197 protein-coding genes (1 of these 197 only partly in view) are annotated in these 229220 nt (G+C 71.1%); 84 read left to right on the forward strand and 113 right to left on the reverse strand.

What is annotated here, in order from left to right; genetic code table 11:
* The 14 genes from K8638_RS01160 to speD all read right to left on the reverse strand — a co-directional run.
* Positions 1-1811 carry the 5' portion of a hypothetical protein gene (locus tag K8638_RS01160; protein ID WP_223752496.1) on the reverse strand. The gene continues 4 nt to the left of window position 1, outside the view, so 1811 of the gene's 1815 nt are visible here — the first part of the coding sequence; the start codon lies at positions 1809-1811; the stop codon falls past the left edge of the window.
* Between the two features lie 97 nt (positions 1812-1908).
* The gene (locus K8638_RS01165) at positions 1909-2679 is read right to left on the reverse strand and encodes an Imm49 family immunity protein (protein WP_223752497.1); all 771 of its coding nucleotides are present in this window, start codon (positions 2677-2679) and stop codon (positions 1909-1911) included.
* Positions 2676-3803 (reverse strand): hypothetical protein, encoded by a 1128-nt coding sequence (locus K8638_RS01170; RefSeq protein WP_223752498.1) that lies wholly within the window; start codon positions 3801-3803, stop codon positions 2676-2678. The genes K8638_RS01165 and K8638_RS01170 overlap by 4 nt, the downstream gene beginning before the upstream one ends.
* A complete protein-coding gene (locus tag K8638_RS01175) occupies positions 3800-5128 on the reverse strand; it encodes a TIGR02270 family protein (RefSeq protein ID WP_223752499.1) in 1329 nt (442 codons plus the stop codon). The genes K8638_RS01170 and K8638_RS01175 overlap by 4 nt, the downstream gene beginning before the upstream one ends.
* Before the next feature lie 7 nt (positions 5129-5135).
* On the reverse strand, positions 5136-5735 hold the full coding sequence (locus tag K8638_RS01180) for an imm11 family protein (protein ID WP_223752500.1): 600 nt from the start codon (positions 5733-5735) through the stop codon (positions 5136-5138).
* 27 nt (positions 5736-5762) lie between these two features.
* Complete coding sequence (locus K8638_RS01185) at positions 5763-6611, reverse strand: AHH domain-containing protein (RefSeq protein WP_223752501.1); 849 nt, start codon at positions 6609-6611, stop codon at positions 5763-5765.
* Positions 6612-6634: 23 nt separating this feature from the next.
* On the reverse strand, positions 6635-7147 hold the full coding sequence (locus K8638_RS01190; RefSeq protein ID WP_223752502.1) for a DUF6484 domain-containing protein: 513 nt from the start codon (positions 7145-7147) through the stop codon (positions 6635-6637).
* 33 nt (positions 7148-7180) lie between these two features.
* On the reverse strand, positions 7181-7642 hold the full coding sequence (locus K8638_RS01195) for a DUF4150 domain-containing protein (RefSeq protein ID WP_223752503.1): 462 nt from the start codon (positions 7640-7642) through the stop codon (positions 7181-7183).
* Between the two features lie 91 nt (positions 7643-7733).
* Positions 7734-9368, reverse strand: coding sequence for an FAD-dependent oxidoreductase (locus K8638_RS01200; RefSeq protein WP_223752504.1), 1635 nt, complete (start codon positions 9366-9368; stop codon positions 7734-7736).
* Positions 9369-9417: 49 nt separating this feature from the next.
* A complete protein-coding gene (locus K8638_RS01205) occupies positions 9418-10914 on the reverse strand; it encodes a polyamine aminopropyltransferase (RefSeq protein WP_223752505.1) in 1497 nt (498 codons plus the stop codon).
* 36 nt (positions 10915-10950) lie between these two features.
* Positions 10951-11178 (reverse strand): DUF350 domain-containing protein, encoded by a 228-nt coding sequence (locus tag K8638_RS01210; RefSeq protein ID WP_223752506.1) that lies wholly within the window; start codon positions 11176-11178, stop codon positions 10951-10953.
* Positions 11178-11339: a hypothetical protein gene (locus tag K8638_RS01215; protein WP_223752507.1), complete on the reverse strand. Its 162-nt coding sequence runs from the start codon at positions 11337-11339 to the stop codon at positions 11178-11180. The genes K8638_RS01210 and K8638_RS01215 overlap by 1 nt, the downstream gene beginning before the upstream one ends.
* Before the next feature lie 24 nt (positions 11340-11363).
* Positions 11364-13265, reverse strand: coding sequence for a DUF4178 domain-containing protein (locus tag K8638_RS01220; protein ID WP_223752508.1), 1902 nt, complete (start codon positions 13263-13265; stop codon positions 11364-11366).
* Complete coding sequence (gene speD / locus K8638_RS01225) at positions 13262-13648, reverse strand: adenosylmethionine decarboxylase (protein ID WP_223752509.1); 387 nt, start codon at positions 13646-13648, stop codon at positions 13262-13264. The genes K8638_RS01220 and speD overlap by 4 nt, the downstream gene beginning before the upstream one ends.
* A gap of 99 nt (positions 13649-13747) precedes the next feature.
* Here speD and K8638_RS01230 point away from each other — a divergent pair, with 99 nt between their 5' ends.
* From K8638_RS01230 to K8638_RS01245, 4 genes are read left to right on the forward strand one after another with little or no spacing between them, the layout of a single operon-like run.
* Positions 13748-14752, forward strand: coding sequence for a lipase (locus tag K8638_RS01230; RefSeq protein WP_223752510.1), 1005 nt, complete (start codon positions 13748-13750; stop codon positions 14750-14752).
* Between the two features lie 12 nt (positions 14753-14764).
* Positions 14765-15511 carry a peptidylprolyl isomerase gene (locus tag K8638_RS01235; protein WP_223752511.1) on the forward strand — a complete coding sequence of 249 codons (747 nt, stop codon included), beginning with the start codon at positions 14765-14767 and terminating at the stop codon, positions 15509-15511.
* The gene (locus K8638_RS01240) at positions 15511-16260 is read left to right on the forward strand and encodes an alpha/beta hydrolase (protein ID WP_223752512.1); all 750 of its coding nucleotides are present in this window, start codon (positions 15511-15513) and stop codon (positions 16258-16260) included. The genes K8638_RS01235 and K8638_RS01240 overlap by 1 nt, the downstream gene beginning before the upstream one ends.
* Positions 16261-16264: 4 nt before the next feature.
* The gene (locus K8638_RS01245) at positions 16265-16678 is read left to right on the forward strand and encodes a secondary thiamine-phosphate synthase enzyme YjbQ (protein WP_223752513.1); all 414 of its coding nucleotides are present in this window, start codon (positions 16265-16267) and stop codon (positions 16676-16678) included.
* 17 nt (positions 16679-16695) lie between these two features.
* On the opposite strand, the gene K8638_RS01250 is transcribed toward K8638_RS01245, so the two are convergent.
* The 7 genes from K8638_RS01250 to K8638_RS01280 form a co-directional block, all read right to left on the reverse strand.
* Positions 16696-18486 carry a L,D-transpeptidase family protein gene (locus K8638_RS01250; RefSeq protein ID WP_223752514.1) on the reverse strand — a complete coding sequence of 597 codons (1791 nt, stop codon included), beginning with the start codon at positions 18484-18486 and terminating at the stop codon, positions 16696-16698.
* 139 nt (positions 18487-18625) lie between these two features.
* Positions 18626-19450 carry a class I SAM-dependent methyltransferase gene (locus tag K8638_RS01255; protein ID WP_223752515.1) on the reverse strand — a complete coding sequence of 275 codons (825 nt, stop codon included), beginning with the start codon at positions 19448-19450 and terminating at the stop codon, positions 18626-18628.
* Between the two features lie 24 nt (positions 19451-19474).
* Positions 19475-20695: a peptidase C39 family protein gene (locus K8638_RS01260; RefSeq protein WP_223752516.1), complete on the reverse strand. Its 1221-nt coding sequence runs from the start codon at positions 20693-20695 to the stop codon at positions 19475-19477.
* 94 nt (positions 20696-20789) lie between these two features.
* Positions 20790-23291 (reverse strand): PAS domain-containing protein, encoded by a 2502-nt coding sequence (locus K8638_RS01265; protein ID WP_223752517.1) that lies wholly within the window; start codon positions 23289-23291, stop codon positions 20790-20792.
* 175 nt (positions 23292-23466) lie between these two features.
* A complete protein-coding gene (locus tag K8638_RS01270) occupies positions 23467-24813 on the reverse strand; it encodes a sigma-54 dependent transcriptional regulator (RefSeq protein WP_223752518.1) in 1347 nt (448 codons plus the stop codon).
* Entirely contained in the window at positions 24810-26243 is a 1434-nt protein-coding gene (locus tag K8638_RS01275) for a HAMP domain-containing sensor histidine kinase (protein WP_223752519.1), read from the reverse strand. Before K8638_RS01275 ends, K8638_RS01270 begins: the two co-directional genes overlap by 4 nt.
* A gap of 56 nt (positions 26244-26299) precedes the next feature.
* Positions 26300-26755 carry a hypothetical protein gene (locus tag K8638_RS01280; protein ID WP_223752520.1) on the reverse strand — a complete coding sequence of 152 codons (456 nt, stop codon included), beginning with the start codon at positions 26753-26755 and terminating at the stop codon, positions 26300-26302.
* 277 nt (positions 26756-27032) lie between these two features.
* Here K8638_RS01280 and K8638_RS01285 point away from each other — a divergent pair, with 277 nt between their 5' ends.
* The 4 genes from K8638_RS01285 (at position 27033) to K8638_RS01300 (ending at position 33992) form a co-directional block, all read left to right on the forward strand.
* Positions 27033-27284, forward strand: coding sequence for a hypothetical protein (locus tag K8638_RS01285; RefSeq protein ID WP_223752521.1), 252 nt, complete (start codon positions 27033-27035; stop codon positions 27282-27284).
* 318 nt (positions 27285-27602) lie between these two features.
* Positions 27603-28190, forward strand: a complete 588-nt coding sequence (locus tag K8638_RS01290) for a GAF domain-containing protein (protein ID WP_223752522.1) — start codon at positions 27603-27605, stop codon at positions 28188-28190.
* Positions 28191-28288: 98 nt separating this feature from the next.
* Positions 28289-30127, forward strand: a complete 1839-nt coding sequence (locus K8638_RS01295; protein WP_223752523.1) for a serine/threonine-protein kinase — start codon at positions 28289-28291, stop codon at positions 30125-30127.
* A gap of 85 nt (positions 30128-30212) precedes the next feature.
* Entirely contained in the window at positions 30213-33992 is a 3780-nt protein-coding gene (locus K8638_RS01300; protein WP_223752524.1) for a DUF3858 domain-containing protein, read from the forward strand.
* Positions 33993-34022: 30 nt separating this feature from the next.
* Here K8638_RS01300 and K8638_RS01305 read toward each other — a convergent pair whose 3' ends face one another.
* Together K8638_RS01305 and K8638_RS01310 are read right to left on the reverse strand one after the other, a co-directional pair.
* Entirely contained in the window at positions 34023-34907 is an 885-nt protein-coding gene (locus K8638_RS01305; RefSeq protein ID WP_223752525.1) for an ankyrin repeat domain-containing protein, read from the reverse strand.
* 95 nt (positions 34908-35002) lie between these two features.
* A complete protein-coding gene (locus K8638_RS01310; RefSeq protein WP_223752526.1) occupies positions 35003-35632 on the reverse strand; it encodes a TetR/AcrR family transcriptional regulator in 630 nt (209 codons plus the stop codon).
* A gap of 123 nt (positions 35633-35755) precedes the next feature.
* On the opposite strand from K8638_RS01310, the gene K8638_RS01315 reads away from it, so the two are divergent.
* Positions 35756-36628 (forward strand): DUF6463 family protein, encoded by an 873-nt coding sequence (locus K8638_RS01315; RefSeq protein ID WP_223752527.1) that lies wholly within the window; start codon positions 35756-35758, stop codon positions 36626-36628.
* Between the two features lie 6 nt (positions 36629-36634).
* Here K8638_RS01315 and K8638_RS01320 read toward each other — a convergent pair whose 3' ends face one another.
* Positions 36635-37759, reverse strand: a complete 1125-nt coding sequence (locus K8638_RS01320; RefSeq protein WP_223752528.1) for an isoaspartyl peptidase/L-asparaginase family protein — start codon at positions 37757-37759, stop codon at positions 36635-36637.
* Positions 37760-38015: 256 nt separating this feature from the next.
* On the opposite strand from K8638_RS01320, the gene K8638_RS01325 reads away from it, so the two are divergent.
* The gene (locus K8638_RS01325; protein ID WP_223752529.1) at positions 38016-38684 is read left to right on the forward strand and encodes a type 1 glutamine amidotransferase domain-containing protein; all 669 of its coding nucleotides are present in this window, start codon (positions 38016-38018) and stop codon (positions 38682-38684) included.
* A gap of 11 nt (positions 38685-38695) precedes the next feature.
* On the opposite strand, the gene sufT is transcribed toward K8638_RS01325, so the two are convergent.
* From sufT to K8638_RS01360, 7 genes are read right to left on the reverse strand one after another with little or no spacing between them, the layout of a single operon-like run.
* The gene (sufT, locus tag K8638_RS01330; RefSeq protein ID WP_223752530.1) at positions 38696-39238 is read right to left on the reverse strand and encodes a putative Fe-S cluster assembly protein SufT; all 543 of its coding nucleotides are present in this window, start codon (positions 39236-39238) and stop codon (positions 38696-38698) included.
* Between the two features lie 15 nt (positions 39239-39253).
* Entirely contained in the window at positions 39254-39706 is a 453-nt protein-coding gene (gene sufU / locus K8638_RS01335) for a Fe-S cluster assembly sulfur transfer protein SufU (protein WP_223752531.1), read from the reverse strand.
* Complete coding sequence (locus K8638_RS01340) at positions 39703-40926, reverse strand: cysteine desulfurase (protein ID WP_223752532.1); 1224 nt, start codon at positions 40924-40926, stop codon at positions 39703-39705. The genes sufU and K8638_RS01340 overlap by 4 nt, the downstream gene beginning before the upstream one ends.
* Complete coding sequence (gene sufD, locus K8638_RS01345; protein ID WP_223752533.1) at positions 40923-42251, reverse strand: Fe-S cluster assembly protein SufD; 1329 nt, start codon at positions 42249-42251, stop codon at positions 40923-40925. The genes K8638_RS01340 and sufD overlap by 4 nt, the downstream gene beginning before the upstream one ends.
* Positions 42248-43045, reverse strand: coding sequence for a Fe-S cluster assembly ATPase SufC (gene sufC, locus K8638_RS01350; protein ID WP_223752534.1), 798 nt, complete (start codon positions 43043-43045; stop codon positions 42248-42250). Before sufC ends, sufD begins: the two co-directional genes overlap by 4 nt.
* A 4-nt stretch (positions 43046-43049) precedes the next feature.
* Positions 43050-44486: a Fe-S cluster assembly protein SufB gene (sufB, locus tag K8638_RS01355; RefSeq protein WP_223752535.1), complete on the reverse strand. Its 1437-nt coding sequence runs from the start codon at positions 44484-44486 to the stop codon at positions 43050-43052.
* Positions 44483-44995, reverse strand: a complete 513-nt coding sequence (locus tag K8638_RS01360) for an SUF system Fe-S cluster assembly regulator (protein ID WP_223752536.1) — start codon at positions 44993-44995, stop codon at positions 44483-44485. The genes sufB and K8638_RS01360 overlap by 4 nt, the downstream gene beginning before the upstream one ends.
* Positions 44996-45228: 233 nt before the next feature.
* On the opposite strand from K8638_RS01360, the gene K8638_RS01365 reads away from it, so the two are divergent.
* Positions 45229-46425, forward strand: coding sequence for an ABC transporter substrate-binding protein (locus K8638_RS01365; protein ID WP_223752537.1), 1197 nt, complete (start codon positions 45229-45231; stop codon positions 46423-46425).
* A 25-nt stretch (positions 46426-46450) separates the two neighbouring features.
* On the opposite strand, the gene K8638_RS01370 is transcribed toward K8638_RS01365, so the two are convergent.
* The 6 genes from K8638_RS01370 to K8638_RS01395 are packed head-to-tail and all read right to left on the reverse strand — an operon-like array spanning position 46451 to position 51155.
* A complete protein-coding gene (locus tag K8638_RS01370; RefSeq protein ID WP_223752538.1) occupies positions 46451-46627 on the reverse strand; it encodes a hypothetical protein in 177 nt (58 codons plus the stop codon).
* Entirely contained in the window at positions 46624-46881 is a 258-nt protein-coding gene (locus K8638_RS01375; RefSeq protein WP_223752539.1) for a hypothetical protein, read from the reverse strand. The genes K8638_RS01370 and K8638_RS01375 overlap by 4 nt, the downstream gene beginning before the upstream one ends.
* A 23-nt stretch (positions 46882-46904) precedes the next feature.
* Entirely contained in the window at positions 46905-47765 is an 861-nt protein-coding gene (locus tag K8638_RS01380; protein WP_223752540.1) for a hypothetical protein, read from the reverse strand.
* On the reverse strand, positions 47762-48838 hold the full coding sequence (locus K8638_RS01385) for a hypothetical protein (RefSeq protein WP_223752541.1): 1077 nt from the start codon (positions 48836-48838) through the stop codon (positions 47762-47764). Before K8638_RS01385 ends, K8638_RS01380 begins: the two co-directional genes overlap by 4 nt.
* Entirely contained in the window at positions 48835-50397 is a 1563-nt protein-coding gene (locus K8638_RS01390) for a TadE/TadG family type IV pilus assembly protein (protein ID WP_223752542.1), read from the reverse strand. The genes K8638_RS01385 and K8638_RS01390 overlap by 4 nt, the downstream gene beginning before the upstream one ends.
* Positions 50370-51155: a TadE/TadG family type IV pilus assembly protein gene (locus K8638_RS01395; protein ID WP_223752543.1), complete on the reverse strand. Its 786-nt coding sequence runs from the start codon at positions 51153-51155 to the stop codon at positions 50370-50372. Before K8638_RS01395 ends, K8638_RS01390 begins: the two co-directional genes overlap by 28 nt.
* A gap of 479 nt (positions 51156-51634) precedes the next feature.
* Between K8638_RS01395 and wrbA the strand changes: the two genes are divergently transcribed.
* Positions 51635-52234: an NAD(P)H:quinone oxidoreductase gene (gene wrbA, locus K8638_RS01400; protein WP_223752544.1), complete on the forward strand. Its 600-nt coding sequence runs from the start codon at positions 51635-51637 to the stop codon at positions 52232-52234.
* A 10-nt stretch (positions 52235-52244) separates the two neighbouring features.
* On the opposite strand, the gene K8638_RS01405 is transcribed toward wrbA, so the two are convergent.
* Genes K8638_RS01405 through K8638_RS01420 form a run of 4 tightly spaced genes read right to left on the reverse strand, consistent with a single transcriptional unit; the run spans position 52245 to position 58194 of the window.
* Entirely contained in the window at positions 52245-53783 is a 1539-nt protein-coding gene (locus tag K8638_RS01405) for a DUF4388 domain-containing protein (protein WP_223752545.1), read from the reverse strand.
* 26 nt (positions 53784-53809) lie between these two features.
* Positions 53810-54628 (reverse strand): hypothetical protein, encoded by an 819-nt coding sequence (locus tag K8638_RS01410; protein WP_223752546.1) that lies wholly within the window; start codon positions 54626-54628, stop codon positions 53810-53812.
* A gap of 34 nt (positions 54629-54662) precedes the next feature.
* Complete coding sequence (hemW, locus tag K8638_RS01415) at positions 54663-55868, reverse strand: radical SAM family heme chaperone HemW (RefSeq protein WP_223752547.1); 1206 nt, start codon at positions 55866-55868, stop codon at positions 54663-54665.
* Positions 55869-55881: 13 nt separating this feature from the next.
* On the reverse strand, positions 55882-58194 hold the full coding sequence (locus K8638_RS01420) for a plectin 1 isoform 8 (protein WP_223752548.1): 2313 nt from the start codon (positions 58192-58194) through the stop codon (positions 55882-55884).
* Positions 58195-58369: 175 nt separating this feature from the next.
* On the opposite strand from K8638_RS01420, the gene K8638_RS01425 reads away from it, so the two are divergent.
* Positions 58370-60973, forward strand: coding sequence for a pitrilysin family protein (locus K8638_RS01425; protein ID WP_223752549.1), 2604 nt, complete (start codon positions 58370-58372; stop codon positions 60971-60973).
* Between the two features lie 10 nt (positions 60974-60983).
* On the opposite strand, the gene K8638_RS01430 is transcribed toward K8638_RS01425, so the two are convergent.
* The 7 genes from K8638_RS01430 to K8638_RS01460 form a co-directional block, all read right to left on the reverse strand.
* Complete coding sequence (locus tag K8638_RS01430) at positions 60984-65861, reverse strand: PilC/PilY family type IV pilus protein (RefSeq protein ID WP_223752550.1); 4878 nt, start codon at positions 65859-65861, stop codon at positions 60984-60986.
* A gap of 40 nt (positions 65862-65901) precedes the next feature.
* Positions 65902-66423 (reverse strand): hypothetical protein, encoded by a 522-nt coding sequence (locus tag K8638_RS01435; RefSeq protein WP_223752551.1) that lies wholly within the window; start codon positions 66421-66423, stop codon positions 65902-65904.
* A gap of 3 nt (positions 66424-66426) precedes the next feature.
* Positions 66427-67545 carry a PilW family protein gene (locus K8638_RS01440; protein WP_223752552.1) on the reverse strand — a complete coding sequence of 373 codons (1119 nt, stop codon included), beginning with the start codon at positions 67543-67545 and terminating at the stop codon, positions 66427-66429.
* Complete coding sequence (locus K8638_RS01445) at positions 67542-68138, reverse strand: prepilin-type N-terminal cleavage/methylation domain-containing protein (RefSeq protein WP_223752553.1); 597 nt, start codon at positions 68136-68138, stop codon at positions 67542-67544. Before K8638_RS01445 ends, K8638_RS01440 begins: the two co-directional genes overlap by 4 nt.
* A 5-nt stretch (positions 68139-68143) precedes the next feature.
* Positions 68144-68911 carry a prepilin-type N-terminal cleavage/methylation domain-containing protein gene (locus tag K8638_RS01450; RefSeq protein ID WP_223752554.1) on the reverse strand — a complete coding sequence of 256 codons (768 nt, stop codon included), beginning with the start codon at positions 68909-68911 and terminating at the stop codon, positions 68144-68146.
* 172 nt (positions 68912-69083) lie between these two features.
* Positions 69084-69992, reverse strand: a complete 909-nt coding sequence (locus K8638_RS01455; protein WP_223752555.1) for a hypothetical protein — start codon at positions 69990-69992, stop codon at positions 69084-69086.
* Positions 69989-70351, reverse strand: coding sequence for a hypothetical protein (locus K8638_RS01460; protein ID WP_223752556.1), 363 nt, complete (start codon positions 70349-70351; stop codon positions 69989-69991). Before K8638_RS01460 ends, K8638_RS01455 begins: the two co-directional genes overlap by 4 nt.
* Before the next feature lie 40 nt (positions 70352-70391).
* Between K8638_RS01460 and prmA the strand changes: the two genes are divergently transcribed.
* Positions 70392-71258: a 50S ribosomal protein L11 methyltransferase gene (gene prmA / locus K8638_RS01465; protein ID WP_223752557.1), complete on the forward strand. Its 867-nt coding sequence runs from the start codon at positions 70392-70394 to the stop codon at positions 71256-71258.
* A 51-nt stretch (positions 71259-71309) separates the two neighbouring features.
* Here the strand turns inward: prmA and K8638_RS01470 are convergent, their stop codons facing one another.
* Positions 71310-72434, reverse strand: a complete 1125-nt coding sequence (locus tag K8638_RS01470) for a metal-dependent hydrolase (RefSeq protein ID WP_223752558.1) — start codon at positions 72432-72434, stop codon at positions 71310-71312.
* A gap of 239 nt (positions 72435-72673) precedes the next feature.
* On the opposite strand from K8638_RS01470, the gene K8638_RS01475 reads away from it, so the two are divergent.
* From K8638_RS01475 to K8638_RS01485, 3 genes are all read left to right on the forward strand, one after another.
* Positions 72674-73723, forward strand: a complete 1050-nt coding sequence (locus tag K8638_RS01475) for an AraC family transcriptional regulator (protein ID WP_223752559.1) — start codon at positions 72674-72676, stop codon at positions 73721-73723.
* Between the two features lie 109 nt (positions 73724-73832).
* Positions 73833-74324 carry a DUF962 domain-containing protein gene (locus tag K8638_RS01480; protein ID WP_223752560.1) on the forward strand — a complete coding sequence of 164 codons (492 nt, stop codon included), beginning with the start codon at positions 73833-73835 and terminating at the stop codon, positions 74322-74324.
* Between the two features lie 11 nt (positions 74325-74335).
* Positions 74336-74851 carry an Mpo1-like protein gene (locus K8638_RS01485; RefSeq protein WP_223752561.1) on the forward strand — a complete coding sequence of 172 codons (516 nt, stop codon included), beginning with the start codon at positions 74336-74338 and terminating at the stop codon, positions 74849-74851.
* Between the two features lie 19 nt (positions 74852-74870).
* Here K8638_RS01485 and K8638_RS01490 read toward each other — a convergent pair whose 3' ends face one another.
* Positions 74871-76196: an adenylate/guanylate cyclase domain-containing protein gene (locus tag K8638_RS01490; protein ID WP_223752562.1), complete on the reverse strand. Its 1326-nt coding sequence runs from the start codon at positions 76194-76196 to the stop codon at positions 74871-74873.
* Positions 76197-76241: 45 nt separating this feature from the next.
* Entirely contained in the window at positions 76242-76445 is a 204-nt protein-coding gene (locus tag K8638_RS01495; protein ID WP_223752563.1) for a hypothetical protein, read from the reverse strand.
* 253 nt (positions 76446-76698) lie between these two features.
* Here K8638_RS01495 and K8638_RS01500 point away from each other — a divergent pair, with 253 nt between their 5' ends.
* From K8638_RS01500 to K8638_RS01525, 6 genes are all read left to right on the forward strand, one after another.
* Complete coding sequence (locus tag K8638_RS01500; RefSeq protein ID WP_223752564.1) at positions 76699-77433, forward strand: 16S rRNA (uracil(1498)-N(3))-methyltransferase; 735 nt, start codon at positions 76699-76701, stop codon at positions 77431-77433.
* Positions 77434-77546: 113 nt separating this feature from the next.
* Entirely contained in the window at positions 77547-77813 is a 267-nt protein-coding gene (locus K8638_RS01505) for a GlsB/YeaQ/YmgE family stress response membrane protein (protein WP_223752565.1), read from the forward strand.
* Between the two features lie 165 nt (positions 77814-77978).
* The gene (locus K8638_RS01510) at positions 77979-79385 is read left to right on the forward strand and encodes an RDD family protein (RefSeq protein WP_223752566.1); all 1407 of its coding nucleotides are present in this window, start codon (positions 77979-77981) and stop codon (positions 79383-79385) included.
* Positions 79386-79436: 51 nt separating this feature from the next.
* On the forward strand, positions 79437-82394 hold the full coding sequence (locus K8638_RS01515; RefSeq protein ID WP_223752567.1) for a FrgA protein: 2958 nt from the start codon (positions 79437-79439) through the stop codon (positions 82392-82394).
* 21 nt (positions 82395-82415) lie between these two features.
* A complete protein-coding gene (locus K8638_RS01520) occupies positions 82416-83945 on the forward strand; it encodes a PAS domain-containing sensor histidine kinase (RefSeq protein ID WP_223752568.1) in 1530 nt (509 codons plus the stop codon).
* Complete coding sequence (locus K8638_RS01525) at positions 83942-85348, forward strand: sigma-54 dependent transcriptional regulator (RefSeq protein ID WP_223752569.1); 1407 nt, start codon at positions 83942-83944, stop codon at positions 85346-85348. The genes K8638_RS01520 and K8638_RS01525 overlap by 4 nt, the downstream gene beginning before the upstream one ends.
* Before the next feature lie 9 nt (positions 85349-85357).
* Here the strand turns inward: K8638_RS01525 and K8638_RS01530 are convergent, their stop codons facing one another.
* The 4 genes from K8638_RS01530 to K8638_RS01545 form a co-directional block, all read right to left on the reverse strand.
* The gene (locus tag K8638_RS01530) at positions 85358-86740 is read right to left on the reverse strand and encodes a wax ester/triacylglycerol synthase family O-acyltransferase (RefSeq protein ID WP_223752570.1); all 1383 of its coding nucleotides are present in this window, start codon (positions 86738-86740) and stop codon (positions 85358-85360) included.
* A 57-nt stretch (positions 86741-86797) separates the two neighbouring features.
* On the reverse strand, positions 86798-87604 hold the full coding sequence (locus tag K8638_RS01535) for a hypothetical protein (RefSeq protein ID WP_223752571.1): 807 nt from the start codon (positions 87602-87604) through the stop codon (positions 86798-86800).
* A gap of 23 nt (positions 87605-87627) precedes the next feature.
* Positions 87628-88626, reverse strand: coding sequence for a class I SAM-dependent methyltransferase (locus tag K8638_RS01540; RefSeq protein ID WP_223752572.1), 999 nt, complete (start codon positions 88624-88626; stop codon positions 87628-87630).
* Positions 88627-88776: 150 nt separating this feature from the next.
* The gene (locus K8638_RS01545; RefSeq protein WP_223752573.1) at positions 88777-91881 is read right to left on the reverse strand and encodes an aminotransferase class I/II-fold pyridoxal phosphate-dependent enzyme; all 3105 of its coding nucleotides are present in this window, start codon (positions 91879-91881) and stop codon (positions 88777-88779) included.
* Between the two features lie 205 nt (positions 91882-92086).
* Between K8638_RS01545 and K8638_RS01550 the strand changes: the two genes are divergently transcribed.
* Positions 92087-92503 carry a hypothetical protein gene (locus K8638_RS01550; protein WP_223752574.1) on the forward strand — a complete coding sequence of 139 codons (417 nt, stop codon included), beginning with the start codon at positions 92087-92089 and terminating at the stop codon, positions 92501-92503.
* A gap of 306 nt (positions 92504-92809) precedes the next feature.
* Entirely contained in the window at positions 92810-94198 is a 1389-nt protein-coding gene (locus tag K8638_RS01555) for a hypothetical protein (protein WP_223752575.1), read from the forward strand.
* 21 nt (positions 94199-94219) lie between these two features.
* On the opposite strand, the gene K8638_RS01560 is transcribed toward K8638_RS01555, so the two are convergent.
* Positions 94220-95377 (reverse strand): site-2 protease family protein, encoded by a 1158-nt coding sequence (locus tag K8638_RS01560; protein WP_223752576.1) that lies wholly within the window; start codon positions 95375-95377, stop codon positions 94220-94222.
* 199 nt (positions 95378-95576) lie between these two features.
* Between K8638_RS01560 and K8638_RS01565 the strand changes: the two genes are divergently transcribed.
* The 6 genes from K8638_RS01565 to K8638_RS01590 all read left to right on the forward strand — a co-directional run bounded on the left by K8638_RS01565 (position 95577) and on the right by K8638_RS01590 (position 102419).
* On the forward strand, positions 95577-96266 hold the full coding sequence (locus K8638_RS01565; RefSeq protein ID WP_223752577.1) for a Coq4 family protein: 690 nt from the start codon (positions 95577-95579) through the stop codon (positions 96264-96266).
* Positions 96267-96277: 11 nt separating this feature from the next.
* The gene (locus K8638_RS01570) at positions 96278-97837 is read left to right on the forward strand and encodes an acyl-CoA carboxylase subunit beta (RefSeq protein WP_223752578.1); all 1560 of its coding nucleotides are present in this window, start codon (positions 96278-96280) and stop codon (positions 97835-97837) included.
* A gap of 89 nt (positions 97838-97926) precedes the next feature.
* The gene (locus K8638_RS01575) at positions 97927-98541 is read left to right on the forward strand and encodes a hypothetical protein (RefSeq protein ID WP_223752579.1); all 615 of its coding nucleotides are present in this window, start codon (positions 97927-97929) and stop codon (positions 98539-98541) included.
* Positions 98542-98712: 171 nt separating this feature from the next.
* Positions 98713-100224: an acetyl-CoA carboxylase biotin carboxylase subunit gene (accC, locus tag K8638_RS01580; RefSeq protein WP_223752580.1), complete on the forward strand. Its 1512-nt coding sequence runs from the start codon at positions 98713-98715 to the stop codon at positions 100222-100224.
* A 31-nt stretch (positions 100225-100255) separates the two neighbouring features.
* On the forward strand, positions 100256-100765 hold the full coding sequence (locus K8638_RS01585) for a biotin/lipoyl-containing protein (protein ID WP_223752581.1): 510 nt from the start codon (positions 100256-100258) through the stop codon (positions 100763-100765).
* Between the two features lie 4 nt (positions 100766-100769).
* Positions 100770-102419, forward strand: coding sequence for a methylmalonyl-CoA mutase (locus tag K8638_RS01590; RefSeq protein WP_223752582.1), 1650 nt, complete (start codon positions 100770-100772; stop codon positions 102417-102419).
* A gap of 53 nt (positions 102420-102472) precedes the next feature.
* Here the strand turns inward: K8638_RS01590 and K8638_RS01595 are convergent, their stop codons facing one another.
* Positions 102473-103801, reverse strand: coding sequence for a ferritin-like domain-containing protein (locus K8638_RS01595; protein WP_223752583.1), 1329 nt, complete (start codon positions 103799-103801; stop codon positions 102473-102475).
* Between the two features lie 238 nt (positions 103802-104039).
* On the opposite strand from K8638_RS01595, the gene K8638_RS01600 reads away from it, so the two are divergent.
* Positions 104040-104555, forward strand: a complete 516-nt coding sequence (locus tag K8638_RS01600) for a YfbM family protein (RefSeq protein ID WP_223752584.1) — start codon at positions 104040-104042, stop codon at positions 104553-104555.
* A gap of 11 nt (positions 104556-104566) precedes the next feature.
* On the opposite strand, the gene K8638_RS01605 is transcribed toward K8638_RS01600, so the two are convergent.
* Entirely contained in the window at positions 104567-105343 is a 777-nt protein-coding gene (locus tag K8638_RS01605; RefSeq protein ID WP_223752585.1) for a TSUP family transporter, read from the reverse strand.
* A gap of 130 nt (positions 105344-105473) precedes the next feature.
* On the opposite strand from K8638_RS01605, the gene K8638_RS01610 reads away from it, so the two are divergent.
* The 4 genes from K8638_RS01610 (at position 105474) to K8638_RS01625 (ending at position 111574) form a co-directional block, all read left to right on the forward strand.
* Positions 105474-106286, forward strand: coding sequence for a hypothetical protein (locus K8638_RS01610; protein WP_223752586.1), 813 nt, complete (start codon positions 105474-105476; stop codon positions 106284-106286).
* A 98-nt stretch (positions 106287-106384) separates the two neighbouring features.
* Entirely contained in the window at positions 106385-109177 is a 2793-nt protein-coding gene (locus tag K8638_RS01615; RefSeq protein ID WP_223752587.1) for a DnaJ domain-containing protein, read from the forward strand.
* A 66-nt stretch (positions 109178-109243) separates the two neighbouring features.
* Complete coding sequence (gene yhbY, locus K8638_RS01620) at positions 109244-109534, forward strand: ribosome assembly RNA-binding protein YhbY (RefSeq protein WP_223752588.1); 291 nt, start codon at positions 109244-109246, stop codon at positions 109532-109534.
* Between the two features lie 72 nt (positions 109535-109606).
* The gene (locus tag K8638_RS01625) at positions 109607-111574 is read left to right on the forward strand and encodes an alginate lyase family protein (RefSeq protein WP_223752589.1); all 1968 of its coding nucleotides are present in this window, start codon (positions 109607-109609) and stop codon (positions 111572-111574) included.
* Between the two features lie 21 nt (positions 111575-111595).
* On the opposite strand, the gene K8638_RS01630 is transcribed toward K8638_RS01625, so the two are convergent.
* Positions 111596-112906, reverse strand: a complete 1311-nt coding sequence (locus K8638_RS01630) for a neutral/alkaline non-lysosomal ceramidase N-terminal domain-containing protein (RefSeq protein ID WP_223752590.1) — start codon at positions 112904-112906, stop codon at positions 111596-111598.
* Between the two features lie 145 nt (positions 112907-113051).
* Here K8638_RS01630 and purF point away from each other — a divergent pair, with 145 nt between their 5' ends.
* Entirely contained in the window at positions 113052-114440 is a 1389-nt protein-coding gene (gene purF, locus K8638_RS01635) for an amidophosphoribosyltransferase (protein ID WP_223752591.1), read from the forward strand.
* Positions 114441-114518: 78 nt separating this feature from the next.
* Here the strand turns inward: purF and K8638_RS01640 are convergent, their stop codons facing one another.
* The 3 genes from K8638_RS01640 to wecB all read right to left on the reverse strand — a co-directional run bounded on the left by K8638_RS01640 (position 114519) and on the right by wecB (position 117407).
* Positions 114519-114755 (reverse strand): hypothetical protein, encoded by a 237-nt coding sequence (locus K8638_RS01640; RefSeq protein ID WP_223752592.1) that lies wholly within the window; start codon positions 114753-114755, stop codon positions 114519-114521.
* Between the two features lie 198 nt (positions 114756-114953).
* Positions 114954-115991 (reverse strand): RluA family pseudouridine synthase, encoded by a 1038-nt coding sequence (locus tag K8638_RS01645; protein ID WP_223752593.1) that lies wholly within the window; start codon positions 115989-115991, stop codon positions 114954-114956.
* Positions 115992-116276: 285 nt separating this feature from the next.
* Positions 116277-117407 carry a non-hydrolyzing UDP-N-acetylglucosamine 2-epimerase gene (gene wecB / locus K8638_RS01650; protein WP_223752933.1) on the reverse strand — a complete coding sequence of 377 codons (1131 nt, stop codon included), beginning with the start codon at positions 117405-117407 and terminating at the stop codon, positions 116277-116279.
* A 105-nt stretch (positions 117408-117512) separates the two neighbouring features.
* Between wecB and kdsB the strand changes: the two genes are divergently transcribed.
* Together kdsB and K8638_RS01660 are read left to right on the forward strand one after the other, a co-directional pair.
* The gene (kdsB, locus tag K8638_RS01655; RefSeq protein WP_223752594.1) at positions 117513-118253 is read left to right on the forward strand and encodes a 3-deoxy-manno-octulosonate cytidylyltransferase; all 741 of its coding nucleotides are present in this window, start codon (positions 117513-117515) and stop codon (positions 118251-118253) included.
* A 2-nt stretch (positions 118254-118255) separates the two neighbouring features.
* Positions 118256-119131: a hypothetical protein gene (locus K8638_RS01660; RefSeq protein WP_223752595.1), complete on the forward strand. Its 876-nt coding sequence runs from the start codon at positions 118256-118258 to the stop codon at positions 119129-119131.
* Here the strand turns inward: K8638_RS01660 and K8638_RS01665 are convergent.
* Positions 119124-119972 carry an aldo/keto reductase gene (locus K8638_RS01665; RefSeq protein WP_223752596.1) on the reverse strand — a complete coding sequence of 283 codons (849 nt, stop codon included), beginning with the start codon at positions 119970-119972 and terminating at the stop codon, positions 119124-119126. The genes K8638_RS01660 and K8638_RS01665 overlap by 8 nt on opposite strands.
* A gap of 108 nt (positions 119973-120080) precedes the next feature.
* On the opposite strand from K8638_RS01665, the gene K8638_RS01670 reads away from it, so the two are divergent.
* From K8638_RS01670 to K8638_RS01695, 6 genes are all read left to right on the forward strand, one after another.
* Positions 120081-121847 carry an ABC transporter transmembrane domain-containing protein gene (locus K8638_RS01670; RefSeq protein ID WP_223752597.1) on the forward strand — a complete coding sequence of 589 codons (1767 nt, stop codon included), beginning with the start codon at positions 120081-120083 and terminating at the stop codon, positions 121845-121847.
* Between the two features lie 309 nt (positions 121848-122156).
* Entirely contained in the window at positions 122157-122390 is a 234-nt protein-coding gene (locus K8638_RS01675) for a hypothetical protein (protein WP_223752598.1), read from the forward strand.
* A gap of 84 nt (positions 122391-122474) precedes the next feature.
* On the forward strand, positions 122475-124115 hold the full coding sequence (locus K8638_RS01680) for a CTP synthase (RefSeq protein ID WP_223752599.1): 1641 nt from the start codon (positions 122475-122477) through the stop codon (positions 124113-124115).
* On the forward strand, positions 124112-124948 hold the full coding sequence (gene kdsA / locus K8638_RS01685) for a 3-deoxy-8-phosphooctulonate synthase (RefSeq protein WP_223752600.1): 837 nt from the start codon (positions 124112-124114) through the stop codon (positions 124946-124948). Before K8638_RS01680 ends, kdsA begins: the two co-directional genes overlap by 4 nt.
* A 34-nt stretch (positions 124949-124982) precedes the next feature.
* Complete coding sequence (locus tag K8638_RS01690; protein WP_223752601.1) at positions 124983-125564, forward strand: HAD family hydrolase; 582 nt, start codon at positions 124983-124985, stop codon at positions 125562-125564.
* A 34-nt stretch (positions 125565-125598) separates the two neighbouring features.
* Entirely contained in the window at positions 125599-126219 is a 621-nt protein-coding gene (locus K8638_RS01695) for a response regulator (RefSeq protein WP_223752602.1), read from the forward strand.
* A gap of 108 nt (positions 126220-126327) precedes the next feature.
* Here the strand turns inward: K8638_RS01695 and K8638_RS01700 are convergent, their stop codons facing one another.
* Both K8638_RS01700 and K8638_RS01705 read right to left on the reverse strand, forming a co-directional pair.
* Positions 126328-126777, reverse strand: a complete 450-nt coding sequence (locus tag K8638_RS01700) for an Hsp20/alpha crystallin family protein (protein WP_223752603.1) — start codon at positions 126775-126777, stop codon at positions 126328-126330.
* Positions 126778-127023: 246 nt separating this feature from the next.
* Positions 127024-127218 (reverse strand): CPXCG motif-containing cysteine-rich protein, encoded by a 195-nt coding sequence (locus K8638_RS01705; protein WP_223752604.1) that lies wholly within the window; start codon positions 127216-127218, stop codon positions 127024-127026.
* A gap of 81 nt (positions 127219-127299) precedes the next feature.
* On the opposite strand from K8638_RS01705, the gene K8638_RS01710 reads away from it, so the two are divergent.
* Positions 127300-128160 (forward strand): general secretion pathway protein GspE, encoded by an 861-nt coding sequence (locus tag K8638_RS01710; protein ID WP_223752605.1) that lies wholly within the window; start codon positions 127300-127302, stop codon positions 128158-128160.
* Between the two features lie 42 nt (positions 128161-128202).
* Here K8638_RS01710 and serB read toward each other — a convergent pair whose 3' ends face one another.
* The 3 genes from serB to K8638_RS01725 all read right to left on the reverse strand — a co-directional run bounded on the left by serB (position 128203) and on the right by K8638_RS01725 (position 131942).
* On the reverse strand, positions 128203-129399 hold the full coding sequence (gene serB / locus K8638_RS01715; RefSeq protein WP_223752606.1) for a phosphoserine phosphatase SerB: 1197 nt from the start codon (positions 129397-129399) through the stop codon (positions 128203-128205).
* Between the two features lie 76 nt (positions 129400-129475).
* Positions 129476-131128 (reverse strand): serine/threonine-protein kinase, encoded by a 1653-nt coding sequence (locus K8638_RS01720; RefSeq protein ID WP_223752607.1) that lies wholly within the window; start codon positions 131126-131128, stop codon positions 129476-129478.
* A 64-nt stretch (positions 131129-131192) separates the two neighbouring features.
* Positions 131193-131942, reverse strand: coding sequence for a TIGR02266 family protein (locus K8638_RS01725; RefSeq protein ID WP_223752608.1), 750 nt, complete (start codon positions 131940-131942; stop codon positions 131193-131195).
* A gap of 104 nt (positions 131943-132046) precedes the next feature.
* On the opposite strand from K8638_RS01725, the gene nuoE reads away from it, so the two are divergent.
* The 7 genes from nuoE to K8638_RS01760 all read left to right on the forward strand — a co-directional run bounded on the left by nuoE (position 132047) and on the right by K8638_RS01760 (position 140360).
* On the forward strand, positions 132047-132535 hold the full coding sequence (nuoE, locus tag K8638_RS01730; RefSeq protein WP_223752609.1) for an NAD(P)H-dependent oxidoreductase subunit E: 489 nt from the start codon (positions 132047-132049) through the stop codon (positions 132533-132535).
* A 35-nt stretch (positions 132536-132570) separates the two neighbouring features.
* Entirely contained in the window at positions 132571-133911 is a 1341-nt protein-coding gene (gene nuoF, locus K8638_RS01735) for an NADH-quinone oxidoreductase subunit NuoF (RefSeq protein WP_223752610.1), read from the forward strand.
* Positions 133908-134414: an NADH-quinone oxidoreductase subunit J gene (locus K8638_RS01740; RefSeq protein WP_223752611.1), complete on the forward strand. Its 507-nt coding sequence runs from the start codon at positions 133908-133910 to the stop codon at positions 134412-134414. Before nuoF ends, K8638_RS01740 begins: the two co-directional genes overlap by 4 nt.
* 72 nt (positions 134415-134486) lie before the next feature.
* Positions 134487-134789: an NADH-quinone oxidoreductase subunit NuoK gene (gene nuoK / locus K8638_RS01745; RefSeq protein WP_223752612.1), complete on the forward strand. Its 303-nt coding sequence runs from the start codon at positions 134487-134489 to the stop codon at positions 134787-134789.
* A 28-nt stretch (positions 134790-134817) separates the two neighbouring features.
* Positions 134818-137061 carry an NADH-quinone oxidoreductase subunit L gene (nuoL, locus tag K8638_RS01750; protein WP_223752613.1) on the forward strand — a complete coding sequence of 748 codons (2244 nt, stop codon included), beginning with the start codon at positions 134818-134820 and terminating at the stop codon, positions 137059-137061.
* Complete coding sequence (locus K8638_RS01755) at positions 137058-138782, forward strand: NuoM family protein (protein WP_223752614.1); 1725 nt, start codon at positions 137058-137060, stop codon at positions 138780-138782. Before nuoL ends, K8638_RS01755 begins: the two co-directional genes overlap by 4 nt.
* A gap of 18 nt (positions 138783-138800) precedes the next feature.
* Positions 138801-140360 (forward strand): NADH-quinone oxidoreductase subunit N, encoded by a 1560-nt coding sequence (locus K8638_RS01760; protein ID WP_223752615.1) that lies wholly within the window; start codon positions 138801-138803, stop codon positions 140358-140360.
* Positions 140361-140439: 79 nt separating this feature from the next.
* Here K8638_RS01760 and K8638_RS01765 read toward each other — a convergent pair whose 3' ends face one another.
* The 7 genes from K8638_RS01765 to K8638_RS01795 all read right to left on the reverse strand — a co-directional run bounded on the left by K8638_RS01765 (position 140440) and on the right by K8638_RS01795 (position 150417).
* On the reverse strand, positions 140440-141291 hold the full coding sequence (locus K8638_RS01765; RefSeq protein WP_223752616.1) for a GNAT family N-acetyltransferase: 852 nt from the start codon (positions 141289-141291) through the stop codon (positions 140440-140442).
* A gap of 419 nt (positions 141292-141710) precedes the next feature.
* Positions 141711-143162: a sigma-54 dependent transcriptional regulator gene (locus tag K8638_RS01770; protein ID WP_223752617.1), complete on the reverse strand. Its 1452-nt coding sequence runs from the start codon at positions 143160-143162 to the stop codon at positions 141711-141713.
* Positions 143159-145675 carry an ATP-binding protein gene (locus tag K8638_RS01775; protein ID WP_223752618.1) on the reverse strand — a complete coding sequence of 839 codons (2517 nt, stop codon included), beginning with the start codon at positions 145673-145675 and terminating at the stop codon, positions 143159-143161. Before K8638_RS01775 ends, K8638_RS01770 begins: the two co-directional genes overlap by 4 nt.
* On the reverse strand, positions 145672-147588 hold the full coding sequence (gene selB / locus K8638_RS01780) for a selenocysteine-specific translation elongation factor (protein ID WP_223752619.1): 1917 nt from the start codon (positions 147586-147588) through the stop codon (positions 145672-145674). Before selB ends, K8638_RS01775 begins: the two co-directional genes overlap by 4 nt.
* 22 nt (positions 147589-147610) lie before the next feature.
* The gene (locus K8638_RS01785) at positions 147611-148414 is read right to left on the reverse strand and encodes a phosphoribosyltransferase (protein WP_370643893.1); all 804 of its coding nucleotides are present in this window, start codon (positions 148412-148414) and stop codon (positions 147611-147613) included.
* Positions 148415-148460: 46 nt separating this feature from the next.
* Positions 148461-149492 (reverse strand): Glu/Leu/Phe/Val dehydrogenase dimerization domain-containing protein, encoded by a 1032-nt coding sequence (locus K8638_RS01790; protein ID WP_223752620.1) that lies wholly within the window; start codon positions 149490-149492, stop codon positions 148461-148463.
* Positions 149493-149526: 34 nt separating this feature from the next.
* On the reverse strand, positions 149527-150417 hold the full coding sequence (locus K8638_RS01795; RefSeq protein WP_223752621.1) for an Hsp33 family molecular chaperone HslO: 891 nt from the start codon (positions 150415-150417) through the stop codon (positions 149527-149529).
* A 258-nt stretch (positions 150418-150675) separates the two neighbouring features.
* On the opposite strand from K8638_RS01795, the gene K8638_RS01800 reads away from it, so the two are divergent.
* On the forward strand, positions 150676-151332 hold the full coding sequence (locus tag K8638_RS01800; RefSeq protein WP_223752622.1) for a succinate dehydrogenase: 657 nt from the start codon (positions 150676-150678) through the stop codon (positions 151330-151332).
* A 120-nt stretch (positions 151333-151452) separates the two neighbouring features.
* Here K8638_RS01800 and K8638_RS01805 read toward each other — a convergent pair whose 3' ends face one another.
* Entirely contained in the window at positions 151453-151971 is a 519-nt protein-coding gene (locus K8638_RS01805) for a single-stranded DNA-binding protein (RefSeq protein WP_223752623.1), read from the reverse strand.
* 205 nt (positions 151972-152176) lie between these two features.
* Entirely contained in the window at positions 152177-154456 is a 2280-nt protein-coding gene (dacB, locus tag K8638_RS01810) for a D-alanyl-D-alanine carboxypeptidase/D-alanyl-D-alanine-endopeptidase (RefSeq protein ID WP_223752624.1), read from the reverse strand.
* 305 nt (positions 154457-154761) lie between these two features.
* Here dacB and dtd point away from each other — a divergent pair, with 305 nt between their 5' ends.
* Entirely contained in the window at positions 154762-155223 is a 462-nt protein-coding gene (gene dtd, locus K8638_RS01815) for a D-aminoacyl-tRNA deacylase (protein ID WP_223752625.1), read from the forward strand.
* Here the strand turns inward: dtd and K8638_RS01820 are convergent, their stop codons facing one another.
* Positions 155224-156069: a hypothetical protein gene (locus tag K8638_RS01820; protein WP_223752626.1), complete on the reverse strand. Its 846-nt coding sequence runs from the start codon at positions 156067-156069 to the stop codon at positions 155224-155226.
* A 26-nt stretch (positions 156070-156095) separates the two neighbouring features.
* On the reverse strand, positions 156096-156557 hold the full coding sequence (locus K8638_RS01825) for a PTS sugar transporter subunit IIA (protein WP_169349467.1): 462 nt from the start codon (positions 156555-156557) through the stop codon (positions 156096-156098).
* Positions 156558-156798: 241 nt separating this feature from the next.
* Between K8638_RS01825 and K8638_RS01830 the strand changes: the two genes are divergently transcribed.
* A complete protein-coding gene (locus K8638_RS01830; RefSeq protein WP_223752627.1) occupies positions 156799-157431 on the forward strand; it encodes a hypothetical protein in 633 nt (210 codons plus the stop codon).
* Between the two features lie 104 nt (positions 157432-157535).
* Here the strand turns inward: K8638_RS01830 and hpf are convergent, their stop codons facing one another.
* The 7 genes from hpf to K8638_RS01865 form a co-directional block, all read right to left on the reverse strand.
* Complete coding sequence (gene hpf, locus K8638_RS01835) at positions 157536-158210, reverse strand: ribosome hibernation-promoting factor, HPF/YfiA family (RefSeq protein ID WP_223752628.1); 675 nt, start codon at positions 158208-158210, stop codon at positions 157536-157538.
* 294 nt (positions 158211-158504) lie between these two features.
* Complete coding sequence (locus K8638_RS01840) at positions 158505-159287, reverse strand: hypothetical protein (RefSeq protein ID WP_223752629.1); 783 nt, start codon at positions 159285-159287, stop codon at positions 158505-158507.
* Between the two features lie 91 nt (positions 159288-159378).
* Entirely contained in the window at positions 159379-160896 is a 1518-nt protein-coding gene (gene rpoN / locus K8638_RS01845) for an RNA polymerase factor sigma-54 (protein ID WP_223752630.1), read from the reverse strand.
* Between the two features lie 247 nt (positions 160897-161143).
* Positions 161144-161884, reverse strand: coding sequence for an LPS export ABC transporter ATP-binding protein (gene lptB, locus K8638_RS01850; RefSeq protein ID WP_223752631.1), 741 nt, complete (start codon positions 161882-161884; stop codon positions 161144-161146).
* Complete coding sequence (locus K8638_RS01855; protein WP_223752632.1) at positions 161881-162429, reverse strand: LptA/OstA family protein; 549 nt, start codon at positions 162427-162429, stop codon at positions 161881-161883. The genes lptB and K8638_RS01855 overlap by 4 nt, the downstream gene beginning before the upstream one ends.
* Positions 162426-162974, reverse strand: coding sequence for a hypothetical protein (locus tag K8638_RS01860; protein ID WP_370643894.1), 549 nt, complete (start codon positions 162972-162974; stop codon positions 162426-162428). The genes K8638_RS01855 and K8638_RS01860 overlap by 4 nt, the downstream gene beginning before the upstream one ends.
* Positions 162975-162987: 13 nt before the next feature.
* Positions 162988-163914, reverse strand: a complete 927-nt coding sequence (locus tag K8638_RS01865) for a lysophospholipid acyltransferase family protein (RefSeq protein ID WP_223752633.1) — start codon at positions 163912-163914, stop codon at positions 162988-162990.
* Between the two features lie 17 nt (positions 163915-163931).
* Between K8638_RS01865 and astB the strand changes: the two genes are divergently transcribed.
* Together astB and K8638_RS01875 are read left to right on the forward strand one after the other, a co-directional pair.
* Complete coding sequence (gene astB / locus K8638_RS01870) at positions 163932-165254, forward strand: N-succinylarginine dihydrolase (RefSeq protein ID WP_223752634.1); 1323 nt, start codon at positions 163932-163934, stop codon at positions 165252-165254.
* Positions 165255-165398: 144 nt separating this feature from the next.
* Positions 165399-165920, forward strand: a complete 522-nt coding sequence (locus tag K8638_RS01875) for an aminoacyl-tRNA deacylase (protein WP_223752635.1) — start codon at positions 165399-165401, stop codon at positions 165918-165920.
* 21 nt (positions 165921-165941) lie between these two features.
* Here K8638_RS01875 and K8638_RS01880 read toward each other — a convergent pair whose 3' ends face one another.
* Complete coding sequence (locus tag K8638_RS01880) at positions 165942-168563, reverse strand: O-antigen ligase family protein (RefSeq protein WP_223752636.1); 2622 nt, start codon at positions 168561-168563, stop codon at positions 165942-165944.
* 102 nt (positions 168564-168665) lie between these two features.
* The gene (locus K8638_RS01885; RefSeq protein ID WP_223752637.1) at positions 168666-169262 is read right to left on the reverse strand and encodes a hypothetical protein; all 597 of its coding nucleotides are present in this window, start codon (positions 169260-169262) and stop codon (positions 168666-168668) included.
* Positions 169263-169377: 115 nt separating this feature from the next.
* Here K8638_RS01885 and K8638_RS01890 point away from each other — a divergent pair, with 115 nt between their 5' ends.
* The 3 genes from K8638_RS01890 (at position 169378) to K8638_RS01900 (ending at position 171330) form a co-directional block, all read left to right on the forward strand.
* On the forward strand, positions 169378-169653 hold the full coding sequence (locus tag K8638_RS01890) for a hypothetical protein (protein ID WP_223752638.1): 276 nt from the start codon (positions 169378-169380) through the stop codon (positions 169651-169653).
* Positions 169654-169869: 216 nt separating this feature from the next.
* Entirely contained in the window at positions 169870-170085 is a 216-nt protein-coding gene (locus K8638_RS01895) for a hypothetical protein (RefSeq protein ID WP_223752639.1), read from the forward strand.
* Between the two features lie 1104 nt (positions 170086-171189).
* Positions 171190-171330 carry a hypothetical protein gene (locus K8638_RS01900; protein WP_223752640.1) on the forward strand — a complete coding sequence of 47 codons (141 nt, stop codon included), beginning with the start codon at positions 171190-171192 and terminating at the stop codon, positions 171328-171330.
* 13 nt (positions 171331-171343) lie between these two features.
* On the opposite strand, the gene K8638_RS01905 is transcribed toward K8638_RS01900, so the two are convergent.
* The 6 genes from K8638_RS01905 to K8638_RS01930 all read right to left on the reverse strand — a co-directional run bounded on the left by K8638_RS01905 (position 171344) and on the right by K8638_RS01930 (position 178755).
* Complete coding sequence (locus K8638_RS01905; protein ID WP_223752641.1) at positions 171344-172531, reverse strand: acyltransferase; 1188 nt, start codon at positions 172529-172531, stop codon at positions 171344-171346.
* Positions 172528-173826 (reverse strand): UDP-glucose/GDP-mannose dehydrogenase family protein, encoded by a 1299-nt coding sequence (locus K8638_RS01910; RefSeq protein ID WP_223752642.1) that lies wholly within the window; start codon positions 173824-173826, stop codon positions 172528-172530. Before K8638_RS01910 ends, K8638_RS01905 begins: the two co-directional genes overlap by 4 nt.
* Before the next feature lie 101 nt (positions 173827-173927).
* Entirely contained in the window at positions 173928-174896 is a 969-nt protein-coding gene (locus K8638_RS01915) for a nucleotidyltransferase family protein (RefSeq protein WP_223752643.1), read from the reverse strand.
* Positions 174897-174981: 85 nt separating this feature from the next.
* Positions 174982-176004, reverse strand: coding sequence for a nucleotidyltransferase family protein (locus K8638_RS01920; RefSeq protein WP_223752644.1), 1023 nt, complete (start codon positions 176002-176004; stop codon positions 174982-174984).
* Between the two features lie 5 nt (positions 176005-176009).
* Positions 176010-177494, reverse strand: coding sequence for an MraY family glycosyltransferase (locus K8638_RS01925; RefSeq protein ID WP_223752645.1), 1485 nt, complete (start codon positions 177492-177494; stop codon positions 176010-176012).
* Positions 177495-177609: 115 nt separating this feature from the next.
* A complete protein-coding gene (locus K8638_RS01930; protein ID WP_223752646.1) occupies positions 177610-178755 on the reverse strand; it encodes a glycosyltransferase family 4 protein in 1146 nt (381 codons plus the stop codon).
* Positions 178756-178884: 129 nt separating this feature from the next.
* Here K8638_RS01930 and K8638_RS01935 point away from each other — a divergent pair, with 129 nt between their 5' ends.
* The gene (locus K8638_RS01935; protein WP_223752647.1) at positions 178885-179985 is read left to right on the forward strand and encodes an acyltransferase; all 1101 of its coding nucleotides are present in this window, start codon (positions 178885-178887) and stop codon (positions 179983-179985) included.
* A gap of 9 nt (positions 179986-179994) precedes the next feature.
* On the opposite strand, the gene K8638_RS01940 is transcribed toward K8638_RS01935, so the two are convergent.
* Both K8638_RS01940 and K8638_RS01945 read right to left on the reverse strand, forming a co-directional pair.
* Entirely contained in the window at positions 179995-181896 is a 1902-nt protein-coding gene (locus K8638_RS01940; protein WP_223752648.1) for an LTA synthase family protein, read from the reverse strand.
* 168 nt (positions 181897-182064) lie between these two features.
* Positions 182065-183030: an ROK family protein gene (locus K8638_RS01945; RefSeq protein ID WP_223752936.1), complete on the reverse strand. Its 966-nt coding sequence runs from the start codon at positions 183028-183030 to the stop codon at positions 182065-182067.
* Positions 183031-183256: 226 nt separating this feature from the next.
* On the opposite strand from K8638_RS01945, the gene K8638_RS01950 reads away from it, so the two are divergent.
* From K8638_RS01950 to K8638_RS01970, 5 genes are all read left to right on the forward strand, one after another.
* A complete protein-coding gene (locus K8638_RS01950; RefSeq protein ID WP_223752649.1) occupies positions 183257-183616 on the forward strand; it encodes a hypothetical protein in 360 nt (119 codons plus the stop codon).
* 91 nt (positions 183617-183707) lie between these two features.
* Entirely contained in the window at positions 183708-184628 is a 921-nt protein-coding gene (locus tag K8638_RS01955; protein ID WP_223752650.1) for a 4Fe-4S binding protein, read from the forward strand.
* Positions 184625-185185 (forward strand): 4Fe-4S dicluster domain-containing protein, encoded by a 561-nt coding sequence (locus K8638_RS01960; protein WP_223752651.1) that lies wholly within the window; start codon positions 184625-184627, stop codon positions 185183-185185. The genes K8638_RS01955 and K8638_RS01960 overlap by 4 nt, the downstream gene beginning before the upstream one ends.
* On the forward strand, positions 185182-187317 hold the full coding sequence (locus tag K8638_RS01965) for a molybdopterin-dependent oxidoreductase (RefSeq protein ID WP_223752652.1): 2136 nt from the start codon (positions 185182-185184) through the stop codon (positions 187315-187317). Before K8638_RS01960 ends, K8638_RS01965 begins: the two co-directional genes overlap by 4 nt.
* Before the next feature lie 138 nt (positions 187318-187455).
* Positions 187456-188688 carry a M12 family metallopeptidase gene (locus K8638_RS01970; protein ID WP_223752653.1) on the forward strand — a complete coding sequence of 411 codons (1233 nt, stop codon included), beginning with the start codon at positions 187456-187458 and terminating at the stop codon, positions 188686-188688.
* Positions 188689-188739: 51 nt separating this feature from the next.
* Here K8638_RS01970 and K8638_RS44795 read toward each other — a convergent pair whose 3' ends face one another.
* From K8638_RS44795 to K8638_RS01985, 3 genes are read right to left on the reverse strand one after another with little or no spacing between them, the layout of a single operon-like run.
* The gene (locus tag K8638_RS44795) at positions 188740-189657 is read right to left on the reverse strand and encodes a glycosyltransferase family A protein (protein WP_305071136.1); all 918 of its coding nucleotides are present in this window, start codon (positions 189655-189657) and stop codon (positions 188740-188742) included.
* 12 nt (positions 189658-189669) lie between these two features.
* Entirely contained in the window at positions 189670-190620 is a 951-nt protein-coding gene (locus K8638_RS01980) for a glycosyltransferase family 2 protein (RefSeq protein WP_223752654.1), read from the reverse strand.
* Between the two features lie 20 nt (positions 190621-190640).
* Positions 190641-192158 (reverse strand): oligosaccharide flippase family protein, encoded by a 1518-nt coding sequence (locus tag K8638_RS01985; RefSeq protein ID WP_223752655.1) that lies wholly within the window; start codon positions 192156-192158, stop codon positions 190641-190643.
* Positions 192159-192420: 262 nt separating this feature from the next.
* On the opposite strand from K8638_RS01985, the gene K8638_RS01990 reads away from it, so the two are divergent.
* Genes K8638_RS01990 through K8638_RS02000 form a run of 3 tightly spaced genes read left to right on the forward strand, consistent with a single transcriptional unit; the run spans position 192421 to position 195437 of the window.
* Entirely contained in the window at positions 192421-193089 is a 669-nt protein-coding gene (locus K8638_RS01990; RefSeq protein ID WP_370643904.1) for a class I SAM-dependent methyltransferase, read from the forward strand.
* 30 nt (positions 193090-193119) lie between these two features.
* Entirely contained in the window at positions 193120-194268 is a 1149-nt protein-coding gene (locus K8638_RS01995) for a glycosyltransferase family 4 protein (RefSeq protein WP_223752657.1), read from the forward strand.
* Entirely contained in the window at positions 194265-195437 is a 1173-nt protein-coding gene (locus tag K8638_RS02000; RefSeq protein WP_223752658.1) for a glycosyltransferase, read from the forward strand. The genes K8638_RS01995 and K8638_RS02000 overlap by 4 nt, the downstream gene beginning before the upstream one ends.
* Before the next feature lie 57 nt (positions 195438-195494).
* On the opposite strand, the gene K8638_RS02005 is transcribed toward K8638_RS02000, so the two are convergent.
* On the reverse strand, positions 195495-195791 hold the full coding sequence (locus tag K8638_RS02005) for a hypothetical protein (RefSeq protein ID WP_223752659.1): 297 nt from the start codon (positions 195789-195791) through the stop codon (positions 195495-195497).
* Between the two features lie 71 nt (positions 195792-195862).
* Here K8638_RS02005 and K8638_RS02010 point away from each other — a divergent pair, with 71 nt between their 5' ends.
* From K8638_RS02010 to K8638_RS02020, 3 genes are all read left to right on the forward strand, one after another.
* Complete coding sequence (locus K8638_RS02010) at positions 195863-196759, forward strand: DUF2381 family protein (protein WP_223752660.1); 897 nt, start codon at positions 195863-195865, stop codon at positions 196757-196759.
* An 11-nt stretch (positions 196760-196770) separates the two neighbouring features.
* On the forward strand, positions 196771-197268 hold the full coding sequence (locus K8638_RS02015; protein ID WP_223752661.1) for a hypothetical protein: 498 nt from the start codon (positions 196771-196773) through the stop codon (positions 197266-197268).
* Positions 197269-197369: 101 nt separating this feature from the next.
* Positions 197370-198596 carry a glycosyltransferase family 4 protein gene (locus K8638_RS02020; RefSeq protein ID WP_223752662.1) on the forward strand — a complete coding sequence of 409 codons (1227 nt, stop codon included), beginning with the start codon at positions 197370-197372 and terminating at the stop codon, positions 198594-198596.
* A gap of 29 nt (positions 198597-198625) precedes the next feature.
* Here the strand turns inward: K8638_RS02020 and K8638_RS02025 are convergent, their stop codons facing one another.
* Genes K8638_RS02025 through K8638_RS02035 form a run of 3 tightly spaced genes read right to left on the reverse strand, consistent with a single transcriptional unit; the run spans position 198626 to position 199515 of the window.
* Complete coding sequence (locus K8638_RS02025) at positions 198626-198868, reverse strand: hypothetical protein (protein WP_223752663.1); 243 nt, start codon at positions 198866-198868, stop codon at positions 198626-198628.
* The gene (locus tag K8638_RS02030) at positions 198823-199206 is read right to left on the reverse strand and encodes a hypothetical protein (RefSeq protein WP_223752664.1); all 384 of its coding nucleotides are present in this window, start codon (positions 199204-199206) and stop codon (positions 198823-198825) included. Before K8638_RS02030 ends, K8638_RS02025 begins: the two co-directional genes overlap by 46 nt.
* Positions 199207-199230: 24 nt before the next feature.
* Positions 199231-199515, reverse strand: a complete 285-nt coding sequence (locus K8638_RS02035) for a hypothetical protein (protein ID WP_223752665.1) — start codon at positions 199513-199515, stop codon at positions 199231-199233.
* 298 nt (positions 199516-199813) lie between these two features.
* Between K8638_RS02035 and K8638_RS02040 the strand changes: the two genes are divergently transcribed.
* A complete protein-coding gene (locus tag K8638_RS02040; RefSeq protein ID WP_223752666.1) occupies positions 199814-200962 on the forward strand; it encodes a glycosyltransferase family 4 protein in 1149 nt (382 codons plus the stop codon).
* Between the two features lie 12 nt (positions 200963-200974).
* On the opposite strand, the gene K8638_RS02045 is transcribed toward K8638_RS02040, so the two are convergent.
* Genes K8638_RS02045 through K8638_RS02065 form a run of 5 tightly spaced genes read right to left on the reverse strand, consistent with a single transcriptional unit; the run spans position 200975 to position 208199 of the window.
* Positions 200975-202117 (reverse strand): glycosyltransferase family 4 protein, encoded by a 1143-nt coding sequence (locus tag K8638_RS02045; protein ID WP_223752667.1) that lies wholly within the window; start codon positions 202115-202117, stop codon positions 200975-200977.
* Positions 202086-203585, reverse strand: a complete 1500-nt coding sequence (locus tag K8638_RS02050) for a hypothetical protein (protein ID WP_223752668.1) — start codon at positions 203583-203585, stop codon at positions 202086-202088. Before K8638_RS02050 ends, K8638_RS02045 begins: the two co-directional genes overlap by 32 nt.
* A gap of 29 nt (positions 203586-203614) precedes the next feature.
* Complete coding sequence (locus K8638_RS02055) at positions 203615-204745, reverse strand: glycosyltransferase (RefSeq protein ID WP_223752669.1); 1131 nt, start codon at positions 204743-204745, stop codon at positions 203615-203617.
* An 8-nt stretch (positions 204746-204753) separates the two neighbouring features.
* A complete protein-coding gene (locus K8638_RS02060; protein ID WP_223752670.1) occupies positions 204754-206010 on the reverse strand; it encodes a glycosyltransferase in 1257 nt (418 codons plus the stop codon).
* Positions 206007-208199, reverse strand: coding sequence for a polysaccharide biosynthesis tyrosine autokinase (locus K8638_RS02065; RefSeq protein ID WP_223752671.1), 2193 nt, complete (start codon positions 208197-208199; stop codon positions 206007-206009). The genes K8638_RS02060 and K8638_RS02065 overlap by 4 nt, the downstream gene beginning before the upstream one ends.
* 216 nt (positions 208200-208415) lie before the next feature.
* On the opposite strand from K8638_RS02065, the gene K8638_RS02070 reads away from it, so the two are divergent.
* From K8638_RS02070 to K8638_RS02110, 9 genes are all read left to right on the forward strand, one after another.
* Complete coding sequence (locus K8638_RS02070) at positions 208416-209777, forward strand: bifunctional glycosyltransferase/class I SAM-dependent methyltransferase (RefSeq protein ID WP_223752672.1); 1362 nt, start codon at positions 208416-208418, stop codon at positions 209775-209777.
* On the forward strand, positions 209774-211390 hold the full coding sequence (locus K8638_RS02075; RefSeq protein WP_223752673.1) for a hypothetical protein: 1617 nt from the start codon (positions 209774-209776) through the stop codon (positions 211388-211390). Before K8638_RS02070 ends, K8638_RS02075 begins: the two co-directional genes overlap by 4 nt.
* 269 nt (positions 211391-211659) lie before the next feature.
* Positions 211660-212379: a hypothetical protein gene (locus K8638_RS02080; protein WP_223752674.1), complete on the forward strand. Its 720-nt coding sequence runs from the start codon at positions 211660-211662 to the stop codon at positions 212377-212379.
* 37 nt (positions 212380-212416) lie between these two features.
* Positions 212417-216904, forward strand: coding sequence for a pilus assembly protein PilY (locus K8638_RS02085; protein WP_223752675.1), 4488 nt, complete (start codon positions 212417-212419; stop codon positions 216902-216904).
* On the forward strand, positions 216901-217428 hold the full coding sequence (locus tag K8638_RS02090) for a hypothetical protein (protein ID WP_223752676.1): 528 nt from the start codon (positions 216901-216903) through the stop codon (positions 217426-217428). The genes K8638_RS02085 and K8638_RS02090 overlap by 4 nt, the downstream gene beginning before the upstream one ends.
* Entirely contained in the window at positions 217425-218618 is a 1194-nt protein-coding gene (locus K8638_RS02095; RefSeq protein WP_223752677.1) for a PilW family protein, read from the forward strand. Before K8638_RS02090 ends, K8638_RS02095 begins: the two co-directional genes overlap by 4 nt.
* A gap of 1 nt (position 218619) precedes the next feature.
* Entirely contained in the window at positions 218620-219264 is a 645-nt protein-coding gene (locus K8638_RS02100) for a prepilin-type N-terminal cleavage/methylation domain-containing protein (RefSeq protein ID WP_223752678.1), read from the forward strand.
* A 35-nt stretch (positions 219265-219299) separates the two neighbouring features.
* Positions 219300-219620 carry a c-type cytochrome gene (locus K8638_RS02105; protein WP_223752679.1) on the forward strand — a complete coding sequence of 107 codons (321 nt, stop codon included), beginning with the start codon at positions 219300-219302 and terminating at the stop codon, positions 219618-219620.
* 58 nt (positions 219621-219678) lie between these two features.
* Positions 219679-220008, forward strand: a complete 330-nt coding sequence (locus K8638_RS02110; protein ID WP_223752680.1) for a hypothetical protein — start codon at positions 219679-219681, stop codon at positions 220006-220008.
* A gap of 17 nt (positions 220009-220025) precedes the next feature.
* Here K8638_RS02110 and K8638_RS02115 read toward each other — a convergent pair whose 3' ends face one another.
* Positions 220026-221483 (reverse strand): PAS domain-containing sensor histidine kinase, encoded by a 1458-nt coding sequence (locus K8638_RS02115; protein WP_223752681.1) that lies wholly within the window; start codon positions 221481-221483, stop codon positions 220026-220028.
* A 255-nt stretch (positions 221484-221738) separates the two neighbouring features.
* Between K8638_RS02115 and mfd the strand changes: the two genes are divergently transcribed.
* Entirely contained in the window at positions 221739-225332 is a 3594-nt protein-coding gene (gene mfd / locus K8638_RS02120) for a transcription-repair coupling factor (RefSeq protein ID WP_223752682.1), read from the forward strand.
* Positions 225333-225407: 75 nt separating this feature from the next.
* On the opposite strand, the gene K8638_RS45080 is transcribed toward mfd, so the two are convergent.
* The 4 genes from K8638_RS45080 to K8638_RS02135 all read right to left on the reverse strand — a co-directional run bounded on the left by K8638_RS45080 (position 225408) and on the right by K8638_RS02135 (position 229115).
* Positions 225408-226796 (reverse strand): DUF2326 domain-containing protein, encoded by a 1389-nt coding sequence (locus K8638_RS45080; RefSeq protein WP_223752683.1) that lies wholly within the window; start codon positions 226794-226796, stop codon positions 225408-225410.
* Positions 226797-227077: 281 nt separating this feature from the next.
* On the reverse strand, positions 227078-227320 hold the full coding sequence (locus K8638_RS45085; RefSeq protein WP_370643895.1) for an ABC-three component system middle component 6: 243 nt from the start codon (positions 227318-227320) through the stop codon (positions 227078-227080).
* 6 nt (positions 227321-227326) lie between these two features.
* Positions 227327-227980 carry a hypothetical protein gene (locus K8638_RS02130; protein WP_223752684.1) on the reverse strand — a complete coding sequence of 218 codons (654 nt, stop codon included), beginning with the start codon at positions 227978-227980 and terminating at the stop codon, positions 227327-227329.
* A 535-nt stretch (positions 227981-228515) separates the two neighbouring features.
* On the reverse strand, positions 228516-229115 hold the full coding sequence (locus K8638_RS02135; protein ID WP_223752685.1) for a flavodoxin family protein: 600 nt from the start codon (positions 229113-229115) through the stop codon (positions 228516-228518).
* Positions 229116-229220: the final 105 nt, after the last annotated feature.

Genomic DNA, 229220 nt, shown 5'->3' on the forward strand with positions numbered 1-229220 from the left:
TAGCAGGTGCCGCTGCCCTTATCGAAGATGGCCGTGAAGTTGGCGCCGTTGTTGTAGACCTGCAGCTTGCGCAGCCCGTAGCCCATGTTCGCCTCGTTGTTGTAGATGGCCTGGTACGCGCCCATGCCGCCATTCACATAGACGTGGGGCGCGCAGCCGCTGGCGTCATTCGCGGTGTAGGCGAAGCGCGGCGGGCTCTGGGTGGCGTCCGCGACGATGTTGTCCACGTGCAGGCCCTGGGCCGGCAGCGAGGCAATCTCCGACTCCGCGTACGTCTCCGTCGCGCCGTAGCGCAGCCAGCGCGTGTTGGTGTCGTAGTTGGTGAACAGCACCGCGTAGTACTGCACGCCGCCCTCGCGGTAGGGGAAGAAGTCCTCCACGCGCCAGCCCGAGTTCACCACGTAGGTGGTGTAGAGCGAGTCCAGGGCCGCCTGCGTCAGCCGGTGCTCGAAGCGCGTCTGCTCGTTGGTTCGCAGCTTGCCGAAGATGGCGCTGAAGAGGGCCTGGCCGCCGGAGTTGATGCGGACGCGCGTCTCTCGCGGCACGTAGCCCGACAGGGCCCACTGGTCCACCACGGTGTTGAAGCTCGCGCTGGTCAGCCCCGCCTGCACGCCCCAGCTCTTGTCCGTGGAGTACTGGTACGAGCCCGCCACGCGCAGCGTGCCGTTCACCTCGTAGAAGCTGAGCGTCTTCGGGCGGTAGCTCATGCCGCTGTAGTACTCGGGCAGCTCGACGAAGGTGTCCCAGGTGACGTTGTGGAAGTCCGGGTAGTGGGGCATCCACAGGCGCGGGTAGTACGTGGGCTGGAAGCCGTCGTAGCAGCCGGTGGAGACCTTCTCGTAGACGCCGTACGGGTCCACCTCCACGGCCACCTTCGGGTCCGTGGGCGTGGGCGCGCCGATGTACACGTGCAGGTGGTTGTTGGCGTGGTTGCTGGCGGGCTTGCCGTCCTCGGCGAGCGTGCCCGTGGACATCGTGTTGCCCGACTTCGCGATTTTCTGCCCCTGCGTCACCCACTGGCCCAGCGTGACGGGGATGGTGTCGCTGTCGGTGCCCCAGGACGGGTGGTACGGGTAGTTCTTCGCCATCAACTGGTAGCGCGCGCACCAGTCATTGCCCACGGGACAGGTCATCGCCTTGACGGCGGCCACGTCGTTGGCGCGGCCGTTCCGCAGGTGCATGTAGAAGCTGTAGAGCTTCTTCCCGTTGGCGCCGGTGTGCTCGAGGACCACCGTGTTGCCGCCACCGCCGGCCGGGCCGTCGAAGTAGATGCCGATGACCTTGCCATCCGCGATGGCCAGCACGTCGAAGCTGGGGTCCTGGTCGGCCGGCGTGCCGGAGCGGCTGATGTCCAGCCCACGGTGGATGCCGCCGCCGTTGTAGCGCCAGCCGTGTCCCAGCCGCACCTCGGTGCCGGAGATGTACGGCGAGTTGGAGGTGAAGGGAAGCCGCAGCGGCAGCGGCGTGCGCAGGTTGCGCAGGAAGCTCTGGGCATCGGCCGTGGTGGCGAAGGCCGAGTACGGACTCTTCAGGTGGGTGAGCATCCGGTTCTGAAGGTCCGTCTTCAGCGCGGACGCCGGCAGGGCGTCGACGGCCTCGCGCCACTCGTCCAGCTCGCCACCGGCGGCCGTCTCCAGCGACTCGTAGCCGGAGGGGTCCGGGGTGATGCACGTCTCGGCGAGGGTGTCGACCAGCTCGGGCTGTTCCTGCTCGCCCAGGCCCATGGGCTGCGTGTCGTCGATGGGACCGCCACACGCGGTGAGGGCGAGTGGGAGCAGCGCCGCGGAAAGGTATCGGTTCTTGATTTTCATACCCCCTCAACGGGGGGTTACCGGAATCTTCCCGCGGCTCCTCCGCGGCAGGTCGTCGGAGGAAACCGTTCAGCGTCGGGCACCCGGGCGACGCACGTCAATCCCAGAGCTTGCGCCACGCTTCAGCCGAGAACGTGATGCGACCGCCCTTCCTCGCGGTGGAGGGCACATGCAGGTAGTCCCGCTCCGTCTCCAACCCCTTGTGCTCGGCCAGCCGCACCAACGCGAGCCCCTCCACGCAGAGATTGCCCTCAGTGGCGGACTCCTCCTCCATGAGCGCTCCGCTCTCGTTCAACTCCGCCATCAGGTCGCCGCGCTCCGAGAGGAAGAGTGCGAGTGACGCGTTGAAGCCGTCCGCGTCATCATCGAGCAGCGCCTTGCAGACGGCCAACCTCGAGTCCTCCGAGCCCTGGAGGGCGGCCTCGTAGCGTTCGAGCATGTCCGCGCCGGCCCGGGGCGTGGCGCCGAGGAAGAGTTGCTGCATCAGGAACTCGGCGAAGAGGAAGTCCTCCTCGTACTCCTCGCCCTGGGCCCACGAGCGGCGCGAGCTCCGGGCGATGAGCGCGGCGCCATCGAAATCCCCCGAAGCCACCGCATCGAAGAAGGGCAGCGCCTTGCTCGTCAGCGTCGTGCGCGGATCCGCATAGCCCAGGAAGTGCGCATAGGCCCGTCCGCTGTGGTGGAGCATCTGACGGAACACCTTGGGGGCGCTGCCCAGGAAGAGCGCTCCGATGCCCGCCGTGCGGAAGTTCTGGCAGAACTCGAGGATGGCCGAGAAGTCGGCCCGGCCCTCCACCACGTCCGGCAGCAGCTCCTCGTTGTCCTCCAGTGCGTTCTGGACGAAGACGGGCAGGAATTGGGAAGTCATCTCGACACCTCCTTGCGCAGCAATGGTGAGCGCACCGGCGCGTCCAATCCCTGGACCGCCATGCACCCCACGGCCCCCTCGTCGGAGGCGGACACCACGAGCGCCACCCGCGAGCGGGCATGCCCCCAGGCCAGTCCGTAGGAGGCCATGCAGAGCCCCAGCGCCGCGCTGGCGCTCCCCGTGTCCCCCACGGAGGAAGCCACGGTGTGGACCCGAGCGTCCGCCAGCACCGGGCGCAGCCTCGCCAGGGCGCCACCCCAGAGCCGGGAGCGCCAGGACTCCCCGTTGAGGTCGACGTGGAAGTCCCCGTCGAAGGGCAGTGTCACCGAGGCACGCTCCAGGGCCTCCCGCACACACTCCGCCAGGGCAATGCCAGGGAAGTGGCGGCGCCCCGGCTCGGCCGACGTTTCCTGCCCTGTCGCCGCGGCGATGACACGCACGAGGGGCACGGCCTCGCGGCGGCGCGCTTCCGCTTCGCGCTCCAGCAGGAAGCACACCCCCGCTTCGCCCGGCATCAGCCCCACCGGTTGCATGTCTGTCTTCAGCCGCCGCTCCCGTGCCAGGCGCGTCAGGGGCAGCGGCGTGAGGTAGGAGTCCACGGCCACGACGAGCAATCGGTCCACCGCTCTCTCCGCGAGCAACCGGAGTCCGCGCTCCAGGGCCACCATCAATCCGGCGTGTCCCACCGCCACCACCTGCATGAGGTTCGCCGGAACGGCGAGGTCCAGCTCATCTCGCAGGGGCCGGAGGGTGAGGTCGACGAGCGGGGCGACCGCGTCTTCATCCATGGGCAGCAGGTCCCCCGGGACAGGCAGCACGCCCGCCAGCTCCGTGCGTGCCCAGAAGCGGGAGTCGTCAGCCCGGGGAACTCCGGGCGTGCCGAGCAACTCTTCCGCGCAGCCAAGCGCCAGACGCTGCCAGCGCCCCACGAGGCTGAAGCCCTCCGTGTAGCCCTTGAGGGGATGGCCCATGAGCCCCACCTCCTCCTGGGACTCCTCGTCGAGAACGCGGAAGTAACCCAGCTTCCGGGGCCGGCTGATGCGCGCACGGATGGCGGCACAGGCGGCGAGAGCGCCGCGCCCGACGGAGGTCACCGCGCCCATCCCCGTGATGACGGCCGTCATGCGCTCATGAACCGGGCAAAGGGGCCCGCCTGGAAACGGGGAGCGTGCCGGGCCGCCGTCCCGAGCACCCCGCGCTGCTCCCAGCTCCAGGCCCGGGGCTCCACCTGGATGGAGCCTCGCGTCCTCACCGCCAGCTCCCATGCCAGGCCCGGGCGCCACGGCCCGGGCGCCTCTTCCAGGGCGGTGAGCAGCGACTCCAGCGACCACGGCCGCCCGCACAGATAGCGGCCCCCGGTGGGGAGCCGGGCCCCCGCGACCTTCCACCAGGTCTCGATGGCCTGGAGGAGCACGGTTCCCTTCATCATCACCGGGCCGGGCAGGGCGGCTCCGCTCTCGGGCTCGTCCTCAGCCGGCGCGTCCTCTTGCTGCCCGGAGGGCACCATCAGCTTCTCCACGGACAGCCCGCTCACGAGCGCCAGGGGGGCCGCCGCGGCCGGCTCGCCCGCACGCAGCCAAGTCAGCAGCGACTCGATGGCCGCGAGCCTCCCGGCAAACCCCAACGCCCAGAGGGCCTCGTCACGCAGGTCCGAACGGGAGAGAAGTTCCTGGAGCATCGAAAGGTCCCTTGCTTCGCCCCCCATGGCCAGCGCCATGAGGGCTTGACGAGGAAAGGGCTCGGTCTGCTCCACGATGCGGCGGCAGCGCAGCCACGCCTCCCGATGGCCGAAGATGCACCCGGTCACGAGGGCCGCATCCCTCACCAGGGGATGTCCATGCGCGAGGCCTCGTCCCACCAGCGCCAGCGTCGTGTCAGGGTGGGTGAAGCGAGCCGCCCGAAGCGCCGCCGCGACGACCGCGGGCTCGTCGCGGGTGCGCGTGGACTCCAGGAGCGCTCCGGGGTCCGCGCGGCGGAAGGCGAGGACGTCCAGCACCTGAGCCTGGAAGGGTGTCTCCAGCGCCGGAAAGCACTCCCGGAGCGCGGGCTCCACCGCCCCTGGGCAAAGCGCGAGCCCCGCCAGCAGGGCGGCGGGCTGCTCCGTCTCGGGAAGCGTGGAGAGCACGGCCCCGCTCCAGTCCCGGTCCTCCGAGGCCAGCAGACAGAGGGCCGCCACCGCCACTTCACCTGGCAGCCCCTCTCTCAGTGCGGGCAGCAGCAGCCGCTCCGCTGCACGTGGCCCCGCGTGCAGCAGTCCTTCCAGATGCGCCACGAGCCGGTACTCGTCTCCCTCCGCGACGTCGGCCAGGGACTGGTCCGGCGCGCGCAAGGAGCGCTCCCGCTGCGTCCAGAGGAAGTCCGCCTCCTGGAAGTGCTCTTCGACGACATCCCAGAGAATGACGGGAGGCGCGGACGACTCGGGAGGGCTTGGCGAAGGGGCCAGGGACACGTTCCACTCACTTGCCGCCGCTGAGAGGCAGCTCCGCCCAGAAGATGTTGCTGAAGTTCCGGGCCTTGAATTCGCGAGCCAGCTCCAACCCCACCACGTAGTGGGCCGGGTCCCTGTCGATGCGGAAGAACTGGGGCGCGTCCTTCACCTTCTTCCGGTCCAGCACATGCTCCTTGATGGCGATGATTTCCTCGGGGTTCTCGTCATCCCACTTGATGACGCTCTCCTTCATGTCGAGACAATCAAAGGTGCCTATCGGGTTGATGATGAAGTAATCCCGGCTGTGGACCCGCTTGCGGTGGTCGTAGAGCGTGAACGGCAGGTACTCAATCTCGTTCTTGCAATGCTTCTCGATGGCTTCCTTGAAATCGCGGGAACCCAGAATCATGTTCCGGGTGGTGCCGAGCAGGGGCGACAGTTTGATGCCCGGGTTCTCCGGATTCATGAAAATCTTCGCGTCCTTCGGGTAGTCCTTTCCGAAACGCTTACCCATGCCGGCGCGATAGGATAAAGGCTCGATTCCATCCACGAAGTTGTCAATGAAGCAGAGACTGTCGTCGTCCGGATCTCCAAGGCAGTCCAGTTCGAAGAATCGTAGGTCTTTCATTCGATTTTCCACCGGGAATGAGGAAGCTCAGAGACTTCCGTAGTCGGCCTTCTTCGACGCCTTCTTCACGAAGCTGGAGGCGGGCATGTCATCAATCGACTGACTGCGGCCTTTTTCCTTCATCTTCACGCCGGCCCCTTTGATCTCCGAGTACAAGTCCTCGGAAACCTCCTCAATCTGTCTCCGGCACTTCCTGTACCTTGGCAACCTGCCCTTGCACTCATCGACCTTGTCCTTGAGTGGATGGAAGATGTCGTCAAGCCGCTTCCGGACATGCTTGCTGTAACCCTTGTGGGAGCGCGTCCTCCGGGTCTTCCGGTGCCGGGGGAGCCCCAATGCCAGGGACACCCTCTTGTCCATGGGCAGGATGATCATGTTCAGCGTGCCATTGAGGTTGTAGCCCTCCCCCATCAGCCCGCCGCGAACCATCAGGATGATGGGGCCTTCCAGCCTGTGCCCCCTACCCACGCTGAGGATGGCGCCGCGCAGCACGCTGTTGGGCACGATGTGATGCGCCTCGTGCCAGTACGGCGTGCTGGCGTTGGTCCGGAAGTTCTTCATCGTCTTCTTCTTCCGGTTCTTGAACTCGTACGAGAGGTCCCACTCCCCCTTCTCGGGAGGGCGCGTGGTCCTCGAAATGAACCAGAAGGTCTCCATGAAGAAGCTTCTCTTCCGGACCTTGACGCTCAATGACTCATACGCGGGCCAATTGTAGACGTCCGGGTCGGACAGGGCCTTCTGATATCCCTGCCACTGGTGGCTGCACGGGGCACTCTCCTTGTACCCCTGGTGCCGGTTGAGGCATCCCTTCCCGCCCTCGGAGAAGTGCTTCCCGGGGAGGTTCTTGATGTCCCAGGTATGCTGGGCGTCCGACATGGGAACCTCGTCTCAATCCACGCTCAGTTGATCTGCACCTTGCCGCCCTTGAGGCGCTGCACCTCTTCGGCCTCGGTGCGGATGTTGACCCCGCGCAGCAGCACCTGCCCGTCCCGGCGCAGCGTCAGCGTCGCCTTCCCGCATCGGAGCACCACCTCGTCACGCCCCTCGATGACCACCTTCCTGCCGTCCACCCGCGCCTCTTTCGGAACGTCTTCCAGCGAACGCTCGAGCGCCGCGTCGATGAGCGGCGTACTGCCCGGCGCCTGGAGCAACCCCACCAGCAGCGGCAAGGACGGGTCTCCGTTCTCGAACAGGAGGATGGCCCCCTGCCGTTCATTGGCCGCGCGTGCGAGCCCCCCTGGCTCCAGCGCCAGGGAACTCCGTGCAGGCAAAGGACCCGCGACATTGCCGGTGAAGTCCACCAGTGCCGAGCCATCCGCCGTGGTCCCCACCACCCACCCAACCCTCGGCTCCACGATGCGCTCCCCCGGCAGCGGTCGCGCCAGCTTGCCTCTTGAGGCGGAGGAATCCATGGGTTCTCCCGGGCGCTCGATGGAGCAACGTGCCTAGCGCGGCTCTCCGCAGCAGTCGCACTCATCCTTCGCGGCCTTCCCCATGGCGATGACGGGAGGCTGCATCACGGGCGTGGGCGGCGTATTCTTGTCGTTGTGCAGCATCAGGTCGAACGCCCGCGCGACGTGCTTGCCTTCAATCATCACGTCGAACGAGTAGTTGACGAACTCCGCCTTCCCCTTCGTCTTCCCCGAGGCCACGCCACCCCCCGCCGTCCCGGCCTCATCTCCCGTGCTGGTGCTGAAGTTCGAATCCTCCAGACACAGGGGTTTACCGTCCGCCGTCACCGTCCTGCTGCCCTTCGCGGTGTCCGACGACTTCGCGATATTGGGGTAGGGAATGGGTATGGGACCGCCCGGGCTGGGCGTCTTGCACACGTCGGGAAACGCGACGGTGATGCCGTTGCTGTCCTCCTTGACCACCGACAGCTTGTTGACGCCCACGGTATTCGGCATGACGCCCCCCGCCCGGCAATACATGCCGGCAACGAGGAGGGTCCTCCAACCCGCGGCCCTTTCGCAAACCCGCGCTGTTCACCAACACACGCTACAGCCAGCTCGCCTCGCGCCGGCCCAGCTCCGCCAGCACGCGCTCCGCGGCCTTCACGCCGAACCAGTTGGCCTCCTCGAAGAGGGCCATGCCGCCCAGGTCCGTGTGCGCGAAGTGCAGGCTCCGGCCCAGGCTCTCCTGCGCGGCCTTCTTCGCCGCGCCCCACATGAAGCCCGGCGAGGGCCGCACCATGGCGTGCCCCCAGCGCTGCACCTCCAGCCGCTGCGCCTGCTCGGCGATGCCCGGGTGCGCCGGCACGAGGTCCGCCATGACGAGCGCCTCCCAGTCCGTGTAGCTCGCGGAGAGCGCCTTCTCCCGCTCCGCCTTCACGTCCGCGCCGGACATGGGCAGGTACCAGGTGAGCACCGTGGGGCCCCGCTCGTCCTGGCGGAGGAGCTGGTGCGTGGCCACCACATAGCCCAGGCTGCGGCTCTCATAGAAGACGTTGTCCCAGGCCAGCGGGAAGCCCCGCGAGCGCGGCGGCGAGGACAGCGTCAGGTTGGCCACCACCCACGGGCCATACGAGAAGGCGCCCAGCCACTCCGGCCGCTGCTGGCGCCACGGCGCCACCACGTGCGCCGCCACGAAGCGCGGGCAGGCCAGCACCACCTGCCGGGCCTGGAAGGCCCTCGGCTTGCCCGTGCCCGCCTCCAGCGCGTCCACCCGGCAGCCACCCTCGACGGGCTCCACCGTGTGCACCAGCACGTTGCGCTGAACCGCCCCGGGCGGCAGCGCGGAGGACAACTGGCGCACCAACCGGCCGTTGCCCTCGGGCCAGCTCAGGAAGCCCTCGCTGCGCTCCCCCTTCCCATTCTGCCGCGCGGCGAAGTACCAGATGCCCGCCCACGCGGACACGTGCTCGGACGTGGTGCCGTAGTCATCGCGGCAGGCGTAGTCCACCACCCACTTCAGCCGCGCCGAGCGGAAGCCCTCGCGCTCCAGCCACGCCGCCATGCTCAGCGCGTCCAGCGCCGTCCACTCCGCGTCGTCGCTGGACAGCCCCGAGGGCACCGCGAAGGCCTTGCGCCCCTTCGCGTCGCGCGCGGCGGCGAAGGCATTCATCCGCGCCTCGAAGCGCTCGAATTCCGCCAGGTCCTCCGTGCTCGCTCCGGCGCGCAGGTAGAGGCCCTCGTACCAGTGGCCCCGGTAATAGAGGCGCTCCTCCGGCTCGTGGATGAGCAGCGTCTCCTCGAAGGTGGGGGCTCCTTCCGCGTCCACGCCGGTGACGGCGCCCATCTCCCGCAGCAGCCGCACCACCGGGCCCCGGTCCTCCAGCGGCGCCGGCAGGTAGTGCGCGCCCCACGGGTACGCGGACACGGCGTTGTGCCCGGAGCGGGACGTGCCACCCACGTCCGCTTCGAGCTCCAGCACCCGCACGCCCTTCACGCCCGCGCCCGCCAGCCGCCACGCCGCGGACAGGCCCGCCACGCCCGCGCCCACCACCAACACGTCCACGGGCTCCAGCACGTCGGCGCGGGGAAGCGGCCCGCCACGCAGCTTGTGGCCCACCTCCACCGCGCGGTCGACGATGGCGCCCGGCACGGGCTGCCGGGGCCGCGAGCGCTGGCACGCACTGGCCGCCACCGCCGAGCCGAGGAACGCGGCGATGAGCTCCCGCCGCGTCAGGTGCATCGCCGCCCCGCCTCGCAGCAGGCGAGCGCCGCGCCAGGCTCCCGCCGCGTCAGTTCCACCGCCGCCACTCCTCCTCGTAGTAGTGCACCAGCACCTGGTTGTTCAGCCGGTTCACCTCCGCGGGCAGGGGCCCCATGTCCGGAGGGAAGCGCGTGAGCGACTCCAGCGTGGGCTCGTCCAGGAAGGCCAGCCCCTCCGGCAGCGGGCGGTGCCGGCCCGGCGCGTCGTGCGCCACCAGCACGTAGCCCCACTCGCCGAAGGAGGGCACCAGCGCGTGGTACGGCTCCGTCCAGTAGCCCGCCGCCTTCAGCGTCGCCGCCACGCACCAGAAGGAGCGCCGCGCGAACAGCGGGCTGGTGCTCTGCACCACCGCCACCCCGTCCGGCGCCAGCCGCTTCTTCAGCAGCTTGTAGAAACCGGTGGTGTACAGCTTCCCCAGCGCGAAGTTGTTCGGGTCCGGGAAGTCCACCACCACCACGTCGTACAGCTCCTCCCCTTCCGTGAGGAACTGCATCGCGTCCGCGTTCACCACCCGCATCCGCGAATCGGACAGCGAGCGCCCGTTGAGCTTCACCAGCTCCTCGTAGCCCGTCGCCAGCCCGGTAATCGCCGGGTCCAGGTCCACCAGCGTGACGGAGCGCACGGCCGGATAGCGCAGCACCTCGCGCGCGGCCAGCCCGTCCCCGCCGCCGAGGATGAGCACCCGCTCCACCTTTCCCGCGCGCACCATGGCCGGGTGCACCAGCGACTCGTGGTAGCGGTACTCGTCGATGCTGGCGAACTGGAGGTTGCCGTTGAGGAACAGCGAGAAGCCCCGCTTGCCCCGCGTCAGGACGATGCGCTGGTAGGGCGAGCTGGACGCGTGCACCACGTCATCCGCGTAGAGCTGGTCCTCGTAGAAGGTGGTGAGCCGGTCACCCAGCACGAAGCCCACCAGCAGCAACACCGTCAGCACCACCGCCTTGATGCGCAGCCGCAGCGGGTTGCCCAGCAACGGCGCCAGCAGCCACGTGCTCCACAGGCCCACGCCCGCGTTCAGCACGCCGAACAGCAGCGAGGTGCGCACCAGCCCCAGCTTGGGCACCAGCAGCAGCGGAAAGGCGAGGCTCGCCGCCAGCGCGCCCAGGTAGTCCAGCGACAGCACCTGGCTGACCAGGTCCTTGAACTTGAGCTGGTCCTTGAGGATGCGCAACAGGAGGGGAATCTCCAACCCCACCAGCGTGCCGATGCCAATGACGCTGCCGTACAGCGCCACCCGGAACAGGTCCGTCAGGGTGAAGGTGAGGAACAGCAGCGGCGCGCACAGGCCACCCAGCAGCGCCACCGCCAGCTCCACCTCCACGAAGCGCTGCGCCACCCCGCGCTCGATGTAGCGCGACAGGTAGCTGCCGATGCCCATGGCGAAGAGGTAACCGCCGATGACGGTGGAGAACTGGGTGATGGAGTCCCCGAGCAGGTAGCTCGCGAGCGCCCCGACGACGAGCTCGTAGATGAGCCCGCACGTCGCGATGACGAGGACGGTGACGTACAGCAGCGTCTTGTTCAAGTCGTCACTTCACTTCACGCATGGGCGGCGCGCCGCTCATCCACTGATGGCGGCGGCCACGATGATGGCCAGACCGATGATGAAGGAGCCGATGACGACGCCGACCGCGGTGTTCTGGTCGGCCTCCAGCTCCTTGTGCACGTCGAACGGCAGGATGAGGCGGATGACGTAGAAGCCCGCCACGAATACCGCCAGGCCGATGAGCGAGTAGATGACGCTCGCCAGCACTCCCTGCACGCTTACGACGACGCCGAGTAACAACATCACTTCCCTCCCTGGTAGCCACCGGTCCACAGCAGGATGCCGCCCGGCGAGCGACGCACGTTGCCGGGCACCTGGTCCTTCTGCTCGCTGCTGAAGGGCGACCACCCGGACATCGTCAACAGGGCGTAGCCCAGCAGCACCAACCCACCGAAGAACTTCATGCCGTGCCTCCGTGAGTCATGGAACTAGTCCGCGAAGTTGCTCTCCGCCCAGCGCTGCGTCTCGAAGCCGTGCGAGCGGAACCACACCCACGCGGGGCCCAACAACATCAGGATGAAGGCGCAGCAGAACCAGCTCCCGTTGGGCGTGTCGTGGGTCAGCTTCACGTTGAAGGAGCGGGGCCCGCTCACCGCCGGGTCGAACGCCGCCGTGGTGCGCAGCACGTACGTGCCGGGCGGCAGCGCGGACAGGTGCGTGCTCGCCGAGGTGGAGCCCTCGCTCCAGGAGCCGTCGCTGTCCTGCCCGCTGTAGTAGCTCAGCTCCTCGGAGAAGCCCACCACCGCGCCCGTGTCCTGGTTCACCAGGTCGCCCTGGATGCCCAGCCACGTGTTGTTGAGCTGGCCGGTGGCGACCTCCACCTTCATGTTGCCCTTCTTCTCCAGCACGAAGGGCTCGCTGAACTTCATCGCCGAGGGCGTGCCGGACTGGGCGTCCGCGGGCACCACCACCGGCTGCTCCAGCACCACCCTGTTCTCCGCGCGGATGGCGAAGATGCCTGACAGCACGAACAGGCCCACCAGCCAGATGGCCGTCCACACGAAGGTGGAGCGCAGCCCCTCCTTGTGCGGGTTGGGCTGGTTGGGGGCGATGCCGTGCGGCTCCGGCAGCGGGTCCTTCAGCCGGAAGGCCTCCTTCACCACCTCGGGCTTCAGGTACTCGCCGAGGGTGTACGACACCTCGTCCTCGGTGGCGTCCACATTCACGGAGTACGGCGGCGCCACGTACTCCGTCGCCCGGGCCGTCTCTCCCGCCGTCACCTCCCAGTAGAACTCGCCCTGCACCGACTCGGTGACGGCGGTGACGTGCTGGAAGGCCTTGTAGCGCCGGTCCTCGTGGAAGGCCGCCACCATGGGTGACAGCGACACGTCACCGGCGGGCAGCGGCTTGAGGAACGTCCAGTGGCCGTTGGAGTGCATCAGCCACGTGAAGCCGCGCTCCCGGTTGTAGAGCAGGTACTCCGCCCACGGGTAGCGCACGCCCTCCACGGTGCACGAGCGCACGAGGTAGCCGATGCACACCCAGTCCGCCCCGTCGAGCGTCCCCTTCGTCCCCAGGGGGATGAGGGGCGCGTCGTCGGGCTTCTCCAGCAGGCGGAGGAAGGACAGCTTCCCCTGGCTGACGTCCAGCAGCGCGCCGCAGTAGGGGCACGCCACGCGCAACGACTTGTCCGGCGCGCGCAGCTCCAGCGGGCCATTGCAGTTGGTGCAGCGCGCCTGCTTCAGCTCCACCCGGCGCGCGCGGGGGCGGAGCTGGCCGGCCGGAATCCCGAGCTGCTCCAGCTTGAGCGCCTCGCCGGTGAAGACCTCCGGGTCATGCCCGCGGGTGCCGAAGTCCAGCGTGAGGAAGCTGCCCTTGGGCCCGGTGGCGTCCACGTACCAGGCGTCCTGCGTGGGGTCCACGTCGCTGGGGAGCTGCCCCTCGGCAGACACCACCCGGCCGTGGCCGCGCTCCTCGATGACCCACGCCTTGTTCCGCAGGCGCAGCCGCTCGCCGGGGTGCAGGTCCTCCAGCGCGAGCCCTTCCTCGAGGCCCGCGTCGAAGAGCAGGTGGAAGGCCCCCTCGGACTCGCTGATCCACCCGGTGCGGCCGTCGTCGAACTCCACGTACCACTCGTCCCACGGGCCGGCGCCGTGGTCCTTCTGGAGGTGGCCGACGATGCGGTAGCCCTTGCGCGCGAAGCGGCCCTCCGCGCCGAGCTGCAGCGGGGAGTCGGTGGGGACGATGCGGCCAATCTTCCCGTGGTCCTCGAAGTTGGCGCCGCTGCGCGCCACCACCGTGCTGCAGTGGGAGCACACCACCACCTGCGCCGAGCCGGCGGTGAACTCGATTGCCGCGCCGCACGCCGGACACTGGCCCTGCTGCGTCACGCCGTCACCCCCCGCTTCAGCTCACGCACATGGCAGGACGCCGCGCCCAGGTGCCGGGCCAGCAGCGACTCGAAGTCCGGCCGCGCGCGGGTGCGGCAGCAGTAGACGTTGAGCGCGGCGAAGCCGTGCTCGGGGAAGGTGTGGATGGTCAGGTGGCTCTCCGCCAGCAGCGTCAGGCCGGTGATGCCCCCGGGCTCCGGGAACACGTGCCACTGGGGCTGTCCGACGACCTTCAGGTCCAGCAAGACGATGAACTCCTCGAAGAGCGCCGCGAGCGCCGCCGCGTCCTTGAGCCGCTCGGGCGCGCAGCCACTCGCGTCAACCAGCCACTCCTGTCCCGTGGTCAGCGTCGAACTCCCTCCTGCGTGGGGGCTTCTTATCATGGGCTCCGCCTCCGGGGGCGACCCCGGAAGGGCCACCCGGGCGGGCATGGCCGGTGGGTTGGCGCCCCCCGTCACCTTCCCGGTACGCTGCGGGGTGAGATGACGCAGTCGCTTCCCGACGTTCCCCCTCCGCCGCTCCCGAGCCCCACCCCCACACCCGCGCCGGCCCGCGAGGCCAGCGCCATTGCCCGGCTGTCCCGCTCGCTCCGGGGCCTGCCGGCCGCGGACCGCTGGTGGGGCCCCGGCTGCGGAGGCCTGGCCGGCTGGCTGAAGGCCGCCGCGGGGGCGCCCCCGCAGGAGGACCTCACCCCGCGCTTCCGGGCGCTGCTGGCGCGCGTGCGCGAGGGCGAGCCGGTGCTGCCGGACGCGGCGAAGCGGCACCAGTACCTGCTGGTGCGCGGCATGCTGGGCGATGAATTGCCCGGCTACCTGCTGGACAACGTGCAGCGGCTGGAGCGCCGGGGCCTGGACGTGCTCGAGGTGCCGGTGGACACGGAGGGGCTGCTGACGGACAACGTGGCGGTGCTGCGCGAGGCGCTGCTGGACGCGGAGTACTTCGGCCGCTCGGTGGTGATGGTGGGCCACAGCAAGGGCGGCGTGGAGTGCACGGCCACGCTGGCCCTGTACCCGGAGCTGCGGCGGGTGGTGCGCGCCGTGGTGACGCTGCAGGCGCCCTATGGCGGCTCGTCCATCGCCCATGACCTGGCCACCGCGCCGGAGATGCGGCGGCTCATCGACTTCGCCTTCCCACTGCTGTTCCATGGCGTGTCCCGGTCCGTGGAGGAGCTTTCCTATACAAGTCGGATGGAGTTCATCCGAAAGCACCCCTACCCGGCGGCCGTCATCCCCACCGTGTCCCTGGCCACCTCGCGCCTGTCACGCCTGTCCAGCCTGTACCCCCTGCAGCGGTATCTGTATGACAGGTACGGCTACGCGTCGGACGGCATGGTGACGGCCGTGGACGCGGAGGTGCCGGGCGCGGGCGTGGTGCGCCTGGACGACATGGACCACGCGGAGGCCGCGATGCGGGGCCTGCCCGGCTTCGCCCGCTACCACCCCGGTGACGTCACCGAGGTGATGGTGGCCCTGGCCCTGGGGGGGTAAGGTTCGCCCGCCATGCGGACCCGAATCCTGACGACTGTCCTCCTCTGCCTCTCCCTCGCCGCCTGTACCAAGGACTCCGAGAAGAAGGAGCCCTCGGGGAGCGGTTCCACCGCCACGAGCCCGGCCACGCCTCCCGCCCAGCCCGCCAGGCCGCCTCTGCCCCCGGCCACCGAGGCAGCCGCCACGGCCGCCTCGGGCGAGTGGACGAAGAAGGTCCAGGCCGGCCAGGAGGTCTACGCCACCCTGAGCACCAACCAGGGCGACATCGTCCTGCGCCTGTTCTCCAAGGACGCGCCGAAGACGGTGGCCAACTTCGTGGGCCTGGCCACGGGCGAGAAGCCGTGGACGGACCCCGGCAGCGGCCAGCGCGTGGAGGGCCGCCCGCTGTACCAGGGCGTCATCTTCCACCGCGTGATTCCGGGCTTCATGATTCAGGGCGGCGACCCCACGGGCACCGGCCGCGGCGACCCGGGCTACCGCTTCGAGGACGAGTTCCAGAGCGGCCGCACCTTCAACAAGCCGGGCCTGCTGGCCATGGCCAACGCGGGCCCCAACACCAACGGCAGCCAGTTCTTCATCACCACCTCCACGCCGGACTACCTCAACAACCGCCACACCATCTTCGGTGAGGTGGTGAAGGGTTACGAGGTGGTGGAGAAGATCTCCAACGTCGAGCGCGACCCGCGCGACAGGCCGCTGCAGCCGGTGGTCATCCAGAAGGTGTCGATGAGCGACCAGGCTCCGGCGGGCGCGAAGTGATGGGTGGCCGTACCGCGCGGCGCATCACCACGCGCCTGGGTGAGCTGGACTGCAACGTCGTGGACGCGCTCCCCGAGGGCGCGGCCCCCGAGCTGGCCGTCGTCCTCTGCCACGGCTTCGGCGCTCCGGCCACCGACCTGGTGCCGCTGGCGCCGGAGCTGATGTCGCTGGAGTCGTCGCTGGCCGAGCGCGTGCGCTTCGTGTTTCCCGGCGCCCCGCTGACGCTGGCGGAGTGGGGCATGCCCTCCGGACGCGCCTGGTTCCACCTGCCCGAGGCCGTCATGCGCGGGCAGATGCGGGACTGGGACGTGTTCGCCCGCGAGGTGCCTCCGGGCCTGCCGGCCGCGCGCCGGGCGGTGATGAGCGTGGTGGACGCGCTGTCCGCGTCCACGAAGCTGCCCTATGGGCGCATCGTCCTGGGCGGCTTCAGCCAGGGCGGCATGGTGACGACGGACGTGGCGCTGCGGCTGGAGGAGGCGCCCGCCGGCCTGTGCATCATGTCCGGCACGCTCACCTCGGAGGCGGAGTGGCGGCAGAAGGCGTCCGCCCGGAAGGGGCTGCCGGTGTTCCAGGCCCACGGGCGCGAGGACACCGTGCTGCCCTTCTTCGCCGCCGAGCGCCTGCGCGACGTGCTGACGGAGTCCGGGCTGTCGGTGGACTTCCTCCCCTTCGACGGGCCGCACACCATTGCTCCCGAGGAGATGGAGCGGATGGCGGCGTTCCTCGCGGCGCGGCTGGGAGGCCGCTGAGGGCATGTACCACGCGAAGGAGCTGACGGTGTCCACGCGCGGGCGCGGCTTCACGGACATCACCGGCGACGTGCGCCGGGCGGTGACGGAGAGCGGCGCCCGGCAGGGGCTGTGCACCGTGTTCCTGCACCACACGAGCGCGTCCCTGCTGCTGTGCGAGAACGCGGACCCGGACGTGCGCAGGGATTTGGAGTCCTTCTTCGCCCGGCTGGTGAAGGACGGCGACCCGCTCTTCGTGCACGACGCGGAGGGGCCGGACGACATGCCCGCGCACGTGCGCACGGTGCTCACGCAGAACTCGCTGAGCATCCCCGTGAAGGACGGCGACGTGGACCTGGGGACGTGGCAGGGCGTCTACGTGTGGGAGCACCGCACGTCGCCGCACCGCCGCCGCGTCACCGTGTCCGTGGTGGGGTGACGGCGGGATGCATCCCGTCACCGCCCGCGCCGAGCGGTCGCCGCGACGGTGACCTTCCGTTCGGGGCCCCTGACTCGCGCCTTGCCGCGGATGCGCACCCAGGAGCCGGGGGCGTCCGGTGTCGCGTGGACCATGGACCAGCCGGTGGGCACCTCGGGCTCGGCCCAGGAATACAGGGCCCGCGCGTCCCTCGGTGCCAGGTTGATGCAGCCATGGCTCATCGGCTCGCCGAAGCGGTCATGCCAGTAGGCCGTGTGCAGCGCGTAGTCGTCCTGGAAGAACATGGTCCACGGCACCGTGGCCACGCGGTAGGTGTCACCCCGGACGGTGCCGTTGCCCGTCATGTCCGCCTCCGCGAACTTCACCCAGATGCGGAAGAGCCCCTCCGGCGTGTCCGTCCCTGGCTTCCCGGAGGAGATGAGCGTCGCGTACACCGGCCGCTCGCCCTCGTAGGCCACCAGCACCTGCGCCTCCAGGTCCACGTCCAGCCACCGCTCGCCGGGCCCCACCTCGGGCGGCGCGGGCCTGAACCAGGCCACGTGCAGGTCGTCTCTCGCCACCCAGTGGTTCTCCGCGATGAGCACCCAGCGCCCGTCCACGGACAACTCCCGCACGGCCACCAGCGTGCGCGGCGGCAGCACCGTCTCCCGCGCCGCCTCCGCGTCCGGCGCCCCCCTCACCTCCACGAGGGCATCCGGCCGGGTGCGAGACTGCGCCCAGGCGAAGGGCGCCGGCAATTCCGCGAGCATCTCCGCGCCCACCCCCTCGAAGGGGGACGGCCGGTACTCGCGGAGCACCCTCGCCTCCAGGTACTGGCCGTCGGTGGTGCGCCAGAAGGTGCGGCGGCCCACGCGCACCTGTCCCCGGAGCTGCACCGTCACCGAGCCCTTCAGCAGCACGCCCTTCTTCCGCTTCCGCGCCAGGGCGAGGCTCGGGTATGCGCGCACGCGCTTGCCCACCACGCGCGCGTAGGTGCCCGGAGTCAGCTCCCCCTCGCGCAGCTTCGGCAGGTCGCGCACGCGGGGCTCGCGGAAGTTGGGCTCCAGGTAGCGCTCGCAGACCCAGCCGCGAGGCTCGATTTCCACCCACGCATCGCAGTCCGGCCCGCGCATGGCCGTTTCGCCCTTCCAGCGTACGCGCATGTCCTGGGCCACCGTGCCCAGCGGCGGCGCGTCCCGGCGAGGCTCCTGGCGGACCGCGATGGAGCGCTTCACCCGCAGCGAGCCCGCGTCCGGCGCGTAGGGAATGGCGTACGTCCCGGCGTCCGCGCCGCCCTCGGGCTCGAGACCGGGCTCGAACTCCTCGGGGTCCAGCGTCGGGTCGATGTCGTCGAGCACCAGGCTGGTGTCTTCCAGCGGCTCGCCGTCGGGGCCGAGCACCAGCTCCGCGCTCGGGTCCTTCCGGTCCGGGATGACGACGAGCTGCTCGACGAGGGGAGGCTCGGCGTCCTCCTTCCTGTCTCCGCGAGGCTCGGGCCTGGGCATGGCGCTCAGCGCCGGGTCGTTGGCGAGCGCGGGCACGTGGGCGTGGGAGTCCTCGGCCTCCGGCGGGGAGGCCACGGCGGGCCCCGTCCTCGCGCCGGCGGAGAGGTCCTGCACGGAGGCCGCGCCACCGTCCGTGCCCTCGGGGGCGGAGGTCCGCTGCCAGGCGGCGAGCAGTGCGCCCTGGGAGGCCCGCGCCGAATCGTCATGGCCGGTGAGCTGTCCGCCCGCGCTGATACCTCCATCCAGGGGCGGCTCCTCCGGCCTGGAAGGCGGAACGCAGGCGATTCCCGGCAGGAGCAGGACGAGCGGAAGCCATCGAGGCATGGATGCCACACGGTACGAAGGCGCCCGCCCAGGCTCAACGTCGTCCGAGGTGAGATCGCCTGCGCGGGGCCCCGCGCGGGTGCGCATTCCGTGCGACGACAACGGCGGTTGTCACATGCAACGGAAATGGAGACCTGGCCTACCTCCGTGTGCCCACCGTGAGGTAGGCGTTGAACGCGCAGACCTGGGGTCCGGCGCCCACTTCCGTCGTCACCTTCTCCAGCAGGGCCCGCTCCACGGCGCCCCACCTCTCACCGAGCGCCTTGCGCGCCAGCACGACGGGAGCGCTCGACCGCACCATCGCGTCCACCAGCGCGGCCGTCGAGGCGTACTCGGCATGGGCTGTCACCTCGTGCACGGAGACGCCGGCGAAGCCGGCCCCGGCCATCTCCCGCTGGCAGGTCTCCGGGTCCGACAGCGGCATCATCCCGTCGCGCGGCGCCCCGCCCCCTCCTCCGCCCGCCGACATCAGCTCGGCGAAGCTCTTGTAGACCGCGTTCATCACCGGGGAGCGCTCCATCGGCACCCAGCTCGACACGACGGCGCGGCCACCCGGCGCGAGCACCCGGTGGAGCTCGCGGAAGCCCCTCGGGCGGTCCGGGAAGAACATCAGCCCGAACATCGAGAACCCCGCGTCGAACGCCCGGTCCGGCAGTGTCATCGCCGTTCCATCCCCGACGAGCGCCTCGACCTCGAGCCCCTCCGCCGTCACGCGCTCCCGCAGCGCGGCAATCATCCGGGGCGCGAAGTCCACCGCCGTCACCCGCGCGCCCAATCGCGCCGCGAGCAGCGAGAGCGTCCCGGGGCCGGCCGCGACGTCCACCACGCGAGAGCCCCGCTCGACGCGCGCGCGAGCGAGCGCCTCCCGGGAGAAGGTCTCGAAGACGGGCATCAGCTCGCGCACGTACTCCGGCGCGACGAGGTCCCAGGGCTCCGGCACGGAGAGCGGCGAAGGGGTCGACACGTGAGATTCCTCTCTTGAAAACATCTACCTCAGCAGCTCCACCAGGCCGGCCGGCAGCGAGGTGCCCGCCGGCCAGAGCACGTACGTGGCGCCGCGCGAGTGCCGCCACGCCTTCCAGAGCTGCTCGCGCTGGTAGGTCACCTCCACCGTCTCATCCGTCTTGAAGGCGGGGTCGTTGCACACCACGTCCCCTTCCGGCGTGAAGCCCTTCACCACGATGAGGTGCCCGTCCGAGCGGCGCACCGGTGAGCCCTCCAGCGTTCCCTCCTCGTACGCGATGCTGATGCTGACCGGGATGCCCGCCGCGATGAGCCGCTCCACCTGGTGGAAGCCGTCGAGCCGCATCACCATGCCGTGCAGCGCCCCGCCGCCCATGGCCGAGGCATAGGCGGTGTTGAAGGTCCAGTTGCCCGTTCCCTCGTAGGTCCGGTCATGGATGCGGTCCGCCGACGCGGGCACCGTGGTGAGCAGCTCGGGCCGGTCCAGCTTCCGGCTCCAGTAGCCGAGCAGCATCGTGGTGGACGTGGGCGAGCACCACACCGGCCCCTTCTCCGGGTAGAGCATCTGCGAGTAGCCCGGCACGTCCAGCACCGTTCCCCAGGCCGTCCGCTCCGGCGCGCCGTCCTCGGGCAGGCCGTGCCGGTCGCTCACCGCCGCCGCCAGCGCGCGGACCCGCGGCGTCGCGTCCGGGCGGGAGGAATAGAGCCACACCTTCATCCGCAGCGCGTCCGCCCGGCGCTTGAGGTTGAGCGTGTCCGTGGACACCGCCCCGTCCTCATCCTGCTGGCCGTTCACACTGTGACGCGCCACGGGCTCCGTGTCATAGGCCCACACGCCCAGCTCATAGTCCCGGGTCCACGTGCCATCGATGCGCGCGGCGAGCGTCACCCTCAGCCACGTCCCCGGCGGCGTGAGCGCGTCGAAGGACGGCACCACGCTGGTGAATCCTCCCGGCACGAGCTGCGTGTCGGAGACCGCCACTCCATAGCGATGCTCCCCGCTGTAGTACGGCGTGCCGCTGCCCATCGGGGCCGCCGCGTCCAGCTCCAGCGCCCCATCCGCCGCGAGCGTCGCTCCCTCGCGGGTGAACCGCTCGAAGTCCCGCTCCGCCGCGCTCCGGCGCCACAGCCGGGCCGGAGGCCCCACCTCCGCGGGCGCCTCCTCGGGGCTTCGCGGCTGCGAGACACAAGCCGCCAGGTTGGAGGCCACGACGAGGGCGAGCGTTGGCAGGGTGCGGGCGTTCACGCCGCGAAGTCTGGAGGCCCCGGCCTTCGCCACACAAGGAGCATTCCACGCGCCTGTCCGGTTGACAGGCGTCACCCGAGGCACGCCCCCGGCTTCAGCGCGGGACATCTCGGGGCAGCGTGGCCCTGAACACCGTGCCCGTCTCCGGGGTGGACGTCACCTGGATGCGGCCACCATGCGCGGTGACGATTTCGTGCACGATGAAGAGGCCCAGCCCCACGCCCTTCAGCGAGTCGCCGCCGGCATCCGCCCGGGTGAAGGGCTCGAAGATGCGGGGCAGCAGCGCGGGGGGAATCGGGTTGCCCGCGTTGGCCACCTCCAGCACCACCTCGGGGCCCTCGCCATCCGCCCGCACCTCCACGGGGACGCCCTGGGCGCCGTGCGTGAAGGCGTTGCCGACCAGGTTGCCCAGCAGTTGCACCAGCCGGTCCAGGTCCCAGCAGCCCGTCAGGTCGCCGCGCAGCGCCAGGTGGATGTCACGCTCCGGATACGCGGTCAGCAGCTCGTCCACGGCGGCGCGGCAGGCCTCCGCAAGGCTCCCCCGCCGGCGTTGGATGGGGAGTGTGCCTCCCTGGCTCACGCGCGCGAAGTCCATCAGGTCACGGATGAGGTGGTCCATCCGCCGGACGCTGGTGAGGATGCGGGCCGCGCGCCGGTGCTGGGGCGAGTCCGGTGCGCTGTCGCGCAGCAGCAACGTGCTGGAGGTGGCGATGGCCTGCAGCGGGTTGCGCAGGTCATGCCCCACGATGCCCATCAGCCTGTCCCGCACCTCCGTCTCGCGGCGCAGGGCCTCCCGCATCTCGTGGTGCGCGGTGACGTCGGTGGACACCGCCACGCCCGCCAGCACGCGCCCCTCCGCGTCCTGCACCCGCGTGGAGCTGACCTCGATGTGCCGCGCGCTGCCGTCCTTCATGCGCAGCCGCACCGGCTCGCGCAGCACCGTCTCGCCATGCGTCAGCGAGCGCGCGAGCGGCCACTCGTGGGGCTCGTACTTCGTGCCGTCCGGCCGGTACCCCTGGTAGGCCACGTACGCGGGGATGTCCTCCGAGGCCACGAAGGGATGGCCCCAGGCAGCCTCCAGCGCCGGGTTGCCGCGCACGAGCCGGCCCTCGGGCTCGGCGATGACGACGCCCACCGGGAGCTGGTCCAGGATGGCCTCCAGCAGGCTCCGCTCCCTGGCCAGCCCGTCTCTCAATCCCTCGGCCTCCTCGCGGGCCCGGCGCTCGGCGTCGTACAGGCGCGCGCGCTCCAGGGCCAGGGCGCACTGCCGGCCGAGCGACTCCATGAACTGGAGCATCTCCGGCTCGAAGGACTGCTCGTGCGCGAAGGTGAAGCCGAAGGCGCCGAGGACGCGCCCGTCCACCGTCAACGGCAGCGCGGCGAAGGCCCGTCCCGGCGCGGCGGGCGAGTCCTTCAGCGCCGGGTAGTCGCGATGAAGGGCTTCCAGGTCCGAGCACAGCACCGGCCTCCCCATGCGCACGGCGTCCCGGTACATGATGGGCGTGTCAGCGGGGAAGCGCCGCCACGACGCCAGGGCCTCCTCGGGAATGCCGTACGCGGCGCCCAGCTCGAACGCGGTGCCATCCTCACTCAGCAGCACCAGCGAAGCGGAGACGGCCTCCAGCGCCGCCGCGCCCTCTCGCACCACCACTTCGGACAGCGCCTCCGGCAACAGCACCCGGGACAGCGAGGAGGACACCGCCGCCAGCCGGTCCGCGCGGAGGCGGGCCCGCCGGGCCGCGGTGATGTCCTGCAGGGTCCCGATGAAACGCAGGGGCCGCCGCCGCGCATCGAAGTGCACCTGTCCGTGCGCCACCACCCAGCGCTCTCGCGGCACCCGGGGGCCGACCACACGGAACTCGATGCGGAGGAGGCCGTCACCCGCCGGGTCGAGGGCCGCGCTCCGCGCCGCGTTCAGGCGAGGGAGGTCCTCGGGGTGCACGCACCGGTCCGGGAATCCTTCATCGAGATGGCTGCCCGGCGGCATGCCCAGCAGTTCCAGACACCGGTCGCTGTAGTTCCTCCTGCCCGTCGAGTAGTCCCGGTCCCAGGTGCCCAGGTCCGCGGCCTCCAGGGCCAGGCGCAGCCGGTCCTCGCTCTCGCGCAGCTTGCGGGCGATGCGCTCGGCCTCCTCGCCGTGGCGCAACTCGGTGATGTCCGCGATCATCGCCACGAAGCCGGCGATGTGGCCGTGGGTGTCGACATGGGGCAGGTAGTCCGCCCGCACCACGCGAGTGCCGCCCTCGCGGTAGGGAATGGCGCTCTCGAACCGGACCCTGCGTCCGGACAGGGCGTCCCTCACATGCTCGCGGATGGCCTCGTACCCGGCGTCCCCCACCACCTGGCGCACGCTCCGGCCGATGACCTGCTCGCGGGGCGTACCGAACCAGCGCTCGTAGCCCTGGTTACAGAAACGGTAGCGCTCCTCGGTGTCCACGTACGAGAGGAGCACCGGCGCGGCGTCCGCCGTCACCAGCAGCTTCTCGATGAGCCCGCGGTCGTCCAGCGGCGCCCCCTCCTGGAGCGGTTCCCGGTCCAGCACCAGGAGCTGCTCGATGACCTGACGGAGGTGGGGGTCGGAAGAAGCAGGGGTCATGATTGGGAGGCTCAAAACTGAACGGCGCGTGGACTCAACGCACTCCACCCAGATGGGATAGTCAGGCTGACTGGCACCTGGAAGGGCAATCCACGAGGCCCGCCAACGTCTTCCGTTCACCAGTCGGGCAGGCAGGAGCCAGCTCCGTAGCCGGACCTCGGCCTCGCGCGGGGCGCTACGACTCCGCCTCCGTCCCGTGCGCCTCCAGCAGCTTGTAGAGCGTCTTGCGGTCCACGTCGAGCAGCCGCGCCGCCTCGCTCTTGTTGCCTCCCACGTGCTGGAGCACGTGCGCCGCGTACCGGCGTGACAGCTCCGCGAGGCTGGGCATGTCTCCCGCCAGCCCCGACAGCTTCGGCGTCGCCTCGCCAATGGGCTCCGGGAAGTCCTGCGGCCCCAGCACGCCCGTCACGTTCAGCGCCAGCGCCCGCGCCACCACGTTCTCCAGCTGCCGCACGTTGCCCGGCCAGTCGTAGCCCGTCAGCCGGGCCATCGCCTCGGGCGTCACCACCGGCCTCGCTCCGCCCCGCGCGTGCCTCGCCGCGAAGTGCTCCACCAGCGCCGGCACGTCCTCGCGCCGCTCCCGCAGCGGCGGCAGGTGCAGGTGCACCACGTCCAGCCGGTACAGCAGGTCCTCGCGGAACAGCCCCTCCTCCACCCGCTCCTTCAGGTCCTTGTTCGTCGCCGCCACCACCCGCACGTCCACCTTCACCGGCACGCTCTCGCCCACGCGGCGAATCTCGCCCTCCTGCAGCACGCGCAGCAGCTGCGACTGCACCTTCATCCCCACGTCGCCAATCTCGTCCAGGAAGAGCGTGCCGCCGCTCGCCTCCTCGAAGACGCCCCGCCGCGCGCCCGAGGCGCCCGTGAAGCTGCCCTTCGCGTGACCGAACAGCTCGCTCTCCATCAGCGACTCCGTAATCGCCCCGCAGTCCACCGGGATGAACGGCCCCGCCGCCCTCGGCGAGCGCTTGTGCAGCGCCCTCGCCACCATCTCCTTGCCCGTCCCCGTCTCGCCCGTAATCAGCACCGGCACGTTGCTCGCCGCCGCCCGCGCCACCTGCTTGTAGACCTCCAGCAGCGCGGGGCTGCGCCCCACCAGCACCAGCGAGGTGCGCTCCACCTGCTGCCGCAGCGAGCGGTTCTCCTCCACCAGCCGCTTCTGCTCCAGCGCCCGCTTCGCCACCCGCAGAATCGCGTCCACGTCGAACGGCTTCGCCAGGTAGTCGAAGGCGCCCTGCTGGATGCTGTCCAGCGCGCCCTCGATGTTGCCGAACGCCGTCACCACGATGACGGGTGTGTCCGGCAGGTGCGTCTTCACCGCCTGGAGGACCTTCAGCCCGTCCCCCGGCTCGGGCATGGCCATGTCCGTCATCACCAGGTCGAACGACCCCTCCGCCAGCCGCTCCGCCGCGCGCTTCGGGTCCGGCGCCTGCGTCACCGTCCCCAGCACGCCCAGCAGCCGCTGGAGCAAATCTCGAGCCTGGGGGTCATCGTCCACGACGAGGATGCGGGCTGTGCTCATGTGCCGACCTTGCGCATTCCGGAGGCGGCGGGGGAAGTCCGTGCGTCACCGGCGCCACCCGCCGCCACCGGGCGCACCACGCGAGGAAAGCGCACCACCACCCGCGTGCCCTTCCCCTCTTCCGAGCGAACCACCAGCGTGCCTCCGTGCGCCTCCACCACCCGCTTCGTGGTGACCAGCCCCAGGCCATGGCCCGGAAGGCCCCGCACCTCGGCCGCGCGGAAGAAGGGCTGGAACAGCGAGGCCAGCGTCACCTGCGACATGCCGATGCCGTTGTCCTCCACCTCCAGCACCGCCTCGCCGCCCTCCGACGCCACCCGCACCCTCACCTTCGGCTCCGGCCGGCCCGCCGTGTACTTCACCGCGTTGGTCAGCAGGTTGCGCGCGCTCACCTGCAGGAGCTGGCCCGGGCAGTCCACCGCCACGCCGGGCTCCAGCTCCCGCTCCAGCGCCACGCCCTGTGACGCCGCCGTCTGCGCCACCTCCAGCAGCACCGTGGTGACGGCCGTGTCCAGCTCCGCCACCGTCTTCTCCCCGCGCGTGCCCGCCCGGCAGAAGCGCAGCAGCGCCTCAATCAGCTCGCCCATCCGCACCGCGCTGGACTCGCACTGCGCCAGCATCTCCAGCGCCCCCGCGTCCTTCACCGCGCCCGTGCGGCGGATGAGCGTCAGGTAGCCCTTCAGCGGCGCCAGCGGAGAGATGAGGTCGTGCGCCACGCGCCGCGTGAAGGCGTCCAGCTCCTGGTTGTGGCGGCCCAGCTCCTCGAGCTGCCCCTGGATGGTGGCGTCCTGCCGCTTGAGCACGGAGGTGATGTGCAGGCCCACGACCAGCGACACCAGAATCGCCATCAGCGTGGCGACCGCGCCGAACGCCGTCGTGCGCACGCGCAGGTCCGCCAGGTGCCCCGCCAGCCTGCGCGCCTCGTCCGCGTTCTCCTGCGCCAGCGTGCCGGCCAGCGCGTCCAGCTCCGCCGCCAGCGGGCGGATGCGCTCGGCCAGGTGGCGCCGCGCCCGCTCCCCCTCGCGCCGCTGGGAGAACACCGCCGCCGCCCGCACCTGGTCCGCCAGCCCCTGGCACGCGGCGTTGAAGCGCTGCCACACCGCCTTCTCCCCCGGCGGCAGGTTGCGCGTGTACGCCTCCGACGAGGCGCGGATGTCCGCGAGAATCTCCTCCATCACCGCGTCCGCGGCGGCGCGCTCGGCGTCGTCCGTGGCGCGCACGTGCGCCTCAATCGCCGACTCCAGCGACAGCGCGTCCACGCGGATGCGGCCGATGAGGCCCGCGCGCGCCAGCGCCTCCTGGACGAGCGCGTCCACCTGCCGTCCCGTGCGGACCTCCGTCCACAGCGTGAAGGCGGTGACGGCCGACAGCAGCGCCACCGCGAAGAAGAAGCCGGCGCGGTAGCCGCGAATGGGCGTGGGGGAGCTCACCAGGGACGAGTCCTCTAACACGGCGGCCCCGCGTCGCGCAGGCCGCGCGCCGTCCTTCAGGGTGCCGCCGTCCCGTTGCCCGCCGGAGGAGCGGACTCACGCGGAGGATGCATGCGCCGCCGGGCGCGCTCGAGCGCGGACTCGTACCAGACCTCCGACAGCTCCTCGTGCATCTCCTTCAGTTCCTTCAGCTCGTTGAGCTGGCGCTCCAGCGACAGGAGCTGCGCGTTGTGCTCCTCCAGCGCGTGCCGGTCCGCCTCCGTGCGCACCAGCTCCTCCAGCACCGCCACGCGCCCCTGCTCCGCCTCGGCGCGCTCCAGCGCCAGCCGCTCCATGGCCGACTCCAGCGACGCCAGCCGTGCCGCCAGCGCCTCGGTGCGCTCCCGCTCCGCCTCGAGCTCACGGCGCCACCGCTCCGTCTCCAGCACCTGGGCCTCCAGGCGCGCGGGAGGGATTCCCGCGCATCCGACGCCCAGCCAGGACACCGCCGTCACGAGCCGCAGGTACCGCATACACCGTCTCTCCCGCACCGCGGCCGCGCGACATGCGCGGCGAGGGAACCGGGTAGCGCGTGCAGCTTGCTCAACTGCCCCGGTGCCGTCAAAGCGGCACGTGCCCGCCTGGGGAGCAGGCCCCCAGCGTGCCACGGCCCGCTGCGGAGTTTCTCCCCACGAGCAGCATCTCCCACATGGACGCTTCCCTCTGGAGGCGGCGCTGGCACGCCGGCTGCTCAAGGAACGGGGCACACAGCGACGCAATCCCGCGTCGTCCCCCCCGACGGAGCTTTCCATGAAGACCGTGTTCGCCGCCGCCCTCCTCGCCGCCGCCACCGCGTTCGCCAACACCCCGGCTCCCGCCGCCGCGGAGACCAAGCCGGCCGCCGCCGAGGCCAAGCCCGCCGCCGAGGTGAAGGCCGCCGAAGCTGCCCCCGCCCCCGCCGCGGAGGCCCCCAAGGCCGAGGCGAAGCCCGAGGCCAAGCCCGCGAAGAAGTCCTCCAAGAAGGCCGCTCCGAAGACGGAGACCGCCGCCGAGACCAAGTAATTCCTGACTTTCAGGTCCGAAGCACACACGCGGGGGCGCTCCTTCCAAGGGGAGCGCCCCCGCTGTCTTTTTCCGGGTCTCCCCGCACCCGTACCGCCCGTCGGTGCCGGGCCTCACTCGAAATCAAATGGAGGTTATTTCCGACCCTCCCGGGTCATCCTGCTTTCAGCGGCTTTGCGTCATTCAATGAGTATGAGATTTGACAGGAACAGAGGAATCCTGCTTAATGTGACTTAAGCGAATGACAGACCGGTCCGGATAGTGTCGGAACTCGCTGGCAGTCGCCCTTTTCTGGAGCCCCCCTCCTGGAGTCCCCCAATGATTGAAGCCTTCTCGAAGGTGTCCGAAGCCTCGAAGCTCCTGCTGGAGAAGGGACTGGGCGCGACCACGGGCATCGAGACGCTGGCCATGGTGGGCCACGCGCTCGGCGTGCATCGGGCCTACATCTTCGAGAACCGCACGCAGGGCACGTATGGCCGGTTCATCACGGACATGCGCTACGGCTGGGCGGAGCCGCCCACGCCGTCGCCGCTGGCCAACCCCGTGCTGCGCGCCTTCAGCTTCCGGGACTTCGCGCCGGGCTGGGTGGACATGCTGGAGGCGGGCATGGTGGTGGCCTGCCCCACCCGCGACGCCCCGCCGATGATGCGTGAGTTGCTGGAGCGACAGGGTACGCAATCGGTGCTGATGTGCCCCATCAACCCCACGCGTCAGCAATGGTGGGGCATGGTGGCCTTCGAGGACTGCCGGCAGCCTCGCGGCTGGAAGCCGGAGGAGGTCAGCCTCCTCAAGTCGCTGTCGCGGGCGGTGGCGGCGTCGGTGCGCCACGGGCAGATGCGCTCGTCGCTGGACCAGGTCCGCAACAGCCTGCGGCAGGCGGTCAGCCGCACGGCGTCCGGGCGCTGACGGACGCCTGCCCGGGGGGGTGGCGGCGACGTCATCCGGGCGGATAGTCAGGCGGCGGATTTCTGCTACCCTGGCGCCCCCCCCCGCGCCCACCGCCAATGTCCTCAATCGACCCCACCGCGATCAGCCGGCCCCGCTCCCCGGACCTCATCAGCGGCTACCACCTCGAGAAGCTCGTCGGGAGTGGCGGCATGGGTGAGGTCCACAAGGCCACCCAGCTCTCGCTTGGCCGCACGGTCGCCGTGAAGCTCCTCAACCCGGAGCTGGCCAAGGACCCCTCCTTCATCGCCCGGTTCCAGAAGGAGGCCGCGGCGCTCGCCGCGCTGAGCCATCCCCACATCGTCTCCATCGTCGACAAGGGGAAGACGGACACCACGTACTACCTGGTGATGGAGTTCGTGGACGGCCCGTCGCTGCGCGAGTTGATCCGCGCGCCGGAGCTGGACGTCACGGGCGCGCTGCGGCGGATGCTCGAAATCTGCCGGGCCATCGAGTACGCGCACGGCCGCGGCGTCATCCACCGGGACCTGAAGCCGGAGAACATCCTGCTGGACCAGCAGGCCGGCGGCATCGCCAAGGTGTCGGACTTCGGGCTCGCGTCGTTCCTGGCGGATGCCAGCCCGTCCTCGCGCTACGCGCTGACCTCCACGCACGTGTCCATGGGCACGCTGTCGTACATGGCGCCCGAGCAGCGCGTGGACGCGAAGAACGCGGACGCGCGCGCGGACATCTTCTCGCTGGGCGTCATCCTCTACGAGTGGCTCACCGGGGAGGTGCCGCTGGGCACCTTCGACCCGCCCTCGCAGCGCAAGGAGGGGCTGGACCCGCGGCTGGACGCCATCGTCACCCGGTGCCTCAAGCCGGACCCGGAGGACCGCTACCCCTCGGTGCGGGCGCTCATCGAGGACCTGGAGCTGCTGGTGCCCGGCAGCATGTCGTCCCTGCCGGCGGTGAGGCCGACACGCATCCACCGCCTCCGCCAGGGCGTGCGCAAGGTGGTGCGCAAGACGCTGCAGGCCGCCGCCGCGCTGGTGGTGCTGGCGGCGCTGGGCGTGCTGGCCAGGGAGTGGCTGCGCGACGGCGAGGCGCGCCCGCGGGTGCAGCCCGGCGCGGCCATCATGGAGGACCTGGGCCCCATGTCGGCCCTCACGGGGCCCGGGCGCAGCGAGGATGCCTCGGAGAGGCGCACGCTGGCCCTGGGCGAGGGCCCGGAGCAACTGAACCTGCTGGTGTCGGGCCGCCCGGTGGAGTTCCAGGAGAACGCCGTCATCTTCCCGGCGGTGGACGGACAGTCGCGCGTGGGCCGCGTCCGCATGAACGTGGTGGGCCGGGAGGGAGACATCGCCACGCTCAGCGCGCGCCTGCGGGCGGACGCCGCGCCCCCCACGCCCATGCGCCGCGCGCTGGCCTTCTGGAACGGGCCGCCACGGGCGACGCAGGCCGCGGTGCTGCTGGTGGGCAGCACGGACCTCGACTACGTGGCGCTCATCCACAATGGCGCCGGCGAGCCCGTGCGGCTGGAGTGGGCGCTGGACGAGCGCCGCGGCACCATGCTGGGCCCGGACGCCCCCGAGGGCGAGGCGGTGCTGGAGCTGAAGGTGGACGCGGAAGGCGTCCTCCAGGCCTTCGTGGGCAAGGGGAAGGAGCAGCGCGCCATCGCCGAGCCCATCAACCTGGGGCCGGGCTGGATGGAGCACTTCGGTGAGCTGCCCCCCGTGCCCGCCGTCGGCTGCATCGAGGGCACCTGCCGCATCGAGGGACTCACCTTCACCGTGCGCAAGGCGCCCCCTCCGGGGACGACGGCCCCGGTGCCCACCCTGGCGGTGAGGCCCGCCGCCCCGGTGCCCGCCAAGGCGGTGGCGCCCAAGAAGGCCCCGCCACCTCCGCCCAAGAAGCAGCCCGCGAAGGCGCCCCCGAAGGGCGGCAAGCGGCGGTAGCCCCGCCGAAGCGCCCACAGCGGACATCTCCGCGCAGGGGAATATGGCCACCCACGGGGGATTGCATTATCCCTTCGGCCCTCCTATGCGCACCTTCCGCCGCGGCCTGGCCGCGCTCGCCTTCCTCGCAGCCCTGTCCGGCTGCCCCAAGTCCCCCTCCTCCGTCACGCCCCGCGTCCTCGAGTCCGCCGCCGAGCGGGCGGAGAAGGGCGCCGACGAGGCCCGCACGCTCGCGCTGGCGGGCTTCCATGCGTACCTGGTGGCGGGCAACCCCGCGCTGGCGCAGCAGCGCTTCGACGCGGCCGTGGCGAAGGACCCGGGCGACCCGTACGCGCTGATGGGGCAGCACTGGCTGGCGCGGCGCGCGGGCCGCCCGGACCGGGCGCTGGCGGCCTCGCTGGAGCTGGCGGCGCGCGCGCCCCGGCACCCGCTGGCGGTGCCCGCCGCGCGGTACACGCTGGACCTGGTGGGCACGTCGCGCGCGCTGGACGACGACATCCTCAAGGGCGTGGAGCGCGCGCTGGCGGCGGGCGCGACGGGCGAGACGGCCTTCCTGCTGCGCGGCGCGCGCCTGTCCGTGCACGTGGTGCGGGGGGACGCGAAGGCACGGGACGCGGTGCTGCGCGAGCTGGGTGGCGTGGGCGAGGCGGCGCTGGTGGGCCCCTTCTCCCCCTTCCACGTGCTGGCGTGGGACGAGGCGGACCCGGTGAGCCAATCCGGCTCGCTGGCGGGCCCCTTCACCGGCGCCTTCGGCCCGCTGCCCGTGCGCACGCTGCGCGCGCCGGACGGCCGGCTGGACCTGGGCGGCGAGCCCGGCGAGGGTGACCTGTACCTGCTGGCCTTCGACGCGGAGGTGACGGAGCCGGGCACCTACGTGGCGCGCTCGGTGAGCGGCACCTCGCACCAGGTGCTGCTGGACGGAGCGCCGCTGATGGAGCGCCGAGCCTGGGAGCGCGCCGCCTCCACCGTCACCACGCGCGCCGTGGAGCTGCCCGCGGGCAAGCACCGCTTCCTCATCCGGCAGTTCAAGGCCGGCACCTCCGGCCTCCTCACCTTCGCCCTGCTGCGCGAGGACGGGCGCCCCTCCGGCGTGCGCTTCACCCCCGCCGCCGGGCCTGCGCCCCAGACGTGGGGCAAGGCGCCGGACAGCTCCGAGGAGACGCCGGGCGTGTACCCCACGGTGGAGTCGCTGAAGACGGCGCTGGAGGAGGAGGCCGGTGGGCTGCTGGCCACGGTGCTGGCGGTGCGCGACGGCATGGCCCGGGACGCGGACGGGGCGCGGCGGCTGATGGCGGCGGTGGAGGCCAACACCCCGGCCCTGCTGGCGCTGCGCGCGGAGCTGGCGGCCGTGGACCGCACGGTGCCCGCCAAGGTGGCGCGGGGCCGGGCCACGAGGGATTTGGAGGCGGTGCTGGCGAAGGACCCGGGCAACGTGGCCGCGCTGCTGGTGCGCGCGGACCTCTTCATGGATGACGGGCAGCCGGCCGCGTCGCTGGAGACGCTGAAGGCGGTGGACCCGGCGGCGGCCGCCGCCAGCCCCGCGGTGTCCATGGCGCGGGCGCGCGCGGCGCTGGCGCTGGACGTGGAGGCGCTCGCGGAGGAGTCGCTGACGGTGGCGCTGGAGGCGCAGCCGGGCCACTGCGAGGCGCTGGGGCTCCAGTACAACCTGGCGCGCCGGCGAGACGCGGTGGAGCGCGGAGACCGGCTGGTGGAGGCCCTGAGCGGCTGCCCCGGCGCGGTGGTGCGCGAGGCCGAGCACGCGCGCACGCGGGGCGACATGGAGACCGCGGCGAAGCTGTACGCGGACCTGCTCTCCAGGGACCCCAGCAGCGCGAGCACGGGCAACTCGCTGGCCAACCTCTACGTGTCCCTGCGCCGCTACGATGACGCCACGGCGGTGCTGAAGGCGCTGGCGGCGGTGTGGCCGCGCAACGCGGAGCTGGTGAAGCGGATGGCGGACGTGCGCGAGCACGCGGGCCAGCCGGCCGAGGCGCTCGCGCTGCGGGAGAAGGCGCTGGCCATGGAGGGAGACGACCTGTCCCTGCGCCGCGCGGTGGAGCGGACGAAGACGGGCCGCGAGCTGCTGCAGGAGTACGCCATCGACGCACGGGAGGCCATCCGCGCCTACGAGGCGGAGCCCGTCACCGGCGGCAGCGCGGCGGCCTTCGTGCTGGATGCGGCGGCGGTGCGCGTGTACCCGGATGGCAGCATCGTCAACCGCATCCACACGGTGCAGAAGGCGCTGGAGCAGTCCGGCGTGCAGGACATCGCCGAGGTCAACGTGCCCCGCGGCGCGCAGGTGCTGGCGCTGCGCACGCTGAAGGCGGACGGCCGCGTGCTGGAGCCGGAGAACATCGAGGGCAAGGACACGGTGAGCCTGCCGGGCGTGCAGGTGGGCGACTACATCCAGGTGGAGTACCTGCTGGCGGAGGGCCCCCGCGGCCCCGCGCAGCCGGGCTTCACGGCGTCCGCGTTCTACTTCCAAATCGCCAACCAGCCGAACGCGTGGACGACGTACACCGTGGTGGCGCCGAAGGGCAGCGGCATGAAGGTGGACGCGCACGGCATGAAGGCGCCCGCGCCGAAGGTGGAGGGAGACGTGGAGGTCTTCCACTACGAGGCGCGCCGGGTGCCGCCGTTCATCGCCGAGCCGGACGCCCCGCAGTCCAGCAACGAGTACCTGCCCTTCGTCCTGGTGGGCGCGGGCGCCACGGGCAATGACGGGCTGGTGCGCGTCTACGGCGATGCCTTCCAGGACCGCTGGCAGCGCACGGCGGAGGTGGAGGCCTTCGCGCGCAAGGCGGCGGAGGGGAAGCAGGGCCTGGAGGCGGTGAAGGCGCTGCACGCGGCGGTGATGCAGCGCTTCTCCGGGCGGGATTCGGGGCTGGCGCAGTCCGCGGCGTCCACCGTGGCGCAGGACCGCGGCAGCCGGCTGACGGTGCTGAAGGCCGGACTGGACGCGCTGGGGATTCCGGCGCGCGTGGTGGCGATTCGCACCTTCAGCACGGACCCGGCGCCGTACCTCTTCCCGCAGGACAGCCTGCTGCCCTTCGTGGCCCTGCGCGTGGAGCCGCCGGGCAGCGAGCCGGTGTGGGTGGACACGTCGGTGCGCTTCGGCCCCTTCGGCGAGCTGCCGGAGCCGGCCATGGGCGAGCGCGAGGCGTACCTGCTGCCGGAGCCCGGCCGCCCGCTGGAGAAGGTGAAGACGCCGCCGATGAAGGAGGCTCCCGGCAAGGAGGTGCGGCTGGCGCTGGAGCTGGACGCGGAGGGGCAGCTCACCGGGAAGGGTGAGGAGGTGTACTCGGGCTTCGAGGCGGCGCAGATTGCCGAGGCCTTCAGCCAGCTGTCCGCGGAGAGCCGCAACCAGGCGCTCCAGGGGGCGGTGGCGCGGTACTTCGGCGGCGCGGCGCTGTCGAGCGTGAAGCTGGACCACCAGGAGCAGGTGGGCGCGCCCTTCGTGCTGCACTACGAGTTCACCGTGCCGCGCTTCGGCCGGCTGGAGGGAGACAAGCGCATGGCGCTGGGGCCCCTCACCTTCCCCGCGCAGCTCGGCCGGCGCTACGTGCAGCTCAGCACGCGCCGCACGCCGCTCTACATCGACAACACGGAGGCCAGCCACACGCAGGTGACGCTGAAGATGCCGGCGGGCTGGAAGCTGGCGGACCCGCAGGCGGCGCTCAACGTGGACAGCGCCTTCGGCCGCTTCACGCGCTCGGAGAAGCAGGAGGGCGGAGTCCTCACCATCACCGAGTCCCTGCGCCTGCCGCGCACCCGCGTCGCACCCGGCCAGTACGAGCAGTTCGCCGGCTTCACCGGCGACGTGGACCTCATCCAGACGCGTGAGCTGGTGCTGGTGAAGCAGTAGCCGGGCGGCCCAGGCCGGAGCGGCGCGCGGCTACCCCGCGCGCCGGGCCTGGGCCTCCTCGAGGAGGGCCACGACGGACGCGTGCCCCTCGGCGCGGGCCACGTCCAGCGGGGTGAGCTTCAAGTCATTGCGGGCCTGGGGGTCCGCGCCGGCGGCGAGCAGCCCGGAGACGAGGTCGTCCAGGCCGCGCAGGGCGGCGAGGTGCAGGGGGGTGAACTCCAGCGGGCCCCGGGCATGGGGGCTCGCGCCGTGGGCCACCAGCAGGGCGGCCAGCGCGTTGCGCTTGTAGGTCAGCGCCAGCATCAGCGGCGTCTGCTCCAGGCAGTCCACCGCATCCACCGCGCAGCCGAGCTCCAGCAGCCGCCGCGCCACCTCCACCGAGCCGGAGCGCGCGGCCACCTCGTGCAGCGCGGTGAGGCCCTTCTCGTCCACCGCGTCCCAGGCCGCGCCCTTCTCCACCAGCAGGTCCAGCACCGCGAGCTGGCCGGCGCCGCAGGCGAAGTGGACGCTGGTGGCGCCAGCACGGGACGGCACCTTCTCGGAGGTGGCCCGCCCCGCCCGCAGGTTCACGTCCACCCCCAGCTCCAGGAAGCGCCGCACCAGGTCGACGTGGCCGTGCAGCGCCGCCACGTGCAGCGCGCTCTGCCCCCAGGCGTCGATGCCCGCCGGGTCCACCCCGCGGGCCAGCAGCAGCTCGACGATGTCGCGGCTGCCCACCGAGGCCGCGGCCTGGAGCGGCCCACGCACGGAGTCCCGGGCCGCCGCGAGCACCCCCGGCCGCTTCCGCAGCAGCGCCTCCACCCGCGCGGCACTCCCCTGCCGGATGGTGGACACGAGGTCCCTCCGGGAGCGCAGGGCACGGCGGATGACCAGGGACAGGCCCACCAGGACGACCAGGGCGGCGACGTAGTACATGCCCTGAGTTTCGTCGGAAATCCCCGTCTTGCAACAGTAGGCCCGCCGCTGACTCCGGCCCTCCCCAGGGGGCGGGGGGGGGGCCGATACATGTTTCACACAGGCATCAGTGTCCGGGCGATGTGCTTGACATAGTCGGCGCGGGCCCGTCCCGTGCCCAGCGTGTCCGGGCTGGAGATGGCGAGGTGCAGCAGCCCCACGTACGTGGAATACGCCTGCACCGCCCAGTTGCGGGCCTCACGGGCCGGCAGGCCGAGCGCCCGGTAGAGCTTCACCAGGTAGTCGATGCGCCGCTGGGAGACACGCGCCAGGACGGGCTGGATGCGCGGGTCCGAGGCGGCGCCCGCGACGATGGCGACCTCAATCCTCCCGTGCGGGTCGGGCTCGAACGTCAGCGCCAGCAGCCGGTGCAGCCGCTCCCTCGGGTCCGGCAGGGCGTCCAGCTGGGTGATGACCTCGGTGGTGGCCAGGTGCTCCCAGCGGGCGAGCGCGGCCTGGAGCAGCTCCGCCCGGTCCTTGAAGTGCCAGTAGAAGCCGCCCTTCGTCACCCCGAGCCGCCGGGCCAGCCGCTCCACCGAGAGGGCCTCGACGCCGTCCGCCAGGCTCCAGAGGGCCGCGTCGGCCCAGTCCTCGGCCGAGAGCCCCGGCCCCCGGCGCTGCTTGCGGATGTCCTCGAGCGTCCGGAAGCCCGTGGGCACGGGCGGGCGGTCAGAAGTGCGGCTCATCGTTCACCGCAGTCTGGCGGAGCCCCTCCTTGGCGTCCAGGCCTGTGTCCTGACGGGCTCCGCACTATACGGTCCCGTATCGCGATACGGATGCGTATCCGATGACAGGAACGGAGGCCGCACATGCGAGTGACGAACGGGGCGCTGGTGATGCTCATCGGCGCGGTGCATCAGGTCGCGGGGCTGGTGCTCTTCAAGGACCCGCTGCTGGAGATGGTCCGGGAAGGCGTGTTCATGAGCGTGCGCATGGACACCCCCGCCCGGGGTGAGGCCTTCTGGTTCCTGATGACGGGCTGGGGAATGCTCATCATGGGAGCGCTGGCCCGCTGGGTGGAGCGGGAGCTGAACCGCCCGCTCCCCGCGAGCTTCGGCTGGGGACTGCTCGGGTGGGTGCTCTTCAACGGGGTCCCCATGCCCGACACGGGCGCGTGGCTCTTCGTCCCGGTGGGCCTTCGCGTCATCTTCCAGGCCCGGAAACCCACGCGGCTGCCGGAGGCGCTGCGCCCCTTCGCGAAAGGCGCGGACCACGTGGACGTGAAGACGGTGGAGTCGGAGGCGTCGCTGCGCGCCTTCCTCGCGGGGCTGATGTCGTACCAGCCCGCGTGGGTGACGGCCCTGTACCGGGTGCGCGCCGTCTTCGTCCGGCTGCTCGGGATGCGGCAGGAGGGCATGCCCCGGCCCCAGCGCCTGCGCCCCGAGGACATCCCCATGACGCCGGGCAGCGCCGCGTCGTTCTTCACGGTGCGCCACGCGGAGGAGGAGCACGCCTGGGTGGTGGCCGCAGAGGACAAGCACCTGGAGGCCACCCTGGCCGTCGTCGTGGAGCCCGAGCCCGCCGGTGGGCCCCGGCGGCGGTTCCATGTCGTGACGCTGGTGCACTACCGGAACTGGGCGGGGCCCGTGTACTTCAACGTCATCCGGCCCTTCCACCACGCCGTGGTGGGGGGCATGGCCCGGAACGCGGCGCGGGTGGGGCCCACGCCGCGCACGGCCTGAGGGCCGCTACTTCGGCTCCGCGTCCCTGAAGATGGCGACGTGGGGCTGGCCGTCCTCGCCCATGTAGCCGCGGTACATGCCGCTGGAGTTGAAGGGCATGGCCACGTTGCCGTGGCGGTCCATGGCGATGACGCCGCCCTCGCCGCCGGCCTTCACCAGGACGTCGTTGACGACGCGGTCGGCGGCCTCGGGCAGGGGCAGTTGCTGGTACTCCACGCGGGCGCAGATGTCGCGCGCCACCGTGTAGCGGATGAAGTACTCACCGTGGCCGGTGGCGGAGACGGCGCAGCCCGGGTCCGCGTAGGTGCCGGCGCCGATGATGGGCGAGTCCCCCACCCGGCCGTAGCGCTTGTTCGTCATGCCGCCGGTGGACGTGCCCGCCGCGAGGTTGCCGGCCTGGTCCAGCGCCACCGCGCCCACGGTGCCGAATTTGTGGTCCCCCGTCACGGGGTCATACCCCGGCTGGAGCGCGGAGGAAGGCTGTCCCGGAGGGGCCGCCTGCTGCTGCTCGCGCTCCTTCTGGAGCGCGCGCTGGAGGCCCTGCCAGCGCTCCTCCGTGTAGAAGTACTTCGCGTCCACCAGCTCCACGCCCTGGGCCTTCGCGAAGGCCTCCGCGCCCTCGCCAATCATCATCACGTGCGGCGACTTCTCCATCACCCGCCGCGCCAGGTCGATGGGGTTCTTCACGTGCCGCAGGCCCGCCACCGAGCCGGCCATGCGCGTCTTTCCATCCATGATGGCGGCGTCCAATTCGTTGACGCCGTCATGGTTGAAGACGGCGCCCCTGCCGGCGTTGAAGTACGGCGAGTCCTCCAGCACGCGGATGGCGGCGCCCACCGCATCCAGGCTGCTGCCGCCCTTCGCCAGCACGGCGTGGCCGGCCTGGAGTGCCTGGGTGAGCGCGGCGCGGACCTCGGCCTCGCGCTGGGGGGTGAGGTTCTCCCGGGAGATGACGCCCGCGCCGCCGTGGATGACGAGGCCCCACTTCTGTTTCACTGCGGGCGCGTCCTTCGTGGAGAGCCGGGACTCCTCCACCCGGGCCGACTCGACGCTGGTACAGCCCACGGGGCCGAGGAGCAACGCGGTGCCCGCGAGCAGTCCGCGGTGAAGGGGGGAGAGCGAGGTGAGCATTCGGTGGGCCTCCGGCGAGTCATCAACCGCAACCCCCTGGACGGGGTGCACTCCGCCCGCCGCCAGACGGTCCGCCGGGTCGCTAGCACGCCCTCCAGGGAGGCACAACGCCAGCCCCCGCCGCCATGACGCGGAGCTTCACGCCCGGGACGAAGGGAGAAGGGGGCCCCTGCCCGCTCCCCTCCTCCATTCACGGGCCCGGCCGTCATGCACAGGGTCAGGAGCGACAGCCTTTCGGGACGACAAGGTGAGCGAGATGAAGAAGCTGACGGGTTTGCGAGTGGCCGTGCTGGCGGCGGATGGCTTCGAGCAGGTGGAGCTGACGATTCCCCTCGTGGTGCTGAAGAGCCTGGGCGCGGACGTGACGGTTGTCTCGCTGCACAAGGGGAAGATTCGGGGAATGAACCTGATGTCTCCCGGGAAGAAGGTCTCCGTGGACGCGACGCTGAAGGACGTGAAGGCCGCGGACTTCGACGCGGTGTTCATCCCCGGCGGATTCATCAATCCGGACACCCTGCGGCAGAGCGCGCTGGCGCAGGACTTCGTGCGCGACGCGGACACGCTGAACCTGCCCACGGCCGTCATCTGCCACGGCCCCTGGGTGCTGGCCTCCGCGGGCCTCGTGGAGGGGCGGAAGCTGACGTCCTGGCCCGGCATCCAGGACGACGTGAAGAACGCGGGCGGAGAGTGGGTGGACGCGCCCGTCATCCGCGACCGGAACTGGGTATCCAGCCGGGGCCCCCACGACATGTCCGCCTTCGTGCACCGGATGGTGGAGATGTTCGCGGAGAAGATGCCGGAGGTGGAGGCCCGTATCGCGGTCCAGGCCGAGAAGCCCCGGCGGCGCTGGCCGAAGCTGCTCGCGGGCAGCCTCGCGACGGCGGCGCTCGGCGTGGGGGCGCGCAGGCTGGTCGCGCTGCGCTGACGCGCCCCCCGCTACATCCACCCGAGCTGGAGCCGGGCCACGTCCGTCATGCGGCTCTGGTCCCAGGGCGGGTCCCAGACCAGCTCGACGTTGGCCTCCTTCACGCCCGGCACGGAGGACACCTTCTGGCGCACGTCGTCCACCAGCACCGGGCCCATGCCGCAGCCGGGCGCCGTCAGCGTCATCTGGATGTCCACCCGCTGCCCACCCTCCGGCAGCGGCTCCGCCTTGCACGCGTAGACCAGCCCCAGCTCCACGATGTTCACCGGAATCTCCGGGTCATACACCGTGCGGAGCTGCTCCCAGACCTGCTCCTCGTCGAAGGTGCCCGGGTCCGCCGCCGCCCTCTCCTTCGGCGCGTACTCCTCGCCCAGCGCGCCGCCGTCCTTCTCGTCGATGCGGAAGAGCTGGCCGTACGGGTCCTGCACCGTGATGTTGCCGCCGAGCGTCTGCATCACCCGCAGCTCCGCGCCGGCCGGCAGGGCCACCCGGTCTCCACTCGGGATGATGGTCGCGGGCACCTCCCGCTCCAGCACCGCTGTCATTCCTCTCATGGCGCCCTCGCTCCCCTACTCGGTGGACACGGCCTCGCCGCGTCCCTCCAGCGCCGCGCGCAGCGTGTGCCACGCGAGGCTCGCGCACTTCACCCGGGCCGGGAACTCACTCACACCGGACAGCACCGCCAGCTTCCCCAGCGCGTCCATGTCCACGCCCTCCGGCCCCTCCGTCACCAGCTTGTGCACCTGCTCGAAGAGCGCCTCCGCCTCCGCCCGCGTCTTGTCCTTCACCGCCCCCGTCATCAGCGACGCGGAGGCCTTGGAGATGGCGCAGCCCTGCCCCTGGAAGCCGACGTCGCGGATGACGTCGCCCTCCACCTTCAGCGTCAGCAGGAGCTGGTCGCCGCACAGCGGGTTGTGGCCCGCCGCCTCGCGGTTGTGGCCCTCCACCACGCGGTAGTTGCGTGGCCGCTTGGAGTGCTCCAGCACCACCTCTTGATAGAGGTCCGACAGGTCCGAGCTCACTTGAACACCTCCAGCACCTTGTGCAGCCCGCGCACGAGCGCGTCCACGTCCTCACGCGTGTTGTAGAGCGCCAGCGATGCCCGCGACGTGGCCGGCACCTGGAAGTACTGCATCACCGGCTGCGCGCAGTGGTGGCCCGTGCGGATGCAGATGCCCTCGCGGTCCAGAATCGTGCCCACGTCGTGCGGGTGGATGTCCTCCAGAAGGAAGGACAGCACGGCCGACTTCTCCCGTGCCCTTCCCACGATTCGCAGCCCGGGCACCGACTCCAGCGCCTGCGTCGCGTACGCCAGCAGCTCCTGGTCATGCGCCGCCACGGCGTCCATGCCCAGCGCCTCCAGGTAGCGGATGGCCGCCGCCAGTCCCACCGCGCCCGCCAGGTCCGGCGTGCCCGCCTCGAAGCGGTGCGGCACCCGGTTGTACGTCACCTTCTCCATCGTCACGGAGAGAATCATGTCCCCGCCGCCCTGGTACGGCGGCAGCGGCTCCAGGCGCTCCAGGCGGCCGTACAGCACGCCGATGCCCGTAGGGCCGAACATCTTGTGCCCGCTGAAGGCGTAGAAGTCGCAGCCGAGGTCCTGCACGTCCACCGGGAAGTGCGTCACCGCCTGCGCCCCGTCCACCAGCACGGGGATGCCCTTCGCATGCGCCCGGCGCGTCAGCTCCTTCACCGGCGCCACCGTCCCCAGCGCGTTGGACACGTGCGTCACCGCGAGGATGCGCGTGCGCTCCGTCAGCAGCGCGTCCACCGCGTCCATCACCAGCTCGCCGCGCTCATCCACCGGAATCACCTTCAGCACGGCGCCGGTCTGCTCGCACAGCATCCGCCAGGGGACGATGTTGGCGTGGTGCTCGATGTGGGTGATGAGCACCTCGTCACCCGGGCCGATGTTCTTGCGCCCGTACGTCTGCGCCACCAGGTTGATGGCCTCGGTGGTGCCGCGCACGAAGATGACCTCCCTCGCGTCGCGCGCGTTGATGAAGCGGCGCACCGTCTCCCGCGCGCCCTCGTACGCCTCGGTGGCGCGCTCGGAGAGCACGTGGACGCCGCGGTGCACGTTGGCGTTGTCGTGCTGGTAGAAGCGGACGATGGCGTCGATGACCGCCTGTGGCTTCTGCGCGGTGGCCGCGCTGTCCAGGTACACCAGCGGGCGGCCCCGCACCTCCTGCCGGAGGATGGGGAAGTCACCACGGACGCGCTGCACGTCGAACCCGCTCATGCCCGCACCTCCCGCCGGGCCGCGCCCGGCAGCTTCAGGGCCAGCAGGCCCTCCACCTTCTCCCGCACCGGCCCCGCCGGCACCGCGTCCACCACCTCGCGCGCGAAGGCGTGGGTGAGCAGCCGCTCGGCCTCCGCCCGGGGGATGCCGCGCGAGCGCAGGTAGAACAGCGCCTGCGCATCCAGCCGCCCCACCGCCGCTCCGTGCGCGCACTTCACGTCATCCGCCAGGATTTCCAGCTGCGGCCGCGCGTCCGCCTGCGCCGACTCGGACAGCAGCAGGTTGCGGTTCTGCTGCCGCGAGTCCGTGCGCTGCGCGTCCGGCCGCACCCGGATGAGCCCGTGGAACGTGCCCCGCGCCCGGTCGTCCAGCACGCCCTTGTACAGCTCGCGGCTGGTGCACCGGGGCACCGCGTGGTCCAGCGCCGTGCGGTTGTCCAGGTGCTGCGAGCCCCGGCCCACGTACAGGCCGTTGAGGGTGGCCTCCCCCCCCTCGCCCGCGAAGGCCGAGTGCACCTCGTTGCGCGACAGCACCCCGCCGAACGAGAAGGCAAACGAGGCGAAGCGGCTGTCCCGCCCCTGCCTCACGTGCAGCCCGCCCACGTGCACCGCCGCGTCCGCCTCCGCCTGCAGCTTGTAGTGGTGCAGGCTGGCGTTGTCCTCCAGCGTCACCTCCGTCACCGCGTTGGTGAAGGTGGCACCCGCCCCCGGGCCCGCGCTGGCGTACGTCTCCACCAGCGTGGCCTCGCTGCTCTCCCCCGCCACCACGAGGATGCGCGGGCTGGCCAGCACCGGCGCGTCACCTCGCGTGAGGAAGAGGAGCTGCACCGGCACCTCGCTCAGCGTGCCCGGCGCCAGCCTCAGCAGCGCGCCCTCCTCCAGCAGGGCCGCGTTGAGCGCGGTGAACGTGTGCTCCGAGGCCAGGGCCCGCTGGCCCACCAGTGCCTCCAGCACCTCGCCGTCCTCGCGCAGCGCGTCCCGCAGAGGCTTCAGCGTCAGCCCGCGCGGCAGGCCGGACAGCGACGACAGCTCCGGCGCCAGCCGTCCGTCCACGAAGACGAGCCTCGGCCCAGGCAGCCCGAGCCGGTCCACCACCGCCGCCAGGTCCCCAGCCCTCCGCGCCTCCTCCGGTGGAACGAACGTTCCTTCCACGAGGGGCGCCAGGTGCGTGTACTTCCACGCCTCGTCGCGCGAGGTGGGCAGGCCCTGCCGCTCGAAGTGGGCCAGCCCCTCGGCGCGCACCCGCCGCAGCCACTCCGGCGCGGACGCGTCGCGCGCGTGGAAGCGCGAGGCCACGTCCAGGTAGTGCGCCAGGGCGGACGTCATCGCCGGACCTCCCCGCCCTTCGCGGCCACCGCCGTGCTCGCGCCGTCCTTCAGGCCCAGCCAGCCGTAGCCCTTCTCCTCCAGCTCCAGCGCCAGCTCGCGCCCACCCGAGCGGATGATGCGGCCCGCCGCCATGACGTGCACCTTGTCCGGGACGATGTAGTCCAGGAGCCGCTGGTAGTGCGTAATCAGCACCATGCCGCGCTCCGGCGAGCGCAGCGCGTTGACGCCGCCGGCCACCGTGCGCAGCGCGTCGATGTCCAGGCCGGAGTCCGTCTCGTCGAGGATGGCCAGCCGCGGCTCCAGCACCGCCATCTGGAACACCTCGTTGCGCTTCTTCTCGCCGCCGGAGAACCCCTCGTTGACGGAGCGGTTCATGAAGGCCGTGTCGAGCTTCACCAGCTTCGACTTCTCCTTGGCGAGCTGGAGGAAGTCCATCGCGTCCAGCTCCTCCAGCCCCCGCACCCGGCGCTGCGCGTTGAGCGCGGTGCGCAGGAAGTGCAGGTTGCCCACGCCCGGAATCTCCACCGGGTACTGGAAGGCGAGGAAGACGCCCGCCGTGGCGCGCTCCTCGGGCGACAGCTCCAGGAGGGGCTTGCCGTCGAACAGCACCTCCCCCTGCGTCACCTCGTAGCCGTCACGGCCCGCCAGCACGCTGGCCAGCGTGCTCTTCCCGGAGCCGTTGGGGCCCATGATGGCGTGCACCTCTCCCGGGCGCACCTCCAGGTCGATTCCCTTGAGGATGTCCTTGCCCGCCACGCGGGCGTGCAGGTTGCGAACAGTCAGCAATGCCATGGGCCTACCCCACGCTCCCTTCCAGGCTCACTCCGAGCAGCTTCTGCGCCTCCACCGCGAACTCCATGGGGAGCTCCTTGAACACCTGGCGGCAGAAGCCGTTGACAATCATGGACACCGCGTCCTCCTGCGAGATGCCGCGCTGCCGGCAGTAGAAGAGCTGGTCCTCGCCAATCTTCGACGTGGACGCCTCGTGCTCCACCTGCGCGGACGCGTTCTTCACCTCGATGTACGGCACCGTGTGGGCGCCGCACTTGTCCCCCAGGAGCAGCGAGTCGCACTGCGTGTAGTTGCGCGCGTTCTCCGCGCTCTTCAGCACCTTCACCAGGCCCCGGTACGTGTTCTGCCCGCGCCCGGCGGAGATGCCCTTGGACACGATGGTGCTGCGGGTGTTCTTCCCGATGTGCACCATCTTCGTGCCCGTGTCCGCCTGCTGCAGGTTGTTGGTGAGCGCCACCGAGTAGAACTCACCCACGGAGTCGTCGCCCTTGAGGATGACGCTCGGATACTTCCAGGTAATGGCCGAGCCGGTCTCCACCTGCGTCCACGAAATCCTGGAGCCCCGGTGGGCGATGCCGCGCTTGGTGACGAAGTTGTAGATGCCGCCGCGCCCCTCCGCGTCGCCGGGGTACCAGTTCTGCACGGTGGAGTACTTGATGGTGGCGCCGTCCAGCGCGACGAGCTCCACCACCGCGGCGTGGAGCTGGTTGGTGTCACGCTGGGGAGCGGTGCAGCCCTCCAGGTAGCTCACGTAGGAGCCCTCGTCGGCGACGATGAGCGTGCGCTCGAACTGGCCCGTCTCCGCGGCGTTGATGCGGAAGTACGTGGACAGCTCCATGGGGCAGCGGACGCCCTTGGGGATGTAGACGAACGAGCCGTCGCTGAAGACGGCCGAGTTGAGCGCGGCGAAGAAGTTGTCCGAGTACGGCACCACCGAGCCCAGGTACTTCTTCACCAGCTCCGGGTGCTCGCGCACGGCCTCGGAGAACGAGCAGAAGATGACGCCCGCCTTCGCCAGCTTGTCCTTGAACGTCGTGGCCACCGACACCGAGTCGAAGACGGCGTCCACCGCGACGTTCTGGAGGAGCTTCTGCTCGTGCAGGGGGATGCCGAGCTTCTCGTAGGTGCGGAGGATTTCCGGGTCCACCTCGTCCAGGCTGCCCTTCTTCGGCTTCTGCCTCGGCGCCGAGTAGTAGCTGATGGCCTGGTAGTCGATGGGCGCGTACTTCACGGCCTGCCACGTGGGCTCCTTCATGGTGAGCCAGTGGCGGAACGCCTTGAGGCGCCACTCGAGCAGGAAGGCGGGCTCGCCCTTCTTCTCGGAGAGCTGGCGGATGACGTCCTCGCTCAGCCCGGGAGGGAACGTGTCCGACTCCACCGCGGTGACGAAGCCGGCCTCGTACGGGCGGCGGGTCAGCTCCTGGAGGGTGTCGGTGCTCATGAGCGGACTCCTGTGACGGAAACGGAAGGAGGTGTGACGGCGCCGGCGCCGGCCGGGGGCGTGCCCAGGCCCACCAGCCGCTCGGGGACGCGGGGCGCGGGGGCCACCAGGTCCGCCAGCGTCAGGCGGCCCAGTGCCTCCTGGATGGCGTTGTTGATGAGGCGCCAGTGGCTGCGCACCTGGCAGATGGGCTCCAGCCCGCAGGGCGCCCCGGCCGCGGTGGTGTGGGTGCCACACTCGGTGAGGGCGACGGGGCCCTCCAGCGCGGCGACCAGCTCCGCCAGCGACAGCTCGGGGGGAGGACGCGCCAGGCCGTAGCCGCCGTTGGCGCCACGGTGGGACACCACCAGCCCCGCCTGGAGCAGGCTCTTGAGCACCTTGCTGACCGAGGGCAGCGGCACACGGGTGCGCGCGGCCAGCTCACGGGTGGTGCGCGTGTCACCGTCCGCGCGTGCCAGCTCGGTCATCAGCACGATGCCGTAGTCGGTCATCTTGCTCATCCGAAGCATGGGTGCGGGTGTCTCCTCTCTGAGTCGGTTCCTGCCGGGGCCTCCGGGCCACCGGGGGCGTCATATGTAATGTGGACCAGTTCAGTCCACATTACATTTCGTACCCCGGCGGGAGGGCCCCTGGCCAGCGGGCGGGCGGGCCGGGGGGCCTCCATGAAGAAGAGAAGTCCCCGCCATCCATGAGACGGGATTAGGGTTGAGCGTCCGCTTCCCCCTCTGGAGGAACCCCACCGATGCGCCGTCCCCTGATGCTGCTCGCCACGCTGGCCCTGGCCGCCGTGGCCTGCGAGAAGAAGTCCGCGCCCGCGCCGACGGAGCCCCAGCCGGGCGGGCAGGCGGCGGGTGCCCCGAGTACCCCCACCCCCGCGGACGCCAACACCATCCTCCTGGGTGAGGTGGGCAGCCTGACGGGCCCCGAGGCGACCTTCGGCATCTCCGCGCGCAACGGAATCGAGCTGGCGCTGAACGAGGCGAACGCCGCGGGGGGCGTGAAGGGCAAGAAGCTGGCGGTGCGCGTGTATGACAGCCAGGGCCGCCCCGAGGAGGGTGCCCAGGCGGTGACGCGGCTGATTACCCAGGACAAGGTGGTGCTCATCCTGGGCGAGGCGGCCTCGTCGGTGTCCATGGCGATGGCGGAGAAGGCGCAGGTGGCGAAGGTGCCGATGATTACGCCCACGTCCACCAGCCCCGAGGTGACGAAGAAGGGCGACTACATCTTCCGCGTCTGCTTCATCGACCCCTTCCAGGGGCTCGTCATGGCGAAGTTCGCGAAGGAGCACCTGAAGCTCTCCAGCGTGGCGGTGCTGCGCGACAACAAGAGCGCGTTCTCCATGGGCCTGGCGGACGTGTTCAACCAGAAGTTCACGGAGTTCGGCGGGAAGATTGTCGGGGACGAGAGCTACTCGAAGGGCGACACGGACTTCCGCGCGCAGCTCACGGCCATCAAGCAGCTCAAGCCCGAGGCCGTCTTCGTGCCGGGGTACTACACGGACGTGGGCATCATCGCGCGGCAGGCGCGCGAGGTGGGCCTGCGGGTGCCGCTGCTGGGTGGTGACGGCTGGGACTCCGACAAGCTGTACGAGCTGGGCGGGTCCGCGCTGGAGGGCAGCTACTTCGCCAACCACTACTCGCCGGACAACCCGGACCCGGTGCTCCAGCAGTTCCTGGCGAAGTACAAGCAGGCCTACGGCAGCGTGCCGGACAGCGTGGGCGTGCTGGCGTACGACGCGGCCCGCGTGGCGATCGAGGCCATGAAGCGCGCCCCGGATTTGAGCGGCCCGGCCCTGCGCGACGCGATTGCGGCGACGAAGGACTTCCCGGGCATCTCGGGCCGAATCACCATCGACGCCAACCGCGACGCCGTGAAGGAGGCCGTGGTGCTCAAGGTCTCCGGGGGCAAGGCGGAGTTCGTCACCACCGTGAAGCCGTAGCCGGCCCGACCCTCGCGCCCGTGCCTCAGGGCACGGGCGACTGGATGATGTAGTAGATGGAGCTGAAGTACCGGTGCAGCCCGTTCAGGAGCTGCACCAGGAACGGCCAGCCCAGCACGGTGAAGCCGAGCAGCGCCGCGGTGACGACGGAGTACTCCACCATGGACTGCCCTCGGGAGCGCTGACGGAGCCCTGCCTTCATTTCGCGCCTCCCCGGGACTCGGGCGCCGGCCTCGCCGGAGCCGCGCAGGCCTCCATGCACGGCTTCTTCTGGTCGGAGCAGGCCGACTGGCACTTCGCCACGTTGCTGCCCGCGTACTTCTTGCAGATGGCCTTGCACTGCTTCACGTCATCGTCGCAGTGCTGCTCGCAGGTCTTCCTTCCCGCGGCCACCGACGTGCCGGACAGCAGCAACCCCAGACAGGCCACGGCGACGCGCCCCCAAGTCTTCTTCATCGATGCACCCCTACGCGCTTCCATCATGGCGCGGCCCCCCGCTGCAGCAGCGACAACTGCACCTCCACCCCAGGCTGGGATGGACGCTCGCGCAGCACCGCCCGGCCCTGCATGACACCCTGGCTCACCTCGAACGAGACGCCCTTCGGCTCCAGCGGCTCCGTCGCCCCCATCGCCCAGCCCTTCTCACGCAGCACCGCCCGGTAGCGCGCCTCCGCCCCACCCAGCGTTTCCTCCGGCAACTGCCCGGACACCGCGTGGTGCGTGGCCCCCTCCATCTCGAAGCTCATCGCCCGCAAGTCGGTCAGCTCCCCCGGAAGCGGCACCCACGCGGGCATCTCGATGGCCCGCTCCAGCAGGCCATGCACCTGCCCGGCCGACACGAAGACCAGCGTCTCCCCGCCCTGCTCCAGCGCCGACACCAGCCGGACCTCCATCGTCGCGGGGCTCCAGTAGCCCACGTACCCGCCCTTCTCCCCGTGCACCTGGCGGAGGACGGGCAGCCCCTTCTCCAGCAGCGCCTTCGCGTAGTGCTCCATCACCTGCGCGGGCGTGTCCTTCGTGGAGAACCACGCCACGGCCATGGGCACGCCGGGCCCCAGGTAGTCCGACGCCAGCACCTCCGGACGGCTCGCTCGCGGGTAGGGCGGGAAGTGCGACAGCGCCCGCTTCAGCACGGCCTCCTCACCGGGCGTGCGCGCACCCCCACGCGTCGCCCCCGCCTCGCCATGCCCCGGTTGCGCGGGAGGCTCCCACTCCCCGTCCACGGGGGCGTTCCGGTACGCGACGCGCTCCCAGGCGAAGCCGATGAGACAGCCCACCACCGCCACGGAGAACAGGAGCGCCGGTACGCGGATGACCGGATGGGAGGCCGACGCCTTCAACAGGTCTCCTCCTGGTTGCAGCCCATGTACCAGTTGCCCCGCTGCTGGTAGCTCTCCTTGTTGTTGTCCTGGTCCCAGTCCTGCCACTCGCTGTTGAAGTAGTTCTGGCTGCTGCCCTGCTGGGTGATGGTCTCCTCCGGAGCCGGCTCACCCTCCAGGTGGGGCTTGATGGCGATGCTGGGCTTGCGCGGGTCATCCCCCGGCGGCGTGCTGTCGGTGATGGCCAGGCTCGGGGCGAGCAGCTCGTCCTGGATGGCCTCCTGGACGAAGTTGACGGCCTCGCTCTGCATCTGGGTGAAGCCCGGGTTGTCCTGGTGCTCGTACTGCTGGAGCACGCGGTCATAGAGCTCGCCCTGGGCGGTGCCCGGACGGATGTCGGCGTGCTCGGTCAGGGCCCACGTGTCGGTGACGATGGAGCTGCGCTCCCAGGGCAGCAGGTAGACGTCACCCGCGACGCCCTTGGCGTCGTCCTCGTACGTGCCGCCCTGCGCGTTGGCGTGGATGCCCGAGCCCCGGTCCTTCTTGTCCCGGGCCAGGTCCACCTTGGAGAACTGCGCGAAGACCTTGCGCTGCAGCAGGTAGTTCTGCACGCCCAGGCGCGCCGTGCAGCGGATGAGGCCGCCCTTGCCGAACTCGTCCATATAGGACTGGTGCTGCGACACCCCGAGCTCCCCCACGTCGCGGCTGAGCGTGCACTGCACCTGCTCGGAGCCGGGGTTGAGCCAGCAGGCATGGGACACCAGCTCGTGGTGGTGGTTCTCGAGCGAGCCACACTCCCCGGCCTCGCCCTCCTCGTAGCTGTCGATGCCGGACTCGTGGTCACAGTACATCTGCCGCACGTGCCCCTGGACGTTGCCGAAGCCCGCGAAGGCCTCACCCTGCGGCTGCTTGGCGTAGTCCTGGACGGTGTAGTCCCAGATGGTGGAGAGCGCGGCCTCCTGCGCGTCCAGCACGTGGCGCAGCAGGTCGTCCAGGAAGAGCGCGTAGAGGAACACGGGGATGAGCACCAGCATGCTCAGGGCCAGCTCCACCGCGGCGGCGCCCCGGGCCGCACGACGTTGCGCGCGCCTCACAGCGACACCCCCGGCACCTGGGCCATCTCGGCCGCATCCGAGTTCCCCGCCGCGTCGAGCACCTTCGCGGCCTCATCCGGCTTGAAGGGGTGCAGCTTCGCGCGCCAGTAGGGGCCGAAGAGGTTGGGTGCCTCCCTCCAGCCGTTGGCCCCGAAGCGGTGGTAGTAGACCATCGCCTTGGACAGGCTCATGCCCTCGGCCGCCGCGAGCGTGAGCTGGCCCTCTCCCTGCCCCCCGTGCGTCATCCTCACGGTGGCGGAGGAGTTCAGCTCCCAGGGCGCCTTCGAGGTGTCCCCCGCCCGGAGCTGCCGCGTCAGGTAGCTGTACACGCGCGGCTGGCCCCAGTCGCGCGCGGCGGACGGGTTGGCGCGGAACTTCATGAAGCAGTTGCCGGACTGCGAGCACGCGGTCAGCGCCCGGGCGTTGACGCCCTCGAACTGGTGCGTGCCGCTGTGCGCGCCGCTGGGCTCGTGGCCACCGCCGTTCTCGTCGCTCCAGACCTTGGACTCGTAGGACGACAGCATGGCTCCATCCCGCCAGCTGTGAAAGAGCATGCCCTCCTCCCTGGCGGCGACGGTGGTGCCCTCGTTGCCGTCCTGCTCCCCAGGCCCGTTGACGCTGCCCTCGTCCTGCACCGTCTTCGCGGTGCCCACGTGGCGGAGGACCTGGAAACGGTTCAGGCCACTGCCCGGGATGTCCTCGAACTCCTGCATGAAATTCGAATGCAGGTAGGACGGAATCTGGAAGGACGGCATCGCGTTGGCGACGTCCCGCGTCGCCGGCCAGCCCGAGCGGCTCGCGTTGGCGATTTCGGTCATCACCTTGGCGCGCGCCTTCTCGTCGGAGTTGCCCACGCTGCCCTGGCATTCCAGCCCGTCCACCGCGCAGTTGAACTCGTTCGCGTTGATGCTGCCCACTTCCTGGGGCAGGTCGCTCGCGCCCGGCGCGTTGTGCTCCACCAGCTGGCCGAGCCCGTGGCTCTTCCCGTCCTTCACCGCCTGGAGCGTCTTCTCGTGCACCGACTTCTGCGCGGTGTGGATGTTGTCCACCAGCAGGTCCAGGCCCTCCATGGCGGTCCTGAAGCTGCTCTCGGTGCCCTGGGCCTTCTTCTCGTAGTCCCGCCCCGTCTGGCCGAAATCGCCGGCGATCTGCAGGGCCTCCATGCCGTGGATGCAATGCTGCCAGCACCCGTAGCAGGCGCACTGCGCGAACTCCTGCGCGGCGATGATGTAGAAGTTCTGCTGCGCGGCGCGCATCATGTCGCCCGTCACGCTGATGGCGGCCATGTACGCGTGCAGGCTGTTCATGGCCACGTAGGAGCCGGCGATGGCCCGGTTGCTCACCGCGTAGTAGTTGAGCGCGCGCGCCTCCAGCACCGCCATGGAGTAGGCCAGCGCGTCGCTGTGCTGCTGCAGGCCCATCTTCTGGCGCAGCGCGTGGCTGAGGTTGAAGCTCAGCGTCACCATCAGCGCGAGCACCAGGAAGGACAGGGCGCTCAGCACCATGGCCTGCCCTCGCCGGGCACGGCTCCTCACTCGTACGAGAACGGGAACACGCATTCGTTCTTCTCGGGCAGGCTGTTGCGGTTCAGATAGAAATTCGACTGCATCCGCATGGTGTAGGTGGCGCGGATGGGCATGATGTAGACGCCCTGCGCGGCCGCGCCCTCGTAGGTCCCCTCCGAGGTGCTGGCGCCCGCGAACTTCCGCTTCGACGTCTTGTTCTGTTCCTCGGCGGTGACCTTGCCCATCATCAGGACGGACGGGATTTCCCGCCCCCGGGCGGACTGGTAGATGACCCAGTCCGCGAAGGGGATGATCATCCGGTAGTTGAAGGTCACCTGGATGCGCAGCTTGGTGCGCTGGCTCTGACGCCAGCCGTCCGGGCTGGTGTTCTTCGGGTCATCGAAGTCCAGCTCCGAGGCGTTCGAGCCGATGTCTTCCTTCGTGGGCCCGCAGACGGTGACCTCCGCGTACTTCAGGCCCACGCCCGGCATCTCGTTGCTCTGCAGCTCGTTCCACTTGGTGGCGAACTCCTGCGCGCTGCCGACGGGCCGGATGTACTCGATGCCGTCCGGGCCTCCCGCCCGGGTGCCCACCATGGGCAGCAGCACCGCGAGCGCGGCCTTCTCCATCTCCTCGACCTTGGCGTTGTGCAGAGAGCCGGCGCGCACGGCCTTGTAGGCCGCGTACTTCGTCAGCAAGCGCGCCTGGTGCATCAGCCCGAGCTGCAGGATGCCGAGGATGAGGAACACGAACAGCGGCAGGATGATGGCCGACTCCACCGCCGCCTGTCCGGATTGCGCCCCCGAGCGCATGTGGCTCCCCAGCCTGTTCATGCGCGGAAGGTTGCCGGGGTTTCAGGGGGCGAGCAATCCGCACATTGGCCGCGACACGGTGGCGCACGGAGGCGCCATTTCACTCCCCTCGCCTCAGAGGGTGAGAGCCCCACGGCGGACGTTGAAGTCTCGCTGAAAAACCAGCAAGGGAAGCGAATCTGTCTGAGACTTCCCTCAGGAAGCGGCTCCTGCGCACCCGAGTCTTTCCCAACGGCTGCGAAAATGGAATGCGCGCTCCACGGCCACGGAGCGGCGCGTGAAGGTCCGCTTCCAGCCCCGGTGAGCAGGCATGGCGCACGCTCGGCTGCCTGCCTGTCCTCTGTGTCCACTGCCGCCGCTCGGGCCGCGTGGGGTGTCCTCCAACAACACCCGCGCGCCATTCCCGCTGACCTGGGCACGGGCCCGGCCGCACCATGCGCTCCACACCCGGCCTGACGCCGGCTCGCGAGGGGGTCCTCATGGTGAAGGTCGCGATCATCTACTACAGCGCGACGGGCACGACGTATCAGCTCGCCCGCGCCGTCGAGGAGGGCGCGAAGGCGGCCGGCGCCGAGGTGCGGCTGCGCAAGGTGCACGAGCTGGCTCCGGAGGAGGCCATCGCCTCCAACCAGGGCTGGGCGGCGCACCGCCTGCAGACGCAGCACGTCACGGAGGCGAGCAAGGACGACCTCGTCTGGGCGGACGCGTTCATCTTCGGCACGCCCACCCGCTTCGGCCTGCCCTCCGCCCAGCTCAAGCAGTTCATCGACACACAGGGGAAGCTGTGGGCCGCGGGGAAGCTGGCCGACAAGATTGTCTCCAGCTTCGCCACCACCGCGACGGCGCACGGCGGGCAGGAGACGACCATCGTGGCGCTGAACAACGTCTTCTACCACTGGGGCGCCATCATCGTTCCGCCGGGATACCTGGACCCCATCCAGTACCAGTCCGGCAACCCCTACGGCACCTCGCACATCTCCAACAACGGCACGGTGCCACCGGGCGAGGTGCAGCTCGCCGCCGCGCGCTTCCAGGGCCGCCGCGTCGTGGAGGTGGCCGCGAGGTTCCTCCGGCCCTGAAGCGCGCCGCTCAGCGCCGCTTCACGATTTCCTGGATGAGCTCCACGTAGCGGCGGTTCTTCGGGTTCAGCTTGAAGGCCTTGCGGAAGGCGTCCTCCGCCAGCGGCCACTGGCCCTCGCCCTGGGCCACCTCGCCCAGAAAGGCCCAGCCCTCCTCCATGCCCGGCTCCTGCCGCACCACCTCCTGCAACTCCTGGAGCGCCAGCCGCCCGTGCGCGTCGGGCTTCATGAGGTAGCGCGCGAAGGCCCGGTGCGCCTGGTACAGCGGCTTCGGGTCGATGTCGCACGCGTATTCGAAGTACTCGAAGGCGCCCGCGAAGTTGCGCGCCTGCAGGCGCCGCTTCGCCTCCTCGAACTGCGTCGTCGCGTCCAGCAGGTCCGTGCGGATGCGGAACTGCTCCGCCGTGCTCGGCCGCGCCGTGCCGCGCTCCTTCTCGCGCTGCGCGGCCCGCCGCTTGCGCCAGAGCAGGTTCTGCTCCGCGTCCGACAGGGCGCCGAAGGCCTTCGCGTACGCCGCCAGCAGCGCCTCCGCCTTCTCCCGCAGCTCCGGCGTCTGGAAGCGCAGCGGTGAGTGCCGGTCCGCCAGAGCGAAGAACGCCTTGCGCAACGGCACCGGCTGCACGTCCTCCGGCACCTCCAGCAGCGCGAAGGGGTCCTTGCTCCGGTGCGCGAGGAAGGCGCTCACCAGCGCGTTGCGAGCCGCCTCGTCCTCGTCCGCGAAGGGCGTGCCCTGGGGCTGCTGCGCCGCGGGCGCCGGCACGGGCGCGGGCACCGGAGCCGGGGTGGCCGGCGCCGCGGCGGCCAGCTTCGCCGCGCGCTCGTCCACGTCCTCCACGAAGCCGGCGACCTCCAGGAGACACAGCGCGTACAGCCGGCGCAGCACCGTCTCCGTGTCGAAGCCCGTGCGCTCCATCAGCTCATTGAACGTGGGCCGCTGGCGCAGGGCCTGGAACAGGCGCGCGTCCTTCGACGACAGCTTCAGCCCGGCGTCCACGCCCGGCATCTGCCCGAAGCGGCGCTCGTCGGTGAAGGTGAAGTGCGTGGCCACGGCGTCGAAGGGCATCACGTTGGCCACGCCGGTGAGGATGAGCTGCGCGGTGTTCGTGCGCACGCTGGCGTCCGGGGAGTCCACGTCGGCGATGAGCCGGTACTTCGCGTCCGTCCACCGGAAGCAGTCCAGCAGCTTGTGCGCCAGGTTGGCCTGGAGCTGCTTGTAGAGGTCGAAGGGGCTGATGAGCCCCTTCTGGATGAGCAGCGCCCCCATCTGCAGGCCCGAGGACACGCTCTCCGCCAGCGCCTTCTGGTAGTCCGCCTCCGCCAGCCGCCCCTTCTCCACGAGGTACTTGCCCAGCGTCTCGTGCAGCAGGTTGGACTGGCACCCCACCGGCGAGCCGTCCTCGAAGACGATGCGCTTCTCACGCTGGCGCACCTTCAGCTCCAGCGTGCAGGTGCGCTCCTCCACCATCAGGGCATGCAGCAGCAGGGGAAAGGGCGTGTCGGCCAGCGTCCCTTCGCGTTGGCGGAGCACCTGCGACGGCGTGGGGAACATGCGGGGGAGCCTCGCTGCGATGGGGGCTACTCGTCCAGGTCCTCCTCCAGGCCCGCGGCCGAGGGCGGCTGCTGGGAGTAGCGGCCGTACCCGTTCGAGCGCGGGGTGAGGTCCATGCGACTCACCACCGCCCCGGCGGTGCCCAGCACCACCGCCAGCACCGCCGCGTACAACAGCGGCCGGCTGGGGCGCGCGCGCCACGCCCACTTGCGCTCACGGCGGCGCTGGAAGCGCGGCGCCACCACGTAGTCATTCCACGCCAGCTCGCGCATCCGCTTCGCCTCGTCCGCCCGCCCCGCCTTCGCCAGCGCCCGGGCCAGGAGGAACCGCCCCTCCACCGAGCCGTGCCGCACGGCGCAGAAGCGCTCCAGCGCCTCCACCGCGCCCTGCACGTCCCCGCGCTTCAGCCGGAAGCGGCCCCGCTCCAGGTGGATGGAGCCCTGCTTGAAGTCCGCGTCCAGCTTCTCCGCCTCGTCCAGCAGCAGCTCGCCGCGCTGCGCGTCCCCCGCCCCCAGGTAGGCCACGCCCAGCAGGTACAGCGTGTCCACGTCCTCGTCGCCCGCCTCCAGGTTGGGCTTGAGGATGTCCACCGCCTCCGCGTAGCGCTTCTGCGCCACGCGGATGTCCGCCAGCTCGTGCCGGGCCCGCCGCTCGTGCGGGTTGGTGAGGATGACGCCGGCCAGGAGCCCCGCGCGCTGGAAGCGCTTGATGAGCCGCACCGGGCTGGGCAACAGCTGCCACGTGAAGTGGTCCGCCACGAAGACGAAGACCACCACCAGCCCGAGCGACAGCAGCGGGCTGCCGGTCAGCAGCGTCAGAAACATCCACAACATCCACTTGCTCATTCGCCCCTCGAAGTCCTCTTCGCCGGCCCGCTCCCTACAGCAGCCGCGCGCACACGGCGCTGTGCACGTCCGCGCCCTTCTCCGTCAAGGCCAGCCGTCCGTCCCGCAGCGTGGCGAAGCCATGCTCCACCAGCCGGGCCACCTCCGCCCGCCGTGGCGCCACCGGCTGCCCGTACCGCTCGCACACCGCCTCCCAGTCCACCCCCGACACCAGCCTCAAGCCCATGGCCAGCCGCTCCGCGAACAGCTCCTCCGGCCCCAGCGCCTCGCGCTCGGCCTCCGGCAGCCGCCCCGCCTCCGCCTCCACCAGGTACTTCTCCGCGCTGCGCAGGTTGACGTACCGGTGCGGCTCGGGCTCCAGCAGCATGCCCGTGGCCCCCACGCCCAGCGCCAGGTACTCGCCCCCCGTCCAGTAGAGCGCGTTGTGCCGCGAGCCGTACCCCGGCCGCGCGTGGTTGGACACCTCGTAGCGGTGCAGCCCCGCCGCCCCGTACACCTCGCGCACCACCCGGGCCATGGCCACCACCTCTTCGTCCGGGGGCAGCTCCAGCTCGCCGCGCTTCAGCCGCTTCGACAGCGGCGTGTCCACCGCCAGCACGTCGCGCTCCACCGTCAGCGCGTACGTGGACAGGTGCTCCGGCGCCAGCGCCACCGCCCGGCGCGCGTCCGCCTCCACCAGCGCCACCGTCTGCCCGTGCACGCCATAGATGAAGTCCATGGCCACCACGGGGAAGCCCGCCCGCCGCGCCGCGTCCACCGCCCCCTCCACCATGGCCGCGTCGTGCGCGCGCCCCAGCGCCTTCAGCGTCTGGGGCTGGAAGGACTGCACCCCCAGCGACAGCCGGTTCACCCCCGCCGCCCGGTAGCCCGCGAAGCGCTCCGCGTCCGCGCGCTCCGGGTTGGCCTCCAGCGACACCTCCACGTTGGGCGCCACCAGCAGCCTCGCGGCGATTCCTTCCAGCACCCGCGCCACGTAGCGCGGGTGCCATAGCGAGGGCGTGCCGCCGCCCAGGAAGATGGACTCCAGGGGCTTGTGCCTCAGCGCCGGCAGGGCGGCCAGCCGGGCATCCAGCTCCGCCAGCACCGCGAGAGCGTAGCGCTCCTCCGGCACCCGCCGCGCCACCGCCACCGCGAAGTCGCAGTAGGGGCACTTCGCCAGGCAGTACGGGAAGTGCAGGTACAGCCCGAAGCGGGCCGCCTGCATCCCGGTGAGTGGGTCCACTGGCGCGTCGAAGGGCATGAGGGGGAAACCTCTACTTCTTGCCCTTCAATTGCGCCTCCAGCCGGGCAATCTTCGCCTTGTAACCGGCCGCGTTCTCGAGCGCCGTCTCGGCCGCCACCAGCTTCCGCTTCAGGTTGGCCAGGTCCGCCTTGAGGCTCTCGCGCTCCGCCTCCCAGTCGGACGGGGCCCCCGGGGCCGCCGCCCCGGCGAGCTTCTCCTCCAGCGCCTTCCGGGCCTCCTGCTCGGCCTTCAGCGAGGCCTCCACCTGGGCCAGCCTCGCCTCCGCCTCCGCGCGCGCCGCGCCCGCCTGCGTCGCCTTCGCTTCCGCCTCCGCCCGGGCCTGTCCGGCCTGCGCGAGCTTCGCCTCCGCCTCCGCGCGGGCCGCCTCCAGCTTGCCGGCCGCCGCCGTCTGGGACCTGGCCGTCTGGAGCGCGCCCTCCAGCAGCTTCACCTGCTGCTGCAGGCGCTCCGCCTTGTCCGCCTCCGCGCGCGTCGCCTCCAGCTCCTCCTGGAGCTCCACGAGCTTCACCCCGAGCTCCGCCACCTGCGCCTCGGCGCCGCCCTGCCCCTCCGCCAGCGCGTCCACGCGCGCCTCGACCTCGGCCGCCTTCACCCGCGCGTCCGCGAGCTCGGCCTCCGCCGCCTCGCGCCGCACCCGCTCCAGCGAGACCTCCTCCCGCGCCTGCGCCAGGGCCCCTTGCAGGCGCGCCAGCTCCGCCTCGCGCTGCGCGGACGCGGTCTCCAGCATGGACACGCGCGCGGCCAGTCCCACGCGCTCCGCGTCCTTGGTGGCCACCTTCATCTCCGTGGCGGCGAGCTGCTTCTTCAGCTCCTCGTGCTGGGCCTGGGCCGCCTCCACGGCCCCGGTCAGCTCCGTCACCTTCGCCTCGGCCTGGTGCACCGCCTCGCCCAGCGCCGCCGCGTCCTGCTCCATCCGGTCCCGCAGGGACACCTGTTCGACTTCGGCCGCCTCCAGCGCCTCCTTCAGCGCCGCCACCTCGCCCTCGGCCACCTGGGCGCGCTCGCTGGCCTGGGAGAGTCCCTCCTCCAGGGCCTGCGCCCGCTCCGCGGCCTTGGAGGCCTCCGCCTCCACCTTCGCGTTCGCCCGCGCCAGCTCCGCGGTGCGCGCCTCCAGCGCCTGGCGCAGCGCGGGCAGCTCCGCCGCCTCGGCCGTGCGCGCGGTGAGCGCCGCCCGCAGGCCGATGATTTCGGCGTCCTTCAGCGCCAGCGCCTTCTCCAGCTCCGCCACCTGCCCTTGCAGGGTGCGCAGCCCGTCCTCCACCACGGAGAGCTGCTTGCGCGCCTCGTCCCGCTCCGACTCCAGCGTGCGCGCCCGGGCCTGCGCCTCCTCCAGCGAGCTCTTGGACCACTCGCTCTCGCTCTCCAGCGCGCTCAGCCCGCCCTGGGCCTCCGCCAGGGCCGCCTCGAGCTGCGCGGTGCGCAGGGCCAGCGAGTCCTTCTCCGCCGTGGCCGCCTCCAGCTCGCCCCCCAGCCGCTCCACGTCGGCGATGGCCTGCTGGTACTGCTCCTGCACCGCCTCCAGCGCGCCCTGGGACTCGGACTTCTCCGCGGCCAGCTCCGCCACGCGGTCCTGCGCCAGCGACAGCGCCTCCTTGGCGCCCACCAGCTCCTCGGCCACCGAGCCCCGCGACTCGCGCTCCGCCTGGAGCTCCGCGGTGAGGCGCGGCACCTCCGACTCCACCTCCGCCAGCGCGCGCGACAAATCCTTGCGCTCGGCCTCCGCCTCGGCCAGCTCCGCCTGCAGCGAAGCCACCTTCGCCTCGGCCCGTGTCGCCCGCTCCTCCGCGCGCGCCAGCGCCTCCGTGGCCTGGGCCAGCTTCGCCGGCGCGTCCTTCACCGCGGCGAGCTGCGCCTTTGCCTCCGCGGCCTCCTTGCGCGCCAGCGTCAGCGCCTGCTTCGCGCCGTTCAGCTCCCCGTCCCGCTCCGCGTACAGGGTGCGGGCGCGGGCCAGCGTCTCCGTCTTCTGGCGGACGACGGCCCGGAAGTACTCCAGCTTCTCCTCCGGGGAGCCCCCCATGGGCATCCGGATTTCCGGCGGCTCACCGAAGGGGTCATTGCCCGGCACCCGCACGGCCCGTGCCGCGGGGGCCGCACCCGTGGGCGCGGTCGCGGACGCGGGGGCCGCTGGAGAAGCGGGCGCCCCCGTCCCGGCCGGCGTGGCGGCCGAGGGGGCGGCCGGACGACGGGGCGGCAGCGGCGGCGGTGCAGCGGGTGGTGGGGCCGCGGGCGGGGCCTTGGGCAGGGGCCTGGGGGGTGACTCTTCCAGGTCCAGGCTGTCGCGCAGGTCCGCGAGCGGATCCACCTCTTCCGGAGGTGACGGCATGGGCGGGCGCAGGTTACCCCCCGGACGCGCGCATCACCAGGGACGCGTGGAGGGACCGGGCAGGGCAGCCTCAAGGTCCGCTCGACGTGGGGGCACCCGGGCGTTAGCCAGTGGGGGAAACATCACACCTTGTCTTGCCGACCCGCAGGGGCGGTGACAGCTTCGGGCGTTCCATATGGCCATCCGCTACGCGCTACCCAACGGGCTCACCGTCGTCTTCGAGGAGCAGCACGCCGCCAAGGTCGCGGCCTTCCAGGTCTGGGTCAAGGCCGGCAGCGCCGACGAGCGGCCGGACCAGGCGGGCCTGGCCCACCTCCACGAGCACATGCTCTTCAAGGGCACCGAGCGCCGGGGCCCCGGTGAAATCGCCCGCGACGTGGAGTCCCACGGCGGCGAAATCAACGCCTGGACCTCCTACGACCAGACCGTCTACCACATCGTCATCGCCAGCCAGTTCGCCCGCACGGGCCTGGACATCCTGGGTGACGCCGTCCGCCGCTCCGCCTTCGACGCGGGCGAGCTGGCGCGCGAAATCGAGGTGGTGTGCGAGGAAATCAAGCGCAGCCAGGACACGCCCTCGCGGCGCGCCTCCCGGGACTTGTTCTCCACCGCCTACCAGGTGCACCCCTACCGGCTGCCCGTCATCGGCACCGAGCAGAGCGTGCGCGGCTTCACGCGGGAGAAGGTGCTGGAGTTCTACCACCGGCACTACACGCCGAAGAACCTGGTGCTCTCCGTGGCCGGCGACATGCGCGAGGCGGAGCTGCGCCAGTGGGTGGATGAAATCTTCGGAGGGGACTGGGGCCGTCCGTACGAGGGCGAGGTGAAGCGCCCGGCCGAGCCCGCCACTCCGGGCCGCCGCATCCTCCTGCGCCCGGACGACGTGAAGGAGGCGTGGCTCCACCTGTCCTTCGGCATCCCCCAGGCGGACCACCCGGACGTGCCCGCGCTGGACGTGCTGGCGATGATTGCCGGCCAGGGTGACGCGTCCCGGCTGGTGCGCGAGGTGAAGCGCCGGCACAACCTGGTCAACGACATCCACTCCTACGCCTATACGCCCAGGGACCCGGGCCTCTTCTCCGCGACGATGACGCTGCAGCCTGGCAACTCCGTCCGCGCGCTGGAGGAGACGGCGCGGGTGCTGGCCACGCTGCGCGCCACGCCCGTGTCCGCGGACGAGCTGGCCACGGCCAAGGCGCTGGTGGAGGCCGAGGCCGTGTACCAGCGCGAGACGGTGCAGGGCATGGCGCGGAAGATGGGCTTCTATCAGTCCGGCATGGGCAGCCTGGAGGCGGAGGCGCGCTACTACGAGGCGGTGCGCGGCCTCACGCCCGAGCACCTGCGGGCGGCCGCCGAGCGCTACCTGCGCTTCGACCGCGCCGTCGTCACCGGCCTGCTGCCCCCCGGCACCGACTTCACCGAGGCCCACGTGCACGAGGTGCTGGACCGGGTGGAGCGCGAGCCGGCCTCCGCCCCGCCCGAGCGCAAGGCGCGCAAGGTGGCGGCGGGCGAGCCGTCCATGCGCATCGCCCGGTCCACGGGCGCCGGCCCCAGCGACATCATCCAGGAGAAGCTCCCGTCCGGGGCCACGGTGCTGGTGCGCGTGGAGCCCGCGGTGCCGCTGTTCGCCGTGCGCGCCGTCTTCGCCGGCGGCCTGCGCTACGAGACGCCCGCCGACAACGGCATCACCACCCTGCTCACCCGCAGCCTCACCCGCGGCACGCCCTCGCACGACGCGGAGGACATCTCCCAGCTCGTGGACATGTACGCCGGCAGCCTGGGCGGCCAGGGCGGACGCAACTCGGTGAGCCTGCGCGGCGAGTTCCTGTCGCGCCACTTCGAGCCGGCCTTCCGCCTCTTCGCGGACTGCCTCCTCAACCCGTCCTTCCCGGAGGTGGAGGTGGCCCGGGAGCGCACGCTGATGCTCCAGGACATCCTCACCCGCGAGGACAAGCCCGCCAGCGTGGCCTTCGACCTGTTCAGCCGGACGCTGTACCGCACGCACCCGTACCGCCTGCCCAACCTGGGCGAGCAGGCCTCCGTGGAGGCGCTGACGCCGGACATGCTGCGCGCGTGGCACGCGGCGCACATGGACCCGTCGCAGCTCACGCTCAGCGTGGTGGGCGACGTGAAGGTGGACGAGGTGCTCGCCCTGGCGCGCGAGTACTTCGGCAGGCCCCGAGGCAAGGCCGCCCCGCCGCCCATGGTCGCGGCGGAACCGCCTCCCGAGGCGCCGCGCCAGGAGAAGAAGGTGCTGGCCCGCGCCCAGTCCCACCTCGTGCTGGGCTTCCCGGGCGCGCGCGTGGGGGACCCGTGGCGGCACGAGCTGGAGGTCCTCTCCACGGTGCTGTCCGGCCAGGGCGGGCGGCTCTTCGTGGAGCTGCGCGACAAGCGCTCCATGGCCTACAGCGTCAGCTCGTTCGCCATCGAGGGCGTGGACCCGGGCTACTTCGCCGTCTACATGGGCACCAGCCCGGAGAAGGTGGACGCGGCGCTGGCCGGCATCCGGACGGAGCTGGAGCGCGTGCGCGACGAGCCCATCCCCGAGGAGGAGCTGGCACGCGCGAAGCAGCACCTCATCGGCACGCACGAGATTGGCCTGCAGCGCAACGGCTCGCGCGCGGGGCTGCTGGCCATGGACGCCTGCTACGGCCTGGGCCTGGACAACTTCCTCCACTACGCGGACCACGTGGCCGCGGTGACGGCGAAGGGCGTCCAGGAGGTGGCGCGCCGGGTCATCGACTTCAACCGCGGCGCGCTCGCCATCGTCGGCCCGTAGGGCCCGGTGGCTACTTGCAGGCCCGCGCGTCCACGTGGCGGCAGACGTGGACGCTGCGCGGCACCTCCACCCAGGAGATGTCGGACGCGGGGTTGGAGTTCTCGCGCAGCGTCTCCTGCGTGGGCGAGCTGCCCACGCCCATGTCCAGCGTGGTGTAGCGGATGGCCCCCGTGCGGGAGAGGGTGATGAGGCTGGCCGGCTCCGGCGGCGGTGACACCACGTCTCGCGACTTGAAGGGCATGTAGCCCACCAGGTTGCCGTGTTCGTCGAAGAGCTTGAAGCTCTCCGCCTGGTCCGGCCAGCCGGTGATGAAGTCCATCTGCCACGAGCGGCCCACGTCGCCCGCCCCCGCCGCGCGGCAGGTGCCGGGCACGGACACCGGTGGAGTGAAGGAGGGCCAGAAGACGATGCCGCCGAGGAGGCTGGAGCCCGCGGCCGTCTTCTCGTCCAGGCCGCCGTAGCGAACGAACCAGCCGGCCCCCGTGGTGGACGCGCGCGGCAGCGAGGCCAGCGCGTCCGGCGTGAGGTAGCTCTGCAACGTCCCATCCGGCAGCCGGCGCGCCCGCAGGAGGTCCGGCGGCACGGTGACGTCGCGCAGGCCGCAGCCCTGGCCGGTGGGACACGCGTCGTCCGTGTCCGTCCAGCGCAGCGCATCCAGGGCCTGGGCGGACGCGGCGTCCGAGAAGACGCGCGCGCCGCCGTAGTTGTAGAAGCCCACGTAGGTGTTGCGCGGCACCTGCTCGCGGTCCGCGTTCCCCAGCCGCAGGTCGCTCCTGCCCCCGGAGGCGAGCCGCCGCGACTCGCAACTCCACCGGCCGCCCACCAGCGTGCACTCGCTCTTCGAGCCCGACGGCACGGTGGCGTTGGGAGGGAACAGGTAGCTGCCGGAGCCCAGCGCGGCGCCGCCGCAGTCGATGGACAGCCGCGTCAGCTCCAGCTTCCCGGCGGAGCACACGCTCACCGGCGCGCCCGAGGCCGTGTCCTCGTTCCGGGTGAGCACGCCGCCGGTGTACTCGAGCGCGTGGGTGCGCGACACGCCGCCCACCGCGCCGGCCAGCGTCAGGGCCACGTCACACCGCATGCGCACGCAGGCCAGCAGGTTGTCCGGGCCGCACGCGTCGCCCTCCGTATCGCGCAGGTGCTGCCGGTCGCCGGTGCCCAGGTACGTGCGCAGCCAGCCCGTCTCCGGCTGGAGCGTGTTGGAGGCGATGTGGAAGAAGGGCGTCTTCTGGTGGGCGGGCGCGTCCCGCGCGATTTCGAAGGTGCGCGCGCCGTGCCAGTTGCTCACCGTCCCGCCGGAGGTGTCCCCCGGCTCGAAGAGGCGGAAGGTCCACACCTGCCCGCCCAGGTCGCCCACCACCACCGTGTCGAAGAAGCCGTCCTGGTCCGCCTTGATGTCGAGCGCCTTGCCCACGTCCACCAGCGCGGGCGCCGCGGCCACCGGCATCATCGGCTCGCCGGTGAAGCTCCACAGCTTCTGTCCCGTCCACGCGTCCACCACGTACAGGCCGCGCCCGCGCGTGAGGTCGGCGCTGTACCCGCCGTTGAGGAACACGGCCCAGCGCTCCTCCCAGCCTCGCGACTCACGCTCACTGCGCAGCCGCACCGGGCCGATGGGAGGGGGCTTGGGCGCGAAGTTCATCCACGCCTGCCCCATGCGCGTCGCCTCCGCATCACAGGCCTGGGGGAACATCCAGCGGAAGGAGCCGGCCGCCCCGGCCACGTTGCCCAGCATCCCGTACGGGTCCGTCACGTCCAGGGCGCTGTAGCGCTGGCCTCCGCTCCGCTCGGTGATGACGGCCAGGGTGCGGAACTCCTCCGGCTGCTTCACGCCGTCGGCCCCGCCGCCGAGCCCGTCCACCCAGACGTCGCGCACCATGGGAGTGCCGTCCACGAGGTACTCGTGCCCCCGGACGAGCAGCCCCAGCTTCGGCAGCAGGTCCGGCGGGATGAAGGCCCACAGCTCCTGGCCGGTGCCCAGGTCATAGAGGTCGTCCAGCACGGTGCCGCGCCGGCCCGAGTCGAGGGCACTGCCCGCATGCACCGCGTGCAGCATGCCGCCGTTGGAGCCCACCAGCAGGAAGCGGTCCCGCTGTCCCCGCGCCGCGAGGTATTCGCCATAGGCACCGTAGTTCCCCTCCCTCATGCGCAGCGGCGGCTGCATGGGCGTGGCCCGGTAGCACGGCGTCGCGGACGGGCCGCTCCCGCACACCGGCTCCGACGAGGGAGGTGTGCCCTCCTGGACGTAGTCCGCATAGAGCGTCCGCAGGCACTGCGGGGCCAGGCCCATATCACACAGGAACGGCTCCGCGGGCGGCTCCACCAGGATGGGCGAGGAGTGGAAGATGTCGCCCAGCTTGCAGGAGCGGCGGCTGTCCCCGGTGCACGGCCGGTCCTCGTCGCGGTCCTTGTCGCCGTCCGCGTCGAAGACGTCCTGCCCGCGCACGAAGCGGATGACGGCGCGGGCGCACTCGGCCTCCTCCGCCGCGCCGCCCGTCCACACCCGGTCCAGCCGGGCGAAGACGTCCGGGCAGAAGGTGTCCCCCCCGGCCAGCAGCAGCGGGCGCAGGTCCTCCGCGTTCTGCTCGTCGAAGGGCACCGGCGGGTTGTCCGCCGCGTCATAGCGGCCATTCCCGTCCCGGTCCTTCAGGGTGAAGATGCAGCGGCCCCCCGTCTCGCGGATGGGCGTGCCCGGGCTGCCGAGCTGCTCGCACGCAGCGGAGGCGCTGCGGCGGCCGAGCGTCTCGCCCAAATCCCAGAAGGGCACCGCCGGCGCCCCCCCCTCCAGCCGGCCCTCGGCGTTGCGACGGGCCGTGGCGGCCTTCACCCACTCGCCGGAGACGTTCTCCTCGACGATGTTGTTCGCGGTGAAGGCAGTGGGCGCCGGCACGCGGCCGGGCCCGGGAGTGAAGCCCGCCGGCCGGTCCAGGTAGAAGGAGTCCTCGCAGTCCCCGTCGTCGTTGAGGTCCAGCGGGTCCCCGGCCTCCGTGCGGGCGCGGGCCGCGTCGCAGCCCTGGGAGAACTCGCCATAGAAGTAGAAGCGGTAGAGGTGGCCTTCGTACGGCTGGCCCCTGCGAGGGATGAAGCGCGGCACGTAGGCGGAGGTCTGCGAGCTGCCGGCCTGCACGCTGGCGACGCTGGCGGAGGAGAAGGAGGTGGCCGTCTCCCGCAGGTCGCCGATGGCGGTCATCAGCGCATCACGAAGCTGGCCCGGCTCGTCCGCGCGGTAGAACCGGCCGCCGCCCGCGTGCGCCATGCTGCGAAGCATGGGGCTGTTGTCGCCATAGCCGATGGTGTACGTGCGCACCGACTGCATGCCGTCCAGGTCGCCGCGCAGGTCCGTGTGCGCGAGGAAGAAGGCCACGTCATCCATGTAGTTGCGGTTGTGGGTGTCACCGCCCTTGGGGCCGCTGGTGTCCTCGTCCAGGCCGTCGCCGTTGGTGTCGATGAAGTAGTCGCACTCCTCCTTCGTGGCGCCGTACCGGTCGCAGTAGTTCACCCCGCCCGGGTTCCCATCCACGCCCGGGTTGAAGGTGAGAAGCGTGCCGTCCGGGTGCCTCGCGCCCGCCGCCTTCAGCATCTCCAGCATCTTGAAGACGGGCACGGTGTTGTCGTTGTCCGGCCGGCCGTCGGACAGGACGATGACGGCGCTCGCCTGGCAGGCGACACAAACGGACCTGTCCTCGCCACCGCCCTCCAGCGGCAGCGGGTATTCGTAGCCGCCGGACAGGTGGGTGAAGTCGTGTTCCTTGCGCGCCCACGCGTTGCCGCGCCCGTCCGCGTCGTCGCGCGTGCCGTCCGGTCCTCCGGGGTAGCCCTCCGTGGAGCCCAGCGGGTTGGTGAACCAGCCCGCCCACACGTTGTCCCGCTGCTGCGAGGAGAAGTACGCCCCGAGGCTGTAGAGCGACTCGCCGATGGAGCGCTCACTGTTGATGAACTCCACCTGGTTGACGGCCGTCACCAGCCCGGAGCGCTGGAGGTCGTCCTCGGAGAAGAGGGGCCACGTCTTGTCGCACGACGGGCGCAGGGGCCGCAGGAGCCAGGCGGGGTCGAAGAGGTCATCGCTGTGGCTGAAGGTGGCCACGCCCATGCGCAGCTCCGGCACGGTGTTGATGACGTCCTTCAGCACCTTGCGCGCGCTGACGAACTTGGGCGGCCGCACGTTCAGCACGCGGCCACTGAGCACCCAGCGGCGGCGCCCGCCACCGTCCGTGTCGCCGCGGTACCAGCCCACCGAGCCCAGGCAGGACGCGCAGGCCGCCTGCATCGCCGCGTCCCGGGGCCAGTAGCGCGCGCACGCATCCTCGGGGCTCGCGCTGCCCTGTGTGCCGCTGAAGTTCCGCAGCACCGTGTAGGCGGTCATCGAGTCGCCCGCGTTGTCGCTGTTGTCGCGCCGCTGCAGCGGCAGGCGCGTGCCGTAGGACAGGTAGTACTGGTCCGGGTCGAAGAAGCCGCGCCCGGCCCCCAGCGCGGCGTCCGGGTCGAAGACGCGCGAGCCGTTGAGACGGGGGTTCGCCGACTGCCGGTCGAACCAGGACATGGCGGTGCGCAGCTCCGGGTCCTCGCAGCCGGTGACGTCGGGGATGGACTCCGGCTCCGGCAGCGGCGTGTGGAAGTCCTGCATGGAGGCGTTGTTTCCCAGCAGGAAGACGGCGGAGGGCGGAGGTGTCTGCGCCTCGAAGAACGCCTTGTCCCCGCCGGACGTGAGCTGGAGCATGGCATCTCCCGTCGCCAGCGGGCCGGTGCAGCACGCGGCGCGAGGCGGCGGGTCCATGGCCCCGGAGAGGGCGAGCCCGGCGGTGAGGAGGACGGCGGCCCCGGTCAGACTTCCCGCGAGGGCGGCACGGCGGCGGAGGGCAGGACGGAGGAACGTGGGGGACAGGCGCATGGGGAGGCTCCTGCGTGGGGAAGGGATGGGGTGGCCGGGGCTACAGGCCGAAGCGGACGGTGAACTCGACCTCGCTCTGCGCGCCGCGGCCGTCCACGCAGTGGACGACGACCTGGTAGGTCTGGCCGCCGAGCCCGGAAGCGGGGGCGATGACGTTGGTGAGGTCTCTCGCGCTGGAGCGGCGGCCGAGCGTGGCCTGAGGCACCAGCCTCACGCCGCTGATGGCGGGCGGCTCGCCCAGGTGCCCGCTGCGGATGCAGCGCGCGTCATCGGTGGGCGTGGCGCCGTTGCACCCGGGCAGGCCCGCCAGGTCGAGCCGCTGGTCGGTGGGAGCGAGCTGCGTGGGCGAGCCGCCGATGAGCCGGAAGCGCGACAGGAGGTACTGGCGGCCGGCGTCGGCGCAGGCCACCAGCTCCTCGCTGGAGCGGAAGCTGCTGGCCGCGCCACGCTCGGAGCCGGAGAAGCCGATGGCGGCCATGGCCAGCACCGTCACCACCGCCAGCAGCACCACGACGAGCAGCAGCACCGCGCCCCGGGAGGGGCGCACGGACGTGTTCTTCATGGTTCAGCCTCCAGCGCAGAGGAGCCCGTCGGCGGGCGCGCGGCCCTGACACGCGCCGGGCGTGGTGGTGTCCTGGGAGTAGGCCGGCAGCGGCATCTCCGTGGAGCGGAGGTTCCGGGGCAGGACCGTGGTCTCATAGAGGAAGCGCCGGAAGCCGGCCGGCGCGGGCAGCACCGGCTCGCCGGGGAGCGCGGGGAGGGAGGCCTCCATTCCGGCCTCGCGCAGGACGGAGTCCGCCCGCGTGGCGCGCGCCACCATGCGCAGGCGCACGGCGCGCACGTTGGCCGGGTTGCGGTTGCGGCGCAGGGGGGAGCTGGCCGGCGTCTCGTACGTGGGCGGCGGGTGGCCCGCTTCCCACGTGGGCACGAAGGCGGTGCCGTCCTCGCGCAGGAAGGTGACACGCAGGGCCTCGATGCCCTCGGCCACCGGCTCGCCCACCGCGTCCGGCCGGGTGCCCAGGCCATGCGCGCGGAAGAGGTACGGCCGGTCCGCCGTGGCCGGGTCGCCGTCGTCGTCCACCATCCGCACGGAGTAGTCGTGCACGTCCACCTTGAAGACGCGCGCGGGCAGGCCCGGGGCCCCGTCGAAACACGGCTCGTCGAACACAGCGCCCAGGTCCGGGAAGGTGCCCGTGGCGGGGCTCAGCGGCAGCAGCGTGGCGCCCGGAGCCGCGGGCACGTCCTCGGCCAGCCGGCCGTAGCCCCAGCGCATGGCACCGGGGCAGACGACCTGGAGCACCTGCCCGCGGCGCAGCGGCACCGGCAGCGACGCCACCCGGAGGCCTCCCGCGGAGGCGCCGTCCTGGAGCACGGCGGCGCTGAACATCAAATCCCGCGAGCGCACCACCAGCCGGTCCGACGCGTTGGGCCCCGTACCCTCCCAGCCCGCCGGCAGGCCGAAGGCATGCTCGGGCTCCAGGCCGTAGCCCGCCATGCGGAGCTGCCGCGTCAGGTCATGCAGCGCCTGGCGCATTCCGGCCTGCCCACCGCGGATGCCCTCCTGCGTATAGACGCCGCGGGTGAAGGCGATGAAGGCCGCGGCCACCGCCGTCACGGTGAGCATGGCCACCGCGGTGCCCATCAACATCTCAATCAACGTGAAGCCCCGGCGCGAGCGCATCACCGGCCCCCCCCGATTCCCGTGAGCGCCACCGGGTTGAACTTGACGGCCTGGCTGGTGATGCGGCGGACCGTCGCGCCCTCGGGCCACGTCACCAGCACCCAGACGACCTTGCGCGCGCCGGAGTGCGCCAGCCCCGGGGGCACCGGCCGGCCATCCGCGTCCACCTCCTGGACGATGAAGTAGCGCCGGTAGCGGTCCCACGCGCCGTCGCCCACGGGGAAGTCCGCTTCCGTCAGGCCCGCCCAGGGACGCGAGCGGAGCTGCGTCTCGCCATGGAGGCAGGCGACGAAGGCGGCGTGGCCGGGCGCGTTCGGGTCCAGCAGCACGCCGGCCGCGTCCGTGGGGTCCTCCGCGCACGGGGAGCCGGAGGGCACCAGCCGCGCGTCGTCGTACGCCCACAACTGCACCTGCGCCACCAGGTCCGTGGCCACGGCGACGGCGTGCACGTGGCGGCGGGCGCTGGCGGTGGCGGTGCGCGCCTGGATGATGGCGCCGAGCAGGCCCGTCATGCCGAGAAGGAAGACGATGGAGGCGACCATCGCCTCGATGAGCGTGAAGCCGGCGGCGCGCCGGCGGGAGTGCATTCGGGACATGACGTTCACGGGTCGCGGGAGAAGGAGCGGAAGAGGCCGGTGTCCAGCAGCACGAGGGCGCGCACGTCGGCGTCGGCCTCATGCCCGCCGAAGACGATGGAGCCCGCGCCGCGCGGGTCCTCCCGGCCCTCGGCGTCGAGGAGCGCCACGCGCCCGTCCGGCTCGAAGAGGATGGCGCCACGCACCGTGCCCCCATCCGACGAGCAGAAGGTGCAGGGCCGGTTGTCGGGCACCTGGCAGAAGGGAGGCGGGAAGGACCAGGAGCCATCCATCGTCCCCGAGGACAGCTCCACCGAGGGCGCGCGCGGGTCGGCACAGGCCGGCTGGATGGGAGGGTTCGCCAGCGAGCGGAAGCCCGAGGGCGCCAGGCGCACGGCGTCTCCGAAGAGCCCCATGCCCAGCACCTGGAACCCGGAGCCGGACGGCGCCGGCAGCGGCGGCTGAAGCTCGTCCGGCCCGCTCCAGCCCGGCCGCGCCGCCATGCTCTCATCCAGCAGGAACCACGGGTCCACCACCGTCCAGTAGCGGATGCGCGCGTCCGGCCTCGCGGAGCCCTCGGCGGTGTCGATGAGCACCGCCGTGCGGACACCGCGCCCCAGGCTGTGAGCGCGCGCGGCGGACAGCGCCGCGTTCAGCTCCAACACCCCGCTGGACATCCGCGCCCGCGCGGGCAGCACGCCCAGCGCCATGACGGACAGGGTGAGAAGGATGGAGAGGATGGCGAGGACGACCACCACCTCGATGAGCGTGAAACCCCCTCGGTGACTTCGCATCGGCCCCAGCCCCCCAAGCTGTGAATTCTCGCGGCCCTCGCACTCGAATGCGTGCGAGCCCGCTCGCCCACGCCCGCCACCTCGCCCGGAATGAACGGTGGACACGCGTTGCGGGTTTCACCCCGTACCGGAGGGCAGGTGCGTGGATTAGCGAACGGTGCTGTCCACGCACTCACTCTTCATTCGCGAGAATCGAGTCGAGAGCGTCCAGCAGCGGGCGGACGGGAGCACCGGGAAGCGTGGTGCAGGTCCGCGCGAGCCCGCGCCTCATGCGCAGCCGCTCCGGGTGCTCCTTCGCCTCGCGGGCCAGGGCCTCGGGGTTCACCGGCGCGGACAGCAGGATGGCGCAGGTGCGGAACGTCTCCAGCCGGTCGCGGTCCTCCTCGTCGAGGAGGACGGGCGTGCCGTCCAGCAGCAGTCCGGTGAAGGACAGCCCGCGTACCTCGTCCGCGGTGAGGCGCAGCGCCGCATTGGAAGTCATGCGCGCCGGGGGCGGTGGACCGTGTCCTCCGGCCAGCTCCACCACGCCATCCGCGGGCTGCGCCTGGCAGGGCACCTCGCGCAGGGCGACCATCTCATCCATCTTGCGCGTCTCGCGCTTCTCGCCGCTCCGAGACAGCTCGACGATGCCCGTGACGAGCGCGGGCACGCCGAGGATGAGCAGCGCGGTGCCCCACCCCGTGGCCAGCTCGCGGTTGGAGGCGCCGTAGTGCCCCGTGCGGTCGATGGCCATCAGGCGCGGCTTGTCCGAGAAGAGCGTGCGCCCCACCAGCAGGAAACCACCCACGGCGGTGAGCGCGCCGCCGGTGCTCACGGACGGCGCGGCCCCCCGCGAAGAGTAGGTGGAGATGATTTCCTCGGCGTACTCCTCGTGGTGCTCCGTGCGGCAGATGTCCGCGGTGGTGAAGCTCACGGTGAGCTCGGGCCACTGCGCCTGGATGTCCGCGAAGGGCTGACGCTCGCCCAGCGCCTTCTCCTGGGTGTAGGTCCGCAGCACCGGCCCGCGCTCCGTGCGCCGCTCCACGTCCAGGGGCGCGCACCCCACCGCCAGGACGAGCACCGCCGCGCCGGCCCGCCTCATGGCTGGCCTCCCCGAAAGAAGCCCACCACGTCCTGACATTCCGAGAGGAACTCGAGGGTGTCCGAGCAGGCCGGGGCCTGCTGGGTGGTGATGCCCTGGCGCAGCAGCGGCTCGCGGCAGGTCAGGAAGCGCTCGCGCGTGGGTGTCGAGAAGGCGAAGTCCTCTGCCTCACACCCGGTCCGCTCCAGCAGGGTGGCCTCGCAGTCGAGGCCGGGGGAGAGCTGCGCCGACACGCCGGGACAGGCGGACGAAAGGCACAGGCGGGTGACGACATCCTGGCAGAGCGCCGCGTCGGGGGCCGGGGGGCCGGAGCAGGCAGCCAGGCAGCACAGGGGCCACAGGATGAAAGGGTGTTTCACAGCGCTTCCACGCTAGGCACAGGGGGATTAAACGGCCCGCATGTCCCAGACCTATTTGTCACTCACAGTGGAGTTGCCCGAGGAAGCGTCGGAGGCCGTACAGGACCTCGTCCATGAGTCGGGTGCGCTGGGCCTCGAGGTGAGGGACCGCGAGACGCCCCCGATGCCGGGCGTGCGCGGCCCCCAGCCGGGCGAGGCCATCGTCATCGGCTACTTCGAGGACCGGGAAACGGCCGAGGCCGCCCAGGCCGAGGTGAAGGAGTCCTTCCCCGCCGCGCGGGTGAGCCTGGAGGAGCAGCCGCAGCAGGACTGGAGCAACGAGTGGAAGTCGCTCATCAAGTCCGTGCACGTGGGGCGGCTGTGGGTGGGCCCGCCGTGGGACGTGGCGAACGCCCCGGCGGACGCGGTGCGGCTGGTGATTGAGCCGAAGATGGCCTTCGGCACGGGAGACCACCCGACGACGGCGCTGTGCCTGGCGGCGGTGGACGCGTACATGAAGGACCACCCCGGCGCGAGCGTGCTGGACGTGGGCACCGGCACGGGCGTGCTGGCCATCGCCGCGAAGAAGCTGGGCGCGGGCCGGGTGGTGGGCACGGACAATGACCCCACCTCCGTGGAGCTGGCCCGGGAGAACATCGCGGACAACGGCACCCCGGACATCGACGTGTCCGGCAGGGAGCTGACGCAGGTGGAGGGCACCTTCGACCTGGTGCTGGCCAACATCCTGGCGAACACGCTCATCGAGCTGGCACCGCTGATTGCGCCCAAGGTGAAGGACCGGGCGATTCTCGCGGGCGTGCTGGCGCACCAGCGCGCGGACGTGGAGGCGGCCTACCGCAACCTGGGCTTCACCGTGCTGCCCGGCGCCCAGCAGGGCGAGTGGGTTCGCATCGACCTGAAGCGCTGACGGGCACCGCGGTGTGGTGGCACCGTTCCTCCGGCTTCGAGGGACGGTGCCCTACTCCCGGGTCCGTGTCTTCACGGGCCGGAGCTCCCGGTCCAGCTCCACCACGGCGGTGCCCAGCCCGTTGCCCTGCATGCGCGAGTAGCGCACGTCGCGGATGGAGACGCGCCAGCCGTCCGGCGTCGGGTCGACCCGGTACGTGGGCAGGCGCAGCCAGTTGGCGAGTCCGCGAATCTCCGGCGCGGACAGGGCCGCCAGGATGACGGGACCGGGTTGGGGCTCGCGTGGCTGGCTCGGGTCGCTGAAGCGGAAGCGGTCCTCGCTGCCGGCCAGGAAGTTCGCGCTGACGAAGTGATAGCGGTCCGGCGCCAGGGCGATGATGTCCCGCCTGAAGGGATTGGCCGGAATGGGGCCGGCGAGGGTGCGCTCCACGTCCAGGCCCTGCGCGCGCAGCCACGCCTGCGCCCCGGGCGCCGCCACCTGCGAGCCCACCAGGATGGCGCCCAGGTAGAGGACGAGCGCCACGCCGCACACGGTGGCCACGCGCTGCGCGGAGAGCAGGTGCATCCCGCGCAGCCGCAGCCAGAGGATGGCCGCCACGCCCACGGCCCACAGCACCTTGGCGGGCCACGGCACGAAGCTGGGAAGGGTGACGAGCGCGGTGGTGGCGGCTCCCAGGACCAGCCAGCCCGCGGCGGACCCTCGCGTCCGCGCGTCCGCCATCACCACGGAGGCGCCCGCGAGCAACCACACCCACGGGTCGATGATGAAGAGCGTGTCCCCGTAGAACCACGTCCCGTCGAAGGGCATCAGCAAGCGCACGCCATACGTGTTGAGCCAGTCCAGCGCGGGGTGGCTGAGCACGGACAGCACCGAGCACACGAGCAGCGGGCCGAAGCGCGCGGGCGGCAGGTCCGGATACTTGCGTCTGCGCACGTACCGGTCCCAGAGCAGCATCAGCCCCGTGAGCACGAAGGGCCACAGCGCCAGCGCGAGCACGCCATGCGTCCAGCCCCGGCGCCAGTAGAGCGCCGCGTCCGAGCCCGCGAAGGTGACGAAGCCATCCACGTCCGGGAGGTTGGCGCCGATGACGAGCGTCGCGGTGGCCAGCGGCGTGGTGCGCTTCAGTCCCGCCTCCGCCATCCACGCACCGAGGAGCGAGTGGGCCAGGTTGTCCATGGGCGAGAAGCACTCCAGAAGGTGACCAGCCGGATGCCCGCCATCCCGGGCACGGCGGGTGGCATGACATTGGCCGTTGCCGTACGGCGCGCCCTCACGGGGCCGGCCACTCCCACAGGGCATCAGTATAGGAGGCGCGCGATGAGCAAGGAGCCCATTCCCCCCTTCCCATCCTCCTGAACGGCCCCGCCGCGCGCCCATTGGGCCCGGCGCCCGGGACGGAGTAGCGTCCCGCCCGCGTGGAGACGCCGACCCCTTCCCGGCCGCCAACCGACGTCCGCTCGCAGCTCGTGGGCCCGCTGCTCGCGTACCTGCGCGCGACGGGGCATGACCCGGCCCCGCTCGTGGAGCGCTTCGGGCTCCCCGCCCATGCCGAGTCCCTGCCCGAGGTCACCCTCCCGCTGACCACGCTCCACGCCTTCCTCGACGCGGCCGAGGCCCTCTCCGGCGACGCGTTCCTCGGCCTGCACGTGGCGCAGCGGGTGCCGCGCGGCACGTACGGCCTCGTGGAGTACATCGCCCGGGCCTCGCCCACGGTGCGAGACACCTTCCGCTCCCTGGCCCGGTACATGGCGCTGCTGGAGCCCGCCTGGCACGCGTCCTTCCACGAGGCGGCCGACGGAAGCGGCACCTTCGCCTACGGCATCCCCGGCGAGCCGCTGGCCTACGGCCGCCATGCCAGCGAGTACGGCCTCGCCCTCTTCATCCACGTGGGACGCCAGCTCACCGAGCGCCCCTGGAACCCGCGTGCCGTCGCCTTCGCCCACCCCGCCCCGCCGGACATCCGCCCCCTGGTGGAGCACTTCGGCGTCACCCCGGAGTTCGGCGGCGGGCTCAACGTCCTCACCCTGGACGCGGCCACCCTGGACCAGCCCGTGGAGGGCGCCGACCCCGCCCTCCTCTCCGTACTGGAGCGCGCGGCCGGGGTACCTCCGGTCGCCACATCTTCCGCTGAACCGCCGGTGCCCGACTTCGTCCAGCGGGTGCGCGAGGCCATCCGCGCCTCGCTGCGCGAAGGAGCGCCGCAGGTGGGCGACGTGGCGAAGGGGCTCCACGTCAGCCTCCGCACCCTCCAGCGCCGCCTCTCCGAGCACGGCACCGCCTTCCAGGACGAGGTCGACGCGGTGCGCCGTGAGCTGGCCTTCCAGTACCTGAAGGACCCGCACCTGGGCGTCAGCCAGGTGGCCTTCCTCCTGGGCTACGCGGAGCTGAGCACCTTCGACCGCGCCTTCAAGCGCTGGACGGGTTTGACGCCCCGCGTCTGGCGCGAGGGCGCGGAGAGCGCCTGAGGCTGGCGCCGGATGCCAGGAGATTGGCGCATCCGGCCAGGAAACGTGGCGCGACTTCACCTAGCTTATCGAGCCCCCCACACCCCGCCATTCCTTGGAGGACGGACACATGCTCAAGCCCCAGGTGGTCGCCCTGTTCGACGAGTACTACTCCTCGCACCAGCACCCCACCAACCGCCTCACGCACAAGATCGCCATCCCCATCATCATCCTGCACATCGTCGCGATGCTGGACTGGGTGAAGCTGGTGGCCGTGCCCGCGCTGCCCGGCGGCGTGCTCACGCTGGGCATGGTGGCGATGGTGACGACCGCCATCTGGTACCTGCGCGCCGATGTGAAGCTGGGCCTCGTGGTGATGGCGTTCATGGTGGCCTGCCTGCCCGTGGGCCGGATGATTCCCACGTGGGGCGTGGTGGGCATCGCCGTGTTCGGCTGGCTGGTGCAGCTCGCCGGCCACGCCGTCTGGGAGAAGAAGTCCCCTTCGTTCCTCACCAACCTCGTCCACGCGCTGGTGGGCCCGCTCTTCTTCGTCGCGGTGCTCTTCGGGGACTACGTCCTCAAGCCCGTGCCACAGCCCGGCAACACCCCGGTCCGCGCCTGAGCCCCTCCGCCATGAGCTTCGCCGCCAAGCTGCGCGCCTGGATGCCCCTGCACGAGAACGGCGTCAGCCGCGCCGTGCACTTCGTGGGGGCGTACCTGTTCATCTTCGCCCTGCTCGCGCCCCTGAGCCTGGTGCGCCTGCCCGTGGGCGGCCCGGGGCTCACCGCGGCGCACGTGCTGGTGGCGGCGGTGGTGCTGTACGCCGTGACACTGGAGTGGACGGCGGGGCTGCTGATGGCCCTGCCCCTGGTGCCCACGCTCGCCGCCGCCGAGTCCGTGGCGCGCCTGCCCGGAAGCACCGTCGCCGCCGTGGCCGTGGGGGTCATGGTGGTGCGCTTCGCGCTCGTCATCGGCGCGCACGTCTTCTTCGAGAAGAAGACCCACGGACTGTCGCTGGGCGGGCCGATGCTCTTCTTCATCGAGCCCGTGTACCTCCTCACGCTCGTGCTGTTCGCGCTGGGGCTGAAGCGGGAGCTGCACGCCCGGGTGATGGCGGGCGGCGAGCCCTCGGCCGGGCTGGCGGCGTGAGGGGCTGAAGTCCGGGCCGCTACGTCCCCGTGGCGGCCTGGACCGCGGGCACGACCCCGGAGGGGAGGCGGCGCTCGAGCGTGTAGACGACCACCGCCTCGCGCCGGCCCCTCACGTGGGCTTCTCCCAGGCGCTCGCCGGCGAAGCGTTCGCCGCCCTTGAGCCAGGTGCTCTCGCTCACCAGGATGTCCACGCCATGCGCCTTGGTGAGCCCCTCCACGCGCGAGGCCAGGTTCACCGCGTCGCCGATGACGGTGTACTCGTGCTGCTCGGCGCCGCCGAGCATGCCCGCCGCCACGACACCGGTGTGCAGGCCGATGCCGATGCGCAGCCTCGGCTGGCCCTGCTGTTCCCGGTGCGCGTTGAGCTCTTGCAGCTTCGCGCGCATGTCCAGCGCCGCCCGCATCGCCAGCTCCGCGTGGTCCTCACGCTCGTCCGGCACGCCCCAGCACGCCAGCATCCCGTCACCCAGGAACTTGTTCACGATGCCGTCGCGGGCCATGACGATTTGAGTCATGTGCGCGAAGTAGTCGTCCAGCAGCTCCAGCACCTCGCGCGGCTGCAGCGTCTCGCTCAGCGAGGTGAAGTCGCGGATGTCGCTGAAGAGGATGGTCACCTCGCGCTGCACCGGCTGGAGTGACTCGTCCCCGAGATGCATCATCCGCTCCACCAGTTGCTTCGGCAGGAAGCGGGAGAGTCCGTCACGGCGGCGCAGGTTGAGGAACATGCCGCCCACGTCCGCGTTGGTGAGGGCGATGAGGGTGCCCAGGGCCACGTAGCAGCAGACGACGAAGCTGACGCGCGCCGGAGAGCCGTGCCCCGTCATCCCCGCGAGCAGCGCGTACCCCATGGACGACAGCACCGTGGACAGCAGCACGTGCAGCCACGAGTAGCGCGCCACCGAGAAGGCCAGCACCATGCCCAGGCTGCCGGCCAGCATCCCGGCGTCGAAGTGGCCCGTGCGCGTCCAGGTGTGCCACGCCATGAACGAGAAGAAGCTGGTGTCCACCACCGTCGTGGGCAGCGGGAACCATTGGGCCCGGCGGGGAGCCGGCTTCTGGTGGCGCAGCACGACGATGGCGGTGAGGGAGAAGAGCAGATAGCCGGCGATGGCCAGGAAGCGCGCCTCATCCATCACCGGCGCATAGGGCTCGGTGCCCCACCTCGCGACGAGGAACTGGCTGAAGGCCATGAGCACCAGCACCGCGAGGCGGACGACGGACACCCGGCGCTCCCCTTGCAGGGAGCTGTCCGCCAGAACCATCTCCTCGTTGGCCCGAGCCAGCGCGAAGCGGGCCACGGTGGTGTCGCGGCCGTGGCGGTGCCCCTTGTCGCGTCGGCGCATGTTGACGTCGTCCTCCAGGTCCAGGTCCGTCCGAAGCGCGGGGGTTCAGTGGAAGCGCAGCGCGCCGGTGGCCCGCGGCTCGCCAATGGGCTCGCCCCGGGTGGTGCGCGGCACCGGCTCCGCATGCTGCCTCAACTCCGCCACCGGCAGCGAGAGCCCTCGCCGCTCCCCCACCTGCCGCGGCACGGACACGGAGTGGAGGGACTCGACCCGCCCCGAGCGGGTGGTCTCGATGGTGAGCGTGGACATGGCACGCCGCCATAGCAGGACCGGCGCCGCTTTGCTCGCCCGCCCGCCCCGGGCCGTCCGCTTCCTCGCCTGCCCCACCCTGGCGGGACAACCCTCGAGGCAGCAAGGAAGACTCGCCGCCGCTCGGCAAGAAGCCCGAGGACGACAGCGCGGAAGAGTGAGCCGGCGCTGGCGCGGGGCGGCGGCTTCCTGTTGAAGTCGCGCCCCCTGACACGGGACGCACAGACCCGCCGTCCCGCCGGAGGAAGTCACCGTGGTCCGCCTCTTCGTCCCGCTGCCGGAGCCCGCCCCCACCGAGGTGGAGCTGACCGGAGAACGCCGCCACTACCTGCTCCACGTCCTCCGACTGGAGGAAGGTGACGCGCTGGAGGTCTTCGACGGCCAGGGCCGCGCCTTCGAGGCGCGCGTGCGGACCGTGGGCACGGAGGCCGTGCGCGTGTCGCTCGGCGCCGTGCGCGTGGCCCCTCCGCGCCGCGCGGTGAGCGTGCTGCAAGGGCTGCCCAAGGGGGACAAGCTGGAGTGGGTGCTGCAGAAGGGCACGGAGCTGGGTGCCGCCGCGTTCCACCCCGTGGCGACGGCGCGCAGCGTGGTGAAGCTGGAGCCGAAACGCGCGGAGGAGCGCACCGCGCGGTGGACGAAGATTGTCGAGGAGGCCTCGCGCCAGTGCCGCCGCGACGACGTGCCGCGCGTGGCGCCGCCGGCCCCGCTGCTGGAGGCGGCGCGCGCGCTGGCTCCCGGCACCGTGCTGCTGGTGCTGGACGAGGAGGAGTCCTCGGTGCCCCTGGGCGAGGCGTTTCGCGCAGCGGGCCCGGGCACGCCGGTGGCGCTGGTGGTGGGGCCGGAGGGCGGGCTCGCGCGCGAGGAGGTGGATGCGCTCGGAAGACTGGGGGCTCGTGGCGTCACCCTGGGCCGGCGCATCCTCCGGACCGAGACGGCGGCGCTGGCCGCGCTCGCGGTGATGATGCACCTGGACGGGGAACTCGGATAGCGGGCGGCCGGGCAGCCGGCCGGTGTGCGCGGGTTCACACTGTCACGTGGTGATTCCTACGTTTCTGCCGTCCGGGACCGCATGAGGTCCCCCAACACAGGAGAGAGACACTCATGGGGATCATCGCATTCATCGTCATCGGCCTCATCGCGGGTCTCATTGCCCGCGCCATCCTTCCGGGACGGCAGAGCATGGGCCTGTTGGCCACGACGTTGCTGGGCATGGTCGGCTCGCTCGTGGGCGGCTTGATTGGCTCTCTGTTCCAGCGTGACGGCAAGCTCTTCGACCTGCACCCGGCAGGCATCATCATGTCGGTGATTGGCGCCATCGTCGTTCTCTTGTTGGTCGGGGCAGCGGGACGAAGGCGCGTCCATGCCTAGGGGTGAAGCCCCTCACACGGAACGTCCCGAAGGGGACGTGTTGGGTCGGCCGTTGACGAGCCCCTGACGGTTCCTCAGGCGAGGGACCTCGGGGGCTCGCACTTTTCTTGCCCCCCGCGCTGGGACGTCTTTTCATGGCGCCGCCGTCCAGCCGGGAGGAGTCCGTTGTCCAAGTGCCTGAAATGCGGTGCCGCGCTTCCGCCCGTGGGTGATTGCACCGCCTGCGCCATCACCGTCCGCGACACCCCGGTGCCGAGCCTGCTCGACCGCGACATCCGCATCGACCGCCGCGCCGCGGACCGCCCCGCCGCGGCTCCGGCCTCGCCTGCCTTCGTGGACGCCGCTCACGCGCCGCCGTCCGTGGCCCCGCTGGCCGCGCCGCTGCCTCCTCCCGCCACGCCCCGCGCCGCGGCGCCGCAGCCCGGCCATCCCGGTGTCCCCGCTCCGCGTGCGCCCGCGCCGCAGCCCGGCCATCCGGGTGTCGCCGCTCCGCGTGCAGCCGCGCCGCAGCCCGGCCAGCCGGGTGTCGCCGCTCCGCGTGCAGCCGCGCCGCAGCCTGGCGCGGCGGCGCCACGAGCCGCGAGCGCACAGCCTCCGCCTCCAGGCGCGGCACCGCGGGCTCCCGTGCCCCAGGGCGCCGCTCCGCACGCGGCCCCTCCGCAGGCTCCGGCCGCGCAGCCCCGCGCGGCCCAGGCTCCGGCGGCGGCCTCGCCCATGACTCCCGCCTACGGCACGCCCGCGGCCGCCGCTGCACCTCGCGCGCAGGCCCCGAGGCCTCCGGGTGCCGCGGCCCCCACTCCCGCTCCGTCAGGTCTGCCCCGCATGGAGTCCGCGTTCCCCGCGCCGGCTCCGTCGGGTCTGCCCCACATGGAGCCCGCGGCCCCCGCTCCCGCTCCGTCGGGTCTCCCCCACATGGAGTCCGCGGCTCCGATGAGCGCCGCGCCCGCTCCGTCAGGTCTGCCCCACATGGAGCCCGCGGCTCCGGCGGGCCTGCCGCGCATGGAGTCCATGCCTCCGGCTCCCGTGGTCGCCATGGGTGTGGCGCGCGCGGAGCACGGCAATGCTCCCGCCGCGAGGGCGAAGTCCGCGTCCGGTGTCACCGAGGTGCACGCGCGTCCGGCGTCCCTGTGGCGGCGCCTGCTGTCCTTCACCATCGACACGGCGGCCATCGCGGGCGTGGCCGCGCTCTACATCACGCTGGCCTCGTCGGTGACGGGGATGAAGGCGCCGGAGGCCGGGCTGAGCGGCCTGGATGGCTTCGTGGCGTGGCTGCGCGCGCTCCACACCGTCCTGCTGCCGGGCTTTTTCCTGGTGCTGGTCCTGGCGCTCGTGTACTGCGCGGTGGCGGCCTTCCTGTGGAACGGGCGCACGCTCGGCCGGCTGCTCCTGGGGCTGAGGCTCGTGGACACGCATGGCCTGGCGCCCGCGCCGGGACGTGCCATCGTGCGCGCGCTGCTCGCCAGCGTATCCTTCCTCATCTTCCTCGGTGGTTTCTGGATGGCGCTTTTCGACCGGCGCGGGCAGACACTGCATGACAAGCTGACGTCCACCTTCGTCGTTCAACCGAGCTGACCTTTCGTTTCATTGTGCCTTGCGGCCGCGGCCGTAAGATGCCGCGCCTACATGCCTGCCCGTCTCGCCCAGCTCCTCGTCTCGCGCATGCTCCTCTCACCGGAGAAGGCGGGGGAGTTGCTGCGCCAGCACCAGGCCCAGGGCGGGCACCTGGACACGCTGCTGCTGGAGCGGGGCGTCGCCGGTGAAGCGGACGTGCTCGCCATGCTCGGCGAGGTCTCCGGCTTCCGGCCGGTGAACCTGGTGGACTTCGAGCCCAACCCGGACGTCGCCTCCTTCATCCCGCCGAAAATCGCCGAGCGCCTCTGCGTGGTGCCGCTGTCGCTGGACGGCAACACGCTGCACGTGGCCTGCGGCTACCCGGTGCCGAAGAAGGAGCTGGACGAGGTCGGCTTCCTGCTCGGCAAGCCGCTCGAGGTCTGGGTGGCCGCGGAGGTGCGCGTCCGCGAGTGGGTCTCCACCATCTACCGCCAGCCGCTCCCTCCGCGCTTCGCCCAGCTCGCGGCCACGCTCGACCCGGAGCGCGTCGCGGCCGCGGCGCCCCCGCCCCCCGCGCCCACCGACGACTCGCTCACGGCGGACATGGTGGAGCGCCTGGCGCGCACCGTGGCCCAGGAGCCGCTGCCCGCCGAGGTGAGGACCGCTCCGCGCGAGCAGGCCGCGCCGAAGCGTCCCGAGACGCCCGCGGCCGCTCCGCAGCGCCCGCCTCCGCCGCCCGCCGAGGAGACCAATGTCCCCCCGCCGGCCTTCGTCCGCGCGCCCCTGCGGCTGAACATGCCGAAGGACGAGGCGGCCGCGCGTCCGGCCCCGGCGCAGCCGCAGCGTCCGGCGCAGCAGCCCGCCCAGGCGCCGCAGCTCGCGCCCACGCCGCAGGTCACCGCCGGCGCCCAGCCCGCGGCCCGGCCCGCCACGCCACAAGCCGCGCCTCCCGTGGTCCAGGCCCAGCCCGCCACGCCGCAGGCCGCGCCTCCCGTGCTCCAGGCCCAGCCCACCGCCCGGCCCGCCACACCACAGGCCGCGCCCCCCGTGCTCCAGGCCCAGCCCACGACGGCGCCCGCCAACGCTCCGGTGCCCACCAACGGCGCGCCGGCCGCTCCACGGGCCACGCCTCCGCAGCCGCCGCCGAGCGCCACCGCCACGCCCGCGCAGCGCCCCGCGACTCCGGGCACGCCCCAGGTGTGGCCTCCCGCGCCCGCCGCGCCGCCGCAGGCCAACGCGGTGACCGCCACCGGCACGCCGCAGGTGTGGCCTCCCGGCCCCACCGCGAAGCCCTCCACCTCGGGCAACCCGCCGACGATGCGCTTCGGCACGCTGCCGGGAAGGCCCGGACCGGCGCAGCAGTCCGCTCCGGCCGCGGAGCCCTCGTTCCTCGTCTTCCCCAACCCGGCGCGTCCGAGCACGCCCGAGCCCTCCGCGCCCGCCACCCGCCCGGCGCCTCCGCCGCCCGCGGGGCAGGACGTGCCGGACTGGACGCTGGCCCAGGCGCGCGCCGCGCTGAAGGAGGCCACCAAGGACCGGGACCGGCTCATCGACGTGGCGCTGCGCTTCGGCCGCCGCACGTTCGACTACGTGGCCGCCTTCGCCGTGGTGCGCGGCGCCGCGACGGGCCTGGAGGCCCGGGGCGAGGGCATGACGGGCGACCCGCTCACGCTGGTGTCCGTCCCGCTCGACGCGAGCAGCGTCTTCCGCACGGTGGCCGTCACCCGCGGCAGCTACGCGGGCCCCCTTCCGCCGGACGCGCTCACGCGGCACTACCTGGAGCTGTTCGGCCGGCAGACGCCGCGCACCGTCTTCCTCTACCCGGTAGAGGTGAAGGGCCGGCTGGTGGCCATCCTCTACGGGGACTGCGGGCAGAAGCCCATCAGCCAGCGCCGCCTGTCCGACTACATCCTCTTCTGCCAGGACCTGCCGGCCGCGTTCCAGGAGCTCATCCTCTTCCGCAAGCAGCGCGTGTCGGAGCTGCGCGCGCCGGAGGAGCCGGAGCTGACCATCGACGTGGACATGCCGGTCGCCGCCACACCGGCCCCCGCGCCCGCGGTGGTGGCGGGCCTGGGGTGGAGTCCCTTCTTCGGCCGGGGCGCCGCGGGCAGCGTGGGCCGCGCCGCCGCGCTGCCTCCGCGCGCGCAGTCGCAGGAGGAGCGCCCGCCGCCGGACTTCGCGCCGCTGCTCAAGCGCCTCACCGGTCCGGACGCCGCCCAGCGCGCCAACGCCATGGCGGAGCTGGCGCGCTCGCCCGAGGCCAGCGCGAAGGTGCTGGCGCAGCACTTCCCCGGCCCCACCGCGTGGAGCCGCCTGCCGGTGGTGGAGCTGCCCGAGGCGGACGAGCTGGGCCCCATTCCCGGCGCGCTGTCGCGCCTGGGCCGGCCCGCCGCGCACGCGCTGGCGCCGCTGTTGGACTCGCAGGACGCGGACACGCGCTACTTCGCGCTGCTCACCGCGGGCAACCTGCCCTACGTGGAGCTGGTGGACGGCGTGCTGCGCGGGCTGTTCGACCTGGAGCCCGACATCTCCAGCGCCGCGCGCGTGGCCGCCTCCGCCCTCAAGCACCTGCCCCGCCTGGACGCCGCCCTGCGCGACTTGCGCCAGGAGCTGGGCAGCCGGGACGCGATGCGCCGCTCTCTGGCCGCGCGCGCCCTGGGCACGCTGCATGACCGCGAGGCGATTGAAGGCCTCATCCAGCTCACCGGCAGCGACGACGAGATGTGCGCCCAGGCCGGAGCGGAGGCGCTGCGCGAGGTGACGCGCGCCACCTTCGGCCAGAGCCCGCGCCAGTGGGCGCAGTGGTGGGCGGAGAACCGCAGCCGCCGCCGCGCGGACTGGCTGGTGACGGCCCTGCGCCACCGCGAGCTGGACGTACGGCTGGCCGCCATCGAGGAGCTGAGCCGCGCCCTCAACGACACGCTCGGCTACTACGCGGACGCGCCCGAGACGGAGCGCGAGCTGGCGGTGCGCCGCTGGGAGTCCGCGGCGGTGGACCCGGCCAACGCGCGCCGGCTGGGCATGTTGTAGGCCCCTGCACGGGAGCACCGCATGACGGGCGGGATGTGGTTCAGTCTGGTGGCCTGCGCGGGGCTGCTGGCCCTGGCGGGCATCGCGCTCGCGCGCGTGGGACGCAGCCCACTGGCGCTGCCGCTGGCGCTGCTGTCCATCATCCTGTCCACGCTGAACTTCTCGGGCTTCGCGCTGGAGCGCTCGGGCGAGCCGGGCTGGAAGCTGGTGGGCTTCGCCGCGGCGCTGATGACGGTGCCCTGCACGCTGCACTTCATCCTCGCCTTCGTGGGACGGCGGCGGCGCTCCGCGTGGGCCATGTTCGGCACCTATGCCGTCTTCTGCGCGCTGGCCGCGTTGATGCTGGCGGGACTGGGCGCGCCCTCGCTGGCGGAGCGCCTGCTCACGCTGCGCTTCGGCCTGACGGTGACGGGGCTGGTGACGCCGCCGATGGGCGGAGGCTTCGCGCTGCTGTGGCTGCACCTGCGCCGCGCGCAGCACCCGGACGAGCGTGCACGGGCGGGGCTGGTGCTGCTGGGGCTGACGCTGCTGGTGGCGCTGCTGCTGACGGACCTGGCGGCGGAACTGGGCCTCCAGGTGCCCCGGCTGGGCAACCTGGGAACGCTGCTGGGCCTGCCGGTAATGGCCACGGCGGCGCTGCGCTTCGGCCTGTTCGGCCGGGACGTGGGCGCGGCGCGCATGGCGCTGCACGCGGTGGGGGTGGCGGGCGTGGGCGTGCTGGCGTACCTCGCCGTCTTCCGGCTCTTTGGTGGGCAGGCCGGCGCGCTGGTGGTGTGCACCTCGGCGGTGACGTTCTCCCTGCTGGCCGCCACGCGCCGGGTCGTCACCGCCTATGTCAGCCGGAGCGAGCGGATGGAGCGGCTGGCCACGCTGGGCCGCTTCTCCGCGCAGATGGCGCATGACCTGAAGAACCCCATCGCCGCGATGAAGGGCGCCGCGCAGTACCTCAAGGAGGAGCACGCGCGAGGGCGGCCGTGGGACGGGCACGGCGAGTTCCTGGACCTGCTGCTGGAGCAGGTGGAGCGGCTGGACCGGGTGGTGGACACGTACCAGCGGCTGGCGCGCGTGGAGCCGCTGCCCCGGCCGGTGGACCTGGGCCGGCTGGTGGAGGGCGTGCTGTCGCTGCAGTCCTTCGCGAGCCCCGGGCAGGTGTCCATCGTCCGCGAGCTGGCACCGGGGCTGCCACCGTGCTCGGGGGATGAGGACCTGCTGGCGAACGCGCTGGAGAACCTGGTGCGCAACGCCTTCGAGGCGATGCCCGGGGGAGGCACCCTCACCGTGCGCACGCTGCGGGACGGCGCGGACGTGGCGGTGGAGGTGGAGGACACCGGCGAGGGCATGGACGCACGCACCCGGGAGCGCGCCTTCGACGACTTCTTCACCACCAAGGCGGCGGGCAGCGGCCTGGGGCTGGCGTTCGTCCGGCGGGTGGTGGAGGCGCACGGCGGCGAGGTGGCCCTGACAAGCCGGGAGGGGCACGGTACCGTGGTCCGGCTGCGTCTGCCGGTGGGCATCCCGCACCTGGCGAATGGGGAAGGAGAGGCCGCGTGAGCGAGCCCTTGAAGGGGAACGTACTGCTGGTGGACGACGACCCGGCCGTGGCCAAGGTGCTGGGCGCGCTGCTGGCGCAGGCGGGGCTGACGACGCACGCGGCGCGGGACGGGGCGGAAGCGCTCGCGCTGCTGGCGCGCAAGCCCATCGACGTGGTGGTGAGCGACGTGCGCATGCCGGGCATGGACGGCATGCAGTTGCTGGCGGAGGTGGCGCGGGGCTGGCCGGACGTGCCCGTCGTCCTGCTCACCGCGCACGGCACGGTGCCGCTGGCGGTGGAGGCGATGAAGGCGGGCGCGGCGGACTTCATGCTGAAGCCCTTCGACCGGGAGGAAATCCTCTTCACCATCCGCAAGGCACTGCTGCGCACGCAGGGCGACGCGCCCGAGCCGCTGCGGGCGCCGAGCCCCTTCATCGGCCGCAGCCGGGCCATGGCGGACGTGCAGGCGATGCTGGCGAAGGCGGCCACGGGCACGGCCACGGTGCTGCTGCGGGGCGAGTCCGGCACGGGCAAGGAGCTGGCGGCGAAGGCGGTGCACGACGGCAGCCCGCGGCACTCGGGGCCCTTCGTGAAGCTGCACTGCGCGGCGCTGCCGGACACGCTGCTGGAGAGCGAGCTGTTCGGCTACGAGAAGGGCGCCTTCACCGGCGCGGCCACGCGCAAGCCCGGCCGCGTGGAGCTGGCACATGGCGGCACGCTGTTCCTGGACGAGGTGGGCGACATCCCCCTGTCGGTGCAGGTGAAGCTCTTGCGCGTGATTCAGGAGCGCGAGCTGGAGCGGCTGGGCGGCACGCAGACGGTGAAGGTGGACGTGCGCTTCGTGGCGGCCACGCACCAGCCGCTGGAGGAGCTGGTGAAGGCGGGCCGCTTCCGCGAGGACCTCTTCTACCGGCTCAACGTGGTGCCGGTGGAGCTGCCGCCGCTGCGCGCGCGGCCGGAGGACATCGAGCCGCTGGCCCGGCACTTCCTGGAGGTCCATGCGAAGACCAACGGCCGGCCGCCCTTCACCCTCACGGATGACGGGCTCGCGGTGCTCCAGGCGCAGCCCTGGCCGGGCAACGTGCGCCAGCTCCAGAACTTCCTGGAGCGGCTGGTGGTGCTGTCGGACGGGCAGGTGCTCACAGGCGCGGAGGTAACGCGCGAGCTGGCACGTCAGCCGGGCCTGTCCCCCACTCCCGCGCCCACCCTGCCAGCGGCACCGGAGGTAACGAGCGCTCCTGGAGCGCAGGCGGCGGGCACGGACGCGGTGCCCACGCTGGAGTCCCAGCGCAAGGGCATGGAGCGGCAGGCGCTGGTGGACGCGCTGAAGCGGGCCCATGACAACCGCACCATGGCGGCGCGGTTGCTCGGCATCAGCCGGCGCACGCTCTACAACAAGCTGGAGGAGCACGGGCTGCTGTAGGACGACACCTCAACCGCTCGCGGCCGCCCCCGCCAGTGCCTCCACCTCGTCGTGGAACGCGCGGATGAGCTCATGCGGGTCCGGCACCCGGCCCGCGTCCGCCGCCACGCCCACCGTCACCTGCCCCGCGTAGCTGAAGAGGCTCACCCCCAGGCCCAGGTGGCCCGCCTGGGGCACCCAGAAGGTGAGCCCGCCCAGCGTCGTGCCCGCCAGCGACACGGCCTCGCGCGGGCCCGGCACGTTGGTGGCCACCAACGTGGCCTTGGAGCCGAAGATGTCCACCGCCGCCCGCTTCATGGCCGCGGGGGTGTACCCCAGCACCTCCAGCATGCCGAACGTCACCACCGCCTCCGGCGAGCGCTTCACCAGCCCCATCCGCCGCGCCAGCTCGAGCAGGCGCCGCCGGGGCTCCTCGATGTGGACCGGCAGCCGCAGGAACACCACGCCGAAGCGGTTGCCCAGCTCGCGAGGCACGGGCTCGTCCAGTGGCCGCAGGTTCACCGGCACCAGCGCATGCACGTCCTCCGGCGGCACGTCGCGCGCCTCCAGGTACCGTCTCAGCGCGCCCGTCACCGCCGTCAGCAGCACGTCATTCACCGTACCGTCCAGCGCGCGCCCCAGCGCCTTCACCCGCTCCAGCGGCACCGGGTCCGACCACGCGGCGCGCTTCTCCGTGCCCAGCGGCCCACGCAGCGGCGTGCGCGGGTCCTGCGGAATCACCAGCAGCTTCCCCACCGCCGCCGCACCCCGGGCCCCCTGGCGCACCAGGTCTCCCGCGAGGATGGGCTCCGCCGCCAGCTCCGCGCCCTTGCGCAGCACCGTGCGCGCCGTCCCCGCCACCACCCGCGCCCCACGCATCCACCGCGCCAGCCCGCTCCCAGGCCCGTGCGTCCGCTCGCGCAGCTCCGGGGCCACGCCCTCGTGCGCGCCCTCCGCATCCGTGAGCGTCAGCAGCACCCGCGCCAACGCGATGCCATCCGCGAGGCAGTGGTGCAGGCGGCACAGCAGCACGTCCCCGCCACGTGCACCCTCCAGCACGTGGAACTGCCACAGCGGCCGGGAGCGCTCCAGGGGCGTGCTCATCCACTGCCCCACCAGCGTCTCCAGCGCCGCGCGGTCCCCCGGGGCCGGCACCGCGAGCCGCGACAGGTGCGCGTCCAGGTCGAAGTCCCGCGCCTCCTCCCAGTGCGGCACGCCCAGGCGCCCCAGCACCACGCGCTGCCGGAAGCGGGGGTAGCGCTCCACCAGCCGCTCACGCACCACCGCCTGGAGGCGCGCGAAGTCCAGCCGGCCCTCGAACCAGAGCACGGCGGTAATCATCATCAGGTTGGCGGGTTCCTCCATGTGGAACCACAGCGCGTCCACGCTCGCCATCCGCTCGTGCGCCGGCATCTCTCCGCATCCCTCCAGGTGCGCCAGCCGGAGTCTCGCCTGTCCAGCCCCACCCGCCTACTTCTTCCCGCCCTCCGGCGGTGTGCGGTCGAACTGGAAGGTCTGCTTCGTGGGGTCGTCCACCATGAGCGTGAGCGTCCCGTCCTCCACCCTCCAGAGATAGCTGCCACCGCGGAACTTCAGCCTCTTCCGGCTGAGAGGAATGACGCGTTTGTCCCCGCACACGGGGCCCACCGCCTGTCCGTCCCGCGTGCGCAGCGTCAGCCGGTCCTCGCCGGACAGCTCCACCGTCCCCCACGCGCGGACCACCAGCTTGTTGCCCTGCCCCAGGGTGGCTTCCTCCAGTGCGGTGCGCAGCACGAAGCAGCCGTCGGGCCTCACCTGGAGCGTGCGCGCGTAGTCCGCGCGAGGCTCTGCCTCGATTCGCTCGGGCCCGCCGTCCTGTTCCTCCGGAAGGCTCGCGGCGGCCAGCGTCCAGAGCCCGACCAGCGCCTCGGGGGGCTTCGTGGCCGGAACGGGAAGCCCCTGGCACGGGTCCGCCCGCTCCTTCTCCGGACTGGGCGGAGCCGGCTCGAAGGAGCGCTGGCAGGTGCGGCCACAGGTGCGCGACGCGCACTGCGTATCGTCCGGAGCGCAGCCCGCCTTCACGGTGCAGGCCTTGAGCCTGTCCAGCGCCTTCTCGCAGTCCTCGCGCAGGCACTTGTCCACGCACTCGGCGTCGATGCACTCGGCCACACACGCCCAGTTGGTGGCGCCGCACACGCCGGCCACGGTGCGCGGGCGCTCGGGAGACGTCTGGGCGGCCGCGGGCAGCGAGGTGCCCGACGCCAGGAACAGGACGAGAAGGACTCGGGAAGAAGGCATACCGCCGCCGGCGGGCCCTGTCCTCAGGTGAACTGCCAGCGCCAGGTGCGCACGTCGCCGGGGTCCCCCATCTCCAGCTCGAAGGACAACGTGTCGAAGCGCTCGAACTCGCGCGAGTCCACGCGCAACAGCGTCATGCCCGCGTGGTTCTGCCCGCGCAGCGGCGACACGGTGAAGGACAGCTCGGCATCGAAGGCCACCTTGTAGAAGAGACAGAAGCCGTCCACGCGCCCCTCCTCCACCACGGGCCGCGAGTAGCGCACGCGGTGCGGCAGGCCGTCCGCCGCCATCGTCTCCAGGTCGAAGGCGAAGGCGGGCTCCGGGTCGCACAGCAGGTGGTCCACCTCGTACGAGCGGATGACGCGCGTGAAGTAGGACGGGTTCATCGCCTCGCGCAGCGTCTGCAGGCAGCTGTAGTCCACGCTGGGGAAGCGCTGGCTCCAGATGAAGGGGATGCACGCCTCGTCGCGGAGCTGCACCGGCTCCACGAAGACCTCGAAGCGGTTGGGGAGGATGCGCCCGCCCGGCTTCAGCATCCGGGTGCGCAGGTCCAGCACCCTCGGCACCAGACCCGCGTCGAAGAGGGCGTCGCCCAGCAGCTCGTGCATCAGCACGTCCACCTTCTCCGGCGGGTGGTACTGCCAGGGGTGCGCGCGCACGAAGTCGATGTGCTCCAGGCCGTTGCGCCGCGCCACCCACTGCGCCGTGTCGAGCTGCCGCGAGCCGTCCACCGCGTACAGCTTCTTCGGGTGGCGGCTGGCCGCCAGGAAGGTGCGCAGCCCCGTGCCGGTGCACGCGTCCATCACCACGTGCCCGGGCCGCACGTAGCGCTCACACGCCCGCTGCCAGGCCTCCACGCGCTCGGGGTCCGCGAGCGCGTGGTCCTGCGGCGCGGGGCTGGACAGCGACAGACTGTCGGGCACCACATTGCGCAGCGGAAGCTGCGACACCAGCGGCAGGTGGCTCAGACGAGAACGCAAATCCATCAATGCCTGTCGAGGCAGGTCGAGCAGATTCGGCATGGTGGCATCCCCCCGGATGCTTGGATGTTTCGAGCAACGTCGCCGGCCCATTGGGGCACCGGGATTTCACACCATGCGGGAGTTACGGGCACTGGCCCATTGGGCGGGGGGACAGGGGGATTGTCCCCGTGTGAACAGCCCCCCCGAGTGTCAGCGGCCTCCCGTGCCTTCCGGTGCCGGGCGCAGCTTCGCGCCGAAGGCCAGCAGCCGCTCCCGGGCCTTCAGCAGCTTCTCGCGGGGAATGGAGAATACCGCACGCACGCGCTCGGCGTCGCCGCACCAGGGCCCACCGTTGAGCACCACATGGGTGTGCGCGTAGATGACGGCGGGCAGGTTCTCCGGCGTGAGGCGCACGCCGTCCACCTCGCGCCCCAGCCACGCCGTCATCCGGGGCGCCAGGAAGAGTCCACCCGCGTCTCCCGCATCCGAGCGCCCGTCTCCGGGCAGCGCCTCCGCCAGCAGCTCGCGCTTCTCCGCCAGCTCGCGCCGCATCTTCGCCAGGAAGGAGCGCAGCGCGCGGTGCCGCGCCGGGTAGTGGAGCTGCCCGTCCGGGTTGCGCGCATAGGCCGCGTACAGGTACGCCGCCGCGCGCGCCGTCACCAGGTGCAGCACGCCCGGGCCGCTGTCGCGCACCGCCGCCGCCAGCGCCCTGTCCCGCGTGGCCAGCCAGCCCACGCGCAGCCCGCCCGCGGCGAACTCCTTGGACAGGCCGCCCAGCAGCACCGTGCGCGCCCCCACGCCGGGCACCGCGCCCTCCAACGTCACCGGGCTGTGCACCGTCTCCGCCGTGGGGCTGGTGAGGTTGACCAGCCCGAAGATTTCGTCCGACACCAGCAGGCAGCGCTGCTCCACCACGTAGGTGGCCAGCGCCACCAGCTCCTCCTGCGTGAGGTACGTGCCGGTGGGGTTGGACGGCTGCGAGACGACGACGGCGTCCGGGGCGCCACCACCCTGCCCCCGCCGCGCCAGCAGCGCGGACAGCGGCGCCTGCTCCACGTCACAGCCGGCGGACACGAAGGTGGGCGGCAGGACGCCGTAGCACGGGGTGGCGAGGAAGACGCGGGGCGCCCGGCCCAGCCGCTGGCGCAGGGCCACGCCCAGGTGATGGATGAGGGGCCAGACTCCCGGCGCCACCACCACGTCCTCCAGCGCATAACGCGCGGCGCGCGTCTCCAGCAGGAAGGCGGTCACCGCCTCCGCCAGCCCCGTCTGCTGTCCCGACTCGCGCGGCGCGGTGCCCGCGGCGATGAGTCCCTCCACCAGCGGCGCGGGCAGCGGCCCCTCGTTCTCTCCGTAGTCCAGCCGCACCCGCTCCGGGTCGTCCTCGCGGAACACCCTGGGCGCGAAGGCGGGGAAGCCCGCCAGCCGGGCGATGCGCTTCGAGCGGGGCAGCGGCACCGCCGGAGCGCGCCGGGACGCGGGCGCCTCCGGCTCCGCGAAGGAGATGCGGAAGGACAACAGGTCCGCGAAGGTGCGCTCGTAGAACCACTGCGCCAGCGTGCTGATGCGCGAGTACGTCACCTCCGCCGCCACCTCCAGGTCCGCGCGCAGCGGCTCCGGCACGGGCAACAGCAGCGTCAGCTCCAGGTCCGGCCACACCGCGTTCTTGATGAGGCCGTAGAGCACCACCAGGTTGGGCATGTACGGCTCGCGCGCCAGGAACTCGAAGAGCGTGAGGGGCTCCACCTCGCCGGTGATGTTGAAGAAGGCGCTCTCGTCCAGCACCACCCAGATGCCCCGCCGCGCCGCCTCGGAGACGATGTCGCGCAGCACCGCGAGGTTGGTGCGCTCGCCCTTCTCCACCGTCAGCAGCACCAGCTTCACGTCGAAGGCCGTGAGCAGCCGGCGGACCTCCTCCAGCGTGGTGTGCGTCACCGTGGCGCGCACGCCCGCCTTCTCCAGCGCCCGCGCGTAGAGCGGGTGCAGGTTGCGCGACACCAGCACCGCGTCGCCCGGGTCGCACGTGGCCATCAGCAGCGAGTAGACGGCCTGCTCACGCTCGGGCGCGACGAACAGCTCCTCCTCCGCCAGCCGCAGCCCGAAGTACCGGTCCAGGTAGCGCACCACCCGGCGGCGGAAGGACGCGTCGCCCGCCTCGTGCGCGTACGGCATCAGCGGGCCGCGCGCCAGCCGCGCCGCCAGCTCCGCCACGAAGCCGAGCTGCTCGGCCGGCGCCGCGCCCAAATCGAGCTCCTCCTGCAAGGAGGCCGCGCCCAGCTCTCGCAGGGCCGCGCGCAGCGCCAGCGTCTCGCGAGGCAGCGCCAGCTGCGCCTCCCACACCGCCACCTCGTGCCACACGGGGTGGCCCGCCTGCAGCCAGCCCAGGGCCGTGGCGGCGCGCAGCGGCTCCGGGCTGCGGGCCTCCATGAAGAACTCGAACTCGCGCCCGGTGCGCTGCTCCAGCGCCACCAGCGGGCGGATGTCCGTGTCCGCCGCCTGCATCACCCGCCGCGCCACGCGCACGCGGGTGGTGAAGCCGCGCCGGGTGAACATGCGCGCGATGATGGGGCGCCCCGGCCGGCCCGCGAGGTTGAGCAGCAGCCGCCCGCCCGGCGCCAGCCGCTCCGGCGCCTCGTCCAGCAGCCGCGCGATGAGCCCCAGGCCGAAGTGGTCCTCGTAGACGTTCTGCAGCGTGCAGTAGTTGGAGAGGTCGTACAGCGCCTGCTCGTCCGCCTGGGACAGCTCCGACGGCAGCTCCTCCTCCCCGCGAAGCACCTGGGGGATGCAGCCCACCACGAAGTCCCACGGGGCCTCCGCCGGCACACCGCGGAGCAGGTCGCTCTCCCCGAAGGACAGGCGCGACACCAGCGCCTCGCCGCCGTTGAGCCACGCGTTGCACCGGGCCACCACCGGCGAGTGCGGGTTGAGGTCCGCGCCGTGTACGTGCGCCAGCCGGGTGAACTTCGCCAGGGCGATGCATATCCACCCCGAGCCCGCCCCCACCTCCACCAGCCGCTTCCCCGCGTACTCGTCCAACGGCACGCTCAGCAGGCCCTCCATGAAGGTGTAGGCCCAGGCCTCGGGGGCGAAGATGGACGGCAGCAGGAACAGCTCCAGCCGCTCCTGGGACGCGCCCACCGCCACCGTCACCGTCACCAGCCGCAGCGGCGCCGTCTCCGGCTGGTGGCGGGACGCCTCGGCCAGCTCGCGCAGCTCCGTCAGCGCGCGCGGGCGGCGGTCCGGGTGGGACAGCTCCTCCGACAGCGCGCGCAACAGGTGGAAGGCCTCGCGAGGTGAGGCGGGGTAGGTGGGCATGGCGCGGAATGTCGTGAGCCGCCGTCGACATGTCAACGCGGGTAGTGGCGTTTGGACGCAACCCTTTGGCGCCCTGGGGTGAGTCAAGGAATCGGCGACTGGCCGTATTTAGGGGTGTGCGGCCCGGAACACGGGAACGCCAACCGGAAAAGCATCGATGTCGCTCAGGCCCGTGGATGGACCCCGTAGTGGAGAGGGGGCAGTGATGGAGATGAACGTCTGGACGCCGGCCCTGACCGGCATGCAGGGAATGGGTGGTGTGCGCACTCTGGCGCAGCGGGTCTCTCGGGACCCGGCGCGTGCGAGGTGGGAGGCGCAGCCGTGGAAGCGTCAACTTCAGGACCCGGGGGAGTACGAGAACCCGGTGGCGCGCGACGCGCTGGTGAAGGCGCTGCTGGCGGAGGGGCACACGGTGGACGCGGAGGTGGCGCGCTTCGCGGGGACGGCGGAGGACCGGGTCTGCATCAGCATCGCGCAGGTGGTGCGCTTCGCGGACACGCTGGCGCTGCGCATGGCGCTGGCCCGCACGGATGACCAGGTGCTGCAGCTCGCGCACCTGCGCCGCAACGCCGAGGAGCTGGCGGAGCGGATGATTGACTGGGCCAACGCCGGCCGGATGTGAGCGGCTGGCGGGGTGCCCCGTAGAGGAGAGCGGTGATGGTGAGGGCAGCCCGTCCACGACAGACGCGCCGTGAGGTGCAGGCGCGTTCCATGAAGCCCGTCGGCCCCCGGGGCGCGAGGCCCCAGGCCCGCCCCCAGGGCACGCCGAAGCGTCAGGCGCCGCGCCAGATGCCCGGCGGGAAGTCGGGGGGCGGACTGGCGCCTCCCCGCTGGGTTCAGTAGCGAGTCTCGAACGGGAGACACTCGACTCACCCTCGGGGGCGCGTCATCCTTGACAGCCCCGGAGCCCGGCTGTTCTCACGGGGACATGCTCTCCTCGCTCGTCCTGGCGGCCACCCTGGCCGCGGCTCCCACTCCCCGCTCCGCCTCGGCGGCGCAGACCGTGGTCCACGTCCCGAAGCTGGATGCGATGGCGGGCCTGTCCTCCTTCCTGGAGCGCGCGGGAACCCATGCGGCGCTGCTGCGCCCCGCGGCCTGGCGCGCGGAACTGCACCCCTTCCTCGTCATCGACCCCACGAAGCCGGAGACGCTCTCCGCCGTGGGGCTGGACCCGGCGGGCCCGGCCACGGTGTCCCTGCGCGAGGATGGCCGCGTGTCCTGCATGCGCGTGAAGGACGCGAAGACGTTCCAGGCGAAGGCCGCCGAGGCCATCGCCGCCGCCGGTGGCGACGAGGTGAAGCCCACCACCTCCAAGGGCGTGACAACGGTGAGCGTGGAGCGCTCGGCCGGTGGCGTCATGGGCTACGCGCTCAAGGGGCAGGAGATGTGCTCCTTCGGAGCCACCGACGCGGGCGGCCCCGCGCTCCTCAAGGAGTCGGTGAGGCTGGTGGGCAAGGCGCCCGCGGCGGACGCGCGGCTGGGCAGGGTGACGGGCGTGGCGTACCTCGCGACGGGCGGGACGGTGGTGGGGCTGGACGGCACGGGCAACTCGCTGAAGGTGGACGGCACCGCGCTGAAGCTGCCGCTGCCGCCCTTCCAGGCGAAGGGCACCAGCCCCTACGGAGCGATGCAGCCGGCGGGCATGCTCTTCTCGCGCGTGGCGGTGGCGCCCGCGGGCGTGCAGCAGGCGGTGGGCTCGCTGCGCGCCACGATTCAGGCCGTGTGCCCCCAGTGCCCGAAGGAGCAGGTGCAGGCGGTGGCGGACTCGGTGGCGCAGCACCTCACCGGCAACATGCTGGTGAACATGGACAACGTGCAGGTGCGTGGCTCGCTGCGCGCACCGGAGGCGCGCTTCTTCGCCGTGCGCCAGGCGCTGGCCGCGGAGGTGACGGACGCGGCGGCGGTGAAGTCCGCGCTCGCGCCGCTGAGCGGCTTCCCCGGCGCGAAGGCGCTGGAGGACGGCTGGGCGCTGGCGGTGAAGGGCGGCAGCGTCTTCGTGCGGCAGAAGGGCAAGCAGCTCGTGGTGGGCAATGACGAGGCGGTGACGCAGGCCACGCTGGCGGCGCTGCCGGCGGCGGGCGCGAAGCAGGAGCGCGCGGTGGACTTCTCGCTGGACCCGAAGAAGCTGGCGCGCGGGCTCGGCCAGGTGGGGCTGTCGGACGTGCTCGCCGACGAGCAGCTCGCCGCCCTCTTCGCCGTCAGCACGGAGCTGGGCCCGCTGCTGGAGCGCAGCGAGCGGATTACGGGGTGGATGGACAGCGCCCCCGGCGGCGCGCACCGCTTCTCGCTCACCTGGACGCTGCCGGAGTCGAAGTAGCGCCACGCGCCGGGAGCGGCCCTATGCCGGCCGCTCCTGCCGGAAGCCCCGCTCCTGGCGCTCCGCCCGCTCCAGCCGCGTCTGGTACAGCGCCATCCCGCGCTGCACGTCGCCGATGTCCAGGGTGCCCGCCAGCGTCCCATCCGCCGCCACGACGGCGAGCTGCGGCACCTCCTTCTCCGCCATGCGCCGCAGGGCCGTCCACCCGTCCTCCTCCAGGCCCGCCACCTCCACCGGCGCCATCAGCTCCCGCGCGGCGCGCGTGGCCCGCGCCTCCTCCGGCACCGTGCGCAGCGCCTCCATCCCCACCCAGCCCACGGGTTTCCCGGCCTCCGTCACCGGCAGCATCAGCCGCCGCTCCCGCCGCAGCGCCCACATCGCGTCCCACAGCGAGTCCGAGGCCTCCACGCCCGCCACCCGCGGCGTCATCAGCGCCGACACCGGCACCCGCTCCAGCGTGGCCTTCATCCGCACCTGCCGCGCCTCGCCCTCCGCGCCCATGTAGATGAACACGGCGATGACCATCAGGAACGGGTTGAAGGACAGCGCCCCCCACAGGCCGAACAGCACCGCGAAGCCCCGGCCCAGCACGGACGCCACCCGCGTCGCGCGCAGCGCACCCAGCCGCCCCGTCAGCGACGCGCGGACGATGCGCCCTCCGTCCATGGGAAAGGCGGGCAGCAGGTTGAACAGGCCCAGGAACAGGTTGAGGCTCGCCAGGTAGAAACACGCGAACTGGAGGTTGAAGGAGCGCGTGCCCTCCAGCAGCCACGTCGCGCCGCCGAACACCCCCGCCAGGAAGATGCTGGTGAGCGGCCCCACCAGCGCCATCAGCGCCTCGTCCCGCGGCCTCGGCGGCGCCTCCGTCAGCTCCGACACGCCGCCCACCATCATCAGCGTAATCGAGCGCACCCGCCCGCCCCGGGCCAGCGCGTAGACGGTGTGCGCCAGCTCGTGCACGAACACGGAGGCGAACAGCCCCACCGCCACCCCCAACCCCCACAGCGCCGGAGAGCCGAGCAACCGCTCCGGTGGAACCTCGGCCAGCTCCGCCGCCCGGCGGAACGCGCCTCCGAACATCACCGCCAGCAGCGGCAGGACGAGCAACAGCGTGAAGTGGACGCGGATGGGAATGCCGCGAAACGCGCCCACCTGGAACGAACCCCGCGCAGCGCGCATGGCGGACCTCCGGGTTCTCAACGTCCGTCCCCCACCCGCCGCGCGCACGGGCCCGGGAGGGACGCGTTCGGCCGTCCGCCTCCTGAGTGTCCGTTCCCGGGCGCTCGGGATGTCCGCCCGCGGGCACCGCCGCCCGGGGCGTCCTCTCTCCCGCCCCACCCGCCGCGTACCCTGGCACCCACGGACCCGGGAGGCAGGCATGCGGAGCCCTGTCGCGTATGCGCGCACGGCCTGGCGGATGGCGCGAGCGCTGAGGTACCCGGAGCAGCTCCAGGACATCCTCGAGCTGGCCGCCGTGCTCGCCCCGCCCGCCGCCATGACACGGCTGGTGGAGCGGCTGATGCGCCATGACTCCGCGGCGCGGGCCTTCGTCGAGCGCCCCCGCGTGGGCTTCCTCCACCTGGCGTCACTTCGCACCCTCCCCCAGGGCACCCTGGGCCGCGCCTTCGCGGACCACCTGGAGGGGAACGGCCTGGACCCGGACGCCCTGCCCTACCTGGAGGCCCACACGGACGAGGAGTACGTCCGCGCCCACATGCTGGAGTCCCATGACGTCTGGCACGTGCTCACCGGCTTCCCCACGGACGTAGCCGGTGAGCTGGGCATCCAGGCCTTCAGCCTCGCCCAGGTGGGCAGCCCCTTCGCCCTGGGCATCCTGGCCGGGGGGCTGGCCAACACTCTTCTTTATGCCTTCTCTGAGCGGGACTGCCGCATGCGAGCCATCGTCCGGGGCTGGCTGCTGGGCCGGCGCGCCCGCCTCCTCTTCGGCGCGCCCTGGCGTCAGATGTGGGAGTGGCCCCTGGACGACGTCCGCCGGCACTTCGGCCTGGACCTGGACGCGGTGGAGGCGGTGCTTGCGGGCAGAGCGCCCCCCGCCCAATCGTGCTAGACGGGGCGCCCATGGACGAGACCTCCGAGAACCCCCTCCGCGCGCGGCTCCAGCAGCTCGAGAAGCAGGCCGAGCTGGGCGGCGGCGCCGACCGTATCGCCAAGCAGCACGAGGCCGGCAAGCTCACGGCCCGCGAGCGCATCGACCTGCTGCTCGACCCGGGCTCCTTCTGCGAGCTGGACAAGTTCGTCACCCACCGCTCGACCGACTTCGGCATGGGCGACAAGAAGATTCCCGGCGACGGCGTCGTCACCGGCTACGGCACCGTGGAGGGCCGCAAGGTCTTCGTCTTCGCCCAGGACTTCACCGTCTTCGGCGGCTCGCTGTCCGGCGCCTATGCCCAGAAGATCTGCAAAATCATGGACATGGCCACCCGCGTGGGCGCGCCCGTCATCGGCCTGAACGACTCGGGCGGCGCGCGCATCCAGGAGGGCGTGGAGAGCCTCGCCGGCTACGCCGACATCTTCCTGCGCAACACGCTGGCCTCGGGTGTGGTGCCCCAGATTTCCCTCATCATGGGCCCGTGCGCGGGCGGCGCGGTGTACTCGCCGGCGATTACGGACTTCATCATGATGGTGAAGGACACCTCCTACATGTTCATCACCGGCCCGGACGTCATCAAGACGGTGACGCACGAGGAGGTGTCGAAGGAGGCGCTGGGCGGCGCGGTGACGCACAACCAGAAGTCCGGCGTGGCGCACTTCGCGGCGGAGAACGAGCAGGCCGCCATCGTCATGACGCGCGAGCTGCTCTCCTTCCTGCCCTCCAACAACCAGGAGGACCCGCCCGTCCAGCCGTGTGATGACGACCCGTTCCGGGCCGAGGCGTCGCTCAAGGACATCGTCCCGAGCAACCCCAACAAGCCCTACGACATCAAGGAAGTCATCAAGGCCGTCGTCGACAACAAGCACTTCTTCGAGGTGCAGGAGCAGTACGCGAAGAACATCGTCGTCGGCTTCGCGCGGATGAACGGGAAGAGCGTGGGCATCGTCGCCAACCAGCCCGCGGTGCTGGCCGGCGTGCTCGATATCGACGCCAGCATCAAGGCCGCGCGCTTCGTGCGCTTCTGCGACTGCTTCAACATCCCCCTCATCACCTTCGTGGACGTGCCCGGCTTCCTCCCCGGCACCGCCCAGGAGTGGGGCGGCATCATCACCCACGGCGCCAAGCTGCTGTACGCCTTCGCCGAGGCCACCGTCCCCAAGGTCACCATCATCACCCGCAAGGCCTACGGCGGCGCCTACGACGTCATGGCGTCCAAGCACATCCGCGCGGACATCAACTACGCCTGGCCCACCGCCGAAATCGCCGTCATGGGCCCCGAGGGCGCGGTCAACATCATCTTCCGCAACGAGCTGCAGAAGGCGGCGGACGCCACCGCCGAGCGCGCGAAGCTCACCGCCGAGTACCGTGAGAAGTTCGCCAACCCCTTCAAGGCGGCGGAGCTGGGCTACATCGACGAGGTCATCCGCCCGGAGGACACGCGCAACCGGGTCATCCGCGCCCTGGAGATGCTGAAGGACAAGCGCCAGGAGAACCTGCCGCGCAAGCACGGCAACATCCCCCTGTAGGGGGGGGTTGGAGGGCAGGCAGGCACGCGCCACCCTGGAAATTTGAGGGTGGCGCGCGGGCTTTCAGGTTGCCAGGAAAGGAACCCATTTTGTCCCACCGCCGACTCATCCTCTTTCTCTCCGACGTTGAAGGTAACCTCACCGCGCTGCGCCAGACGTTGAAGCGCGTCTGTGAGGCGGTGGACCTGCCCACGCCCGAAGTGAAGTGGGTGGAGTCCCCTCCGGAGGGCCTCGCCGAGGCGGGCTGGCACGCCGCCGAGCTGGCGCTGCCCCCCGCCCCCGGCCGCAAGGCCCGCAAGTCCGAGCAGCCCTTCCTGGAGGAGCAGCTCGACGCCATGACGCAGGCGCTGGCGCAGGACTTCCGTGACAGGGCGCTGGGCCTCTTCGTGGACCGGGAGCACAGCTACGCGCGCACCAGCGTGAGCGGCCCGGGCCGTCCCTCCAAGGCCGTGGAGGGCGAGGTGCTGGACGTCATCCGCCAGGCCGCGCGCTGGCTGGACGTGGAGACGGGCATGCTGGCCCGCCTGTTCGGCGGCGGCAACGCGGCCCGCAACCTGCTGGCCGCGGCGGTGGACTTCGGCAACGAGGGCGCCCGCACGCCGCCCCCCGCCCCGCCCGAGCCGGACGAGGACGACCGCTTCGTGGAGGCCAAGCTGGCCCAGGCCAGGGTCTACATGGAGCAGTACCTGAGCCAGCGGAAGTAGCCGCGGCGGCACCGGCCGCAAGGGGGGCGGACACGCCCCCCCACACGGTCAGCAGTGCCCCTCCGCCTGGCGAGGGACCGGAAAAGAGAACGCAGGTGATGGGTGCGAGAAGAAGTTCCCGACCCCATCCAACCCGGGCAAACGCCGTCGCCCCGTGCTAGACGAGGCGCCATGCCCAAGATCCGCAAAGTGCTCGTCGCCAACCGCGGCGAGATCGCCATCCGGGTGATGCGCACCTGCAAGGAGCTCGGCATCGCCACCGCGGCGGTGTACTCGGAGGCGGACCGCGCCGCCCTGCACGTGCGCACCGCCGACCAGGCCTTCCTCGTGGGGCCCCCGCCGTCGCGTGAGAGCTACCTGGTGCAGCAGCGCATCATCGACGCCGCGAAGCAGGCCGGCGCGGATGCCATCCACCCCGGCTACGGCTTCCTCTCCGAGAACGCCTCCTTCGTCCGCGCCTGCGAGGCCGCCGGCCTCATCTTCATCGGCCCGCCGGCCTCCGCCATGGACGCCATGGGCGAGAAGACCCGCGCCCGCGCGAACATGATCAAGGCCGGCGTGCCCGTGGTGCCCGGCACCACCGAGCCCATCGCCACGCTGGAAGAGGCGCGCGACTACGCGGAGAAGATTGGCTTCCCCGTCATGCTCAAGGCCGCCGGCGGTGGTGGCGGCAAGGGCATGCGCAAGGTGGAGCGCGCCGCCGACTTCGACTCCTCCTGGCGCGCCGCCAAGAGCGAGGCGATGAACGCCTTCGGCAACGACGCCGTCTACATCGAGAAGTACCTGGAGAAGCCACACCACGTGGAGATCCAGGTGTTCGCTGACCAGTACGGCAACACCATCCACCTGAACGAGCGCGAGTGCTCGGCGCAGCGCCGGCACCAGAAGGTGGTGGAGGAGACGCCCAGCCCCATCCTCACGCCGGAGATGCGCGCGAAGATGGGCGAGGTGGCGGTGAAGGCGGCCAAGGCCGTCAACTACGTGGGCGCCGGGACGGTGGAGTTCCTGGTGGACGTGCACCGCAACTTCTACTTCCTGGAGATGAACACCCGCCTCCAGGTGGAGCACCCGGTGACGGAGTGGGTGACGGGGCTGGACCTGGTGGCCATGCAAATCAAGGCCGCCGAGGGCGAGAAGCTCCCCCTCACCCACGCCCCCGAGCCGCGCGGGCACTCCATCGAGGTGCGCGTGTACGCGGAGGACCCGGCGCGCAACTTCATGCCCAGCCCCGGGAAGATTACGTACCTGCGGGTGCCGGGCGGGCCGAACGTGCGTGACGACTCGGGCGTGTTCCCCGGCTACACGGTGCCCAACTTCTACGACCCGATGATTTCCAAGCTGTCCGTGTGGGCCCCCACGCGGGCGGAGGCGATTGCCCGGGCCCAGCGCGCGCTGTCCGAGTACGTGGTGAAGGGCATCACCACCAACATCCGCTACCTGAAGGCGATTCTCGCCCACCCCGAGTTCGTCGGCGGTGACTACGACACCAGCTTCCTCACCCGCGAGCACGAGGTGCTGCTGGGCACGGAGGACGCGAAGCTGAGCGAGATGGCCCTGCTGGCCAGCGCGGTGCACGCGTACCAGCGCGACCAGAAGCGCGCGAAGACGCTGCCCACGGCCTCGGGCCAGGGCGGCGGCAACGGTGGTGTCTCCCCGTGGAAGCTGGCGCTGCGGCGCCGCTAATCCCTCCCCTTCGAGCTCGGAAAAGACCTCCATGCGTTACTTCACGAAGCAGCAGGGCCAGAAGGAAGCCGTCCCGGTGGACCTGGAGCCCCTGGGCAATGACCTCTACAAGCTGACGGTCAACGGCAGGACGTACCAGGTGGACGCGCTCATGCTGGAGCACGGCACCATGACCATGCTGGTGGACGGCCAGTCCTACAGCGTCGAGTTCGAGGAGCACGGCGACGAGGTGGGCGTGCTCCTGCGCGGGCAGGTGAGCCGCTTCGACGTGGCGGACGAGCGCCGGCTGCGGCTGCGCGCGGCCAACGCCGCCTTCTCCGTGGAGGGCAAGCAGGTCGTCACCGCGCCCATGCCCGGCAAGGTGGTGAAGGTGCTGGTGGCGGTGGGTGACGAGGTGAAGGAGGGCCAGGGGCTCGTGGTGGTGGAGGCGATGAAGATGGAGAACGAGCTCAAGAGCCCCAAGGCCGGCAAGGTGACCGAGCTGTTCGCGAAGGAAGGCACCGCCGTGGAGAACAACGCGAAGCTGGTGGTGGTGGAGTAGCCCCATGTCCGACAAGGCCCGCTGGAAGAAGAGTGTCTACGAGAAGGCGAAATCCAAGGGCGGCGAGCGCAAGCCCTCCTTCGTCACCTCCAGCGGCATCGAGCCCGAGCCGGTGTACACGCCCGAGGGCGAGTACCCCGGCTACGGGGAGAAGCTGGGCATGCCCGGCGAGTACCCCTTCACCCGCGGCGTGCAGCCCACCATGTACCGCGGCCGCTTCTGGACCATGCGCCAGTACGCGGGCTTCGGCACCGCCGAGGAGTCCAACAAGCGCTACCACGCGCTGCTCGGCGCCGGGCAGACGGGCCTGTCCGTCGCGTTCGACCTGCCCACGCAGATGGGCAGGGACCCGGACAGCCCCCGCGCCCGCGGCGAGGTGGGCAAGGTGGGCGTGTCGATTGCGTCCCTGAAGGACATGGAGGTGCTGCTCCAGGGGATTCCCCTGGGCGAGGTGTCCACCTCCATGACCATCAACGCCACGGCGAGCACGCTGCTGTGCCTCTACGCGGCGGTGGGCGAGAAGCAGGGCGTGCCGATGGACGCCCTCAGCGGCACCGTGCAGAACGACATCCTCAAGGAGTACATGGCGCGCGGGACGTACATCTACCCGCCCGGCCCCTCCCTGCGGCTGATTACGAACATGTTCGCGTACTGCGCGAAGCGGATTCCGAAGTGGAACCCCATCAGCATCAGCGGGTACCACATCCGCGAGGCGGGCAGCACCGCGGCGCAGGAGATTGCCTTCACGCTGGCGGACGGCATCGCCTACGTGGACGCGGCGCTGAAGGCCGGGCTGGACGTGGACGAGTTCGCCGGGCGGCTCTCGTTCTTCTTCAACGTCCACAACAACTTCCTGGAAGAGATTGCCAAGTTCCGCGCGGCGCGCCGGCTGTGGGCGCGCATCATGAAGGAGCGCTTCAAGGCGAAGGACCCGCGGTCGATGATGCTGCGCTTCCACTCGCAGACGGCGGGCAGCACGCTCACCGCGCAGCAGGTGGACAACAACGTGGTGCGCGTGGCCCTGCAGGCGCTGGCGGCGGTGCTGGGCGGCACGCAGTCGCTGCACACCAACAGCCGGGACGAGGCGCTGGCGCTGCCCACGGAAGAGGCGGCGCGTCTGGCGCTGCGCACGCAGCAGGTCATCGCCTACGAGTCCGGCGTGGCGGACATCATCGACCCGCTGGGCGGAAGCTGGGCCGTCGAGGCGCTGACGGACGAGCTGGAGGCGAAGGCCGAGCACTACATCCGCCGCATCGACGACATGGGCGGCATGGTGCAGGCCATCGCCAAGGGCTACCCGCAGGCGGAAATCCAGGACGCCGCCTACACGGCGCAGCGTGACGTGGAGGAGAAGCGGCAGGTGGTGGTGGGGGTCAATCAGTTCCAGGTGAAGGAGCCGCCGCCCAAGGACCTGCTGCGCGTGGACGAGAAGGTGGAGGCCGCGCAGGTGGAGAAAATCAAGGCCCTGCGGCGCGAGCGCGACAACGCGGCGGCCACCCGCACGGTGGACGCCCTGAAGCGCGCGGCGGAGACGCCGGACGAGAACCTGATGCCCTTCATCCTGGACGCGGTGAAGGCGTACGCCACGCTCGGCGAGATTTCCGACGCCCTGCGCGCCGTGTTCGGCGAGCACAAGGAGCACGTCGTTCTGTAGTGCCCCGGGTGCAGCGGGAGCACGTCACCAGCACGTGCTCCCGTCACCCCACCTCACGCCCAGAGCAGCGTCGCCAGCGTATCCACCAGGGACGCGGCGACCTCCGGCGCGGGCATGCCGGCCTCGGTGACGAGCGACGCGTCCAGCGGCGAGGCCACCTCCGCGCGCAGCGTCTCCACCGCCTTCCGCTGCGCCTCGCGCAGGGCCTCGCGCTCGGCGGCGGTGAGCCGCGCTTGCGCCCAGGCATCAATGGCCCAGGACAGCTCGGCGTGCCGCGTCTCGTCCTCGGCGATGCGGGCCATCTCCTGGCGCACCTCCGCGTCGCGCGCGTGCAGCGCCTGGTGGTGCGCCACGAGCGCGCCGAACGTCTCGCGCACGCAGCCCTCCACGGCGTTGTCCAGCGCCACCTCGAAGAGGGAGCGCGGCGGCAGCGCCTCCACCTGGGGCGGCCGGGGCTGGGCGCCGAAGCGGTGGGCCAGCCGCGTGCTGGAGTCGGTGTGCAGCACCTCGTCCATCGCGCTCCGCAGCGCCGCGTTCCTCAGCTCGGCGCTCGCGCCGTGCAGCTCCAGTTCCTCGCGCAGCCGCAGGAAGGCGTTGATGGAGGCCGCCTCCAGGTGGGCGACGACGGCGAAGTGGCGCCCCAGCGCGTCCGAGCAGGCGACGTTGCCCGGGGCCCGCAGCCCCACCGGCCGCCGGCCGATGGCGCAGTTCGGGTCGCCCCGCTCGATGACCTCGCTGCTCAGCTCCTTCACCTCGCCGGAGGCCGACACCTCCAGCAGGAAGCGCGTCACCGCCGTGTTCTTCCCGCAGGCGAAGCCCTTCGTGGCGACGACGTTGAAGCTGCCCTCGGCGTTCGCCCGCACCGCGCCGCGCTCCAGGTCCGTGCAGGACGGGTTGTAGCCCTCCGCGAAGGCCAGCAGCGCGGCCTCCTGCGTCGTGTCGATGGCGCCCAGCAGGCTCCGGAGCGCCTCCACCGTGGTGTGGGCCGTCACCTCGTCGCCTCGGGTCGTGGCGATGTAGTACTCCGAGCACAGGTCCAGGCAGTCGCGGCGGAAGCCACTGTCCGCGGTGAGGCTGCTCAGGGCGGACTCGCAGGCGGCGGTGTCGGAGGCCGTCGCGCAGGCCGTGCCCGCGGAGGAGCTGACCGACTCGGTGCGCTCGCTCTCCGGGTTGGGCGAGGAGCTCACGTGCCGCAGTTGCACGAAGTCCGGCTGCGCCGGGAGGGACAGCCCGCTGACCGCGAGCCGGCCTCGCTCACAGGCGGGGGCCGAGTAGCCCGTCAGGTCCAGGTCCTCCCCATCGCAGCCGGCGAGCAGCAGCGGGGTGGCGAGCGAGGCGCGCAGGGCGCGGGTGAACAGCGGGCGCAGCAGCTTCGGGTCCATGGAGGCTCCATCCCAGGTCGTTGGTCCGAAGCCCTGAAGCAACGCGGGTGCCAGGGCCACGCCCAGGGGACACATGAGTGCGGGACGGCGGAGAAGCACGTCCGCGACGTCACACCCGGGCTCAGAAAGACGACACAGCGGCTCAGAAATCTGACCCGCCGAAGCTTCCGTGGCCTCGCGGCGGGCTGGTAGGGTCCGGCTTCCAGAAGCCGTCCGGGCTTCCCTGAGGTCACACCACATGGAGATGCTCTGCACCCTGCGCAGCGCCACGGAGGCGCAGCGCGCGGCCCTGCTCCAGGCCCCCGAGCGCCTGGAGGACTTCCTCGACGACGACGAGGACTTCGACGACCCGAAGGGGACAACCTTCGTGGAGCTGGACATCGGCGAGGCGTGGCACGGCCTCCAGTACCTGCTCACCGGGACGCCCTGGGAGGGCGCCGCGCCGCTGGACTTCCTGGTGCGTGGCGGTGAGGACGTGGGAGACATCCCCTCGGACGAGGGCACCGCGCGCATCTTCGCGCCCGCGCAGGTGAAGGCGCTCTCCGCGGCGCTCCAGAAGGTGTCCAAGGACACGCTGCGCCGCCGGTACGACCCGGTGAAGATGCAGTCCCAGGACATCTACCCGGGCACCTGGGAGGAGCCCGAGGAGGACGTGGACCTGCTGGAGGAGCTCATCTCCTACTTCGAGGAGCTCCAGAAGTTCGTGGCCACGGTGGCGAAGCGCGGGGACGCGCTGCTGGTGCACATCGGCTGACGCGCCGGGCGTCAGCCCATCACCAGGTCGCGCGCCAGCTTCAGCACCAGCGCCAGCACCACGCCCAGCACCACCTTGCGCACCAGCGTGTCGCCGCCCTTCACCGCCAGGTGCGCGCCCAGGTATCCGCCGGCGAACTGCGCGGCGGCCATGGGCAGCGCCACCTTCCACAGCACCACGCCCTTGAGGGCGAACATCGTCACCGAGGCGAGGTTGGAGGCGAAGTTCACCACCTTCGCGTCCGCGGACGCGCGCGCCAGGCCATGCCCCAGCAGCGTGGAGAAGCCGATGATGAGGAAGGTGCCCGTGCCCGGCCCGAAGAAGCCGTCATAGGCGCCGATGCCCAGCGCCACGAGCGCGCCAATGGCCTGCGCGCGCGGGCGCGGCGCGGGCGCGGGCCTGTCGCCTGGGGGAGGGGCCTTGCGGAAGGTGAGGAACACCGCCACCGCGATGAGCAGGACGAGCACCAGCGGCTTGAGCACCTCCGGCTTCACCAGCAGCACCAGCGCGGCGCCCGCGAAGGCCCCCACCAGGCCGAAGGGGAAGGTGACGCGCGCCAGCCTTCCGTCCACCAGCCCCGCGCGCGAGAAGCGCATCAGCGCGGCGAACGAGCCGAAAACGGCCTGGCCCTTGTTGGTGCCCAGCGCCACGTGCGGCGGCAGGCCGACGGCCAGCACCGCGGGCAGGGTGATGAGCCCGCCCCCTCCGGCGATGGCGTCCACGATGCCGGCGGTCATCGCGGCGAGGCAGAGCAGGATGATGTGCAGCGTGCTGACGTCCACGTCCACCGGTGCCCACCTCCTCGCGGGCGCGCCTGGGTACCACGCCCCGGGAGCGCCGTCGCGGCCGCCCGCTTCTTGCGTCGCCGCGCGCCTTGGGTGTCAATGACGGAGCGACTCCCCTCCCCCGAGGTCTCCCGTGCTCGCTTCCCTCTTCACCGTGCTGGCGCTCACGCTGGCTTCGGCCCCGCCCTCTCAGGACCCGTCCGCCCCCACCTGCCGCGCCGTGGATGGACAGGTGTCCTGCGGCTACGGGTGCAAGTCGGACGGACAGCGCGTGCGGTGTGCGCAGACGCCTCAGGGCCGCTGCCAGGTGGTGGACGGGCAGGCCGTGTGCTTCGACCCGCCGGCCTACGTGCTGAAGGCGTACGGCTCGGCGCTCCCGGACCCCGAGTGCAAGAACATCGATGGGGTGGTGGCCTGCGGCTACAACTGCGCCACCCAGCCCGGGAAGGTGAAGTGCGCGAAGAGCCCGGCGGGGGTGTGCCGGGGCCGGGGCGGCGAGGTGGAGTGCTTCGACCCGCCGGCCGTGGTGTTCGCCGTCTACGGCCGCGAGACGCCCAAGGCGGACTGCCGCTACAACGGCGTGGAGCTGATGTGCGGCTACAACTGCGTGAATGCCCCGGAGGGGGTGCGCTGCGCCCGGACGCCCGCGGGGGTGTGCAAGGCGACCAGCGGCCACATCACCTGCTTCGACCCGTCCCCGGCGGCGCTGTGCGCCTGGAAGCGCTCGCTGCCCGCGCCGGAGTGCCGCAACAGCGAGCGGGGGCCGGTGTGTGGCTACGGCTGCACCACCGCGTACTCCAAGGCGGCCTGCGCCGCGACGCCCTCGGGGCTGTGCAAGGTCTTCGACAGCGAGGTGTTCTGCTTCGACCCGCCCGCCGAGCAGCAGGCGGATGCCGCCTGCCTGGCCGCCCTGGGACTGGCGGCGCTGGACGGCGCGACGCCCTGACGGGGCGTGCGGGCCCGGGCGAAGGTCGTCTGCTTGGACCCGCCCGGAGACAGCGGTAGGTTCTCCCTTCTCTCAACTGCAACGGAGTCGAGCGGCACATGGCGGAGGGTGAGGTCCGGCAGTACTGGGTCCGCAACGACAGGGGCACCATGTGGGGGCCCCTCACCCTGCCGACCATCGAGCTGCTCGTCGAGAGCGGCTCCATCAAGGGCAAGCTGCAGGTGTCCGAGGACGGGCTGAACTTCGCCTTCCCCTGGCGCTTCCCCGAGGTCCGCGAAATCTTCCCCCGGGCGCTCTGGGGCGACGGCGCACCCGCCGACCTCGCACCGGCGGCCCCGGCCATCTCGCTCGGTCCCACGCCCGGGGCGGCCCCCGCCGCCGTGCCGCAGACGGGAGTGCCCGCGGCGGGCCCGGGTGCAGCCCCCATCGCGGGGCCCGGCGTAGCCCCCATGGCGGGCCCGGGCGCGGCTCCGAGAGCCGGTCCGGGTGCGGCTCCGATGGCGGGTCCGGGTGCAGCGCCCATGGCCGGGCCCGGCACCAGACCGGTCGCGGGCCCTGGCGCCAGACCGGGTCCGGGTGCCGCGCCGATGGCGGGCCCGGGAACCCGACCGGGTGCGCCCACGGCGGGTGCGGGCACAGTCCAGAGACCACCTCCCGTCGTCGCTGGAGCAGCACCGGGCGCGGTGCCCGGAGCGCCCGTCCCCGGCACCGTGCCGGGTAGACCGCCCGTGCCCCCCGGAGCGACAGGCGCGCCTCACGCCGCCGTGCCGAATCCCGCCATGCGCGGTGCCACGGCCCCGACGCATCCTCCAGGCGCGAGCCCGGTGGCCCCGCCCGCGCCCGTCACGGCGGCTCCACCCACTCCCGCGCCCGCCGTGGTGCCGGAGGACGCGTCGCCCTTCACGGTGCCCTCGCAGGGACAGCTCGAGCAGCACTCGTCCATCCGCCTCTACGGCCGCATCGCCGCCGGGGAGCAGACGGGCCTGCTCTCGCTCACGCTCGCGGACCGCACCGTCCACATCCACTTCCGCAAGGGCAATCCGGAGTTCGTCGACTCGTCGCATCCGGAGGACGCGCTCGGCACGTCGCTGATGGGCGCGAGGCTCCTCACGCCCGAGCAGCTCCAGCAGGCCGAGTCCGCGAAGGACCGCTTCGGCGGGGACCTGCTCTCCACGCTCTTCGGGCTGGGTCTGCTCCAGCCGGCGACCGCCTTCACCCAGCTCTCGCAGCGCGCGCTGAGCATCCTGTCGAAGGGGCTGCGCGCCGAGTCCGGCACCTTCACCTTCGAGCCTCGCGACCTGCCGGGGAACAAGGCGATGCCGCTCGGCAACCGCTGGGCGGTGCTGAGTGACACGGTGCGCCGCCTGCCGACCGTGGACCTCCGGCGCCGGTTGGCCCCGGTGCTCCAGCTCCCCATCATGAAGTCCGGCGGGCTGGTGGCCGCGAGCGAGCTGCGCCTCACTCCGCATGAGGTCCGAGCCCTGGCCGTCATCGACGGAGTGCGCTCCGTGGCGCAGCTCCTGAACGACTTCCCGCAGGACGCGGACCACCTGCTGCGCATCTCCTTCCTGCTCCGGGAGCTGGACGCGGTGTCCTTCGCGGCGCCGTCCAGGAGCGCTGCCGTCTCGCCACCTCCTCCCGGGGCCTCGACTCCGCCGCCGGCGGCCGCCACGCCGCCAGCCGCCGCGCAGCGCCCCGTCACCGCGCCACAGGCGGGGCCCGCCGCCGCGCAGCGCCCGCCGCCTGTCGTGGGTGCCGCCGCCACGGGCGCGCCCCGCCCCGCGGGAGTCGCCGCCCCAGGCACCGCTCCCGGCGCCGCCGCCAGCGCGGCGCCACCCCGCCCCGCTGGCACGGCGCCGGCCGCCGGTCCAGGCACCACGGCTTCGCCCCGTCCCGCGGGTACGCCGCCCGTGGTGGGTCCGGGCGCCGCCGGGGCCACGCCCCGTCCCGCGGGTGCGCCCCCCGTGGTCGGTCCGGGCGCCGCCGGGGCCGCGCCTCGTCCCGCGGGTGCGCCCCCCGTGGTGGGCCCGGGTGCCGCCGGAGCCGCGCCTCGTCCCGCGGGTGCGCCCCCCGTGGTGGGCGCCGCGCCCGCCGCCGCGCGGCCTCCCGGCGCCACGCCTCCCGCCGCGGGTGCCGCACAGTCCCGTCCGCCTCCCGTGATGACCGCCCAGGCGCCCGCCGCCGCGGCCACGCCCGCCAATGCCCCGGGGGCCGAGGAGATTCCGGCGCTGCGCCAGCTCGCCACGGCGATGAAGCAGCAGAACCATTTCCAGCGGCTGGGGCTGACGGAGCAGACGAACTCGGCCGCGGTGAAGGTGGCCTACTTCCGGCTGGCGAAGCTGTACCACCCGGACACGCTGCCGCCGGGCGCGCCACCGGAGCTGGAGAAGCTGAAGGCGGAGGTGTTCGCGTACATCGGCGATGCGTACCGGACGCTCACGGACGACAAGAGCCGGGCGGCCTACATCGAGGAGCTGAAGAGCGGCGGCGGCGGGTCGGAGGTGGACGTCAACTCCATCCTCATGGCCGAGGAGCTGTTCCAGAAGTCCTGCATCCTGGTGAAGGCACGCAAGTTCCCCGAGGCCGTGAAGATGCTGGACGAGGCCATCAAGCTGAACGCGGACGAGGCGGAGTTCTACGCGTGGCGGGGCTATGCACGGTTCTTCACGTCGGCGGACAAGAAGGCGGCGCAGCCGGAGGCCTTCCGTGAAATCCAGAACGCCATCAAGCGCAACGAGCGCTGCGCGCCGGCGCACTACTTCCTGGGGGTGATTGCCAAGCTGTGCGGCGACCCCCAGGGGGCCCTGAAGCACTTCAAGCGGACCGTGGAGCTTCAGCCAGACCACATCGACGCGCAGCGAGAGATCCGCATGGCGTCGCAGAAGAAGTAGGGTGCGTCCCCCTCGCCCGGATGGGGCCGGGGGCCCCTTTCGGGAACAACCAAGGAGAAGAGGAACGTGCCGCTCACCGGGAAGCAACGCCGCCACCTTCGCGCTCTGGGACACCACCTGGAGCCGGTGGTCATCGTCGGTCAGTCCGGCGTCACCGAGGGTGTCATCGCCGCCGTCGAGCAGGCGCTGCATGACCACGAGCTCATCAAGGTGAAGATCAACGAGGGCCCCGAGACGCGCCAGGAAGCCGCCGCGCGCATCGCCGAGGGCACCAGCGCCGAGCTGGCCCAGCTCCTGGGCCGCACCGCGCTCTTCTTCAAGAAGCGGAAGGAGAAGTCGAAGTTCGAGAAGTTCTGACAGGCGGATTCACATCCGGGTCATCCGGCAAGGCAATGGCCCCCACCGCGCCGCACCCCAGCTTTCGGTGCGATGCGCGCATCCACCACCATCACGGTCCTGCTACTGCTGGCCCCGGGGCTCTCGGCCCCGGGCCAGTCCCTGTCCGGGGAGGAACCGCTCTTCCTCGACCCCGGCCCCGCCGAGGGCTCGGACTGCTCACGCCTTCCCGAGGGCTGCCTCCCGGCCATGGCCACTCCGGCCCGGGAAGTCATGTACGCGTTCCTCGAGGAAGGCACGCTGGAGGACGCGGACCTCATCCTCGGGGACCGGTGGCCCGTGCCGCGCTTCGAGCCCGTGAAGCTCTCCCCGTCCCTCTCGTGGACGGAGGACCCCTTCGGGGAGAAGTACTGGCGCTTCACCTTCTATGGCCTGAGGCCCACGCGGCACCTGCTCTGGGCCTGGCGGCAGACGGGGGATAAGCGCTACCGCGACAAGCTCCTCCACGTGCTGGAGGGCTTCGTCATCCGTGGCCACCAGTCCGAGCACGCCTGGGACAAACACACCGTCGCGTTCCGGGCCATGGTGCTGGTGAACACCTACGTCAAGCTGCTCTCCGACAGGAGCCTCAAGGAACCGCTGGCGAGCCGCCTGCGCCTGCGCATCCACGAGCTGGGCGTCTTCCTGAGGGCCCCGGAGAACTTCGAGGAGGACTACAACCACGGGCTCGCCCAGGCCGGAGCGCTGCTGCTCATCGCGGAGAACTTCCCCGGCTTCGACGCGTCGCCCGAGTGGCGTGCCACGGCGGTGGCGCGGCTGGACGTGCTGCTGGAGAAGGTGCTCGACGCGGATGGCGTCGAGGTGGAGCAGTCGCCCTTCTACCATTTCTACTTCCTGACGGGCTTCTGGCAGGTCTACCACTGGGCGCACTCCCAGGGCGTGCCCCTGTCCGCGAACGCCGAGCAGCGCATCCGGCAGATGCTCCGCTACGCCACGCACATCACCCTGCCGGACGGGGACATCCCGATGATTGGCTCCAGCGTGGAGCGCAACATCCGCAGGTCCCAGGACACGCCGCTCTACCAGCAGATGGCGGCCATGGACCCGGGATTCGCCTGGGTCCTCTCGGCGGGCACCGCGGGCACCCCTCCCCCGGAGACGCGCGTGCTCTTCCCCTCGTCCGGACAGGCCGTGCTGCGCTCCAGCTTCGGGTCGGCGAAGAACTTCAAGATGCAGACCCACGTCATCTTCGACGTGGGGCCGTACCGCACGCTGCACAGCCACCTGGACGCGCTGGCGGTGCAGCTCTACTCGGCGGGACGGACGCTGCTGCCGGACTCGGGCCACTTCACCAACGAGCCCGAGACGGACGGCTACGACTACTTCCGGGGAACGCGCTCGCACAACACGGTGGTGGTGGACGGCGGGGACCAGCGCGAGGGCACCGCGCGGGCGGGGCTGTCCACCGGAGGCCCTCCGGGAAGCTGGGCCTACCAGTCGGGCTCACACGCGCTCTACGACGGCGTCGTGCACAAGCGCGCGGTGGCGCTGCTGCGGCAGGACCTGGTGCTCGTCATCGACGAGCTCGCCAGCGACACGCTGCACACGTACGACCAGGTCTGGCACCTCCCGCCGGAGGCGGACCTCCAGGTGGACCGGCTGCGCACGAGGGCCCTGGACTCCGTCACCGGCAGGCCCCTGCTCGTCATCCAGCAGGTCCTCACGGCCAGCGGCATGACGCTCGGCGTGCGCAAGGGGCACGCGGCGCCGATGGAGGGCTGGCACTCCGCGAAGTTCGAGCAGAAGGTGCCGAGCTTCACGCTGCGCTACCGGCGGACGGCGACGAAGCGGGTGCAGTTCGCCACGCTGCTCGCGTCGGGTGCGTTCGCGGAGGCCACCTCCCTGCCGGCCCTGGTGGAGCGGACCGCGCGGGGCTACGTGGCCACCGTGTGCATTCCGGACGGCCGGGGCTACCGGCTCACCCTGGAGGACCTGGCGGGGCCCGGGGAGCGGGCCGCGATGGAGACGATGCCCACGTGTCCCCTCCCCGCTTCCCCCTGAAGAACGGACCGCGCGGGGCGCTCAGCGCGTGAAGCCCGCCGTCCCCGCCGCCAGCTCCGCCGCCACGGCCAGCCGCTCCAGCAGCGCCGGCCCGAAGTACTGGCGCCTGGCCTCACCGCGGCCGTCCCGCACCGAGCCGGGAGTCTCCACGTAGCCCACGTAGCCATCCGCCAGTCCCAGCACGCCCGTGGCACCGGTGCGCCGCACCAGCTCCGCGCCCGCGTCCACGGTGGGCTCGCCCGGCACGGCCACCAGCTCCAGCGGCCCCAGCGCCAGCGCGCCCACCTCCGCCACGCGCTGCGCGGAGCCGCACAGCAGGTTGTCCCCCGCGGCGCGGGTGAGCGACGGAACCAGCCGCGACGCATCCGGCCGGGGCATCGCCACCTCCACGCGCGCCAGGGACAGCCGCACCGTCTCGCCCGTGGGGGCAAGGGCCGCCCTGCCTGCCAGCGCCGCCAGTGCCCGGGCGAAGCCGGCCACGCGCTCCAGCCCCTGCCCTTCCGAGAAGGCCACCGACGCGTTGCCCACCGGCCCTTGCAGGAGCAGCGTCACGCCGCTGCCCTCCGACTCACGCAGCGCGCTCAACCGGCCGGGATAGTCCGGGTCCACATACGCGCGCTTGCGCGGCACCATGGTGGGGTGCGCGGCGAAGACGAGCAGCTCCGCCACCGGCCCCGCCTGCCCGCGCAGCACGGCGCGGGTCAGCAGCCCATCCGGAGCCGTGCCACCGCTGCGGCTGTAGACGAGGCTCGGCTCGCGGGCCTCGCCCACCTCCAGCGTCACGTCGGTCAGCGAGGCGGCCGCCTGCGTCAGCGCCCCGACGGCCGCGTTGGCGATGGCGTCCACCGACTCCTGCCGGTAGCGGCCAATGCCGACGAGCTGCGCCACCAACCTCGAGTCATAGCCCCCCACGGACGAGTGCGTGTGCGTGGCCATCACCAGCACGTCCTTCAGTCCGGCGGCGGCCGCCTGCTCGCGCACGAGGGCCACCAGCTCGCTGGTGACGGAGAGCAGCTCCAGGGAGACGATGCCCACCCGCGTCCCGCCCGCCTCCAGCACCACCGCGCGCGCATGCAACGGCGGGTCCGCCTGCAGCGCCTCGGGGCGGGGCGGCGAATAGCCCGCCACCACGACCGGGAAGGGAGGCGCCAGGGCCACCTTCGCGGCGCCCGCTCGCAAGGGGCCCTCGCCTCGGACCTGCGACAGCACCATCGGGGCGCGCTCCGCCCAGACGCCGCACCAGTTCCATGACGCCAGCGCGTACGCGGCACCCACGGTGAGAAACACCAGGGGAATCAGGGAACGCCAGTGAACCTTTCGGAGGGAGAGCATCGCGCGGGCCAGACTATCCGCAGACACACCGCGTCGGGAGGCCCGCGAGCCCACATGGGCCGACCCCGGCGACGGGTGGAATACCCACCAGAGGGGCATGCGTTCCTGTTCCGCTCACCGCCCGAAAGGAGTAAGGCAGCGCGCCATGTGCGGCATCTTTGGAATCGTGGGGCACGCCGAGGCCTCCAACCTGACGTACCTGGGATTGCACGCTCTCCAGCACCGTGGGCAGGAGTCCGCGGGAATCGTTGCCACTGACGGAGCGGGCCTGCGGGCTCACCGGCAGATGGGGCTGGTCGCGGACATCTTCGACGCGCCGACGCTCGCCGGCCTGCCTGGTCAGGCGGCGATTGGCCACGTGCGCTACTCCACCGCGGGAGGCAGCGCGCTGAAGAACGCGCAGCCGCTCTTCGTGCAGTACGCGGGCGGCCAGTGCGCCATCGCCCACAACGGGAACCTGGTGAACGCGACCGAGCTGAAGGAACAGCTCGAGTCCGACGGCGCCATCTTCCAGTCGGACGCGGACACGGAGGTCATCCTGCACCTCCTGGCGCGCTCCAAGCAGCCGACCTTCGAGCAGAAGCTGGTGGAGGCGCTGCGCCGGGTGAAGGGCGCGTACAGCCTGCTGGTGCTGACGGAGAACAAGCTGGTCGCGGTGCGAGATCCGCACGGCATCCGGCCGCTGGTGCTGGGACGGATGAAGGAAGGCGCGTACGTGCTCGCCAGCGAGACGACGGCGCTGGACCTCATCGAGGCGGACCTGGTGCGCGAGCTGGAGCCGGGTGAGCTGCTCGTCATCGAGAACGGGGTGATGCGCACCAGCAGGCCCCTGGAGGAGCCGCCGCGGCTGGCCCGCTGCATCTTCGAGCACGTGTACTTCGCCCGTCCGGACTCGACGCTGTTCGGCACCAGCGTGTACGAGGTGCGCAAGCAGCTCGGCATGCAGCTGGCCATCGAGCACCCGGCGGAGGCGGACCTGGTCATCGCGGTGCCGGACTCGGGCGTGCCGGCGGCCATCGGCTTCTCGCAGCAGAGCGGGATTCCGTATGACGTGGGCCTCATCCGCAGCCACTACGTGGGCCGGACCTTCATCGAGCCGCAGCAGTCCATCCGTCACTTCGGCGTGAAGCTGAAGCTGTCGGCGGTGCGGCAGGTGCTGAAGGGCAAGCGCGTGGTGGTGGTGGACGACTCCATCGTCCGTGGCACCACGAGCCGGAAGATCGTCAAGATGATCAAGGCCGCGGGCGCGGTGGAGGTGCACCTGCGCATCTCGTCGCCGCCGACGAAGTGGCCCTGCTACTACGGCATCGACACGCCGAGCCGGCAGGAGCTCATCGCGGCCACCCACACCACCGAGGAGATCGCGAAGTACGTCACGGCGGACTCGCTCGGCTACATCACCCTGGAGGGCCTGGGCCGGGCCGTGGGAGACCCCGAGCGCGGCAGCTTCTGCACCGCGTGCTTCTCCGGCGAGTACCTCATCGGCGACTTCGGCCGCGCGAAGAGCGGCGAGGTCACCAAGCTGACCGCCTGAGGTCCGCGGGCGCGGTTCACGAACGAGGCCCCCTGCCCTCACCGGGCCTGGGGCCTCTGTCGTTTGAGGCAACCTCGCTCAGTGACGGTTGTCGAACTTGATGCCCTCGCGGACCTCGCTGATGGCCTGCTCGGTGAGGCCAATGGCCTTCACGCGGTGGCCGCCCTTGTCCTCGCTGGCGTTCTTCAGCGACGTGAGCGCGCGCTCCAGGTGGGCGAGCGCGTCCCGCATCTTCGGCTGACGCTCGGCGTACGCGTGGTTGGCGATGCCACCCAGGAAGAAGGCGGCGGTGGCGGCGATGACGGTGCGGCGCATGATGGGCTCCAGGCTGGGGTTCAGGTGCTGAGGACGGCCTGGCTCCCATGAACCCGGGGGCCTCGCGAAAGTTGCGGGGAAAAATGACGCGCCCCCCGCCCTCGGCGTATCCCGTATCCCACCTGCCGTGAGCCGGTAGCCCTCCCCCCGAGGCCCTGCCGGCAACGGCTGGGAGAACCCCGGCGGCTGACGTGGCGGTCAGGCCGCGTCCGGCTCGGGCCGCGCGGGTGACAGCGGCCTGCCGTCGATGAAACCGGTGAGGTCGGCGGGCAGCGGCGCCTCGAACACGACGGCCTCGCCGGAGCCCGGGTGTGGGAAGACGATGCGCGCGGCGTGCAGCGCGTGCCGGGGCAGGCGCAGCCGGGTCCACGCCTCGGGCTCCAGGCAGCGCTTGCTGAAGCGGTCGAAGTAGCCCGGGTCCGGCCCGTACATCTTGTCGCCCACGAGCGGGAAGCCCGCCTCGCGCAGGTGGATGCGAATCTGGTGCTGCCGTCCCGTCTCCGGGAAGCAGCGCAGCAGCGCGAAGGGCTCGCCGTCGCGGGAGAAGCGCTGGAGCACCTGGAAGCGGGTGCGGCTCTCCTTGCCTTCCGCGGGGTCGATGCGGACGGCGATGCGGATGAGCTCGGTGCCCTCGGCGATGGGCGCGTCCACGACGAAGGCGTCCTCGGGCGGGTGCCCCTCGCAGATGGCGAGGTACTCCTTGTGCACGTCGCGCGACACGAAGAGCCGGCCCAGCACGCGGCAGGACTCGGTGGTGCGGCCACAGACGACGAGGCCGCTCGTCTCGCGGTCCAGGCGGTGCGCGGGCTCGGCGTAGCGCTCCCCGAAGCGCTCACGCAGGAGCGTGACGAGGGTGCCCTTGTGGTAGCGCGCCGAGGGGTGGATGGGCAGGCCCGCCGGTTTGTCGAGCACCAGCAGCCACTCGTCCTGGAACACCACGGGCAGGTCCGTGGGTGTCTCGGGCTCCTCGCTGGCGCGGCGACGGAGGCGGAAGGCGAGCCCCGGGTACACGGGCGTGGACGGCTTGAGCCGCCGCTCGTCGCAGAGGATGCCGCGCCGGATGACGCCCTGGAGGCGCTCGCGGGTCATCCGGCGGATCTTCTGCTCCAGGTACTCGTCCAGCCGCCACCCGGCATAGTTGGGCTCCACCACGAAGGGGATGTCGACGTAACCCTCGGGGGCTTCGTCCTTCACGGAGGCGGAGGGGTCCGCCGGCTGTTCCCGCGCGCTGTGCATGGCCGTCCGCGCGCTCTAACACGTCCGGCCCCGCCGCACAGTCCGCGAGCCCGGCCGGGACGGAGACGAAGAAGCGGCCGCCACCCCGCTCCCCCGGCGGAGCCCGTCCGGGAGGAAGCCCGGGACGGCGCCGCGGTCCCAGGAGCGGAATGGAATCTCCATTCCGGTCGCCTGCCCCACGGGACACGAGGCGGAATGGAGGTTCCGTTCCAGGGCGCCTCCCGCCACGAGGGGGCAGCGGGAAGCGGAGCTCCCTCCCCCGACTGGTCGGAACACCCGCCCCGGTCACGCGGAGGCGGCGCAAGGCGAAGCGTCCCGCACGCCCAGGTAGCGCGCGAACACGTCCGCGATGCGCTCGCTGGCGCGGCCATCCCACAACTCCGGGATGCGCCCCTTCTTGCCCTGGCCGTCGAGGACGCGGTCCGCGGCCTGACGGATGAGGTCCGGGTCGGTGCCCACGACTTCGTTGGTGCCCTGCTCCACGGTGATGGGGCGCTCGGTCTGCTCGCGCAGGGTGAGGCACGACACGCCCAGCGCGGTGGTCTCCTCCTGGAGGCCACCCGAGTCGGTGAGGATGAGGCGGGCCTGCGAGGTGAGCCCGACGAACTCCATGTGCCCCATGGGGTCCACGGGGCGCAGGTTCGGATGACGCTCGAACCAGTGCCCCAGGCCCTGCTCGGCAATCATCTTCCGCGTGCGCGGATGCACCGGGAAGAGGACGGGCAGGCGCGTGGACACGTGGGAGATGGCGGACAGCAGGCCGCCCAGAACCCTCGGGTCGTCCACGTTGGAGGGACGGTGCAACGTGCACACCGCGTAGTCACGCGGGGTGAGGCCCAGGTCCTTCAAGGTAGAGAGCCGCTCCGCCTTCTCCTTCGAGGCGAGGAGCGAGTCGATCATCACGTTGCCCACGAAGTGGATGCGGGACGGGTCGGCGCCCTCCTTCAGGAGGTTGGCGTCCGCGTCGCGCGAGGGCGTCAAGAGCAGGTCGGACAGCCGGTCCGTGACGATGCGGTTGACCTCCTCCGGTTGGTGCTGGACGTAGCTGCGCAGGCCCGCCTCCACGTGGGCCAGCGGGATGGCCAGCTTCGACGTCACCAGCGCGGCGGCGATGGTGCTGTTGACGTCACCCACGACGGAGACGAGGTCCGGCTGTTGCTCCAGGAAGACCTTCTCCAGTTCCATCATCATCCGCGCGGTCTGCTGCGCATGGCTGCCCGAGCCGACGCCCAGATGGACGTCCGGAGGCGGCAGGCCCAGGTCGGTGAAGAAGACGTCACTCATCTTGACGTCGTAGTGCTGCCCGGTGTGGACGAGGACCTGCCGGAGCGCCGTGCGCGCGCCGATGGCCTTGTGGATGGGGGCCACCTTCATGAAATTGGGACGAGCGCCGACGATGTGGATGACCTTCTTCATGTCGACTGCGAAGCTAGGCACTGCCTCCCAGGTGACTAGTGGTTGAAGGTGGGCGTGCCGTCCGGTGGCGGAGATGCGTCCTGAATCTGATAGACGGGACGTGCCATGCCCCCGTCCAGGACTGTCGCCGTCATCCCCGCCCGCCACGCCAGCACCCGTTTCCCGGGCAAGCCGCTCGCCCTCATCGCCGGCCGGCCGATGATTGAGCACGTGTGGCGCCGCTGCCAGGAAGCGAACGCCTTCGACGAGGTGTGGGTGGCCACCGACGACGAGCGGATCCGCGCCACGGTGGAGGGCTTCGGCGGCCGGGCGGTGATGACGAGCCCGGACTGCGCCACCGGCACGGACCGGGTGGCGGAGGTGGCGCGCGGGCGTCCCGACGTGGACGTCTGGGTGAACGTGCAGGGCGATGAGCCGCTGGTGGACCCGGCCGCCCTGAAGGTGCTGTCGGGCCTCTTCTCGGACGCCAGCGTGCGCATGGGCACGCTGGTGCGCCCGCTGGAGCCGGACGAGGCGGCCAGCCCCAACGTGGTGAAGGCCGTGCTCGCGCTCAACGGGGACGCGCTCTACTTCAGCCGCAGCCTGGTGCCCTTCGTCCGCGAGCCGGGGACGCCCGTGAAGCGCTGGGGCCACATCGGCCTGTATGGCTACCGGCGGGACGTGCTGCTGTCGCTGGCGGGCCTGGCGCCCACCCCGCTGGAGGAGGCGGAGAAGCTGGAGCAGCTCCGCGCGCTGGAGCACGGCATCTCCATCCGCTGCGCGCAGGTGTCCTGGCGTACGGTGGCGGTGGACGTCCCCGAGGACGTGGCGAAGGTGGAGGCCGTCATGCGCGAGCGAGGGCTGTAGCCATGGGCTTCTGGAGCGACCTGTTCGGAGGAGGAAAGAACAAGGAGGCGAAGCAGGAGCCCGCCTCCCAGGCCCCGGGCACGGAGCCGCCCGCGGCGAAGGCGGAGGCGCCCCCCGCGCCGCCGCCCCCCGCCCCACCGAAGCAGAAGCCGCAGCCGAAGCAGGAGACCCGCAAGCAGCAAGAGGAGGACGAGGACATGGAGGGCGTGCAGCGGCTGTTGTCCCGGAAGGTGGAGCGGGTGCTCGAGCAGCTCGGCGCGCTGGCGGCGCGGGCGCGCACGGGCGAGGAGGTGCCCTCGATGACCGTCACGCTGCACCTGGCGCACGGGCACTCGATGACGGGCGAGGTGGTGGACTACGTCCCGCGCGAGTCGGTGCTGCTGGCGCTGGGCAAGGAGGGCCTGCTCCGGTCCGCCTCGGTGGCGTACGTGGACGTGGCCACGGTGGTCGCGGTGTCGGTGGGCAACGCGGACCCGCTCCTGGAGCTGCCGCAGCTCGTGCGGCCCAACCCCACGCGGCAGGACCTGGTGTCGCTGCTGGAGAAGGTGCCGCACGCCATCACCGAGCAGTTCTGGCCGGGCGAGGCGTCACTGGGCGGACGCCCGCTGCGCTTCGAGGTGGACTGGGTGGGGATGGACGACGAGCCGGGCCGGCGCGCGCTGGAGACGGCGGTGAACGTGGCGGGCCACGCGCTGCGCTCGCTCGCGCAGGAGCAGGGGCGCGAGGTGCTGCGCCGCATCCTCACCGTGCGCTTCATCAAGGGCCGCGACACCCGCGTCTCCATGGAGGGAGACACGGGAACCGTGACGGTGGCCCCCGGCACCGGAGACCCCACGGTGTCCGCCTTCCGGAAGGCCTTCGCCGCCGGAATCAGGTGACGGGCAGCTCGGCGGGCTCGAGCCCCAGGGGGAACGCCGCGTCGAGCCGGGCCAGCTCCTCGGACGACAGCTTCAGCGACGCCGCCGCGGCGTTGTCGCGCAGGTGGGCCTCGCGGCTGGCCTTCGGAATGGCGAACAGCGACGGCCGGCGCACGAGGAAGCGGAGCGCCACCTGGTACGGGCTGACGCCGTGCGCGCGGGCAATGGCGCCCAGCACCTTGCCGCCCCGGCTGTCCGGCCGCGGGAAGTTGCCACTGCCGAAGGGGCTGTAGCCCACCACCGCCACGCCGTGGGCCTCGCACCACGGCAGGACGCCGTGCTCAATCGCGCGCTCCTCCAGGTGGTACAGCACCTGGTTGCAGGCGATGCGTCCCGGCCCCGCCAGGGCGAGCGCCTCCTCCAGCTCCTCCACCCCGAAGTTGCTCACGCCCCAGGAGCGAATCTTCCCGTCCTTCACCAGCTTCTCGAAGGCGCGCACCGTGTCCTCCAGCGGGTGCGGCCCCGGCCAGTGCAGCAGGTAGCAGTCCAGCCGGTCCGTGCGCAGCCGCTTCAGGCTCCGCTCGCACGCGGCCAGCGTGCCCGCGTAGGTGGCGTTGGACGGCATCACCTTGGACACGAGGAACACCTCGTCCCGCCGGCCGGCGATGGCCTCGGAGACGAGGGTCTCCTCCACCTTGCCGTGCCCGTACAGCTCGGCCGTGTCCACATGCGTCATGCCCAGGTCCAACCCGGCCCGCAGGGCGCGGATGGCGCTCGCCCGGTCGTCGTCCTCCATCCGCCACGTCCCCTGCCCCAGGACGGGGACCTCCACTCCGGTGCCACCAAACGGGTGCTTCTCCATGTCACACCTCGCTCTCGAGCCGTCCGCCCTGGAAGGATTAGCACCGCCCGGGAGGACGGGCAGCCCCACGGAGTGCACGCCCGGGGGGCCCGCGTTACTCTGCCGCCCGTGTCTTCCCCTGAAACCACCCCGTCCCCACAGCTCCCCACCCGCGTGACGCTGCGCCGCCTGCTCTCCCTGGCGCGGCCGGAGCTCCCCGTCCTCGCCGCCGGCACCTTCTTCCTGCTCGTGAGCAGCGCGGCCAGCCTGGCCTACCCACAGGCCATCGGAGACCTGGTGGACGAGGCGCTCGGCACCCGCAGCCAGCAGATGCTGGACGGGCTGGCCCTGGCGATGCTCGCCGTCTTCGTGGTGCAGGGCGTGGCCATGGCGCTGCGCGCCTACCTGTTCAACACCGCCGGAGAGCGGGTGGTGGCCCGGCTGCGCAAGGACCTCTTCCGCGCCATGCTGTCGCAGGAGATTGCCTTCTTCGACGGGCGCCGCACCGGCGAGCTCACCAGCCGGCTCGCCTCGGACACCACCGTCCTGCAGAACACCGTCACCGCCAACGTCTCCATGGCCCTGCGCTTCACCATGCAGATTGCCGGCGGCGTGGCCCTCCTCTTCTACACGTCCGCCCGGCTCACCGGGGTGATGCTCGCCATCATCCCCGCGGTCGTCCTGGGCGCGGTGCTCTACGGCCGCCGGGTGCGCGGCATCTCCCGCCAGGTGCAGGACGCGCTGGCGGCCGCCAGCAATGTCGCCGAGGAGGACCTGTCCGGCATCCGCACCGTGCGCTCCTTCGCCGCCGAGCCCAACGAGGTGGAGCGCTACGGCACCGCCATGGACCGCGTCTTCGCCTTCGCACGCGCCCGCACGCGGGAGACGTCCATCTTCCTGGGAGCGACGTCCATCGCCGGCTACGGCGCCGTGGCCGCGGTGCTCTGGTACGGCGGCCGGCTGGTGGTGGCAGGCGGCCTCAGCGTGGGCGAGCTCACCTCGTTCCTCATCTACACCATGCTGGTGGCCTTCTCGTTCAGCGCCCTGGCCGAGCTGTGGGGCGACTTCATGCGCGCCAGCGGCGCCTCGGACCGCGTCTTCGAGCTGCTGGACCGCGAGCCCGCCATCGCCCCGGGCGGCCAGAGCCTGCCGGAGGTGCGCGGCCACGTGGAGTTCCGCGACGTGCACTTCGCCTACCCCACGCGCCCGGACGTGCCGGTGCTCCAGGGCGTGAATCTGGAGCTGCGCCCCGGAGAGGTGGTGGCGGTGGTGGGCCCCTCCGGCGCGGGCAAGTCCACGCTGGCCTCGCTGCTGTCGCGCTTCTACGACCCGCAGGGCGGCGCGGTGCTGCTGGACGGACACCCGCTCACCTCGCTGGACCCGCACTGGCTGCGCCGCAACATCGGCATGGTGGCCCAGGAGCCGCAGCTCTTCTCCTGCTCCATCGCGGACAACATCCGCTACGGCCGCCCGGACGCCACCGACGCCCAAATCGAGGAAGCCGCCCGCGCCGCCAACGCCCACGCCTTCATCCAGCGCTTCCCGGAGGGCTACCAGACCCAGGTGGGCGAGCGCGGCGTGCAGCTGTCCGGCGGCCAGAAGCAGCGCGTGGCCATTGCCCGCGCCGTGCTGAAGGACCCGCGCCTGCTCATCCTCGACGAGGCCACCAGCGCCCTGGACGCGGAGAGCGAACACCTGGTGAAGGACGCGCTGGAGCGCCTGATGAAGGGCCGCACCACCCTCATCATCGCCCACCGCCTGTCCACCGTGGCCAACGCGGACCGCGTGCTGGTGCTGGAGGGCGGCCACGTCATCCAGAGCGGCACCCACGCCGCCCTCATGGGCCAGGACGGCCTCTACCGCCGCCTCGTGGAGCGGCAATTCGTCGCCGCCTGAACGCCTGCCCTCCCGGCAGACGCACTTATCGGCCCAGGCAGTATGGCGCGCCTTTCGAGCCCGGATTAGATCCGGGACCTCGAAAGGAGGTGATGCCTTGACCGACAGCAAGCTCGAGGCGTCCACCTCCGCTTCGGTGGCCTGAAAAGGCCCTGGAGCGGTGGCAGACGCCCGCGGTTTCGGGCCCGTTCCCGCCTCGGTGGGGACGGGCCTTTTTATGTCCGCCCGGGAATGCCTGACCGACCTGGCTGTTCCGCGGCCCCGGGGGGAGTGGCCGACCCAACACGTTTCCTTTTGGGAGTACCCGCCGTGTCCATTACCCCGTGCCCCAGCCCCCTGCCCACCGCCCTCCGTGACGAGGAGGCCGTGGAGACGCAGCGCAACCTGTTCTGCCCCAACTACGACGCCTGCCTGCACCTGGTGGTGAAGCGCGGCTGGGAGGGCTGGAGCTGCCGGAATTGCGACTTGCGGGCCTTCCGCGTCGGCCAGCCCACCGCCCGGGAATTCGCGGTCGCCCGCCCCGGGGGTTGGGACGGAAACTGACGACACGTCCACCGCTGCACCGGACGGCCGTCCACCCGAAACAGAATAATTGACGCATCCCTCCCTGAGTTGGCAGAACGGGACATGCGCTCCAAGAAAACCAAGTTCATCTTCGTGACGGGCGGAGTGGTCAGCTCCCTCGGCAAGGGCCTTGCCTCGGCTTCCATTGGCGCCCTGCTGGAGAACCGTGGGCTGGCCGTCACCCTTCTCAAGCTGGACCCCTACATCAACGTGGACCCGGGCACGATGAGCCCGTTCCAGCATGGCGAGGTCTTCGTCACCGAGGACGGCGGCGAGACGGACATGGACCTGGGCCACTACGAGCGGTTCACCAACGCCCGGATGAGCCGGCTCAACAACTTCACGTCCGGCCGCATCTACCACGCCGTCATCATGAAGGAGCGGCGCGGCGAGTACCTGGGCAAGACGGTGCAGGTGATTCCGCACGTCACGGATGAAATCAAGGCCAACATCCGCCAGGCCGCCCAGGACGCCGACGTGGTCATCGTCGAAATCGGTGGCACCGTGGGTGACATCGAGTCGCTGCCCTTCCTCGAGGCCATCCGCCAGATGCGCTACGACGTGGGCAGCGAGAATGTCGTCTACGTCCACCTCACGCTGCTGCCGTACATCGGCGCGGCCGGCGAGGTGAAGACCAAGCCCACGCAGCACTCCGTCATGAAGCTGCGGGAGATTGGCATCCAGCCGGACTTCCTCGTGTGCCGCACGGACCGTGAGGTGTCCCGCGAGCTGAAGGACAAGATCGCGATGTTCTGCAACGTGGACACGCGCAGCGTGTTCACCTCGCCGGACGTGAAGAGCATCTACGAGCTGCCGCTGGAGCTGCACCGCCAGGGCCTGGACGAGCGGCTCGCGGAGGTCCTCAACATCTGGAGCCGCGCGCCCCACCTGGAGCGGTGGGAGAACATCATCCGGAAGGTCTACGAGCCCGGCCGCGGCCAGGTGCAGGTGGCCATCGTCGGCAAGTACGTCAACCTCACGGAGAGCTACAAGAGCCTCAACGAGGCGCTGCTGCACGGCGGCATCGCCAACGACGTGAAGGTGAACCTGCGCTTCGTGGACAGCCAGGACGTGGAGGCGCAGGGGCCGGAGAAGCTGCTGGCCGGCGTGGACGCCATCCTCGTGCCCGGCGGCTTCGGCGTGCGCGGCACGGAGGGCAAGATTGCCGCCGTCCGCTACGCGCGCGAGAAGAAGGTGCCCTTCTTCGGCATCTGCCTGGGCCTGCAGATGGCGGTGGTGGAGTTCAGCCGCAGCGTGCTGGGCCTGGCCAACGCCAACAGCCTGGAGTTCAACGAGCACACCCCGCACCCGGTGGTGACGCTCATGGAGAGCCAGGTGAAGGTGCAGGACAAGGGCGGCACCATGCGCCTGGGCAGCTACGCATGCGCGCTCAAGCCCGGCACGCTGGCGCACAAGCTCTACGGCCAGGACACCATCCAGGAGCGCCACCGCCACCGCTACGAGGTGAACAACACCTACCGCGGCAAGCTGCAGGAGGCCGGCCTCATCATCTCCGGCCACAACCCCGAGCTGAACCTCGTCGAGATGATTGAGCTGGCGGACCATCCCTACTTCGTCGGCTGCCAGTTCCACCCCGAGTTCAAGAGCAAGCCCTTCGCCCCCCACCCCCTCTTCTCCGGCTTCATCCGCGCGGCGCTCGAGCAGCGTGACGCCACCGCGGCGGCCGGCCAGGTGCGCGCATGAGTGCCTCCCTTCCCATCGAACTGTGTGGCTTCAAGGTCGGCCCCGGCCAGAAGCTCTTCGTCATCGCCGGTCCGGACAGCATCGAGTCCGAGGACATGGCCCTGCGCCACGCCCGCATGCTCAAGGAAATCACGGGCCGGCTGGGCGTGCCGTACGCCTTCAAGTGCTCCTACGACAAGGCCAACCGGACCAGCGGGAAGTCCTTCCGAGGCCCGGGCCTCAAGGAAGGGCTGCGGATTCTGGCGCGAGTCCGGGATGAGGTCGGTGTCCCGGTCCTCACGGACGTCCACGAAACCAGCCACGTCGGGCCTGCCTCGGAAGTTGTGGATATCATCCAGATACCGGCCTTTCTGTGCCGGCAGACGGACCTGGTGGAAGCGGTGGCTCGCAGTGGAAAGGGCGTCAACCTCAAGAAGGGGCAGTTCGTCGCCCCCAAGGACATCGTCCACTCGGCGCGCAAGGCGTTCGAGGCGGGCAACCCCAACGTGCTCGTCACGGAGCGGGGCTCGTCCTTCGGCTACAACAACCTCGTCGTGGACATGCGCGGCTTCGCCCAGATGCGCGAGGCGGGCCTGGCCGTGTGCTTCGACGCCACCCACTCCGTCCAGCTCCCCAGCGCCGGCAACGGCGAGACGGCCGGGGAGCGCAAGTTCGTCGCCCTCCTGGCCCGCGCCGCGGCCGCCGCCGGGATTGACGCGTTGTTCACGGAAGTCCATGAGGATCCGGATCGTGCCCTGTGTGACGGTCCGTGCTCCCTGAATCCACAGATGTTCGAGGACGTGGTACGAAATGTGCTGAACATCCGCCGGGTGTTGGGACACGAGCCCGGATGATGGGGACACGAGAAGGGGAGGAGCCAGGGAAGCCATGGTGACGGAAGCGCCTTCCAAGCCAGGAAAGGAAGAGCTGACGTCCCGCGCGGCACGCGTGCGGCTGCTCGTCTTCGACGTGGACGGGGTCCTCACCGACGGAGGCCTCTACTACGGCGCCGCCGGTGAGCAGATGAAGCGCTTCGACGTGAAGGACGGCCATGCCCTCGTCATGGCCCGCCTGGCCGGCCTGCCCGCCGCCATCATCACCGCCCGCACCTCGAGCATCGTGGAGGTCCGCGGGAGGGAACTGGGGTTGGCCGCCGTCATCCAGGGCCGCCGTGACAAGGGTGTCGCGCTGGACGAGCTGCTCCAACAGCTCGGTGTCTCCCCCGGGGCCTGCGCCTACATGGGAGATGACCACAACGACCTTGCCCCGCTCTCACGCGTGGGGTTGTCCGCGTGTCCCGCGGATGCGGTTCCGGAAGTGCGTCAGGAAGTCCACTTCGTTACGCAGAGCCCAGGCGGCCGAGGCGCCGCCCGGGAGCTCGTGGAGCTGTGCCTCCGCGCCAGTGGCCGCTGGGACGACGCGGTGGGTCTCATGAGAGGGACTGATGGGCGCGTTGGGCACACAGGTTGAACTAACCCCGTATTCAAGGTAGGTGATAAAATCCATGGGTAGCGGAATGATGCAGCAAGAGGGGAGTACGGCGATGACGGACCAGCTCTACACGACGCACGACATCAGTCGGCTGCTTCAGGTGGATCCGTCCACGGTGAGCAAGTGGATTGACCGGGGCATCCTGATGGCGTTCCGCACGCCGGGTGGCCACCGCCGCGTTCGCTCGGCGGACCTGCGCACGTTCCTCATCACCCACCAGATGCCGGTTCCGGAGGAGCTGGGCAGCGGCACGGTGCGCCTGCTGGTGGTGGATGACGAGCGCGCGGTGCTGGACGCCATCAAGCGCGCCTTCAAGCCCTACGCGGCGCAGGTGGAGCTGCAGACGACGACGAGCGGCGTGGAGGCCCTGCTGCTGGTGTCCGAGCAGAAGCCGCACGGCATGATCATCGACCTCAACATGCCGGACATCGACGGCCTGGAGGTCTGCCGGCGGATTCGCGCGCGCAAGCAGATGGAGGGCGTGCGGCTCATCACCATGACGTCCCTGCACTCGCCGGACGTGGTGGAGCAGTCCAAGCAGGCCGGCGCGCTCGCGTGCCTGGCCAAGCCGCTGGACGTGCAGCAGGTGCTGGAGCTGTTCCGCGTGCCGCTGGCGCTCAGCGCCAAGCGGTAGCGGGACGGGGCTTCCGCCTCCCCTCGCGGAAGCCCCGGACAGGGGGGATGGGGAGGAAGCCGCGCCGTTGTCCTGGCAGCGGCCTCCCGGGAGAGGTCTGCGCGCGAATCAGCCCTGGACCTTGACCTCGATGACGCGGGGCTTGGACTCCTCGCGCCGGGGCAGCGTCAGGGTGAGCACGCCGTGCTCGTACTTCGCCTCCACCTTGGAGGCATCCACCGTGTCCGGCAGCGCGAACGAGCGGGCGAAGGTGCCGAAGCCGCGCTCCTGGCGGCGCACCGTGACGCCCTCGGCCTTCGGCTCCGCCTTGCGCTCGGCCTGCACGGTGAGGACGTCCTTCTCCACCTTCACCTGGATGGCCTTCGCTTCCAGGCCCGGCATGTCCAGGTGCAGCGTCAGGCCGCTCTCGGACTCGACGATGTCGGCGGCGGGCGCGAACTGGCGCGGCGCCTGGGACTGACGCCACACGGGCTGGGTCAGCTCGCGGAAGAGCGCGTCGAAGTCGCGCATCAGCGGGTTCACCACCACGGCGGAGTTGAAGGGATTGCGGCTCTGCATGGTCGTCTCCTGTTCGTGTCGCCCTCGCGGGCGCACGGTATGACTCTTCGGGTCTGTTCTGGTTCGCGGTCGCCGCGGCCCCCACCGGGCTCCAGCGCCGCCTCACAAGACTCAAGAGAACCATGGATGCGGACGTGTCAAGGAACGCCCCCGCGCCCTCGGGGCGCCCTTCCCCACCCGCGCCGCCGCCTGCCTGCCCGCCTGCCCACCGGCCATGGAGGCCCCCAGGGTGGGTCAGCGGCGCGCTCAGTCGTCTTCGCGACCCAGGTGCACGCAGACGGCGTCCTCGTCGCGGGATACGTGCACCATCCAGGGGCGGCAGCACACCGGACAGTCCTCGACGTACGTCTCCGTGCTGGCGCCGATGGGGTCCACCTCGACCTCCACCCCCTCACCGCAGTAGGGGCAGCGCTGGGGAGTGGCGTCCGCGAAGGGTTGCATGAGCGTGCCTCCTCGCTTCTGGAGCGGGCGTATGCATCGCGGACTGAGCGTCCACGAATTCAGACGGTAGACTGTCGAACCATGGCGCCTCCTTCCCGCAACCGCATCGGAGACATCCTCGTCAAGGCCCGCGTCATCGACGACCTGCAGCTTCGCAGCGCGCTCGCCACCCAGGACCAGTGGGGCGGGCGCCTGTCGCGCATTGTCGCGGACATGGGCCTGGCCACCGACGACACGATTGCCGAGGCCATCTGCCAGGGCATGGGCATGCAGCGCGTCCAGCTGGGCAACATCACCCGGGACGCCGGCGCGCTGGCGCGCGTGGACGTGAGCCTGGCGGAGCAGAAGGGCATCTTCCCGGTGGGCCTGAGGGACAACGGGAAGACGCTGGTGCTGGCCATGGCGGACCCGTCGGACCTGGCCACCATCGACCAGGTGGCGGCGAAGAGCCGGGCCCGCGTGGTGGTCATGGTGGCCGGCGAGCGCGAAATCGAGCACGCCATCCTCCGCCACTACCGGAACCAGGAGCCCGTCGCGAGCACGCGCTACGGCGGCCCCCGGCCCCAGTCCTCCAGCAGCGAGCCCATCGACCAGGGGGACGACGACGACTTCAAGGTCGTCGACATGAGCGGCAAGACGGTGGTGAAGCGCATCGCGGACATCGTCCCGCCGGAGGCGCCCGCCGCCGCGCCCCCGTCCGCGCGCGCCGCGGAGAAACCGGCCCCGCCCGCGGCCAGCGGCTCGAGCGCCGCGGACATCCTGGACGAAATCCTCGCCGGCGGAGCGCCCTCGTCCGAGTGGACGGACGAGGACCTGCAGCGGCTGCAGACGGTGCAGCAGAACCAGGAGAAGAGCTCCAAGATTCTGCGAGCCCTGCTGGAGCTGCTTCTGGAGAAGGGCCAGCTCCAGCAGAAGGAGCTGGCGGCGCGGATGCGGCTGTAGCCGCAAGCGTTGCGCCCGCGCGCAGCCGTTGCGCGGGCGCCCTCAGCGCGCTTCCGCGAGCTCGCGCCCGGTGAGCCCCAGCAGGTGGAGGATGGCGTCCAGGCCGCCCGCGGAGATGGACGTGTCCGCCGCCTCGCGCAGCTTGGGCTTGGCGCGGAAGGCGATGCCCAGCCCGGCGCGCTCCAGCATCAGCAAGTCGTTGGCGCCGTCGCCCACGGCGATGACCTGGTCCAGGAGGATGCCCTCCGCCTGCGCCAGCGTCTCCAGCAGCTCCGCCTTGCGGCGCGCGTTGACGATGGGCCCCAGCGTGCGGCCGGTGAGCTTCCCGTCCTTCTCCTCCAGGACGTTGGAGTACGCGTAGTCGATGCCGAGCTTCGCCTTGAGCGCCTCGGCCGCCACGGAGAAGCCGCCGCTGATGACGGCGGTGCGGTAGCCCAGGCGCTTGAGCACGCGGATGAGCGTCTCCGCTCCTTCCGTGAGCGGCAGGTCCGCGGCGATGCGGCGCAGCACCGCCATGTCCAGCCCGGCCAGCAGCGCCACGCGCTGGCGCAGCGACTCGTCGTAGTCCATCTCCCCGTGCATGGCGCGCTCGGTGATTTTCGCCACCTGCTCGCCCACGCCGTGCGCGCGCGCCAGCTCGTCGATGACTTCAATCCGGATGAGCGTGGAGTCCATGTCCATCACCACCATCCGCTTGCTGCGCCGGAAGAGCCCCTCGCGCTGCAGGGCCACGTCGAAGGAGGACTCCTGCATGGACAGCGCGAGCAGCGAGCGCTTGAGCATGTCCGGGTCCTTGCCGCGCGGCAGGGTGATGTGGATTTCCACCGAGCCGAGGTGCGTCTCCGTCAGGCGCGTAATCCGCTCGATGTTGGCGCCGTGCTCGGCGAGCCGGGTGGCCAGCGCGTGCAGCTCGCGGGCGCCCAGCACGCGGCCCACCGCGGTGACGACGTAGCGCCGGGGGCCCGCGCCTTCAGGTTCCGACGTGGGGGCGTCCACCGCCTGGAAGTCCAGCTCCACGCCCAGCTCCTTGGCGGCGAAGAGCAGCTCCTTGAGCACCCCGCGGGCCTCGGGCAGGCGCACGAGCAGGCAGAGGGTGAGCCGGCCGTGCACCACCACCTGCTCCACGTCGAGCAGCTCCGCGCCGGCTTCGGCGAGCAGTCCGGTGAGGCGGGAGGTGATGCCGGGCTGGTCCTTCCCGGTCACGGTGACGAGCACACAGTCCGACGGGCGCGAAATCATGGGCACCCGTCAGTGTGTCAGCCCCACCCGCGCCGGGCGAGCCCGGAATGCACCCGGGCCCGGCCCGCCTGCCAGCTCACTCCTTCGGGGCGTCCGAGGAGAGGATGAGGTCGCCGCGGACGAGGAACTCCTTGTCCGGGAAGGCCTTGTAGAAGTCCTCCAGCATGGCGTCCACGTCCGGGTAGCGCTGCTCGCGCTTGTCCTGGGTGGCCTTGTCGAAGAGCTGGTCCAGGCCGCTGGGGGCCTCGGGGTTGACCTCGGAGGGCAGCGGCGAGCGGCGCCCCGGAATCTGCCCGGTGAGCATCTCGTAGAGGAGGATGCCCAGCCCGTAGACGTCCGCGGAGGCGCCCGGCTCCTTGCCCCCGCGGTTCATCAGCTCCGGCGCCATATAGGCCATGCCGCCGGTGCCCACGAAGACCTGGGGCATGCCCTTGGTGGCGTCCACCTCCACCACGCGGCCCATGCCGAAGTCGGCCAGCTTCGCGTTGCCGTACGCGTCGAAGAGGACGTTCTCCGGCTTGAGGTTGTGGTGGGTGAGGCCCGCGGCGTGCGCGGCGCGCAGGCCGTACGCCATCTGCAGGAAGGCGCGCAGCGCGAAGGGCACCGGCACGCCGTTGCCACCGCCCGCGTCCAGCCGCTCCTTCAGGCTGCCCTGCATCAGCTCCAGCACGAAGTACGGCCGCGCCGCGTCCACGTTCTGGTCCACCACCTGGACGACGCCCGGGTGGCGCACCTGCGCCTGGGCGCACAGCTCCTTCTTCAGCCGCTTGAGCACCTCGCCGCGCTGGAGGAAGGAGAAGTAGCCGAAGATGTCCTTCAGCTCCTTGAGGCAGATGTCCAGCCCCAGCGCCGTGAAGCGCCCCTTGAAGACCGTCCCGAGGGGCCCGGTGCCGATGGGGTCGAACTTCTGGTAGCGCAGGTCCAGCTCCGCGCCCTTCGGGGCGGGGGCGGCGGCCGGCGCGGCGGCGGGAGCGGGGGCGGCGGGAGGAGGCATGGGAGCGGCGGCGAGCGGCGAGGTGATGGAGGGCAGCGACGAGGTGCCCGGCGCGGGCGTCGTCGGCGCGAAGGGGGGATGCGAGATGATGGTCGCCTCCCGGCGGGGCTCGAGGGCCGGACTGTCCGCCCGGGACACGGGCGCGGCCGGCGCGGGGGCCACGGCCGCGGGGGGCGGAGTCGCCGGCGGCGGAGGCGCGGGAGGCGGCGGCGCCGGGGGCAGCGGCGTGGCCTGCGGCATCGTCACCTCCAGCGCGGGCATGGCCGTGCGCGAGGGCCGGGCCGGGGGCACGGGCGGAGGCGGCGCGAGCGGAGCCGGGGGCGCGGGGGGCACCACCACCTCCGTCTCGTCCAGCAGCAGCTCCGGCGGGGGCGGCGGCACCACCAGCGGCTCGTCGGCGGGGGGCGCCGCGGGAGGCTCCTCCTCGGCGGGAGTGAGCTGGTCCGCGAAGAACTCGCCCACCTCGGAGGTGAACCGGTCCTGCAGCTCGCCATCCACCACACGCTCCCCCTGCTCGGTGAGCTTGAGCTGGGCCTCGCGGTCCATGGCGATGTAGTGGGACTTGCGCAGGAAGAAGAAGTAGTTGTCGAACTCGAGCGACACGGACGGCTCGAGGGCGGCCTTCACGTCGGCCAGCTTGTTCGAGCGTCCAAGACGGCCGTTCTCCCTCAGGCTGCGGAGGATGAACAGCGCCTCGCCACTGACGGTGTCGCGGTTGATGGCGGGCTTCGGCATGGGTGGGAGACTCTACGCCACCCCCGCGCCACGGCTCAACGTGCGACTTGCGGTGAAACGAGCCCTACTTGATGCGCAGGAGCTGCTTCACCGTCTCCAGCACCTCCACGAAGCGGACGGGCTTGCGCAGGTAGATGTCCACGCCGAGCTGCATGGCGCGGTCCTGCGCTTCCTTGCCGCCCGCGGAGATGGCGATGATGGGAATGGTCCTCAGGGCCTCCTCCTCGCGGATGCGCTCCACGAGGGCGAAGCCGTCCATCACCGGCATGTAGAGGTCCGTCATCACCAGGTTGAAGCGGCCCTCGCGCAGCATCAGCAGCGCGTGGTGGCCGTCCGGCGCGAAGTGGACCTCCAGCGGCACCTTCCCGTGAAGCTCGCCGCTGGCCAGCTTCTTCAGGACGTAGCTGTACATCTCGATGATGTGCGGATTGTCCTCGACGATGAGCACACGGTACCCCTCGTGCTCGGCGTGGGACACGTGGCTGTCTGCTCCTGCCGCACTCAAGATGTCACCCAGTTTCCGCCGGTCCTGCTCGCGCTCCACGCGGACGCCGACGCCCCCGGGATGATCGGGGGCCGCCGGCCTGACCCAGGCCACGGTTCCGGCCACTTCTACCGGATCCAGGAGCCCCGGGAAAGAAAGTGCGAGCCGTACCGGGTCACCCAGGGTGAACGCCTGCTCGGTCTGCACGAAGAGCCCCGTATGGGACAGGTTCTCCGTCACGTCCCGGGCCTGGCGCCCATCCGTGTAGTCCACTCTCAGCACGGCCGGGACCCGGGTGTGCTGGCGCTTGTCCTCTGGTCCCGGGCTCATAACAAGGCGTTGAAATCGCTCGGCAATTTGCTGATGGCCGCCCAGTGTAGCGTCGAGGGTTTATGTTGACAACGAAGCCATTGGGGCAATACGTACGCCCCGCCATGGCGGAGCCCCTGTTCACTCCTGAAGAGCAGAAGAAGTTCGACGCGGGAATCGCGGAGATCCTCTCCCACTACCCCCCGGATCGCAAAAGCGCGGGCATGCTTCCCGCCCTGCGCCTGCTCCAGGACATCAAGGGCTGGCTGCCGCCCGAGGGCCTGCGGCTGGTGGCCAGGCACCTGGAAGTCACGCCGGAGCGCGCCATGGAGGTGGCGAGCTTCTACGTGATGTACCACCTCAAGAAGCCCGGCAAGTACGTCATCGACGTCTGCACCAACCTCTCCTGCTCGCTCTGGGGCGCGGAGAAGATGCTCGCCTACCTGGAGGAGAAGCTCGGCCTCAAGGCGGGTGAAGCCAACGAGAAGTTCACCTTGCGGGAGACCGAGTGCCTGGCCTCGTGTGGTACGGCGCCGTGCCTGCAAATCAATGAGGATCACCACGAGAGCCTCACCAAGGCGAAGCTCGACGCCATCCTGGCGAAGCTGAGCTGATCCTCCACCCCTTCTCTCTTCGGGACGTCATCAACATGGCCTCTACGGCAAAGGCGATTGAACCGATCATCTCGGCGGCCTGGGGCAAGCCGCAGTCCTGGACGCTGGACAGCTACCGCCAGCGCGGTGGCTACGAGGCGCTGAAGAAGGCGCTGGAGATGCAGCCGGCCGCCATCATCGACGAGGTGAAGAAGTCCAACCTCCGCGGCCGCGGCGGCGCGGGCTTCCCCACCGGCCTCAAGTGGAGCTTCGTCCCCAAGGACAGCCCCAAGCCCAAGTACCTCGCCGTCAACGGCGACGAGTCCGAGCCGGGCACCTTCAAGGACCGCTACATCCTCAGCGACGACCCGCACATGATGCTGGAGGGCATCGCCATCGCGTCCTACGCGCTCGGCGTGCACACCTGCTACGTGTACCTGCGCGGCGAGTTCAAGTTCCAGGCGCAGCGCGCCCAGGCGGCCATCGACGAGGCCTACAAGGCCGGCATCTTCGGCAAGAAGCTCATGGGCAAGGACTATGAGCTGAACGTCTACCTGGTGCGCGGCGCGGGCGCGTACATCTGCGGCGAGGAGACGGCGCTGCTGGAGAGCCTGGAGGGCAAGAAGGGCTGGCCCCGCTTGAAGCCCCCCTTCCCCGCGGTGGTGGGCCTCTTCGGCTGCCCCACGGTGGTGAACAACGTGGAGACGCTCGCCAGCGTGCCCGCCGTGTTCCAGAAGGGCGCGGACGCGTACGCGAAGCTGGGCACCGACAAGTCGGGTGGCACCCGCCTCGTCTGCCTCTCGGGCTCGGTGAACCGGCCGGGGGTGTACGAGGTGTCGATGTTCACCACCCTGGCGGAGCTCATCTTCGACGACAAGTACGGCCGGGGCATGCCGGCGGGCCGCAAGGTGAAGGCCGTGATTCCGGGCGGCTCCTCGGCGCCGGTGCTGGGCGCGGACGAGCTGGACGTGGCCATGGAGTTCGAGGCCCTCAAGGTGAAGCAGACCATGGCGGGCTCCGGCGGCGTCATCGTCATGGACGACGCCACCTGCATGGTGCGCAGCCTCTGGCGCGTGGCCCGCTTCTACGCGGAGGAGTCCTGCGGCCAGTGCACTCCGTGCCGCGAGGGCACGCCGTGGCAGACGCGCCTTCTGCGCAAGATTGAAGAGGGCCGCGGCGAGCCGGGCGACATCGACATGCTGTCCAACGTCGCCTCGTCCATCGCCCCGTATCCCCCCATCGGCCTGGGCAACACCATCTGCGCGCTCGGCGACGCGGCGGCGCTGCCCACGCACTCGTTCCTCATGCGGTTCCGGGACGAGTTCGAGGCCCACATCCGTGAGAAGCGCTGCCCGTTCGGCGACAAGCCCTGGGGTTCGTTCGGAGACTGGTCTTGAACATCGAGCTCATCCTCTTCGGGGCGTTCGCGCTCCTGACGCTGCTGTCGGCCGGAATGGTCATCTTCGCGCGCAGCCCCATCAACTCGGCCATGGCGCTGGTGTCCACGTTCTTCTTCCTGGCCGGCATCTACGTGCTCTTGTGGGCACACACCGTGGCGGTGCTGCAGGTGCTCGTCTACGCGGGCGCCATCATGGTGCTGTTCCTCTTCGTCATCATGCTGCTCAACCTGGGTGAGTCGCCCACGCGCGGGCGGCCCACGCTGGCTCGGCTGGCGGGTGGCGCGGCGACGGTGGGCCTGCTGGCCGTGCTGGTCGTCACCCTGTTGAAGGTGCCCGGCGACGTGCCGGCGATGGCGCCGGAGGCGCAGGCCTCCTTCGGCACCATGGCCCTGCTGGGACAGACCCTCTTCACCCAGTGGCTCTTGCCCTTCGAAGCGGTGAGCCTGCTGCTGCTGGTGGCGATGGTGGGCGCGGTGGTCGTGGCGAAGTCGCGAATCTGATCGCCCGTTGCGGACAACTTTCTGTGCTACATGGCGGCGGACGTTGCCGCTCGCGAGGCCCCGAATCGGCCCATGGTCCCCATCACCTACTACCTCCTGCTAGCCGCCGCGCTGTTCTGCATGGGCATGTTCGGCGTGCTGGTGCGCCGCAACGCCCTGGTCGTCTTCATGTCCGTGGAGCTGATGCTCAACGCGGCCAACCTGACGTTCCTGGCCTTCGCGCGCATGCGCGGTGACGCCATCGGCCACGTCTCCGCCTTCTTCGTCATCGCGGTGGCGGCGGCGGAAGCGGCCATCGGTCTGGCCATCGTCATCGCCGTCTTCCGCAGCCGTGGCAGCGTCCTGGTGGAAGACATCCGGACGATGAAGCACTGACGCCTGTTCCGCCAGGAGCCTTCCACCCATGACTCTCGCCGAATTCCTCCAGGTGGCGCCTGTCCCTCCGGAACAGCTGGCGCCCTCACTGTGGCTCATCATCGCGCTGCCCCTGCTGGGCGCGTTCATCTGTGGCGTGTTCGGCCGGATGCTGGGCCGGGCCAACGTCCACCTCGTCGCCCTGTCCGCGGTGGCGGGCGCCTTCGTGCTGAGTGTGCTGGCCTTCTGGGCCACCAGCCACACCGGCCCGGGCGCCGCCGAGGGCTCGCGGCGGCTCATGGCCTATTACCGGAACCCCTTCGGCATCGAAGCCGACTTCGTGCGCTACGCGCTGGCGTACGACTACGGCACCTGGTTCGCCGTGGGCGACTTCCGGGTGAACTTCGGGCTGTCGGTGGACCACCTGTCCGGAATCCTCCTGCTGGTCATCACCGGCGTGGGTTTCCTCATCCACCTGTACTCCACCAGCTACATGGAGCACGACGACGGGTACTGGCGGTACTTCGCGTACCTCAACCTCTTCGTCGCGGCGATGCTGACGCTGGTGCTGGCCGACAACCTCGTCCTGCTCTTCGTGGGCTGGGAGGGCGTGGGCATGGCCAGCTACCTGCTCATCGGCTTCTGGTACACGGACCCGGCCAAGGCCTGGGCGGGGCGCAAGGCGTTCATCACCAACCGCATCGGTGACTTCGCCTTCCTCATCGCCACGTTCCTCCTGGTGCTGCTGGTGTCCGCCTTCACGCGCCAGGCGAACGCGGCGGACTACGCCACCGCCGGCTCGAGCACCCAGCGCTACCAGGCTTCGCTGCAGGAGAAGGGCCCCGTCACCTTCAAGGGGCTGGAGAAGCTGGCCGAGGGCCTGGTGGACACGGGCACCGACAAGGTGGACCTGTCCACGCCCATCGAGGCGGGCCCGCTGGCGGGCTACACCTTCGGCGGGGTGATGACGGCGGCGCTGCTGCTGTTCCTGCTGGGCGCGGCGGGCAAGAGCGCGCAGCTGCCGCTCTACGTCTGGCTGCCGGACGCCATGGCGGGCCCGACGCCGGTCTCCGCCCTCATCCACGCGGCGACGATGGTCACCGCGGGCGTCTACCTCTTCAGCCGCATGTCCGCGCTGCTGGTGCTGAGCCCCACCGCCATGGCCACGGTGGCCATCGTCGGCGCGCTCACCTCGCTGCTTGCGGCGCTCATCGCCTTCGCGCAGGACGACATCAAGAAGGTGCTCGCCTACTCCACCGTGTCCCAGCTCGGCATCATGTTCATGGGCGTGGGCATGGGCATCTTCTGGGCGGCGGTGCTGCACCTCGTGACGCACGCCTTCTTCAAGGCCTGCCTCTTCCTGGGCGCCGGCAGCGTCATGCACGGCAACGGGGACGAGACGGACATCAAGAAGCTGGGTGGCCTGCGCCACGAGATGAAGTGGACGTGGGGCACCTTCCTGGTGGCCACGCTGGCGATTACGGGCATCATCCCGCTGTCCGGCTTCTTCTCGAAGGACGCCATCTTCCACGGCGTGCACCACAACCACCTGCACGGGCTGGAGTGGACGTCGAGCCTCGTCTACTACCTGGGCCTCGTCATCGCCGCGTGCACGGCCTTCTACATGACGCGCCTGTACCTGCTCACCTTCGAGGGTCCCCGCTCGAAGGAGGCCCGGGTGGAGCACGCGCACGAGAGCGCCTGGCAGATGACGCTGCCGCTGGTGGTGCTGGCGGTGCTCAGCGTGGTGGCGGCCGTCTATGCCTTCCCGCTGATGCGCAGCGCCTCCGACGGCCGGCCGCAGCCCATCTTCGAGAACTTCCTCAGCCCGGTGTTCGGCGCCATGGCCCGCATCGCCGAGGGCGCGAAGACGGTGGAGCTGGATACCAGCGTGCCTGGCATGGCCGACTACCTGAAGGCGTGGCTGGTGGCGCTGTCGGGCGGCGTGGCCGCGGCGTTCCTGTACCTGAAGTTCTTCCCGGCGCGGGTGGGCCAGCCGGTTCCGGCCTTCGCGCGGGCGGTGCGCCGCACGGCGCAGAACAAGTTCTACGTGGATGAGCTCTACGAGCTGGCCGTCATCCGGCCGGTGAAGTTCCTGAGCTTCATCCTCTTCCGCGTGGTGGACGCGCTCCTCATCGACACCGTGGCGGTGCGCGGCACGGCGTGGGTGACGGCGCGCGTGGGCAGCGCGCTCCGGTACGTGCAGTCGGGCGACGCCCAGGCCTACGCCGCAGTCATGGCCATCGCCATCTTGGGCGGCGTGGCCTACGCCCTCATCCAGGTGCTGCAATGAGCTTCTTCGACACCCACCTGCTCAACCTCGTCGTCTTCCTGCCGCTCGTCTTCGCGGCGCTGGTGCTGATGCTGCCCGCGAGCGAGTCGGGGCAGATTCGCACCGTCACCCTCATTGGCATGCTGGTGGACCTCGTCTTCGGGGTCTGGGCCTACGCGCGCTACGTGCCGGGCGGGCCGGAGTTCCAGCTCGAGTACCGGGTGCCGTGGTTCGAGATGTTCGGCACCAGCTACCACATTGGCGTGGACGGCCTGGCGGTGAGCCTGCTCCTGCTCACCGTGTTCCTGGGCCCCCTGGTGGTGCTGGCCTCCACCACGTACATCAGCCACCGCATCAAGGAGTTCCACCTGGCGCTGCTGGTGCTCCAGACCACGATGCTGGGCGCGCTGGTGTCGCTGGACGTGCTGCTCTTCTACATCTTCTTCGAGGCCATGCTCATCCCCATGTACCTCATGGTGGGTGTGTGGGGCGCCGAGGACCGCCAGATGGCGGCGGTGAAGTTCTTCCTCTACACGCTGGCCGGCTCGCTGCTGATGCTGGTGGCCATCATCGCCGTGTACTTCATCAGCGCGCCGGCGGGCAGCCGCTCGTTCGACTACGCCGCCATCTACAACGGCCTGCTGGAGGCCAACCGGCAACTGTCCGCGTGCGCGGCCGGGCCGGAGGGCGCGTGTGATTCGCTGAGCGGCCTGGCCCGGACGCTGTACACCTGGGGCCCCTGGCTGTTCGGCGCGTTCGCCCTGGCGTTCGCCATCAAGGTACCGATGTGGCCGGTGCACACGTGGCTGCCGGACGCGCACGTGCAGGCGCCGGTGGCCGGCTCCATGATTCTGGCCGGCGTCATGCTGAAGATGGGCACCTTCGGCTTCTGGCGCTTCGCGATTCCCTTCTTCCCGGTGGCCACGCAGAGCGCGCGGCCGTTCCTGGCGGTGCTGTCCGTCATCGGCATCGTCTACGGCGCGCTGATGTGCCTGGCGCAGCGGGACATCAAGAAGCTCATCGCCTACTCGTCCGTGAGCCACCTGGGCTACTGCATGCTGGGCATCCTGGCCGTGACGGCCGAGGGCGCCACGGGCAGCGCGTACCAGATGCTGAACCACGGCGTGTCCACGGGCGCGCTGTTCCTCCTCTTCGGCTTCCTCTACGAGCGGCGCCACACGCGCCTGATGGCGGACTTCGGCGGCATCGCCAAGGTGATGCCGATGTTCACCGCGGCCTTCCTCATCATCACCTTCTCGTCGGTGGCGGTGCCGGGCACCAACGGCTTCATCGGCGAGTTCCTGGTGCTGCTGGGCACCTTCAAGAGCGACCTGGGCCTGGCCGCCGGCAACGCGCACCTGACGATGGTGTTCGGCGCCTTCGCGGCGCTGGGCGTCATCCTCGGCGCGGCGTACATGCTGTGGATGGTGCAGAAGGTGTTCTTCGGCGGGCTCACCCACCGGGAGAACCAGTACCTGCCGGACCTGAACCTGCGCGAGGGCATCACCGCGCTGCCCTTCCTCATCCTCGTGGTGGTGATGGGCCTGATGCCGCAGCCGTTCCTGGACCGGCTCAACCCCTCCACGGAGCGATTCCTCGCCCGCGCCCGCGTGGGCACCCCGGGGGCCACGGTGGACGAGAATCAGGTCCGCGTGGAGGTGATGTCGCTGCCCTCCAAGCAGACCGCCGCGGCGCCGTCCGCGCCCGTTCCCCTGGCCGCCGTCCCCTCGCCGCGGCAGTAGGCCGCCAGAGCTTCCAACATGAACCTGCCCACTCTCTCCCTGGCAGACTTCTTCCCGCTGCTGCCCGCCATCCTCATGGTGGTGGGCGCCTGCATCCTGCTGTTGTCGGAGGTGTTCCTCTCCGCCACGGCGTCGCGCGCGTACCAGGCGGTGCTCACCGTGGTGACGGCGGTGGCGGCCGGCGCGGTGGCGGTGGTGATGATGTTCGAGCCGCCGCGCGAGGTGATGCTCGGCTTCGGCGTGCTGGACCCGTTCTCCAGCTTCCTCACCTTCGTGGTGTGCGTGGGCCTGGGGCTCGCGGCGCTCAGCTCCGTGGGCTTCCTGCGGCGGCGCGGCGCGGAGCGCGGTGAGTTCTACGCGCTGATGCTGTTCGCCTCGGCGGGCATGAGCCTGCTGGCGATGTCCAACGAGCTCATCACCCTGTTCGTCAACATCGAGGTCCTCTCCATCGCCACCTACGCGCTGACGGCGTACCTGCGCCGCGGCACGCGGCCGAGCGAGGCGGGCTTCAAGTACTTCATCCTCGGGGCCTTCTCGTCCGCGGTGCTGCTGTACGGCGCGGCGCTGGTGTACGGCGCCACCGGCACCACGAACCTGACGGCCATGGTGGGTCCGCTGGGCGCGGCCATCCAGGCGCAGCCGGCGCTGGTGTACGCGGGCGTCGTCCTGGTGGGCGCGGGCTTCGCGTTCAAGGTGGCCGCGGTGCCCTTCCACATGTGGACGCCTGACGTGTACGAGGGCGCGCCCTCCCCCGTCACCGCGCTGATGAGCGCGGGCGTGAAGGCGGCGGCCTTCGCGGCGATGGTGCGCGTGTTCTTCACCATGGGTCAGGGCATCGACCCGAGGCTGCCGCTGGCGCTGTTCTCCACCCTGGCCTTCCTCACCATGGTGGTGGGCAACCTGATGGCGATTCCGCAGCGCAACGTGAAGCGCATGCTGGCGTACTCGTCCATCGCCCACGCCGGCTACCTGCTGTTGGGCGTGGCCGCCCTCTTCGTCACCGCGCCGGGCGAGCAGTTCCGCCTGCTGGGTCCGTCCGAGCTCACCGGCGGCTCCCCGCTGGACATCGCCCGCGCGGGCGCGCTGCGCGGCATCCTCTACTACCTGCTGGCCTATACCTTCAGCGCGGTGGGCGCCTTCGCCATGGTGTCCGCGCTGGAGCGCCGCGAGGACGAGGAGAAGGGAACGGCCTGGGATTTGGAGCGCTTCAGCGGCCTGGCGCAGCGCCGGCCGGGCTGGGCCTTCGCGATGGCGGCCTTCATGCTGTCGCTGGGCGGCATCCCTCCCACCATCGGCTTCATGAGCAAGCTGCTCATCTTCCAGAGCGCGGTGGACGCGGGCCTCATCGGCCTGACGATTGTCGCCGTGCTGTCCAGCGCGGCGGGCGTCTATTACTACCTGCGCGTGGTGGTCTACATGTTCATGCGGCCGGTGCCCGAGGGCGCGCAGGTGCTCGAGCGGAACTGGGGCACCGAGGTGGCGCTCGTGGTTTCCACGGCCGCCGTGGTGGTGCTGGGCATCATCCCCGGCCCCATCGGCGCTTGGCTGGAGCAGGCCGGCACGCTCTTCGGCCGGTAGTCTCGCGGGGCCCCTGAGGCCCCTGACGTCCACGCCCGCCCCGGCCTCGTGCCCGGGCGGGCGTCTTCTTTTCCGGCCTCTAGCCGCGAGGCTCCGGCAGCGGGCCGCGCAGCTCCAGCGTCTCGTGGCACACCTCCGCGCCCGCGCCACGCAGCAGCCCGTCCAGCACCTCGTCGCCCGTCACCACCAGGAGGAGTGACTCCACGCCGTCTCCCACCCGGGCGAAGGACTCCTCCAGCAGCGCTCTCGCGTGGCCGGGAGACGCCGCGAAGAAGGGGAACAGCAGCCCCGCCGCGGCGCGCAGGTCCATCACCCCCAGCGGGGCGTCCGGCGCGGCGCCCATCCGCGCCAGCCGCAGGAGCTGGTGCGAGCGCCGCGTCGCGAAGCGCGCCAGCTTGCCCGGCAGCATCCCGAAGGCCTCCGTCAGCGCCTCCCAGTCCCCGGGCTCCGCCCGCACCACCTCCAGCCCGGGAGGCCCGGGAGGCAGCGCCGCCACCTGGGCCCGCGTCACCCTGAGGGTGACCGACGGCCGGGCGGGCCTCAGCCCCACGGAGGCATAGAGGCCCAGCGCGGCCGTGTTGTCCCGCTTCACGTAGAGGGCCCAGCGCCGGCAGCCCTGGGCGCGAAGGCGCTCGGCCAGCCGCTCCATCATCCACCGCCCCAGCCCCTGGCGCCGGACGGACGCGTCCACCACGAGCTGCCCCACGTAGCCCAGCTCACCCATGGGGTCCGTCGCCGCGTAGCCCACCACCCCACCCGGCCCCTCCACGAAGACGGTGAGCGGCATCAGCTCCGCCGCCCACAGCGCCTGCGGCGGCGGCGGGTCATCCACCCCCAGCTCCGCGAACAGGCGCGTGAAGTCCGCATGGTCCTCCGGCCGCGCGGGCCTCAACACCCATGGCGGCTCCCTCTGTCCCACCTCTGCTGCCATCAGGTCACCCCTCCAAGCTTCCTGGAGTGAGTAACGACGCAAGCGGGAAACCGTGCCGGACGCTGGAGCGCAGAAAAGAAGGCGGCCCGACACCCCAGAAGGGTGCCGGGCCGCGGGTCTTCTCAAGGTGACTCACCGGAAGTGCTGAAGGGGTGGGGGGGAACCGCCTTCAGCCTCGCTTCGATGTGTCCCGTGCATTCCTTTAGCAGCCCGCGTGCCAGCGCCCCGTCAGAGCCAAAGTCCTGTCTTCTCAAGCACTTGGCTCAACACCCGACGTTGGCGGACCCGGCGGGTTTCATTTCAGCCCTGAAATCGGGTTTCAGAACTGAAAAGAACCAATGATTCCAGGCACTTGGCCTTTTCATGGATGAACCCCGCCCATTTCGGATCTGGAATTCAAGGGTGCGAAAAAGTTCCCGCTATTCGCGAGTCGGCTCGCTGGGTGGGCGGAGGTTGAGGCGCTTCATCTTCCGCCACAGGGTGGTGGAGGAGACGCCCAGCTCGTCCGCGACGCGGGCCAGGTCCACGCCGTGGCGCTCCAGGGCCTGCGTAATCGCGTGGCGCTCGGCCTCTTCCACCACCTGGGCCAGGGTGGGCCCGGCGGTGGAGACGAGGCGGCCGGGGCCGCCGCCCTGCCCCTCCAGCACGGCGATGCTGGGGGTGCCATGGGCCGGCGTGAGGCGGCTCACACGCAGGGGGAAGTCCTCGGGGAGCAGCTCGTCGCTCTCGGCCAGGGCGGCGGCCTGCTCCACCAGGTTCTCCAGCTCGCGCACGTTGCCGGGGAAGTCGTAGCCCATCAGGTGCGTCACGGCGGCGGCCGACAGGCGCTTGGGCTTGGGGCTGCGGGCGTTGGCGCGCTCCAGGAAGTGCTCGGCCAGCGCGGGCACGTCCTCCAGGCGCTCGCGCAGCGGGGGCACGCGCAGGGTGACGACGTTGAGGCGGTAGTAGAGGTCCTGGCGGAAGCGCTTCTCACGCACCTCCTGCTCGATGTCGCGGTTGGTGGCGGCGACGGTGCGCACGTCCACGCGCAGCGCGGTGGACTCGCCGACGCGGCGCACCTCGCCCTCCTGCAGGGCGCGCAGCAGCTTGGACTGGAAGGTGGGGCTGGTCTCCGTCACCTCGTCGATGAAGAGGGTGCCGCCGTCCGCCTCCTCGAAGAGGCCGCGCCGGGCCTTCACCGCGCCGGTGAAGGCGCCCTTGGCGTGGCCGAACAGCTCGCTCTCCAGCAGCGACTCGCTGATGGCGGCGCAGTTGACGGGCACGAAGGAGCGCGACTTGCGGCGGCTGTGCGCGTGGAGCGCGCGCGCCACCAGCTCCTTGCCGGTGCCGCTCTCGCCCTGGATGAGGACGGTGGCGTCGCTCTGGGCCACGCGCATCAGGCGGCTGGTGAGCTCGCGCATGGCCGGGCTGCGGCCCACCAGCGAGGACAGGCCATGGCGCTGGTTGAAGTCAGTGGCCAGGTTGTCCACGTCACGCAAGAGGCGGGCGCGCTCCAGGGCGCGCTCCACGCGGTAGCGCAGCTCGCTCTCCTTGAAGGACTTGGTGACGTAGTCGTAGGCGCCCAGGCGCATGGCCTCCACCGCGCTCTCGATGGAGCCGAAGGCCGTCATCATGATGACCTGGAGGCGGGGGGCCACCTCCAGCGCGCGCCGGAGCAGCGTGAGCCCGTCCATGGGCTCCATCTTCAGGTCCGTCAGCAGCAGGTCGATGCTGCCTCCGGCGAGCTGGGCCAGGGCCTCCTCGCCCGTGGCGGCCTCGAAGACGGTGTAGTGCTCCGCGCGAAGGAGCAGCGCGGTGGTGGCGCGCATGTTGCGCTGGTCGTCCACGACGAGGATGCGTCCACGGACAGGTGGGGTGTGCGCGTCGGTCATGGGAAGGCGGGGGGCTGCGACAGGGGCAGCCTGAAGGTGAAGGTGGTGCCGCGGCCCGGAGAGCTGTCCACGGCGATTTCTCCCCGATGCTCCTCGAGGATGCGTTTGACGACGGCGAGCCCCAGTCCGGTGCCCTGGGCCTTGGTGGTGAAGAAGGGCTCGAAGACGCGGTGGAGCAGCTCCGCGGGGATGCCCGGCCCCTGGTCCGCCACGTCGATGCGCAGGTGCTCCCGGCCCGCGTGAAGCTCGCGGCGCGCGCGCACCTGCACCTGGCCGCCCTGGGGCATGGATTGAATCGCGTTGACGGCCACGTTGACGAGCGCCTGGCGGATGAGGCGCCGGTCCATGGGCACCGGCGGCAGCCCCGCCTCCACGTCCGAGCGGATGACGACGGGCCGGTCCGCCCCGCCGCCCTGCACGCGCGCCGCCTCCAGCGAGTCCTGGAGCACGCGCCCCAAATCCTCGTGCTGGAGCACCGGGTCTCTCGGGCGCGTGTAGTCCAGCAGGTCGCCGACGATGCGGTTGAGCCGGTCGCTCTCCTCGCCCAGGATGTCCAGCAGCATGGCCGCGTCGCCGCCCGGGTCCAGCAGGCGCCGCAGCGAGGCCACCGCGTTGAAGATGACGCCCAGGGGGTTGCGCACCTCGTGGGCGACAATCGCGGACAGCTCACCCAGCGCGGCCAGCCGCTCGCGCTTCACCATCTCCGCGCGGGTGGCGGCCAGCTCCGCGTAGCTGGCCCACAGCGACTCGTACAGGCGCGCGTTGGCGATGGAGAGCGCGAGCTGCCCGCAGGTGGCCTCGGCCAGCTCAATCAGCTCCGGCCCGAAGGAGCGCGGCCGGCGGATGTCGTCCACCACCACCACGCCGATGAGCTCCTCGCGCGAGGTGAGCGGCAGGCCCAGCAGCGCCTTCTCCCCGAAGCGCAGGACGAGCTCCGAGTCATAGCCGCCGCCGACGGACGACAGGTCCTCGATGGCGATGGGCCGGCGCTCCCGGGCCACGCGCGCCGCGAGGCCGTCACCGTGCAGCGGCAGCACCACCGTGCGGAAGAAGTCGCGGTGGGCCGCGGAGGCGGCGGCGCCGCGCAAGAGCTTCGCCCCCTCGTCGTACAGCATGATGTAGCAGTTGGACACGTCCAGCAGGTGGACGAGGAAGTCCGAGGCCACGTCCAGGATGCTGGAGGTCTCCAGCACGCCCGACGTGGTGCGCGCCAAATCCAACAGGAGGCGCGTCTCGGCGAGCTGGCGCGAGGCCTCGGCGCGCAGCCGGCGCTGTTCCATCAGCGCCACCAGCAGCTCCGCCAGCGTGCCCAGCAGCCGCACGTCGCGCGTGTCGAAGGGCCTGCCGGCGCCGCGCAGCACCTGGAGGCTGCCGCACACCACGCCTCCCCGGGCGAGCGGCGCCACCGCCGCGCGGCCCAGCATCCCACCGGACAGCTCGCCCAGCGCCGCTTCCTGGGCCGCGGTGGAGAGCGCGCCCTCCCCCGACTCCGCCACGGCCCGCGCCAGCAGGCCGGTGAGGCGCTCCGCGTGCCCACCGTCCCGCACCACGTCCGCCAGCCCCACGTGGGTGACCAGCGCCAGCGCCCCACCCTGCGGGGGCGACACGTGCAGCGCCGCGGCCGAGCCCTGCAGGAGCTCCGCGACACGGGACAGGAAGTCCTCCAGCGAAGGAGGCACTGGCTGCGCGACGAAGCGCGCCACCTGGGCCACCGCCTCCATCTCCCAGCGGCTGCGCGCGCCGTCCGCCTGCACACGCGCGTCCGCCAGCGCCGCGCCCACCACCTTCGCGAACAGCGTCAGCACCGAGCCATGGCGCGGAGCCACCCAGGGCCCCTGCACCCACAGCACCTCGTCGTGGGGGCCGCCCACCGGCAGGTAGACATGCGTGGGCGAGGCCTGGTCCGCGCCGCCGAAGACGGGGCGCCCGTCCGACAGGGACTCCATCCCCAGGCTCACGTCGTCCGGCAGGGGCCCGCCGTCGCGCGCCAGCAGCCGCTCGCCGTCCCAGCGCAGCAGGCGGACCCGGAAGCCCGCGGCCTCCAGCCCCTTCAGCGCCACCTGGCGCACCGCATCCTCGGAGTGCGCGGTGACGAGGCTCGCGGACGTCTCCACCAGGCCCTCGGCCACGCCCATCTCCGGGTGGCGGTCCCCCAGCGGCAGGCAGTTGAGCAGCAGCGCCCCGGCGCCACCTTCCATGGGCAGGCGCGTCGCGTAGAGGGCCACCTCGCGCATGGAGCCATCCGCGCAGGGCACCTGGTGGATTTGCGTGCGCGGCTCCGGGGGCATGCCGGACTCGAGCAGGCGGTAGCGCTCGGCCAGACGGCTGCGGTCCTCGGGCTGGACGAAGTCGAGGAGGGGACGGCCCTCCACCCGCTCGCGGGGAAGCCCGAGCAGCGACAGGTAGGCCTGGTTGACGGCGGACACCCGTCCCTCGACCACCGCCAGCACGGGGTTGCCGTAGGGCTCGATGAGGGCGCGCAGGTCGGCCTCGCTGTAACGCTTCGTGCTCATCCGCGACGCAGCACCCGCTTCTCGCCCACCCGGAGCGTCACCTTCTCCCGGTCGAAGTACTCGGACAGCGGGATGACGAACTTGCGCGTCTGCCCCACCATTTCCTTGAAGGCCTGGGTGGTAATTTCCTTCTTCTCGCGCAGGTGGGCAACCAGCCGCTCCCGCAGGGCGGCGAGCGCCCCCGCGTCGAAGCACAGCTCCTCGCTCACGCGCACCACCGTCCCTTCCGACACCATGACCTTCAACAACTCCTGGAGCCGGGGCCCGGGAAGCTGGAGCTTCTGCGCCAGCTCGTTGAGGGTGGGCGGCGCCAGACCCGCCGCGGACAGCTCCGCGGCCAGCCTCGCCCGGGCCGCCTCGTCGCCCAGCGACAGGGTGCGGCCCCGCCCCTTGAGGCGCACCACCTCCTTGTCCAGCTCCACCTTGCCCGCGTCCACCAGCGCCTGCGTCACGCGCTGGAAGATGCGCGCATCCAGCTCGGCGGACAGCCGCTGGCGCAGCTCCTCACGCGGCAGCCCCTCCCTCAGGGGCTCCCGCTCGTGGAAGGCGGCCAGCAGGGCGAGCGCACGCCCGTGCAGTCCCCCGAACACCTCGCCGGAGAGGTACAGCCGCCGCTCCCGGTCCACCAACAGCGCCCCGCCCCGCGTGCCCAGGAGCTCCAGCGCGCGTGCCAGCACCCGGGGCCCCAGCCCCGAGCGGCCGAACAGCTCCTGCTGCGTCAGCCCCCGGTAGCCCGCCTGCCGCAGCAGCCACGCCACCTGCCCCGCCGGGTCGGCCTCCAGCAGCGGCGCCACCACCTCGGAGCCCCCCTTGCGGCGCCGGGGCGGAGTAATCGACAGGATGCGCCCGCCGGCCACCGTGGCCCCGCGGCCGGGCAGCGCGCGCGAGCCGCGCAGGATGAAGCGCTGGCCCACCAGCGCGCCCACCGGGGAATCCAGCCGGAGCTGCGCGAGCGCCGTCTCCCCCGGCTCCAGGCGCTCCACGTCCAGCAGCGCCACCGTGGCCTCCACCTGCGCGGTGCCCAGGTGCAGCAGCAGCTTCCTGCGGCGCGGCAGCGGCGACTCCGCCGCGGGCAGCAGCGAGAGCTCCACGTCCAGCATGCGCGTCTCCGGCAGCTCCCCGGAGCGCACCAGCACCATGCCCCGGTGCAGCGCCTCCGGCTCCACGCCGGCGACATTCACCGCCGCGCGCTGGCCGGCCTCCACCTTCGGCACCGCCTGCCCGTGCAGCTGCACGCCGCGCACGCGGAAGGGGCCGGGCTGTCCCGGCAGCAGCGACACCGCGTCGTCCACCGCCACCGCGCCCGACAGCAGCGTGCCCGTCACCACCGTGCCGAAGCCCTTGATGGTGAACACGCGGTCCACCGGCAGGAAGGCGGGCCCCTCCGCCGGGCGCTTCGGCAACGCCGCCGCGGCGCGGGTGAGCGCGGCCTTGAGCGCGTCCAGCCCCTCGCCCGTCCTCGACGAGCAGGGCACCACGGGCGCCCCTTCCAGGAAGGTGCCCGCGACGAGCGCGCCCAGGTCCGCCTCCACCAGCGCGCGCCACTCCGGGCCCAGCTCGGCCAGCAGGTCCGCCTTGGTGAGCGCGATGACGCCGGCCCTCACGCCCAGCAGCCGGCAGATGTCCAGGTGCTCGCGCGTCTGGGGCATGACACCCTCGTCCGCGGCCACCACCAGCACCGCCAGGTCCACGCCGCCGGCGCCCGCGGCCATGGCCTTCACGAAGCGCTCGTGGCCGGGCACGTCCACCACACCGGCCACCGTGCCGTCGTCCAGCGTCAGGTGCGCGAAGCCCAGCTCCAGGGTGATGCCGCGGCGCTTCTCTTCCTTCAGCCGGTCGGTGTCGATGCCGGTGAGCGCCTTCACCAGGGACGTCTTGCCGTGGTCGATGTGCCCCGCCGTCCCGATGATCATCTCCCCCCCACCACGCCGGGAGTCACGCCCCCGCCTTGTCCGGGTCTTCGTCGAAGCGCGCGTCGCCCGTGGCGGGCTGGTAGTCCCAGGGGAAGACCACCAGCGCCGCGGTGGCCAGCGCGCAGTAGTCCGGCGCGAAGCCCTCCGGCCGCGCCACCAGGCACGCCGTCTCCACCTTCTTCGCGCCCGCCTCGCGCGCCAGCGCCGTGGCCAGCTCCAGCGTGTCTCCGCTGGAGGCCACGTCGTCCACAATCAACACGCGCCGGCCCTTCAGCTCGCGAGGCAGCGCCTCCGCCAGCTTGGGCCCGGAGCCCGCGCGCGAGGCGCCGCCCGCGTCCCGGCTGCGGCGGCTGATGCGCACGGGGAAGAACTCGCAGCCGAGCGCCGATGCCAGCGCGCCGCCCACGAAGACGCCGCCGTGGGCCACGCCCACCACGGCCTGCGGCGCGAAGGACTCGCGGACGGCGCCCGCGAGCTCCTGCACGGCGCGGTCGAACTCCGCCCACGTCAGCTCGCGCACGCCCGCGGACCGGCCACGGGACTGGTCCCTCCCGGTGGGCTGGCGCGGCGCCTCGACCTGGGGCGCCAGCACCATGTCGGAGGGAATGGAGACGAGCTTCTCCGCGTCGCGCCGGGCCTGCTTCGGCACGGCGGCGGACCTGGAGGACGGCTTCTTCTTCGGAGAGGACTTCGCGGTGGGCTTGCGCTTGCCCTGGGCCTTGAGCCCGGGCGTTGCCCGCTTGGTGGCCACGGCGGTGACTCCGGATGGGGTGCGGGCCCCGTCATATCCCGAGGCACGCGCCCTGGCCACATCCAGCCGCTTCACCCGCCCTTTCTCACGCCGAAAGAAGGGGTGGCGGTGCCGCCCCGGCTCAGGCGGACAGCTTCTCCTCGACCATGCGGTCGGCCACCTGCTCGGGGCGCAGGCCGGAGTCCTTCGCGCGGGCCAGCACCGTGTCGATGGTGTCGAAGATGAGCGCGGCGCGGGCGTAGGCCTTCTCCCGGTCATACCCCGCCCACTCCTGGGCCACGTTGATGAGGCCGCCGGCGTTGGCCGCGTAGTCCGGCACGTAGAGGATGCCGCGCTTCGCCAGCTGCTCCCCGTGACTCTTGGTGAGGAGCTGGTTGTTGGCCGCGCCACACACCGCCTTCACCCGCAGGAGCGGCAGCGTGGTGTCGTTGATGGCGCCACCCAGCGCGCAGGGGGCATAGATGTCCGCCTCCATGCGGTGGAGCTGGTCGGCGCTCACCGCGGTGGCGCCGTACTGCTTCACGGCCTGCTCCACGCTGGCGGCGTTGATGTCGCTCACCCACACCTTCGCGCCGCGCTGGTGCAGCTCCTTCACCAGGTACATTCCCACGTGGCCCACGCCCAGCACGGTGACACGCAGGCCCTTGAGGTCCGGGCGGCCGAACAGGTGCTTCGCCGTGGCCTCCATGGCACGCGCCACGCCGTACGCCGTCACCGGCGACGGGTCACCGCTGCGCTCCTTCAGGCCCACGACGTACTTCGTGTGCTTGCGCACGTGCTCCATGTCGTCCGGGCTGGTGCCGCTGTCCTCGGTGGTGATGTAGCGGCCCCCGAGCGACTCCACCGCGCGGCCGAAGGACTCGAAGAGCTTCGCCCGGTCGAAGTTGCCGCGCGGCAGCATGATGACGGCCTTGCCACCGCCATGGGGCAGCCCCGCGAGGGCCGCCTTGTACGTCATGCCACGCGCCAGCCGCAGCGCGTCAGCAACGGCCTCCTCCTCGCTCGTGTACGTGGACAGCGCGCGGGTGCCGCCCAGTCCGGGCCCCAGCCGGGTGTTGTGCATGCCGACGATGGCGCGAAGGCCCGTCCGCGAATCACTGAGAAGGTGGACGGCCTCGTAGCCGCCCTCGAGCAGTTGCGTGAAGTAGCTCATGGCGCGCGGCAAGTACCGGGGAGGCCCGCTCAAGTCAAATCGCGCCGGCCTCCAACATCTCCCGAATTTCCTCTCCTGGAATGACGTATCGCGTCGTGCAGAACTGGCACGTGGCCTCCGCCTGGCCTTCCTTCTCCAGCAGGTCCGACAGCTCCTCACGGCCCATGGCCAGGAGCGCGCGCTTCACACGGTCCTTGCTGCACGAGCAAGCAAAGCGCAGCGGATAACGCGACATCACCTCGAAGTCCGACTCGGGCAGCAGGGCGCGCAGCACCGCCGTGGCGCCGGCCGGCGCATGAGCGCGCAGCGTGGCATCGAAGTCGCGGCGCAGCCGGACGCCGAGTTCCTTGAAGGCGTCCATGTCCGCGCCTGGCAGCGGCTGGACGAGCAGGCCGGCGACGATGCCCAGCGAGTCCGCTGCGCCGTCGCCCCCGGTGGGCAGCTGGGCCAGCAGCAGGTGCGAGGGGAGCTGGTCCGACTGGTGGAGATAGCGCTCCATGTCGGCTGCGAGGTCGAAGTGCACCAGCTCCACGGAGGAGCGGTAGTACTCACCGCCGCCGAGGTCTCTCAGCACGGAGAGGAAGCCCTTGTTCCCCAGCACGGGGCGCCAGTGGTACTGCCCCTCGCCGCCCACGTACCCGACGTGCAGGTTCTTCACGTACCCGCGGACGAGGCCGGAGGCGTCGCCGTCCACGAAGAGGCCGCGCAGGGGGCCATCACACTCCACCTGGAGGTTGATGCGCGCGTCGTGCTTCTGGAGGGCCCCCATGAGGGCGGCGGTGGTGAGGGCCTGGGACAGGAGCGCCGCGGCGGCAGGGGCGGTGCCGTGGGTGGCGCGCGCCTGGCGGGACAGCTCGGAGGTGATGGCCAGCACCACCCGCAGGTCCGTCTTCTTCAACAATCCACTGACGAGCTCATCGGACATGGTGAAGCGATTAGCGTGCCCCAGCCCTGCCCGCCAACGACAGAAGGTGGGCGCCCCTCCGCCCGCCGGGGGAGCAGCAAGCAGCCCGGGCCGGGTGACGCATAAGGTCAGCCTTATGCCTCCGTGTGGGATGGCTGGCATCCGGGGGTGCGGAAGAAATCCAGCACCCCGGCCGGAACGGCTATAAACCGCCGACCGACTGTCACCTGACATTGACTTGGACGCGGTATCCGTCCGCGCGCCGTCGTTGGAGACCCGATGAGCAGCCAAGCCGCCGTAGCCGTTCCGACGAAGACCCCGCTCCTCAAGTCCCGCCTGGGCTCGTTCCTGGCGGTGGTGCCCCTGTCCATCTGGGTCATCAACCACCTCTGGGACAACCTCTCCGCCTTCAATGGCGCGGCGGCGTGGGAAGCGTCGGTGACGACCTACTCGAACCCGTTCGCCCAGGCGTTCACCTTCGTCATCGTCCTGCTGCCCCTGCTGATCCACACCGGCTGGGGCCTCATCCGGCTGTTCAGCTTCAAGCCGAACAACATCCGCTACAGCTACTACGGCAACCTCAAGTACCTCCTCCAGCGCCTGAGCGCGGTGGGCGTGCTCTTCTTCCTCGGCGCCCACATCTGGCTGGCCTTCCTGCACCCGCGCCTCGTCGAGGGGCACCCGGAGCCGTTCTCCGACATCGCCCGGGAGATGCACCACCACTTCCCCACGCTCATCGTCTACCTGCTGGGCACGCTGGGCACGTCCTACCACCTGGCCAACGGCCTCCAGGGCTTCGCCATGTACTGGGGCATCCTCGCCAGCGAGCGCTCCATGCGCCGCTTCGAGCCGGTCGCCATCGGCATCTTCCTGCTCCTGACGGCGATGAGCTGGGGCGTCATCTACGCGCTCTACAACGCGGGCGCCTCCCTCTAGCCCCGAGGGGCTCCGCCCCTCCTCCGTCCAGCGCTGAAAAACGAACCGGCCGCCCCCGTCACTTCGGGAGCGGCCGGTTTCATTTCGGGGGGGGGGCTCCGAGGGAGCCCCTGCCGTGCTCTAGAACGGGATGTCGTCGTCGCCGCCGCCGCCGTGGCCGCCGTGGCCTCCGCCCATGCCGCTGTCATCCATGGGAGGCGGCTGGCCGTAGTCGCCTTCCATGCCACCGCCACTGCCGCGCTGCTGCGAGGAGAACTGCCGGCGCCCACCGCCGCCGCCGCTCATGCCCTCACCGGCGTCACGTCCACCACCGCCGAGGAACGTCACCGAGTTGGCGACGACTTCCGTGGTGTAGTTCTTCCGGTTCTCCTTGTCCGTCCACTCGCGCGTCTGCAGGCGGCCCTCGATGTAGCACTGCCGTCCCTTCTTCAGGTACTCGCCGCAGAGCTCCGCGAGCTTTCCCCAGACGACGATGCGGTGCCACTCGGTCCGCTCCTGCTTCTGGCCATTCTTGTCGGTCCAGCTGTCGCTGGTGGCGATGCGGAAGTTGGCGACCGCCTGCCCGCCCGGGGTGAAGCGAACCTCGGGGTCCGCGCCCAGGTTGCCGATGAGAATGACCTTGTTCACGCCTCCAGCCATGACTGCGTTCCTTTCGACGATAGCCGACCCACCACGGGCCGGCGTCACCCCACCAGGAAGAGTCCTGGCAGGTTGGCCTTCACCTATACCAGTGCACACCGACATTCCGCGAGGCGCCAGTAAACGGCCTCGGGGCAAGGCCGCACGGCTGCCCTCCGTGCGGGGAGACACACGCCCGGAGTAGAGAAACGGGAAGGAGGTGGGACTACCCGCCCGGGCGCGTCTCGGCGGTGCGCGCCTCGGGAGGGTTGCCGGGGCGGGGCGGCGGGAGCGGCGCCTTGCCAGCGGGGGCCACCACCTGCACCGGCACGAGCCCGTCCGGGGACCGGGGCGGGGCCTTGGCCTCGGCCACCTTCTGGGACAGCGTGGAGTCCAGGCCCTTGGCGAAGGTGGCGAGCTGCGGGTCCGTGGCGCCCAGCATGCGGCGCAGGGACTTCCAGAAGGGGTGGTCCGCCTGCCCCGCCTGCACGAGCGCGCGGGCCAGCAGCGTGGTGGAGGCCTCGCGGTCCGCGGCGGTGGCGGCGCGCAGGGCCACCACCAGCTCCTCGGGGGCGGTGCGGGCCACCTCGCCCAGCGCCTCGGACATCTCCTGCTGCGACTGCGCGTCCGTGCCGGTGGCGCCGGCCAGCTCCAGCACGCGGGCCAGGGCCTCGGCGTTACCGCCCGCGGCCAGCTCCACCATGCTGCTGACGCCCGGCACCTCCACGGAGAGCACGCGGGCCACTTCCTTCAGGCGGCCGTACACCTCGCCGGTGGCGGCGTAGCTGTCCAGCAGCGTGCGCGCGCCCAGGTAGTCATGCGGGTTGGACTGGTAGAGGCTCTCGGCCAGCACCGCGCGCACCGCCGGGTCCCTCTCGCTGCGCCACGCCGTGCGCAAAAAGCCGATGTTGCGCTGGTCGCGCTGCTTGCCCAGGTCCAGGTACGTCTTGATGCGGGCGGCCACGTCGTTGATGGCGCCCGGCGCGCGGCTGCTGTCGGCCAGCGCGGCCACCGCGTTGGAGGGCCCCAGGCTGGAGCCGGTGGCGGCCACCGCCGCGCCCAGCGCGTCCAGGCCGGCGACGATGGGGCCGGCGCGGCCCGCGAAGTCGTTGGCCATCATGGAGAAGGAGAAGCGCTCACCGCCCGCGCTCGTCACGTAGCCGCTGAGCGCGGAGACGCTCTCCAGCGTGCCCGTCTTGGCGCGCAGCCGGCCCACGGCCTCGCTGCCCTCGAAGCGGTACTTCAGCGTGCCGTCCTTGCCGGCGATGGGCACGGAGGAGAGGTACTCGGGGGCGAACGGGAAGCGCTCGTACATGTGGCGCAGGAGCCGGTTGAGCTGCGCCGCGGAGAAGCGGTTGGCGTCGTTGAGGCCGCTGCCGTTCTTCATCACGTAGGTGCCGCGGGGGATGCCCACGTCGCGCTCCAGGAACTGCTCCACCACCTCCACGCCCTTGATGAAGGAGCCCGGCGCGCCGCGCAGCTCCGCGCCCATCGTCTTGAGGAGCTGCTCGGCGACGAAGTTGCTGGAGAGCTTGTTGAGGCGCTTGAGGATGACGTCGAACGTCTCCGACTGGGCCACGTACAGCATCTTCGCCTTGGAGGGCGTCAGGCCGGCCTTCACCTTGCCCTTCACCTTCATGCCGCGGGTGCTCATCATCTGCTTGAGCGTCTGGCCGAAGTACATGGGCGGGTTGTCTATCTTCTTCCACACGCTGACGGCGCCGCCGCGCTCCTCGGGAATCTGCCCGCGGACGACGATTTTCTGCTGCGGCCCGGCGGGGTCCGACGTGACGGACACGCGGCGCGCGCGGCGCGAGCCGGTGGTGAGCTGGCTCTCCACGATGAAGTAGTCGCTGGGCGGCTCCATCTCCACCGTGCCCTTGGCGCCGGGGCCGTTGCCGGGGCGCAGGTAGATGGCCGCCGCGTTCCAGTTGAGGCTCAGCGCGCCGGTGGGCGCCATATAGGCGCGGTCCGAGTCCTCCTGGTCATAACCGGGCGGCGTGCGCTCGGCGTCGAACCAGGAGTCGTCGACGACAATCTCGCCCACCTCGCGCACGCCGGCGTGCCACAGCTCGGAGACGATGCCCCACAGGCGCTCGGTGGTGATGGACGGGTCGCCCTTTCCGCGCACGTAGAGCGTCTTGACCTTGCCGTCCGCCGGCAGCTCCGGGTCCACGAGGAACTCGGTGTCGTAGCGGAACTCGGGCCCGAGCGACGCGAGCGCCGCCGCCGACGTCACCAGCTTCACGTTGGAGGCCGGGTTGAGCAGCTCGTCGGCGTTGTGGCTGAACACCACGGTGCCGTCGTCGAGGCTCTGCATGTGCACGCCCACGCGGCTCGACTTCAGCGCCGTGCGCTGCAGCACCTCCATCAAGGCCGCCTTCAGCGCCTCACGGTCCGCGCGCTTCTGCGCGGCGGTGGGAGGCGCCGACAGCGCGGCGCTCGGGAGTGTCAGGAAAATGATGGCCGCTGCGGCCAAGAAGGGGCTGGCTCGATGGACCTGCACACTCTCTCCAGGGAAGACGCGGGCCATTATGGGGAAGGGGGTGAAAGGCCGGCAAGGGAGAGAGGCAGCGGGAGTCCACGTCTGGGCGCTCGCTCTTCCACCAGGCGGCAAGCGGATGCCCGGCCTGTGGACTTCTTTTCACTGCCTGCCTCTCAGAGTCCAAGACCCCACGGCGTAGAATCCCCTTCCCCCCTGACATCCCACCTGCAAGCGTGAGGCGGCCCCGCAACGGAAGGCCCCGTGCGAGCCGGTGTGCCAGCACCGGAGAGCGAGCAGGGAAACAGGGGCGCAGGGAGGACACGTCGATGCGAGCCGTGGTGCAGCGGGTGCTGGAGGCGTCGGTGACGGTGGAGGGGCAGCGGGTGAGCGAAATCGGCCCGGGGCTGCTGGTGCTGCTGGGCGTGGGCAAGGGCGACACCGAGGCGGACGTGACGTGGATGGCGGAGAAGCTCGCCACGCTGCGCATCTTCGAGGACGCCGCCGGGAAGATGAACCTGTCCCTGGAGGACACGTCGAAGCAGCTCATCGTCGTCAGCCAGTTCACCCTCTACGGCAACGCCCAGAAGGGCCGGCGGCCCAGCTTCATCGACGCCATGGAGCCCGCGGGCGCGAAGGCCCTCTACGAGCGCGCCTGTGAGCTGCTCCGCCAGCGCGGCCTCACGGTGGGCACCGGCGTCTTCGCCGCCGACATGAAGGTGGCGCTCGTCAACGACGGGCCCGTCACCCTCCTGCTGGAGAGCCCCGGCCCCGCCGCGCCGAAGCCGTAGCTAGACGCGGACGCTGGAGCCCTTCGTCACCAGCGCGGCCAGCCCCTGCTTCGACAGCGCGGCCGTGCGCACGTGGGACGTGAGCGCGCCCAGCTCGCGAATCCAGTTGGCCGCCCGGGGGCCCAGGCCGGAGAAGGCCACCGTGAGCGGCGGCGGCTGGGCCACCTTCCCCAGCCAGTAGCCGAGCACCTCGTCCTTCTCCGGCAGCGACGAGAGCTTCATCCGCTCCTGCTCGCGCGCCAGCAGCTTCTCCAGCTTGCGCGGCAGGTTCACCTGCCAGTGCGCCACCGCCTTCGCCGGCCGCCACGCCCAGTCCGCGAAGGCGAAGCGCTCGTGGGCGAAGTACTCACCGCGCCCCTGCGTGGCGAAGACGCGGTCCGGGGGAAACTCCGGGAAGGGCTCCCACTGGCCCGCCAGCAGCGAGGCCAGCCCCACGTCCGCCATGGGCCGGAAGCGGAAGCCGTCCCGCACCTCGCGCGACGCGCGCGCGTCCCAGTACGGATAGCCCGGCTGCTCCAGCATCAGCGCCAGGTGCAGCGCCTCGTCCCAGCCGTCCGCGTAGCCCGCCTGCATCGCCGCCACCTCCCAGCCCGCGGGGCCCTCGTGCCAGGGGAGGAAGACGAGCCGGTCCACCAGGTCCGCCCACGGCTCCGCGTCCACCGAGCCCAGGCCCCCGGGCACCGCCGTGGACAGCATCCGCTCGCAGAGCATGCGCGCCTGGCCGTCCCCCAGCCCCTCGAGCAGGGACTCCAGCGCCCCGGAGGCATCCGCCATGGCGCGGGTGAGGAACGGGAGGACCTGCTCGTGGAAGAACCGGTCGTTGATCGACCTCAGAACGACGTCCATGTGGTGCTGCTCCCCCCGGAGCGGCCTCAGGGCCGCGCGTCTTCCTGGATGATGAGGGCGTGGATGTCCGCGGCCGTGGGCGCCTCGAGGATGGCGGTCCGGAAGCGCGGGTTCTTGAACAGGCGGGAGATGCGGGCCAGGGCCTTGAGGTGCACGCCCGCGCTGTTCTCCGGCGCCACCAGCGCGAAGAACAGGTGGGTGGGCTTCCCGTCGATGGCCTCGAAGTCCACCCCCGCGCGCGACACGCCGAAGGCGGCCTGGAGCTGCGCCATGCCCGGCAGCTTGCCGTGGGGGATGGCCACGCCCTCGCCGATGCCGGTGCTGCCCAGCTTCTCGCGCTCGCGGAGCACCTCCACCAGCCGGTCCGCGGGGAGCAGCGGATGGGCGCGCACCAGCGTGGCGCTCAGCTCGCGCAACACCTCCGGCTTCGTCCGCGACTGCATGTCGGCGATGACGGCTTGGGGGCTGAGGAACTCGGCGATTCTCACTGACGCTCCCGCGCTGGCGCTCCTTGGAAGGGCGGCAATTACTCCTCACCCTCGTTTAGCGCAAGGGTGGCCTGCCTTCCCGGCCTTCGCTGCGCTCACTGCGCATCATGGCGGAGGAGCGACGGGACCGCCATACGCCGCGCCGCCCTCCCGTACTGGGGGACGATATGCGCCTCACGGGCTGGCGTTTCTGGCCACGAGTCCGCCACGAAGCGAGGCACGGCGGACACGGAGGACGTCCATGAAACGCCTGCTGCTGTCGACCGCTACCGTCCTGTCCCTTCTCGGCACGGGCTGCGCCGCCACCTCGGGCGCCCAGGCCTCCACCCAGGGCGTGCTCCTGGGCAACGCGTCCGTCGAGCCGCTGCGGCTGGAGGGCACCACCATCACCGGCCCCAACTCGTCGCTGGCCATCGAAGGGGACGGCATGCGCGGCCGCTTCCGCACCCGCCCCGTGGCCCTCCAGTGGAACTACCAGGAGGTGACCGGCTCCGTCGGAGAGCTGTCCACCCACCTGCAACTGGCCGAGGGGGACGACACCCGCGTCTGGGGCACCTTCGCCGGCATGGCCGTGGACCTCACCGAGGACGGGACCTGGATGCACGGCCGGGTGGGCCAGTGCGCCTATGCCCTCAAGCGGGAGGGGGACACCTTCAAGGGCATGCGCGACTGCGGCAACAGCCTGGAGCGAGGCGTCGAGGTCTCCTTCCCCCAGGAGCTCACGGCCAGGCCGGTGGGCGAGCGGGCCGCGCTGATGGCGTTCATGCTCGTCAACACCAAGGCGACGGCCTCGGCCCCCAGGATGGCCCCCAAGCCCCGGGGAGGCACGGAGCGCTTCGGCGAAATCACCAGCTGCCGCATCCCGGCCTTCTGAGGTTCCCGGGAGCCTGGGGGAGATACCCCGGCCACACACCGGGCCAGGGCCGGCGCGCTCCGTCTCCCGGGGGGGTGACGGGGCGCGCCATTTTTTCGGCCCGCTCAGGTGCCGGTGGCGGCGGCCGCCGTGGCCGGCGGGTGCGGCTCGATGAGGCCGTACTGGCCATCCTTGCGCCGGTAGACGATGCACAGCGCGTCCGACTCCACGTTGTGGAAGACGTAGAAGTCGTTGTTCATCAGGTTCATCTGCATCACCGCCTCATCCACCGACAGGGGCTTGATGGCGAGGTGGGTGGCGCGCACCACGCGGGCGGAGGGCGGCACGGGCGAGGGAGCCGCGGCGGCGGGCTTCGGCTCGGGCACGGCGGCGAGTCCCGGGGCCTCCCCGGCGATGGCGGCCAGCTCCTCCGCGTCCGGCAGCTCGAACACGGCGTGGCGGACCTTGAGCTGGTTCATCAGGTCCTGCCGGTGGTGGACGCGCTCGCGGCCGTGGTGCGTCTTCAGCTTGTCGCGGTAGCGCCGGAGCTGGCGCTCGATTTTGTCCATCGCCAGGTCGATGGACGCGTACATGTCATCACTCTTCTCCCGCCCGCGGAGCACCCACGCCCCGGAGTGGATGGTGATGTCCGCATGATGGAGGTGGCGCTCCAGGTACAGCACCACGTGGGCTTCGCCGGCCCGGTCCAGCAACCGGTTGACCCGTTCGACCTTCTCGCGTGCGTACTCCTTGAGGGAATCGGACGCTCCGAACTGACGGAAGGTGATGTTGAACTGCATGCGTGGCTGCCTCCTAGGGAGAGAGGGGAGCTCCGTGACGGATCAGAAACGGTCTGCACACGGGAAAGCAACCCACCCCCCCAGGTTGCTTCTTCCCAGGTGCACCCCACGTCCGAGGCCGGACATCCGCCAGCCACCCGGCGTCGCTGGAATCGGCCTCCCTTCTGGGCAGCAGCGGCGAGCGTGCTAGAATCGCGCGCCGCGTCAACCCAGGCGGGCACCTGCCCGCCCATGACGCCCGGAATCTCCGCGTCGACGTAGCTCGACTCGTCCGAGGCACGGGGCCACGCCGCGCTACTGCACGGCGACGACGACTTCCTCCGAGTGGAACAGCGTGCCCCCACACGAGGCCACGCCGGTGCACTCCAGCACCGTGCCGGGCGCGCTCCCACTCAGCGTCAGCAGGTGGCTGGCCACGGGCGTGCTGGCGGGCACGGTGAGGGTGACGAGCCCCGCGTCCTGGGTGATGGGCAGGGTGGCGGCGGCCGTCCCCCCCTCCCGCAGCAGGGTGGCGGTGACGGGGCCCGGCACCTCCCCGTCCGGCTGCCAGCGGTACGAATACGACTGGCCCCGCGTCAGCCGGTCCGCCTCGCCGGCGCTCTCGAAGGAGAAGTAGCGCTTGGCCTTGCCCCCCTGGAGGACGAGCGAGACGGTGTGGCTGGCGTCCTGGAGGACGACGCGGGCGTCCTCGACGGGCTGCTCTCCCCAGACGTTGGGGTCGAAGTCCAGGAAGGCACGGGTGGGCACACACACGTCCCGGCCGGCGGTGCCGTCGACGCCGCCCACCTCCAGGCGCATGGGCTCGCCGTTGAAGGTGGCGGTGACGCCCTCGGCCAGCCGGGTGCAGCGGCCGTCCTCCGCCAGGGAGAAGGTGACGGTGAAGCGGTGGGAGCCCGCGGGCTCCACGCCCTCGAAGAGGTCCGCGTCCGTGAGCGAGTAGGTGAGCGCGCGGTCCGCGAGCCCGGCCAGGGCGACAGTCTCTGATTCGAGGTCGCCACCACAGCCCACCAGCAGGGCGAGCACCCCGAGCGCGCCGGTGCGGACGCCGCGGGAGAACAGGGGAAGGGAGAGGTTCATACGAACCGCACCCTATACCCCCATCACCCGGCCTCCGGGAGGCAAGCGCCGCGCTGGCATGGGAGGCCAGCGGGCGAGCCGCCCCTCACGCTCAGTAGTACCGCTTGCGCTTGCTGCTGGGGAGGATGCCCAGCACCTCGCGGTACTTGGCCACCGTGCGGCGGGCAATCTCGGTGCCCTGCGCGCGCAGCAGCTCGACGATTTTCTGGTCCGAGTACGGGTTGCGCGGGTCCTCCTGCGACACCAGCTGCTTGATGTGGTGCTTCACCGCCTCGCTCGCGGTGTCCTCACCGGAGACGCGGGCAATGGACGAGTTGAAGAAGTACTTCAGCTCGAAGATGCCCTGCGGCGTGTGCACGTACTTGCTGGTGGTGACGCGGCTCACCGTGGACTCGTGCATGCCGATGTCCTCGGCCACGTCACGCAGGATGAGCGGCTTGAGGTGGGCGATGCCCTTGTCGAGGAAGTCCCGCTGGAACTTCACGATGCTTTCCGTGACTTTGTAGATGGTCCGCTGCCGCTGGTGGATGGAGCGGATGAGCCACATCGCGCTGCGCAGCTTGTCCTGGATGAAGTCCTTGGTCTGCCCCGGTCCCACCGCGCCCGTCTTCAGCGCGTTCCGGTACGTGCCGGAGATGCGCAGCTTCGACAGGCCGTCGTCGTTCAGCACCACCGTGTAGTCGTCCCCCATCTTGTAGACGAACACGTCGGGGGTGATGTACTGCGCGTCGTCCCCGCTGAAGTTGCGGCCCGGCTTGGGGTCCAGCTTGGGCAGCAGCTTCACCGCCTCCACCACCTCTTCCATGGGGACCTTCAGGTCCTTGGAGATGGCGGGCAGGTTCTTGGACTCCAGGAACTTCATGTGCCGCTTGATGATGAGGCCCAGCAGCGGCGCGTGTTTGTCCTTCATCCCCTGGAGCTGGATGAGCAGGCACTCCTGCAAGTCCCTGGCGCCGCAGCCGCGCGGCTCCAGCATCTGGATGCGGCGCAGGGTGCGCTCCGCCACGTGCATGGGCACGTCGGCCTCGTTGGCCAGGCGGATGAGCGGGTCGCCGTCCACTTCGGGCAGCTTGAGGTAGCCGTCGTCGTCCAGGTTGCCGAGGATGAGCAGGCCGATGCGGCGCTCGGCGTCGTTCAGGCGCAGCGTGCCGAGCTGCTCCTGGAGGTGGTCGACCAGGTCCTCCTTCTTGACGAGGTTGGCCTCGAACGACGGCAGGTCGTCCGTGGCCACGTTGCCCTTGTTGGAGGCGGTGGTGGGCTCGTTGAACTGGTAGCTGTTGAGGTACTGCTCCCAGTCGATTTCCGGCGGGCCCTCGCTGTCCGCCTTGAACTCCGGGGCATTCTCTCCCGTGGCGGCGGGCAGCTCCACATCGCGGGGCATCTCGACGTTGTCCGCCTCCAGCGAGGCCTCACCCGGCTCCTTGTCGGCCACGTCGCCGGGCGCCTGCTCGTCCGGTTGCTCCAGGAGGGGGTTCTGCTCCATCTCCTCGCGAACCTGCTCGAGCAGCTCCATGCGCGAGAGCTGGAGCAGCTTGATGGCCTGCTGCAGCTGCGGCGTCATCACCAGCTGCTGGGCAAGCTTCAGGCTTTGTTTGAGTTCCATCGCCATGAGACGGTGTCTCCCGATTGATGCGGACCCATCTGAAACAAGGCCGCAATCAAAGACCGTGCCAACGTAACAAGAGCCTCTGACTTCGTCCAGTGGCGTGAAGGTGGTTCCCTGCTTGCATGCTCCAAATTCTGCAAGGAAACCAACAACTTACACAAACCCATCGTAACACGGACGTGTTCAGGGGCCGACGCAAAAGCGAGGCCAACCCATCCTAGTCACTCGGTTGTCAGGTGGCCAGTCGTGCTCAGAGCGCCTGCTGCAGGCGGAACCGCTCTCCCAGGTAGACGGCGCGCGCCCGGGGCGAGGCGGCAATCTCCGCGGGGGTGCCCTCTTCGAGAATCTGCCCCTGTGCGATGATGTACGCACGGTCACAGATGCCGAGGGTGTCCTGGACGTTGTGGTCGGTGATGAGGACGCCCAGCCCGCGCTCCCGGAGGAGGAAAATCTGGCGCTGGAGGTCGCCCACGTTGATGGGGTCCACGCCGGCGAAGGGCTCGTCGAAGAGGATGAAGCGGGGCTGGGGGATGAGGCTGCGGGCAATCTCCGCGCGCCGGCGCTCGCCGCCGGAGAGCGTCTCGCCCAGGGACTCGGCGACGTGGGTGAGGCCGAACTCCTCCAGGAGCGTATCGGCGCGCTGCTGGCGGGCGCGCTTGTCGAGGCCCTTCTGCAATTCCAGCACGGACAGGAAGTTGTCGCGCACGGTGAGCTTGCGGAAGACGGAGGCCTCCTGCGGGAGGTAGCCCACGCCCCTGCGGGCGCGGCGGTGCATGGGCAGGTGGGTGAGGTCCTCGTCGCCCACGCGCACGCGGCCGGCCTCCGGCGTCACCAGCCCCACCACCATGTTGAAGCTGGTCGTCTTTCCGGCGCCGTTGGGGCCGAGCAGGCCCACCACCTCGCCGGGCGCGACGCTGAAGGACACGCCGCGCACCACCTTGCGGCGGCGGAAGGTCTTCTCCAGTCCCTCGGCCATCAGCTTCGCGCTCACTTCGACGTGCCTTTCTTCCGGCGCGGCGCCGGGGAGCTGGAAGGGGGTGGCTCGAAGATGATGACGGCGTTCTCCACCTCGAGCCGCTCGCTTCCCAGGGTGAGGCGCACCTTCGTCCCGCGCATGTACGTGGTCCCCTGCCGGGCCTCGGGCGAGCCAGTCACGACCAACACACCGGTGGGCACCTCGTATTCGGCGCGCTCGCCGCGGGCCATGCGGTCCCCGTCCTGCGCCTGCACGCCCCCGGTGCACACCACGCGCGTCACCACGCGGGGCTGGGTGTAGTAGGCGATCATCTTGTCGCACCGCAGGTCCAGGGTGCGGTGGGTGGCCTTCACGTTGCCCGTGAGGATTGCCTGGTTCTTCTCGCCGGTGATGAGGTCGGCCTTTATCTGCACCGGCTCCTTCAGGTCCGCGGGCGCCAGGGGGCTGGGGCCGCGAGCCCCCGCGTCGGCGGCGGGCGGCGTCCCCCCATCGGCCGGGGCCGCGGCGGCGGCCGGGACGGGTTGGGCGACGAAGAAGGCCATCACGAGGAACTCAATCACTCTGCCGCTCCCAGCACGGTTTCCACCGAGCCCGCGAAGATGAACGTCTCATCCGGGAAGGACAGCTCGAAGCGGTCCGCCCGCAGCCGGTAGTCCGGTCCCTTCACCGTCACGCCCTCGTTTCCATGCGCCCGCTGGGTGTTGGCGTCGTACGTCAACCGGGGAGTGCGGGCGACCATGCCCTCCCCCGTCCTGATGACCACACCGCCCGACCCCACCAGCTGCTTGGACGCGAGATTGCCCTCCATATTCGGAGCGCTCACCTGCACGCCCCCCGAGACACCCGGCGGGGCCCCCTCGGAGGCCCGGGTGGGAGGAAGCATCAACGTGGCGTTGGTGCCCTGCACGTCGCCCCCGGCGCGCTGGTACGTCAGGCGCTCGGCGGTGCCGGAGAGGGTGAGCCGCTCACCCTCGTAGGACTTCATGCGCGCGCCGTACAGCACCACCTGGGGTGGTGGCTCCTCCTGCTGGGGGCCCTGGGCACGGCGGGGCGAGCAGGCGGCGACGGCGAGCAGGACGGCGAGGCTGGCGGACAGGCGCGGCACGGGGCCCTCCTTATCACCGGGCCGCGGCCTTCGCCGCCTCCGGACGCGTCTTCCACCGCTGGTGCATCCACACCCACTGCTCGGGCGTGCGGCGGATGGCGGCCTCGATGCGGGCGGACAGGGCGGCGGTCAACTCCAGGGCCGCGGCCTCGCGGTCCTCGACCTGGGGCACCGGCACCTCTTCCATGGAAAGGCGGTACCCCTCGCCCTCGCGGTGGCAGAAGCCCGTCACCACCGCCGCCCCGGTGCGGATGGCGAGGTCCGCCGCGGCGCGGGGCGTGGCGGCGAGCTGGCCGAAGAAGGGCACGAAGAGGGACTGCACCTTCGTGTCCTGGTCGATGAGGATGCCGAGGATTTCGCCGCTCCGCAGGGCGCGCAGCATGGCGCGCGCGGCGCCCTCCTGGCCGCGCCAGATGCTGCGCACGCCGCCCCGCTCCCGGAAGCGGCCCACCAGCTCCGTGAGGCGCGGGTCGGTGGTCTCCTTGGCGATGCTCTGGCTGGGGTAGCCCGCGCGCGCCACCCGCCGGGCGAGCAGTTCCCAGTTGCCCACGTGCCCGGAGACGAAGACGACGCCCTTCCCTCGCGCCAGGGCCGCCTCCAGCACCCGGCGGTCCTCCTCCGGCCAGGCCACCAGTCCCTCCAGCCCCCGGTCCAGGGCGCCGGTGCAGGCCACCTCCAGCGCGGCGGCGCCCAGGTGGCTGAAGGCGGCGCGGGCCAGGGCCTGCCGCTCCGCGTCGGACTTCTCCGGGAAGGCCACCGCCAGGGACTTCAGGGCCTTGCGCCGCTCGCCTCCGGCCAGGGTGTAGGCCCATGCGCCCAGGCGCGCACCCAGGGCCCGGGCGGCCCCCAGGGGCAGGGGTTGGAGGAGTAACAGCACTCCGCGAATGAGCAGGTAGCGGAGGAAACGTTTGAGGCGCTTTGCTAAGGGAGGACGCTCCACGAAGCGTTCAATACCCCATGCGCGAATACAACTTCGACGGGCTCGTCGGTCCCACCCACAATTATGGCGGTCTCTCGCCCGGCAACCTGGCGTCTCAGAGCCATGGCGGGGAGCCCAGCCACCCCCGGGAGGCGGCGCTCCAGGGCCTGGAGAAGATGCGCTTCGTGTCCGGATTGGGCGTGGGGCAGGCGGTGCTGCCGCCCCAGCCGCGCCCGTCGCTGCGCGCCCTGCGGGCGCTGGGCTTCACCGGCACGGACGAGGAAATCATCACCCGCGCCGCGCGCGAGGCGGAGCACCTGCTGCGGCTGACGTCCAGCGCATCCGCCATGTGGACGGCCAACGCGGCCACGGTGGCGCCGAGCGCGGACACGGCGGACGGCCGCGTCCACCTGACGCCGGCCAACCTGTCGCAGATGTACCACCGCGCGATTGAAGCGGAGACGACGCACGCGGTGCTGCGCGCCATCTTCTCCGACCCGCGGCACTTCACGGTGCACGCGCCGCTGCCGGGCAGCAGCCACTTCGCGGACGAGGGCGCGGCCAACCACACGCGGCTGGCCACGCCGGGACACGCGGGCGTGCACCTGCTGGCCTGGGGGCGCAGCGCGTGGCAGGACGTGCCGGGCCCCAAGCGCTTCCCGGCGCGGCAGACGCTGGAGGCGAGCCAGGCGCTGGCCCGGCTTCACAAGCTGGACACGAAGCAGGTGCTCTTCCCGCAGCAGCACCCGGACGGCATCGACGCGGGCGCGTTCCACACGGACGTGCTGGCGGTGGGCAACGAGCGCTTCCTGATGCTGCACGAACTGGCCTTCGTGGACCCCGCGGGCCTGCTCCAGGTGCTGCGCGAGAAGCTGGGTCCGGACTTCCGCGCGGTGGTGGCCACGAGCGCGGAGCTGCCGCCGAGGGACGCGGTGAAGTCCTACCCGTTCAACTCGCAGGTGCTGACGCTGCCGGACGGCACCATGGCGATTGTGGCGCCGGTTGAAGCCCAGGAGACACCCACGGCGCGCCGGTTCCTGGAGCGCGTGGTGGCCGAGGACACACCGGTGAAGGCGGTGCACTACCTGGACGTGCGCCAGTCGATGAACAACGGCGGCGGCCCGGCGTGCCTGCGCCAGCGGGTGTGGCTGACGGACGCGGAGCGCAAGGCGATTACCGCGGACGTCTTCTACACGCCGGCGCTGCACGACTCGCTGGCCGCCTGGGTGCGGCGGCACTACCGCGAGGTGCTGCGCCCCAAGGACCTCCAGGACCCGCAGCTCGTGCGCGAGACGATGACCGCGCTGGACGAGCTGACGCGCATCCTCAGGCTGGGGAACGTGTACGACTTCCAGCAGTGAGGCCCCCTCGCTCCCCCGTCCTACCGGCGGGCCCGCGGGCCCCCGGAGGGTGGGAATGGCCACGGGGGAGCCGGGAGGCGGCGGCGTACGATGGTCGCCCCCGGCCGGGGGACACACCTTCTCCGACGAGGAGGTGACATCCCCATGATTCCCGAGTCCATCCAGCACTACCTCCGGCGCAACGGCGTGCGCTTCGAGCGGTACTGGCACCCCCACGCCGTGAGCGCCCAGGAACTGGCCCAGGCACTCCATGTCTCCGGCTGGCGCGTGGCGAAGTCGGTCATCATCCTGGCGGACCGGCAGCCCTGGATTTTCGTCGTGCCCGCCGCGGGCACGGTGGACCTGCGCCGCGTCCGGGACATCCTCGGCGTCCACGGCGTCCGGCTGGCCACCGAGGAGGAGTTCTCCCGCCACTTCCCGGACTGCGAGGTGGGCGCGGAGCCCCCCTTCGGCGAGCTGTATGGACTGCCCGTGGCCGTGGACGAGTCCCTCAGCCTGACGGACCGCCTGCTCTTCCGGGCGGGCTCACACGAGGAAGCCCTGGAGATGCGCTTCCAGGACTTCGCCACCCTGGAGTGGCCGCTGGTGGCCTCGTTCATCCAGGAGCAGCCACGGCAGGCCGTGGGGGTACCCCAGCTCGAAATGGAGTCCCACGCCCCCGCCTGACGCGGAAGCCCCCGGGCCCGGCTACGGCGAGTCCGGCGCGTCCGCCGCGCCCCCCGTGTTGCCCAGCAGGTGCTCCAGTTCCTCGGCCCGGGGGTCCTGCTCCAGCTCCTTGCGCCGGGTGTCCACCCGCGCGCGCTCCGCGGCCTCCAGCCGGGCCACCCACGCCTCGGCGTCCTTGCGGGAGCCGGGCGGCAACAGCCGCATGCCCTCGTGCACCGAGCGCGCCGCGGCGTCATACCGGCGCAGCGCCTCCTGCGTCCGCGCCACCGCGAACCACGCGTCCGGCCCCGGCACCAGCCGCGCCGCCGTCTGCCTCAATTCCACCGCGCGGGACAGCAGCCCCTCGCGCTCCAGGCATGACGCCTCCAGCGACAGGAGCCGCGCCCGCTGCGCGTAGTCCGTGAGGAAGGGAGACACCGCCTGCAGCGTGCCCCTCGCCCTGCGCGTCAGCCCCGCGTCCAACTGCCGCGCGGCCAGCGTGAAGGACAGCTCCACGTTGCCCGGGAAGCGCGCCAGCAGCCGCTCCAGCGCCTGCAAGGCCTCCTCGTGTTTCCCCTGCGCCCGCAGCACCTCCGCGCGCAGCAGGTGCGACTCCAGCGCCTCCGGCTCCAGCCGCTCCACCTCGGCGCACGCCGCCTCCGCCCCCGCCAATTCGCCCTGCCGCAGCCGCAGCCGCGCCTCGCGCGCCCACAGCGCCGCCATGCCGGGCTGGCCCTCGAAGCGCTCGCGCGCCCAGCCCGAGTAGGCCCGCGCCAGCTCCAGGCGCCCCGGCGTGTTGGCCAGCGAGTCCAGCAGCCGCACCGCCACCTCCGGCGCGTCCGGCGTCAGCGCGGCCACGTCCTCCACCGTGCGCGCCCGGGGCAGCGCCTCGCCCAGGAGCGCCGCCGTGTCTCCGGCCTCATGGGCCAGCCGGTACTCCAGGAAGCCCTGCGAGCCACGGCCCAGCGCCAGCAGGGCCCGCGCCGCCACCCGGTGCGACACGGCGTCGCGTGGCGCCAGGTACAGCGCGCGGTTGACGAAGGCCAGCGCCTCGCCCGCCGCCCCGCGCCCCTGCGCCGCGTACGCGGAGGCCACCAGCCGGTACAGCAGGTAGTCCGAGGGGTGCCGGTCGATGAGTGCCAGCCCGCGCGAGCGCACGTCCTGGATGGGCGCGCGCGAGGTGACGAGCCCCGCCAGCTCCGCCTCCGCGTCCGCCACGAGGTGCCGGCCGGGCACCAGCGCCACCAGCCCCAGCACCGCCAGCGCCGCGCCCGCGCCCAGCAGCAGCGGTGACGGCCTCAGGCCGCCCGGCTTCCCGGCCACCCGCCCGCGCTCCCGGGGACGCGCCACCGCGCCCAGCCCCACCAGCGCCGCCACCGCGCACGCCGGCAGCTCCAGGCTGAAGTCGAAGAAGTCATGCAGCGCCAGCGCCGCCACGCCCGCCAGCACCGCCAGCTCCAGCGCGTCCAGCCCCTCGCGGCGCAGCAATTGCGCGAAGCCCCACACCGCCACCGCCAGCAGCAACAGGCCCGGCACGCCCAGCTCCACCGCGGCCTGCAGCACCGCGTTCTCCGGGTGCGTGAGGGTGTTGGGGTTGGGCTCGCTCTGGTAGCGAGGGAAGGCCGCCTCGAAGGCGCCACGTCCCATGCCCAGCACCGGGAAGGCGCGCGCGGCCTCCGCCATCATCGGCCACAGCGACACCTTGGAGTGGCGCAGCTCCTCCACGCTGTCCGCCGTGCGCGCCTCCGCCCACAGCCGGTCCGCGGCGGTGTACGCGCCCACCGCCAGCACGGCCAGTAGCCCCAGCAGCGCGGCGGCGCTCCGGGCCCACACCGGCGGAGCGCGCCCTCCACCCTCATGGCGCCTGCGCAGCAGCAGCAACGCCAGCAGCACCTGGCCGAAGACGAAGAAGGCGATGCCGCCGCGCGACAGCGACAGCAGCACCCCCAGGCCCCCCGCCCCCGCCGCCAGCGCGTAGGGCAGTGCGCGCGAGCGGGGCCGCGTGGTGAGCGCCAGTCCCAGCGCCACCGTGGAGGACAGCCCGAGGAAACCCGCGAGGTGGTTGGGGTTGCCGAAGGGCGTCACCAGCGTGGGCCGCGCGTGCATCCACGGGCGTACGCCGAAGAGGGACTCCACCCCGAGCAGCGAGTGGCCCAGCCCCACTACCGCCAGGCCCGCGCCGGTGAAGGCCAGCACCGCCAGGAGGCGAACCCGGCTACGGCGCGAGCGGCACACCTGCACCGCCGCGAGCAACGTCAGCAGGTAGGCCAGGTGCTTCGCCAGCTCGCGCCACGTGGCCGGCGGGTCCAGCGACACCGGCCGCGCGCCCTCCAGCCCCAGCGGCACCAGCGCGAACTCGCGCAGCGCGGCCGCCTCCGGGCTCAGCACGCCCAGCACGCCCGCCGGCAGCGGCACCAGCTGCACCGCGCACAGCGCCGCGCCCGCCGCCAGGGGCACCGCCAGCAGCGGGAAGCGCAGCGACTGGCCCTGCCGCTTCGCCCCCACCGCCGCCAGCACCGCCGCCGCCCCGGACAGCGCCATCAGCGGCCAGGGCAGCCACGGCGCCGCGCCGCCGAGCGCCAGCGGGCACAGCACGACGAGCGCCGCCAGCGCCGCCTCGGCGAACAGGGTGAATCGGGAGGTGCCGCGGCGCGAGTGGGACATGCGGGAAATGGGGGGCCACGAGTATGTCACGCCTCGCCAGCCCCGCCCCCTTCCCGCCCCATCCCCGGCCGCAAAGGGGCCGGGCGTGCGTGGGGCAATGCGTCAGAAGCGCAGGGCCAGCAGGGGAATCGTGGGACGGGGCTGCCACCGCCGCGCCTGCAACGTGGTGCGCGCGTCCCGGCGGGCCTTCAAGTCCCGCAGCTCGTCCTCCAGGCGGATGCGCTCGCGAATCAGCTCCTCGCGCCGGGCCCGGTTGTCGTTGGACGCCTGGGTGCCATTGATGAAGCCGGCGACGAGCAGCCCCACGCCCGCCACTCCGGCCAAGGACAGCCCCGCCCCCACGCCAATCATCGTGGCCTGGTCGCCATCGTCCTCCTCCCCCAGGCCGACGATGATGAGGGGGATGCCCACCAGCAGCAGGGGTGACAGCACGTAGCCGAAGTACGCCATCAACAGCGAGCCCACGGGGAAGTTCACGTCGATGCCGCGAATCTCGCTCTGGAGCAGGGCCACCTGCCGTGTCAGCTCGTGGATGCGCGCGTCCAGCTCCGGGTCCACCCGGGACGCGGGCGCCTCCGGGGGAGCCTGGGCCACGAGCAGGCGCGCGGACAGGTGCCGCCCGGACTCCGGGCTCAGCAGTGACGGCGAGGGGGACGTGGGCGTGGCGGCCAGCAGGACGGCGGCGACGAGCGTCAGCATGGGAATGGGTCCTCCCGGGAAAGGAGCAGGCGGGCGACCCTAGCATCCACCCGGGCACGCAGGGCTCGCGCGCGGCTTGCATCCAGGGGACCTTCTGGCATCTTCGCGCACACCCATGCGCCGCCTCCTCATCACCGCCGCCCTCCTCTGCTCCACCCTGTCCGGCCTCGCTGGCTGCAAGGGCGCCTGCCGCGAGCTCGCGGAGAAGCTCTGCGACTGCTCCGTCAACTCCGTGGAGAAGGAGCTGTGCCTCCAGCGCGCCGCGGAGGAGGAGAACCGCGTGGAGCCCACCGAGGAGGACGAGGCCGTCTGCGAGGAGCGGCTGGAAGGCTGCGACTGCCGCGCCATCGAGACCGAGGAAGGCAAGCGCGCCTGCGGCCTGGCGCGCTGAAGGAGCATCGATAAATCGGCCCGCCTGCTCGTGACGCGGCCGGCGCTGACGAGAATCTCCGGAGCGCTTCCGCCCGGCTCCGTCTCCAGTCTGAATCCACCAGGAAACGCACGACGGGGATGGCCCCGGAGGGACGAGGGCCGCACGCGGACGGGCAGAGCTCTTGGAGTCCACTCCGGGTGCGTGCCACGCTGAGGGCCTCTGCCAGGAGAGGCCATGCGCCGGTCCCTTGTCTGGGTCTTCGTGCTGTCCTTGACGTCCGCCTGTCCCACCGCGCACAGGCCGGAGGGCTATCTCGACCGGGACTCGCGCGCGGACATCAAGAGACAGACCCAGACGGAGAGGTGCGACCAGGAGAAGTACAGGAAACTCTGCCTGGACCCATTGGATGAAGAGGAGTTGGAGGAGTGCCTCAAGGCGTGCTTCGAATGAGGTGGCGTGCCACCCTGGGCGCACTCATGGCGCTGCTGCTCCCGCTACCCCTGGTGCTGGTGCTGGGCAGCGCCCTGTACGCCCATCCGGAGCGCTCGCCCCCGCCTCCCGGCACGCCACCCACCGTACCCGTGCTCTCGTACGAGGAGCGCATGAGCCTCGTGACGTACCAGCGCGAGTGCTGGAGGCCCGGTGAATGCGAGCCCCCCTGGTCTGTTTCGGTGACGCTTATCGGATGGACCGCTACTGCACCGACAGCGAGTGCACCACGGATGCTCAGTGCGAGGAGGGGCAGGTCTGCCAGAGTCTGGCCGTCTCGAAGGGAAAGCTCCGGGTGCGCCGCTGCGTGGCCGTGGGCGTCCGCCAGGAGGGCGAGTCGTGCCTGAAGTACACCCTGGCCCCCGAGCAAGCCTGCCACCCCGGGCTGGTGTGCGGAGACCGGACGGGCCGGTGTGGTCGCCCCTGCCGCCCGGGCGAGGTGGGAAGCTGCCCGGAGGGCTTCTTCTGCGGCGACGTGGAGCCGGAGCCCATCTGCCTGCCCACCTGCGAGGGCCGCAATTGTCCCCAAGGCCAGCAGTGCATCCAGCACGAGGAGGGCGTCTCCGTGTGCGCCGTCGTCCACGGCACCAACTGCCAGCAGAACCCCTGCCCGGGGGGCGCTGATGAGTGCGAAATCGATACCAGCCTTGTCCGCCAGACGGAAACCTGGATGCGCTGCCTCCGCCGGTGCGGCAGGAAGCGCCCCCCCCTGCCCGGAAGGACTCGTCTGCGCCGGCGCCCGGTGCCAGTCCCCCTGCGACCCCACCGGCCCCGACACCTGCGAGCCGGGCTTCCACTGCACCCGCAGGACGCCGCGCAGCCCCTATCTCTGCGAGCCCGACACCTGGCCCAAGCGGTAGCCACACGCCCCCAGACCGCGGGGCACGGGGTTTCAGGGGAACGTGACGTTGCGCAGCGTGACGGTGTGCCCCCCTTCCGCCTCCCACGGGCTGAGCGCAAAGGGGCCCTGGGGCGTGCCGGAAACCCGCGCCCGCAAGAGGATGCGTCCCTCCTCCCCGGCGGCAATGGGCGCCTTCTGCCAGGGCGCGAGCCGGAGGGGGCGCCGTGCCCTCTCGGCCCAGCAGCGCCGCGCCCTCGGCCCGCCAGGCCCGGGCAGGGTCGTTGCTGGTCACCGCCACCGCCACCCACCGCGGGGAGCGGCAGGTAATGGCGCGACGGACCTTCGGCACGTCGCTGGCGCGCTGAGCCGCCCGGGACTTCAGGCCCCCGGCACCACCGGCCGCGCGGGCGCCGGCGCGGAGGACTCCTCGTCCACCCACGGCTGGAGCGCCTTGCGCACCCGCGAGCGCAGCGGCGTCTCCACGTAGCGGTGCACCACCACCGACGCCGAAATCGCCAGGCCCATCAGCAGGCAGAACGTGGGCACGGGCGCGCTCACCTCCAGCCACGGCCCCAGCACCTTCGCCGCCTCCGACACCGGGTACTGGAGGAGGTAGAGCGCGTAGCTGGCCCCGCCCAGGTGCACCAGCAGCGGGCGGGAGAAGAGCCAGCCCAGCGGCCCCCCCCCGCGCGCCAGCCCGTACACCAGCAGGCCCGACGCGGGCGCCAGCAGCGCGTTGTGCATCAGCGGGTACGGAATCCGCGCGCCCGCCGCGCCCGCCGCCACCAGCAGCGCCGCGCCCACCGCCGCCAGCACCGCCCCGCCGCCCTTCACCGTGCCCGCGTCACGCTCGCGCACGAAGTACCAGCCGAGCAGCACGCCGAAGACGAACTCGGGCAGCCGCGCCAGCGGGTTGAACTTGAGCGCCAGCATCCAGTTCCCCGAGGTGCTCGCGTCCACCGGGCCGGCCCCGTCCGGCAGCAGCCACAGGTACAGCAGCGGCGGCACCAGCCCCAGCACCCACACCGCGCCCATGGCCACGGGCAGCAGCGAGGGACGCAGCCGGGGCAGCCAGCGCGCCAGCCGGGGGAAGAAGGCGTAGAAGAAGGCCTCCACCGACACGGACCAGCCCGGCGGGTTCCAGTACAGCGCCAGCCGGGGCACCCACGCCTGCAGGAGCGCCAGCGCGCCCAGGCCCCCTATCGCCAGCTTCACCGCGGCCACCTTCCACCCGTTGGCGGACACGGACATGCTCATGGTGCTGGGCGCCGACAGGAGGAACGTCAGCGCGTAGACGGGGTACACCCGGGCCACGCGCGCGGCCCAGAAGGCGCGCGGCCCCGTCTCCATCCGGCCGTCCCCGTCCAGGTAGTTCCAGGCGAGGACGAAGCCCGACAGGACGAAGAACACACCCACGGCGGAGTAGCCCGCCCCCACCCAGTTGCGCACCCCCTCGGGGGCGTCCACCACGAGCGCCTTCCCGAAGTGGAACAGCACCACGTGGAGGGCCGCGAGGAACCGCAGCCCCGTGAGTGCGTCCAGAGAACCGGCCCGGCTCCGGCTCACCGCCGGCCGATGCCGAAGTACGTGAAGCCCAGCTCGCGCATGCGCTCCGGGTCGTAGACGTTGCGGCCGTCGAACACGACGGGGCTCTTCATCAGGCCCTTCATGCGCTCGAAGTCCGGGCGGCGGAACTCGTTCCACTCCGTCACCACGAAGAGGCCGTCCACGCCCTCCAGCGCCTCGTAGGGCACCGTGGCGTAGCGGATGCGGTCACCGAAGACGCGCTTCGCGGTGTGCGCGGCCACCGGGTCGTGCGCCACCACCTGCGCGCCCTTGCCGATGAGCCCCTCGATGACCTCGATGGAGGGCGCCTCGCGCATGTCGTCCGTCTTCGGCTTGAAGGCCAGGCCCCACACGCCGAACTTCTTGCCCTCGAGCGAGCCGTAGTGCTTCACGGCCTTGTTCACCAAGAGCTTCTTCTGGCGCTCGTTGGTGCGCTCCACGGCGCGCAGCAGGTCCAGCTCCAGGCCGTACTCACGCGCGGTGGCCACCAGCGCCTTCACGTCCTTGGGGAAGCAGGAGCCGCCGTAGCCCACGCCCGGGAAGAGGAACGGGTAGCCCACGCGCTTGTCCGAGCCCAGGCCCTTGCGCACGAAGTCCACGTCCGCGCCCACCTTCTCGCAGAGCGCGGCGATGTCGTTCATGAACGAGATGCGCGTGGCCAGCATCGCGTTGGCGGCGTACTTGGTCAGCTCCGCCGAGCGCGTGTCCATGAAGATGATGGGGTTCTCGGTGCGCACGAAGGGCGAGTACAGCTCGCCCATGACCTTGCGGGCACGCTCGGAGTCCACGCCGATGACGACGCGGTCCGGCTTGAGGAAGTCATCCAGCGCCGCGCCCTCCTTGAGGAACTCGGGGTTGGAGACGACGTCGAACTCGAGCGTGGTGGAGCGACGGAGCGCCTCGCGCACCTTGTCCGCGGTGCCCACCGGCACGGTGCTCTTGTCCACCACCACCGTGTACTGCTTCATCGCCTTGCCAATCTGCTCGGCGGCGGCCAGCACGTACTGGAGGTCGGCGTCACCGCTCTCGCCCTCGGGCGTGCCCACGGCGATGAAGACCACCTGCGCGTTGGCCACGGCCTCCGGCAGGTCGCGCGTGAAGAACAGGCGCTTCTCGCGCACGTTCTTCTTGATGAGCTCCTCGAGTCCGGGCTCGTAGATGGGCACCTCGCCCGCCTGGAGCATGCGGATCTTCCGCTCGTCGATATCCACGCACGTGACGTCGTTACCCGAGTCCGCGAAGCAGGTGCCCGCGACGAGGCCGACGTAGCCCGTTCCGATGATGGCAATACGCATGAAAGAGTCCCAGTGGGGAAGTGTCCGGAGCAGGACTCATACGCCGGGACGCGCTCCGAAAGGAAGCCCGTCCCCCAGGGCAGGAGGGCAACCGGCCGGGCTCACTGGCCCGTGAGCAGCCGGCGCACTCTTTCCAATCCCTTGAGAGCCGTGGAACGCCCCGGGGTGCTGACTGCCCCCACCACCGTCCGGTCCAGCAATTCGCGAGTAGCCCGGCGCAGCGGCGGGAAGGCGGCGGTGGCCTCCGCGGCGGCCTCCGGGAAGAGGCGCGCGACGACGGCGAGCGAGGTGTACAGGGCGCGCTCCAGGCGCCACTCCGCGGCCCGGGCCAGCAGCGTGGGCACGTCTAATGGCCGGGAGTAGGCGCCACCCATGGACTTCGCGCCGGTGACGAGCTCGCGCAGGTCGATGAAGGACAGCCAGGGGACCTCGTAGCCGTGGCGCGCATGCTCCAGGGCCGCGAGCAGCACCGCGTCCTCCAGGTCCGCGCGGAAGATGGACGGGCCATACATCTTCATGGGCGTCGCGCGCTCGAGGATGCCCGCGGCCTGCTCGCGGCGCTGGGGACCCAGCACGTCCGAGTAGAGCAGGATGAGGGTGCGCCCATCCGACACCGCCTTGCTGGCACCCGTGCCGGAGGCGTCCTCCGGCTTGAACTCGTGGTTGGAGAGGAAGCCCGCGAAGCCCTCCACGTCCAGCCGCTTCATGAGGAGCTGCAGCTCCGTCACCGGGCGGAAGGCCACGTGGGGATAGAGGGAGTCGGCGAAGGCGGCGCCCCCGAAGAGCACCAGCCTGCGCCCCTGCAGCTCGTCGACCATCTGCTTGAAGTTGACGAGCTTCATCACGTTGTCATTGGCGGAGCCCTGGTAGATGGCCAGCAGCCGGTCCATCACCCACTCCGGCACGCCCGCGCCACCGAGCCGGTACTGGAGGTTGTAGGCGGCCAGGGGCGCCAGGCCCTGGGCGATGGCCCAGTCCACGTACTGCTCCCAGGGCGCGCCCCGCAGTGAGCCACGCGGAGGGTCGAACGAGGCGAGGACGCGGAAGGTGTCGAGGAGGCTGGGCGGCATGGTGGGGCCCCTTTAACGGGCGGGATGCCGGGCCTGCAATGGCCGCCTTCGCCCCCTCTGTGTCCTCGGCCGGACACCGGGGGGTTCACCCCCACCGCGCCCGGACCGCGTTCCCCGCCCTGCGCAGCGCATACCGCGCCATGTCCCCGGCCCGTGGCGCCAGCAGGAGCTTCGCCGCCACCCAGGCCGGCTTGCTGCGCGCCAGCTCCGCGCCCAGCAGCCGCTCGCCGGAGAAGAAGCGCCCCGCCAGCACGCGCTGCCATCGTGGCGGCGCCAGCGCCTCCAGCACCTCCGCCGGCACCGGCGCATCCAGCAGCCGCCGCGCCGCCTCCCAGCCATACCAGGCCAGGTGTGGGAACGCCGTCCCTCGCGCCCCCTCCACCACGCCCCGCCAGTCCAGCCCCGCCAGGGCCAGCAGCTTCAAGTCGAAGAGCCACGCCAGCCGCTGCAGCAGGTGGTTGCTCGCATGCAGCGACAGGTACACCGCCTCGTCCTCCGGCCGCAGCCACCGCACCCGCCGGCCCTCCACCTCTCCCTCCACCGCCCGCGCCACCAGCGCGTCCCCTTCCAGCGCCTGCCCCCAGCCCGCCAGCGCGCGGAAGTGCAGCTCCACCAGCCCCGCCGGCCCCGCCAGCTCCAGGTGGTGCGAGTCCTCCTCGCCATGCCGCGCGCCATCCTCCGCCCGGGCCGCCAGCCCCAGCCCGGTGAGCGCCCGCGCCGCCACGTCCACCTCGCCGCGCGCCACCAGCAGGTCCACGTCCGTGGCCGCCCGCTGCAGCGGGTCCGGGTACAGCCGCAGCGCCAGCCCGTAGCCCTTGAGCAGCACCGGCACCACGCCCACCGAAGCGAGCGCCTCCAGGCTCCGCACCAGCAGCGCCTTCAGCCGCATGGCCCGCGCCGCGCCCGCCAGGGACTCACGGCGAAGCAGCGCCCGGGCCTCGGTGGGCAGCTCCCACCCGGCCCGGCCCACCGCGTGCTCCACGAAGCCCGCCAGCCCATGGTGCACGGCCGCGCGCACCAGCCCGCCGGCCTCCGCGCCCACGGGGGCCGGACGCACGGGGGCCTGGGGCCAGGACCGAAGCAGCGCCGCCAGGGCGCGCGCGTCCACCGCCGTCACCGCCTCAGCGCGACGACGCGCCCGGGCTCCACGTCCGCGTGCGCGTGCAGGCGCGCGGCCCGCTCCGCCACCGCGTCCGCCACCACCTCGAGCGCCAGCTCCTCATCGCGGTTGATGGCCGACCGCCCATCCCGCCACACCAGCAGCAGGGAGCCGAGCACCTCCTCGTCGTCCTTCACGTCGATGCTCACCTCGAACGGCACCGCCGTGCCCTCCGGGCGCTGCGTCTCGAAGACGATGCCCTCGGTGAGCCCGCCGGACACGCGCTGGAAGCGCAGCTCCTGCCGCGCCACGTCCAGCCCCTCCGCCAGCGGCCGCAGCGCGTTCCACACGTCCTGCAGCGACGGGGCCGCGCGCACCGCGCGGGTGACGTCCTTCACCAGCGAGCGCAGCCGGATGTTGCGCTGCCGCACCTGCTGCACGTCCGCCGCGCGGCGCAGGTCCAGGTAGCCCAGCTTGCGCATCATCACCACGATGACCACGCCCATGCCACACAGCAGCATGGCGCTCTGCGCGCTGTTGGCGAAGTTCAGCCCCAGCGCCGTCAGCGTGAAGAGTCCGCACAGCCCGTACAGCACCAGCACCGTGGAGCGGTGGCTGAGCACCATGCGGCTCATCACCCGGTGGTGGATGTGCTCCTTGTCCGCGCTGAACATCGGCCGGCCCAGCAGCGAGCGCCGCACCATGGCCAGCAGCGTGTCCATGATGGGCAGGCCCAGCGCCATCACCGGCACCAGCATGGCCACCGTCGTCCCGCTCTTCGTGCTCGTCTTGATGGCCACCGCCGCCAGCACGAAGCCCAGGAACATGCTCCCCGTGTCCCCCATGAAGATGGAGGCCGGGTTGAAGTTGAACACCAGGAACCCGAGGATGGCGCCCGCCAGCGCCGCCATCAGCAGGCACAGCAGCACGTCGCCCCGCGACAGCGCGAGGATGAAGTTGGTGGCCACGCCGAAGAAGGCCACCCCGCCCGCCAGCCCGTCCAGGCCGTCGATGAGGTTGAGCGCGTTGATGACGCCCACCACCCAGAATACCGTGAAGGGCAGGCTCATCGCCCCCAGCGACAGCTCCGGGCCGAAGGGATTGGCGATGACCTCGATGCGGAAGCCCAGCGCGTACAGCCCCAGCGCCACCGCGAACTGCACGGCGAACTTCAGCCGCGCGCCCGAGCCTCGCAAATCGTCATACAGCCCCAGCGCCGCAATCACAGCGCCGCCGATGAACAGTCCCGCCACCAAATCCTTGTGAGAGCGGAAGTGATAGCCCACTCCCGAGTCCACCAGGAACAGCGCGCACAGCGGCGCGAAGAAGCCGCCGACGATGCCAATGCCTCCCAGCCGCGGAATGGGGCGCACGTGCACCTTGCGGCTCGAGTTGGCCTGGTCCAACCACCCCCACGCGACGGCCCGGTTGCGCACGAGCAGCGTGAGCACCAGGGCCACCATGAGGGAGACGAGGAACGCGACGAAGAGGGTAATCATTCAGGTTGCGCCGCCCGCCATGGTGACGGGCCCTGGCTCGGCGCGTCAATGAATGCCGTTGTGTGATAACGGATAGACCCCGTGGCTGCTTGTTGAGCCACCGGCCGCCTGGACTTCACGGGTTCCGATGCTGGCGGAGAAGTGCCTCGTAGAGAGAAAGCGTGCGGGCGGCGATGTCCCGCCACGTCATGCTTCGCACCTCGGCCTGGGCGGCGGCACGCATCGTCAGCAGCCGCTCGCGGTCCTCCGCCAGCGAGCGCAGCGCGCCCACCTGCCCCTCCACGCTGCCAATGGGGATGAGCCGGCCCGTCACACCCTCTCGCACCACCTGAGGCGCCACACCCACAGGTGAGGACACCGGCGCGAGTCCGCAGGCCATGGCCTCCACCAGCGCCATGCCGAAGCCCTCCGAGTGGCTGGGGAAGAACAGCACCTCCTCGCCCTCCAGGATGCGCGGCAATTCGGCGCGAGCGTAGCGCGGCACCACGCGCAGCCGCCCCCGCACCTCGGCGGGAAAGGCCGCGAGCACCTCGTCCTCCTTCGAGCCCGTGCCGTACAGGCTCATGGCGAAGGGGATGCCCAGCGCGTGCAGCCGGCTGGCGGCGGCCACCATCTCGTCGCGGCCCTTGAGCGGCAACCAGCTCCCCACGCAGGCGATGCGCAGCGGCGCGCCGGGAGCGGAGGGGCGGGGCGGCGGCAGCGCCTGGAAGGGCGCGTCCAGCCCATGCCCGATGACGCTGAGGTGGTCCGCGGGCACGCCCAGGCGCTCACGCGCATACGCGGCGTCGAGCGTGTTGAGGAGCACCGCGTGGTCGGCCAGCAGCAGCGACTGGCGCACCTCCCAGAGGCGGAAGCCACCGTGGTAGAGCGGGTACTTCCAGCTCAGCTCCAGGTTGCCCGCGCGTGCGTCCGCCCGCAGCCGCTCGGAGAAGGTGTGCTCCAGGCCGTGGCTGCGCGTCACCAGCGCATGCCGGGCGCGAGCGCCGGGACGCTTCAGCCGCGCCCAGGGCCACGCATCTCCCGTGGTGATGTCCAGCACGTCGTACCTGCCGGCCGCGCGTGTCAGGTGCGCGGTGAGCTTCCACGGGAAGCGCACCTCGTGCCAGGTGCCGTGCTCGCGCACGCCGGGGAAGGCCTCGTAGTAGCTGAAGTAGTCCACCCCGCAGCCGAGCGCCTTCAGCGCCTCACCCAGCGCGAGCGTCACGCCGGGGGCGCCGAGGTTCGGGTCCAGCGGATGGTGGATGCCGAGGAGGACTTGCATGGGCGGGGCCCTTCTAGGCCACGGCATGGAGGGATTGCGACTTCTTCGTTCCCTCCTTTCCTCCGGACGGCCGCCCCCCTGGCCGCTGTTGACGGAGCGCCGCCGTGGACGACAATGGCCCGCCCCCTCATGTCCCTCCCCGCCCGCCCGACTTTGCAGGCCTGCCTCGAGGGCCGCCGCAACAACCTCGACTTCCTCCGCTTCGCCGCGGCCTCGGGAGTCATCCTCAGCCACGCCTTCCCCCTGGCCGAGGGCAAGGGTGCCGTGGAGCCGCTGGACGTGTTCACCCGGGGCCAGCTCTCGCTGGGCCGGCTGTGCGTGGCGGTGTTCCTGGTCATCAGCGGCGTGCTCATCACCCGGAGCTGGGAGCGCACGCCGGACCTGGCGCGCTTCACCTGGGCGCGCGTGCTGCGCATCTTCCCGGGCCTGGGCGTCATGCTGCTGCTGACCACGCTGGTGCTGGGCCCCGCCTTCACCGCCCTCCCGCTCCGGGACTACCTCACGTCCGCGGACACGCACCTGTACTGGCTGCGCAACTTCACCCTGGCCTTTCCGCAGTGGGACCTGCCCGGAGTCTTCGAGGGCAACGCGTACTCGCCCGCGGTCAACGGCTCGCTGTGGACGCTGAAGTACGAGGTGGGCTTCTACCTGCTGACGCTGGGGCTCGGCCTGACGGGCCTCTTGCGCAAGGGCATGGTGGCCTTCGGCTGGGTGGGCGCGGCGGTGGCGTCCGTCATCACCGGGCGGCTGGGCTTCTGGCCGGAGCTGTACCTGTACTTCGGCGGCGGCGTGGCGCTGTACCTGTGGCGCGACAGGGTGCGGATGAGCCCGTGGCTGGCGCTGGCGTGCACGGCGGCGTGGCTCGTCATGGCGCGGCTCGGGTATGGGCGCATCGGCACCGGCCTGTTCGGCGCGTATGTCGTGCTGTACCTGGCATACCTGCCCCTGGGCGCGCTGGCGGACTTCGGGCGCCGGGGCGACTTCTCCTACGGCGTCTACGTCTACGCCTTCCCCGTGCAGCAGGCCGTCACCGCGCTGCTCGGTGGGCGCACGGAGTGGTGGGTGAACGCGGCGGTGTCCTTCCCGGTGGTGGTGGCGCTGTCCGCGCTGTCCTGGCACCTCGTGGAGAAGCCCGCGCTGAGGCTCAAGGACTCGCCTCCCGCGCTGCTGCGCAGGCTGTGGCCCCCGGGCTCCCGGCCCGCCGCCGCGCACGAGCCCGGGGCGCACTGAAGCTCCCGCTCACGGCCCTCCGGCCAGCCGCTCCCGGGGGGTCGACGTCACGCTGAAGCTGTCGCCCACCAGCCGGTCGTAGGTGAGCAGGCGGTAGCGCCGCAGCCACTCGGCCGGGGAGCCCGGGGCGGGAGCCGCGGCATCCCGCTCCGGCAGCGGCAGGTACTCGCCCGCGGCGCTCTTCAGGAGGTCGCTCCTCACCACCGGGACGTTCCGGGCCAGCTCGGTGAGGAAGGCGAAGAAGCCGTGGGGCTTCATCCCCGCCGCCTCCAGGATGCGCGGCGCCAACATGCCCATGCTGAGGTGGACGTCCTGCTTCGGCAGCGCATGGTTCGACCAGAGCACCACCGGCACCTCGGCCATGCGCTCGCGCTGGGCGTCCGTCCACGGCTCCTTCAGGAACCCCGCCTCCCGGTAGAGGGAGTAGTTGGGGCCCAGCATCGGCAGGTGGTCGCCGAAGACGACCAGCAGCGTCTTGCGCGGGCGCTTCTCCAGCGTCCGCACCAGCCGCTCCAGGGCGCGGTCCGTCTGGCGAACCTTGTGCGCGTAGTTCGTCAGCAGGAGCTTGTTGTCCGGCGACAGCTCGCCCAGCACCTGGACCTCCTCCGCGCCGGTGAGCGGGAGGCTGTAGGGCCCATGGGTGGACATGGTGATGGCCATGACGAACTGAGGCTGGCTCTCGTCGGAGAGCTGCCGGAGGATGCGGTCGACGACCTCCTCGTCCGACACCCAGGGGCCCTCCAGCCTCGCGTCGGCGAAGTCCGCGAGCGACTGGAACGCATCGAAGCCGAGCAGCGGGTACACCACGTCCCGGCTCCAGTACCAGCCGTGGAACGGATGGATGGCGGCCGTGCGGTAGCCGGCGCTCCGGAACAGCGAGGGGAGCGCCTCCACGGGCTTGAGCACGTAGTGCTGGTAGGGGAAGGAGCCATCCGGCACGAACGAGGCCGACATGCCCGTCAGCAGCTCGAACTCCGCGTTGGCCGTGCCTCCGCCGAAGGACGGGCTGATGAGGTGGCCCGCGCTGTGGGTGGCGGAGAGCCCGCGCAGGAAGGGCAGCGGGTCCGTGCTGAGGCGCACGCCGAGCCGCGTGGGGTCCCAGAGGGACTCGGCCATGAAGATGATGACGTCGACCGGCTCCTCGGGCACGGGAGCGGGGGGCTCCACGTCACGGCCCAGCGCCGAGCGCACCGCCTCCGCCGAGTACGCGCTCCCCGGCTCCAGGCGCAGCCCCTCCCAGTTCCAGAGCATCATCAGCGGCAGGCCGTTTATCTGGAAGTTGGAGCGCTGGTCCCACACCTGGTGCATGACACCGAAGCGCATGAACGCCTTCGGCAGCAGGGGCAGGTGCTGGAAGAAGGTGATGGCCAGGAGGTACGCCAGCGACGCCATGGCGAGCCCGCCGCGCGCGGGCACCGGCAGCGGGAAGCGGGGCCGGCCCCGCATCACGGCGCGCGCCCCGGCCACGACGAGGCCCAGCAGGAGGAGCCCGGCGAGGATGGCGATGACCGTCCCGGCTCCCGGCAGGAGCGTGGGGGCCAGTGACGTCACCTGCCGCCACTCGAGGAAGTCCCACGGCAGCAGCGGCCGGCCGATGAGCTGGAGCTTCCGGATGTGGAGCGAGGACGTGAAGAGGAGGCCCGCGGAGACCAGGGCCAGCGAGACGCCGAGCCGGTTCGTCGCCGTCCAGAGCAGGCCCGTCACGCCGGTGATGACGCCCGCGCTGATGGCCATGGACCACAGGTTGCGCTCGTGGATGCCCTGAAGTCCCGCGGAGGAGAACGCCGCGATGGTCAGCTCCGTCGCGGCGACGAGCCCGGCGGAGGCCAGGATGACGGCGACGCACGGCCAGAGGATGGGGCGCGGCCGCTCGAGCGGGAGCGCTTCGGCTTTCAGGGAGCGGCGTGACAACTGCGGGCTTCTCCAGGATGCGCGGGCAGGTCCGTGACGGAACCGTAACCCATTCCTGGCGGATGGAGCTCAATTCCTCTCAAAAAGGCCCGGCGCCGGGGGCTCCTTCGCTCGACTGCCGCCGAGGCTGGCGGGCGTCATACGCCATTGCCTCACGGAGGCGCACCCTCACTTCGCCGGAGGCCCGGCGAGGAGCGCCGCGCCGATGGCGCCGGACAGCTCTCCCAGCTCCGCCATCAGCACCGGAGGCTGTCGCTCGGGGACGAAGATGTGCGGGCGCATGGCCTCATGGATGCGCCGGGCGTACTCGGGCCCGAGCCGCGTGCCCAGTCCTCCCCCGAGGATGATGGCCTCCACGTCGAGCAGGTTGATGGCGGACGCCATGCCCGCGCCGAGCATCCTCACGGCCCGGTCGATGAGCCACGTGGCCAGCGAGTCCTCCTCCCGCAGCGCCTTGTCCCAGATGCTGCTCGTCAGGCGCGGGCGTCCCTTGCGCTGCATCAGCTCGAAGAGAATCGTCTTCTCACCCTTGCGCACCGCCTTGCGCGCCTTGCGCTCCATGGCGGCCCGGCCCGCGTAGGCCTCCATGCAGCCTCGCCGCCCGCAGCCGCAGCGGGCGCCGCCCGGCTTCACCACCACGTGGCCAATCTCCCCCGCGGAGCCGCGGCCCCGCCAGGGAACCCTGTCCAGCACCAGCCCGCCGCCCACGCCCGTGCCCCACCACACGCCCAGCACGGAGCGATACGGACGGCCCGCGCCCAGCCGGTACTCGGCCGCGACCGCCACCTGCACGTCGTTGCCGAGCACCACGCGCCCGCCCGTCAGGTCTCCCAGGTCCGCGGCCACGGGGTACGGCTCCGTCCAGCCCTGGCCCACGTTGCTCACGTGCGCCAGCGTGCCCGCGGCGGCATCCACCGAGCCGGGGGCCCCCACCCCCACGCCCGCGAGCCGCTGGGGTGTCAGGCCCGCGGCGCGCGAGGCCTCCAGCAGGGCGCCGTACATCGCCTGCACCACGTCCGCGGCGTTGCCATCACCGGGAGTCGTATGCCGGGTCCGGCCCAGGACGGCGCCGGTGCTGTCGATGACCACGGACTCGATTTTCGTCCCGCCCAGGTCGATGCCTCCCCAGGCCATGGGCGTGCCGGGGGACGGCTGCTCCGTCGTCTCGGCGTCCACCGAGGTAGCCTCGTCCATCTCGCGCCTCCGGGTGCGGGCACTGCTCGCACGAAGATGCGCAGTCACTCGCATGGCACGCTGGGAGCGGCTGGAGGGCAGGGAGGCGGCCGTCCCGGTTCAGGGCCGGGAACGCTCGAAGGTCTGGAACGATGCCGATGCATGCGCGTGCTATGCCCGGGGAGTGATGCGCGCCTGGAGAGACTCGGCGGAGAGCGATGCCCTGGACACCCTGCTCGCGCGTGTGCTCGCGGGTGACGTGCCGCGAATGCCAGCCTCCTGTCCGGTGTGTGGGCGCGCGGAGTCCGCGCACCTCTATTTCCATGCCCGGGGAGAGGGTCGCATCGGCGGGGTATGGGTCTGGTGCAGCGCCTGCCGATGCTTCTCACACGGGACGGTGAAGCCGCCCGCGTGGTGGTCGAACCCGGACGTGGTGGACCCGGAGACGCTCACCGCCGCTCCCGAGGCGCTGGAGGAGCTGGCGGAGCGTATCGACGCGCACTGGAACACACGAATCGCTCCCGGGGTGAGCGCCGGAAAGCCTTGAGCCCTGCACCCGCCCGCTGTCCGCAACGGGGCCTACCTCCCTCCCACACTTCGAGGGAGACTGGCACGACGTTCGCACTCGCCGAGGGCTCGTGAAGCGCGTTCTCCAGCCATTCGACATCACCCTGCGCCATGGCCGGCGCTACCAGCGCATGCGCAGGCTGTTCCTCGGCTTCTCGGTGCTGCTGTCGGTGGGCCTGCCGCTGTGGCACCTGCGGGCCCTCGAGGTCGAGGGCGCCGGGCTGGCGGCCGACTCACGCTGGAGCGCCGTCGCGCGAATCTTTCCCACCACGCCGCCCCCATTCCTCGGCGCGCCGACCTCGGTGTGGGTGTGGCTGTTCGACCTGGTCGACCCGCTGGAGTCGCTGGCGACGGCGCTCTTCATGGGGGTGAGCTGGAACCTGGTGTGGACTGTCCTCCCCGGAGTGTTGCTGGTGGCCTTCCTCGGGCGCTTCTTCTGCGGGTGGGCGTGCCCCTACCTCCCCGTCCTCGCGGCGGCGAACGCGGCGCGCTGGTTGCTCTCGCGCCTGGGCCTGCCGACGGCCGATGTGAAGTTGCCGAGGGTGACGTCGCGGGTGGTGCTGGTGGGCGTGCTGCTCGTGGGCAGCGTGCTGGGGGTGCAGCTGGTGCCGCTGGTGTACCCGCCGGCGGTCATCGGGCGCGAGGCGTTCCGCGCGGTGTTCTACGGCTCGCTCGGCGCGGGCGGGCTGCTGGTGGTGGGGGCGTTCCTCTTCGACACCTTCGTCTCGCGCGCGGGGTTCTGCCGCTCGCTGTGCCCCGGGGGCGCGATGTTCTCGGTGCTGGGGAGCGCGTCGCCGCTGCGCGTGGTGAACGAGCGCTCGAAGTGCACCGACTGCACGGTGTGCGACGTCATCTGCAACCTGGGACAATCGCCGATGAACAACCGGCTCGACAGCGGCTGTGAGCGCTGCGGCAGGTGCATCGCCTCGTGCCCCACGCGGGCGCTGTCGTGGAAGCGGGTGTCGCCGCTGAAGGTGGAGGGGAAGCAATGAACCGCCGGGGCCTCGTGGGCGCGCTCGCCGCGGCCGCCGCGCTGGCGGTGGTGCCGAAGAAGACACGCGCGGAGACGAAGCGGAAGCTCCGCCCGCCCGGCGCCCTGCCCCGCGGCACCTTCGAGCAGGCGTGCATCGGCTGCTTCCGCTGCGCCGAGGTGTGCCCCACCAAGGTCATCCGCTTTCCCTCGGGGCTCTCGCTCGACGTGGCCACGCCGTACCTGGACTTCGACGACCGCGCCTGCGTGTTGTGCATGAAGTGCACACACGTCTGCCCCACCGACGCGCTGGTGCCGCTCGCGGCCGACGCCGACGTCGTCGCGCGCGAGGTGCGCCTGGGCGTGCCGAAGCTCGAGCGCTCGGCGTGCCTCCCGTGGACGGGCCGCGGCATCTGCCGGCTCTGCTACCAGGTGTGCCCCTACCCCGACCGCGCCGTGGAGGTGGTCGGCCCCCAGAAGGCGCCGCTGTTCCACCCCGAGGCCTGCGTGGGGTGCGGGCTGTGTGAAGAGGCCTGCCCGGAGACGGCGCGCGCCATCGTCATCGAGCCCCTGCCATGAGCCGCGAACCCCTCCAGCACGTGGTGCGCCGCAAGTGGACGCGCCGGGACCTCTTCAAGGCCGCTCCGCTGGGCGCCGTGGGGCTCGGCGTGGCCGGACTGGCGCTGGTGGGAAGGCAGGAGCCCGAGCGCCAGCGCACCATCGGCACCTGCCGCTTCTGCCTCATGCGCTGCGGCATCGAGTGCGTGGTGGAAGACGGGCGCCTGGTGAAGGTCGAGGGCGCGCTCGGCTCGCGCACCCGCGGCTTCGTCTGTGAGCACGGCTTCGCGCTGCGCGAATTGGTGCACAGCCACGAGCGCGTTCGGCACCCGATGATTCGCCGGGGCGACGCCTTCCACGAGGTGAGCTGGGAAGACGCCCTCGGGCACATCGCCTCGAAGCTCGCCGAGGTGAAGGCCCGGCACGGCGCGCGCGCGCTGGCGGTGCAGACCGGGTGGCCCTTCGTGCGGCACCCCTTCGTGGGCTTCCTCCATCGCTTCGCGCGCGCCTTCGGCACCCCCAACGTGGCGACAGTCTCGAGCCTCTGCGAGGCGAGCCTGCGCATGGGGCAGGCGCTGACAGTGGGCACCAAGTACACGCCCGAGCTGCGCCGCGTGAAGACGCTGGTGGTGTGGGGCGCGAACCCGCCGGTGACGGCACCTCCCTTCGCGCACCTCGTGGCGGCGAAGGCGGAGAGAGGCACACTCATCGTCATCGACCCGGTGCGCACCACGCTGGCGAAGGAAGCGACGGTGCACCTGAGCATCCGCCCCGGCACCGACGGCGCGCTGGCGCTCGGCCTCATCCACCTCGTGTTGCGGAAGCGCCCGCCCACCGATGCACTGCGCGAGCGCACCCACGGCCTCGACGCGCTGGCGAAGCTCGCCGCCGAGTACCCGGTGGAGCGGGTGGAGCTGCTGACGGGCGTGCCCCGCGCCCAGGTCGAGCGCGTGGCGGCCCTGCTCGTCGAAGGAGGCCCGCTCGGCATCTGGCAGGGCCTCGGCGTCGAGCACCACGTGAGCGGCGTGCAGACCGTGCGCGCCATCTCGTCGCTCGAGGTGCTGTGCGGCCGCTTCGACCAGGCCGCCCCGCGCTCGCTGGTGACGCCCAACGGGCCTCGCTTCCTCGAAGAGCCACTGCCGGCGCTGTACCGCATGCGCACCCCGAAGCCGGCGCCGCCGGAACTTCGCGAGGCCAACGTCGGCCACGCGCGCTTTCCGCTGTTCGACCGCTTCAACCGCGAGGCGCAGGGCGAGCTGCTCGCCGACGCCATCCTCCGTGACGCGCCCTACGCGGTGCGGGCACTCATCCTGTGGGGCAGCAACGCGCTCGTCACCGCGTCGGGCACGCAGGAGCTGGAGGCCGCCGCCGAGAAGCTCGACCTCCTCGTGAGCATCGACCCCTTCTTCAGCGTCTCGGCCCAGAAGAGCGACGTGGTGCTCCCCGCGAGCACGTTCGCCGAGTCACCCGACGTGGACGCCGATGACACGGAGGTCGCCGCGAAGGGCCTCGTGCCCGTGCAGGGCGACTCGAAGCCCGACTTCGACATCCTCACCGGGCTCGCGCAGGCCTGCGGGCTTGGCGAGTGGTTCCCGTGGAAGAGCTTCGCCGAGGCGATGAAGGCGCCGCGCGTCGAGTGGATGCGGGACGAGGCGCTGCAGCCGAAGCCGAAGGCCGGCGCGCGGACGGAGTTCGGAACGCCCACGGGGAAGGCCGAGTTCGTCAGCACCGCCCTCGAGGAGGCCGGCCTGGAGGGGCTCCCGGTCTGGGCGCCGCCGCCGATGCAGCCCACCGAGGCCTTCCCCCTGCGCCTCGTCACCGGCCCCCGCCCCCGCGCGCGCATCAACTCGCAGTTCGCCCAGAGCCCGAGCGTGAGGGCGCGCCTGCGGGAGCCGGAGCTGCTCGTGCACCCCGAGGCCGCGAGGCGCGCAGGCGTCACGCATGGGGCCCAGGTCGATGTGGTGTCGCCCACGGGGCGCATCACGCTGCGCGCGGTGGTGACGGAGGACGTGCACCCCGAGGCGGTGGTGATGCCCGCCGGGTGGGCCGAGGCGAACCCCAACCGGCTGGTGCCCACGGAGCACCGAGACCCCATCAGCGGGTTCCCCGCGTTCAGGTCGGCGGTGTGCCGCATCGAGCCGAAGCGGGTGTGAGGAGAAGCCAGGGCACTGCCCTGCTCCACACACGCTCCGGGGACGCCGTCCCCATGCTGTTGAATGTGTCCTTTCCTGCCCTCCTGCTCGCCTCGGTGAGTAGGCTCTGTCTTCGTCTCGTCGCCATGAGGGGAAGCCATGAGAAGGATACCAGTCCTCGTTTCACTTGCCGCGCTGATGGTTCTGCCGTCTGCCTGTGGACCCGAAGCAGCGGCCTCTCTCGAGAAGCTGGCCGGGGGCGGCGCTCGTGGCGTCGAACTGGCCATGCCGGAAGTGCAGGGCACCCAGGTCATCATCGAGGGACCTGGTGGCACCCACACGCTGGAGGTGAAGGCCGGCCAGTATGTGTTCCAGGGAGACATCTTGCTGACCGAAGAGCAGGTGGAGGTGCTGCGGGGAGATGAGAGCAGACTCCAGAGCGCACAGGTCCGCCCCAGCTCCGCGGCACTCAGTTCCTTGAGCAAGATGTGGCCCTTCCAGACGGTCTACTACGTCATCAACGGCGCACTGCCCGACCAGGGACGTGTCACCAGTGCGATAGCGCACTGGCAGGCCAACACGAACCTGCGCTTCGTGCCTCGCACCACACAGCCCAACTACGTGGAGTTCGTGAGGGGCAGCGGGTGCTCATCCTTGTTCGGAATGGTGGGCGGCCGGCAGGTCATCAACCTCGCTGACAACTGCAGTACCGGCAACACGATTCACGAGATTGGCCACGCGGTGGGGCTTCTGCACGAGCAGACACGGCAGGACCGGGATAACCATGTCATCATCCACTGGAACAACATCCAGTACGGAATGTCCTCCAACTTTCAGAAATACACCCAGCAAGGAATTGACGCCTTCGACAAGGGAGCCTTCGATTTCGATTCAGTCATGATGTATGACTCATATTCGTTCTCCGCCAACGGCCTGCCCACCATCACCCGGCTCAACGGGACTACGTTCTTCGCGCAGCGCGATGCGCTGTCCGCGGGAGACCTGAGCATGATTCAGTGGGTCTACGGCGGCCCCTACGCGCGAATCGAGTCCCAGTTGCTCTATGCGTCGGACAACCCGGACTATGTCCACGAAGAACACGAGCTCTCCGTCACCTTCTGGAGCGATCGCAATCACACCATCCCGGCCACGCTGGGGAAGGCGATAACGCTTCAGTACACAAGGGACGAGTACCGCTGGTGGCCCGGCGGAGGCGCCATGTACAAAAGCAACGTTTCCGTCTCTTTGCAGCCAGGCAGCCACAAGTATCTCCTGGCGAGCCCGCTGACGACAGTGCATTGCGAATACGACTACGGGAATATTCGCGGCGAATGCTTTAACGTCTCGCTGAACTTGCGGGACGGGTTTGGCTACGCCACGAGTTCCTATTGATTGATGAGCTGACTCGGGCACTGGAGGCTTCACGCCTCCGTCCAGCGCGGGTCAGCGCCCCAGCACGCGCTGGCGCACGGTGGTGGCCACCGCCCATGGCGGAAAGCCCAGCACGTAGCGCCAGCGCGGCGCGGCCAGATGGAACGGCAGGCCGCGCCGGTACAGGTCCAGCGCCAGGTCCACCCTCCCCTGCGCAAGCAGCCACTGCGTCACGTGGCGCAGGCTGTAGAGGAGCATCTCCAGGCGCTCGCGCCTCCGTGCCTCACCTCCCGGGTAGCGCCCCAGCCGCTCCTGCTCCAGCTGGTACAGCGTGCCCTGGTGGCTCAGCTCCAGCGCCGTGGACGACGAGCCCCCGTGCTGGCGGTAGCCCACCGTCACCGGCGCCCGCACCCACGCGAAGCCCGGCTCCGTGCCCAGCCGGTACAGCAGGTCGTAGTCCTCACCGTTGATGCGCCGGGGAGCGAAGCCGCCCACCCGCCGCAGCGCCTCCGTGCGCACCGCCACCACACACGCCGTGCGCGGCGTCCGGTCCTCCGCGCTCGCCAGGTAGTCCGCGAAGCGCACCACCCGCGGCGGCTCCCGCGTCACCCCGGCCAGTTCCTCGGGCCGGGTGAAGGACGCCGCCGTGCCCATCACCACCGAGGGCGCGCCCTGCTCGCGCAGCACCCGCCGGTACGTGGCCAGCGTCCACGGGAACCACAGGTCGTCACTGTCGAGGAAGACGACGTACTCGCCCCGGGCCTCCTGGATGCCCAGGTTACGCGCCGCGCCCGGACCCGCGTTGCGCTGCTGGAAGACGCGCACCCGACCGCCGTACCGCGCCAGCGTCTCCAGCGTGTCGTCGGTGGACCCATCGTCCACGACGAGCACCTCGTAGTCCGTCTCCTCCTGCGCGAACACCGAGGCGAGCGTCTCCTCCAGCAGCCGCGCGCGGTTGTACGTGGGGATGACGACGGAGAAGAACGGCATGCGGAGGCGGCCTCACACCCGGGCGCGCAGGCCCATCTTGGAAATGCCCAGGTAGGTGGAGAGCTGCCGCCGGTAGTCCGACAGGCTCGTGCGCCCGCGCACCAGCGTCTGCGTCAGCACCGCCGCGTTGTAAGGCAGCGTCCCCACCAGGATGGCGCGCATCGCCAGCTCATGCAGCCGGCCGTGGTGCTTGCGGAAGTACGCCAGCCGCGTACGCCACAGCTCGATTCGCACCTTGTCCGGCCCCGTCGCGGACGGCCGGAACGAGCGGCTCGACAGGTGCGTAATCACCGCCTCCGGGCAGAAGGCCACCTCCCAGCCCGCCTTCCACGCCCGCACGCACCAGTCCGTGTCCTCGGTGTTGCCCAGCGGGGACATCTGCTCGTCCAGCAGGCCCACCTCCGCGAGCGTCTCCTCGCGCACCACGATGCAGGCGCCCAGCACCCAGCGCACCCGGGCCTCCTCGTGCCCGTACTGCGCCGGGTCGATTTCCAGCGTCTTGAGGAAGTGCAGCGGGCGCGGCAGGAAGACGAGGTCGAAGAGCTGCCCCGCCAGCGACATGGGCCGGAAGGTGCAGTTCTGGATGGTGCCGTCCGCGTTCAGCAGCCGCGCGCCCGCCATGCCCACGCGGGGGTTCTCGTCCATGAAGCGCACCAGCGCGTCGAACGCCCCCTCGTGGACGATGGTGTCGTCGTTGAAGATGCAGATGTACCGGGCCCGCGCCGCGCGCAGCACCTGGTTGTGGTTGGCGGAGAAGCCCTTGCGCTCGGTGTTGAAGAGCCAGCGCACCTGCGGGAAGTCGCGCCGCATGGCCTCCACGCCCCTGCCGCCGGTGGCGTTGTCGACAATCCACACCTCGAAGGAGATGTCGTGCGTCGTCGCGTAGAGCGTGCGCAGGCAGTCGTGCAGCAACTCCGGGTTGCTGTGGTTGACGATGGAGATGACCAGGTCGACCTTCTTCATCGAATCGCTCGCGTCCTTCATCACGAAGCCGGGCTCACCGGAGCGGACCGCGCCGCCCGCCGTGCCCGGACGAATCCCAGGATGTCCTTCAGCTCGCCGAGGAGCGACAACGTCCCCGGCAGCCGCTCGCGCGCCAGCACCAGCACCGTGAACAGCGTGCCCCCCACCAGGGCCTGCATCACCGCACCACCGCGCACCAGCCCCAGCGCCGCCGCGCACGCGCCCGCCAGCAGCAGCCCCACCGTCACGAAGGGCTCCACCACCTGCGACACCAGGCCGCGCATCGCCGGGTTGAGGCGCGCCACCAGCCACGCCGTCACCCACAGCTCCGCCAGTCCCACCAGCACGCCCACCGGTCCGATGCCCGCCAGCCCGAAGCGCTGGATGGCCCATGTGCCGATGCCCCACTTCGCGGCGCCCACGCCCACGACGACGGCCAGCCGCTCCCACGGCCGTCCGCCCGCGTTCTGCGCCGTGGCCAGCAGCCCGGTCAGCGTGGTGAGCACGCACTCCAGGCTGAACCACTGCACCAGCATCACCGCCGGCCCCCAGCGCTCGCCGAAGAACAGCGGCACCGCCACCGGCAGCGCCAGCACCACCAGCGGAATGGCCAGCAACAGCACCGCGGACAGCCGCCGCAGCGACGTGCGCAGGTACTCCGCGAAGCCGGCCGGGTCGTCCTGCAGGCGGCAGTAGGCGGGGAACGCCACGCGGTTGAGCACCACGCTGAGCATCATCGGAGTGGAGGCCAGCGCCCAGGCCCAGTTGACCAGGCCCACCGCCTCCTTCCCGAGGATGTGCCCCACCACCAGTGGCACCCAGCCGGCCACCATCGCCGCCACCAGGGGCGGAAGCTGGAACGCCAGCCCGAAGCTCAACAGCCGCTTGAGCACCTCCAGGCGGAACGCGCCATGGGGCCGCCACGGCGAGGCCCACCAGACCAGCACCAGCCCCACCGCGCCGCGCACCAGACCGCCCAGCGCCAGCGCCCACGCGCCGAAGCCCAGCGCCGCCAGGGCGATGGTGGTGATGACCTGCACCACGTTCTCAATCAGCTCCGCGCGGGCGATGACGGGGAACGCGAGCTGGCGCTCCAGCGCCATCAGCGGAATCACCCGAAGCGAGGACAGGAACAACCCCAGGGCCAGGGCCCACACCATGGGCACCGCCCCGCTTCCCAGCGCGTAGCCCTCCGTGAGCCGGGGCGCGAGCGCGCAGACGGTGGCGACGATGACGGCGGTGAGCGCCTGATGACACCAGAAGATGGTGAAGGTCTCGTCGCGGGTGGGCTCGTGCGGCTGGCGCACCAGCGCGGCGCTCAGGCCCAGGTCCCCCAGGAACACGCCCAGGGACGCCGCGTAGGACACGATGCCGAACAGGCCGTAGTCCGCGGGGAAGAGCAGCCGGGACAGGAACAGGGCGCTCACCACCCGCAGCCCCTGCGAGGCCACGGTGCGGGCGGCCAGCACGAACATGCCCTTCAGGGCACGTGCCTTCACCTCGCCGGTACTGACCTCGGATGCCGCGGTTGCGTTCATGGGTACGGGCCGGCCCGCTCCGGGCGTCTCGTGGAGGGCCGGCCCGGATGGGCAGTGCCCCCGGAGCGCACGGCGCGAACAGGGGGCGAAATGCTACCGGTGGGACCCCAGGCCTACAAGCAACGAGAGCCCCCGGGTTCGAAGGATGGAGGCTCGCCCGGCACGGGGGGGACCGAGCGCGCGTCCGAAACGGGCTTTGCCTGCACGGATGCTCGCGTGTTTGTTGCTCCATGTGGAGCGCAACGGCTACGGTCCGCCGCGAATGGTTTCCAGCGGCGACATCCTCCAGTTCCTGAAGCGCGAAGTGCTCGTCGGCGAGCACGAGGTCCTCCACCGTACGCTGAAGGAGGCGCTGGTCGGCACGTGTGACAGCGTCCTCGACATCGGCTGTGGCTCGCGCTCGCCGCTGCACGGCTTCTCGCACCTGATTCCCCACACGGTGGGCATCGACGGCCACGCGACGAGCATCGAGCGCAGCCGCGCCGCGGGCATCCACCGCGAGTACCACCACATGGAGTTGATGGACGCGGGCAAGCGCTTCGGGCCGAAGAGCTTCGACGCCGTCGTGGCGCTGGACGTCATCGAGCACTTCGAGAAGCCCGACGGCTTCCGGCTGATGGAGATGATGGAGTCCCTGGCGCGCAAGCGCGTCATCATCTTCACGCCCAACGGCTTCCTTCCCCAGGACGAGTGGGACAGCAACGTGCACCAGGTGCACCGCTCCGGCTGGGAGGTCTACGACTTCGAGCTGCGGGGCTACCACGTCACCGGCATGAGCGGGTGGAAGCCGCTGCGCGGGGACTATGCGATTCCGCGCATCCGTCCGCTCCGGCTGGGCAGCCGCCTGTCCATCCTCACCGAGCCCTTCGCCACGCGCTTCCCGCGCCACGCCTTCCAGTTGCTCGCCATCCGCGACATGGAGGCGTCCTAGCTCCGGTCCGGTGGCTGGAAGCCGCGGCCCATGACTCCGCCCCTCACCGCGCCCGCCTGGCACGTCCTCACGGGTGAGTACCCGCCGCAGCCGGGCGGCGTCAGCGACTACACGCAGCAGGTGGCCATTGCGCTCGCCCGCGCTGGACAGGAGGTGCATGTCTGGGCACCGGGTGACGCGGACGTGCGCGAGGAGGACGGAGTCACCGTGCACCGCGTCCCGGCGCTCTTCACGCCCGCGGGGCTGAAGATGCTGGCGCGCGGGCTGGACGGGTGCCGCGGCCCCCGGCGGCTGCTGCTCCAGTACGTGCCGCATGCCTTCGGGATGAAGGCGATGAACGTGCCCTTCTGCGCGTGGTTCGCCGCGCGGCGGCGGGACGAGCGCTGGGTGTTCTTCCACGAGGTGGTGTACCCGTGGAGCGCGCGGGCCCCACTGAAGCACCAGGTGCTCGCGGGCGCCACGCGGGTGATGCTGCGGCTGGTGGCCGGCGCCGCGGACCGCGCCTTCGTGTCCATTCCCGCCTGGGCGGAGCACCTGCCCGCCAGCGTCCGCCGCCGCGCGGAGTGGCGGCCGGTGCCCAGCACCCTGCCTCCGGACGTGACGGTGGACGCGGTGGAGACGGTGAGGATGGCGCTGGGGCCCGGGCCATGGCTGGGACACTTCGGCACCTATGGGGCGCTCACCGCGGGGCCGCTGGAAGCGGTGCTGGTGCCGCTGCTGCGCGCGGATGCGGAGCGGAAGGCACTGCTCTTGGGCCGGGGGAGCCGGGCCTTTGGCAGGGCGCTGGCGGTGCGCTACCCGGAGCTGGCCGGCCGGCTGGAGAAGCGGGACTCGCTCGAGCCCGAGGCCGTGGCGGCATACCTCGCGGCGTGTGACGTGCTGGTGCAGCCCTACCCGGATGGCGTGAGCGCGCGGCGCACCACCGTCATGGCGGGGCTGGCGCTGGGGCGGCCCATCGTCACCAACGCCGGGCACCTCACGGAGCCCCTGTGGCGTGAGCTGGGCGCGGTGGCGCTGGTGGAGGGCACCGCGCCGGAGCCCCTGGTGGAGGCCACGGAGCGGCTGCTGTCCGATGCCGGAGCGCGCACCTCGCTGGGCGAGCGCGCGGCCCAGGTCTACCGCGAGCGCTTCGCGCTGGAGCGCACGGTGGAGGCCCTGTTGCGCGAGAAGGCGCCATGAGCCGGAGCTCCCCCCGTACCTCACCGCCGCGACTCGCGCTGCTGATGGACCCTCGCGATGAGGGCTGGCCGAGCATGGACCTGGTGGGCGAGGCGCTCCTGGAGGGGCTGTCCGCGCTGCCCTCCGAGGTCTCCGCCGAGGCCGTGCGTCCGCCCATTCCATCCGTGGCGCGACGGCTGCCGCGCCTGGGCACACGTAACGCGGCCTTCAACGCGGACCGCCTCCTCACCCGCTTCGGCCTGTACCCGGGCCGCGCGCTGCTCGCGCGGAGCCGGTACGACGCCTTCCACGTGGTGGACCACACCTACGCGCAGCTCGTGCACGCGCTGCCGGCCGGGCGCACGGGTGTCTACTGCCATGACCTGGACGCGTTCCGCTCCGTGCTGGAGCCCCAGCGCGAGCCGCGGCCGGCCTTGTTCCGCCTCATGGCACGGGCCCAGCTCGCGGGGCTGGAGCGGGCCGCGCTCGTCTTCCACAGCACGCAGGCGGTGCGCTCGGAGTTGCTCGCGCGTGGCGTGGTGGACCCGGCCCGGCTCGTCTGGGCGCCCTATGGAGTGTCCCCGGAGTACCGCCCCGAGCCGGTGCCGGGCGACCGGAGCGAGGAGCTGCTCGCGCCGCTGGGAGGCCGGCCCTACCTGCTGCACGTGGGCAGCGCGATTCCCCGCAAGCGGCTGGACGTGCTCTTCGCCGTCTTCGCGGCGCTGCGCGCCCGTCACCCGGAGCTGCGGCTGGTACAGCAGGGCGGCGCACTGAGCTCCGCCCAGCGCGCGCAGGTGGAGGCGCTGGGCATCGGAGACGCGCTGCTCCGGCCACCGCGGCAGGAGCGGCCCACGCTGGCGGGACTGTACCGGCGCGCCAGTGCGGTGCTCGTCACCAGCGAGGCGGAGGGCTTCGGCCTGCCCGTCATCGAGGCCCTGGCCTGCGGCGCGCCCGTGGTGGCCAGCGACCTGCCCGTGCTGCGCGAGGTGGGCGCCGACACGTGCGCCTACTGTCCCGTGGGCGACGTGCCCTCATGGGTGGAGACCGTGGACGCCCTGCTCACCGGACGCCAGCCTCCACCGTCGCGCGAGGCCCGCCTCGCCCGCGCCGCGCGCTTCACTTGGGCCGCGCACGCGCGCACCGTGCTGGATGCGTACCTGCGGCTGCTGGGCGGTCGGCTTCAGCCGTAGGGCGCCTACCTCCTCCGGCCAGAAGCGTCCTCCCGCTCTCGAGGGAGGAAGCGCCCATCAGGCGCATTCCCTCCCGTGCCGGAGCACGCCGCGCACCTGCTCGCGAGACCCGGCGGAACACGCACGGCGCATCGCCAGCAACGCGAGCATCACCACCAGCCCGGTGAGGGCCAACGAGCCCGAGCCACCGATGGACGCGCAGGACCCGCCCAGCGCAGAGCGGTCGTCACCCTCGCTCTCGTCATCGGTTCCGCCATCTCCCGAGCCGGCATCCACGCAGCCATCGGACGTCCCGCCATCCCTGGTGCCACCATCCGAGGTACCACTGAGGCGCGCGTAGATTGGATGCCCCACACCCCTCCTGCTACGTTGGCCTCACCATACGCACTCGCCCACTTCTCAGGTATGGCCTGCTTGCTGTCCTCATGGCGTCATCAGCCACTCAAGCCAGCGGCGAGCGCGACAAGCTCTCCGTGCGCCGCATCATGCTCTCCGAGCACCCGGCCGACGACACCCGCCCTATCTACGTGAAGGGGCAGGTCGTCACAACGCTGCGGTTCGAGCAGCTTGTAGACCCGAGCAAGACGAAAATGATTGGTTGGGAGGGCCGGCTCGAACCGCTGGCGGTGGTCCGCAACAAGGTGCTCCTTGAGCCCATCCATGACCTCAACAAGGACGAAGGGATTCCCCTGGTCGTGACGCTGGCTGATGGGACCGAAATTCCATTTCTCGTAAGACCTCCCTGGAGCAAGAGCGACGGGGGGTGGATGCCGATTACCGACCAACAAGTCGACGTGTTCAAGGACCGGGAGAGCTATGCGGCCATGCATGCGGCCCTGATGGACGCACTCAAGAAGAACGACACCCTTACCGAAGAGAACCAGCGTTACCGCAAGGAAGAGACCTCGGAGGATCACGCCCTTGCCGCCCTGCTGGCCTCGGGCGCGGTGGCGCAGACGCCGTTCATGATCGCGAGCCACATCACCGGCAAAGATGACGACACCGAGATCAAGGCGACGCTGTTCCGGGGGAAGGGCAAGGCGGCGGTCGTCTTCAACGTCAAGAACCTCGCCCCAGAGCAGCCCTGGAGCGTGAAGTCGGCCCGGCTTCTGACCGTATCCAGCGGACGGGAGAGCGCCGTCGCCGTGCGCTCGACCAGTTCCTCGATTGCTCCCGGCGAGTCTGGTGTGGTCGCGGTCGTTGCTGACAGGAGCGCGTTCATCGAAGACGGCAAGCTGGCCTCGGTTTTTCTGGAGATCTACCGGCACGACGGGATGCGGCAAGCCCTCGTCCAACTAGATCCAGCCCTCGTTGCGCGATAAGAGCGGGAGGCATGCACTCCAACACGTTCGCGCTCTTGGGCTGCGCCGTCCTGCTCGTGGTGTCCTCCGGCTGCCCTGGTACTGCTACAGGCGGAGTGGCACTTCGTCCTGACGGAACTCCGGGACCGCAGGAGTGCCCGGAAGAGGCACGCAAGGCGATGAACTACTTGAGGATGTTCGTCGGTGAGGCTGCTTGGGTGCAGGTCGACGCGAACCAGTCCAGTAGTCCAATCACTCTGTACGACGGGCCTATCGAGAGTGTGCTCGAAGACGACCTCGGTCTACTTGACGCACCATCGCGGCTGTACGGGCGCGTGTGGACCAGCGGCCCCCAAGCCGTCATCCGGTACTACGCCGCCCAGCCATTGAAGGGAGGCGATCAGGTGCCCATTTGCGCAGTTGCTCGGCTCGGGCTGGGGCAGCTCAGGAAGCGTCCCGAGTCCAAGCCAGGGACGGCGCTCCTCGACTCTTCCCGGGCTGGCGTCTACATCGTGAACGAGTTCCGGTAGCACGGCAAACCGCGCCGCCGGCTCTTCGAGATCGAAGGCGCCATGCGCTGTTCTGCTGTTCCTTGACCGTCCCGGACGGCTCTGCTTCGGTCAGCGCCACCGTGCGAATCCTCTTCCTCAACCCGGTGGGCATCCTCGGCGGGGCCGAGCGCGCGCTGCTGGACCTGATGGCGTGCCTGAAGCGTCTGGAGCCGGGGCTGTCACTCCACCTCCTCGCTGCCACCGCCGGGCCACTGCTGGACGAGGCGCGTTCGCTGGGAGTGGACGCCCGGCTGCTGGCACTACCGGAGCGGCTGTCCGCGCTGGGGGACAGCGCGCTGCGAGGGCGCGGGCCGAAGGAGGCGTGGCGCTTCGCCCGGAGCCTGGCGCCGACGCCGGTCCTGCTCGCGGGCTACGGCCGTGCCCTGCGGCGCGAGGTGGCGGCCGTGCGTCCGGACCTGCTGCACTCCAACGGCATCAAGACGCACCTGCTCAGCCCCGTCACGGCGGGCCTGCCGCTGAAGCGGGTGTGGCACATCCACGACTTCCTGGGCGAGCGACCGCTGGTGCGCCGCGCGCTGGGGGCGCTGTCGCCGCTGGCGGACGCGGCCATCGCCAACTCGCGCGCGGTGGGCGAGGACACGCGCGCGGTGCTGGGCCGGGTGCCGGTGCACGTCGTGCACAACGGCGTGGACGTGGAGCGCTTCTCCCCGGGCCCGGCGGACGGGGCCCGCCTGGACGCGCTGGCCGGGCTGCCTCCGGCGCCCGAGGGCACATTGCGCGTGGGGCTGGTGGCGACATACGCGCGCTGGAAGGGGCACGACGTCTTCCTCGAGGCGGCGGCGGAGCTGATGCGCCGGAGTCCCAACCTGCCCGCGCGCTTCTACCTGGTGGGTGCACCGCTGTACCGGACGCCCGGCTCGCAGTTCTCCGAGGAGGAGCTGCGCCAGCTCATCGACTCGCGGGGACTTACCGGCCGCGCGGGCCTGGTGCCCTTCCAGCCCGAGCCGGCGGCGGTGTACCGGGCGCTGGACGTGTTCGTGCACGCCAGCACCCGGCGCGAGCCCTTCGGCCTCACCATCGCGGAGGCGCTGGCGTGCGGGCGGCCGAGCATCGTCTCGCGCGCGAGCGGCGCGGCGGAGGCGCTCACCGACGGCGTGGACGCGCTGGCGGTGCCTCCGGGCGACAGGGATGCGCTGGTGGCGGCGCTGCGCACGCTGATGGAGGACGGTGCACTGAGAGCGCGGCTGGGCGAGGCGGCGAGGCGCACGGCGGTGGAGCGGTTCTCCCGAGAGCGCTACGCGCGCGAGGTGCTCGCGGTGTACCGCTCGCTGGTGCCCGGGCGCTGAGCTCCGGCATCAGCGCTGCATGGACATGTTCAGCCCACGTTCTCCGGCAGGTCGGTGAAGAGCGCGTGGAAGAGGGGCGTCTCCGGCGGCTCCTTCCAGCCCACGATGAGTGGGATGGGCGTCTCAGCCACCTCGCGCGGGAGCCTGCGCACATCGAAGGTGGCCTCGAGCTTCCGGGAGATGAGGTCGGCCGGGCCGCGCTGCTCGGGCGGGAGCTGCTCGAAGCTCAGCTTCGGGTAGTGGACCTCACTTCTGGAAAGGTCGTACTCCAAGCCGTAGACGACGTAGAGGGGGCCAGGATGCTGATGCAGCCGACGACGGCGAAATGGAATGGCGGAAAGCCCCCCAGCTTCCGGCCCGACCAGGCCACGCAATTGAAGCAGTGCCCAGCCCCGAGGAGGCCGCTGCTGACAAAGAACCCGGGAAGCTCAAGCTGAAGCTCCCGGGTCAACATGTCCCAGCGGTTGAAATCATCCTTCCGGAGCGTCTCTTCCCAGAGTGCATCGAGCCGGAGCGCCTCGGGTGAGCGCTCCTTCCGGTGTTCGTACTCCTTGTCCGCACGCCAGTACTTCCGGGCGATGGCCATCAGCTTTTCGGTCGAGAAGTCCATGGCGTCACGAGGCGAGCAGCGGGTTCACGGAATGTTGTCCGGCTGGCTGGTGAAGAGCGCGTGAAAGAGGGTCGTTTCCGGTGGCTCCGTGTTGTGCACGTAGAGGGGAACGGGCGTGGCCGCGACCTCGCGCGGGAGCCGACGGACGTCGAAGGTGGCCTCTATCTTCCGGGCGATGACTTCGGCCGGCTCGCGCATCTCGGGTGGAAACGGCTCGAAGCTCAGCCTCGGGTTGTATCGCTGCCTGCCCACGAAGTCGTACCGCACCCCGTAGACGAAAGTGGTGTGGTTCGACGCTGCCCAGGACAATGGTCATCGTGCCCCCCGTGGAACAGCCGGCCACGAGTCCCGACATGAGAGCAGGCAGGCAGAGGCTTGCGAGCCGGTTCAACGAGTCCATGGCTGAGCTCCTCGCCCGGTGATGGGCCTGGGAACATCCAGGACTCCAGGATGCTCCCCCTCCGTGCAACCATCCGCGCCCTCCCGATGTTGCCTCGCCCACCCGACCGCGGGCGCATTGACCCCACTCCCGCTTCTTCCGAAGTCCCAGCCTTGACCGTCCCGCGCGGCTCTGGTTCGGTCGCCCGCGCACCCCGAGGGCTCTCCCGTGAAGCGGCCACGCCGGCTCGTCACCGTCTCGCATTCCTACGTCGTCACCCTCAACCGGCGCCTCGCCAACGAGATGGCGCGCGTGGGCGGAGGTGACTGGGACGTCACCGCCGTGGCCCCCCGCTTCTTCCACGGCGACCTGAGCCCCCTCACCCTCCAGCGCGAGCCCGAGGAGTCCGCCCGTGTGGAGGACGTGCGAGCCCTCTTCAGCCGCTCCCTGCACGCCTTCGTCTACGGGCCGGAGCTGCGCGCGCGCCTGTCCGGCGGCGTGGACCTGGTGCACTCCTGGGAGGAGCCCTACGTCCTCGCGGGCCTCGAGGTGGCGCTGCTCACCCCGCGCCGCGTGCCGCTCGTCTTCTGCACCGCGCAGAACCTCTCCAAGCGCTACCCGCCGCCCTTCGCCCAGATGGAGCGCTTCGTCGTCCAGCGCTCCGCCGGCTGGGTCGCCTGGGGCGAGACGGTGAAGGACAACCTCCTCGCCCGGCCCGGCTATGCACAACGCCCCGCGCGCTACGTCCCCATGGGCGTGGACGCGGAGCTGTTCCGCCCGGACCGCGCCGCGGGAGAGACGCTCCTGCGCGAGCTCGGCTGGGAGCCCTCGGGCCCTCCCGTGGTCGGCTACCTGGGGCGCTTCGTGCCCGAGAAGGGCGTGCCCCTGCTGATGGAGGCGCTGGAGCGGCTCACCACGCCCTGGCGCGCCCTCTTCGCCGGCGGTGGCCCCATGGAAGGCGCGCTGCGGGACTGGGCCGCGCGCCATGGAGACCGGGTGCGCGTCCTCACCGGCGTGCCCCACACCGGCGTGCCACGCGTGCTCAACGCCATGGACGTGCTGTGCGCGCCCAGCCAGACGACGCCGAAGTGGAAGGAGCAGTTCGGCCGCATGCTCGCGGAGGGCTTCGCCTGCGGCGTGCCCGTGCTCGGCAGCGACTCCGGCGAGGTGCCCCGCACCGTGGGCGACGCGGGCCTCGTGCTCCCGGAGGCCGCTCCCGCCGCGTGGACCTCCGCGCTCGCCGGCCTGCTGGAGAGCCCGGAGCGCCGCCGGGAGCTGGCCACGCGCGGGCGCGAGCGCGCCGTCACCCGCTTCGCATGGCCCGTGGTGGCACGAGCCCACCTGGACTTCTTCTCCGAAGTGCTGGACCGCCGGTAGCCGCGAGGCCCCTCAGCCCTCGCGCTCCAGCACGTCCACGATGGCCGAGGCCATGCCGTCCCACGTCTGCGCCCGCAGCGACGCGGACAGCGCGGCCACGTGCGGGGCCCATGCGGCCTCGTGCTCCCGCCACGCCTCCAGCCGCCGCACCAGCCCGTCCACGTCGTCCGGGTCATCCAGCAGCAGCCCGTGCAGCGCGGCCGGGTAACGCTCCGCCACGCCCGCCGTGCGGCTCACCAGCGCGGGCAGCCCCGCGCACAGGGCCTCGTGCACGCCCAGGCCGTAGGCCTCGTAACGCGTGGGTGCCACCAGCAGGTCCGCCGCGGACAGCAGCGCCGGCACGTCCTTGCGGAAGCCGAGGAACTGGATGCGCTCGCCCAGCCCCTTCGCCGCCGCCTCGCGCTCCCAGGCCTCGCGCTGCGCCCCCACGCCCACCACCTTGAGGTCCACGCCCCAGTCGCCACGCGCGCACAGCCGCGCCCACGCGTGGAAGAGCGTGTCGAACCCCTTGCGCCTGTCTCCCAGCGCGCCCACGAAGAGCGCCACCCGCCGCGACTCCGGCCAGCCCAGCGCCGCCCGCGCCGCGCGCCGCTCCTCGGGCGAGGCCGGCTTGAAGCGCTCCGGGTCGGAGCCGTAGTAGATGACGCGCACCCGCGACTCGGGCACGCCGGTGGCCGCCACCAGGTCCGCCCGCGTGCGCTCCGAGTTGGCGATGATGACACGCGCCCGCCGCAGCGCCTGCCGCTCCCCCCGGAGATAGAGCTGGTGGCTCATCCGGCCCTTGAGCCTGCGCAGCGCGCCGCCCACGGGCTCGGAGACATAGGCCCCGTGGACGTAGTGCACCCAGTTGGCCGCGGGCACCGGGCAGTTGCCGCCGTTGGCCAGCACGCGCCCGCCCTCGGCCCGCGTGCGCAGCGCCCACGCGCGCCCCACCGCGTCCAGCAGCGGCTCACCCAGCATGTACGCGTTGCCCGGCTTGGGCACGCGCACGAAGCGAACGTTGGAGTAGCCGAGCAGCTCGTCCGCCACCCGGTGCGCCACCAGCCGCACGGGGCCGCCCTGCTTCGCCAGCCAGAGCGCCAGCGCCAGGTTGGCCCGGTCCATGCCACCGGTGGCGACGAAATCACCGGCGATGAGCGTGTAGGGTCTTCGCATGTGCCATGGCGCCGAAGAGCGCCGCGTTGAGCAGCCAGAACTCCATGCCCATCTGGCTCATGAAGAACGAATAGCTGAAGGTCAGTGCCAGCGCGCCCAGGTTGTACGCGAAGATGACGCTGCCCCACAGCCAGAACTCGCCCTCCGAGTCATCCTTCCTCCGGGCGATGCGGAACACCCACCACAGCGTGGCCAGCAGGCCCAGCGGGTAGAGCACCAGCGTCAGGATGCCGCCGTCGTACACCCAGGCCGTCCACTGGATTTCCGCCCACAGGGCCGGGCGCTCCGGGTCGCTGTTGTCGCCGAAGTAGGCATTGGCCATGCCGTAGCGGCCCAGGCCCGCGCCCAGCGGATACAGCGGCAGCACGTGCTCGAAGGTGCCCTCCAGGAAGTAGCCGCGGTTGTTCCGATAGACGTCCTCGGGCCGGCCTTCGAGGAGGCTGGCCCACCGCGACAGCACCGCGTCCCCGCCCACCGCCACCGCCCAGCCGAAGGCGGACACCGCGCCGCCGCCCACCACGGCCAGCAGCGTCAGGAGCCGCACCAGCCGGCCGCTCAGCGCGAGCACCCCCGCCATGGCCAGCAGGCACACGCCCAGCATGACGAAGGTGGCGCGCACCTGGCACAGGTAGAGGCACAGCAGCCCCATCAGGATGCCGCCCACGCTCACGAAGCGCACCAGCCCGCGCCGGGACGACAGCAGGAAGCCGCCCCCCAGCAGCACGGCGTAGAAGCCACCCGTGGCCGCGCCACCCGGCGTGTCCGTCAGCCCCATGGGACGGAACACGCGCTCGCCGCTGCTCGTCTCGAACTCGAGGCTGCGCAGGTAGCCCTCGCCCAGGCTCTGCACCACGGCCGACACGGGCGGCTGGAAGCGGCCGGGGAAGTAGACCTGGAGCACGCCCACGCCCGCGCTCGCCACGTTGAAGAGGAAGAGCAGCGCCAGCGTGCGGCGGAACGTCTTCGCGTCCATCGGCAGCCGCGTCACCCACAGCAGCGGCGCGACGATGGAGAGCTGGATGCCGAGCTGCACCAGCCCCGCCAGCGCGCTGGACGTGCCGGGGTTGAAGAAGCCGAGCGCGGTGACACCCAGGGCGCCCAGGATGAAGGGCAGCGCCGGGTGCTTCAGGCTCCGCCCGCGCACCAGCACCAGCATCAGCAGGCTGACGCCGAACGCCAGGATGCGCACCACCACGCGCAGGGGCGACAGCGCCGGCACCAGCAGCGCGAGCTGGCAGACGATGAGCATCAGGACGAACAGCGGCACCACCCGCCCCGACGCGAGCAGCCGTCCCATGGCGCCGGCGCTGGCGGGAGCGGCCTCGGGAGCGGCCACCGCGCCGGGGACCTCCGCCGGCGTCACCGGCCTCGGGGCGTCGAGGGGCACGGCCTCCAGCGGAGCACCCCGCGCCCGGCGCACGTAGCGGCGCCGCAGCACACCCGGGCCCTGGAGCTGAGGCCTCGCCATACCGGGCGCGCTCGGAAGACGCGGCCCCCTCATGACGCGCGCGACTCCCCGGGAGTCACGTCGCGCAGGGCCTCGTCCAGCGCGCGCAGGTAGACGGACGGCTCACACAGCTTCGCGGCGCGGGCCGGCCCCCCGGCGCCCAGCCGCTCGCGCGCGCCGGGGTCCTCGATGAGCTGGCGCAGCGCCTCGGCCAGGGGCGCCGGCTCCGGGGGCACGAGCACACCGCACGTCGCGTCCACGATTTCCAGCGGCCCGCCCATGGCCGTGGTCACCACCGGCAACCCGGCCTGCAAGGCCTCCACGAAGGCGATGCCGAACGGCTCCGGCCCCATGTTGGGCTGGCAGTGGATGTCCGCGGCCTCCAGCAGGCGCGGCACGTCCGAGCGCTGCCCGAGGAAGCGCACCCGCTCCGTCAACCCCAGGCCCGCGGCCTGGGCCTCGAGTCCCTCGAGGTAGGCCTCCTCCTCCGGCCGCTGCGCGCCACCGGCAATCCAGGCCCGCCAGCCCGGCACCTGGCGCAGCCGCCCGAGCGCCTCCAGCAGCAGCCGCTGGCCCTTCCACTCCTGCATGCGGCTGGTCTGGACGATGACGACGTCCCCCTCGCCCGCGCCCAGCTCCGCGCGAAGCCGCGCTCGCCCGCCGTCCCTCGAGTCCGCCCGCCGGGGCGCGAGCACCGGGTAGTACGCCAGCTTCCACCGCGCGCGCGGGTAGACGGAGGCCAGCGTCCCCGCCGAGTAGCGGCTGTTGGTGATGACGAGGTCCGGCTCGGTGACGCGGGCCCACCGCTCCAGCCAGTGCCGGCCGTTGAGCGCGTCATGCTGGTAGAAGACGAGCGGGACGCCGGCCGCGCGCACCACCGGGCCGAAGAGAGACTGCGGCCAGATGGCGTGGCAGATGACGGCGTCGTAGCGCTCGCGCCGGAGCAACTCCCTCAGCGCCTGCCGCGCGCGCCACACCGTCCACGGACGGCCCACGCGCGTCTCGCCCAGCAGGTGCAGCTCGGCTCCGGCCTCGCGCAGCTCGCGGGCCAGCCGGCCCTCGAAGCAGAGCGCGAACGCGTGGGTCAGCCCGGGCTGGCGTCCCTGCTCCCGTGCCATCGTGTGCAGGAACGTCTCGATGCCGCCGTAGAGGTTGCCGCTGTAGATGTGCAGCACTCGCATGAAAGGCCTCACACCCCTCCCGCCGCGGCGCGCGGCGCGACCTGGGGCGCGCTGTCGGCCGTGGGCACGGGACGTCCCAGGGCCTCGGCGTACAGCGTGAGGCTGCGCGCGGCCATGACCTCGTGACGGAACTCGGCCACCGCCCGCTCCCGCGCCATCTGGCCCAGCCGCTTCGCCAGCGCCGGCTCATCCACCAGCCGCCGCGCGGCGACGGCGAGCGCCGCCGCGTCACCCACCGGCACCGTCAACCCCGTCTCCTCGTGGCGGCTCACCCACGGCACGCCCGAGTGGGGAATGGCGGTGTTGAGCACGGGCAGCCCGCTGGCCATCGCCTCCACCTGCGACAGGCCATACGCCTCGCTGCGCGCGTTGCTGGGGAACCAGAGCGCGGTGGCCGCGCGGTACGCGCCGGCGAGCGCGTCCGGCGGCAGGTAGCCCGCCCACGTCACCCGGCCCTCCACGCCCAGCGCCCGCGCACGCTCCCGGCCCTGCGCCTCCAGCGGCCCCTGGCCCACCACCACCAGCCGGCCCGGCACCCGCGCCAGCGCCTCCAGCGCGGTGAACAGGCCCTTGTAGTAGACGAGCCGCCCCACCATCAGCCACAGCGGCGCGCCCGCGGCCTCCGCGCGCCAGTGCGCCTCCGCGCGCAGGGCCTCGGGCGAGGGCTGAAGGTACGGCGACAGGTCGATGCCCAGCGGCAGCGCGCGCACCTTGCTCCGGAAGGCGCGCAGCAGCGGCGAGCCCGGCACGTAGGCTTCACTCGTGGCCAGCACCCGCAGGGCGCGCGCGTACAGCAGCGCCTCGAAGGGGCGGAAGAGCGCGCCCGCCACCCGCTGCCGGATGACGTCGCTGTGGTGGGTGACGAAGACGGGCGGCAGCCGGGGCACCACGTCCAGTGCCAGCAGCATGGAGGGATTGGGCGTGTGCAGGTGCAGCACGTCCACGCCCCGCGCCAGCGCGCGCCGCAGCACGCGCGGCAGGTCCGGCATCACGTCCATGCGCGCCACCGAGGCGGCGCGGCCCAGGCGCACCACGCGCACCGGCCCGTCCCAATCCTCGCGCGTGGGGCTCTTGCCGTGGAACTCGTGGCTGGTGCCCGCGCCGTCCACCGAGTGGTTGGCGCACACCACCTCCACCTGCGCGCCCAGCTCCGCCTGGGCCCTCGCCAGCGTCTGGACGTGGGCCTCCATGCCGCCGGAGGCCGGCGGATAGAACTTGCCCAGGTGCAGCACCCTCAGGCCCGCGCCCGCCAGCGGCACGCTCACGACTGGGCCACCCCGTCCTTGGAGTCCTCGGCGTACTGCCCGTAGCCCTGATAGGCCAGGTACGAGTCCCCGTAGCGCGGCGCCTTGAGGTCCACGTCGTTGAGGACGGCGCCGTACATGCGCGCCTGCACGTCCGCCAGCGAGCGCAGCGCGCGCTTCGCGGACTCGCGGTTCGTCTTGCCCGCCTTCAGCACCAGCACCACGCCGTCACACTGCGTGGCCAGCACCGCCGAGTCCGCCACCGCGTTGATGGGCGGGCTGTCCAGGATGACGCGGTCGAAGCGCTCGGACACGGACTTGAGCAGGTCCGCGAAGGCCTGGGTGTGCAGCAGCTCCGCCGGGTTGGGAGGCAGCGGGCCGCACGGCAGCACGAAGAGGCCGGGCACCTCCGTGCTCTTCACCGCCTTCTCCAGCGTGCCCTCGCCCACCACCAGCGAGGAGATGCCCATTTCATTGGGCACGCCGAAGGCGCGGTGCAGCCGGGGCCGGCGCATGTCCGTGTCCAGCAGCAGCACCCGGTTGCCACTCTGCGCCATGGCCACGCCCAGGTTGATGCACGTGGTGGACTTGCCCTCCTGCGGGCCGCTGGACGTCACCACCAGCGTCTTGAAGGGCTTGTCCGGCGACATGAAGAGGAGGTTGGTCCGGATGGCGCGCGTGCACTCCGCCACCGTCGACTTGGGCTCGCGGTGCACGTGCAAATCCCTGTCTCGCGGCGCACGGGCGCCCTCGATGCGCGGCACCACGCCCAGGAACGCGAGGCCCAGCCGCTCCTCCACGTCCGCCTGCGTGGCCACGCTGTTCTCCAGCAGCTCCAGCAGGAACGCGATGCCCAGGCCCGCCACGAGCCCCAGCACCAGGCCCACCATGAGGTCGCGGCGCACGTGGGGCTTCACCGGCACGAAGATGGGCCGGGCCGGGTCCAGCACGCGCACGTTGCTGGTGCGCAGGAGGCCCGACAGCTCGATGTCCTTGAGGCGCCGGGCCACCAGCTCGTAGAGGCGCTGGTTGTTGTCCGACTCGCGCTTGAGCCGGTCGAACTCGATGGACTTCTTGTTCACCGCGAAGGCCTCCTGCTTCGCCGCGTCCAGCAGGCGCACCAGGTTCTTCTCCTGCGCCACCGACTCCGCCAGCCCCGTCTCCGCCGCGCGCACCACGTTGTTGAGGCTCTTGAGGAAGTCCTCGCGCACCACCGACAGCTTGCGGTTGCACTCCAGGAGCTTCGGGTGCTCGGGAAGGTAGCGCTCCGCCAGCTCCGCGCAGGCCACGCGCAGCTCCGTGTAGCTGCGGCGCAGGTCCTGGATGGGGCCCTCGTTCATGCCGGTGAGCGCCTCCGCCCACGTCTCATCCTCCGGCGCGGACTTGCGCAGCTTGTTGATGGCCTCCACGCGCGCCTGCTGGGCGGCGATCTGGATGCGCACCTCGGTCAGCTTGAGGTTGTACGTGTTGATGCGCTCGCTGACGATGCTCATCCGCGACTCCAGCGACGTGGACAGCATGTCCGCGTCCTTCTTGAAGTCGTAGACGGCCAGCTCGCTGGACTTGGACGTGGACTCCAGGTCCGCCAGGCGGCCCTCCAGCCACGAGCGCGCGTCCTCCGTCATCCGCAGCTTGAGGGCCAGGTTCTCCGCCATGTACGCGGAGGCCACCTCGTTGGCCAGGAGCGCCGCGCGCTTGGGGTCCAGGTCGTCCACCGCGATGTCCATCACCCGCGAGTCCTTCGCGGGGATGACGCGGATGCGCGACTGGAGCGCGCCCACCGCGTCCGCGGACTGCATGGCCTGCACGCGCGCCTTCTCGTCCTGGATGTGCGCCAGGCCCAGGAAGTCCGCGTCCGTCGCCAGGCCCAGCTTGTCCACCACCCGGCTGGCCACCGCGCGCGAGGTGATGATTTCGCTCTGGGTGGCGTAGTACTCCTTGTTGAACCAGTAGTTGCTGCGCTCCTCGCCCATGACCTCCTTGACGTCCCCGTCGAGGAAGCGCGGCGCCATCACGTCGATGATGAGCGAGGTGCTGGCGGAGTAGACCTTGGGCTGGCGCAGCGTGTGGACGGCCGTCAGCGCCGCCACCACCACCGCCGCGCCGAGCACGACCCATTTGCGCCGCCACAGCGCGCGCACGTGCTGCATCATGCCCGCGGGAGTCAGGCCGCCGGCACCGCCGGCCGGGTCGAACATGGTTCCGTCCACGTCTCGTCTCTCCTGGGTTTCCCCTGGCGCGGCCCCGGCCCGGAGGCTTGCCGCCCCGACCTTCACCCACACCCGAAATCAGCGGTCGAGCGTGCCGTTTCCACGCGGGGTTGTCCATCGTTCCGCCGCCGCCTGGATGCCCCTCATCCTTTCATCTTGAAGGCCCGAGAAGCCGCGGACGCGCGCGGCCCGGCGGGCTGTGCTAGTCAGCGCCGCGTGACTCGCGCGCTCTCCTTCGTCCTGCCCTACGCCCCCAGCACCGCCGCCGCCGCCTCCCGCTTCGCCCGGGAGCTGTCCCGAAGCGCCGAGGTGGTACTCGCCGGAGAGGGCCCCGTGGAGGTGGCCCCCGGCCCCGGCCTGCACGTGGTCGCCGCGCCGGGGGGCAAGGGGGCGGCCATCCGCGCGGCGCTGGACAAGGTGACGGGCGCGGTGACGGTGCTGCACGACCCCGACACGGCCTGGTCTCCGGACGTGTACGACGCGCTGGTGAAGCCCATCCGCGCGGACACCGCGGACGCCGTGTTCGGCCGCCGCAGCTTCCAGGGCCTCGCCCAGGGCCTGGCGCCGGAGCTGCTGGCGGACCGCGCCCTGGGGCACTTCACCCGCTTCGTCACCGACGTGGCGCTGGCGGACCCGCTCACCGGCCTGCGCGCCTTCCGCACGGAGGCGCTGCGCTCCGTCACCCTCACCAGCGACGACGACGCGGTGGACGCGGAGCTGGTGGTGAAGCTGGCCGCGCAGCTCTTCCGCCTCACCGAGGTGCCCCTGCCCCCCACGCCGGAGGTGCCCCGCCGCCCCCGCGCCGCGCACCTGTCCCGGCTGCGCACCCTCCTGCGCTACGCCACCGTGCGCGACGACGCGGACAACCAGCACGAGGGCTACACCACCCTGGAGCGCATGGACGGCGCCACCCACTACAACCAGTGGCTGGCCCGCCGCTTCCGCGAGCACCTGGGCCGCCGCGTGCTGGAGATTGGCGCCGGCATCGGCACGATTACACGCGAGCTGGAGCCCGGCCTGGAGCTGCTCGTGGCGCTGGAGGTGGACCGCTTCTACGTGGACCGCCTGAAGAACCTCTTCCGCGGCAAGCCCCACGTCCGGCCCTACCTGTCCGACGTGGCGCTGGCGGACTGGGAGTCGCTCAAGAAGGAGCGGCTGGACACCATCGTCCTGTCCAACGTGCTGGAGCACATCCCCGACGACGCCTCGGCGGTGCGCCGCTTCCGGCAGATTCTGTCCCCCGGCGGCCGGGTGGTCATCCTGGTGCCGGCGCTGCCCCAGCTCTTCGGCGCCATCGACGAGGCCGTGGGCCACCACCGCCGCTACACGCCCGCCTCCCTGCGCGCCGTGCTGGAGGAGAACGGCTTCGCGGTGGAGAAGCTGGAGTGGATGAACCTGGTGGGCATGCCGGGCTGGTTCGTCAACAGCCGCCTGCTGCGCCGCCGCGCGGTGCCGAAGCTGCAGCTCAAGCTCTACGACACGCTGGCGCCCCTCCTCGCCCAGGCCGAGTCCCACGTGAAGCTGCCCGTGGGAATGAGCCTCTTCGCCGTGGCCCGCGCCACCGGAGGCGACGCGTGAGTCCGGCCCGCGGCGCCGTGTGGGCCGCGCTGGTGGCGCTGTACGTGTTGCTGTTCCCGTACCACCCGGGCCTGCGCTCGCCCAACGAGCTGTGCCGGCTGTGGCAGACGCGCGCGCTGGTGGAGTACGGCACGCTCGACATCAACGGCGCGCTGCGCGACTACGGCTACGTGGGTGATTTGTCCGTGAAGGACGGGAAGTACTACCCCAGCAAGGCGCCGCTGCTGTCGTTCGCCGCCGTGCCGCTGTACGCCACCCTGCGCGCGCTCGGCGGAGGCCACCGCTACGCCGTGCCCGAGGTGCCGCTCGTCTTCTTCTCGCGCCTGTTCCTCACCGTGCTGCCCACGCTCTTCATGCTGTGGCTCGTGCGCCGCTACCTGCGCGCGCACCTGGCACCGCCCGTGGCGGACGCCCTCACGGTGACGTACGGGCTGGGCTCGCTGGCCTTCAGCTACTCGCTGCTCTTCATGAGCCACCAGACGACGGCGGTGCTGCTCTTCGCCGGCTTCTACGCGCTGTGGCGGTGCGCGCGCGGCGAGTGGCGCGAGCGGGGCTACCTGGTGGCGGGCGCCTGCGCTGGAGCCACCGTGGCCGCCGAGTACACCGGCGCGCTGGGCGTGCTCGGGCTGGTGCTGTACGCGGCGCTCACGCTCCTGTTCCAGCAGGCCCCCGCACGCGAGCGCTGGCGGCGCCTGGGCCGGGCCGCGGGCCTGGCCACGCTGGGCGCGCTGCCCTTCGTGGTGGCGCTGGCGCTCTACCACGACGCCGCCTTCGGCCACCCGCTGACCACGGGCTACAAGCACCTCAACGACGCGGCCTACCAGCCGTGGCACCTGGGCGGCTTCCTCGGCATCCGCACGCCGGACCCGCGCGCCTTCGCCCTCTCCTTCTTCTCCCCGCTGCGTGGGCTGTTCACCCTGTCTCCCTTCCTCCTGCTGGCGCTGCCGGGCCTGGCGCGGCTGAAGTACCGGCGCGGCGACACCACGCCGGAAGAGCGCGCGGCCGCGTGGATGACGGTGGCGCTCGTGGCCGGCTACACGTACTTCACCTCGTCCTTCTCCTATGACTCGTGGGGCTGGACGACGGGGCCGCGCCACCTGACGGGGCTGGTGCCCTTCCTCCTGCTGCCCGCGGGCCTGTGGCTGGAGTCACCGCGCGCCAGCGGACGGCCGTGGGCCACGGGCGCGGCCGCCATGCTGTGCGCGGCCTCCATCGCCACCACGGGCGTGGCCACCTTCGTCAACTACATCCCCGACGACGTCTCCAACGCCGTGGGTGGACTGGCGCTGCCGCTCGTGGGCGCCGGCTTCTTCCCGCCCGGCGTGCTGTCCTTCCTCGGCCTGCCCCAGCCGGCCGCGGGCGCGCTGCTGCTGGCCGTGCTGCTGGCCGTGGCCGCGTGGGTGTACCGCGAGGTGGCGCGAGCCCCCGGGCGGCGGTGGCCGGCCCCCATGGCCCTCGGCGCCGGGCTCGCCACGCTGGGGCTCATCGCCACGGCCCACGCCCTCACCACCGAGCACGACGAGGCGGACCGCAACGCCGTGCGCTTCCTCCAGTCGGTGTGGCTCACCCCGCCCGGCCGTGACGTGCCCTTCTGGCCCCGCCCCGGCGCTTGAGGTGCCCCGCTTTTTCTACTCTTCCAGCGATTTCATCCACCAACAGTTTTTGAGAATCCAGTTGCATTGGCCACAAGCCGCCCACCCTGCCTCGCAACTTTTGCGGACCTCGCAAAAGGTTGTCAGGACAACATGTGTCAATTGCAACCCGGGGGTGAGCCCAAAGGGCTGAAAGGACTGGAGTGCGCGCGACTTCCGGGCAGGCCCGGAGATTGCTGTTGGACGGACGCCACGCCCTTCCCGTTGCCTGCCTGGCAAGGAGCCTGTCGGTGAACCGTTCCCCGCCCAAGATGAGGTCGCTCGCGCGCCGGCGCGGCCGGCGCGGCTTCGCGCTGCTGATGGCGATTGGCATCATCGCCTTCATCGCCGCGGCGGTGGTCGTCTCGCTGCGCGCGGTGGCGTCGGAGAGCGCGCTCCAGGGAAGTGAGCGCCGCAACCGCGAGGCGCAGTTCGCCGCGGAGGCGGGACTCGCGGAGGCTCGCGAGGTGGTGCGGCTGATGCTCGTCTCCGCGGGCGGGCGGAACTACGGCCCCATCATGCAGCAGCTCGGGGACCTGCGAAGCCCGGGCAGCGGGGTGAACGGCTTCGTCACCGAGACGGGCCTGCCCAGCGACAATGCCGTGCCCTGGTACGAGGTCATCCCCTGGACGAGCTACACGCTGCAGGCGGCGAGCGCGGGCGCCGCCGTCGACCTGGACCACAACACGAACAACCAGGAGACGTACGGCTCGGATGGCCCCATCCTCGACTACCCGGACCAGCTCAACGTCCGCTACCGCGTCTTCCTCGTGGACGACGACGACTCCAACGACCGCAAGGCGGACAGCAACAACCGCGTCTGGCTCGTGTCCGTCGGTGAGGTCACCGGCCAGCAGGGCACCCAGCCCCAGCGCGCCATCATCCGCTCGCTCATCACCAGCGGTACCGGTGCCGGCGGCGGCTGCAGCCCCGAAGACGCCATGGGCGCGGACAACACCGGCGGCTGCTAGCCGCCCTTCCACCTCTTTCCCCCGCACAGGACACACCATGCTGCGCACCTGCAGACTGCTCATCGCCGCCATGGTCTTCGCCATTCCCTTGGCGGCAACCGCCCAGGACGGCGGAACCTCGTTCAATCCCTGTATCGACACCACCGGTGATGACCAGCAGCCGGACTTCACCGAGGAAATGGGTGCGCGCAGCGCCATCGACGTGACGAAGGAAGGCTGGCTGCGCCTCAACACCTTCCACAGCTCGCTGAACCCCGAGCGCATCGTCCTGCCCTTCGAGCAGGACCTGGAGGCGCTCATCGTGGACGACCGCGCGGGTGAAGGCGCGTCCCACACCCTGGGCTGGTTCTACTACGACGACCTCGTCAACCGCGGCTACGTGGACATCCGGGACCCGCTCAACAACAACGACGACGTGCTCATCGACAGCGATGGCAACGGCGTGCCCGACTTCCACGAGGACCTCTACAACCTCAACGCCAACCGGCCCTACATCGGTAGCGAGGGCCCCCGCTGCCCGAGCAGGACATTCACCCACCCCAAGCCGGACGGCGGCACGGCCACGCAGTTCCGCGAGCCGGACCTCCTCACGGGCTCGTGCGGTTCGGACCCCAGCTACGACCCGGATGAAGGTCCCCGGCGCTGGCCGGATGACGACTGGTATCCCGACAAGCCGAATGGCGGCGTGGTGGGCATGCGCGTCGTGGACACGTCGCTGGACATCTCCAGTAACGGCCCCGACTTCAACCGCACCGACACCTACTTCAGCGACCGCGGCCTGTTCCCCCACATCCCCAACCTGCTGGAGCCCCGCGCCGAGGAGAACAACAACCTGGGCCTGGGCAACATCGTCTTCTATGCCACGGACGATGACGGCAACTCCTGCCCCGGCTCGGACACCGCCGAGTGCCTCCAGCCGCGCATGGGCTACACGCTCGTCAACGGCGTGAAGGTGCCGGCGGGCCCCCTCTGGGACAGGAGAGGCGCCTATGACGGCCTGCCCGACTACAAGGCCAGCGCGTTCGACACCCAGGGGCGGCTCATCCCCGGCAAGAGCCCCACGGCCCCCATCAACGAGGAGGACCGGCGCGTCAAGGTGGGCCGCATCCAGGGTGAGCGGGAAATCGTCTTCTTCCTCGTCACCTACGTGGAGCAGATCTACGGCCGCCTGGGCGGCGAGCAGGCCACCGACTCGTGCTTCATGGTGAAGCCGGAGGACGGCCGCGTGCAGTGCACCCTCTGGGCGCACGGCGACATCAACGTCTTCTTCTCCAAGACACTGCTCAACATGGACCTGCACCAGGTGGGCGAGGGCTCCCCGCCCGGGGACACGGAGCTCGTCGCGGAGAAGACGCTGCAGTCCGGCTGGCTCGACTTTGGGGCCTACACCCGGCTCGGGTCGGACACGTACGGCAACGTCACCTTCCCGGCGGACCAGCCCATCCAGCAGGTGCGCTCGTACGGGTATCGCGCGGCCCACACGCTGGTGGGAGCGCCCTACAACAACCCGAACGTCTGGATTCTTGGGTGGGAAGACCAGAACTCGGGCGGCAACCGCACGTACAACGACATCGTCATCCTCATCAACAAGCAGAACAACGGCACGTTCAAGTCGGACATCGTCTCCGACATCTCGCCGGACATCGCGCTGGACTACACCATCACCTCGGTGGAGATGACCATCAACGACCAGCCGTACAACAACATCGATGGCCAGCCGAGCGACTGCAGCCCCGACCTCGACATCCCCCTGCCGGACGGCGGCACGGAGCAGCCTCGGCCCAAAATCACCTACCAGGTGGCGCTGGACTGCCAGGTGTGCACGGCGGACTGCGGCACCGCCACCCCCACGTTCTCGCCCAATCCCGAGCCGGGCTGGGTGACGATGCCCTTCCCGGCGGCCACGGCGACGCCGGGCACGCGGGTGGACATCACCCGGTCCGTCAGCGACTTCCTCGAGCGCGGCTACACCGGCTCCCAGCTCTGCTGGCGCGCCATCATCGAGAGCCCGGGCGAGTCCTGCCAGCCCATCATCAAGAACGTCAACGTCTCCTACAAGGCGCAGAAGTCCGGGCAGTACGGGCGCGCCTCCATCCTCCCCGTCGCGAACACCATCCTCTTCGGCCAGTCGGAGACGCCGGGCCGCACCTGGTACACGCCCAGACCCTGGTACGAGAACCCCGCGCCAGCGAGCCCGAACGTCCTCTACCCCTCCTACCGCGTCTATGACCGGCGGCTGGACGTGAGCGAGCGCGGCCACGTCTACCTGCGCAGGCTCTATGAGCCGGAGAACCCGGCCCACGAGAACACCGCGGCGGACAACTGGGACACGTGGAACGGCGGTGAGCGGCTCAGCCACCACGTCCGCACGGACACCCCCGACACCCGGCTGCTGCTCAGCACCAACCCGAACAACGCCACCCCGGCCCGCGCCACGGTGGCCTCCCTGGCCGGGGAGACGCTGAACATCAGCCCGCTCTTCCCGACCTCCACGACGGCGCCCAACAACGAGACGCTGAACCTGTGCGCCCCCTCGCTCGCGGGCCGCTACGACCTCAACCAGGATGGCGTGTGCAACGCGAACGACCGCAACACGCTGCGCAACTGGCTCTACGGCTGGGAGTACAACCAGTACACCACCATTCCCGCGGGCCTTCCCGCGGAGCAGCTCCCCACCCGGCGCACGTGGCCCATGGGCGGCATCAACCTGTCCACCGCCGCCATCGTGGGGCCCGCCAGCGAGCCGAGCTGGCTCAAGCGCGCGCCCTCGTCCGAGCAGGATGCGTTCCGCGCCGCGACCTTCCTCAACCACCCCACCCTCCAGAACCGTCAGGCCGTGGCCTTCATCGGCAGCACGACCGGCTACCTGCACGCGCTGTCCCTGGGCAAGGTGCGCTCCGGGGACGACAACTGCACCGCCTTCAAGGAGTTCCGCGGCTACTTCGCGCACGCCGTCTCCCCCGGCTGTGCACCGGAGCGTGACTACGGCACGGGCGAGGAGCTCTACGCGTACCTGCCGGGCAAGATGCTGCGCTACTACGTGGAGAACTACATCCGCTCGCAGGACAAGACGAGGCGCGCCACGGTGGACGCCGCCCCCTCGGTGGCCTTCGTGGACCTGCGCAACAGCACGGAGTACCTGCCGACCACCGGCTACAACCCCGCGTCGGGGACGCCCTGGGTCCTCAACACGACGCCCGGGGCCAGGGAGGGCGCGAAGACCGTCCTCGTCAGCGCCACCGGCCCGTCCCAGAGCGTCTTCTTCTCGCTGGACGTCACCAACCCGGCCGACACCACCAACTACCCCGGCATCATGTGGGAGCTGGACGTGCAGCGTGACCGGTTCTATGAGTCCGGAGCGAACCAGGGCGCTCTGTGCTCGCCGACCGCGACTGACTCCGCGTGCAAGACGCTCGAGCGAATCTTCCCCAGCGACATGAAGCCGGACACGGGCGGCTCGCGGCACAACCCGGTGCTGGTGCGCATGGACTTCGGAACGGCCGGCGGCAAGAAGTGGGTGGCGGCCTTCGCCTCCGACTACTCGCCGAAGGTGTATGACCACGACAACAACGCGGCCACGCCGCCCCAGGCCTCGCGTGGAACGCTCTACCTCATCGACGTGAAGACGGGCGTGCCCATCCAGGTCAACCATGGCACCAGCAAGCTGAAGAACCTGCTGGCGGGCGTGGTGGTGCTGGGCGACGTCGGCGAGGGCATTGGCAGCGCGCCGGTGAGCGTGGACGTGGACGGCGACAGCAACTACGACGTCGTCTACGTGGCCACCACCCGCGGCCGCGTCTTCCGCGTCAACCTGAGGAACGTGGACACGTCCTCGGCCGCCAGCAAGCTGGGCAAGGTCATCAGCTCGTGTGTCATCGCCAATGCGCGCGAGGCCCGGGACCCGGCCAACGGCAACAACCTGGTGCAGGACGCCGCGGCCCAGAGCATCTACTCCAACATCGCCGTGAAGCAGGACCGCAACGGCGCGAGCAGCGCCGTGCGCATCTTCTTCGGCACGGGCAACAACCCGGATGACGACACGGAGGCGGTGGACCAGGGCGCGCGGCCGCGCTACCACCTGATGGCCTTCGACGACCCGAACCCGCTCACCGACACCTCCTGCACGCAGGGCAGCGTGGCCTGGGTGCAACCGCTGGACCCCCGGCAGGTGGTGTGGGGCGGCGTGACGCTGGGCGATGACGACACCGTCTACACCGCCACGGCGGTGGGGACGTCCGCCAACCTCTGCAGCCTGGACGCGGACGAGAGCGGAATGCTCTACGCCTTCGGGGCGGTCAGCGGCGGCGTGGCCGGCGGCAACGGCACCTCGCTGGGGGGCCACAGCCTCACGCAGCCGGTGTCCTTCGACAGACGCATCTTCGTGCAGGCCAACACCACCGGCATCACCAACAACCGGCCCGGCCAGGCGTTCAACACCGAGAGCGGCAGTGGCAACGGGACCCGCTCCCGCACGATCATCTGGGACGTGCGTCCGGGCGGCAACATCCAGGGAGTCATCCCGTGACGTCTCACCGTCGCTCAGCGGGGCCGCGGGCCCACCGCGGCATCACCCTGCTGGAGGCCATGGCCACCATGGCGGTGGTGGTGTTCGGCATCCTCGGGATATCGCTGGTGGTCCTCGCGTCCTCCAAGCAGAACCGCCGCAACCTCATCCACGCGCAGGCGGGCCTCATCGCGGAGCAGGAGCTGGAGCGCATCGTCTCCATGCGCTGCGCCGCGCCGCCCCCCGCCGCGCCCTGCGCCAACGTCGCGGCGCTCGACGACACGACGCGCACGGTGTGGTGGAGCTCCAACGGCACGCCCCGGGAAGTGGCGCCCGGGGCCGGGGACCCGGAGCGGCTGCGGTACGAGGTGGCGGTGGACGTGGACCCTCCTTTCGAGGGACAGGAGACCGGCTCGCCCGTGCTCAACCGGCTGGTGGCCGGGCAGCCGCTCTCGAGCGTCGTCAACGTGCGCGTCACCGTCAGCTGGCTGGACGCGGACCTCGGCCGCCGCGCGGTGGCGTTGCAGACCCGGATGGCCCAATGAGAAGCCGCTTCGCTCCCCGAGGCTTCAGCCTCATCGAGATGATGATTGCCAGCACCATCGCGCTGTTCATCATCGCCGGCGCCGTGTCCGCCGGTATCTACCTCCAACGGCGTGGCCTGCTGGAGGAGCGCACGATGGAGACGCAGAACGCCGGGCGCGCCGCCAGGGACCTGCTGAGCCCCGCGGTGCAGCGGGCCGGGGCGGGCTTCGGCAGCGCGCCGCTGTACCTGGGGGGGGCGCCCGAGAACCTCCGCTACGCCGTCTCGGTGAGTAGCGACGCGGGCTTCTCGGGAGACCCCACCTTCGCGCTTCCGACAGGCACCTACGCGGGCATGCAGTCGGACGTGCTGGAAATCTTCGAGGCGGACATTGCCCGCGCGCTGCGCCTGGACAACTGCGGCGCCAGCGACGTCCGGATGGGCGGCAACAACAACGGTCCGCTGTGCCTGGAGCGGCCCGCGCCTCCCGACTCGGATGCCGGCATTCCGGCGAACACGCCCCTTATCGTGGCCGACCCCCAGGTGCGGGCCGCGTGCGTGGGGGTCGCCCAGGCCGGGCGCAACAGCGGCGGTAACAACAACCTCTCCTGGACACTGGGAGCCCCCGGCGCCGCCGCCTTCGCGGCCAACAGCCCCTGCTCCGGTACGGCGCCCATTCCGCCCCTGTTCGACGACGCCCGGCCGGAGAGCGACGGGTTGCTCATGCCGCTGTCCGCGCGGGCCTTCCGCGTCAACTGGAAGAGCGGCCAGCCGGTCCTGGAGATGGACCCGGATGGCTCGCTGGGGGCCCAGGGCTACCAGCCGCTGTCCGACGAAATCGAGCGGCTGCAGGTGCGGCTGGGCGTCGAAATCACTCCGGGCGCGGCGCTGGTGTATTACCCGGACCCCACGTCCATTCCCGTGCGGCCCGCGCTGGACCAGTGCACCAACGCGGCGTGCTGGCCGCACCTCGCGGCGGTGGACGCGGGCGTGATGGGGGTCAACGATTATGGCCCGGGCAGCGCCCGCGACGAGCTGATGCGGCGCGTGCGCGTGGTGGAGCTGGCCATCACCGCGCGCTCCGACCGGCCGGACAGCCAGAGCGTGATTGACGGCGGCGCCGACGACGAGAACAACCCGATGGACGGCTACAAGCGGCGCCACTTCATCATCCGCGTCGCGCCGCGCAACTTCGGATTCGCAGGGGGCTGACGTGCGAGCGACACAACGGGGAATGACGCTGCTGGAGCTGATGACGACGGTGGCGATTGCCGGCATCCTCCTGGGGCTGGGCGTCACCGGCTTCCAGGCCGTCATCCGCAACCAGCGCGCCAGCGCCGCCGAGCGCTCCATCCTCATCGCGGCCCAGGAGGCCCGGCGGAATGCGCGGCTCACCCGGCAGCCGGTGCGGCTTGGACAGGTCACCACGACGGAGAACGGGGTCGAGGTGCCCGGCCTGCGCTGGGAGAAGCTGGACTGCGCGAACGCGGCCACGGACAACTGGGGAAGCCAGTGTCCCCTCACCGCCTGCCTCAACGCGCCGTGCAACAATGATGGTGGGCCCTGCACCTGCACCGACGTGGGCGAGGCGGTGCCCCTGTCGCCGGAGATGGACGTCTCCTCCCTGGTGGGCACCTGCTGGTTGGGCGAGAGCGGCCGGCCCGTGGCCGCCGCGGGCGCCACCTCATGCAACCCCACGGGCGATGCTCCCGCCGCGGGGACGCTGAGAATCCGGCGCAAGCGGGAGGGCGAAGCGGCCTACACTCCGACCCGGGTGCTGGTGGTGGACCCGCTCACCGGCGCCGCGAGCATGGTCGACTGTGAAAAGGAGCCGGCCGCCGCCGGCTGCGCGCCCTGAGCCCACGCCACCGGATTCCCGAGGAGACACGGACGATGATGAAGCGGTTCGCCCTGATGATGGCCCTCTGCCTGGCCCCGAGCGCCCACGCGGAGGACGTCGCCGAGGTGTGGAAGGCGAAGTGCAAGTCCTGCCATGGGGACGACGGCAAGGCGAAGACGAAGATGGGCCAGAAGGAGTCCATCGTCGACATGAGCCAGCCCGCCTGGCAGCAGGCCCAGACGGACGCCGACATCCGGGAGATGATTGCCGACGGCTCCCCCCGGAACCGGAAGATGAAGCCCTACAAGGACAAGCTCTCCCCCCAGCAGCTTGACGCACTGGTGGGATACATCCGCACAATGAAGGCGAAGTAGCCGGCTTGAATTTCCGCGCGAGGCCGCGCGTCATGGGGGATGAGAAACGGAGCCGCCCATGAAGAACCTCGCCGTCGCCCTCGTGTTCTGCCTGTCCATGGTCAGCCTCTTCACCGCGCTGCGCGCGGACGCCCTGTCGTCCGTCCGCATCGAGAAGGGGCTGTCCCGGCCGGAGCCGCTGTCCGTGCTGCAGCGGGGCGACGGCAAGGGAGGGGGCAAGGGCGGCGGTGACGACAAGGGCGGCAAGGACGACGACGAGGAGGACGAGGAGGAGTACCGCGCCCGTTACTCCGGCCTGTCCCAGGCCGCCGCCCTGGAGCTGGTGGACCCGGGCGCGCTGGAAGACGTGCTCCGCGTCCGCGCGGGCCTGAAGTTCGGCGCCCGCTGAAGCCGCCTGCCCCTGGCTCAGGTGCCCCGGCCCGGAAGGGCGCCCGGCGGCCGGGCCACGCGGGGCAGCGTCACGGAGAAGCGGGTGCCGGCGTCCACCGAGGACGCCACGTCCACCCAGCCTCCATGGGCGGTGACGATTTGCGACACGATGTAGAGGCCCAGTCCCAGCCCCTGGTGCTGGGGCCTCGGCTGCCCGGGCTCGGCCGGCGCGCGGTGGAAGGGCGCGAAGAGGCGCGGGCGCAATGAGTCGGGGATGGGCGGCCCCCCGTTGTGCACCTCCACGCGCTGGAAGTGCGCGTCCGCGGCGGACAGCCTGACGCGCACCCCCGTCCCCTGCGGGCTGTGCTGCAGGGCATTGCCGAGCAGGTTGGACAGCACCTGCCCCAGCCGCTCCTCGTCCCATACGCCGCGGGACTCGCCCTCCACCTCCAGGAGGATGGGGCGCTCCGGGTGGGCGGGCTCCAGCTCGGAGATGATGCGGCGGCACACCTCCTCCAGCGACACCTCGCGCGGGCGCACGGGAATGCCGCCGGCCATGCGCGCCCGGGTGAAGTCCAGCAGCTGCTTCACCAGCCGCGCCATGCGTGCCGCGCTCCCGTCGATGCGCTCCACCCCGCGCCGCACGTCCGGCGGCAGCGTGTCTCGGGCGAGCAGGGCCGCGGCCGTCAGACGCACCGCGGCCAGCGGGTTGCCCAGGTCGTGCCCCAGCACGCCGATGAAGCGCTCCTGGTAGCGCGCCTCCTCCTCGCGCTCCAGCTCCAGGCGGCGCCGCGCGGTGACGTCCCGGCTGATGCCGAAGAGGCCATAGACGGTGCCGTCTCCGCGGCGCAGCACGCCCTTGGTCGTCTGCCAGATGCAGTCGGTGCCCGGGCCGCCCTCGGAGTCCTCGTAGGTGTCCGTCTGCCCGGACTCCGCCACCGCGCGGTCATGCTCCAGCGTGGGCACGGCGGCGGTGGGGCCCAGCAGCTCCGCGTCCGTGCGCCCGAGGATTTCCCTGGGCGGGCGGTTGAAGGCGCGCGCGGTGGCGGGGTTGATGAGCACGTAGCGCCCATCCAGGTCCTTCACGTAGATGGCGTCCGTGGCGCTCTCGATGACGGTGTGCAGCAGGTCATGGTCCCTGCGCAGGGCCTCCTCGGCGGCCATCCGCTCGGTGAGGTCCTCCAGGAAGAGGACGGTGCCGTCCTCCCAGGGCGACACACGCGCCTGCAGCCACACGGTGCCCACGGGAGAGCGGCGCGACAGCCGGACCACCTCCGGCTCGCGGCGCACCGCCACCCGGACACACACGGCGAACAGGCCGCACGCCTGCACCCACGGGGCCTCGTCCAGCAGCCGCTGGCGCACGAGGGGGCGCTCCTCCCGCCCGAGCCAGCGCTCCGCATAGGTGTTGGCGGAGACGCACTCGAAGTCGAGGATGCCGCCCACGGGGGAGCGGACACTGCGCAGCACGATGACCGCCTCGGAGGGGGGCATGTCACCCCCGCTGACCGGGCGCTTGTGGCTCCCACGTCCGGATTGCATGGCTGGCGCGGCCCCCCAAGTCGTGCCCTTTGGAGGAAGCCTGTCCCACACGGGGGCATGGGAGCAACCGGCCCCCGGTCCCACCGGACCGTGCCGGACCGGACCCGGTGGATGGAGGGGCCGCCCGTGACACGACAGGCCGCGCGCTCTGTCGTTGATTTGGGCCTCCCACCCCCCTAATTACCCGGGGGCCCTCAGGGTCCACTCATGGACACTCCCTTCACTCAGAGGCTGGATGTGGAGGCGGCGCTGCACGGCGGCGCGCCTCCGGTGGCAGGTGACCCGCTCGCCCAGGTCCTGGAGGCCCTCCACCCCGGCCGCCGCGTGCGGACGCAGGGGCTGAAGGGCGCGGCGCGCGGCCACGTGCTGGCCCGCCTGCACCAGGCGGCCCGGGCGCCGCTCGTCTGCGTGGCGGTGGACGAGGAGGCGGCCGACGCCCTGGCCGCCGACCTGGCCTTCTTCCTGGGAGGCAACGGCAGCCTGCTGGAGCCGCGCGTGCTGCGGCTGCCCGCGGACGAGATGCTGCCCTACGACGAGCTGTCGCCCGACACGGCCACCGTCACGGAGCGGCTGGGCGCCCTCTTCCACCTGGGCCAGGGCACGCGCTTCCCCGCGGTGGTGATGTCCGTGCGCGCGCTGTACCGCCGCATGCTGCCGCTGGACGTCATGACGTCGCTGTCCGAGCGGGTGGTGGTGGGACAGGACTTCGACCGCGACTCGCTGGCGCTGAAGCTGGCGCGCATGGGCTACCAGAACAGCCCGCTGGTGGAGGACGTGGGGACGTTCTCCGTGCGCGGCGGCCTGCTGGACGTCTTCAGCCCGCTCTACGACAAGCCGGTGCGCCTGGAGTTCTTCGGGGACACCATCGACTCCATCCGCGCCTTCGACCCGCAGTCGCAGCGCACGGTGGACTCGCTGAAGGAGGTCGTCCTCGTGCCGGCGCGGGAGGTCCTCCTCACGGACCAGACGCGGCCGCGCGCCGAGGCCGCCGCCCGCGCGGTGGCGGACCGCATCAACCTGCCCACCATCCAGCTCCGCGAGCGGCTGGACGCGCTGCGAGAGGGCCTGCCCGGCTTCGGCCTGGAGGGGCTCTTGCCCGGCCTCTTCGAGGGTGGGCTGTCCACGGTGTTCGACTTCCTGCGCCAGTGGGGCAAGGAGCCGCCCGTCTTCTACCTGGACGACCCGCTGGGGTTGGACCGCGCGGTGGACGAGCTGTGGGCGGAGCTGGAGCGCTCCTTCACGGCGGCGGAGGCGCGGCAGGACCTGGTGTGCCCGCCCGCGGAGCACTTCCTCACGCGAGACGCGGTGGCGGAGCGGCTGGGCGCCTTCCGCGTGGTGGAGGGCGGCGGCCTGTCGCTGGCGCAGTCGGAGCGGCCCCCGGTGCTCTTCAGCTTCGGCGGCACCCAGGATTTGCGCGAGGCGATTCTGGCGCACCACGGCGAGGAGGGCGCGCTCAGCCCGCTGGTGGAGCGCCTGCAGCGCTGGCGGGACATGCGCGTGGCGTGCGCGGTGGCGTGCGGCACGCTCAGCCAGGCGGACCGGCTCAAGCGCCTGCTGCTGGACCGCAACGTCATGGTGAAGGTGCACACGGAGCCGCTGGCGGACGTGTCCGCGCTGTACGAGCCGTCCGTGTGGGCCCACCTCTTCACCGGCGAGGTGAGCCACGGCTTCGTGGACGGCGCGGGCGGGCTGGCCGTGCTGGCGGACGAGGAGATTTTCGGCGTCCGCGCGCGCCGGCGCGTCAAGCGCGGCAAGCGGATGGACGCCTTCGCCTCCGGCTTTGGAGACTTGAAGGAAGGCGACCTCATCGTCCACACCGACTTCGGCATCGGCCGCTACGCGGGCCTGACGAAGATGCAGGTGAACGGGGTGCCCGGGGACTTCCTCGTCCTGGAGTACGCGGGCCGCGACAAAATCTACCTGCCGGTGGGCCGCATGCGGCTCATCCAGAAGTTCTCCGGCGGTGACCCGGAGAAGGTGCAGCTCGACAAGCTGGGCGGCACGAGCTGGGAGAAGACGAAGAAGCGCGTCAAGGAGCAGCTCCTCAAGATGGCGGCGGAGCTCCTCCAGATTGCCGCCGCGCGCAAGGCGCACCCGGGCCATGCCTTCAGCGCGCCGGACCGGTACTTCGCCCAGTTCGAGGCGGACTTCGAGTTCGAGGAGACGCCGGACCAGGCCAAGGCCATTGAAGACGTGCTGGCGGACATGCAGAAGCCTCAGCCCATGGACCGGCTGGTCTGCGGCGACGTGGGCTACGGCAAGACGGAGGTGGCCATGCGGGCCGCCTTCAAGGCGGCGTTGGACCGCAAGCAGGTGGCGGTGCTGGTGCCCACCACGGTGCTGGCGCAGCAGCACTACCTGTCCTTCAAGAAGCGCTTCAAGGACTACCCCGTCACGGTGGAGGTCATCTCCGGGCTGAAGAAGGCGCCGGAGGTGCGCGAAATCCTCAAGCGCGCCAAGGAGGGCAGGGTCGACATCCTCATCGGCACGCACAAGCTGCTGGGCGGCGAGGTGGCCTTCAAGGACCTGGGCCTGATGATTGTCGACGAGGAGCAGCGCTTCGGCGTGAAGCAGAAGGAGTCGCTGAAGAAGTGGCGCTCCCAGATTGACGTGCTGACGCTGACGGCGACGCCCATTCCCCGCACGCTGCACATGAGCATGTCGGGCGTGCGCGACATGAGCATCATCGCCACCCCGCCCCAGGACCGCCGGGCCATCCGCACCTTCGTGATGAAGTCGGACGACGCGGTCATCAAGGAGGCGATTGAGCGCGAGATTGGACGCGGCGGGCAGGTGTTCTTCGTGCACAACCGCGTGGAGTCGCTCCCGTCCGTGGAGCAGCAGCTGCGCACGCTGGTGCCCCACGTCAGCATCGGCGTGGCACACGGGCAGATGGGCGAGGGCCAGCTCGAGAAGGTGATGCTGGACTTCACGGAGCGGAAGTACCAGGTGCTGCTGTGCACCTCCATCATCGAGAGCGGCATCGACATCTCCAGCGCCAACACGATGATTGTGAACCGGGCGGACCAGTTCGGCCTGGCGCAGCTCTACCAGCTCCGCGGGCGCGTGGGCCGCAGCAAGGAGCGCGCGTACGCGTACCTGCTGGTGCCGTCGCGGCGGGCGGTGACGAAGGACGCGCAGCGGCGCCTGGAGGTGCTCCAGAACTTCACCGAGCTGGGCGCGGGCTTCTCCATCGCCAGCCACGATTTGGAGATTCGCGGCGCGGGCAACCTGCTGGGCGACAAGCAGTCGGGCGCCATCGCGGAGATTGGCTTCGACCTGTACGCGCAGCTGCTGGAGGAGGCCGTGGCCGAGCTGCAAGGCCAGCCGCCGAAGATGCAGGTGGAGCCGGACGTCAGCCTGCCCATGCCGGCGCTCATCCCGGACGACTACGTGCCGGACGTGCACCAGCGGCTCGTGTTCTACAAGCGCTTCAGCCAGGCCAGCCACCCGGACGAGGTGACGGACCTGCGCGCGGAGCTGGTGGACCGCTACGGCGAGGCCCCGGACGAGGTGGACGCCCTGTCCGAGCTGACGCTGCTGAAAATCGACATGCGGGACTTGCGGCTGCGCGCGCTGGAGGTGGGCACCGGCCGGCTGGTGGTGACGCTGGGCGCGGACGCGCTGCTGGACGGCGCCAGGGTGGCCGGGCTGGTGCAGCGCTCGAAGGGCGTGTACCGGCTCACGCCGGACATGAAGCTCATCGCCCGCGTGTCCCAGGACCTCGGCGGGCATGACCTCATCGCCGAGGCCAAGAAGGTGCTACGGGACTTGAGCCACTGCGCGCTGCCTCAGGCGTAGCGAGCAACAAGCCACGTTGCGCCGCCCCTCTCGGGCAAACCACAGCCCACCCAAGCCCGGATGGACAAACACGCATCAAGGCAGTCGGAAGAACTTATCTTCTTGCGACAGCCGAAGCACAGCAGCCCTTTTCACCAACGCGTCATCAACAGACGCCAACTTGTCAGCCAAAACACAAACAAGAAACTGGCCTTCAACACTCTCGGCAAGCTCAAAAAGCGTCTGCAACTGGTTAACTGAGACTGTTTCGACTTGGTCGTGCAAGGTAAACCGTACCGTATCCGATCGCAAGTCGCTCTGTAGCTTCATGTAGGCAAGATCGAATGCCGCGATCTGGGCGCGCTTCTTTCCTGTTCCCTCATTCCCCGCAACATTAGATATCTTGAACTCATACCTCTTACGCCCCTTCACCTCTCGTGCATCATAATAGACCACATACTCTTCCCCATAAAGACGACGTGAGTAATCAGAAAAGGCGGCGTTAAAAATCTCCAGTCGTTTATCTACAGCATGCTGACTTGCCGCGATGGCTGCCTCAGCCTCATCCAGCACCTTACGCGTGTCCTCTAGCTCTTTCTCAAGCTCCTCTATGCGCGAAAGCAGACCCATTTTCTCGCCACGACTCTCGTGCAGGCGATTGACCTCCATGTGAATTTTATTTAGATCCGCCAGAACCCCCTTATCTGAAATCACCTTAAGCAAAGCAGACTCTCTGCCCGCCGCAGCAGAAAGAGCCGCCTCTCGTTCTTCCAACTGAGCACGCGCCCGCTCAATACCCTGCTGCACAAAGCGGACCTTGCTCTCAACCATCGCATTATGAAAGCTCTGCAACTCCGAAAACTTGCGTGCGAGCTGTGGAAGTTCACTCTTGGCGGCCCTATACAACTCTTCCAAGCGAGCTGTGTCGATATTAGTGGACGCCTCCTTAAGGGCGCGCACCGTCCTTTCGCTATTCTGAATGCGCAATTGAAGGCGAGACATACTCAAACCAAGACTAGTAATCTCTTCCCTCACACCACTCAGAGTCGACAACTCGCTCCTTACCGCAGGACCCACTTCAAACTGCCCAAGTTGCCTCTGCTTTTGAGCAAGGTCGCGATCAATAACAGCAACCATCTGCCGCAAGGAGTTCTTCGAAACCCCTTTAAATCCAGCAAGCTGCCCATCAACGGCCTTCAACTTTCGCTGAAAGTCCCTACGTTTTCCTAGCAACTCCTGATCGTCGAACCCAAAAAGGAACAACCAAACAGGCTCATAATCCTCAAAAGAGGCACTTGAATGAAGGAACCATAGCGTATTCGACACCTGCTGCTCGCCGATTCGGATAAACTTCCTAATCAACTGCCTGAGCGACGGCTTCTCGGTTCGCAGTCGAAACAACTCATAGCCCAACTTCCTTAATGCCTCTTTTTGCCCCGGACTCTCTCCGTTGACAACTGGCGGTTTTCCAAACTCCCGAAGCACGTGCAAATTCCTAGTTGATGAGCGAGCCTCCAACTCAAAGACAACACCATCCTGCAAGAATTTATGCACTCGCTCATTTACAGTCCCAAACTCAGGATCTTTGTATAGGTCGTCCCCCGTCGACCCCAAGCAGTAGTCCACAGCACGCAACAGCGTGGTCTTTCCAACACTGTTCCCGGAATCAGTCGACCTAACAGAAGTCTGATCGACCACCAAGTTCAGCCCCATTCGAAACTGAACCTCTCGAATAAGCTTATCCCGACGACGAACACGAAGGCGCTCTAAAAACATCTCTCAATGTCTCCGTCGGATGTAGCCTTGACAACTCCAAGAAGAAACAACCAATCAGCCGCGAGTATACAATACTCAAGCGGAACGGACCGCACACTGCCCTCTTCGTTAAGACGCTTAAACAACCACTCTATTTCAATGCGCCCCGTTGGAGCCTCCCTTAGCGCATGGATGATGCGAGCACCAATATAATAGAGACTTCGCTCCGGATGCGATTCGAGCTCGACTAACATAAAAACCTAGGGAGACGGTCGCTCAAGAATCTTGCAGTTAATGAATGCATGACACGTAATTGCATTGGCAGGGAATTCCACATCCTCAACAAACATCCCCGGAACAGGGGAGTCTCGTATTTCGCTGCCAATTTCGCGCGAAACCAACTCCAAAATCTTATCTGAATTCTCCCTCACAATCTCCATCACCCCCGTCCCCCTCGGAGCAAGGCTCGCCAATTCAGTTCGCACCCGCACATACTTTGCGCGAATGTGACGGAGAATCTTTGACCTTGCCCCAGGACTCTGCTCATCGAGTGCATCGTACGCCGCATCGACTGCATAACCGTACGCCCCATAATCATCAATCCACGCCCTATATGCCTCCACAGAATTGTAACTCAGTTTCTGCTCAATGTCATAAGTGCGAAAATCATGTGGCGAAGGCTCAGGACTGGCATCAATCGCCATCGACAAGCGAACTGCAGCAGCGGCCATTTGCGATGGCAGCCTCACCAACGACTGTTCGGGCATTACCAACAGGTTGATGGTCTCGTTATGATTGACCGTCTTATTAACTACATCTCCGGCTGCCTGTTGATTGTTATCGCCGCGAATGCTCTGCTGCTGGTTATGATCGCCTCTGATGCCTTGCGAAGCGTCACTGATTCCTTTGAACATTCACACCTCCTCCCGACTGAAGGTTTCCAGTCCCGGAGATAGACTGAGTCCCTTGAAATGAAGAAGGGTTGCGTTGGCTGAGCAAACGAGCCACATCACTCTTAATCTTGAGCGCCAAAAGGAAAGAGCCCACGGAGGCGAGTCCAGAGATCGCTTGCACCCACTCGATTGATGTCCAGTTCATAACTGAAGAATCGACTTAACGACCTCACAGAGTCAAGGCCCGATGGCGCTCAAGGGCCGCCCACAGTGCGTGGTTCGAGGTGCGTAAGATTCCGAGTCTTTCAGCTCATATCTGATGTCTTCAGCACCCCTCCAGATGGGTGCCCCTCGACACCGTGCCGATGCAGAGCGATGGAGTCATCAACAGGATGCGCGAACCGCGTGAGCGCGCAGATTGGTAACGCAATGGGCATAGACTCACACTTTACAGCCCTACACAGGTGAACATCTGCAGTTACGCCCGAATCGCTTAGCTTCAGAGCATCAGCGATTCGCCCGTAGCAGAATCCCCTACGCCGTCTATCGGTCAGACTCAGGCCGCGCGGGTCACGGAATTGTCCACGGGCCGCAGGAAGAAGTCCCGGGCGGCCTCCAGGGCGCGCGTGTCCGAGAGCACGTGGCCCGGGGCCGTGCCGTGGCCGATGAGCGCCCCGCGCCAGTGCATGCCCGTGTAGTCCGCGGACCACTTCAGGCTCTGGATGGCGGGCTGGGTGACGACGTCGTCCTCGTCGGAGGCATGCGCGGTGACGAGGGACAACACCTTTCCCTCCAGCCGCTCGCGGAAGCGCAGCCCCGGCACGCGCTTCCACCAGGACCAGTGCTCCAGGAAGTGCTGCGCGGTGGAAGGCAGGGCGTACCAGTAGATGGGCGCGACGAAGACCAGCTCGTCCGCGGCGAGGGTCCGCTCGATGAGCGCGAGCATCTCCGGGCCCGGCTTCGGGTAGCCGCCCGGCGCGTGGCGCAAGTCACGGAAGGGCTCGCGCAGGTGCTCCTCCAGGCGCAGCCAGTCCACCACCGTGCCGGCGGGCAGCGACTGTGCCGCGTGGCGCGCGAGCTGCTCGGCGTTACCTCCCACGCGGGCGCTGGCCAGCAGGAAGAGAACGTTGCGGGGAGTCGAAGGCGAGGTGCTCATGTTGGGTCCACCCGGAAGGAGATGCGCCCTCTCTTAACAGCCCCCCGCGGCGGGCGCAGACGCCCGTTGCACCGGCGCCGCGCCCATCCCCCGGGTCCGGGGCCG

The organism is Myxococcus sp. RHSTA-1-4 (genome assembly GCF_020037125.1).
In the GTDB taxonomy this organism is placed as follows: Bacteria; Myxococcota; Myxococcia; order Myxococcales; family Myxococcaceae; genus Myxococcus.

Coding starts and splice junctions, on each gene's coding strand:
- K8638_RS01210 (WP_223752506.1), bottom strand. CDS start 11,178: ATGTTGTTACTCGGCGTCGTCGTAAGCGTGCAGGGAGTGCTGGCGAGC.
- K8638_RS01290 (WP_223752522.1), top strand. CDS start 27,603: ATGATTGAAGCCTTCTCGAAGGTGTCCGAAGCCTCGAAGCTCCTGCTG.
- K8638_RS02105 (WP_223752679.1), top strand. CDS start 219,300: ATGATGAAGCGGTTCGCCCTGATGATGGCCCTCTGCCTGGCCCCGAGC.
- K8638_RS02085 (WP_223752675.1), top strand. CDS start 212,417: ATGCTGCGCACCTGCAGACTGCTCATCGCCGCCATGGTCTTCGCCATT.
- wrbA (WP_223752544.1), top strand. CDS start 51,635: ATGGTGAAGGTCGCGATCATCTACTACAGCGCGACGGGCACGACGTAT.
- K8638_RS01970 (WP_223752653.1), top strand. CDS start 187,456: ATGAGAAGGATACCAGTCCTCGTTTCACTTGCCGCGCTGATGGTTCTG.
- K8638_RS02015 (WP_223752661.1), top strand. CDS start 196,771: ATGCACTCCAACACGTTCGCGCTCTTGGGCTGCGCCGTCCTGCTCGTG.
- K8638_RS01455 (WP_223752555.1), bottom strand. CDS start 69,992: ATGAGGCGGGCCGGCGCGGCGGTGCTCGTCCTGGCGGTGGGGTGCGCG.
- K8638_RS01660 (WP_223752595.1), top strand. CDS start 118,256: ATGGGCTTCTGGAGCGACCTGTTCGGAGGAGGAAAGAACAAGGAGGCG.
- K8638_RS01270 (WP_223752518.1), bottom strand. CDS start 24,813: ATGAGCACAGCCCGCATCCTCGTCGTGGACGATGACCCCCAGGCTCGA.
- K8638_RS01795 (WP_223752621.1), bottom strand. CDS start 150,417: ATGTCCGATGAGCTCGTCAGTGGATTGTTGAAGAAGACGGACCTGCGG.
- K8638_RS01570 (WP_223752578.1), top strand. CDS start 96,278: ATGGACGAGACCTCCGAGAACCCCCTCCGCGCGCGGCTCCAGCAGCTC.
- K8638_RS01790 (WP_223752620.1), bottom strand. CDS start 149,492: ATGAGCTACTTCACGCAACTGCTCGAGGGCGGCTACGAGGCCGTCCAC.
- K8638_RS01990 (WP_370643904.1), top strand. CDS start 192,421: ATGGTTTCCAGCGGCGACATCCTCCAGTTCCTGAAGCGCGAAGTGCTC.
- K8638_RS02110 (WP_223752680.1), top strand. CDS start 219,679: ATGAAGAACCTCGCCGTCGCCCTCGTGTTCTGCCTGTCCATGGTCAGC.
- K8638_RS01550 (WP_223752574.1), top strand. CDS start 92,087: ATGGAGATGAACGTCTGGACGCCGGCCCTGACCGGCATGCAGGGAATG.
- K8638_RS01405 (WP_223752545.1), bottom strand. CDS start 53,783: ATGTTCCCCACGCCGTCGCAGGTGCTCCGCCAACGCGAAGGGACGCTG.
- K8638_RS01680 (WP_223752599.1), top strand. CDS start 122,475: ATGCGCTCCAAGAAAACCAAGTTCATCTTCGTGACGGGCGGAGTGGTC.
- K8638_RS01170 (WP_223752498.1), bottom strand. CDS start 3,803: ATGACGGCCGTCATCACGGGGATGGGCGCGGTGACCTCCGTCGGGCGC.
- K8638_RS01950 (WP_223752649.1), top strand. CDS start 183,257: ATGCGCGCCTGGAGAGACTCGGCGGAGAGCGATGCCCTGGACACCCTG.
- K8638_RS01615 (WP_223752587.1), top strand. CDS start 106,385: ATGGCGGAGGGTGAGGTCCGGCAGTACTGGGTCCGCAACGACAGGGGC.
- K8638_RS01875 (WP_223752635.1), top strand. CDS start 165,399: ATGATTCCCGAGTCCATCCAGCACTACCTCCGGCGCAACGGCGTGCGC.
- K8638_RS01480 (WP_223752560.1), top strand. CDS start 73,833: ATGCTCAAGCCCCAGGTGGTCGCCCTGTTCGACGAGTACTACTCCTCG.
- K8638_RS01710 (WP_223752605.1), top strand. CDS start 127,300: ATGGCGCCTCCTTCCCGCAACCGCATCGGAGACATCCTCGTCAAGGCC.
- K8638_RS01705 (WP_223752604.1), bottom strand. CDS start 127,218: ATGCAACCCTTCGCGGACGCCACTCCCCAGCGCTGCCCCTACTGCGGT.
- K8638_RS01540 (WP_223752572.1), bottom strand. CDS start 88,626: ATGCCGAATCTGCTCGACCTGCCTCGACAGGCATTGATGGATTTGCGT.
- K8638_RS01765 (WP_223752616.1), bottom strand. CDS start 141,291: ATGGCAGCAGAGGTGGGACAGAGGGAGCCGCCATGGGTGTTGAGGCCC.
- K8638_RS02115 (WP_223752681.1), bottom strand. CDS start 221,483: ATGCCCCCCTCCGAGGCGGTCATCGTGCTGCGCAGTGTCCGCTCCCCC.
- K8638_RS01195 (WP_223752503.1), bottom strand. CDS start 7,642: ATGCCGAATACCGTGGGCGTCAACAAGCTGTCGGTGGTCAAGGAGGAC.
- K8638_RS01945 (WP_223752936.1), bottom strand. CDS start 183,030: ATGGCCTGGGGAGGCATCGACCTGGGCGGGACGAAAATCGAGTCCGTG.
- K8638_RS01375 (WP_223752539.1), bottom strand. CDS start 46,881: ATGAAGAAGACTTGGGGGCGCGTCGCCGTGGCCTGTCTGGGGTTGCTG.
- K8638_RS01425 (WP_223752549.1), top strand. CDS start 58,370: ATGGCCATCCGCTACGCGCTACCCAACGGGCTCACCGTCGTCTTCGAG.
- K8638_RS01185 (WP_223752501.1), bottom strand. CDS start 6,611: ATGTCGGACGCCCAGCATACCTGGGACATCAAGAACCTCCCCGGGAAG.
- K8638_RS01315 (WP_223752527.1), top strand. CDS start 35,756: ATGCGAGTGACGAACGGGGCGCTGGTGATGCTCATCGGCGCGGTGCAT.
- K8638_RS01530 (WP_223752570.1), bottom strand. CDS start 86,740: ATGCCGGCGCACGAGCGGATGGCGAGCGTGGACGCGCTGTGGTTCCAC.
- K8638_RS01490 (WP_223752562.1), bottom strand. CDS start 76,196: ATGCGCCGACGCGACAAGGGGCACCGCCACGGCCGCGACACCACCGTG.
- K8638_RS02030 (WP_223752664.1), bottom strand. CDS start 199,206: ATGGACTTCTCGACCGAAAAGCTGATGGCCATCGCCCGGAAGTACTGG.
- K8638_RS44795 (WP_305071136.1), bottom strand. CDS start 189,657: ATGCCGTTCTTCTCCGTCGTCATCCCCACGTACAACCGCGCGCGGCTG.
- K8638_RS01755 (WP_223752614.1), top strand. CDS start 137,058: ATGAGCTTCTTCGACACCCACCTGCTCAACCTCGTCGTCTTCCTGCCG.
- K8638_RS01390 (WP_223752542.1), bottom strand. CDS start 50,397: ATGCGTGTTCCCGTTCTCGTACGAGTGAGGAGCCGTGCCCGGCGAGGG.
- K8638_RS01640 (WP_223752592.1), bottom strand. CDS start 114,755: ATGCGCCGCACCGTCATCGCCGCCACCGCCGCCTTCTTCCTGGGTGGC.
- serB (WP_223752606.1), bottom strand. CDS start 129,399: ATGATTTCGCGCCCGTCGGACTGTGTGCTCGTCACCGTGACCGGGAAG.
- K8638_RS01420 (WP_223752548.1), bottom strand. CDS start 58,194: ATGCCGTCACCTCCGGAAGAGGTGGATCCGCTCGCGGACCTGCGCGAC.
- K8638_RS02135 (WP_223752685.1), bottom strand. CDS start 229,115: ATGAGCACCTCGCCTTCGACTCCCCGCAACGTTCTCTTCCTGCTGGCC.
- K8638_RS01830 (WP_223752627.1), top strand. CDS start 156,799: ATGAAACGCCTGCTGCTGTCGACCGCTACCGTCCTGTCCCTTCTCGGC.
- K8638_RS01935 (WP_223752647.1), top strand. CDS start 178,885: ATGTCCCTCCCCGCCCGCCCGACTTTGCAGGCCTGCCTCGAGGGCCGC.
- K8638_RS01520 (WP_223752568.1), top strand. CDS start 82,416: ATGACGGGCGGGATGTGGTTCAGTCTGGTGGCCTGCGCGGGGCTGCTG.
- K8638_RS02050 (WP_223752668.1), bottom strand. CDS start 203,585: ATGGCGAGGCCTCAGCTCCAGGGCCCGGGTGTGCTGCGGCGCCGCTAC.
- K8638_RS01360 (WP_223752536.1), bottom strand. CDS start 44,995: ATGCTTCGGATGAGCAAGATGACCGACTACGGCATCGTGCTGATGACC.
- K8638_RS01190 (WP_223752502.1), bottom strand. CDS start 7,147: ATGGATTCCTCCGCCTCAAGAGGCAAGCTGGCGCGACCGCTGCCGGGG.
- K8638_RS01430 (WP_223752550.1), bottom strand. CDS start 65,861: ATGCGCCTGTCCCCCACGTTCCTCCGTCCTGCCCTCCGCCGCCGTGCC.
- K8638_RS01240 (WP_223752512.1), top strand. CDS start 15,511: ATGGGTGGCCGTACCGCGCGGCGCATCACCACGCGCCTGGGTGAGCTG.
- K8638_RS01720 (WP_223752607.1), bottom strand. CDS start 131,128: ATGCCGAAGCCCGCCATCAACCGCGACACCGTCAGTGGCGAGGCGCTG.
- K8638_RS01890 (WP_223752638.1), top strand. CDS start 169,378: ATGCGCCGCCTCCTCATCACCGCCGCCCTCCTCTGCTCCACCCTGTCC.
- K8638_RS01805 (WP_223752623.1), bottom strand. CDS start 151,971: ATGGCTGGAGGCGTGAACAAGGTCATTCTCATCGGCAACCTGGGCGCG.
- kdsA (WP_223752600.1), top strand. CDS start 124,112: ATGAGTGCCTCCCTTCCCATCGAACTGTGTGGCTTCAAGGTCGGCCCC.
- K8638_RS01470 (WP_223752558.1), bottom strand. CDS start 72,434: ATGGACAACCTGGCCCACTCGCTCCTCGGTGCGTGGATGGCGGAGGCG.
- K8638_RS01410 (WP_223752546.1), bottom strand. CDS start 54,628: ATGAGCAAGTGGATGTTGTGGATGTTTCTGACGCTGCTGACCGGCAGC.
- K8638_RS01585 (WP_223752581.1), top strand. CDS start 100,256: ATGCGTTACTTCACGAAGCAGCAGGGCCAGAAGGAAGCCGTCCCGGTG.
- K8638_RS02055 (WP_223752669.1), bottom strand. CDS start 204,745: ATGCGAGTGCTGCACATCTACAGCGGCAACCTCTACGGCGGCATCGAG.
- K8638_RS01295 (WP_223752523.1), top strand. CDS start 28,289: ATGTCCTCAATCGACCCCACCGCGATCAGCCGGCCCCGCTCCCCGGAC.
- K8638_RS01180 (WP_223752500.1), bottom strand. CDS start 5,735: ATGAAAGACCTACGATTCTTCGAACTGGACTGCCTTGGAGATCCGGAC.
- K8638_RS01925 (WP_223752645.1), bottom strand. CDS start 177,494: ATGATTACCCTCTTCGTCGCGTTCCTCGTCTCCCTCATGGTGGCCCTG.
- K8638_RS01600 (WP_223752584.1), top strand. CDS start 104,040: ATGGAGATGCTCTGCACCCTGCGCAGCGCCACGGAGGCGCAGCGCGCG.
- selB (WP_223752619.1), bottom strand. CDS start 147,588: ATGATCATCGGGACGGCGGGGCACATCGACCACGGCAAGACGTCCCTG.
- K8638_RS01910 (WP_223752642.1), bottom strand. CDS start 173,826: ATGCGTATTGCCATCATCGGAACGGGCTACGTCGGCCTCGTCGCGGGC.
- wecB (WP_223752933.1), bottom strand. CDS start 117,407: ATGAAGAAGGTCATCCACATCGTCGGCGCTCGTCCCAATTTCATGAAG.
- mfd (WP_223752682.1), top strand. CDS start 221,739: ATGGACACTCCCTTCACTCAGAGGCTGGATGTGGAGGCGGCGCTGCAC.
- K8638_RS01450 (WP_223752554.1), bottom strand. CDS start 68,911: ATGCGAAGTCACCGAGGGGGTTTCACGCTCATCGAGGTGGTGGTCGTC.
- K8638_RS01325 (WP_223752529.1), top strand. CDS start 38,016: ATGAAGAAGCTGACGGGTTTGCGAGTGGCCGTGCTGGCGGCGGATGGC.
- sufC (WP_223752534.1), bottom strand. CDS start 43,045: ATGGCATTGCTGACTGTTCGCAACCTGCACGCCCGCGTGGCGGGCAAG.
- purF (WP_223752591.1), top strand. CDS start 113,052: ATGTGCGGCATCTTTGGAATCGTGGGGCACGCCGAGGCCTCCAACCTG.
- K8638_RS01995 (WP_223752657.1), top strand. CDS start 193,120: ATGACTCCGCCCCTCACCGCGCCCGCCTGGCACGTCCTCACGGGTGAG.
- K8638_RS01535 (WP_223752571.1), bottom strand. CDS start 87,604: ATGCCTTCTTCCCGAGTCCTTCTCGTCCTGTTCCTGGCGTCGGGCACC.
- K8638_RS01880 (WP_223752636.1), bottom strand. CDS start 168,563: ATGTCCCACTCGCGCCGCGGCACCTCCCGATTCACCCTGTTCGCCGAG.
- nuoF (WP_223752610.1), top strand. CDS start 132,571: ATGGCCTCTACGGCAAAGGCGATTGAACCGATCATCTCGGCGGCCTGG.
- K8638_RS02045 (WP_223752667.1), bottom strand. CDS start 202,117: ATGCGAAGACCCTACACGCTCATCGCCGGTGATTTCGTCGCCACCGGT.
- K8638_RS01200 (WP_223752504.1), bottom strand. CDS start 9,368: ATGCACCTGACGCGGCGGGAGCTCATCGCCGCGTTCCTCGGCTCGGCG.
- K8638_RS02000 (WP_223752658.1), top strand. CDS start 194,265: ATGAGCCGGAGCTCCCCCCGTACCTCACCGCCGCGACTCGCGCTGCTG.
- K8638_RS01285 (WP_223752521.1), top strand. CDS start 27,033: ATGAAGACCGTGTTCGCCGCCGCCCTCCTCGCCGCCGCCACCGCGTTC.
- K8638_RS01215 (WP_223752507.1), bottom strand. CDS start 11,339: ATGAAGTTCTTCGGTGGGTTGGTGCTGCTGGGCTACGCCCTGTTGACG.
- K8638_RS01505 (WP_223752565.1), top strand. CDS start 77,547: ATGGGGATCATCGCATTCATCGTCATCGGCCTCATCGCGGGTCTCATT.
- K8638_RS01985 (WP_223752655.1), bottom strand. CDS start 192,158: ATGAACGCAACCGCGGCATCCGAGGTCAGTACCGGCGAGGTGAAGGCA.
- K8638_RS01800 (WP_223752622.1), top strand. CDS start 150,676: ATGAGCAGCCAAGCCGCCGTAGCCGTTCCGACGAAGACCCCGCTCCTC.
- K8638_RS01560 (WP_223752576.1), bottom strand. CDS start 95,377: ATGCGCGCTGCGCGGGGTTCGTTCCAGGTGGGCGCGTTTCGCGGCATT.
- K8638_RS01960 (WP_223752651.1), top strand. CDS start 184,625: ATGAACCGCCGGGGCCTCGTGGGCGCGCTCGCCGCGGCCGCCGCGCTG.
- K8638_RS01555 (WP_223752575.1), top strand. CDS start 92,810: ATGCTCTCCTCGCTCGTCCTGGCGGCCACCCTGGCCGCGGCTCCCACT.
- accC (WP_223752580.1), top strand. CDS start 98,713: ATGCCCAAGATCCGCAAAGTGCTCGTCGCCAACCGCGGCGAGATCGCC.
- K8638_RS01665 (WP_223752596.1), bottom strand. CDS start 119,972: ATGGAGAAGCACCCGTTTGGTGGCACCGGAGTGGAGGTCCCCGTCCTG.
- K8638_RS01885 (WP_223752637.1), bottom strand. CDS start 169,262: ATGCTGACGCTCGTCGCCGCCGTCCTGCTGGCCGCCACGCCCACGTCC.
- K8638_RS01265 (WP_223752517.1), bottom strand. CDS start 23,291: ATGACCCCTGCTTCTTCCGACCCCCACCTCCGTCAGGTCATCGAGCAG.
- K8638_RS02095 (WP_223752677.1), top strand. CDS start 217,425: ATGAGAAGCCGCTTCGCTCCCCGAGGCTTCAGCCTCATCGAGATGATG.
- K8638_RS01445 (WP_223752553.1), bottom strand. CDS start 68,138: ATGTCCCGAATGCACTCCCGCCGGCGCGCCGCCGGCTTCACGCTCATC.
- K8638_RS01775 (WP_223752618.1), bottom strand. CDS start 145,675: ATGAGCACGAAGCGTTACAGCGAGGCCGACCTGCGCGCCCTCATCGAG.
- hpf (WP_223752628.1), bottom strand. CDS start 158,210: ATGCAGTTCAACATCACCTTCCGTCAGTTCGGAGCGTCCGATTCCCTC.
- nuoL (WP_223752613.1), top strand. CDS start 134,818: ATGACTCTCGCCGAATTCCTCCAGGTGGCGCCTGTCCCTCCGGAACAG.
- speD (WP_223752509.1), bottom strand. CDS start 13,648: ATGATAAGAAGCCCCCACGCAGGAGGGAGTTCGACGCTGACCACGGGA.
- K8638_RS01930 (WP_223752646.1), bottom strand. CDS start 178,755: ATGCAAGTCCTCCTCGGCATCCACCATCCGCTGGACCCGAACCTCGGC.
- K8638_RS01545 (WP_223752573.1), bottom strand. CDS start 91,881: ATGCCCACCTACCCCGCCTCACCTCGCGAGGCCTTCCACCTGTTGCGC.
- sufT (WP_223752530.1), bottom strand. CDS start 39,238: ATGAGAGGAATGACAGCGGTGCTGGAGCGGGAGGTGCCCGCGACCATC.
- K8638_RS01300 (WP_223752524.1), top strand. CDS start 30,213: ATGCGCACCTTCCGCCGCGGCCTGGCCGCGCTCGCCTTCCTCGCAGCC.
- hemW (WP_223752547.1), bottom strand. CDS start 55,868: ATGCCCTTCGACGCGCCAGTGGACCCACTCACCGGGATGCAGGCGGCC.
- K8638_RS01515 (WP_223752567.1), top strand. CDS start 79,437: ATGCCTGCCCGTCTCGCCCAGCTCCTCGTCTCGCGCATGCTCCTCTCA.
- K8638_RS01280 (WP_223752520.1), bottom strand. CDS start 26,755: ATGCGGTACCTGCGGCTCGTGACGGCGGTGTCCTGGCTGGGCGTCGGA.
- K8638_RS01245 (WP_223752513.1), top strand. CDS start 16,265: ATGTACCACGCGAAGGAGCTGACGGTGTCCACGCGCGGGCGCGGCTTC.
- K8638_RS01895 (WP_223752639.1), top strand. CDS start 169,870: ATGCGCCGGTCCCTTGTCTGGGTCTTCGTGCTGTCCTTGACGTCCGCC.
- K8638_RS01435 (WP_223752551.1), bottom strand. CDS start 66,423: ATGAAGAACACGTCCGTGCGCCCCTCCCGGGGCGCGGTGCTGCTGCTC.
- K8638_RS01840 (WP_223752629.1), bottom strand. CDS start 159,287: ATGAACCTCTCCCTTCCCCTGTTCTCCCGCGGCGTCCGCACCGGCGCG.
- K8638_RS01250 (WP_223752514.1), bottom strand. CDS start 18,486: ATGCCTCGATGGCTTCCGCTCGTCCTGCTCCTGCCGGGAATCGCCTGC.
- K8638_RS01630 (WP_223752590.1), bottom strand. CDS start 112,906: ATGCTCTCCCTCCGAAAGGTTCACTGGCGTTCCCTGATTCCCCTGGTG.
- K8638_RS01340 (WP_223752532.1), bottom strand. CDS start 40,926: ATGAGCGGGTTCGACGTGCAGCGCGTCCGTGGTGACTTCCCCATCCTC.
- K8638_RS01690 (WP_223752601.1), top strand. CDS start 124,983: ATGGTGACGGAAGCGCCTTCCAAGCCAGGAAAGGAAGAGCTGACGTCC.
- prmA (WP_223752557.1), top strand. CDS start 70,392: ATGTCCCAGACCTATTTGTCACTCACAGTGGAGTTGCCCGAGGAAGCG.
- K8638_RS01365 (WP_223752537.1), top strand. CDS start 45,229: ATGCGCCGTCCCCTGATGCTGCTCGCCACGCTGGCCCTGGCCGCCGTG.
- K8638_RS01370 (WP_223752538.1), bottom strand. CDS start 46,627: ATGAAGGCAGGGCTCCGTCAGCGCTCCCGAGGGCAGTCCATGGTGGAG.
- K8638_RS01165 (WP_223752497.1), bottom strand. CDS start 2,679: ATGACTTCCCAATTCCTGCCCGTCTTCGTCCAGAACGCACTGGAGGAC.
- K8638_RS01565 (WP_223752577.1), top strand. CDS start 95,577: ATGCGGAGCCCTGTCGCGTATGCGCGCACGGCCTGGCGGATGGCGCGA.
- K8638_RS01695 (WP_223752602.1), top strand. CDS start 125,599: ATGGGTAGCGGAATGATGCAGCAAGAGGGGAGTACGGCGATGACGGAC.
- K8638_RS01915 (WP_223752643.1), bottom strand. CDS start 174,896: ATGCCGCCCAGCCTCCTCGACACCTTCCGCGTCCTCGCCTCGTTCGAC.
- K8638_RS01395 (WP_223752543.1), bottom strand. CDS start 51,155: ATGCGCTCGGGGGCGCAATCCGGACAGGCGGCGGTGGAGTCGGCCATC.
- K8638_RS01820 (WP_223752626.1), bottom strand. CDS start 156,069: ATGGACGTCGTTCTGAGGTCGATCAACGACCGGTTCTTCCACGAGCAG.
- K8638_RS01320 (WP_223752528.1), bottom strand. CDS start 37,759: ATGCTCACCTCGCTCTCCCCCCTTCACCGCGGACTGCTCGCGGGCACC.
- sufB (WP_223752535.1), bottom strand. CDS start 44,486: ATGAGCACCGACACCCTCCAGGAGCTGACCCGCCGCCCGTACGAGGCC.
- K8638_RS01305 (WP_223752525.1), bottom strand. CDS start 34,907: ATGTACTACGTCGCCGCCCTGGTCGTCCTGGTGGGCCTGTCCCTGGTC.
- sufD (WP_223752533.1), bottom strand. CDS start 42,251: ATGACGTCCGCCCTGGCGCACTACCTGGACGTGGCCTCGCGCTTCCAC.
- K8638_RS01625 (WP_223752589.1), top strand. CDS start 109,607: ATGCGCGCATCCACCACCATCACGGTCCTGCTACTGCTGGCCCCGGGG.
- K8638_RS01980 (WP_223752654.1), bottom strand. CDS start 190,620: ATGAAGAAGGTCGACCTGGTCATCTCCATCGTCAACCACAGCAACCCG.
- K8638_RS01725 (WP_223752608.1), bottom strand. CDS start 131,942: ATGAGCCCGGGACCAGAGGACAAGCGCCAGCACACCCGGGTCCCGGCC.
- K8638_RS01235 (WP_223752511.1), top strand. CDS start 14,765: ATGCGGACCCGAATCCTGACGACTGTCCTCCTCTGCCTCTCCCTCGCC.
- rpoN (WP_223752630.1), bottom strand. CDS start 160,896: ATGGCGATGGAACTCAAACAAAGCCTGAAGCTTGCCCAGCAGCTGGTG.
- K8638_RS01485 (WP_223752561.1), top strand. CDS start 74,336: ATGAGCTTCGCCGCCAAGCTGCGCGCCTGGATGCCCCTGCACGAGAAC.
- K8638_RS01700 (WP_223752603.1), bottom strand. CDS start 126,777: ATGCAGAGCCGCAATCCCTTCAACTCCGCCGTGGTGGTGAACCCGCTG.
- nuoE (WP_223752609.1), top strand. CDS start 132,047: ATGGCGGAGCCCCTGTTCACTCCTGAAGAGCAGAAGAAGTTCGACGCG.
- astB (WP_223752634.1), top strand. CDS start 163,932: ATGCGCGAATACAACTTCGACGGGCTCGTCGGTCCCACCCACAATTAT.
- K8638_RS01595 (WP_223752583.1), bottom strand. CDS start 103,801: ATGGACCCGAAGCTGCTGCGCCCGCTGTTCACCCGCGCCCTGCGCGCC.
- K8638_RS01230 (WP_223752510.1), top strand. CDS start 13,748: ATGACGCAGTCGCTTCCCGACGTTCCCCCTCCGCCGCTCCCGAGCCCC.
- K8638_RS01310 (WP_223752526.1), bottom strand. CDS start 35,632: ATGAGCCGCACTTCTGACCGCCCGCCCGTGCCCACGGGCTTCCGGACG.
- kdsB (WP_223752594.1), top strand. CDS start 117,513: ATGCCCCCGTCCAGGACTGTCGCCGTCATCCCCGCCCGCCACGCCAGC.
- dtd (WP_223752625.1), top strand. CDS start 154,762: ATGCGAGCCGTGGTGCAGCGGGTGCTGGAGGCGTCGGTGACGGTGGAG.
- K8638_RS01590 (WP_223752582.1), top strand. CDS start 100,770: ATGTCCGACAAGGCCCGCTGGAAGAAGAGTGTCTACGAGAAGGCGAAA.
- nuoK (WP_223752612.1), top strand. CDS start 134,487: ATGGTCCCCATCACCTACTACCTCCTGCTAGCCGCCGCGCTGTTCTGC.
- K8638_RS01645 (WP_223752593.1), bottom strand. CDS start 115,991: ATGCACAGCGCGCGGGAACAGCCGGCGGACCCCTCCGCCTCCGTGAAG.
- K8638_RS01965 (WP_223752652.1), top strand. CDS start 185,182: ATGAGCCGCGAACCCCTCCAGCACGTGGTGCGCCGCAAGTGGACGCGC.
- K8638_RS02010 (WP_223752660.1), top strand. CDS start 195,863: ATGGCGTCATCAGCCACTCAAGCCAGCGGCGAGCGCGACAAGCTCTCC.
- K8638_RS01495 (WP_223752563.1), bottom strand. CDS start 76,445: ATGTCCACGCTCACCATCGAGACCACCCGCTCGGGGCGGGTCGAGTCC.
- K8638_RS02130 (WP_223752684.1), bottom strand. CDS start 227,980: ATGTTCAAAGGAATCAGTGACGCTTCGCAAGGCATCAGAGGCGATCAT.
- K8638_RS01770 (WP_223752617.1), bottom strand. CDS start 143,162: ATGACCGACGCGCACACCCCACCTGTCCGTGGACGCATCCTCGTCGTG.
- K8638_RS45085 (WP_370643895.1), bottom strand. CDS start 227,320: ATGTTAGTCGAGCTCGAATCGCATCCGGAGCGAAGTCTCTATTATATT.
- K8638_RS01760 (WP_223752615.1), top strand. CDS start 138,801: ATGAACCTGCCCACTCTCTCCCTGGCAGACTTCTTCCCGCTGCTGCCC.